Genomic DNA, 230686 nt, shown 5'->3' on the forward strand with positions numbered 1-230686 from the left:
TTTTCACCTTGATCAGCTCGTGGTGTTCCAGCGCTTGTTCAATCTCGGCAAGCACCCCTTCGGTCAAACCATTGTTGCCAAGCATGACTACAGGCTTGAGCGGATGTGCCAGACCTTTAAGGTGCTGTTTTTGTTTAGTACTCAGATTCATCGTATATTTTTGCTTACGTTGGGATTGAAAACGGTTCATTCTACCGCCATCTTCCTAATATCGCCAAATAGCTGCGTAGAAATTTACGTCACAGGCAAGCAACGATGACCAGGACGGAAATGTTAAATGACAGGTAAAAAGCGTTCTGCCAGCTCCAGCCGCTGGCTTCAGGAACACTTTAGCGATAAATATGTTCTTCAGGCGCAGAAAAAGGGGTTGCGATCCCGCGCCTGGTTTAAACTTGATGAAATACAGCAAAGTGACAAACTTTTTAAGCCGGGGATGACCGTTGTCGACCTCGGTGCAGCGCCAGGGGGATGGTCCCAGTATGCGGTAACGCAGATCGGCGGAACGGGCCGAATCATCGCATGCGATCTTTTACCAATGGATCCTATCGTTGGTGTGGACTTCCTTCAGGGCGACTTTCGTGATGAATTAGTGCTGAAAGCATTACTTGATCGTGTAGGTGACAGTAAGGTCCAGGTTGTCATGTCTGATATGGCGCCAAATATGTGCGGAACACCGGCGGTGGATATTCCCCGTGCCATGTATCTGGTGGAGCTAGCGTTAGAAATGTCTCGTGATGTTCTGGCGCCTGGTGGTAGTTTTGTTGTGAAGGTGTTTCAGGGCGAAGGTTTCGAGGAGTATCTTAAGGAAATTCGCTCCCTGTTTGCGAAGGTCAAAGTTCGTAAGCCGGACTCTTCCCGGGCCCGTTCCCGAGAAGTGTATATTGTTGCGACCGGGCGAAAATGATAACCGGTAGATTTCAGATGAAAGTTTGAATGAAACTGGATATAGAGTATCCTGACGCTGTTTTTAACACAGTTGTAATGTGAGGTTAATCCCTTGAGTGACATGGCGAAAAACCTAATACTCTGGCTGGTCATTGCCGTTGTGCTGATGTCCGTCTTCCAGAGCTTTGGGCCCAGCGAGTCGAATGGCCGTAAGGTGGATTATTCTACCTTCCTGCAAGAGGTCAATCAGGACCAGGTTCGCGAAGCGCGTATCAACGGACGTGAGATCAACGTTACCAAGAAAGATAGTAACCGTTACACGACTTTCATCCCGGTGAACGATCCTAAGCTGCTTGATAACCTTCTGACTAAAAACGTTAAGGTAATCGGCGAGCCGCCAGAAGAGCCAAGCCTGTTGGCTTCTATCTTCATTTCCTGGTTCCCGATGCTGCTGCTTATTGGGGTCTGGATCTTCTTTATGCGCCAGATGCAGGGCGGAGGTGGCAAAGGCGCCATGTCGTTCGGTAAGAGCAAGGCGCGTATGCTGACGGAAGATCAGATCAAAACCACGTTTGCCGATGTCGCAGGTTGTGACGAAGCGAAAGAAGAGGTGGGCGAACTGGTTGAATACCTGCGCGAGCCGAGCCGCTTCCAGAAACTGGGCGGTAAGATCCCGAAAGGCGTTCTGATGGTGGGGCCTCCGGGTACCGGGAAAACCCTGCTGGCGAAAGCCATTGCGGGTGAAGCGAAGGTGCCGTTCTTCACTATTTCAGGTTCTGACTTCGTTGAAATGTTCGTCGGTGTGGGGGCATCTCGCGTGCGCGACATGTTCGAGCAGGCTAAAAAGGCAGCGCCGTGCATTATCTTCATCGATGAAATCGACGCCGTAGGCCGCCAGCGTGGCGCGGGTCTGGGCGGCGGTCACGATGAACGTGAACAGACTCTGAACCAGATGTTGGTTGAGATGGATGGTTTCGAAGGTAACGAAGGTATCATTGTTATTGCCGCAACCAACCGTCCGGATGTACTTGACCCTGCGCTGCTGCGTCCAGGCCGTTTCGACCGTCAGGTTGTGGTCGGTCTGCCGGATGTTCGCGGTCGTGAACAGATTCTGAAAGTTCATATGCGTCGTGTACCTCTGTCACCAGATATTGATGCAGCAATTATTGCGCGCGGTACGCCGGGTTTCTCCGGTGCAGATCTGGCTAACCTGGTCAACGAAGCCGCGCTGTTTGCCGCTCGCGGTAACAAACGCGTCGTGTCTATGGTGGAATTCGAAAAAGCGAAAGACAAAATCATGATGGGTGCGGAACGTCGCTCCATGGTGATGACGGAAGCGCAGAAGGAGTCCACGGCATATCACGAAGCGGGCCACGCTATTATCGGTCGCCTGGTGCCGGAACATGATCCAGTACACAAAGTGACGATTATTCCGCGCGGTCGTGCCCTGGGTGTGACCTTCTTCCTGCCTGAGGGGGACGCGATCAGCGCCAGCCGTCAGAAGCTGGAAAGCCAGATTTCAACCCTTTACGGTGGACGTCTGGCGGAAGAGATCATCTACGGTGTGGAACATGTTTCGACCGGCGCGTCCAACGACATTAAAGTGGCGACAAACCTGGCGCGTAACATGGTGACCCAGTGGGGCTTCTCCGATAAACTCGGTCCGTTGCTGTATGCAGAGGAAGATGGCGAAGTGTTCCTGGGCCGTTCAGTTGCAAAAGCAAAACATATGTCCGATGAGACAGCCCGTATCATCGACCAGGAAGTGAAAGCGTTGATTGAGCGTAACTACGCGCGCGCGCGTCAGATCCTGAACGACAACATGGACATTCTGCATTCAATGAAAGATGCGCTCATGAAATATGAGACCATCGATGCTCCGCAGATTGACGACCTGATGGCTCGCCGCGAAGTGCGTCCGCCTGCGGGCTGGGAAGACCCAGGCGCTTCCAACAATTCTGACAACAATGGCACCCCGCGTGCGCCGCGTCCGGTAGATGAACCGCGTACGCCAAACCCGGGCAATACCATGTCAGAACAGTTGGGCGATAAGTAAGTCACTGCTGTTGAAGCGTTTGTCTGTACCTCAAACCCTGGAGCTTGCTCCGGGGTTTTTCTTTTCTGTTAACCCATATGAATACCAGGGAATTTGCCATGAAACTAATCGCCCAGGACTCACCTCTCAGTCTCGCGCATCCTCATGTGATGGGGATCCTGAATGTTACCCCTGATTCCTTCTCGGACGGCGGAACGCATAACACGCTCATTGAGGCGGTAAAGCATGCCAATCTGATGATCAATGCGGGTGCCACCATCATTGACGTTGGCGGTGAATCGACGCGTCCAGGGGCGGCGGAAGTTTCTGTGGAAGAGGAGCTGGCGCGCGTAGTACCGGTAGTTGAAGCCATTGCGCAGCGCTTTGAAGTGTGGATCTCGGTCGATACCTCCAGGCCCGAAGTGATTCGTGAGGTAGCAAAAGTGGGTGCTCACATCATTAATGACGTTCGCTCTCTCACCGAACCTGGCGCACGTGAAGCCGCAGCCGAAACCGGCCTGCCGGTCTGTCTGATGCATATGCAGGGGCAGCCGAAAACCATGCAGGAAGCGCCTAAGTATGATGATGTCTTCGACGACGTAAGCCGCTTCTTTATTGAGCATATCGAACGCTGCGAACGGGCGGGTATCGCAAAAGAGAAATTGTTGCTCGACCCGGGGTTCGGTTTCGGTAAAAATCTCTCCCACAATTATGCCCTGCTTTCACGGTTATCCGAATTCCATCAGTTCGGCCTGCCGCTGCTGGTTGGCATGTCGCGAAAGTCGATGATTGGGCAGTTACTGAATGTGGGGCCAGGCGAGCGCCTGAGCGGGAGCCTGGCCTGTGCGGTCATTGCAGCGATGCAAGGAGCACACATTATTCGCGTCCATGATGTCAAAGAAACAGTAGAAGCCATGCGGGTGGTTGAAGCCACACTGGCAGCGAAGGAAAACAAACGCTATGAGTAATCGTAAATATTTTGGTACCGATGGTATCCGTGGGCGTGTAGGCGATGCTCCAATTACCCCTGATTTCGTGTTGAAGCTTGGCTGGGCGGCAGGTAAAGTCCTGGCGCGTCATGGTTCGCGTAAGATAATCATTGGCAAAGACACCCGCATTTCTGGCTATATGCTGGAATCTGCGCTTGAAGCTGGTCTGGCGGCTGCGGGGCTTTCTGCATCATTCACGGGCCCCATGCCGACGCCTGCCGTTGCGTATCTTACGCGTACCTTCCGTGCGGAAGCGGGGATTGTCATTTCGGCATCGCATAACCCATTCTATGATAATGGCATCAAGTTTTTCTCTATCGACGGCACGAAACTGCCGGACGAAGTAGAGGAAGCGATTGAAGCCGAAATGGAAAAAGAGATCACCTGCGTTGACTCCGCCGAGCTGGGTAAAGCAAACCGCATTGTCGACGCCGCTGGCCGTTACATTGAATTCTGCAAAGGTACGTTTCCGAATGAACTGAGCCTGGCCGACCTTAAAATTGTGGTGGACTGCGCAAACGGCGCGACGTACCACATTGCCCCGAATGTCTTTCGCGAGCTGGGCGCGAAAGTGATCACCATCGGGTGTGAACCGGATGGCCTGAACATTAACGAGCAAGTGGGTGCGACAGACGTACGTGCCTTGCAGGCGCGCGTACTGGCAGAAAAAGCCGATCTTGGCATTGCTCTGGACGGCGATGGCGACCGCGTGATCATGGTTGACCACGAAGGCAATAAGGTCGACGGCGATCAGATCCTCTATATCATTGCTCGCGAAGGCCTGCGTCAGGGCCAGCTACGCGGGGGGGCGGTTGGTACGCTGATGAGCAATATGGGCCTCGAACTGGCATTGAAACAGCTGGGGATCCCGTTTGTGCGCGCCAAAGTGGGCGACCGCTACGTGCTGGAGAAATTGCAGGAGAAAGGATGGCGTATAGGGGCGGAAAACTCTGGTCATGTGATCCTGCTCGACAAAACCACCACCGGTGACGGCATTGTGGCGGGTCTGCAGGTGGTGGCCGCCATGGCGCGCAATCATATGAGCCTGCACGATCTCTGCAGCGGCATGAAAATGTTTCCGCAGATCCTGGTGAATGTACGTTTCACCGCTGGCAAGGGCGACCCGCTGGAAAGCGAAAACGTGAAGGCGGTAATGGCAGACGTTGAAGCTGCGCTCGGTAACCGAGGACGCGTACTGCTGCGCAAGTCTGGAACCGAACCGCTGATCCGCGTGATGGTTGAAGGTGAAGATGAAGCTCAGGTAACCGAATTTGCGCATCGCATTGCGGATGCGGTTAAAGCGGCATAACATTTTATGGTCAGTGATTATAAAGGCGGCGCTTGTCGCCTTTTTTTGTAGGTAATATCTCAAATCCTCCGCTCTCTCCTCTGCAACCATCCGTAATATATTTACCTTAAATTAATCTGTTTGGTGAATTAAATACGGAATTATTCTCTTTGCTTGATCACATTATGCATCAGGCCCGGCTACCAGGGGTGATTGCCATTTGGCTGTGGGGCCCCTTTGGACATGGAGTAATATAAAACCACTGGGATCGCAAAGTAATCAAAATGTGGCCACGTTGCTTCTTTTGCTGCCAGGTCTTGGTGTCGTCAGCTTTTATCTCTATCAGCCGGTTCAACGGTGTAATTATCCCGCATAATAGTGCCATTCACATTTAGAGATCTTCCGGCATACTGACATTGTCAACGAAGGAGATCGCTATGCGTAAATTACGATTTACTGAACATCAAATTATCGCCGTTTTGAAGTCTGTCGAAGCTGGACGTACCGTTAAGGACGTCTGCCGCGAAGCGGGAATATCCGAAGCTAGCTACTACAACTGGAAAGCCAAATATGGCGGCATATAAGCCTCTGATATCAAAAAAAATAAAAGACTTCGAAGATGAAAATCGTCGTCTGAAACAGATGATTGTCGACCTTAGTTTGGAAAATCGAGCGTTAAAGGATGTTATCGAAGAAAGCTCTGAAGCCAACGGCCGAGCGTGAGCTGGTGACGTACCTGACCGATGAATTTAAGCTCAGTATCCGACAGGCTTGTCGGGCTTTGGCTCTGAGTCGAACGGTTTACCGTTACCAACCGGATACTTCGCGTGATGAGCCGGTTGTTCTGGCCTACAGGAGGCCGCAGAGCGTTATCCACGTTATGGTTTTCCAAAATTATTTCAGGTATTACGCAGACAGGGGCATAACTGGAACCACAAGCGGGTGCATAGGATCTCTTGTCTGCTGAAACTGAATCTTCGTCGCAAGGGGATACAACGTTTGCCAGCCCGTAATCTGCGCCTTTGATGACGCCAGAAAGGATGAATCAGAGCTGGTCTTTCGACTTTATGAATGTTCCGTAGCGATGAGCAGGCGCTCGCCGCCAAAGGACCATGGCTACTGGCGGCATGGACTAAACCGAGACTGGTGCAATACATACTGTCACGGCCAGATTATGGGTTTAACGCGCTGTGGCTGGCAGCCGATGTAGATGAGCCTGAACAACTCATCCGCCATCTTCAGGGGCTACTCTATATAGAGGAAGAGGGAGACATCTCTCATCGTTTTCGATTCTATGACCCGCGCGTGTTCAACAACTGGTTACAACATCTGGCAGCCGTTCGCCTGAAGAATTTTTTTGGACCGGTGCAAATGTGGCTTAGCCCGGATCCGAATCCGCTTATGGCGGCACAGCGCGCATCCCAGTATAAATTAATTGATAGACAATTAAATTATACTGAGCTTGTTTTGCAGCAGTATCATAAAAATGAGTAATAATATTATTTGTACAAATATTTTTAAATCATTTTTACGTAAAAAGAACGCAAGTATTTTTACTATTTATGTTTAGTCGATAAATGGAAAATATTTTCTTCATATTCGTTTACATTTTACGAACACGCAGGGAATTTATTGCGTACTGACCATGGTAATTTTTTATCGGGATGTTGTTCCCGGCGGGATGCCGGGCAATCTCTTCTTAAGGTGGAAGGAACAGGATGTTCGTTTTCACCTAAATGATGGTTAATTTTCAAAGGAAATTGAAATGCCAACTCCATGTTATATCTCAATCCAGGGAAAAACCTAGGGTAACATCACTTTAGGTGCGTTCACGTCTGCATCTGTAGGCAATATTTTTGTTCAGGGCCATGAAGATGAAATGTTGGTCCCGGAATTTGAACATATTGTAACGGTTCCAACCGCTCCGCAATCGGGCCAACCTTCGGGTCAACGCGCTCATAAACCGTTTAGATTCACCGTTGCGCTGAACAAAGCAGTCCCCCTCCTTTATAATGCGCTGGCTTCCGGTGAGATGCTCCCTGAAGTGGAGATGAAATAGTACCGTACCTCAAGTGAAGGGAAGCAGGAACACTTCTTCTCTACAAAACTTGAGGACGCGACGATTGTTGAGATCGACTGTCAGATGCCGCACTGTCAGGATTCACAGAAAGCTGAGTTTACTCAGTTGGTTAAAGTTACCCTATCTTATCGTAAGATAAGTTGGCTCCATACCGCATTCGTAACCTCCGGTGCAGATGACTGGCATACGCCAGTCGAAGCCTAAGAATAAGCGCGCTTAACGCAGTGTTTAAATTTGAGGCGCTTTTAGCCCTGTTTTTAAGCAATTAACGTCTTTTTGCTGTTTTTTTCCGCAGTTGATACAATGCATCAAAAATGCCCTTGCGAAGGTCATTCGCTTTAGTTAGTATTCACACCCGCTTCAGTGGGAAGCAAGAAATCCTGCTAATTGGTCGAAGCATTGGTATGCGGCAAATCCGCAAGGAACAGGTTGATTATGTACGAAGCTCTTTTAGTTGTTTTCCTTATTGTAGCCATCGCTCTCGTAGCGCTGATCATGCTGCAGCAAGGTAAAGGCGCTGATATGGGAGCCTCCTTCGGAGCAGGCGCTTCCGGTACGCTGTTCGGTTCAAGTGGTTCTGCGAACTTCATGACCCGTACTACAGCGATCCTGGCTACGCTGTTCTTCATCATCAGTCTGGTGCTGGGCAATATCAACAGCAACAAGATCGGTAAAGGAAGTGAGTGGGAAAACCTGAGCGCGCCAGCAAAAACTGAGCAGACTCAGCCAGCAGCACCGGCTAAGCCGAGCAGCGATATCCCGCAGTAAGTATTCAGTACCGAGGTGGTGGAATTGGTAGACACGCTACCTTGAGGTGGTAGTGCCCTAACGGGCTTGTGGGTTCGAGTCCCATCCTCGGTACCAATATTCCAGAAGAAAGACGTCGGAAGACGTCTTTTTTTTCGTCTGTAGTTTCGATTGTGACGTCATTGCAAAAACATACCCTCACGTTTTCCGAGGCAGTCGACTTTAATTGATGGGATAACATTCCTCAACGCAGGGTGATTGGCCCGATTAACAGCCTGAATACCATTTTCCATTGTTGGTGGGTAAGATTAGTGTTGAGCAGGCCAGTACCGGCACCACGTTCTCTCTCCAGAGAAAACACTTTCTGCGGCGACACTACTGAGCATCCAGGTGTGTGGTAAATATCAGGTTTAAGGTGGGTTTCGTGAAGGGCGTTATTGATCACATAATACACTGTTCTATAACCATAAAACAGCTGGCATTATATGAAAAAATGGCAAATCAATAATCGTTAGTACCGCATTTCTTTAACTGAGAGATGTTCTCGGCTGCGTTGAGTTTATATTACGCAATTGAAATAAAAAACACAGAAAGCAACATGTAAGCAACGCCTCTGGCAGAAGCGCTAAATTCCGTTCGAAATAACAATGATGGACTTAACAAAAGCGGGGAAATAGCCAGAATTACAGCATACCTTCACCAGTCATGTCAGTGGTTGCGTACAACATCCGGCGATCATATTTTTATGGTGAATGGCAGCAACAATGCAGAAACTAATCTGCAGGAAATACTTACAGAAGATGAAAACCTTCGCGGGCAGATAGCTTTATTTCGCGCTCCTGAGACTGAAGAAAACGTTTCACATGGCGGGAGAAATAGCATTCTGAAACGTTTACTGATAGGGATTGGTTTGATATCCAAGTCTGGATATACAGGGTACAGATTCTACAGTACCACAACGCAAACAGGCTGCTGGTCACCTTAAATGACCAGCATTAACACTTCTGAACTTTTAATTTTTAGTGAGCGATTACTTCTTATTACTGTGTTCCAGGTTTTCAACCTGCGGCAGTCCATTTCCCGTGCTTGCGGAGAGTAAGCCATTCTCAACATAGTTGAACAGCTTCTCACGGGTATCGGTAATGTCCAGGTTACGCATGGTCAACTGGCCAATACGATCGTCTGGAGAGAACACGGACTCACCTTTCTCCATCGTCAAACGTTCTGCTTTGTAGGTCAGGTTGTCAGACACGGTATTCAGAATGGAGTAGTCATTGCCACGACGCAGTTCCAGCGTAACCTCGCCGGTGACCGCACTCGCGACCCAACGCTGCAGGGCATCACGCAGCATCAGCGCCTGCGGGTCGAACCAGCGGCCCTGGTACAGCAATTTACCCAACTGGCGACCATGAGAGTGATACTGCTCAATGGTGTCTTCGTTGTGTATACCGGTGAGCAGACGCTCGTAAGCGATGTGCAGCAGCGCCATCCCCGGCGCCTCGTAGATGCCACGGCTTTTCGCTTCGATAATACGGTTCTCAATCTGATCGCTCATGCCCAAACCGTGGCGACCGCCGATGCGGTTTGCTTCCAGCATCATTTCGACATCGTCAGAGAAGGTTTTTCCGTTCAGGACGATCGGATGGCCACGTTCAAAACGTACCGTTACTTCTTCAGCCGGAATGTTGACGTTTTCGTCCCAGAACTTCACGCCCATGATCGGGTTTACAATTTTCACGCTGGAGTTCAGGAATTCCAGATCTTTTGCCTCGTGGGTCGCACCGAGCATGTTTGAGTCGGTGGAATACGCTTTCTCGACGGACATTTTGTAGTCAAAGCCGCAGGCAATCATAAACTCGGACATCTCATGGCGGCCGCCCAGTTCGTCGATAAAGTCGGTATCCAGCCACGGTTTGTAAATCTGCAATTCGGCGTTGGTCAGCAGACCATAACGATAGAAACGTTCGATATCGTTGCCTTTATACGTACTGCCGTCACCCCAAATGTTCACGCCATCTTCTTTCATGGCGGCCACCAGCATAGTGCCCGTGACTGCACGGCCCAGCGGGGTGGTGTTAAAATAGGTCAAACCGCCGGTGGTGTTATGGAATGCACCACACTGAATAGCCGCGATACCTTCAGCAACCAGCTGCTTACGGCAATCAATCAGACGTGCATTCTCTGCGCCATACTCCCTGGCACGGCGAGGGATAGCATCATAATCGTCTTCATCCGGCTGACCCAGGTTCGCAGTATATGCATACGGAACCGCTCCCTTTTGGCGCATCCACAGCAGTGCAGCGCTGGTATCCAGGCCGCCAGAAAAAGCGATGCCAATACGTTGTCCTACCGGAAGATGCTTGAGAATCGTCGTCATAAAATAAAACCCTGCTTGTTTGACTGATTAGAGACCGCTTTCGCTTTCGATGCATGATTATGCAAAATAAGTGAGTATTCATTTAATCATCTTTTAACGATGACCGGAAGAGAATCGCGCGTTTTTTGTAAAATTTTCTGTCACTTTTTCCGGGTGAAAACTGGGTTGACAGGCAGGGTTCACTATCAATATACTGAACGCCGATTTTACGTCCCGTCTTCGGTACCAAATCCCAGCATTATTTGCAAATTCTTATCAAAACGCGTAGAATTTGCCACGTTTCAGGCGCGGGGTGGAGCAGCCTGGTAGCTCGTCGGGCTCATAACCCGAAGGTCGTCGGTTCAAATCCGGCCCCCGCAACCATTTTCCCATAAAGTTCTTTTTCAAATATACTGTGAAGACTTAGCGCCTTCGTAGCTGGATTTGAAAAAATTCTTTCGGAAAGTGCTCCAGGCCACAGTTGTGGCTATAGGGTTCAGTTATCTAAAGCCCCGATTTATCGGGGTTTTTTGTTATCTGACTACAGAATAACTGGGCTTTACGCCCTTTTTTTATGTCTTGGGGGTGGGCTTGTCCACATTAGAGCAAAAATTAACAGAGATGATTACTGCGCCGGTCGAAGCACTGGGCTACGAACTGGTCGGCATCGAATTTGTTCGCGGCCGTACATCGACGCTGCGCATCTATATTGATAGTGAAGATGGCATCAATGTTGATGATTGTGCTGATGTTAGCCACCAGGTGAGTGCGGTGCTGGATGTTGAAGATCCAATTACCGTTGCGTACAACCTGGAAGTTTCCTCACCTGGCCTCCATCGTCCGATGTTCACGGCCGAGCACTATGTGCGTTATATCGGTGAAGAAGTGGCTCTCGTTCTGCGTATGGCCGTACAAAACCGCCGCAAATGGCAGGGTGTCATCAAAGCCGTAGAAGGTGAGATGATCACGGTGACAGTCGAAGGCAAAGATGAAGTGTTCGCGCTGAGTAATATCCAGAAGGCGAACCTGGTTCCCCACTTTTAACAGTCCGGATTGAGGTGAAAAGCCCGCGATGAACAAAGAAATTTTGGCTGTTGTTGAAGCCGTCTCCAACGAGAAATCACTGCCGCGTGAGAAGATTTTTGAAGCGCTGGAAAGTGCACTGGCTACAGCAACCAAGAAAAAATACGAACAAGAGATCGATGTTCGCGTAGAAATTGATCGTAAAAGCGGTGACTTCGATACTTTCCGCCGTTGGGTTATTGTTGAAGAAGTTACCCAGCCTACTAAAGAGATCACCCTGGAAGCAGCACGTTACGAAGATGAAAGTCTTAACGTGGGCGAGTATGTTGAAGATCAGATTGAATCTGTGACCTTCGACCGCATTACCACCCAGACTGCAAAACAGGTAATCGTGCAGAAAGTACGCGAAGCCGAGCGCGCGCTGGTTGTTGATCAATTCCGCGATCAGGAAGGCGAAATCATCACTGGCGTGGTGAAGAAAGTGAACCGCGATAACATTTCTCTGGAGATCAAATCCGAGGCGTTGCCGGGTAATGCTGAAGCCGTCATCCTGCGTGAAGATATGCTGCCGCGTGAGAACTTCCGTCCAGGCGACCGTATCCGCGGTGTTCTGTACGCTGTGCGTCCAGAAGCGCGTGGTGCGCAGCTATTCGTGACCCGTTCTAAACCAGAAATGCTGGTTGAACTGTTCCGCATTGAAGTGCCGGAAATCGGCGAAGAAGTTATCGAGATCAAAGCCGCGGCCCGTGATCCGGGGTCCCGTGCGAAAATCGCGGTAAAAACCAACGACAAGCGTATCGATCCGGTCGGTGCTTGCGTGGGTATGCGTGGCGCGCGCGTTCAGGCGGTCTCGACCGAACTGGGCGGCGAACGTATCGATATCGTTCTGTGGGACGACAACCCGGCGCAGTTTGTGATCAATGCAATGGCGCCGGCCGATGTGGCATCTATCGTCGTTGACGAAGATAAACACACGATGGATATCGCCGTTGAAGCGGGCAACCTGGCGCAAGCCATCGGCCGTAACGGTCAGAACGTACGTCTGGCGTCACAGCTGAGCGGCTGGGAACTCAACGTCATGACCGTTGATGACCTGCAGGCTAAGCATCAGGCTGAAGCCCATGCGGCGATCGACACCTTCACTAAACATCTGGATATTGACGAAGATTTCGCCACTGTTCTGGTTGAAGAAGGTTTCTCTACGCTGGAAGAACTGGCCTATGTGCCAATGAAAGAGCTGCTGGAAATTGACGGTCTGGATGAACCAACCGTTGAAGCCCTGCGTGAACGCGCTAAAAACGCACTGACCACCCTGGCACTGGCTCAGGAAGAAAGCCTTGGCGATAAGAAGCCGGCTGATGACCTGCTGAATCTGGAAGGTCTTGATCGTGCGATTGCGTTCAAGCTGGCTGCCCGTGGTGTTTGTACGCTGGAAGATCTCGCTGAGCAAGGCGTTGATGACCTGGCTGATATCGAAGGTTTAACCGACGAGAAAGCTGGCGAGCTCATCATGGCCGCACGTAATATTTGCTGGTTCGGCGACGAAGCGTAATAAACTGTAGCAGGAAGGAACAGCATGACTGATGTAACTGTAAAATCGCTGGCTGCCGAGATTCAGACCTCCGTGGACCGCCTGGTACAGCAATTTGCTGATGCAGGGATCCCGAAGTCCGCTGATGACTCGGTAACGGCGAATGAAAAACAAACCTTGTTAGCGCATCTGAACCGTGAACACGGCTCTACGCCTGACAAGCTGACGCTGCAGCGCAAAACGCGTAGCACGTTGAATATCCCTGGTACCGGTGGTAAAAGCAAATCGGTACAAATTGAAGTCCGCAAGACGCGCACCTTTGTAAAACGTGATCCGCAAGAGGCAGAACGCCTTGCCGCGGAAGAGCAGGCACAGCGTGAAGCGGAAGAACAAGCTCAGCGTGAGGCAGAAGCAACTGCCAAACGTGAAGCAGAATTAAAAGCTGAACGTGAGGCCGCAGAAAAAGCGAAACGCGACGCAAGTGATAAAGTGAAGCGTGACGCTGCGGAAAAAGACAAAGTGAGCAATCAACAGACAGACGAAATGACCAAAACTGCCCAGGCTGAAAAAGCCCGCCGTGAAAATGAAGCTGCCGAGCTGAAGCGTAAAGCAGAAGAAGAAGCCCGCCGCAAGCTTGAAGAAGAAGCTCGTCGCGTTGCTGAAGAGGCGCGCCGCATGGCTGAAGAAAACGAGAAGAATGGCGTGAATACCGCTGAACCTACTGAAGACAACAGCGATTATCACGTAACGACGTCTCAGCACGCTCGTCAGGCCGAAGATGACAATGACCGTGAAGTTGAAGGTGGTCGTAGCCGTACTCGCACGACGAAAGCGGCTCGTCCTGCCAAGAAAGGCAACAAGCACGCTGAATCTAAAGCTGACCGTGAAGAAGCACGTGCTGCCGTTCGCGGTGGTAAAGGCGGTAAGCGTAAAGGTTCTGCTCTGCAGCAGGGCTTCCAGAAGCCTGCTCAGGCCGTTAACCGTGACGTTGTGATCGGTGAAACCATCACCGTTGGCGATCTGGCGAACAAGATGGCGGTTAAAGGCTCTCAGGTCATCAAAGCGATGATGAAACTGGGCGCCATGGCCACCATCAACCAGGTCATCGACCAGGAAACCGCACAGCTGGTTGCCGAAGAGATGGGTCACAAAGTTATCCTGCGTCGTGAAAACGAGCTGGAAGAAGCAGTGATGAGCGACCGTGATACTGGCGCAGCGGCTGAACCGCGTGCACCGGTTGTGACCATCATGGGTCACGTTGACCACGGTAAAACCTCTCTGCTCGACTACATTCGGTCTACTAAAGTTGCCTCGGGTGAAGCGGGGGGTATTACCCAGCACATCGGTGCATACCACGTACAAACCGAAAACGGCATGATCACCTTCTTGGATACCCCAGGCCACGCAGCGTTCACCTCCATGCGTGCTCGTGGTGCTCAGGCAACGGATATCGTTGTCCTGGTTGTTGCTGCCGACGATGGCGTGATGCCACAGACCATTGAAGCTATCCAGCACGCGAAAGCGGCGCAGGTACCTCTGGTTGTGGCCGTCAACAAAATTGATAAGCCAGAAGCCGATATGGATCGCGTTAAGAACGAACTGTCTCAGTACGGCGTTATGCCGGAAGAGTGGGGCGGCGAAGCGCAGTTCATCCCAGTATCTGCTAAAGCGGGTACCGGTATCGACGACCTGCTGAATGCTATCCTGCTGCAGGCTGAAGTTCTGGAGCTGAAAGCGATTCGCAATGGTATGGCGAGCGGTGCGGTTATCGAATCCTTCCTGGATAAAGGCCGCGGTCCGGTTGCAACCGTTCTGGTTCGCGAAGGTACGCTGCATAAAGGCGATATCGTTCTGTGTGGTTTCGAGTACGGTCGTGTTCGTGCGATGCGTAACGAACTGGGTCAGGAAGTGCTGGACGCAGGTCCATCTATTCCAGTTGAAATCCTCGGTCTGTCCGGTGTTCCGGCTGCCGGTGATGAAGTGACCGTTGTCCGTGACGAGAAGAAAGCGCGTGAAGTTGCACTGTATCGTCAGGGCAAATTCCGTGAAGTTAAACTGGCTCGTCAGCAGAAATCTAAGCTTGAGAACATGTTCGCCAACATGACCGAAGGCGAAGTTCACGAAGTGAATGTCGTGCTGAAAGCCGACGTTCAGGGTTCTGTGGAAGCGATCGCTGACTCCTTGCTGAAACTGTCTACCGACGAAGTGAAAGTGAAGATCATCGGTTCTGGCGTAGGGGGTATCACCGAAACCGACGCAACCCTGGCTGCTGCGTCCAACGCAATCCTGGTTGGCTTCAACGTTCGTGCTGACGCCTCCGCGCGTAAAGTGATTGATGCTGAAAGTCTGGATCTGCGCTACTACTCCGTTATCTATAACCTGATCGACGAAGTGAAAGCAGCGATGAGCGGCATGCTGTCTCCAGAGCTGAAACAGCAGATCATCGGTCTGGCAGAAGTCCGTGACGTGTTCAAATCACCGAAATTCGGTGCGATCGCGGGCTGTATGGTTACTGAAGGGACCATCAAGCGTCACAACCCAATCCGCGTACTGCGTGACAACGTGGTTATCTATGAAGGCGAGCTGGAATCCCTGCGCCGCTTCAAAGATGACGTTAACGAAGTCCGCAACGGCATGGAATGTGGTATCGGCGTGAAGAACTACAACGACGTTCGCGTTGGCGATATGATCGAAGTGTTCGAGATCATCGAAATCCAGCGTAGTATTGCGTAATAATGGATTGTAGGCCGGGATCGCCTCGTGCAACCCGGTAATAATTTAAAAAGGGGCGTTAGCCCCTTTTTTGTCTGGAGAATTTAGTATGGCGAAAGAATTTGGTCGCCCACAGCGCGTAGGGCAGGAAATGCAGAAAGAGATCGCGCTCATTCTGCAACGCGAAATTAAAGACCCACGTCTGGGCATGATGACGACCGTATCGGGCGTGGAAATGTCCCGCGACCTGGCATATGCCAGGGTGTTTGTCACCTTCCTGAACGACCAGGACGAAGCAGCGGTTAAAAACGGTATCAAAGCGCTGCAGGAAGCATCTGGTTTCATCCGCTCTCTGCTCGGCAAAGCAATGCGCCTGCGCATCGTTCCCGAACTGACCTTCTTCTACGACAACTCGCTGGTCGAAGGTATGCGCATGTCCAACCTGGTGACCAGCGTGGTGAAACATGACGACGAACGTCGTGTTAACCCTGCGGACGACAGCAAGGAGGACTAATGAGTCGTCCTCGTCGTCGCGGTCGCGACGTTCACGGCGTGCTGCTGCTGGATAAACCGCAGGGAGCTTCCAGTAACGACGTGTTGCAAAAAGTGAAGCGTATTTTTAACGCCAACCGAGCGGGCCATACCGGCGCGCTCGATCCGCTGGCGACCGGTATGCTGCCGGTCTGCCTGGGCGAGGCGACAAAGTTTTCCCAGTATCTGCTGGATTCCGATAAACGTTATCGCGTTATTGCGAAACTGGGCCAGCGCACGGATACCTCTGATGCTGATGGCCAGGTAGTGGAAGAGCGTCCGGTCGCCTTTAGCGCTGAGCAGCTCGATGCCGCGCTGGACAGCTTCCGTGGTGACACGCTGCAGGTGCCATCGATGTATTCGGCGCTGAAATACCAGGGTAAAAAACTCTACGAATATGCGCGTCAGGGCATCGATGTTCCACGTGAAGCTCGTCCGATAACGGTGTATGAACTGCTCTTTATTCGTCACGAGGATGATGAACTGGAGCTGGAAGTTCACTGTTCGAAAGGCACGTATATTCGTACCATCATTGATGACCTGGGCGAAAAGCTGGGCTGTGGCGCGCACGTGACCTATCTGCGTCGCCTGGCCGTCAGTAAATATCCGGTCGAGCGGATGGTGACACTTGAGCACCTTTATGCGCTCCTTGCGCAGGCTGAAGAGCAAGGGCATGCCCCGGCAGATTTGCTCGATCCGCTGCTGATGCCGATGGACAGTCCTGCCTCCGATTTCCCGATCGTTAATCTTCCTTTAACATCGTCCGTTTACTTTAAGAACGGAAACCCGGTTCGCACCACCAACGCGCCGCAGACGGGTCTGGTCCGTGTAACCGAAGGCGATGACGGCAAGTTTATCGGCATGGGTGAAATGGATGGCGAAGGACGTGTTGCACCGCGTCGACTGGTTGTCGAGTATCCGGTCGACGCTTAACGACAATAACGGCTCATCTTGCGATAAGCAGGGGAGACGAGTAGAATGTCGCGGCTTAACGCCTGGTAAAATGTTTAACATTTTACCAGGCGTACACTGGGACCGCTGAATTAGAGATCGGCGTCCTTTCATTCTTAATACTTTGGAGTTTTAAAATGTCTCTAAGCAATGAAGCTAAAGCTGATATCGTTTCTGAGTTCGGTCAGAATGCAAATGACACCGGTTCTACCGAAGTTCAGGTTGCCCTGTTGACCGCACAGATTAACCACCTGCAGGGTCACTTTGCAGAGCACAAAAAAGATCACCACAGCCGTCGTGGTCTGCTGCGTATGGTTTCTCAGCGTCGTAAATTGCTCGACTACCTGAAACGTAAAAATGCTGCACGCTACTTAGCGCTGATCGAGCGTCTGGGTCTGCGTCGCTAAGACTTGCGAGTTTCAGAAAAGGGGGCCTGATGGCCCCTTTTTTCAACCAGACGGCAGCAATTCACTGGAAACTATTGTATTGTTGCTATAAATGATCTTCATTGCAGAGGTTCGCGCGGCTAATGAGAGGCTTCACCCATGGGGGTGTTGGTTGTCATTAGTCGCGAGGATGCGAAGAAGGTCGGGGTAAATCGACAGCACGCCGGTGGTGTGCTGTCAAACATTTAAGAAAGGACAGAACTTTGCTGAATCCGATCGTTCGTAAATTCCAGTATGGTCAACACACCGTCACGCTGGAAACCGGCATGATGGCACGTCAGGCTACTGCTGCCGTTATGGTAAGCATGGATGACACCGCGGTATTCGTGACCGTGGTGGGCCAGAAAAAAGCAAAACCAGGTCAGGACTTCTTCCCACTGACCGTTAACTACCAGGAGCGTACCTACGCTGCCGGTAAAATCCCGGGTGGCTTCTTCCGTCGTGAAGGCCGCCCAAGCGAAGGCGAAACCCTGATTGCGCGTCTGATTGACCGCCCGGTTCGTCCGCTGTTCCCAGAAGGCTTCGTCAACGAAGTTCAGGTTATCGCGACCGTTGTTTCCGTTAACCCACAGGTTAACCCGGACATCGTAGCAATGATCGGTGCCTCCGCGGCCCTATCACTGTCTGGTATTCCATTCAATGGCCCAATCGGTTCTGCGCGCGTGGGCTATATCAACGACCAGTACGTACTGAACCCAACGCAGGAAGAGCTGAAAGAAAGTAAGCTGGACCTGGTGGTAGCAGGTACTGAAGCCGCCGTTCTGATGGTTGAATCCGAAGCAGAATTGCTGAGCGAAGACCAAATGCTGGGCGCGGTGGTGTTTGGTCACGAACAGCAGCAGATCGTTATCCAGAACATCAACGACCTGGTGAAAGAAGCCGGTAAACCACGTTGGGACTGGCAGCCAGAAGCGGTAAACGACGCGTTGAACGCACGCGTTGCTGCACTGGCGGGCGCACGTCTGAGCGATGCATACCGTATCACCGACAAGCAAGAGCGTTACGCTCAGGTTGACGTTATCAAATCAGAAACCATCGCGACGCTGGTTGCTGAAGATGAATCCCTGGATGCTAACGAGCTGAGCGAAATTCTGCACGCTATCGAGAAAGATACCGTTCGTAGCCGCGTACTGGCAGGCGAGCCGCGTATCGATGGTCGTGAAAAAGACATGATCCGCGGTCTGGACGTGCGTACTGGCGTTCTGCCACGTACTCACGGTTCTGCGCTGTTCACCCGTGGCGAAACGCAGGCGCTCGTTACTGCAACGCTGGGTACTGCCCGTGACGCACAGAACATTGACGAACTGATGGGTGAGCGTACTGACAGTTTCCTGTTCCACTACAACTTCCCTCCGTACTCTGTTGGTGAAACCGGTATGGTGGGTTCGCCTAAGCGTCGTGAAATCGGTCACGGTCGTCTGGCGAAACGCGGTGTGCTGGCGGTAATGCCAGAAGCCGACAAATTCCCGTACACCGTTCGTGTGGTTTCTGAAATCACCGAATCCAACGGTTCTTCTTCTATGGCTTCCGTGTGTGGTGCCTCTCTGGCGCTGATGGATGCTGGCGTGCCAATTAAAGCCGCCGTTGCGGGTATTGCAATGGGTCTGGTAAAAGAAGGCGACAACTTTGTTGTTCTTTCTGACATCCTGGGCGACGAAGACCACCTGGGCGATATGGACTTCAAAGTTGCGGGTTCCCGTGACGGTATCTCTGCGCTGCAGATGGATATCAAAATTGAAGGTATCACCAAAGAGATCATGCAGGTTGCTCTGAACCAGGCTAAAGGTGCGCGTCTGCACATCCTGGGTGTGATGGAACAGGCGATTAATGCACCGCGCGGCGACATTTCTCAGTTCGCTCCGCGTATCCACACCATCAAGATCAATCCCGACAAGATCAAAGACGTTATCGGTAAAGGCGGTTCTGTTATCCGTGCTCTGACCGAAGAAACCGGCACCACCATCGAAATCGAAGATGACGGTACTGTGAAGATCGCAGCAACCGACGGCGAGAAAGCGAAATTTGCTATCCGTCGCATCGAAGAGATCACTGCAGAAATCGAAGTAGGCCGTATCTACGCCGGTAAAGTGACCCGTATCGTTGACTTTGGTGCATTCGTTGCCATCGGTGGCGGTAAAGAAGGTCTGGTACACATCTCTCAGATAGCCGACAAGCGCGTTGAGAAAGTGACCGATTACCTGCAGATGAATCAGGAGGTCCCGGTTAAAGTCCTGGAAGTTGACCGCCAGGGCCGTATCCGTCTGAGCATTAAAGAAGCAACCGAGCAGTCTCCGTCTGCTGCGCCAGAAGCACCGGCAGCAGAACAGCAAGGCGAGTAAGGTTGCTATTTGCCCTCCGCATTGCGGAGGGCATATTATCAGGCAGGACGCCTTGTTGAGCCGCCGGGGGACAGGACGTTCATCCAATAGTTGTCTTCGGGAGTGGGAAATGAAGCCTTTTTTGCGCTGGTGTTTCGTTGCGACAGCTTTAACGCTGGCAGGATGCAGCAACTCTGCCTGGCGTAAGAGCGAAGTCCTCGCAGTGCCATTGCAACCGACTTTGCAGCAGGAAGTGATTCTGGCACGCATGGAACAAATTCTTGCCAGTAGGGCTTTAACCGATGACGAACGCGCACAGCTTTTATATGAGCGCGGAGTGTTGTATGATAGTCTCGGTCTGAGGGCACTAGCGCGAAATGATTTTTCACAAGCGCTGGCAATTCGACCTGATATGCCTGAAGTATTCAATTACTTAGGCATTTATTTAACGCAGGCAGGCAATTTTGATGCTGCCTATGAAGCGTTTGATTCTGTACTTGAGCTTGATCCAACTTATAACTACGCGCACTTGAATCGCGGTATCGCATTGTATTACGGCGGTCGTGATAAGTTAGCGCAAGATGATCTGCTGGCGTTTTATCATGACGATCCTAATGATCCTTTCCGTAGCCTGTGGCTTTACATCGTTGAGCAGAAGCTTGATGAGAAGCGGGCTAAAGAAGCACTGAAACAGCGCTTCGATAACTCGGACAAGGAACAGTGGGGATGGAACATTGTCGAGTTCTACCTGGGGAACATTCGCGAAGCAACGCTAATGGAACGCCTCAAGGCGAACGCAACGGATAACACCTCGCTCGCTGAGCATCTCAGTGAAACTAACTTCTATTTAGGTAAGTACTACCTAAGTCTGGGGGATATGGACAGCGCTACGGCACTGTTCAAATTAGCGGTCGCTAACAACGTACACAACTTCGTTGAGCACCGTTATGCATTGTTGGAATTATCGCTCTTGGGCCAGGAGCATGACGACCTGGCAGAATCGGACCAGCAATAGCTGACGACATAAACATCAGCCCGTAATCTTTTGATTGCCATCACCTTAACGGGTGAGGGCGTTGTTGTTCGTCAATACACCTACTTTGAGCCGGTTCACACTTTTCAATGAAAATTGCTAATCATTTTCACGATGAGCTAAGTAGACTGGCCGCCATTAATATCGAGGCACTTGTACTACATGGCTGAATTCGAAACCACTTTTGCAGATCTGGGCCTGAAGGCTCCTATCCTTGAAGCCCTTAACGATCTGGGTTACGAAAAACCATCTCCGATCCAGGCAGAATGTATCCCGCATCTGCTCTCTGGTCGTGACGTGCTGGGCATGGCCCAGACTGGTAGCGGTAAAACTGCAGCGTTCTCGCTGCCGCTGCTGAACAACATCGATCCGGACCTGCGTGCACCGCAGATCCTCGTCCTTGCTCCAACCCGTGAACTGGCTGTTCAGGTTGCTGAAGCGATGACGGAATTCTCTAAACATATGCGCGGCGTAAACGTGGTAGCCCTGTACGGCGGCCAGCGTTATGACGTGCAGTTACGCGCCCTGCGCCAGGGCCCACAGATTGTTGTCGGTACGCCGGGCCGTCTGCTGGACCACCTGAAGCGCGGTACGCTGGATCTCTCGAAACTGAGCGGTCTGGTACTGGACGAAGCCGATGAGATGCTGCGTATGGGCTTCATCGAAGACGTTGAAACCATCATGGCGCAGATCCCGGAAGGTCATCAGACCGCGCTGTTCTCTGCAACCATGCCAGAAGCCATTCGTCGCATTACCCGCCGCTTCATGAAAGAGCCGCAGGAAGTGCGCATTCAGTCCAGCATTACTACACGTCCGGACATCAGCCAGACATTCTGGTCTGTACACGGAATGCGTAAAAACGAAGCGCTGGTGCGTTTCCTGGAAGCAGAAGATTTTGATGCGGCGATTATCTTCGTTCGTACCAAAAATGCGACCCTGGAAGTGGCTGAAGCGCTGGAACGTAGCGGCTATAACAGCGCTGCGCTGAACGGCGACATGAACCAGTCCCTGCGTGAGCAAACGCTGGAACGTCTGAAAGACGGTCGTCTGGATATCCTGATTGCAACCGACGTGGCAGCACGTGGTCTGGACGTTGAACGTATCAGCCTGGTTGTTAACTACGACATCCCGATGGACTCTGAGTCTTACGTTCACCGTATCGGCCGTACCGGTCGTGCAGGTCGTGCAGGCCGTGCGCTGCTGTTCGTTGAGAACCGTGAGCGTCGTCTGCTGCGTAACATTGAACGCACCATGAAGCTGACCATTCCGGAAGCAGACCTGCCGAACGCAGAGCTGCTGGGCAAACGTCGTCTGGAGAAATTCGCCGCCAAAGTACAACAGCAACTGGAAAGCAGCGATTTGGATCAGTACCGTGCGCTGCTGGCGCAGATCCAGCCTACCGCCGAAGGTGAAGAGCTGGATATCGAAACCCTGGCTGCAGCACTGCTCAAAATGGCCCAGGGCGAACGTGCGCTGATCGTGCCGCCGGATGCACCAATGCGACCTAAGCGTGAGTTCCGTGATCGTGACGACCGTTTCGAACGTCGTGGCGACCGTAATGACCGTGGTCCACGCGGTGACCGTCCGGAGCGTGGTGGAGAAGACCGTCCACGTCGTGAACGTCGTGATGCTGGCGAAATGGAACTGTACCGCATTGAAGTGGGCCGTGATGATGGCGTTGAAGTGCGTCACATCGTTGGCGCGATCGCTAACGAAGGCGATATCAGCAGCCGTTACATTGGTAACATCAAGCTGTTCGGTACCCACTCGACCATCGAGCTGCCAAAAGGCATGCCGGGCGAAGTACTGCAGCACTTTACTCGCACCCGCATTCTGAACAAGCCGATGAACATGCAGTTGATGGGCGATGCACAGCCTCGCACTGACCGTGGCGGTGAACGTCGTGGCGGTGGCCGCAGCTTCGGTGGCGAGCGTCGTGAAGGCGGTCGTAGCGAAGGTCGCGGTGGTGAAGGCCGTCGTTTCTCTGGCGAACGTCGTGAAAGCCGTGGCCCACGTCGTGACGAAGGCGCAAGCCGTCGCCGTGACGCGTAAGCCTTACGCTATTAACGTAAAGTAATATATACAGCCCCGATATACATAATCGGGGTTTTTTTTATTCCCTTTGTACTATTGTACTGGTACATTGCAGCACATTAAAATACAAAGCACATTTGACTGGAGATAAGGCTGTATGGCGACACTAACCACCACCCAAACGTCACCTTCGCTGCTCGGCGGCGTCGTGATCATTGGCGGAACCATTGTGGGTGCAGGGATGTTTTCCCTGCCTGTGGTTATGTCCGGTGCGTGGTTTTTCTGGTCGCTGGCGGCGCTGGTCTTCACCTGGTTTTGTATGCTTCATTCCGGTTTAATGATCCTCGAAGCTAACCTGAACTACCGTGTAGGTTCCAGCTTTGACACCATCACGAAAGATCTGTTGGGCAAAGGCTGGAACCTGGTGAACGGGCTGTCCATTGCGTTTGTGCTTTACATTCTGACCTACGCCTACATATCGGCAAGCGGCTCGATCCTGCATCACACGTTCTCAGAGATGTCGTTGTCTGTCCCGGCGCGTCTGGCAGGGTTGTGCTTTGCGCTGGGGGTGGCGTTTATCGTCTGGCTGAGCACCAAAGCGGTGAGCCGCATGACGGCCATTGTGCTGGGTGCTAAGATCATTACCTTCTTCCTGACCTTCGGCAGCCTGTTGGGGCACGTCACGCCAGCGACGCTGTTTAACGTCGCGGAAACCAACACCGCTTATATGCCATACCTGCTGATGACGCTGCCGTTCTGTCTGGCCTCGTTTGGCTATCACGGCAACGTGCCGAGCCTGATGAAGTACTATGGTAAAGACCCACGCACCATTGTGAAGTGTCTGGTCTACGGCACGCTGTTGGCGCTGGGGTTGTATGTGATTTGGCTGCTGGGGACGATGGGCAACATCCCGCGTACGGAATTTATCAGCATCGCACAGAAGGGCGGCAACATTGACGTGCTGGTTCAGGCGTTAAGCGGTGTGCTGAACAGCCGCAGTCTGGATTTACTGCTGGTTATCTTCTCCAACTTTGCCGTGGCAAGTTCTTTCCTCGGCGTGACGCTGGGCCTGTTTGACTATCTGGCCGATCTGTTTGGTTTTGATGATTCGGCGATGGGGCGTTTCAAAACCGCGCTGCTGACCTTCCTGCCGCCGATCGTCGGCGGCCTGCTGTGGCCGAACGGTTTCCTGTATGCCATTGGCTATGCAGGGCTGGCGGCGACCATCTGGGCTGCGATTGTACCGGCCCTGCTGGCACGCAAATCCCGTAAACGTTTCGGCAGCCCGACATTCCGCGTCTGGGGCGGCAAACCGATGATTACGCTGATCCTGGTGTTTGGGGTCGGAAACGCGGTGGTTCACGTGCTGTCGAGCTTTAATCTGCTGCCGGTGTATCAGTAAAAATAATGCCCGGTGGCGCTACGCTTACCGGGCAAAAGCAAAAAACACTACCCCACCAACTCTTCTTTTACCTGCATCGCCAGCTCAAACGAGTACAAGCGCGCCTGGTTATCGAAAATCTGGCCGTTAACCATAATCTCATCCGCCTGCGTTTCCCGAAGCACTGCTTCCAGCCCGTGACGCACTTTGGCCTTATCACCCACCAGCGACATGCTCAGCGCCTGCTGCACGCCATACTGCTCGGAAGCCGACCAGAGCTGTTGCATATTTTCTACCGGCGCAGGCAACTGGCCGGTTTCACCGCGACGCAACTTCACAAACGCCTGCTGCATGGAGGTGAAGAGGAATTCTGCGTCGCGGTTGCTATCGGCGGCAATAATGTTGATACACACCATTGCATAAGGTTTCTCAAGGCGTTCGGACGGTTTGAAGGTAGTGCGGTAGAGATGCAGCGCCTGGTGCAGCATATCCGGTGCGAAATGCGAGGCAAAGGCAAACGGCAGCCCCAACTGCGCGGCGAGTTGCGCACTATAAAGACTAGAGCCTAACAGCCATACGGGGATTTTCTCGCCGTATCCCGGTACCGGGCGCACGTGCGGGTCCGGATCACGCGCATCGAACCAGTCCACGAGTTCTACTACATCACGCGGGAAGTTATCGATATCACCACTCATATGACGGCGCAGGGCGCGCATCGTCGGCTGGTCGCTGCCCGGCGCGCGGCCAAGACCTAAATCGATACGGCCGGGATAGAGGGTATTCAGCGTGCCAAACTGTTCGGCTATTACCAGCGGGGCGTGGTTGGGTAGCATCACGCCGCCAGAGCCCAGACGCAGAGTGGTGGTGTTAGCGGCCAGATAACCCATCAGTACCGACGTGGCGGCGCTGGCGATACCCACCATATTGTGGTGCTCGGCCAGCCAGTAGCGATGATAGCCACGTTTTTCGGCCAGTTGGGCGAGATCCAGAGAGTGGGAAAAGGCCTCTCGTGCTGAGGAACCTTGAGGGATCGGTGCCAGATCCAGCACCGAAAACGGGATGGTTTTATCAGTCATAACAGCTCACTTTGTCGACGGTGAATCTTTAATACTGCATTAAAGTTTACTAACTGTTGTTAACAAAGTGAGCCTTTTTTAGGCCTGCAGCGCCAGTCCGGCCAAACGTTTCCAGTAGCCATTACAGTCGCTGTTAGCCGTCAGGGGCAGCGGCGATGCGCCGTTTTCATTGGCACGAAAAGCGTCCAGCATCGCAAATACGTTGGTATCCAGCGGCGAAAGTCGCACCATATCCACCAGGCCATTCATTGATGCCAGCTCATTACCGAGGTTATACACATAGCCACTCATGGTCTGAATACCGTTCAGAACAAACACCTGCTGGTTCTCCTGAGACAGCATGCTGCGCCCGTTAGGGTAGTTGATGCAGCAGGTTTCGCATTCATCCTTCGGCCTGTCTTCCGAGCGCGCGGTAAAGCAGCGGGCAGAGTACGCGAGGGGGAGATGACCATAGCTGAGCACTTCTACTTCAAACTGATGGCGGATCCCCAGCTCGTCGCACTGGGCCAGCAGGTTTACCAGCCAGTCGCGAGAAAGCTCTACCGGCATGCACCAGCGCGTCATGCCTTGCTTAAGCAACAGGCGCAGGGCCACGGCGTTGTAGCAGTTCAGCGCATGACCCGCGACAAAGGGCAGCTTACGTTCGGCACACATGTTCACCACGCCCAGATCGCTCGCTTCCAGCAAAAATTCGCCATTTTCAACATAGCGCTTCAGCTCACCCAGTTCGGAAGAGGCCTGGACCAGCGCGAGCGTTGAGAGGACAACCTGCTTCCCGCTCCCGGCCAGGCTTTTCGCCATATCCAGCCAGTCGCCCACTTTGGTTGCCCGGCGCTTGCTACACACCGCTTCGCCGAGGTAAATCACATCGGCGCTGCTGGTCGCTGCCTGTTGGTAAAAATCTTCCAGCGTCTCTTTTGACCAGTAATAGAGCACCGGTCCTAATGAATATTTCATGGTTATCTCACTGCCATTTACGGTGATACGCGCCAAGCGTGGTTTGTGTGCCTTCGGACATCGTGCCGAGCGTCTCCATCCAGGCCGGTTGCGGGGCGTAGTTCTGCGGGTCCGCCATACAGCGGTCGATGGCCTGACGCCAGACTTTCGCCACCTGGCTGACGTACGCCGGGCTGCGCTGGCGGCCTTCGATTTTCACCGAGGCGATATTGGCGGCCAGCAGTTCCGGCAGCAGCTCCAGCGTATTAAGGCTGGTGGGCTCTTCCAGGGCGTGGTAGCGCTCGCCGTCAACCAGATAGCGGCCTTTACACAGCGTGGGATACCCGGCATTTTCGCCATCCTGATAACGGTCGATCAACACTTCATTCAGGCGAGATTCCAGCCCCTGCGGCGTTTGTTGCCAGCGAACAAAGCGGGCAGGCGAACAGGCCCCGACGGTATTCGGTGACTCGCCGGTGAGATAAGAGGAGAGATAGCAGCGCCCTTCAGCCATGATGCACAGGCTGCCAAAGGCAAACACCTCCAGCGGTACTGGCGTGACGCGTGCGAGTTGCTTAACCTGGTGAATAGAGAGCACGCGCGGCAGTACCACGCGGGCAACGTCAAAGTTTTGCTGATAAAAACGCACCGCTTCTTCGTTGGTGGCAGATGCCTGAACGGAGACGTGGCGCTCAATATGCGGATAGCGTTCTGCTGCATACTCAAGCATAGCGAGGTCGGCAAGGATCAGCGCGTCAGCGCCAAGCTGTGCCGCCATATCCACTGCGCGCTGCCAGCGGACGTAGCCGTCAGGGTGGGCGAAGGTGTTAATGGCGATGTGCAGTTTGCGCCGGTGCTGGTGAACGAAGTTAACGGCTTCCTGAAGCTTTTTCTCCGTAAAGTTAAGGCCAGCAAAATGGCGGGCATTGGTATCATCCTTCAGCCCGATATAGACCGCATCGGCCCCATTTTCGATGGCCGCCTTAAGCGCCGGAAGGTTTCCGGCAGGGCAGAGCAGCTCCATAATTTATCCTGATGTCGTCGATCGCAGGGATCGCAAAATTGTTAACGAGCTGGGATTTTAATTAACCCATACGCGACAATTTTTGATTTAAGGCAGCTAATGGCGTATTGATGTCACCAATAATGCGTTATACCCGACGCCGGTTTGTTGATTTACGCCGCTATCTTCTTTACGGGATGTGGCAAAATAGCAGGACTATAGCTATCAGGGAGTAAAGCTCGTGCTGGATAAATTGCGTTCACGTCTCGTACAATTTGGTCCATCAATGCTGAGCGTGCCGGTAAAACTGGCCCCGTTCGCGCTTAAACGCCAGGTGCTGGAGCAGGTGCTGAGCTGGCAGTTTCACCAGGCGCTGCAGGACGGTGAGCTGGCGTTTCTGGAAGGGCGCTGGTTATGCATCGACGTGCGCGATATCGGGCTGCGCTGGTTTACCTCTGTCGAGGATAACCACCTGATTGTGCGTGAGTTCGCAGAGGCGGATGTAAGCTTTAGCGCCAACGCCAGCGATCTGTTGATGATAGTGGCCCGTAAGCAGGATCCTGACACGCTCTTCTTCCAGCGCCGTCTGGCAATCGAAGGCGATACGGAACTCGGTCTGTACGTGAAAAATTTAATGGATGCCATTGAGCTGGAGCAGATGCCAAAAGCGCTGCGCGTCGTGCTGATGCAAATGGCTGATTTCGTTGAGGCGGGGCTGCAAACGCCGCCGGAACGTAAACACACTTCAGTAGGTGAGCCATGCTGATTCGAGTCGAAATAGGGATTGATGCGCCGGGAATCGATGCGTTGTTGCGCCGTGCTTTTGCGAGTGACGCTGAAGCTCAACTGGTCCACGATCTCCGCGAAGACGGCCTAATAACGCTTGGGCTGGTTGCCACCGATGACGAAGGTCAGGTGGTGGGCTATGTCGCCTTTAGCCCGGTAATCGTACAGGGTGAAGATTTACAGTGGGTAGGCATGGCGCCGCTGGCGGTCGATGAAAACTACCGCGGCCAGGGAGTGGCGCGCCAGTTGGTCTATGAAGGGCTGGACTCGCTGAATGAGTTTGGCTACGCCGCCGTGGTCACGCTGGGTGAGCCAAAATTCTATAGCCGCCTGGGCTTCGAGCAGGCGGCACAGTACGATCTGCGCTGCCGCTGGCCTGCTACGGAATCCGCTTTCCAGGTACACCGTCTGGCGGGTGATGCGCTCAACGGCGTAACGGGTCTGGTGGAGTACCACGATCATTTCAGTCGCTTTTAATCAGGCTTTCGCGTAGCGCCTCAAAAGAGTCATCACCGGTCACGAGGCGCTCTTTCTGGCGCTTCGTCAGCTGTTTAATGCGATATTCCACTCTTAACGCCAGCGATCTGTCGCCAACGGGCGCTGCAAAGGCGAGCTGTAATTCCCCTTTTCCCCGCAGCGCTTTTGCCCCTTTACCCGTTTGATGTTGTAAAAAACGCCGCGCCACATCGGTGGTGATCCCGGTGTAGAGTGCGTTGTCAGCGGTTCGAACAAGATAAAGAAACCAGCACACGGTAAAAAGATTCAGTATGTTAAGGTGAACGCACCTTAGCATGAGAGAGAGCGAAAATGGAAACACTGGCCGCCATTAACCGCTGGCTGGCGAAGCAGCATGTTGTCACCTGGTGCGTGTACGATGAAGGGGAAATGTGGTGCGCGAATGCGTTTTACTACTACGATCCCGAGCGCGTAGCCTTTTACGTCCTGAGTGAAGACAAAACGCGTCATGCACAAATGACCCACCAGCAGGCGAAAGTGGCGGGCACGGTCAATGGCCAGCCGAAAACGGTGGCGCTGATCCGCGGGGTTCAGTTTAAGGGTGAAATCCGTCGTCTGGACGCAGAAGAGAGCGACGCGCAGCGTAAACACTATACGCGCCGCTTTCCGGTTGCCATCGCCCTCAAAGCGCCAGTGTGGGAAATCCGCCTTGATGAGCTGAAATTTACCGACAACACGCTAGGCTTTGGCAAAAAGCTGCACTGGTTACGTACCGAGCAGGCGTAGCGCTTCGCGGTTAAATGCAGGCAAATCGTCCGGTGTTCGGCTGGTGATCAACTGATCTTTATCGTTAACCACCTCCTGATCGTAAAACTCGGCCCCGGCATTTTTAAGATCGATAACGATCGGCTTCACGGCGGTGAGCTTACGCCCGCGGACCACCTCCGCGCTAATAAGCAACTGCGGACCATGGCAAATGGCAAAGACCGGTTTGCCGGTTCCCACGAAGTCGCGGGTGAAGGACACGAAGCGATCATCCCCGCGCAGGGAATCCGGTGAATGGCCGCCAGGCAGCAGAAGTGCATCGAAGTCAGAGGGACTAACGTTATCGATAGACTCATCAATGGTCACGCTGGCTTCGCCCTTGTGGCCTTTTACGGTCTTGCCTGCTTCTTTCTCAATGGTAATGACCTCATGTCCTGCCTTGCGAAATGCCTCGGCAGGCGAGGTGAATTCTGAATCTTCAAACTCGTCGGTAATCAAGACTGCGATTTTCTTGCCCATGGTTCCTCCGTTGTTTTGGGTTCAGACTATTAATTTCCCGTTTGTGGTAAATACTTACCTGTATCAGACTTCTAAGTGTGGTCGACCACGCTGAGTTCGCAAACGGACAATTCTGTAAAGGGGATAAAATGAGTCAGGTATTGATTACGGGCGCAACAGGATTAATCGGCGATCATCTGCTGCGGTTGCTGATTCAGGAGCCTGCTGTGAGCGCTGTTGCCGCCCCAACACGCCGCCCTCTGGTGGACATTCAGGGCGTTTTTAACCCCCACGATCCGCAACTGACCGATGCGCTGGCCCAGGTCCAGGATCCCATTGATATCGCGTTTTGTTGCCTCGGGACGACACGCCGTGAAGCAGGCAGCAAAGAGGCCTTTGTGCATGCCGACTACACGCTGGTCGTCGACACGGCGCTGACGGCGAAAAAGCTGGGGGCAAAGCATTTTCTGGTGGTCAGCGCGCATGGCGCCAACGCCAGTTCGCCCTTCTTTTACAACAAGGTGAAGGGCAAGATGGAAGAGGCCCTGATTGCGCAGCACTGGCAACAACTGACGATTGTTCGCCCTTCAATGCTGCTCGGACATCGTGACGAACGCCGTTTTAATGAATCGATGTTCGCGCCTCTGTTCCGGATCCTTCCGGGTGACTGGAAAGCCATCGAGGCGCGGGATGTGGCGCGTGCGATGCTGAAGGAAGCGCTCTCCCCGTCGCAGGAAGGGGTGAATATCATCCCCTCAGCAAAACTGCGTGAAATCGCCAGAGGTGAAGCGTAAACTCCCCCGGCTAATTAAATACTACTCTCCGGGGAATGTTATGGCTGGTCAGTCTTCATCTCAGGCGGCAACACCTTTTCAATGGTGGAAGCCTGCTCTCTTTTTTCTCGTGGTCCTTGTCGGCCTCTGGTATGTGAAATGGCAGCCCTATTACGGCAAAGCCTTCACCGCCGCCGAAACGCACAGTATCGGAAAATCTATTATTGCTCAGGCTGATTCCAGCCCTCTCCAGGCGGCGTGGGACTATGCCATGGTCTATTTCCTTGCTGTCTGGAAAGCGGCTGTATTAGGCGTCCTTCTGGGCTCGCTGATTCAGGTTCTTATCCCGCGTAACTGGCTAATAAAAACGTTAGGCCAGCCGCGCTTTCAGGGCACGCTGCTGGGGATGATTTTCTCCCTGCCGGGCATGATGTGCTCCTGCTGCGCTGCGCCCGTGACCGCCGGCATGCGCCGTCAGCGTGTTTCGCTGGGCGGTGCGCTTGCCTTCTGGATGGGCAACCCGTTGTTAAACCCGGCGACGCTGGTGTTTATGGGCTTTGTTCTCGGCTGGCATTTTGCCGCTATCCGCCTGGCTGCGGGTGTGGTGACGGTGCTGGTGGTCGCAACGCTGGTGCAAAATCTGGTGAAGGACAACGCCGCCGGGCATGCGCCCGTTGAGCTGGACATCAGCGAGCCGCAGGGACATGTCTTAACGCGCTGGGGTAAAGCCCTGTGGCAACTGTTCTGGAGCACTATCCCGGTATACATCCTGGCGGTGTTGGTTCTTGGCGCTGCACGCGTCTGGCTGTTCCCGCATGCGGATGGCGCCATCGATAACACGCTGCTGTGGGTGGTGGCGATGGCGGTGGCAGGATGCCTGTTCGTTATCCCAACGGCGGCGGAGATCCCGATTGTCCAGACCATGATGCTGGCCGGAATGGGCACCGCTCCGGCACTGGCGCTGCTCATCACATTGCCTGCGATTAGCCTGCCGTCGCTTATCATGCTACGTAAGTCTTTCCCGGCGAAAGCGCTGTGGTTAACGGCGGGCCTGGTGGCGGTGAGTGGGGTGATGGTGGGGAGTATTGCGCTGGTTTAAAAAAAGCCCGGTGGCGCTAACGCTACCGGGCATTAAGGTTACTTGATGTAGGTAAAGGCGGTGGTGACGTGTTTCACGCCGCTTACCCGGCTGGCGATATCGGCTGCCGCTTTACCTTCACGCTCGGTGACCAGGCCCAGCAGGAACACTTCGCCGTTTTCGGTTGTCACTTTCACGTTTGAGGATTTCACCTGGTCAGAACCCAACAGTTGGGAACGCACCTTGGTAGTGATCCAGGTATCGGAAGAGGCGGTACCCAGACCAATCGGCTGGCCCTGGCGCACTTCGTTAAACACTTCCGCCGTTCCCTCGACACCCATCGCAATCTGTTTTGCTCGTGAGGCGAGTTCGGTATTTGGCGCCTGGCCTGCCAGCAGCACTTTGCCCTGATACGCCGTCACGTTGATACGCGCTTCTTTCTTAATTTGTTCGTCTTTCGACAGCGCGCTGTTAACGCGAAGTTCCAGGGTTCCATCATCAACCTGAGTACCCACAGAGCGCGGATCGGTTGCCGCTTTGGTACCCACGGCTGCGGTACCGACGACGGCCGCAGCGATACACCCCTGAAGCAGCAGTGCAGAGATAAGAACTGCAAGGGTCGATAAAGCCTTCATTAAAACTCCTTAATCATCCTGGTGAGGGAAAAGCGTGTTGTCGATCAGATCGCACAGGCAATTTACCGTCAGCATATGCATTTCCTGAATACGCGCGCTACGGTGAGACGGAATACGAATTTCCACATCCTGCGGCCCAAGCAGACCCGCCAGCTCACCCCCGTCATAGCCGGTTAAGGCAACGATAGTCATATCCCGGGTGACGGCAGCTTCAACGGCTTTGACAATGTCACGGCTGTTGCCGCGCGTGGAGATGGCCAGCAGAACATCTCCGGCATGACCCAGGGCACGCACCTGCTTGGCGTATATCTCGTCGTGAAGGCGATCGTTAGCAATCGCAGTTAAGACCACGTTATCGGTATTAAGTGCAATAGCAGGTAAACTCGGTCGTTCTGTTTCGAAACGATTGATCATGCTGGCAGCAAAATGCTGTGCGTTGGCGGCTGATGTGCCATTGCCACAACAGAGGATTTTGTTGCCGTTCAACAGAGACTGTACCAGCGTCATCGCTGCACGAGAGATCGCGTCCGGGAGGGCTTCCGCCGCTGCAATCTGAGTCTGGATGCTTTCTGTGAAGCACACTTTAATTCTTTCGAGCACGTTATCCCTTTAAATTTTATTTATGCGTCTTCGCCAAAAGCATTTTTAAGCCAGTCGATCTCATTTGCGGTGAAGGCTAACACATCGAACCGGCAATCCACAGTATCAAAGCTCCCATTATGGCGGGCAAGCCACAAGTGGGCAGTCTGTAATAATTTATGTTGTTTGGCGAGCGTCACGCTGGCGGCAGCACCGCCAAAACGGGACGACTGTCGAAAGCGTACTTCTACAAACACAATGGTCTGACCGTCTTTCATGATCAGGTCAATTTCGCCGCCACGTCCACGAACGTTAGCGGCGATAAAGCGCAGTCCTTTGCCTTCAAGCCAGCGACGCGCTTTGAGCTCCCACGCATCGCCGGTCTGTTTACGGCTTAACTGGCCGGGACGATTTGTCCCTGCTGGTATTTGAGCCATGATAACTTCCTGTTAATCACGCAGTCCTGCGTCGCGCTCAGATCCCCGGTATTGCCGTTAAGCTCAAAGCCAGGCACCTGACGCATCTGGGTAAAGTTATTCGCCAGCGCCCATGCATCCACGCCCATCGCGTACAGGCGTGCCAGCGAGTAGTCGTTATTTACTACACTCAGCGCTTGTTGCATCAGCAACGGGTTACTGCCTGCCAGCATCGGAATTTCGCTGTACTGCAGTCCGTCCATTTCCAGACGGAAGTCCGGGCCTGCAGTACCTTGTGCGCTCCGGGAACTGGCATAGAGCGTGACGCCGCTCCGGGTGCCGTTACGCATCGCAATCATGGGTTTGATAAAGGCAATCTCTTCCGGCGTGGCGACAATATAGGCCGCGTCTACTCTGTCGCCGCCGCTGATTTGCGCATCGGTTGGTGGGGCAGGAATAGTCAGGCCCGCAATGGTAACGCTTTGCTGTTGCGGCAGGCTGGCGGATACCGGGCTGCCGTTCAAAGCGATACCCGCACCGCCGTTAACGCCTGCTCGCAGCTCAGAAGTAGAACCAAATTTCTGCTGCAACACCATGCCGCCACCGAGTGACTGCCACTCCTGAGCAAACGCATTTGCTACGCGATCGCCCAGCGCACTGCGTGGGATCAGCAACAGCGGAGCCTGTTTGCCCTGCTCGCGAATGTGGCGCGCCGCATCACGGGCTTCGTCTTCCGGAGAGAGGGCGAAGTAGCAGATGTTGGCACGATTTTGAACCTGCTCCGGCTGGTTAAGCGCCAGCACGTTCAGCGTGGTGTTGCTCTTCATCAACTCTTCGACGTTATTTTTTAACAGTGGGCCGACGACGATGCTGGCGCCATCTCGCTGCACCTGCGCCAGAATCTGGTCGAGCGGCTGTGAGCTGGTGTCGTAAATTTTCAGCTCAGCGCCGGGGTTGGCGCTGGTGGCCGGAACGTTTGCCTGCGCGGCTGGCTCGGTGGTTTGTGGCGCCGGGGCATCCGTTACTGGCGCAGCCTGAATGTCAATCGACGTAGACGTCTGAGCGGCAGGCGCAGGGGTTGAGGCCGGTTGCGTTGTCGGCGCCGTCACCGGGTTCTGCATCGTGCCCTGAGCCGGGGTTTGCGCAGTGGTCAGATCGCTGGTCTCTGCCGCCGAAGGGCTAACAACATCATTCACGTTTGCCGCCTGGGCTGCCTGCTCAGGCACGGCGGCACCCGACATGGCGGTGGTACCGTTTTTCGCCGCTTCAAAACCTTGCTGGATGGTGCGGCTAAATACCGCCGCCTGGCCGTTTAACGGCAGAAGCAGGGCGATTTTGCTGGTGGAGGCAGGCTTAAAGCTCTGCACGCTCACCAACTGAGATGGCAACATTTTCGCGCCAGGGTTTTGCGGATAGCGGGTCTGCCAGTCGGTAATACCGGCTTTCAGCATGTTCGGGTCGCTGCGGTTGTTAAACCACATCAGTTGCAGATCCAGCCAGCCCCGCAGCACATTTTCGTCTGCGTTAATAACCAACGCCCGAGCCTGCTCCTGGGTCATGGAGGAGAGCGCCTGCCATGTAGCATCAATATTTTTTTGCTTGTCTGCGCCGCTTAGCAACGGTTCTTGCGCGATCAGCGCGCGCAGGAGGGTCAGGGAAGGGCGACCCTGTTCAGCGGTAATGCCGGCTTGCCAGAAGCGAGCCTGCTGGTTTTTATCAAGCGCATTGATATCAATGTCGCCGAGGATCTTTTTCGCGGATGCGTAATCTTTCAGCGCGACTTTCAGTTCGGCTGATAACAGCCCCTGCTCGCGGCGCTGGGTGTCGTTAAGATCCTGCGGCAACGGGTTGAACAGGTCAGCCGCCTGCTGGGTTTTACCTTCGTTCAGGAGTGCACGAATGGCGAGTAATTGCCAGTTGGTCTTGGTATCATTTGAGCTCTGCGCCATTTGTCGCAGATAAAAGGCAGAATCAGCCTGAGCGGATCCCTGCATATGGGCGGCGGTTTGGTCGGGTGCCTGGGTGCCACAGCCGGCAAAGATCAGGGCTGCCAGCATGAGAGGCACGCTGTGCGCGGCTTTTGTTCGAAGAAACGTTAAGGGTACCATACTGTATCCAGTGATTTTTTTTACGCAATGCTCAATATTAAATCGGCAATACGGACTAAACAATGAAACAACACGAAACGGCAGAGAATTCTCAAGGCCAGCTTTATATTGTACCTACTCCTATCGGGAATTTGTCTGATATTACCCAACGTGCGCTTACCGTATTGCAAACTGTTGATTTAATTGCCGCAGAAGATACCCGCCACACCGGTTTATTGCTCCAGCACTTTGCGATTAACGCCCGAATGTTCGCCCTGCACGATCACAATGAGCAACAAAAAGCTGACACGCTGGTCGCGAAGCTCAAAGAGGGGCTGAACATTGCCCTGGTCTCCGATGCGGGAACGCCGCTGATTAACGATCCGGGTTACCATCTGGTACGGATCTGTCGTGAAGCGGGTATCCGCGTGGTGCCTTTGCCTGGGCCGTGTGCTGCTATTGCGGCACTGAGCGCCGCTGGCCTGCCCTCAGACCGTTTTTGTTACGAAGGTTTTCTGCCTGCTAAATCCAAAGGCCGTCGCGATGTGCTAAAAGAGCTGGAAGCCGAGCCGCGTACCCTGATTTTTTACGAATCAACTCACCGTTTACTGGAAAGCCTGGACGATATGGTCACCGTCTGGGGGGTGGCCCGCTACGTTGTACTGGCGCGTGAGCTGACCAAAACCTGGGAAACCATTCACGGCGCACCGGTAGGTGAACTGCTGGCATGGGTGAAGGAAGATGAAAACCGCCGCAAGGGCGAGATGGTGCTGATTGTTGAAGGCCACAAAGCCCAGGAGGATGCGCTGCCAGCCGACGCGCTGCGTACGCTGGCGCTGCTGCAGGTCGAGCTGCCGCTGAAGAAAGCGGCCGCGCTAGCGGCGGAGATCCACGGCGTGAAGAAAAATGCGCTGTATAAACATGCGCTGGAGCAGCAGGGAGAGTAAGCCGCTGCGCTATCCGGCCTACACATTTTTAAATGTCGGAAAAGACACGTTCGCAGGTCATAGCCTGACCTGCTACGTAAGCTAAACCGTCACGATCTCGGTACCCGTTTTGCTGAGCTGGTCTTTATCGTGTTTCCCGAGCCCCTCATCCGTAATCACGCAGTCAATTTTCTCCATCGGCAGCACCTGGTTAAACCCGCGACGATTAAACTTGCTGGCATCCAGCACGGCAACCACTTTGTGCGCCGCGGCGGCCATCACGCTGCTAATGGAGTAGCCCTCGTTAAAGGTGGTGATGCCGTTAGTGGCATCTATGCCATCAGCTCCTACAAACATCACATCAGCGCTGATGCCGGCAAGCGAGCGTTCGGCGATGGTGCCGTGCATTGAGTGCGTTTTATGGCGTACCGTACCGCCGCACACCACCAGGGTAATATCTTTATTTTCAGAGAGGGCAAATGCAGCGGGCAAGCTGTTGGTAATGACGGTGATATTGGCTCTCTTTACCAGCGCTTCGGCTATCAGCATGGTGGTACTGCCGCTGTCGAGAATGACAGTCATCCCCTCTTCAATCATGGCTGCTGCAGCCTGAGCGATCCGCTTTTTCGGATCACTCGCCAGCTGATAGCGATCTTCCAGCACCACTTCCTGATTTTCGCTCTCCGCCAGATTGCTACCGGGCCGTGCCGCCCCTCCGTGAAAACGCGTGAGCAGTCCTTTCTCTTCCAGCAGACGCAGATCGGTTCGAATCGTGACTTCAGAAATCCCAAACCGATTCGAAAGGTCCAGCACCATCACGCTGCCCTGCGCGTTGACGAGGTCAACGATTTTGTTCCTTCGCTCAAATGAGTTCATAGTGAATTGCCTGATAATTAACTTTCTCTATTGTAATCGAAGGAATGCGAAAGGTGTAAGGGAATACCCGAAAGTAAATGTGAGCCAGCGCAGGTTGCTGGCCCGAAAGATTAAGCGAAGCGAAGCATGATTTTACCCTGCATCGGCGCGCCATTCAGCGCCTGCACGGCCTGAGCGAAGCTCTCGCTGTCTCCGGTATGGGCAATGAGCGGCTCCAGTTGCAGTTTTTTCTCGCTGAGCAGGCGAGCTGCTGTCGCCCACTCCTGCCCAGGCCAGGGGGCAGAATAATTCATCCAACTACCCAGAAGCGTCAGCTCTTTACGCAAAATTTTGCCAAAGGTTGCTGCCGGTAAATGCAGGTCATGATGCAGCGTGCCTACCAGCGCAACCTGGGCGCGTGGGCCGGCAATATCAATCGCCAGCGAGACGGTCTGTGGCGTGCCGGCCGTCTCCAGCACCAGTTGATCGAACCGGTTGGCGTTGAGCGCATTGTGAATCTCATCAGCGTTCAGGGTGCGGCTATTAAACACGTTGTTCGCGCCTGATTTTGTCGCCAGGGCGAGCCTGTCGTCGTTAATATCAATCGCGGTCACGCTGCTGGCCCCCAACGCCAGAGCACACTGCATTGCCAGCAGGCCGATCGTCCCCGCGCCGACAATAATGACGTTTTTGCCCTCGCAACCCGATGCCAGATGAAATGCGTGCAGCCCTACGGTAATCGGCTCGATAAATGCCCCGTCTTCAATCGTCGTTTCTGCGGGCAGACGGTACAGGTTTGCCCGTTTCACCACAATGTATTCTGCGTTGCCACCTTCACGGCGCGAGCCGACAAACTGGTACTGCTTACATAACGAGTAATAGCCTTTGTGACACTCCGGGCAAGTAAAGCAGGGCAGTAGCGGAACGCAGGCCACCGGGGCGCCTGGACTGAGATCGTTAATCTCTGCTCCGCAGGCTTCGACGTGCCCGCTAAATTCATGGCCCAGAGTAATGGGGTAGTAATGTGCGCCTTTAGCGAAAATACGCGGGATGTCCGAGCCGCATAATCCTGAGCACATAATGCGTACCAGCACCTCATCCCCGGCTTGAATGTGAGGAACCGGGCGATCTTCAACGCGCACGCTCCCCTCAGAGTGAATTACCACTGATTTCATGATTAACTCCAGAAAACGAAGGGGAGCATGGCTCCCCGGTTATTAAGATGCCGTCTGGCTATGCGGGTTAGCGGCGCTTTTCTCTGCCGCTATAAACGCACGGGCGCGTCGCCAGGTAAGCAGCACGCCAGCCAGGTAAATCACCCCGATGACGATGAATCCCACCACGTTTTGCCAGGTAAAAAGTTGGATGAGCAACCAGGTGACAGGCGAGCCACCCTGATCCATCGAGGCCACCAGTCCACCCGCTTTCAATGCACCCGCATTCTGCGCAAGCTGGGTGTGCAGGCCGATGGTCTGCGTGGCTACCCACAGCGTGATGGCCATGATAATGACGCCGGAGATAAGCGTACGGAACAGGTTGCCCTGGTGCACCGCGACAGCCATTGCCACGAAAAAGCCGATGGTGGCAAGGTCGCCGAACGGCAGCACCTGGTTACCCGGTACCAGCACCGCAATCAGGATGGTGAGCGGGATAAAGATCAGGCTGGCAGAGACGACGGAGGTATGGCCCAGCAGCAGCGCGGGATCAAGACCAATCAAAAACGCCTGGCCGCCAAACTTCGCCTGCAGACGTTTACGAGCATGTTTCGCGATCGGGGTCAGGCCGTCCATGATGGGTTTGATCACGCGCGGCATCAGGAGCATCACGGCGGCGGTTTTGACGGCCAGTTGCAACACTGATTTTATCTCGTAGCCTGCCAACATACCGATGAACAGCCCCATCACAAAACCGACGGTGACAGGTTCGCCAAAGGGGCCAAAGCGTTTTTGCACATCGTCGGCGCTAAAATGGATGCGATTCAGACCCGGAATTTTGTCGATAAGCGTATCCACTAATACCGCAATGGGGCCAAGATACGCCGACGAACCATGAGGAATGGCAATCCCCTCCAGACCGAAGAAATCTCGGGTGTCTTTGGCAAACCAGTCGCCGAGTTTGTAGACGAAGGCCGCATGAACCACCACGCCCAAGATACCCAGCCAGTAAGAATCGGTGGCCAAGTGCAGCATGGCTCCGGTAAAGGTCATATGCCAGATGTTCCAGATATCCACGTTCACCACGCGGGTCATGCGGGTGACCAGCATAACAACGTTGACGCCAATGGCCACCGGGATTGCCACCAGCGCGATTTGTGAAGCCCACGTCATGGGAGATGAACCCGGCCAGCCGACATCCACCACGTGCAGGTTAATCTGGAACTGTTCTGCCATTGCTTTGGCTGCCGGACCAATGGAGTCCAGCATCAGAGCAATAACCAGCCCGATCCCAACGAAGCCAATACCGATATGCAGGCCAGATTTGAAACAGTCGCCCAGCTTCATCCCCAGCAGCTTCGAGAAGATGATGATGACGATGGGTAGCATTACGGTGGGGCCAAGATCGAGGATATACCGCATGATTTCGGTAAACATTGCCTTACCCCTCGAGGATAGTCAGGATTTTTTGCTGCAGCGCTTCGATGCCAACGCCCGATACAAACGGCATCCCGTGGACCACGGGTATATCTCCAAAAGATCTGTCGACTTTCGCCGTGGTGCAGATCAAATCCGCACCGTCCATGTAGGTTTCAATTTCGGTCACCCGGCACTGAACCAGATCCAGTTCAATATGGTGGGCTTCGCACAACTCTTTTATCTCTTCGGCGGCCATTGTTGAGGTGGCAACGGCCCCTCCGCAGGCAACGATAACTTTGCGTTTCATAGGGTACTCCTTATTATTATCAGTATGTTATGAGGCCTGAGCACAGGAGGCAGGCTCAAGGATCGTGTTCCGGAAACGATCCGCCAGACGCTCTGCAGGCGTGGCCAGCAGCATCTCCAGCGTGTCCGGGTTTTGCAGCTCACTAAATAGACGGCGCAGCAACTTCATTTGCGCCGCAGGGTTTTCAACAATCAGCGCGATGATGAGGGACGCGGCAACCTCTCCGTCATCATCCGCCTGATGAAAATTCACCGGTTTGTCCGGGCGAATCAGGTAAATAGCAGGGCTTTTGGCATGGACGGCTTCGCAATGCGGGATCGCGACCGCATGGCGTTCAAGGGCGATGCCGGTGGGGTAGTTCATCTCCCTTGCCATAAGGGCTGAAGGATAACTGTTATGTACCACCCCTTTCGCCAGCATCTCTTCACCAATGTGCGCCAGCGCACGCTGGCTGTTTTCAAACGTAATTCCGGTACGGATATAAACGTGACTCATACACTCTCCGGGTATCAGACGTGTTCAGGGGTGCAGCCGAAACGATAGGCGCGTAAGACATCCTGTATTCTGTCGATGATGAGATTTTGGGGTGTTACAGCGATTTCATTCATCGACAGACGTTCGAACTGAACGGGCATAAACTGGCTAATAAGCCCCAGCGGCAGCGTGGTATGGCTCAGGTTTGCGAGCAATTTCTCGACACTCTGGTGGATACGCGGATGCGGCCAGTAGTAGCGAATGCGGTCAGACAGGCTGAAGTGAATATCCACCATGGCCTGACTCCAGGTGGGGCGGTAATACTTATTCCAGTAACCCGGCTCGTTCAGCATGACTTCGTCGATCACCGCCAGCACATGGCTGCGCTGTTCAGGGGCGATAAGTGCTTCCTCCATTTGCGCAAGGGCAAAGATGGCTTCACGCAGGGCAAAAGTGAGAGCTGGGCCAACCTTCAGTATCGCGAAGCTATCGCGAACCAGGGCGCGATAGGCCTGACGCGTTTGGTAATCAGTAGAATGTGCCTCGTAGACCATCGGTGTCTGGCGGATCCAGCCAGAAAGCGCCTCTGCCGCATGCGGTTGATAGTGGACGATTTGCGTATGGTCGAACTCCACGCCCGGTTGCACAACCATTGCAATCACGCGCGACATCGCCTCCTCAAGACCGATTGCGCCAAAGGCGACGCGGTGGGTTTCCAGCGTTTGTAATGCATCTTCCACGCGGGTAATGTGGACGCTATCAATGCTGCTGGCTTCACCGCCCGGGACGGGAACTTCAGTGCCAATGACGTAGGTCAGCGCGGCTCTGTGTTCTTTCGTGGCCGTCTCTTCTGCCGTTTTACACAGCCGCGCAGCGCGTTGCGCCACCACTTCTGGCGCCAGCGGGACGGGGTCGCCGACGCAGGACATCGAGGCATCAAGATGGATTTTGGTAAATCCGGCGGCAACATAGGCTTTGATCAGCTCGACGGCTTTATCCATCGCCGTCTCTGCCGGTTCGTTTTGCCAGCAGTTAGGTCCCAGGTGATCCCCACCCAGAATCAGACGTTGTTGTGGAAACCCCACTTCTTTAGCAATATTCAGCACGAAATCGCGAAAATCAGCGGGTTTCATTCCTGTATAGCCGCCAAACTGATTGACCTGATTTGAAGTGGCTTCAATCAGCACTTTGTTATCGTTATTCAGATCAAACCGCAGGGCGGCTTCGATAACCAGCGGGTGTGCTGAACAGACTGAACAAATACCGAGATGCGCTCCCGCCTTGTGGCGAGCAATAAGATCTTTCACGTTTCCTCCGGGTCAGGACTTCAGGCTTTCGTTTTAGCGTTTACCTTCACAACCGCAATCGGCAATTACCTTGCGTACAACCTGTTTCATGGCGCTTTTTGCCGGCGCCATGTAATGACGCGGGTCGTTGGCATCGGGATGTGAAGCGAGATAGGTTTTCAGTGCATTCGAAAAGGCGATTTTGAGTTCCGTGGCGACGTTGACCTTACAGATACCAAGGCTTATCGCCTTACGGATATCGGCCTTCGATAACCCGGAAGCGCCGTGCAGAACCAGGGGGATATCGACCTGGCTGCGGATTTCTGCCAGCCGTTCAAAATCAAGTTTCGGGGTAACGTTATAAAGACCATGCGCGGTACCGATGGCGATGGCCAGTGAGTCGATGCCCGTTAGCTCAACAAACTCACGCGCTTGCTGCGGATTGGTGTAGAGCGCATCTTTGCTGTCGACAATCAGGTCATCCTCCTGCCCGCCAAGGCGGCCAAGTTCAGCCTCAACGCTGACGTCGTAGCGATGGCAATAATCCGTCACTTTCTTCACCAGGGCGACGTTATCAGCGAAGGCGTGATGCGATCCGTCGATCATCGCTGAGCGGATCCCCGTATGGACTTTTACGGTAATATCGTCGAAATCCTCATGGTGATCGAGATGGATCGCCAGCGGCTGATTGCAGGTTTTTGCCAGATCGCGGGCTATGGCGACCACGTTTCCGGTGCCTGCATAGCTAAACGTGCCGGGCGTTCCTGCCACGATAAGCGGAGAACGCATTTCAGCGGCAGTTTCAACCACCACCTGCAGCGTTTCGAGATTATGGATATTGAATGCCGGAACGGCATAACCCTCGCGCTGAGCTTTAAGCAGCATCGCTTTTGATGAGATGATAAACATCTTTCCTCCGAAACCTTTCGCCTTGTTTATGCGAAAGAATGTATAGGGTTTCGGAATGTTATTTTGTGATTTACTTCTTAAAAATGAAAGAATCGAAAGTTAAGGCAAGGAATCGAAAGTGTAAAAGGTAAAAAAAAGCATGGCCGAGAAGCCATGCTCAATAAGGTTTATTGTTAACTCACGTCACTGGCGCCGGGTTAAACACCGCCAGCTGATTATGTAATCCCCATTGGTCGGAGAAGGTTTTCTTACGGCCGCTCGCCACGTCGAGAATGAAGTGGAACAGCTTCCAGCCTACATCCTCAATGCTCTCTTCGCCGGTGGCGACAGTGCCCGCGTTGATGTCCATTAAGTCATACCAGCGGTTTGCCAGTTCGGTGCGGGTCGCCATTTTTATTACCGGCACCGCCATCAGGCCGTACGGCGTGCCGCGCCCGGTAGTAAAGACCTGCACCGTAATGCCGGATGCCACCTGTTGTGTGCCACAAACGAAATCGCTGGCAGGCGTTGCCGCGTAAATTAGCCCGCGCTGAGTGGGTCGCTGGCCCGCAGAGAGCACTTCGACAATCGCGCTCTGGCCGGATTTGGCAATCGAGCCAAGGGCTTTTTCCACCACGTTCGCCAGGCCGCCTTTTTTGTTACCCGGTGAGGGATTGGCGCTGCGGTCGGTTTGACCCATATCAAGGTAATTATCGTACCAGGCCATCTCTTCAAGCAGGCGTCTACCGACCTCTTCGTTGGCAGCGCGCGGGGTAAGCAGATGAATGGCATCTCGCACCTCGGTCACCTCAGAAAACATCACCGTGGCGCCGCAGCGCACGAACAGGTCGGAGGCATAGCCTACCGCCGGGTTGGCGGTGACGCCGGAAAATGCATCGCTGCCGCCGCACTGAGTACCCACCACCAGCTCGGAGGCCGGGCAGATTTCACGCTGACGGGCGTTCAGTTTGACCAGATGACGTTCTGCCACCTGAAGAATATCCTCGACCATCGATTTAAACCCGACGTGATGTTCATCCTGCAGGCGCACAATGCTGGCATCGTCTACCGCAATGGCTTTAACATCCTCAGTGCCCTGCAGCAAGCGTTCAGGCTGCAGCTTTTCACAGCCCAGGCCAATCACCATGACTTCGCCGCCAAAATTCGGGTTCAGGGCGATGTTGTGGATAGTGCGGATTGGCACCACCGCAGCCGGCGCATTGATCGCTACGCCGCAGCCGTAAAGGTGGTTCAGGCCGACGACGCCATCCACGTTCGGATATTTTGGCAGCAGGTCGCGCTCGATGATTTTGACCGCATAATCCACTACGCCCGCCACGCAGTGTACGCTGGTGGTAATACCGAGCAGATTTTTGGTGCCGACGCTGCCGTCGGCATTGCGATAGCCTTCAAAGGTATAGCCCTTCAGCGGCGGCAACGGTTCAGGAACGCGCGTCGCCAGCGGCAGGGTATTGAGCGGCGGGGCTTTTGGCAGCTCGACCAGCGACTCTTCAATCCAGCTTCCCTGTGGGATCGCGCGTACGGCAAAACCTATTACTTCGCCATAACGTACGATTTCGCCATGCGCCGGGATATCGACCAGCGCAACTTTATGGCCCTGCGGAATATGCTCAATCAATTCCAGCCCGTCCGGGAATCGGGTTCCCGCCTTTAAGCCGTTGTCGTTGACAATTATCGCCACGTTATCCGTATCGTGAACTTTTATATAGAACGCCGTTGGTGACGCTTGTCGAATTTCGATGTCGGCCATTGCTCAGTATTCTCCAGCAAAGTGTCTGATAATTAATGCAGCTCACCAGATGTTTATTTTCTTATTATCGAAATAAAAGGGCTGCTTTCTTAAATAAAGAATGTCAGGACTCAGGAGGTAAGAATGTGATCCAGATCACTCCCTAAAGCGAGAGCTAGCGCTGCCTGGACGGTAATGGTCGATTCTGTGCATCAGCGCCCAGTACATTGTGCATATGCTCAAAATATTGTTGAATCGGGCGGTGATAATTGAGCGTTAGGACAATGTGTAGTCTTTGGGTGATGATTATACTGAATCACGTTTTGATTGCGTCTGGTTAATTACCTGATATATGCCTGCTATCGATAAATAATCAGGAAATACTTTTTCTAAAAATTATAAATATATCGATATGCCCGAGGAAATAAACATGATACTGGATACCACCGTAGAAGCGAAAAAGGGTGTGCCCACCCGATATTTAATTCTACTGATAATATTTATTGTTACGGCCATCAATTACGCTGACCGTGCAACGCTGTCGATTGCCGGGACCGAGGTGGCAAAGGAACTGCAGTTAAGTGCAGTATCAATGGGTTACATCTTCTCCGCCTTCGGCTGGGCCTACCTGCTGATGCAGATCCCCGGCGGTTGGCTGCTCGATAAGTTCGGCTCTAAAAAGGTTTATACCTACAGCCTGTTCTTCTGGTCGTTGTTCACATTCATGCAGGGCTTTGTGGATATCTTTCCGCTGGCCTGGGCGGGCGTATCGATGTTTATCATGCGCTTTATGCTCGGCTTCTCGGAAGCGCCCTCTTTTCCGGCAAATGCCCGTATCGTCGCGGCCTGGTTCCCGACTAAAGAGCGCGGTACGGCCTCAGCCCTCTTTAACGCTGCGCAATACTTTTCGCTGGCGATTTTCTCTCCGCTGCTTGGCTGGCTGACTTTCGCCTGGGGCTGGGAACATGTTTTCACCGTGATGGGCGTAATCGGCTTTGTGCTAACCGCTGTATGGGTGAAGTATATCCATAATCCGACCGATCACCCGCGGATGTCTGGCCAGGAGCTGAAGTTCATCTCCGAAGGCGGCGCCGTGGTGGATATGGACCACAAAAAGCCTGGCACTCAGGCGGCTAACGGCCCGAAACTCCACTACATCAAGCAGTTATTGACCAACCGCATGATGCTGGGCGTCTTTTTTGGGCAATACTTTATCAACACCATCACCTGGTTCTTCCTCACCTGGTTCCCGATTTATCTGGTGCAGGAAAAAGGTATGTCGATTCTGAAGGTGGGCCTGGTGGCGTCCATTCCTGCACTGTGCGGCTTCGCTGGCGGCGTGCTGGGGGGCATATTCTCGGATTACCTGATTAAACAAGGCAAGTCGATCACCCTGGCGCGTAAACTGCCGATTGTGCTCGGTATGCTGCTGGCATCGTCCATCATCCTGTGCAACTACACCAACCACACCGTGCTGGTGGTGGCTCTGATGGCGCTGGCGTTCTTCGGTAAAGGCTTTGGCGCGCTGGGCTGGCCGGTCATTTCAGACACGGCGCCAAAAGAGATTGTCGGCCTGTGCGGCGGTGTGTTTAACGTCTTTGGCAACGTGGCGTCCATCGCGACGCCGCTGGTCATTGGTTATCTGGTCAGTGAACTGCATTCGTTCAACGCGGCACTGGTATTTGTCGGCTGTTCAGCGTTGATGGCGATGTTCTGCTACCTGTTCGTGGTAGGGGACATCAAACGTATGGAATTGCAGAAATAAGCAAAGGTATAAGCGATGAGTAACGATATCTTCCCGAACAAATTCAAAGCCGCCCTTGCGGCGAATCAGATTCAGATTGGCTGTTGGTCTGCGCTGGCAAGCCCTGTCAGCACCGAGGTGCTGGGCCTGGCCGGTTTTGACTGGCTGGTGCTGGACGGCGAGCATGCGCCAAATGATATCAGCACATTTATTCCCCAGTTGATGGCGCTGAAAGGCAGCTACAGCACGCCGGTGGTGCGTGTTCCCACCAACGAACCGGTGATTATCAAGCGTCTGCTGGATATCGGTTTTTACAACTTCCTGATCCCGTTTGTGGAAACGGAAGAAGAAGCCGTACAGGCCGTAGCCTCTACTCGCTATCCGCCAGAGGGTATTCGCGGTGTGTCCGTCTCCCACCGCGCCAACATGTTTGGCACCGTGCCGGACTACTTCGCGCAGTCCAACAAGAACATCACCATTCTGGTGCAGATAGAGAGCCAGCAGGGTGTTGATAACGTCGACGCCATTGCCGCAACCGAAGGCGTAGACGGTATTTTCGTCGGCCCGAGCGATCTGGCTGCCGCCTTTGGCCACCTGGGTAATGCTGGCCACCCGGACGTGCAGCGCGCAATCCAGCATATCTTTGCTCGCGCCAAAGCGCACGGTAAACCGTGCGGCATTCTGGCGCCGATGGAAGCCGATGCCCGCCGCTACCTGGAGTGGGGCGCAACGTTCGTTGCCGTAGGCAGTGACCTTGGCGTATTCCGCGCGGCGACGCAGAGATTAGCGGACGCTTTTAAAAAATAACCATCATTGAGGAAACAGATTATGACGCTGAAAGTAGGTTTTATTGGCCTGGGGATCATGGGTAAACCAATGAGTAAGAACCTCATTAAAGCAGGTTACTCACTGGTGGTTTCAGACCGCAATCCCGAAGCGGTAGCAGAAGTCATTTCTGCCGGTGCCGAAGCGGCATCTACCGCAAAGGCGATTGCCGGGCAGTGCGATGTCGTCATCACCATGCTGCCAAACTCCCCGCACGTGAAAGAGGTGGCGCTGGGTGAGAACGGCATTATCGAGGGCGCGAAACCGGGCCTGGTGGTGATTGATATGAGTTCTATCGCGCCGCTGGCAAGCCGTGAAATCAGCGAGGCGCTGAAAGCGAAAGGCGTTAATATGCTGGACGCACCGGTCAGTGGCGGCGAGCCAAAAGCCATTGACGGCACACTGTCGGTGATGGTGGGCGGCGACAAGGCGATTTTCGACAAATACTACGACCTGATGAAAGCGATGGCGGGCTCCGTGGTGCATACCGGTGAAATCGGTGCAGGTAACGTCACTAAGCTGGCGAACCAGGTGATTGTGGCGCTGAACATCGCCGCCATGTCTGAAGCGCTGACGCTGGCAACCAAAGCGGGCGTTGACCCGGACCTGGTTTACCAGGCCATTCGTGGTGGTCTGGCGGGCAGCACCGTACTGGATGCCAAAGCGCCGATGGTGATGGATCGTAACTTCAAGCCGGGTTTCCGTATCGACCTGCACATTAAAGATCTGGCGAACGCGCTCGATACCTCCCACGGCGTGGGCGCACAGCTACCGCTGACCGCCGCAGTAATGGAAATGATGCAGGCGCTGCGTGCGGATGGCCTGGGTACCGCTGACCACAGTGCCATTGCGTGCTACTACGAAAAACTGGCGAAGGTGGAAATCTCTCGCTGATAAAAAACGGGCGCGGGAACGCGCCCGGTATTTTTGCCGAGTGCAGCAACAGGCTACAACTATGAAAATTGTAATCGCGCCAGACTCTTATAAAGAAAGCCTTTCTGCCACCGAGGTAGCTCAGGCGATAGAAAAAGGATTTCGGGAGATTTTCCCCGACGCACTTTATGTTTCTGTTCCTGTTGCTGATGGTGGAGAAGGAACGGTCGAAGCGATGATCGCCGCCACCCAGGGCACGGAACAGCACGCTGTGGTCACCGGCCCGTTGGGTGAAAAAGTGAATGCCTGCTGGGGCATGTCCGGCGATGGCAGCACGGCATTTATTGAGATGGCGGCTGCCAGCGGTCTGGCGCTTGTTCCTCCGGCCCAGCGTAACCCGCTGGTGACGACTTCACGTGGCACGGGAGAGCTGATCCTCAGCGCACTGGACAAAGGCGCGCGCAACATCATCATCGGTATTGGCGGCAGTTCAACCAACGACGGCGGCGCCGGTATGATGCAGGCGCTTGGGGCGAAGCTGACGGATGCGAACGGGACTGAGATAGGTTACGGCGGCGGTAGCCTGATGGCGCTCAACAGCATTGACGTCTCAGGGCTGGATACCCGGCTCGAGGGCTGCACCCTCCGCGTTGCCTGCGATGTGACTAATCCGCTGGTAGGAGATAAAGGGGCGTCCCGGATCTTTGGCCCTCAGAAAGGGGCGACAGAGGGGATGATCCTCCAACTCGACGCCAGCCTCAGCCACTATGCCGACATCATCAAAAAATCCCTGCACATCGACGTGAAGCACGTTCCGGGTGCGGGAGCTGCCGGTGGAATGGGGGCAGCACTCATGGCATTTCTCGGCGCTGAGCTTAAAAGCGGCATTGAGATTGTCACCCAGGCGCTTAACCTCGAAGAGCATATACATGATTGTACTTGGGTGCTGACGGGGGAAGGGCGCATCGACAGCCAGAGCATTCACGGCAAAGTCCCGGTTGGTGTGGCAAACGTTGCCAAAAAATACCACAAGCCGGTGATTGGTATTGCCGGTAGCCTGACCCAGGACGTGGGCGTGGTACACCAGTATGGTATCGACGCGGTGTTCAGCGTGCTGACCACTATTGGCTCGCTGGAGGAGGCTTTTCGCGGGGCCTATGACAACATTTATCGCGCGTCACGGAATATCGCAGCCACTTTGCAGGTGGGGATGCACACCCAAGGGTGACAGCGGCGCGCAAACCCTCTATACTTCGCGCCGAAGCTGACCAGACAGTCGCCGCTTCGTCGTCGTCCCCTTTCGGGGGGAGACGGGCGGAGGGGAGGAAAGTCCGGGCTCCACAGGGCAGGGTGCCAGGTAACGCCTGGGGGGGAAACCCACGACCAGTGCAACAGAGAGCAAACCGCCGATGGCCCACGCAAGTGGGATCAGGTAAGGGTGAAAGGGTGCGGTAAGAGCGCACCGCGCGGCTGGTAACAGTCCGTGGCACGGTAAACTCCACCCGGAGCAAGGCCAAATAGGGGTTCACATGGTACGGCCCGTACTGAACCCGGGTAGGCTGCTTGAGCCAGTGAGCGATTGCTGGCCTAGATGAATGACTGTCCAACGACAGAACCCGGCTTATCGGTCAGCTTCAACTTCTTCTAAAACAATACGTTGGTGTGTCTCAGGTGCTGATGCGCTTAAATGAGATACGCCAACGGTTGTAACTTCAACCTTGCATTTCGGTGACATCTTTTGACGAAAGAGTGTTAAACAAATTAATATTTGTTCACTTTCCAGAAGCGCCGGGCTGTAAAGGCCAGCCCTGGTGGTTGCACAACAATAGCGATAAGCATTGCAAAGCATAAACCGGGCCCCGTCGATATCACATATTCCCTTTCGTTCGTGAAAAGACCCAAATCATCATGATGACACAGCCGTAAAAATCCAAACAACAATCCTGAATCGCTTCCTCCAGTGTGCCAACCTGATGTTCAACAATATTTTTATCTTCTGCAAATAAGACTGAGTAAATCAGAACGTAGCTGAGCATCATCAGTTATTTTCATGTCACTTCGTCCTTTACCTAAAATACAGAGATCAGCCAACATGGATTGCGCTTTCTATCATACTAATCAACGCAAGCGCATTCCAGCCCTAACGCCTTCATCGCTATCGTTAATATTATCTCTTTTTAGGGAGTGTTTAACGGCGAGCGCTAAAGGCAATTTAGTCCCTTCTACATGAATGTTGAGCAGGTTAGCATCGCTCAGGTTAATTTCTTTCAGCTTGATAATTCCATCATCGTTTAATATTCCTTTAATACAGATAGTGTCGGGTTTTAACCCTATTGTGGGCCTGGTGTCTGGGTGCTATGACTAGTCAATAATGACAGATGTAAAAACATGTTGGTTAATGGAGATTCGCCGCCTTTTATCATCGTCAGTTAATGCCGCAGACTCTTCAGGCATCGTTGCGATAAGCGATGGAACCCTACCTGGCTTATGGAGATATTCGCTATGTCATACCCTGTAACAGCCTCAGCAGCGATCCAGCCGGTTTTCGGGCAGTTCCCGTCACTGAGTGACGACAAAGCTACCGAGCTGAGTAGGGCTTTTCGCCTCGGTTTTGATAACTATGGTAATTCTCACTCCGATCTGGCGCTAAGCCGGGCGGTCACCAGCCTTCGGGACACGTTCCCGAAATTATCCCTCTGGGAGCGTATCAAGGATTTTTTCGGGCTAAGCGACACTGCAGATACCCAGCGGGATGCCGCCATCCTGTATGCATACTCAGAACTGACGATGTTAAGGCCGAATAACGGTGATAACGATGCTCTTTCTGAGGCGCTGGCCCGTTTGATGCAGCAGACGTACGGCCTGGAAACCAGAGACATTCGTATGGACGCTCTCGCGACAGAGGCGGTGGTCCGACTACTGGATCGACATCCGCTGCTCGCCAGCTTCATCACGCTGAAGGATGCCGCTCTGACTACCGATCCTTCTGGTGTCATTTGTCTGCGCGGAGAGCTTTTCTTCAAGGACGGGATCGTGCCGGACTTCCTGTCAGGTGTGCGGCTGCCTTTGCTTGCACAAACAGACAGTCCTCGAGCCTCAGAGACCACATGGCTGAATTTTCTGACCTGTCAGGCAAGAAATGCCGACGGCGAAACTCTTGTAACCCTCTTCAGGAATCTGGAGCTGGACACCCAAATGCAATTGTGGCGACAGGCTATGATGCAGGGTTTCCCCGTTGCAGCGCTGTTTGCCCAGGACGGTCTTCTCAACGGCGAGCTGATCGCTCCTCAAGATACGCACGTCTGGAAGGTCAGTAGCTGGGAAACCTTGTGCAAGGTGTATTCTGCACTGACACAGCCTGAACATGCAAAACCCCCCTGCGCCATCGTGATGGACGACTGCACCTTTGAACATCAAATCTCGAAGGGCGAAGAGTTTAATGAGATAGTGAAAGATCTGCCCAGGGGAGGGCTAAGCCATACTGATATCACGGTGAATGGTGTGTTGCTGCCCTCTGCGATGCTGGAGCGTATGGAAAATAGTGTAAGGGCTGTCATAAATGATCAACACAACGCGATGGCCAACGCCGTCGCAAAAATCAGTGAGATCTGGACCGATGAGTTACAGGACGCGCTGAAGTATGACAAGGTCACTGCGACCAAAGTGGCAGCCATCATCAGTTATGCGGCTTTCCAGGGGGGGGGCGGGGAGAGGCTGTTCCGGTTTGCTTGCTAAAACCGGTAAACCGCTTGGCGTAAAGAAAGATCTGCAGAAAAATCACTCCGTAATGCATATTGACCTGCGACAGGACGGCAGCGCCTTCGTTGCACAAGCTGAGTACTGGCAGTTTAACGCGGGAACTCACTCTGGCGCTGGAGGCGTGGTGTTCTGCCTTCCTGCAGGAGAGAAGGAAACCGTCATGCAAAGGGCTGTGGCGTACACCACAGAGCCAATCAGGGTGTCGGGATATGGCATAACTTATCTGGACGGGTCAGCATTTCCGGCGAACCCGTAAATGTTATTTTGGTCGTCCCCTGGACGAGATGCGTCTGGTGAGCCGGGTCTTAAGAGATAAGACTTTTCAAAAAGACCCCAGGCTAATTCATCACAAACTTAGCAACAGCGCCCGCTTAACTATCCTGACATACGCGCCACAGCAGGGCGTGTTTTCGCAGTCAGTATGACGCAAGTCCGTCCCCCCCCTTCTGCTTAGGCATTTTATTCTTTGAGCAAGATCACCTTTAGGAAAATACAGCAAAAAACTAACTTTAAAAGGAAATAATTTCTCCTTTCTGCATAAAACCATACAAAAGTTGTGACTTTTTTCTCTCACGTTCATCGTATGATCTTTTCATACCAATAACTCGCACCTGCAGCCATCTGACTCATTATCGCTGGTGGGCAGAAACAAATAAAAATAATTCTATACCCTACAAATTAAGCGAGTGTATTTATGGATACGTCAACAAACGGCAGTGTGGTTGTGAGTGATTCTCCTGCGGCAAGGCGGGCAGGAATGAGCGAAAGTGAGTGGCGAGAGGCCATTAAATTCGATAGCACCGATACGGGTTGGGTCATCATGAGTATTGGAATGGCTATCGGTGCGGGAATTGTTTTTCTCCCGGTGCAGGTAGGGTTAATGGGGTTATGGGTATTTTTACTCTCATCAATTATTGGTTATCCGGCTATGTACCTCTTTCAACGATTGTTTATTAATACGCTGGCAGAGTCGCCCGAATGTAAAGACTACCCAAGTATCATTAGCGGCTATCTCGGAAAAAACTGGGGAGTATTATTAGGCGCTCTTTATTTCGTAATGCTTGTGATCTGGATGTTTGTCTATGCCACGGCTATTACCAATGACAGTGCTTCGTATTTACATACTTTTGGCATAACGGATGGCCTGCTCTCAGAAAATCCGTTCTATGGTTTATTCCTGATCTGTATTCTGGTGGCCATCTCCTCGCGGGGTGAAAAGCTGCTATTTAAAGTCTCCAGCCTGATGGTACTGACAAAGCTGCTGGTGGTCGCAGCGCTGGGACTGTCGATGATTGGACTTTGGCATCTAGTCAATGCTGGTACGTTGCCCCCAGTAGGACTGCTAATAAAAAATGCCATTATTACGTTGCCCTTTACCCTGACATCAATTCTTTTTATTCAGACATTAAGCCCGATGGTAATTTCCTATCGCTCACGGGAAAAGTCTGTAGATGTTGCGCGGCATAAAGCGCTACGAGCGATGAATATTGCCTTTGGCGTGCTGTTTGTCACGGTCTTCTTCTATGCGGTCTCCTTCACTCTGGCGATGGGGCATGAAGAAGCAGTAAAAGCCTATGAGCAGAATATCTCTGCCCTGGCGATTGCGGCGCAGTTTATCAGCGGTGACGGTGCGGGCTGGGTGAAAATCGTCAGCGTTATCCTGAATATTTTCGCCGTTATGACCGCATTCTTCGGTGTTTATCTTGGCTTTCGTGAGGCCACGCAGGGCATCGTAATGAACATTCTGCGTCGCAAAATGCTGGCAGAGAATATCAATGAACGCGCCGTGCAGCGCGGAATCATGCTATTTGCCATTCTGCTGGCCTGGAGCGCCATTGTGTTAAACGCTCCAGTGCTGAGCTTTACATCCGTTTGCAGCCCAATCTTTGGGGTAGTGGGTTGCCTGATCCCTGCATGGTTGGTCTATAAAGTACCGACTCTGCAGAAATATAGAGGCGCATCTCTGGTGATTATTGTCATCACTGGACTGTTGCTTTGTGTTTCTCCTTTCCTCGCGTTTTCTTGAGGGTAATTAAGGCCGTAACGATGTCTAAGCAAATTAATCCTTTATGGAATCATTTTATTCATGCTGTGCAGGAGGAGGTAAAGCCTGCGCTGGGGTGTACGGAACCTGTCTCGCTGGCACTGGCCTGCGCGATGGCTGCCGGGCAGCTTTCCGGTGAGATAACGCGAATTGAGGCGTGGGTATCGCCGAACCTGATGAAAAACGGACTTGGCGTAACGGTGCCCGGCACCGGCATGGTCGGATTGCCCATCGCGGCGGCGCTCGGCGCGCTCGGTGGAAATGCACAGGCCGGGCTGGAAGTGCTGAAAGACGCGTCGGCTGATGCGCTGGCACGCGCCAAAGCGATGCTCAAAGCGGGACTGGTGCAGGTGAAATTGCAGGAACCTTGCGATGAGATCCTCTATTCACGTGCCTGCGTTTACGCCGGAGAGTCTTCGGCCATGGTGACCATCGCGGGCGGGCATACCCGGGTGGTAGAGGTGGTTTGCCAGGGCGAAACGCGCTTTACGCTTGACGATCGTCAGAGCCAGGCTAAGGACGACCCGCTGGCGGTGCTCTCGAACACGACGCTGTCGCAGATCCTTGAGTTTGTAGAGCAGGTGCCGTTCGACGCGATCCGCTTCATCCTCGATGCGGGGCGTCTGAACGATGCGCTCTCCCGTGAAGGTTTACGTAGTAAGTGGGGGCTGCACATTGGCGCGACGCTTGATAAGCAACGCGCATGTGGATGGGTGGCGAAGGATCTGGGCTCAGACATTGTTATCCGTACCAGTGCGGCCTCTGATGCGCGGATGGGCGGTGCGACGCTGCCAGCTATGAGTAACTCTGGTTCCGGTAATCAAGGGATCACGGCCACTATGCCAATCGTTGTGGTTGCTGAGCACATTCAGGCTGCTGAAGAACGGCTTGCGCGAGCGCTGATGCTCTCGCATCTGTCGGCCATCTATATTCACTACCAGCTCCCACGCCTGTCAGCGTTATGCGCCGCCACCACCGCAGGCATGGGGGCGGCGGCAGGGATGGCGTGGCTGTTGGGCGGAACATACCCGACGATAGCAATGGCCATCGGGAGTATGATAGGCGATGTCAGCGGGATGATCTGCGATGGGGCTTCAAACAGCTGCGCGATGAAAGTCTCAACCAGCGTCGCCAGTGCTTGGAAGGCGGTGATGATGGCGCTGGATGATTCAGCCGTAACGGGTAACGAGGGGATTGTTGCGCACGATGTGGAGCAGTCTATTTCGAACCTTTGCGCGTTAGCGTGTCGCTCAATGCAGGCGACGGACAGGCAAATTATTGAGATTATGGCGAGTAAGGTGTAGTGATCGCCTCTCACCCCGACCCCGGTTGGGAGAAGGTCAGGGTGAGGGGACGGGTTCACATCACACCGGCAAATCAATCAACAGCGCGCGCAGCGGCGTATCGGCCACCAGGGTAATATTCGCTTCATCGCGAATAAACGCCCCGTCACCGCAGGTGAGCGCTTCTTTCTCTTCCGTATGCGTTAACGCATGCACCGTACCGTGTATTGATTGCAGATAGGCGCGCGGGCCATGAAGCTGGAAGCTCGCCTGTCCACCTTTATTCAGGTCGATATGGTGCAGCCATACCTGCTGGCGCAGTTGCAGGCTGCCGTTGCTGCCATCGGGCGTGGCAATCAACTGCTGCTTGTCATCTTTCAGATCGATTTTTTGCACTAGCGGGTTTTCCCGCTCAGAGCAGGCATCCAGCCACAGTTGCATGCGGGTCAGGGTCTTATCCTTGCTGAGGTTATGCTCGCTGTAGCTGATACCAGGCTGCGTGGAAATTAACACCGCTTCGCCTGCCTTTGCCTGAACATGATTGCCCTCGCTATCGCGGTATTCTGCCTCGCCTTCCAGGATCAGGTTCAGGATATCGACTTTCGGGTACGTACGCGGCTGGAAAGCGCTGGCCGGGGCGAGCACTTCCTGGTTCAACACGCGCAATGAGGCGTAACCGAGCAGTTTTGGGTCAAAGTAGTGTCCAAAGGAAAAGGTGTAGCGGGCCTGCAGCCAACCGAAATCGGCTTGTCCGCACTGTTTAGCTGTTCTTGTCGTAATCATAAACGTGACCTCTCTTTACACTAAAACAATGGTAAAGGTATGGACGCTTGATTGTTAGCCAGATATTCTGCCCGGTATGTTCAAATTTCCTGAATGAGAACGAGATGGCTAAAGAGAGAGCATTGACGCTTGAGGCGCTTCGCGTCATGGACGCAATAGACAGACGCGGCAGTTTTGCCGCGGCCGCTGATGAACTGGGGCGCGTTCCATCTGCGCTAAGCTACACCATGCAGAAGCTGGAGGAAGAGCTGGACGTGGTGCTCTTTGACCGCTCAGGTCATCGAACAAAATTCACCAACGTGGGGCGGATGCTGCTGGAGCGCGGTCGCGTCCTGCTGGAGGCGGCAGACAAGCTAACGACCGATGCGGAAGCGCTGGCGCGCGGCTGGGAAACTCATCTGACGCTGGTTACCGAGGCGCTGGTGCCTACCGAGGCGCTGTTCCCGCTGGTGGACAGGCTGGCGGGTAAAGCTAACACCCAATTGTCCATCATCACCGAAGTGCTGGCAGGGGCCTGGGAGCGGCTGGAGACGGGCAGGGCGGATATTGTGATTGCGCCGGACATGCACTTTCGTTCATCTTCAGAAATCAATTCCCGCAAGCTTTACAGCGTGTTAAACGTTTACGTGGCCGCGCCAGACCATCCAATTCACCAGGAGCCGGAACCGCTGTCTGAAGTTACCCGCGTGAAGTATCGCGGCGTCGCGGTTGCAGACACAGCACGTGAACGCCCGGTATTGACGGTGCAGTTGCTGGATAAACAGCCGCGTCTGACGGTGACCTCTCTTGAGGACAAACGTCAGGCTTTGCTGGCGGGGTTAGGGGTCGCGACCATGCCGTATCCATTCGTCGAAAAAGACATTGCCGAAGGGCGGCTGCGGGTCGTCAGCCCGGAGTACACCAGCGAAGTGGACATCATTATGGCATGGCGGCGTGACAGCATGGGCGAAGCCAAATCCTGGTGCCTGCGCGAAATTCCGAAGCTCTTTGCCCACAACAACAAATAAGCGTTCAGGCCCGGTGGTAACACCGGGCTGTGTTTATACGGCGGGCTTGGGGTCGGGACCAAAGCGGTTTTCACCCGGTGTACCGTTCTGACAGTAGAAGACCAACATAATTAACCAGCCGATAATCGGGATCAAGAGCAACAGAAGCCACCATGCTGAACGGTCAGTATCGTGCAGCCGTCGGAACTGTAAGGCCCAGGATGGCAGCAGTATGAAAATGCCATAAATTGAGGTAAGCACACCTTCCCCACCAGCCCGTTCCCAACCGAGTATTTTATCGACGATGCTCAGCACCATAAGGAGAATGAAGTTCACCAGAACAAACATCCAATATTCTTTGCGGCGGGCGCGGCCACCAAATCCAACATAGTTGCGCAGTACTTTCAAATACCAGTCCATTTTTCCTTGCCTCAATAATCAGTCAATCACTTGTTTTCTAAGCGATCGAGATAAGGATAGATGGATATTGTGAATTAAAAAAGGACATCTATTGATGCCCTATATATTTATCCGAAACGGACGTCGCGCCCGTGCGGTTCATCAAGATCCTGCCACGGGCCAATAGAGATAATGCCCGTCGGGTTAATGGTTTTATGGCTGCGGTAGTAGTGGGTGCGAATATGATCGAAATCGACCGTTTCGGCAATGCCCGGCATCTGGTAGATGTCACGCAGGAAACCATGCAGGTTTAGGTAATCGCTGATGCGATGTTTATCGCACTTAAAGTGGGTAACATAGACCGGATCAAAGCGGATAAGCGTAGTCCATAGGCGGATGTCGGCTTCCGTCAGGCGGTCGCCCGTCAGGTAGCGGTGTTGACCGAGGATCTGCTCCAGACGCTCCAGAGAGTCAAATACTTTCCCGACCGCCTCATCGTAAGCGTCCTGGCTGGTGGCAAAACCGGCTTTGTAGACGCCGTTATTAACGTTGTCGTAGATCCAACCGTTCAGCTCATCGATCTTAGCGCGCAGTTCGTCGGGGTAATAATCCCCGGCGCGGGCGCCCTGGGCATCAAACGCGGTGTTGAACATGCGGATGATCTCCGCAGACTCATTGCTGACGATGGTCTGGTTTTTTTTATCCCACAGTACCGGCACCGTAACGCGCCCGGTGTAGTGCGGGTCGGCACGCAGGTAGAGCTGGTAGAGGAAATCGTGGTGATACAGGGCATCACCCGTCGCGGCGGGGAAATCACTGTCAAACGTCCAGCCGTTTTCCAGCATCAGCGGGTTCACTACCGAAACCGGAATCAATGCCTCCAGCCCTTTAAGCTTGCGCACAATCAACGTGCGGTGCGCCCACGGACAGGCGAGTGAAACATAGAGATGGTAACGGTCTTTTTCGGCTGCGAAGCCACTTTCTCCGCTCGGGCCGGCAGCGCCGTCGGCGGTCAGCCAGTTACGGAAGGCCGAAACAGAGCGCCTGAAGCGGCCACCGGTGGATTGGGTGTCATACCAGACATCCTGCCAGATGCCGTCTACGAGTTGTCCCATTTTTTTCTCCTCCGTCAGATAGCAAAAGCGAGGAGACATCTCCTCGCTTTGTAGGTATTCAGTATAGCGTGCTTACCACTTCTTATTCAGCACGCGGTCAATGCTGTACGCGCCAGGGCCGGTGATGGCCAGCAGCAGGAAACCGCCTGCAATGGTCAGGTTTTTCATGAACATCAGGGAGTTCACGCCTTCCGCGAAGTTACTGTGGAAAATGAATGCCGTCAGCAGGGTAAAGCCAGCGGTGAACAATGCGGTAGTACGGGTCAGAAAGCCGAACAGTACCGCCAGACCACCGCCGAATTCAAGCAGAATGGTTAGCGGCAGCAGGAACCCCGGTACACCCATCGCTTCCATATACTGTTGGGTACCTGCATAGCCGGTGATTTTGCCCCAACCTGCGGTGATAAACAGAATTGGCATCAGAATACGCGCAACCAAAACCCCAACATCTTCTAATTTTTTCATTTTACTCTCCAGGAAACCACATCAGCGGCTGAACGATATTTTTGTGCAAATTCGGGTAGATACCGCGTCTTTGCTGTCAATGGAGAGAATCATAAACGTGACGAATAGCAATTGTTAGCAAGGAAAACTGTCAATGTTTATCAAAGATATTGAGTAATGGAGGAGATGCGGGACGAACGAAATGGAGGCCGGGTCATGCGACTCCGCCCCCCGGCACAACAGAGATTACCGTAGCTGCTGCTGGCGCAGCGTGGTTTTCACCAGACGCCAGGCGCTCCAGACGCCAAAGCCGCGTCGGGCCCAGCGGATCAGCATATTAGGATGTCGAATACTCCAGATAGCCATCACGCTGCTACCGACCAACGCCCAGGAGCGCAGGCTCAGGACAGTATTCCAGCCACGATCGAACCGATGAGTTGCATCAATCCAGTCACGACGGCCAGCCGACAAATCCAGCCGTTGCTGTTGAATTTGGCTCAAAAGATAGGCTTTTCGCTTCTGACGCTCGGCAGCGCTGCTCACGGTTTATCGTCCTCCAGCAACGAACGATCGTTAGCCAGCTCCTGTCGCGTATGGCGCAGGAAGGTTGACGTACGTGCCTTATGCAGCGTCCAGATGCCTCCAATTAATGCGCCAACCAACAGAACAACGGTAGTGGCGATCATCGCATTGAGGCGATACTGCGGATCGATGGCCCAGATGATTAACACCATCAGGCTCATCAGACCGAACGCGGCGAAAAGCATGGTCAGACCGAGCATGAGCAGCATCTGGAAAAGGTTGGCTTTCTCCTCTTCCAGTTCAACCACTGCAAGCCGGACGCGCGTTTCGGCAATGCCGACCAGCGTGGTTAACAAACGCTGGCCGATGCCGAGGACGTTATTAGCAGGCCCTTGTGCGTGACGAGGATCTTCCATAATCAGCGACGCGTCAGGAGGATGCCCAGCACGATACCCACTGCGGCACCAATACCTACGCCAGTCCACGGGTTATCACGAACATACTCATCGGCACGGGCAGCGGCCTCGCGAGTCTGTTTCGCCAATGCATCACCGGTTTCACCCAGACGATGACGGCTCTCTTTCAGCGCCTGTTCCGCTTTGCTGCGCAGTTTGCTGACTTCTTCCTTAGATTTATCGGTGGAGGAGCTCAGCACCTCTTCCAGGGTGTCTGCAAGGGATTTCAGTTCAGCGCGCAGATGTTCTGAGGTGGTATCTTTTGACATGATTCTCTCCTGTTGAGATTTCCGTTAACTCAATATTCGCGAGCTTCCAGCGCTTTCAGTTCGTCCTGCGCTTCTTGCAACTTCCTCTCGCGTTTAGCAATTTTATCCGCATCACCTTTCTCTTTCGCTTCCTGCAGATCTTGACGGCGCTCGGCTATCTCGTCTTGCTGTTCGGCAATTTTTTTCTGATGATCGGCTCGCAGCTTGCTGTCCGTACAATTGTCTTTCACTTCACTGAGCGCTTTCTTCAAACCGTCAATACGGTTCTGGTTGTTATGCTTTTCGGCATAACTGATTTCGCGCTGAATTTCCTGCTCTTTCTGCTGACAAAGGGTGTTAGCGAAAGAAGCAGAGCTTAAAGTTAAAAGGGTCAGAGCCAGCGTGATGCGGTATTTCATATTTGAAACCTTCCGTTGTGTTACGGCTTAGCCGTTATCCAAAATAATGCGGAGAACACCTGAAGGTTGCTCCGCATACTTAAGCATAGTAAGTAAACGGGGTAATCACCAAAGGGAGTGAAAAGATTCGGAATCCTGGTAATTATCCAAACCGATGCGACGTATCGCGGAGTAATGACAACCAGGCGGCAGGATGGCTGTTATCTTCCTGCTGCGCAATAATATAGCCATGCGGCAATGTGCGGTCGAGTACCACCTTCGCGGCTGCGCTCTGGGCGCTGGAGTCAAATTTAATAAGCAACACGTCGTCCTGCGGCGTAATGCTCTTAAAGCGAATACCGTTGGCGTCAAGATGATGCCAGACCGAAAAGCCATCAGGGACGCTGACGCCCTGATTCATTGGGCGAATAGCCAGAGTCGACTCCTCGTTACCCAGCGCGGCCCAGGTCATTAGCAGGGCGGCGATGGCCGCCAGCGCAATCATGGCACAGGAGAATCGACGCACTGTGAGGGGGAAGATAACCATTGTTAGCCCCTGGTCCCGTATTTCTTTTTCCACAGCATATAGAGTGACCCCCCCAGACCAATGACCAGCAGCACCACCGGCAGCAGCATCAGGCAGGACATCAGTTGGTCTTCATATTTCATGAACACCGGTGTTTTGCCCAGCACATAGCCCAGCGTGGTCAGGATCAGGACCCACAGCAGACCGCTCACCCAGTTAAAAAACTGAAAGCGGGCGCTGTTCAGCCCCGAAAGGCCCGCTATGGTTGGCAGCAACGTGCGTACAAAGGCGATAAAACGGCCCACTAACAGTGCGGAAAGCCCGTGCTTATGAAAAAGGTGGTGCGCCCGCTGGTGATAATGCGCGGGGAGATGGGATAGCCAGTTTTGAACGATGCGCGTATTGCCCAGCCAGCGTCCCTGGATATAACTCACCCAGCAGCCGAGACTGGCCGCAACGGTTAATAACACCACGGTTTGTGGGAACGCCATCGCCCCTTTAGCGCACAGCACGCCCACCAGAACCAGCAGGCTATCGCCGGGCAAGAAGGCCGCAGGAAGCAACCCGTTCTCAAGGAACAGGATCATAAACAAGACGAAGTAGAGCATACCAATCATGGAAGGATTGGCCAGCGTTTCGAAATCCTGCGCCCAGAGGGCCTGCAGTAGTTGGGTCAAAAGTTCCATTCAGTGTTCCTGGAAATCGGTTAACATCACGCCTGTTATCCGGGTAAAACAGCACGGCGACAGTGCTATGATTTTATTATGGTCGCTCGTTGATACATTAGCGCGTGGCTAACGCTGTTCCCGCTAATTAGCTGGTTAGCAAGCACTAACTTACAAAATAAAGAATTGAATATAATTGTAACAAAGCCCAACGTTCTGCGTCACAGATTTTGCAGGGATGAATGATTTTGGCGTAAGGCGTGGAGGGGAGCGAGGGACTTTACAAAGGCTGACATTATAACTGCTTACCTTCTCCTGCCGCCGGAAGGCGTAACGAAGCGCCTGCCGGAGAGACTTAAAAGGTTATTTTGCCAGACTGGCTGCGGTATCAAGGTGAACCACGGGATTATCGGCAAATAAATAGCGGTCAGCGTTGAATTCGAAGTCGTCACTGGTTTCATTGAACAGCATAAGTTTGGTGTTTTCCAGATGTTGCCACATGGCCAGTTTAGCGGCATGAGGATCTTTACGAATCAGCGCTTTAAGGATTTGGTCATGATCGTCACACCAGTTATCGACGGTACGGGAATCGATATGATCGTGCAATTTCTTCCAGTATGGGTTGTGAACACGCTGAGTCCACATTTTTTCAACGATGGCGGCCAGCGCCGTATTTTGGGTAGCCAGGGCCACCTGCACGTGGAACTGGAGATCCCATTCTGAATCGCGGAAACATTTTTCCTTACGCGCGCTCTCCTGAATTTCCATCAGCTTCATAATGTCCTGCTTGGTCACCTGAGTGGCTGCGAATTCCGCAATATTACTTTCGATAAGCTGGCGAGCCTGGAGCAGTTCAAACGGACCGTAGCTGGCGAATTCCAGACTTTCGTCCGGTGCCGGGGTATGTTTTGCCTGACTGGAGATAACGTGAATTCCGGAGCCTTTACGCACCTCAACATAGCCTTCCACTTCCAGCATGATGATGGCTTCGCGCACCACGGTACGGCTGACGCTTTTTTCATCTGCGATAAAGCGCTCAGCGGGAAGTTTATCACCGACAAGATAAACACCTTGCTCGATGCGATCTTTCAGTTCGGCGGCAAGTTGTTGATATAAACGACGTGGTTCGGTGATTTCCATATGCGCTCCAGGCAGGGTACGGCGGATGATTTGTTATACCACTTTTGCCTGCCAGTCTCCAGATTTTGCCAATAAAAAGCCGCTACAAAGCGGAATAGGGAAGAATGTGTCGGGTAAGTGCTGCGCTTACCCGGCACAACGGTCTTGCTGCTAACTCTGGGTTGCCGGGCCCCCAAGGGACTCGTTTTGTAGCTCATCGGCAGATTTACTTTTCAGCACCGTCCAGATAACCACCGCGCCCAGCAGGTCGAAGATAGCCAGTACGGCAAACAGCGGGCTGAAACCGATGGTATCGGCTAGCGCACCGACGACCAGCGCAAACAGGGTGCTTGCGGTCCAGGCGGCCATACCGGTCAGGCCGTTTGCGGTTGCCACTTCGTTACGGCCAAAGACGTCTGAAGAGAGGGTGATCAGCGCACCGGACAGGGACTGGTGAGCAAAACCACCAATACACAGCAGCGCGATAGCAATATAAGGGCTGGTGAACAGGCCAATCATGCCAGGGCCAATCATCAGCAGCGCACCCATGGTGACCACCATTTTACGCGAGACGATCAGGTTCACGCCAAACCAGCGCTGGAACAGCGGTGGCAGGTAACCGCCAACGATACAACCCAGGTCAGCGAACAACATTGGCATCCAGGCGAACATGGCGATCTCTTTCAGGTTAAAGCCGTAAACTTTAAACATGAACAGCGGGATCCAGGCGTTGAAGGTTCCCCAGGCCGGTTCCGCCAGAAAGCGTGGCAGCGCAATACCCCAGAACTGACGGGTGCCCAGGATCTGCCAGACGGACATTTTTTTGCCGTTGTTGGTCTGATGCTGAGACTCCTGGCCCCCAATGATGTAATCTCGTTCTTCTTCGGACAGTTTTTTCTGGTCACGGGGATGTTTATAGAAAATCAGCCACGCCATGGCCCATGCAAAGCTCAGCACGCCAGAGATAATGAACGCCATCTGCCAGCTGTGCATCACGATAGCCCATACCACCAGCGGCGGCGCAATCATCGCACCGATGGACGAGCCAACGTTAAAGTAACCGACCGCAATAGAACGCTCCTTTGCCGGGAACCACTCGGAGCTGGCTTTCAGGCCGGCAGGGATCATTGCCGCTTCAGCAGCACCCACTGCGCCACGCGCCAGCGCCAGCCCCCCCCAACTCCCTGCCAGCGCGGTTGCGCCGCAGAAAATTGCCCACGCGACGGCGAAGAAGGCATAACCGACTTTAGTACCGAGAATATCGAGAACATAACCTGCAACAGGCTGCATTATTGTATAAGCTGCGGAATAAGCAGCAATAATGTAGGAATATTGCTGTGTGGAGATATGCAACTCTTCCATTAATGTTGGCGCCGCTGCTGCCACGGTATTACGTGTCAGGTAGCCAAGCACGGTGCCTAACGTCACCAGCGCAATCATGTACCAACGTAACCCTTTAATTTTACGCATCTAAAACCTCATCGTTATGTTATTTCCGTGCCGGAACACGGCAACCTCTCAACCGTTGCCGGGAGCGGTTGTGTAACGGGAGGGGCGTAGCCGGGAGAATGTCCCGGAACGGCCCGAACCTTGCCATAAGTAATCGTGCATAAGTCGGTTTCCGTACCGTTAAATCCGATGTTTTACACCGGCAATGCATTCCGTCGGCTTAGTGTTTGCGACGGCGAAAAGATAACTTGTCATACAACTTTAAAAGGTGAGTGACATCACAAAAGCGTGATCCTTTGTAGGGACATTAGATGGCGCCTGCAAAGCCAATGCTGGCGCGGCTTGCGGAAGGGTTTACTCCATTTGGGGTAATTTTTTTGTCGACGTTTATTGATCTAACTCACGAAAAAAACCTCTTCCTCTGGAAATTGGTGTGATAACTTTGCAGCATCTGAACATAAGCTTTCTGACGCACTCGTTACGAGGAAGACGATAATGACACCGTTTATGACCGATGATTTTCTGCTTGATACCGAATTTGCTCGCCGCCTGTACCACGACTACGCAAAAGACCAGCCGATTTTCGACTACCACTGCCACTTACCGCCGCAGCAGGTGGCCGAAAATTACCGTTTTAAAAATCTGTATGACATCTGGCTGAAGGGTGATCACTATAAATGGCGTGCGATGCGCACCAACGGTGTGGCTGAGCGCCTGTGTACCGGGGATGCATCCGACCGGGAAAAATTTGACGCCTGGGCGGCGACTGTACCGCACACCATTGGCAACCCGTTGTACCACTGGACGCACCTCGAACTGCGCCGTCCGTTCGGTATTAGCGGAAAGCTGCTCTCTCCGGCTACCGCAGACGAAATCTGGGATCAATGCAACGAGCTGCTGGCGCAGGATCGCTTCTCTGCGCGCGGCATCATGAAACAAATGAACGTGAAGATGGTTGGCACCACCGACGACCCTATTGATTCACTGGAGCATCACGCGGCGGTGGCGAAAGACACGGCGTTTGATATCAAAGTGCTGCCAAGCTGGCGCCCGGATAAAGCGTTCAACATTGAGCAGGCCACCTTTAACGATTACATGGCGAAGCTGGCAGAAGTCTCGGATACCGATATTCGTCGTTTCACCGATCTGCAAAGCGCGCTGACCAAACGTCTGGATCATTTTGCGGCGCACGGCTGCAAAGTTTCTGACCACGCGCTGGACGTCGTGCTGTTCGCTGAATCTAACGAAACCGAGCTGGACAGCATTCTGGCGCGTCGTCTGTCAGGCGAGTCTCTCAGTGAGCATGAAGTGGCCCAGTTCAAAACGGCGGTACTGGTGTTCCTCGGGGCAGAATATGCGCGTCGCGGCTGGGTGCAGCAGTACCACATTGGTGCGCTGCGCAATAACAACCAGCGTCAGTTTACGCTGCTGGGCGCGGACGTGGGCTTCGACTCCATCAACGACCGTCCGCTGGCGGAAGAACTGTCCAAACTGCTGAGCAAACAGAACGAACAGAACCTGCTGCCAAAAACCATCCTGTATTGCCTGAACCCGCGTGATAACGAAGTGCTGGGCACCATGATCGGCAACTTCCAGGGCGAAGGTATGCCAGGCAAAATGCAGTTCGGTTCCGGCTGGTGGTTCAACGACCAGAAAGACGGTATGGAACGTCAGATGACGCAGTTGGCACAACTGGGTCTGTTAAGCCGCTTCGTAGGCATGCTGACCGACAGCCGCAGCTTCCTCTCCTACACCCGCCACGAATATTTCCGTCGCATTCTGTGCCAGATGATAGGCCGCTGGGTGCAGGCAGGCGAAGCACCGGCGGATATCCAGCTGCTGGGCGACATGGTGAGAAACATCTGCTTTAACAATGCGCGTGATTACTTCGCCATTGAACTGAACTAAGGCCTTTGAGGTTGATATGCACTACATCAAAATCCATTCGCTGGATAACGTTGCCGTAGCGCTGGCGGATCTGATCGAAGGGACGGAAGTCACTTTCGATAATGAGTCGGTCACGTTGCGCCAGGCCATTGGACGTGGACACAAGTTTGCCCTGATCCCGATTGCCAAAGGGGAGAACGTGGTGAAGTATGGCTTGCCCATCGGCCATGCGCTGGCGGATATTGCGCCGGGTGAATACATTCATTCTCACAATACCCGCACCAATCTGAGCGATCTGGACGAGTATAGCTATCAACCCGATTTCCAGGCCGAAGAAGGGCAGGCGCGAGATCGTGACGTTCAGATCTACCGCCGCGCCAATGGCGACGTGGGGATCCGCAATGAGCTGTGGATCCTCCCGACCGTGGGCTGCGTAAACGGGATTGCGCGCCAAATCCAGACGCGTTTCCTGAAAGAAACCAATAATGCTGAAGGCACCGACGGCGTGCATCTTTTCAGCCACACTTACGGCTGCTCTCAGCTTGGCGATGACCACATCAATACCCGTACCATGCTGCAAAACATGGTGCGCCACCCGAATGCGGGCGCGGTGCTGGTGATTGGCCTGGGCTGCGAAAACAATCAGGTTGATGCGTTCCGCGACACCCTGGGCGAGTTCGACGCCGACCGCGTGCACTTTATGGTGTGTCAGCATCAGGACGATGAAGTGGAAGCGGGCCTGGAACAACTGCATCAGCTGTATGAGGTGATGCGCCACGATAAACGCCAGCCGGGCAAACTGAGCGAATTGAAGTTTGGTCTCGAATGCGGCGGCTCGGATGGCTTGTCCGGGATCACCGCCAACCCAATGCTGGGGCGCTTCTCCGATTATATGATAGCCAACGGCGGCACTACCGTGCTCACCGAAGTACCCGAGATGTTCGGCGCAGAGCGTATTCTGATGAGCCACTGCCGCGACGAAGCGACATTTGAAAAGACCGTCACCATGGTGAACGATTTCAAACAGTACTTCATCGCGCACAATCAGCCGATTTATGAGAACCCGTCTCCGGGTAACAAAGCGGGTGGAATTACAACGCTTGAAGAGAAGTCTCTCGGCTGCACCCAGAAAGCGGGAGCCAGCCAGGTGGTCGACGTCTTGCGTTACGGCGAGCGCCTCAAAACACACGGTCTTAACCTGCTCAGCGCACCGGGCAACGATGCGGTTGCAACCAGCGCGCTGGCCGGTTCCGGTTGCCATATGGTGCTGTTCAGTACCGGTCGCGGCACACCTTACGGCGGTTTTGTGCCTACGGTGAAAATTGCCACCAACAGCGAACTGGCGGCAAAGAAAAAACACTGGATTGACTTCGATGCGGGGCAACTGATCCACGGTAAAGCGATGCCGGAGCTGCTGTCTGAGTTTGTGGACACCATTGTTGAATTTGCTAACGGCAAACAAACCTGCAACGAGAAGAACGATTTCCGCGAGCTGGCTATCTTTAAGAGCGGCGTAACGCTGTAAAACCGGATGCCCTCGCCCGGCAGGGAGAGGGACATAAACTCAAAACGGCAACGCGGGTTGCCGTTTGGCTATTTCCTCGCTAAACGCGCATCTTCAGCCTGACACACCGCTGCAGTAAACATCACGTCGGTAGAGGAGTTGATGGCGGTTTCACACGAGTCCTGCAGCACGCCGATGATAAAGCCAACGGCAACTACCTGCATGGCAATGTCGTTCGGAATACCAAACATATTGCAGGCCAGTGGGATCAGCAGCAGCGAACCACCGGCAACGCCAGATGCGCCACAGGCACAAAGTGACGCCACCACGCTTAACAGCAGTGCCGTGGGAAGATCCACCGGAATACCCAGCGTATTCACCGCCGCCAGCGTCAGCACCGTGATGGTAATTGCGGCTCCTGCCATATTGACGGTTGCGCCCAGCGGAATAGATACGGAGTAGGTGTCGCGGTCCAGATTCAGCTTTTCACACAGCGACATGTTAACCGGGATATTTGCCGCCGAGCTGCGGGTAAAGAAGGCGGTGACGCCGCTTTCGCGCAGGCACATCAGCACCAGCGGATACGGATTACGGCGGGTCTTCAGGAAGACCAACAGCGGATTAATCACCAGCGCGACTATCGCCATACAGCCAATCAGAACCAGCAGCAGCTGTGCGTAGCCCCACAGTGCGCCAAAACCGGTAGTCGCAAGCGTGGAAGAGACCAGGCCAAAAATACCAATCGGCGCAAAGCGAATCACCAGCGTGACGATAAAGGTCACGGCATTGGATACATCGTTAATAAGCTGTTTAGTGGTGTCATTACTGTGGCGCAGGGCATAGCCCAGCCCCACGGCCCACACCAGAATGCCGATGTAGTTGGCGTTAATCAGCGCGTGAATAGGGTTAGCAACAATGCTCATCAGCAGATCATGCATCACCTGCACAATACCCGCAGGCGGTGTAATGTCGGTTGCGCCTGTGGTCAGTTGCAGCGTGGAAGGGAAGATAAAGCTCACCACAACGGCGGTCAGGGCGGCAGAGAAGGTCCCCAGCAGGTACATCCACAGGATTGGGCGGATATTGGTCTTTTGCCCTTGCTGGTGGTTGGCGACAGAGGCCATTACCAGGGTCAGCACCAGTATTGGCGCCACGGCTTTCAGGGCGCCCACGAACAGTGTGCCCAGCAGGCCGGTGGCCTCTGCGGCAGGTTTTGAGAGCAGCGCCAGCACGACGCCGAGCACCAGGCCAACCAGTATTTGCTTAACAAGGCTGCCGCGCGACAAACGCGCAAACAGACTCGAGGATGATGTAGTCATGGTATTCCTTAAGTGAAATTGCGTTCCAGCCTGGATGTGCTCTAAGTCACATTTATGTCCGGATGTAAGTCAATGTTTGCCTGGTCGAGTATAGGGAAAGCGCGTGCGGAGGGAAGTGTAAAATACTGGTTTTTACGTATTGCATCATGGTTTTTAACTGCGGAGCAACAAAACTGTGTTCATCCTCTCCCTGTAGGCTGAGGGTTCCCCAGTAATGTTTAAACAGAAGCAATAACATTGTTTCAGAAAGATTGAAGGGATCTGAGCCACCCTGCACCTTTACCGGTCATGTCGTTACAGAGTAGCAAGGAACATAAAGTGAACGGAATGACCGCCTGAGTGGTATGTTTCCCTTACCCCAGCCCTCCGGGTGAGGGCTGGGGTGCGGGTAATTAGTCTGCACCGTACATTACTGCGCCTGCTGTTTCTTATCGTTCTGGCGATTAACCCAGGTATTGATCAGCAGCGTGACGATCAGAATGCCGAATACCACGCCGAGCGAAATGGCGATCGGAATATGGTAGAAGTCGACAATCAGCATCTTGATACCGATAAACACCAGGATCACCGACAGACCGTATTTCAGCATCGAGAAGCGCTCTGCGGCACCCGCCAGCAGGAAGTACATCGCACGCAGGCCGAGGATGGCGAACAGGTTAGACGTCAACACGATGAACGGATCGGTGGTCACGGCGAAGATGGCGGGAATACTGTCGACCGCAAAAATCACGTCGCTCAGCTCCACCAGAATCAGCACCAGCAAGAGCGGAGTCGCAAACAGCAAACCGTTCTTACGTACGAAGAAGTGCTCGCTCTCAATCTTGTCCGTCATGCGCAGATGCCCACGGATCCACTTCACCAGCGGTTTCTCGCCAATACCGGTTTCATCTTCTTTCGCCAGCGCCATCTTAACACCGGTGAACAGCAGGAACGCGCCGAAAACGTACAGTAGCCATTCGAACTGGGTGATAAGCCAACTGCCCGCAAAGATCATAATTGTACGCAGGATAATCGCTCCCAGCACACCATAGACCAGCACGCGGCGCTGCAGCGCCGCAGGGACGGCAAAGTAGCTGAACAGCATCAGCCAGACGAAGACGTTATCCACCGCGAGGGCTTTTTCAATCAGATAGCCGGTGAGGAAGGCAAGCGCCTGAGGGTCGGCAACCGCGCGACCTTCGGTTGATGCAAGATACCACCAGAAGGCGGCGCAGAAGAGCAGGGAGAGCGTGACCCACACCAGAGACCAGGCGGCGGCCTGTTTCATGGACATACCGTGCGCGCCGCGACGACCCTGTAATAACAGGTCCACCGCCAGCATGATAATCACGACAACCGCGAATCCGCCCCACAACATTGGAGTGCCGACAGAATGCATACTATTTTCCTTACACATAAAAAAACAAAAACGGCTAGGGTCAGAAGACGATAGCCGTTAGCTTTTTATGCATAGACCTCGCCTTCCGGCAAGGTCTCACTTACAACCGAAAACAGACACCTTTTCGATTGCCCGGCGACCGGATGCGGTATTACACGCATCGTAATGACGATCCACCGGCAAGGAAGTTACTCCCCTTTGCAGGTAACAAAATATGTCAGACCACGGGTTTCGTCAATAGTCTGCATCTTTTCATTACACAGCTTTACGCGATAACGTGCGCGCCTACGCCGTCTGCCGGGAAGATCACGCCGGTCTGGCGGCGGATCTCCGTTTGCAGCTTCGCCGTGGTGCGGCTTACCGCGAGCCCAGGGTGATTCACTTCGTTGTCTTCTACCAGACGCGCAAAAACCTCTGCCTCATAGAGCATAGTGTTAATATGCTGAGGCTGCGTCAGCTCCTGCGCTTTTCCGCCGCGCGGCACGATGCTCACTTTCTGGCATTCAGAAATCTTCTCGACCACCAGCGAAGCGGATTCACCCTGAATTTCGCTTGGCAGCACAGAGTCACTTACTTTTGAGTGCTGCAGCGTGACGCTAAAATCACCGTAGTCGAGGACCACTACACCGTGCGCATCCACGCCGCTTTCCAGCAGGCTGGCGGTGGCTGTCACGCCGTGCGGCTCGCCCCACAGCGCCACGGCAGAGGCCAGGCAGTAAAAACCGATGTCCATAATCGAGCCGTTAGAAAACGCCGGATTGAAGGTGTTCGGATTCTCGCCGTCAAGATAACGCTGATAGCGCGAAGAGTACTGGCAGTAGTTGATAAAGGCTTTACGTACTTTGCCAATTTTCGGCAGAGATTGCTGCAACAGCAGGAAGTTGGGCAGGCTGGCGGTTTTGAACGCTTCAAACAGCACGACCTGGTTTTCCCGGGCCAGCGCGATTGCGGCTTCCACTTCCTGACTATTCGATGCCAGCGGCTTCTCGCAAATCACATGTTTTTTGTGCCTGAGAAACAGCGTTGTTTGCGGGAAGTGCAGGGCGTTCGGGCTGGCAATATAGACCGCGTCAATGGCGTCGCTTTGCGCCATCTCGTCGAGCGAGGTGAACAGATGTTCAACCAGATAATCGTTCGCGAAGCTCTGCGCTTGCTCAAGGCTGCGGGAAAAGACTGCGGTAAGCTTATATTTGCCGGTTTCGTGGGCGGCGTCGACGAACTGGCGCGTGATCCAGTTCGTACCAATGACTGCGAAACGTATCATAAACGTTTACGTACTCCGTAGCTGGGAACCTTTAGCCACTGTAGCACGGGATTATTGCAAAACCAGTGCGCTACTGCGCATTCCCTTTTAACGATAGATGCGTAAGCCACAGACGGGTATCAAACTCCAGTTGATGGTACTGCGGCTCCATGTGGCAGCACAGGGAGTAGAACGCTTTATCGTGCTCTTTCTCTTTCAGGTGCGCCAGCTCATGAACCACGATCATCCGCAGAAAGGCTTCCGGTGCGTGGCGAAAAACAGTGGCTACGCGGATTTCGGCTTTCGCTTTCAGCTTACCGCCCTGCACGCGGGAGATGGCGGTATGCAGGCCAGGCGCATTTTTCAGCACGTGGATTTTGTTGTCGTACATCACCTTGTTGATCGGCGGTGCGCTTCTCAGATACCGGTTTTTCAGATCCTGCGTATACTGCCAGAGCGCTTTATCGGTGGCGAAGTCGTGGGTGCCCGGATAGCGTTTTTCCAGCACGGCGCCCAGCTTTTGTTCAGCAATTAAGCCGCGCACCTGAGACAATAGGTTCTCCGGGTAACCCTGGAGATAAGTTAGTTGGTTCATCAAAAGCCCAAATTAATGCGAAAACGGGTATACTCACGCACCCTTTTCAGGGATACGCCAAATTTTACCATTCAGGAGGGCCGATGAGCCACTTAGACAACGGTTTCCGTTCACTCAACCTAAAACGTTTTCCGCAAACGGATGACGTTAACCCGCTGATGGCGTGGGAAGCGGCGGATGACTATCTGCTGCAACAGTTGGATGACGCAAAAATCAGCGGCCCGGTTCTGATCCTGAATGACGCTTTTGGCGCGCTGGGTTGTGCGCTGGCGCAACACTCGCCTTACAGCATCGGCGATTCCTACCTAAGCGAGCTGGCGACGCGTGAAAACCTGCGTCACAACGATATCGACGAATCCAGCGTGAAGTTTCTCGACAGCACGGCGGATTACCCGCAGGCCCCGGGCGTGGTGCTGATTAAAGTGCCTAAAACCATGGCGCTGCTGGAGCAACAACTGCGCGCCCTGCGTAAAGTCGTAACGCCACAGACGCGTATTATCGCGGGCGCTAAGGCGCGTGATATTCACACGTCGACCCTGGAGCTGTTCGAGAAAGTGCTCGGCCCGACCACCACCACGCTGGCGTGGAAAAAGGCGCGGCTGATCAACTGTACCTTCAGTGCGCCAGCGCTGGCAGATGCGCCAGAAACGTTGAGCTGGACGCTGGAAGGAACAGACTGGACCATCCATAACCACGCGAACGTATTTTCCCGCACCGGGCTGGATATCGGGGCCCGTTTCTTTATTGAACATCTGCCGGACAATCTGGAAGGCGAAATTGTCGATCTGGGCTGTGGTAACGGGGTGATTGGACTGACGCTGCTGGCGAAGAACCCGCAGGCCAGCGTAGTCTTTAGCGATGAATCGCCAATGGCGGTCGCCTCCAGCCGTCTGAATGTCGAAACTAACCTGCCAGAAGCGCTGGATCGCTGTGAATTTATGATTAACAACGCGCTGTCGGGCGTGGAACCATTCCGCTTCAACGCCGTGCTGTGTAATCCGCCGTTCCACCAGAAGCACGCGCTGACAGATAACGTCGCCTGGGAGATGTTCCACCACGCGCGTCGCTGCCTGAAAATTAACGGCGAGCTGTACATTGTGGCCAACCGCCACCTGGATTACTTCCACAAGCTGAAGAAGATTTTCGGCAACTGCACCACGATTGCCACCAACAGCAAATTCGTGGTGCTGAAAGCCGTCAAGCTGGGGCGCCGTCGCTAAATCATCATTGCTAGCTGGGTGCCCTGGGCAATGGCGCGCCGCGCATCCAGCTCCATCGCCACATCGCACCCGCCTATCAAATGCACTGTTTTACCCGCCTCGCGCAGCGGTTCCGCCAGGTCGCGCTTCGGCTCTTGCCCGGCACATAAAATCACATGATCCACGCGCAGCAGCTGCGGCTCACCGCCGATCGAGACGTGTAGCCCGTCGTCGTCTACCTTCTGGTAACTCACCGCCGGGATCATCTTCACGCCGCGCGAAAGCAGGGTGGCGCGATGGATCCAGCCGGTGGTTTTACCCAGCCCTTCGCCCGGCTTGCTGGCTTTACGCTGCAGCATCACAATCTGACGCGGGCTTTTTGGCAACTGTGGCCCTTCCGGACGCAGGCCGCCGGGCTGGGCCAGACTGGTATCGATACCCCATTCCACACAGAACTCGGCAATGTTCTGGCTGGTCGCTTCACCCGGCTGGCTTAAGTACATGGCAGTATCAAAGCCGATCCCGCCGCAGCCAATGATCGCCACTTTTTCGCCAACCGGCGCTTTGTCGCGCAACACGTCGAGATAGCTTAGCACCTTCGGATGATCGATTCCCTCGATCGCGGGCGTGCGCGGCGCGATCCCGCTGGCGAGGATCACCTCATCGAAGTCTGCCAGCTCAGGCGCATTTACAAACTGGTTAAGCCGCAGAACGACATTCGTTAGCGCGATCATCCGGCGGTAATAGCGCAGGGTTTCATAGAACTCCTCTTTGCCGGGGATCTGTTTAGCGATGTTAAACTGTCCGCCGATCTCCGCGAGCGCATCGAACAGCGTCACGCTGTGTCCGCGCCCGGCGGCGTTCACCGCGAACGCCAGCCCCGCCGGGCCAGCGCCCACCACGGCGAGGCGTTTTTTCTTGATCGTCGGGATCACCGGCATTAAGGTTTCATGGCAGGCGCGGGGGTTAACCAGGCAGGAGGTAACTTTGCCGACGAAGATCTGATCCAGACAGGCCTGGTTACAGCCGATGCAGGTATTGATCTCGTCCGCGCGGCCGCTTTGCGCTTTGGAGAGCAGCTCGGCATCCGCCAGGAATGGACGCGCCATTGACACCATATCGGCATCGCCTCTGGCAATCACATCGTCCGCCACCTGCGGATCGTTAATGCGGTTGGTGGTGACCAGCGGGATCGCCACTTTGCCTTTCAGCTTGCGCGTTACCCAGCTAAACGCGGCGCGCGGGACCGGAGTGGCGATGGTGGGAATGCGTGCTTCGTGCCAGCCAATCCCGGTATTGATAATGGTCGCACCGGCGGCTTCAATCGCCTGCGCCAGCTGCACCGTTTCGTCAAACGTACTGCCTCCTTGCACCAGATCGAGCATCGACAGGCGGAATATAATGATAAAATCTGCTCCTGCACGCTCGCGTACGGCGCGCAGGACTTCTACGGCAAAGCGCATACGGCGGGCATAATCGCCACCCCATTCATCTTCGCGCTGGTTGGTGCGAGCGGCGAGGAACGCGTTAATCAAATAGCCTTCAGAGCCCATCACTTCTACGCCATCGTAGCCCGCCTCACGCGCCAGCGCGGCACAGCGGGCAAAGTCTTCAATCAGCGCCAGGATCTCATCATGGCTCAGCCCATGCGGCGTAAAGCGGTTAATCGGCGCCTGAATGGCCGACGGTGCTACCAGGTTCGGCTGATAGCTGTACCGACCGGTATGCAGGATCTGCAGGGCGATTTTACCGCCTTCATTATGAACGGCGTCGGTCACCATCCGGTGATGCGGGAGCTGCGCTGCATCGTTTAGTACCGCACCGCCCTCCATCGTCACGCCGGAAGGCGCAGGCGCGACGCCGCCGGTGACAATCAGCGCCACCCCGTGGCGTGCGCGCTCGGCGTAAAAGGCCGCCAGGCGCTCAGCCCCGTCCGGACGTTCCTCCAGGCCGGTATGCATCGAACCCATCAACACGCGGTTTTTGAGCGTGGTAAACCCCAGATCGAGGGGAGCGAATAACGACGGGTAGCGGCTCATAGTCTCTTCCAGTGTAAAATTATTGTTATGTGGTCCGATGAGTTACTAATTTAGCCAGCGGAGAGTAAAAGGGAAAAGGGGATTGCGTTGAATGTGATGGGATTCAAATATTATCACAGCATAGCGGTGATGACCGGGGAAAGAATTCGCGCGCTTCGTGCTCGCGGGAAATTACCTCAAAGCCAACTGGCAAGGCGCATGTATATTTCATCGAACAGTGTGCAAAAGTGGGCGCGAGGCAATACCCAGCCAAAAGTCGCAGCGCTTACGATGCTGGAGTTAAACGAGAAAAAAGGTTTAGCTGTTCTTGAATCTTGATAGCGTAAATGAGCCCCTGATTGAGCTCATTTACGCTGAGGATATCACGCCTCTTCCACGCTCACCCGCAGTGCTGCCAACGCGTTGCGCGTTGCTTTCAGCACCTGCTCACACTGCTCGATCGTCAGCGTCAGCGGCGGTTCTATGCGAATGGTTTTCGCATTGTTGAGCGTTCCGGCCACCAGCACCCGCTGGCGGAACATCTCGCTCGCGAAAGTGTAGCCGATGTCGTTATCAACAAATTCAATCGCCATCAGCATCCCTTTCCCGCGCGCCTCCTGCACCAGGTCCGGATATTCACGCCCCAGTTGGCGGAAGCCATCCAGCAGCATGTCGCCCTTTTGCTCCGCCTGCGCAGGCAGATTTTGCTGCAGCAGCACGTTAATGGTCGCCAGAGCCGCCGCACAGGCCAGCGGGTTGCCGCCGAAGGTGGTGGTGTGCAGGAACGGGTTGTCGAACAATACCGAGAACACCTCCTCCGTCGCCACCGTTGCGCCAATCGGCATCACGCCGCCGCCGAGCGCCTTCGCCAGGCACAGGATGTCCGGCTGAACATTCTCGTGCTCGCAGGCGAACATTTTGCCGGTACGGCCCATACCGGTCTGCACTTCATCGAAGATCAGCAGCGCGCCAAACTCATTGCACAGTTGACGTACGGCGGGCAGATAGCCCTGCGGTGGCAGGATCACGCCGCCTTCGCCCTGGATAGGTTCCAGGATCACCGCTGCCACGTCGTCGCCGGTTTTACGGCATTCGCCGAGCAGGGTGCGCATCGCGTTGATGTCGCCAAACGGCACGTGGCGAAAGCCCGGCAGCAGCGGCATAAAGGGTTTGCGGAAGGTGGATTTGGCGGTCGCCGACAGCGCACCCAGCGATTTACCGTGGAATGCGCCGCTGGTGGCGACAAAGGTGAACTTCCCGCGCGGCGACTGGTACGCTTTGGCGAGCTTAAGCGCCGCTTCGACCGATTCCGTGCCGCTGTTACTGAAGAAGCTGTATTTCAGTTTACCAGGCGTTAAGGCTGCCAGCGTTTTCGCGAGCATAGCGCGAAGCGGGTCGAGCAGCTCCTGGCTATGGAGAGGTTGTTTCGCAAGTTGATTCTGTACGGCGGAAACCACAACTGGATTACGGTGCCCCACGTTGAAAATACCAAAACCCCCGAGGCAATCGATAAATTCCTGTCCCTGGGTGTCGACAAGCGTGTTCAGACTGCCTGCTTGCCACTCTACGGCTCCGTAATCCCCGCCGGCGGTAACAGATTTGCGATACTCCAGAAAACCAGGGTTCACATGCTCCTTAAAATAATCGATAACCTCTCGGTTAAGCTGTTTCATCTCCTCATGATCGAGCGTTCGCTTCTCAATGAGATTCAGTGCGTGCGCGGTACAGGCAAGAGCCGAGGCGCTGGAAGGTAACCTGTTCAAAATATGCTCCCGGGGATCGCGTATCACATGATACTGATTCAAGTATTGCAGGGATTACGCCACTTCAGCGGACGTAACGAAAATCGGGATAAACGCCAGGTTGAAATTACATTGCGCAATATTTAATCATGCCGGGTCTAACCAAACGGGATCGTCTGTCAGGGGGAGCGGCTGGGTTTTTACGTGGAATAGCGGCAGATGCGCCGGCGTGGTGCGAGAGCTGCATCTTTAGTAAGCGTTAATCGATCGTGCTTTGTGGCTAATTTCGGGGTGAAAGTATTTTAAATCAATTAGCAAAGCGTACTAAACGTGCGGCTTAACTGAAATTTGCGATCCCGATCGAAATTAACGACTAAAGATAAATTGTTTGCCGCCGAAAAACACTAAACCACAAAATGACTATTCGAATAACCTGCAAGGAATGCCCGCTATGTCCTCTCCTTCATATGTCACCCGGAATGAATACCCGCTGGACAATGACACCACCCTAATGTCGACCACCGACCTCAATAGCTATATCACCCACGCCAACGACACCTTTGTACAGGTAAGTGGGTATTCACTCCAGGAGCTGCTGGGGAAGCCGCATAATCTGGTTCGCCATCCTGATATGCCAAAAGCCGCCTTTGCCGATATGTGGTATACGCTGCAAAAGGGCGAACCCTGGAGCGGAATAGTTAAAAATCGCCGTAAAAATGGCGACCACTACTGGGTGCGGGCGAACGCCGTGCCGATGGTGCGTAACGGGCAGGTGACGGGTTATATGTCGATTCGCGCGAAAGCGACGGCAGAGGACATTGCGGCCGTAGAACCGCTGTATAACGCCCTCAACGAGGGGCGTTGTAAAAAACGCATCCATAAGGGGCTGGTGGTAAGGAAAGGCTGGTCCGGAAAGTTACCCGCAATGGCGCTGCGCTGGCGTGTGCGTAGCGTGATGGCGATACTGTTTACAGTAATGGTCGCCGCGCTGGCGGCGACGCAGGCTGGCTGGGTATCGTTCGCCGTCGCGGCGGTGGTGATGCTTGCAGGCACGCTGTTGTTTGAGCAGCAGATTGTTCGCCCGGTCGAAAACGTCGCGCGTCAGGCGCTAAAGGTGGCTACCGGAGAGCGCAATAGCGTGCAGCATCTGAACCGCAGTGACGAGCTGGGCCTCACGCTGCGTGCGGTAGGTCAACTGGGGTTAATGTGCCGCTGGCTCATTCATGACGTCTCAAGCCAGGTGGTGAGCGTGCGCGACGGCAGCGACAGGCTGGCGCAGGGTAACGACGAGCTTAACGATCGCACGCGGCAGACCGTTAGCAATGTACAGCAAACGGTCGCGACCATGAATCAAATGGCGGCATCGGTGCAAAGTAACTCTGAGACCGCCGCCGAAGTGGACAAGTTGTCAGTCGCCGCCAGCAGCGCGGCGACAAAGGGCGGGAATGCGATGCAGACGGTGGTGAAAACCATGAATGATATCGCTGACAGCACTCAGCGGATTGGCTCAATCACCTCGCTTATCAATGATATCGCCTTCCAGACGAATATTCTGGCGCTGAACGCGGCGGTTGAGGCGGCCAGGGCCGGTGAGCAGGGTAAAGGTTTTGCGGTGGTAGCAGGCGAAGTTCGTCATCTTGCCAGCCGGAGCGCCAGTGCGGCGAACGAAATTCGTAAACTGATTGATGCCAGCGCCAGCAAGGTGCAGTCTGGTTCCGATCAGGTTCACGCGGCGGGCCGTACGATGGATGATATCGTCGAGCAGGTGAAAAATGTGACGCAGCTTATCGCCCAGATTAGCCACTCGACGTCCGGGCAGGCAACCGGGCTGGCGGAATTAACTCGCGCGGTGGCGAAGCTGGACGGCATCGCGCAGAAAAACGCCGACCTGGTAGAAGAGAGCGCACGGATTTCCGCGATGGTGAAACACCGTGCCGGACGGCTTGAGGATGCCGTCACTGTGCTCCATTAATCCAGCTGGGAGATCTCCAGCGCCGCGCGGTCGATCGCGCCGACGATCTGCTTAAGCTGCGCGTCGCTGAGCTCTCCCTGATTCACCTTCAGGTCTAACACCGCTTTGAAATTATCCAGCGCTCGTTTCATCTGCGGATTTTTGCGCAACTGGAACCCAACGGAACGAACTTTGATACGCGCCTGGATCTGCTCCAGCTGTTGCTGGTTTTCACGTAGCCACTGTTGTCCGGCGGCGGTCAGCGCAATTTTTTTGCGCCCGCTCTCTTCCCCGGTAATGGAGATATACGTCTGGTCCTGGAGAAAATCGAGGGTGGGATAAATCACCCCCGGGCTTGGGGTGTAGTGACCTTGCGTCAAATTCTCAATCTCTTTGATCAGCTCGTAACCGTGGCTGGCGTTACGGGTCAGGATATCCAGAATCACCAGCCGCAAATCGCCGTGACCAAAAAATCGTGGCCGACGACCACCGCCATCGTGCTCATGTCGCATGTTATCCCCTCACAAAAGATATATCTAAACTATATCTTAGATAGTTTTCGATGCAATCTAAAAATTCTTGCATTCCTTTTTATTAGCAATCATTATCATTTGAAATTAATTTCGATATATCGTATTAACCGAAAAGAAGGCAAAAAAATGACATCAACTCGCTACCCACAACGTGTCCGCAACGAACTGCGTTTTCGCGAGCTAAACGTGCTCCGCGTTGAGCGTGTGAGCGCTGGTTTTCAGCGCATTGTATTAGGCGGTGATGCACTGGAGGGCTTCAGCTCTCACGGTTTCGACGATCACAGCAAACTTTTTTTCCCGGCGGCGGGTACAACCTTTGTGCCGCCAGTGGTTACCGATGAAGGCATCCACTGGGGAGAGGGCGTGCGCCCACAGTCGCGTGATTACACCCCGCTGTACGACCCGGTGAACCACGAACTGGCGCTTGATTTCTTCGTCCATGATGGCGGCGTCGCCAGCAACTGGGCGCTTGAGGCGAAGGTGGGCGACAGGCTAACTATCGGCGGGCCGCGTGGTTCGCTGGTGGTGCCGGAAGATTACGCCTGGCAGCTGTACGTTTGCGATGAGTCCGGCATGCCCGCGCTGCGCCGTCGGTTAGAGGCCATCGCAACGCTGCCGGTTCGCCCGGAAATTCACGCGGTGGTGACGGTAGGGGACGCGTCTTACAAGGACTACCTGGCGCACCTGAGCGGGTTTACTCTCACCTGGGTTGTGGGTCACAGCGAGCAGGCGGTGGCTGACCATCTGGCCGCGCTGAGCGTACCGGCGCAAGATTACTTCATTTGGCTGACCGGAGAAGGGAAGGTGGTGAAAAATCTGAGCCGCCGGTTTGCTACCGACGCCATCGACCCACATCTGGTGCGTGCCAGCGCTTACTGGCACGCTAAATAATCAGGCTGCCGACTTCAGCTGCGCTTCGCTCACCTGAAGTTCGAGCGAGGCGCGGACCTCATTCAGCGCTCTCTCCTGTTGAGCGAAGTAGGCTTCCATATTGTTCAGGGATGAGATCAGCAGCCAGGACTCTTGTTTCTCAAGCTCCGCGAGTTCGTGGACTAAAGCGTCGATTTGTTCGCGCACCTGCGCCATCTTTTTGCGAATGCGCTCCAGATCGTTTAGCCGGTCGCTGGCCATCATTGGCTCAAAGCCCTGCTGCAGGCGCGCCACCAAAGAGCGGATGGCTTTCACATCTCCGCGCTGTTTGGCCTGATTAAGCTGCACCATCATGGTAGTGGCGTCTTCTTTACGTTCGTCTGCCACTAAATCCGGGTGGCAGAGTTTGCTCGCCTGACGCCAGAGGCGCTTCAGCTCGTTTTGATCCGCTTCGCAAAGCGCCTTACTTTTACGCAAACGTATCTCGGCATCGTGATGCTGTTCGCGGTACTTCTCATACTCCTGGTTGGCTTCGTCGCGCGCCTGGCGTGCAGGGTCTTCCGGCGTTAAGCCGCTTTCCAGCTCCAGCGCTTCGGCCAGCAGGTTTGCTATCAGTTGGCTTTGCTGCTGCAGATGCTTGCGCGCCTCGGCGGCGTGCAGGGAATCTGCAGGCAGGGCGCGCCAGCGCTGGGTGAGCGTGACCAGCACCTCGACCGCCTGCGCCATGTAGCGCTGGCAGCGACGGTAATTTACTTCGCGACGACGCGCCTCCGCCCGCTGGCGACGCAGGTTAAGCCCGGCAAGCGTTTTACGCAGGGCGAGGATCTGCTTCCTCAACGGCCCGAGACGGGAAAAATAGAGATCGTTAAACTCATCAAGCTGCTGTACGCGTGCATTACGCCGGTCAATCAGATCCCGCAGACGCTCTTCCAGCGCCTTAAGCTCCAGCTTGCTGGCCGCCAGCTGGGGATCGCGCCACGGGGCGACCGCTCGCTGGCTCTGCAGCCAGGCGGTAATGGCCCTGATGGCGCCGGTGTAATTCTTCTCCTCAAGCGCCACGACAATTGCCTGTAGCTCATCGTCAAACGCTTCATTTTTCAGCCGGATAAGCTGGCTGTGGATGATATCGTCATCTTCCAGTTCGATGGCATTTTTAATGATTTCTAGCCGTTTGATCGGTGTGCTCATGATGCCTTTCGCTTTGGCGCTTAAGTATTTGCGTTAAGGGTCGTGGTTGTTATAGCTACAGGAAATAATACACATGGATGATGATCGGCGCGATGGCGGATTTCTTTAACATCTTATTATTCAGGCAGGCGATCGTTCCCGGTTACAACCGCGAGTGCAAAACCATCCCACCCTTTCGATCCAACCGTTTGTATTGCCGTTGCAGTGAGCCGCGGGTGTTTCGCCAGCACTGAAAGAAATGTGCGAACCCCGGTGACGCTGTCGTCTGTACTGTCGTTTTGCAGGATCTGGCCGCCGCGAACAATATTATCGGCGATGATAAGCGTTCCAGGGCGGGAGAGGCGTAAGGCCCACTCCAGGTAGGCGGGGTTATTTTTTTTATCGGCATCGATAAAAATGAGATCGAACGGACCTTTCAGTAAAGGCAATACGTCGAGCGCCTGACCGGTACGAAGATCAACGCGATCGAGCAGGCCCGCAGCCCGCACATTGTGTAATGCGACCTTCGCGTGCCGTTCGTTGGCTTCTATAGTGGTAATTCGCCCGTCTGGCTGGAGCGAACGAGCCATCCAGATAGTGCTAAATGCGCCCAGCGTGCCTATCTCCAGAATACGTTTGGCCTGCAACAAGGTAATAAAGAAGGCGAGCGTTTTCCCTTGCATCATGGAGACATCATGCTCGGGTAATCCTGCGTCGAAGTTAGCAGCCAGTACCGTGTTAAGCGTGTTATTCACAGGGGAAAAAAGCGTAGAAAGCCAGGCATCAACTGCCGACCATTTTTCTAACTCTGCTGCGGAAGGAGGCGTATTATTCACGTGATATCTTCCTTATCATCTGTTTAATCAGATGTCAGAAGGATAGTTGTGCTCAGGTGGCTTTGCAAACCTGACCGACATTTTGCTCATGCTATACTTCGTCATTATTTTTAAATATAATATATGCAAATGGTAATTCCTTTTTAAGGTTGTGGGTAAGTGGGTATGAAATCAAAATATCAGGATATTATAAATTCATCCGCCCTTCTTTTTAATGTTGAAGGCTATGTCTTACCCAGTATTGACAAAATTTCTGAAGCTGCCGGAATATCAAAAATGACGTTTTATCGCTATTTCAGCGATAAAGAGTCGTTAATTCGCGCTATTCTTGAAGATAAACATCAGAAGTTTATTGCCGAGCTGCTGCTGATAACCGAAAAGGAAAAATCGCCGAAGGATAAGCTATTCGCTATATTCAATTTTTATCACCAGTGGTTTGCACGATCTTATTTTCATGGCTGTATATTTTCCCGTGCTGTTGTAGAATTGGGTAATAGCATGCCTGCGCTCAGTAATATCGTTTTTGATTTTAAAAGCGATCTCCTTGCGGTTGTGCGAAATATATTAAATGACTGCCTGAAGCCAGAGCCGGCTGAACGTGTTGCTTTCATCGTTATTATGCTCATTGATGGCGCCATTTCGGTGAGCCAGACGATGGATAAAGAGGTTCGCGAATACCCTGCGGCCATGACCGCCTGGTCGGCAGCTAAAGCCGTTATTTATTCTGAGGGCGGTGAGTTATAGTCAGCATTGCCGCCATCTTTCGCGCTAAATATCGACATTATGCTAAAACTCAGTTTTTCCCTTCGACTTCATGGCGATCCTCACCGCAAAATACTCATTTTCACACTTTGATACATATATGTAACATTTATGTTGCATGCATGTTGTCGCCTGAGTAAAGTCGAAACCCTGGGACAGTGAGGGGTTAATCATGATAAGCAAAAATGCGTCTTTATCGGTAATTGACAGAGAATTTGCCTTAAAGTCTGAAAATAAATTAGATACATTATTTCTTCAACTGATTGATAGTAATGATATTAACTCGATTCTTGAACTGCGGCCTCAGCTAACGCAGCAGTTAATGCGTCTGGCGTCACAAGCGAGTCTTGCTGCCTTTGAACATCACGATGACGAGGCGCTCCGCCAGGTCCATCAGACGCTTTTCTACGCTTACCACTCTCATCTTGCCGAGCCGCTCTCCTGTTCAAGCCGAAATCAGTACCATCCGGTATTGTTGCAGGTCCGTACTTTCCTGGAGTCGCAGTGGCTATATAGCGAAAAACGCCGCGCCAGAATGCACGCATTGTCGTTATCTGCCCAAAATATTATTGCCGAACTTCACCTGCTGTGGAAAAACCACGCAGTGTCATCGCATGCGTTGTTTGATTTTCTTGAGCATGAGGCCAATAGCCAGCAGCTTTACTATTTTTTCAAAAGCGACAGTGCGTTGAATTTATTGTTCTTCGATCTGGTGGCGATGACCCTGGTGGGCTCTTTCCCTGAAACGCGGGGTGAAATAAGCCAGAATTTATGGGATGAGATTGGCCAGGGTAGTAATGAATTTACGCACGTAAATTTGTATAAAGATTTACTCCATCGTCGCGGTATCGATCTGCCCGACGATCACTATACCCATCTGTATGACTGGCAGGGCCTGGCAGGCTATAACCTGTTTATGATGGGAGGGGTCACACGCTGTCATTACTATAAACTGATTGGCATGATGGCGATGACGGAATTGCTCGACCCGTCGCAATATGAAAAGCTGGTTAACGGCAGCCGTCGTCTTGGCCTGTCGGCGCGAGATGTGCATTACTACAGCGAGCATATCTCTGTCGATGTCGATCACGCTGATGGCTGGCTTAACAACGTTATTGTTCCCGTCGCGCAGCGTTATCCTCAGGCGCTGGAGGAGATCTACTTTGGCGCCCGGTTACGTTTGCAAACCTGTCAGGACTATTACGACAATTTGCTCAAAACGCTAAAGGCGTTGTAACACTCATGCGCCGGGGTCGCCCGGCGCAAGTGTATGTATTATGGCTCCGGCTCGGGTGTCAAAGGGATAGGCGATGAGGCGAGAACCGACTGTAAATACGCGATCTCTTCATCGCTGAAGACGCCCACGCCGCCCAGCAAGAAGGTGCCTGCTGGCGTCATTAGCAGCCTGTAACGCCCCTTTTTCACCTGCTGCAACGGCTGTGGATGGGGATTGATCAGAATGCCGTAAATCGGGATGGCGAACTGCATAGCCAGACCAATGGCCCAGGGTCTGTCGAAAACACCGAAGATCCGCAGCAAAACGTCGGCTTTCTGGCAGGCGCTATCGAGACCTTTTCGTAACCGATTACGCCAGCCAGCCGTGCCCGATGTCCCCCGCGTACGGACCCTTTCCTCAAGCTGAACCAGCTCGTACGGAGGCGACTGGTCGAAGCGGACAAAGGCCGCAATCAGCTTTATGACCTGCTCGCCAAGGCCCGCATTCGTCAGGGCCGTGGCCAGAGCGTTAAGTTGATCCTGGTCGGTGAGCGTCATGCACAGGCAGTAACCATCATAGAGATCCCGCAGCATGCACTCCGGGCGTGTAGCAAGCTCCATGAAAAATACGGTGAGCATCATCGGGGTATCTGGCACGCAGAGCGCAAGCTCCCCGAAGCGTTTTTCAGTGGCATGCGCGCGCAGCGCAAGCCAACTGAGCTGGAGGTTATCATCGACCGCAAACTGACCGATATGCAGCTCAACGCCGCCGTCTTCATTTCCCTCCCGATGGATAAAGCGGGCCAGCCCCTGCCAGCTTTTCAACTCCTTGCGCCATACCAACTGCGTCATAAAGGGCAAATGAAAGCCATTATTGAGCAACTGGGTGGCTATATGGCAGAAGGTAGTGAAATCAGCGACGACCACATCCAGGTCTTTTGCGAACCGATCCATTTTTTCAGGGTAGAGGATCTCATGACCAAAGCCCTTCATTAACATGGCGTTGGCGCTTTGGCTGAAAGGGGCGGCGAGCCGTAGCGCGGCAAGCCAGCTGGAACGCTCAAGCGCGTGGGTGTGCAACATCGTTTGATACTTTTCCGGCAGCGGCGAGGCCTGATACTGCTGGTAGAGCGCCGCGACGTGCGGCAGAATTTTATGCCTAACGGCGCGTTCAAGGCCGTGTTGCCACTGTTCCGCCGTCAAGGCTTGCGCCTGCTCGCCGGCATGCTGAGGATCAAACAAAAAACGGCATAACAGCCGATCGAGGGTAGCGTGCGTAGTTATCATCGCGTGTGTTCCTTCAGGGCCTGTTCGAGGCGCTGCATTCTGCTGGCCTCCAGCGGGACGCTGAGGCGCAACAGGGTGGTAGAGGTATCGGCTTTCTGCCAGAAATGGTGCTGTTTTCCACCAATCCCCAGTCTTCGCAGTGCGGGCTCTTCGCCTGAGGGGAGAAAAATATAGGGCATGGCTTCGCTGGAGGGGATCACCGGCCAGCCGGAAAATAGCCCGAGCGCGGCTTGTTTCTGCTCCTGGATTCGCGCTCGCAGCGCGAGGGTACTGTCTTTAGCCATCAGCAGAGCGTAGGTGATCCGCAGCGTTAATGACGGATTTAACAATGGCGGAATATGTTCCCGGAGTATGTTTCTGAGCGCCGGGGAGGAGAGACAAAATCCCATCCGCAGCCCGCCCAGCCCCCAGGCTTTTGACATGCCGCGCAGTACGATGAGGTTTGGCAGACGGGCCAGCAGATGAACCGCGCTACAGGAGGGTGCAAGGTAGTTGGCATTGGATTCATCAATCAGCAGCCTGATGCCCGCGCTCGCCAGCGCGTCCCCCAGTTCATAAATGCTCTCAAGGGACGTGACTGCGCCCTGCATAAGCGCGGGGCGCTCCAGGAAATAGAGATTGCTATCCAGGCTGCTGGCCTGCCGGACGCTTTCCGCCACCGTCGCGGATGAGATGCGTTCTGCGCGTCGCCCGGAGTGGGTTAACCACCAGGGAAAGTCCGGGTAAACCTCACTGGCGATGGCGACGTGCCGCCCGGCGCTCAGCGCGGGCAACGTGCTCAGCAGTTGAATGACTCCGGCTCCACAGGCCAGCGCAAAATCCTTTTTCTGAATACCAAAATAGTGGGCGATGGCGGGCGCAAGGCGCTGTTCCCCCCAGGGGTCGTCAACGGCGTAATGCCAGGTCGCAGGTAGCAGACCCTCAATTTCCTCCTGCAGGCTGCGCGTAATCAGGCCGTTCAGGGAGGGGGTAATAAAATCCCGCTCATCCTGCGTCCAGGCCAGATTTAACCGCTCGGGCGTATCATCAAGCTTAAGATGGCGGTAGGAATCAATCGCCCGGTTTAACATTGCGCCTCCCATACGGCATAAAAGACGTCGAGTTCGTCCGGCTGGCGTGAGCCGTGTTCATACCGGTAGCCTGGCGGGGCGATAAACCGTTCACCACGCGCAATCAGGAACAGATTGCCCGCGCGGGCAGGCACATCATCCAGTTCTGCGGCGGGAATGACCTCGGCAAACTCTCCCAGGCGGTCGGTCAGGGCATGCTGGAATTCGGTGAGCCTGGTACCGGGAACATAGAACCAGCGCGTCAGCCCGGCCCCCCCCATGGTGGCATCGAACCTTTCGCACAGCAGGGCAATCTGTTGGGCTACCTGCTCGTCGTGAAGAACGGGCACCAGGCCATGATCGGAATGTGCGATGGTATCGTAGCCCCGCTGCGCCAGCCTGACGGCGAGCTCATCTATACCCTGCAGAAATGCCATAACGTAAGCGTCATAGCCCTGCGTATGGATGTAATGATCGACATCGATAAATATCCAGACCAGGCTCGGGGTGGCTGCCCGCCGGAGCGCGCGCTCAATTGTGGTTTCCAGCGCGTTGAGAATGACCCAAACCGGCTGTGGCGGCGAAAGGGTAAAAAAAGCGGTTCGGTCGATAATTTCTGCGCCATCCAGTAATGCGCGCGTCCAGGCTCCTTCAATGGGGAGCAGATCGCCGATCGCGGCTTGCGGGAGATAACCGCAGCGGCGCGCGTCATGGAAAATGTTATCCGTAGGGATTGCCAGCGCTTCCCCCTGATACTGGCAGAGATTGATAAGCGAATCCGGTTGGTGGTTGTGCCTGAACACGACGCCGGGAATACCGTGTTCTTTCACGCCGAGCCCGGTCAGGCTGCTGAGCCAGCCGGTGGTGGAGGTGGTGGGAAAAACCGCCTGCCAGCGTTCAATGACCGGCGTTTGCCACAGGGGGTCAACCCGTTTACCGGGGATGCCATCCAGGGCAAACACAATCTGGTGCGTGTTGCGCGACATGCGCGCCATTATGCGCTCACGAAATTGCCGCTGGCTTACGCGCGACGCTGCTTGTGCTGTCATAGTCGCTCCGTTTCGGTTACCGGCTGCGTGCTTTCTGCCATCTGGGCCAGCAGATCGGTGGCCCAGTTATTGACGGCGCTGAGAATAGCGCTATTGGTGTCGGGACGTGCGGCTGCATTCTGGAAAAAACAGAGCCCTTCAGCCGGTGCCCCCAGAAACGTTAATCGCCTCTCAAAGTGGTTTTGGTCATCGACAGGATGAAAGTCGCGCGTGAGATCCAGGGCGCCGGGGATAAAGCGCGTCCCGTCTGCGCCACGATTTTCCCACAGGCGCGCCAGCCCGGCGGCGAGCAGGGAAGGGTAGAGAGGATTACGTTGCCGACGCGCATCGAAGGGGTGTAAACGGGCGCAGCACAGGTGGTCTACCCGTTGCTGATAGTGCCGACCCGCGAGCCGGTAACCGCGAAGCGGGCCGCAAGCGCGGACGCGGGTTCCGCCAGGGGCGATCGTTACCCGTCCACAGGCAATCAGGCAGCCCAGCTTCTCCATGGCTTCTGTACCTGCGCCATTGGACAGGCGGTTATAGTGGGAGAGCCAGTGGCGGATAAAATCCTGCTGCGAGGCGGGCGTCAGGCCGCCAAAATCGGTGGCTGCCGAGAAGACGGGGCGTAAATCGCGCCAGACACCGTCGCAGGCGGCCTTCAGGGGGTTAGAGAGATTGCCCTGTGCGGCAAAGGCCAGATCGCGCGCCAGTGCGTCGAGTTGTTCCGCTTTGCCAGGCCGTTGCCTGCGCGCGCTGGGGTAAAAAATAGCCTGCCAGTCGAATTGATGGTGATAGATATTTTGGGCGTGACGCCATTTGATCTCCTCCCGGGTGAGCGCGCGCAGGCGCTCAATGGCCTGCTCCGGCGTGACAGATTCATCCGTCAGCGTGCAAACATACGCGGCTGCCGCCTCCTGAACGGCCTGGCCCGAGTGGACGGTGCCCTGACGGGCCAGGCTCAGCGCGTGTGCCATCTGACGAAAATGGTCGCCCCAGAGTGCCATCAGCGTGTCAACATCGTACCGGACGTCCGGGCCCGTATGCGTCAAAAACGCCTGATAATGTGGCGCCAGCGCCGCGCTGACGTTCTGCGCGAACCGCTCGCCGAACAGGGTCCGGTAATAGATCCACGCCATTTCCAGTACGATTAAGGGAAAAACATCCTGCCTGAAATCGAGCTGCCGACAGACGTTACCATCGCGCAGCACGGTCGACCGACCCCGGTGACGCCGCAGGGAAGCGATGGCCTGTTCACTAAAAAAGTGCGGGCGGTGCAGATCGTCGGCGGTTTTTTGATTGCGCGCCCGGGCGGTATAAAGCTGGCCGCTTCGGCTCAGGGCGATAATTTGCACCGGCTCATGGCCGCTGGCTTGATAACGCAAAGGACCCCGCGCCGTGCGAACAAAACGACCTCCCCGTCCCTCCGTCAAATGCAGGCAGATGTCGATGGCGGTGAGGCCCATACCGCTGAGGGCGATGCGGCTACCGGCGTCCACGCTGTCCAGTTGATCCAGCGGATAAGCGTATGACGTATAGGTTAAGCCGCGTTGATAACGCGCTTCAGCCGTTTGCCAGTGGGCGCGGCAAGGGGTATGTCCGGTCACAAAGAGCGCATAGTCGGCGCGCAAACCTGCCGGTAACCCTGGGGTATGCAGCAGAAAAGCAGGGGGATCGCGCGTGACGCGCGTGACCTCTTCTGCATGCGTCGTTACCGTTATGCCGGGCAGGGCTCGCAGGGCGTCGGCGTAAGTATCGAAATAGTCGCGCAGCGCCAGGCCGTGTAAATAGCGATGCGGCATGTCATGGGGCTGTAAATCAAAACGGGCGTCGCCCGTCGCGTAAAAACGCTGACGACACCAGTGATAAAAGTTAAGGCGCAGCGACGCGGGAAGCAGGGCGTTTGCCATGCTGACGGACTCATCGGCGGCAAAGGCGATTTGATCGACCGGGCGGTTCAGATAGCAGCTTTTGCTCTGGCGATCGCTGTGCGCCATCCCTGCGCCAAAACGTCCTGTGTTATCAAAGATGTGAATCGAGAGCTGACGTACGGGCGGGCAGTTAGTCAAGAGCGCCAGCAGACGCTCCAGGGCGTACACTGCGCGCGGACCGCCGCCGACGATTGCCACCACCACGTTATCCATACGCTTACCTTCCGTTACGATTTGGCTTTTTGGTGCCAGTGCAGGCCCTGAATCGTCATTGAATTGGTGTCATTGGCGACATCCAGCAGAGACTGCGCCCACAATCTTAGGCGTTTGCTGTTATCCTGCTTTTTGAAGTTCAGCATAAAGTCCATATCCTGATACCCGGAAAAACGGTCGCCAAAAAAGGCCGGGAAGGAGGAGTAATGCACGGTAATGGCATCCATCCCGGTTTGTCTGGCAATATCCAGGAATTCGGGCTTCATGTAGCCGGCAATGCTCAGGCGTCCGTTGCTTAGCGTCTGGCGCAGGGTTTTAAGCATGCCGATAATCGCCGGATGGTTATGGCGATCGAAACCGCTTCCGCGGCTGGCGCCTACTACCAGGCTACTGAGATCGTTCATGCCGACGAGGAAGTTTTCCAGACCGAGCCGCTGGATATCTTTGGCGTGCCACAGGGCGGCCGGCGTTTCCAGCATGCATGACACTTTATTGGGGAAACTGAAGCGGCGAACATAATCCATGCCAAATTCGATCTCTGACATTTCGCAGATGTAGGGAAACATGATGTGCAGATTTTTATGCTTCCTGGCGAGGGTGGTAACCACGTCAAATTCCAGATCGAAGGTGCGTGGCAATGCCATCGCACGACGCATTCCGCGTAAGCCGATAGTCGGAAACTCTTCTAAAACGTACTCGTCATAGCCTTCCAGCATATTAATTTCATTCGCTGGCGCATCGATAAAGCGGTACCAGACATCTTTATCCGGGAAGGTTCGCAGAATGTTTTCGATATACGTTTCCATGATCTGACGCCCGTCGGCAGCCGTCAGGTATTTTCCGGCGCGGCGAAAAATATACTCACCCCGGAGCAGACCCACGGCCGAGACTTCCTCATAAATACGCGCGTCGGGGAGTTCGCCGCTCAAAGAGACTTCTATTTCCATAACTGGCTCCTGATAAAATACTATTCTGTCAACGTGTGGGCTTGAAGGTGGCGGCGATAGCCTGGGTGATCGCCTGGAAAACCTCCGTCACGGGCTTCTTACCGTCGATTCGCGTCCAGTTTTGTTCCTGGCTCTGTCTGCGCAAAATACGGTGTACTTTGTTCATCTGCTCCAGGAAAAGGGCGTCGCTACAGTCGTGCTGGTTACCGCACTCGTAGGGGGCATGGGTTTCATCGTTTTGCCTGCGCCAGGTGAGGGTGGTGTCCGGATCGACGTCGAGGAATATCGTCAGGTCGGGTTTGGGGAAAATGCTGGTCAGGTTAGTCAACCATTGCTCATCAAGGCCCAGCGCCGTCTCGGTAGCGACATGTTTTTGCCAGCCGCCGTCCAGGATCACAATCTCATTGTCCTGAACCGGCTGGTGGCAAAGCGGGATGGCAAGCAGGTTAAAAATAAACAGCGCCCGGCTGGCTCCGCGCATATCCGGCACGATCTCGTACATCAGGGTGTGGTAGTCGCAGCCAAAATAGCGCGCTTCAGGGATGGCGGCGATGTTGAGCGCATCCCTTTTTGAAAGGGATCGGACGGGCAGAGAATAGTGGGCTTCCAGCCAGGGGATGACCTGACGCAACTGGGTTGATTTACCGCTGCCGTCGCATCCCAACACATTAATTAACATAAAAACCTCAGGCTGATGTTGTCCCGGCGCGGTGCGCCGGGGCCGGGATTAGTGCTGCGTGCGCAGAATGTCCTCTGCCTGCTCGTCCAGGCTGACGCCCTGGGCATCGTTGAGCATTTTTTTGAACTGATGCCGTAACGCCAGCGGGACCAGGCGCTCTACGTAAAAACCGAGCTGTTCATCCAGGTGGTACTCCACCGGGTCCTGTTCTGCCAGCAGGGAGAGCCCGCGAGCCATCTGCTCCGGAAAGCCCGGGTAGCCCGACTGCAGGGTATAAATGACGCTGTAGTACAGGTTGCGTCCCAGTGAGAAGCAGGGATAACGCGCTTCGTAGTTGTCGAGGGAGTATTTAGGGAAACAGCCGTCGATTATCCGTTTTGGACACATCCACAGGGGCATGACCAGCGTCATATCGCCAATTTTGCGTGCGGGACTGGAGGCTGGTTTCAGGCCGGTCGTTACGCGATAGAGATTTTCACACAGCACATCTTCGAGATTCAGGCCGGTGCTGATGTAGGTGGTATTTAACTCGCGCGCATAGCGGGTCAGAGAGAGGCGAATCAGCAACGTGCCGAGAAACTCAAAATCGTCGCCGACAAAATGCCGCTCAAAGCGGTCGATAAGGCTTTCTCCGTCTGACGGGATACCCAGCAGAGATTTCACTTCCGTTTCGTCAAAGACCTTAAGGTCAAGCTGGTATTTTTCACACAACGCTTTGGCGCGCGGCACGCCTTTATCCCAGTCCGGGATCCCCATAATGATGACGGGATGAACGTGCACATAGTCGCGGATCAGGCTCAGACCGTGCAGCATAGCGTTACTGTCACCGCCGCCGCTGACGCCCACCACAAGGTGCGCCCCTTTCGGCAAATTCTCTTTAATGGTATCTGCAACCCGCTGGGCAATAATCGACTGGCACTCTTCCGGCGTCAGTTTTTTCAGATAACTTTGGGCGCTGGCGTCGCTGTTTTGTAAATCCTGATAGATGTATTCCGTTGACTGTTGCTCGTCCTCTGACGCCGGGACGATGCGAAAATTTTCAGGCGAGAATTTAAAAGGATTAACGTTGCGATTGAAGTAAAGCAACAGTTCATCAGCGTTAAACTCAGACATTCTCTTTTCCAGGCCGGAGCAGAGGTGCAGCGTTTCGTCATCTTCATTACGCTGATAAATAGAGACCGCCGACCATGGAACGTTATTGCGGTTGAGGACGTCAATTAAGCGTTCATCTTTATTACTGATAAGCTGCTGGCGTCCGTGTGCCGTGACAACAGAGATGGCAGGTCCCTCTGTATTTAAAGATAACTTTGCTGACATTGCATCACCTCGCATTACCCTGAAGAGTAAGTCGTTATAGGATTATTAGATTATTGGTTAAAGATGTGTGGTTAAAGTAAGGCCACACGGGAATGTGGCCCTGGTTTTTTTACTGTGCGCCGGTTTCGCAGCTGGCACCGCAAATAGTTTCAATTCCGTGTCGGGAAGCCGGAATAAATGCGCGGTTAGCACGCATTGATTCCAGCTCGCTGACGGACAGGTCTGCATACTGCTGGTGCGCGCCGTGTACGATCAGATTTACAGCTTCATTTTTCAGGTTGAAATTATTGCTTGGATTCTGTTTTAAAGCAGTTTTCATTCTCACATCCTCATTTGAAAGTGGAATACCCGTTAAGCTACATATGAGAAACAATCATTAAACATTTACGTAGCAAGGATAGTTATATCCCTGTCGAATACTTTGTCAAGCAGGAATGTTACTGATGGGTATCGCTGTTTTGTCTTTGGTGGTGGCGCGAGAATGGCGGTGTGTTGCCTTTTCTGATGCTGTATCGTTTTTTCAGGTATTTGTGGTGATACTAGTTGGTAACTTTTGTTTGACAATTGTTATCGGTGTGATAAGACTAAACTCCTGTTCATTCTCAAAACCGCGAATGAACGGAACGTAATGCATAAACCTGAATATCTTTTAAGGAGAGTCGTTATGAATACGAAGAAACTGAAAAAAGTACGTCGTGGTAGTGCAGCGTTGTAATCGTTAATAACGCGGATTAGTGGCACAGGGATTTGTGCCATTAATTATTACTAAATCTTATCGTTGTTGCCTTTCATTAGGGGCTGCTGATGATCTATTTACCCTCCGATGTAAAAATACAAGTCCGTGGTCATACATTTTTATTCTGTGTTTTCGAGCAGGTATTCGAAATAAGTTTCGATGATGAAATACAATATATCGCGGCACGACAGTTAGCAGATGCGTTAGTCAATAATGGGCGAGCCGAGCGTGATGAAACCCCTTTTTGTGAATATCTCCTGGAAAACAACCTTGTTTTTGAACATACCGGTGATTTTGCTCCCGTCAGTGAACTGGGGAGCACCGGAAATGCGTTTTATAACCGTTTGTTTAATATCGTCAATAATCAGTGGTTGTTGGAACGAGGTGAAACCCCGCTGGCGCTGGCGCTGCTGGAGCCTGAAAAGCACCGAGTTCTGCTGCTGGGCTGGACGCTGGAATATTTCCACGTTACCCGGCTGGCCATTACCTCGCTGATTGGGATATTGGGGCACAATTTCTCGCCGGCGCTCGCCGCGCTGGCCCGGGATTTTGTCAAAGAAGAGCTGTTCCATGAACGTATCATGGCTAAAGCTTTCCTTGATACGCCCTGGGATGAAGCCCAGGTGTTTGCCTCGCGCCCGCTTCCTTCAACGCAAGCCTATATGGATTTTCTTAAGGACATTGCCTTTCGTCGTCCTCACTCGTTTTTTGCCAGCCTGTTTTTCTATGAAGGTGATGACGAAGATATGCTGATGTTCTCCGAGCGCATTCCCGATATTCCCGGTTTTCGCCGGATACGTGACAGCCATCTGGCGCATGCGCGTATTAATGTTCAGGGCGATCATGCCGATTTTTCACGCCACTACTTCTCGCAAATCTCGTTGCTAACCGACGAACAACAAAACGAAATTCTGGATGATATGGCGTATCTCAATTTCCTGTTTTACGACATGCAGGATGAAATTTATACGTTTTATCGTGATGAACAGGCGGTGGAGGAGCGGCTATGTATCAATCAATGATGTTTCAGATGATAAGCCTTGGCATTGCAATAAACGCCGAGCCACTGGTCGATTTGCGCGGCGTGTGGAAAAGAATGACGCTGCAGGATGGCATCGAAACGCCGCTGAATTTTCAGCAGCGGGCGATTGTCACCCGCGGGCGGATCGCCATGCTCGACGGCGAGGGACGCTTTTTTGCCTTTTTGCACACGGTCTGCCAGTCACTCCCCGACTCGCCCTGGCGGCATGAGGTGAGCGAATTACTCGGACAGGCGGATTTACCGGTGTTTATGGAAGATCGCGCGTTTGTTGCGCACTTTATGAAGGATAGCACCGCGTCATGACCCTGTTGATAATCATTGCCATGCTGAAAGCAGTTGCCGAGAAAATCAGTAACTTTATTTTGCCGTTATGGGCCTTTCAGCAGACTCAGTCCAACGATTTGATGAGCTATGTACGCATGTTTGAATACCTGCCTTTTATGGTATTAGGGTTCATTATTGGCGCGCTGGTGGACAGAGTGGGCAGTCGACGTGGTTTTACGCTAGGAACGCTGGGGCAGACGGCGGTGCTGGTGGTGCTGGCCTGGCACGGCGCGCCATCACCGCACCTGCTTTTCCTGCTGGTGTTCGTCCTGATGGGAATGACCTATTTCGCAAATAACGCGCTCATTGTACAGTCCCGCGCTGCTTTGCCTGATAACCGACTGATCGCTTACAACCGCTATACCAACATGGTGACCAACATCATGGAAAGCGCAGGGCCTGCCATAATCGGCGCCCTGCTGCTGCTGTTGAGTTATACCCAGGCGCTGCATTTTTCCTGGGTGCTGCTGTCTGTCGCCCTGTTGCTAGGGGTTATGACCTTCAGACGTCCACCAGTAAGCGAGAAAAAACCGTTTATCCCCGATGTGATTTACGGCTTTCGTGCCCTCTACCGCCTGCGCAATCTTTGGGTTTTATCGTGGTGGACGGCCTTTGCCAATGCCGTGATTGTCGTCTCTGAAGTGGTGGTGATGTATTGTGCAAAATCGACATTTGCCTTCAGCGATTTTCAGGTTGGAGTACTTTTTGCGATCGGTGGGCTGGGCGCAATCAGCGGCTCATGGTTGTCGGAGTATATCGAGCAACGCGTGGGTGTGATGCGGGTGCTGGCCTACAGTATTCCCCTGATTGGGCTTGCCTATCTTTTCACCAGTCTTCATGTCACCCCTGTTACGCTAGGCGCAATGCTGTTTTGTGAATCTTTCCTTTTCTCACTCTACATCGTCTGCGTTCGAACCTACAGGCTGGTGGTGGCCCCGGCGGGCGATCTCGGCAAAATTAACGGCATCACCGGCAGCATCTTCAAAATGTTTATCCCCATTTCGCTGACGCTGTATGCCCTGTGGGGCAATCAGGTCCCGACAGGCGCGGTGTTGGGGATAATGGGGGCGCTGTTCGTCTCGGGTTCGATAGCATTAGTGGCTTCCAGCGTGCTCAGGATGCAGGAAAAATTGTCGGATAATTACTGACCACGAGGCGAAGCATGACGCAGAAATGGCTTGAGTGGGCGTTGAGTGCAAGTAATGAAACAGAGATGCTCGACGTTATTTATAAGCTTGGCGAGTTCGACCGGTATCAGGCTTCTCAGGGCATTCTGGCCGCGGCGAGGTTTGTCTCCCGGGCAGCAAAAGAGGGCGGGATGGGCGATGTCGTTATTCATCCTTTCACGGCCGATGGCTCCCGCTGCTGGTGGGATTTCCAGGCGCCGATAGCCTGGACGCCGGTAAAGGCGACGCTGTCTCTGCTTCATCCGCCCTGCGTGCTGAACCACCAGAGCGAACCCTATACGTTAGCCACCTATTCCGCAGCGGCGTGCGGACTGTATCCCTTGGTCTTTCTTGATGAGGTTAATGACCTCAGCGGGAAAATTGTCCTTATCCCTGCGGCGCAGTATCAGCCTGCTGGTCTGCTGGCGCGCCTCAAGCAGCGCGGCGCTGTGGGGTTTGTTACCGATGCGTTTGCCCGTTTTGACCCTGACAGCGGCCGTTTTTGGCGTGGGCGTCTGGAGTTGCCGCCCGGCTGCGAACTCTTTGCCTTTAGCGTGCTTCCTCAGGAGCTGCGAAACCTGGCTGACGGCGAAACAGAGGCGCACGTTGAGATCGTGATTGATGATAAGGCGACCATGCCCGTGGTGAGCGCGTCGATCCCCGGTATGCCAGAGGAACGGGAGATCTGGGTAACGGCCCACCTGTGCCATTCGCGCGCCGGCGCGAACGATAATGCATCCGGGGTGAGCGCCTCGCTTGAGGTGGCGAAACTGGCGCAGCGTTGGGTGAAAATGTCCGGGACGCTGCGTTATCCCCTTCGCTTTATCTGGGGGCCTGAATTTCTGGGCGTGGCAGCGATGCAGCATAAAAGACGTCATCTGCCCGGACCGATTGCGGTCATTAACCTGGACATGGTGGGCGAAGATCCAGAACGTTGCGGATCGCCAATGTGCGTTGAGCTTCCCCCGGCCCGGCTAGCCTCTCCGCTGGGGGAGATGGCTAAAACGCTTATGCAGACGGTTTTTGCCCTGACAGCCGGGTATCCCGGCTCCTGGCTGTGCATGCCTTTCCACGGGTTTTCCGATCACGCGCTGTTTATGAACCACAGCGATGCGCAGCGCAACTGCCCGGCGGTACAGCTTTGCCACATCAACGACCGGTTCAACCATACGGCGGCAGATTTGCCGGATAAAGTCTCTGCGACAGAGATGAAGCGCACGGTCGCCGTGACGCTGGCGCTGATTATGCAACTACAGGCGTTGGAACCAGAGCAAATTATGCCTCCCCGCCAGGCGCTTGCTCCTGAGCACGGCGGCGTGACGGGGCGCTGGGCGGGGCCGCTAAATCTCAGGGGGCTTATCCAGCAGTTGCACAACCCACTGCGACAGTCGATTGAGACGTTGATTGCACGGGACAAACGCTACCTGGCGCTTTTGCACCTTTGTGCGATTGGCGCAGACGGACGCCAGCGGGAAGCGCTGGTACGGGAATCAGCTAATACGATAGGGCTGACGCTCTCTGACGAGGCGGCGGTAGCGCTCTTCGCTCTCTTTGAGGCGTCTGCGTATTTTCAGGTCTGCACAGCAGGTCATATTCCGGGGGACGAACCATATGGATCCACAACAGCTCTTTGAATGGTGTATCGCGAAAGAGAATATCGACGTGCCGCCAGCCTGGCGTGCGGGTACGTTACAGTGCGTTATCGACCTTCGTCATGCCGTGGCGCAGATTAGCGCCTGCCGTTTTGATCAGACTGAACCTGCAAACGGCTTTTTCCCTGAGAATATCGTCCACCATTATGAGGCAATCCGTGAGTAAGGCCCTTCATCTTCTTCCCCTGGCCGAGTTGGCGCGGCTGTTGCAGCAGAAGTTACTCACTTCGGTGGCGTTGACGGAGCATTTTCTGCAACGCATTGATCGCTTCAACCCAACCCTGAACGCATTTATACAGGTAGACAGAGACCGGGCTTATCGCGACGCACGCCGCGCCGATGACATACTGGCTAAGGGAACACACGGCAGTCCATTAACAGGCATACCTTACGCGCTAAAGGATATTTTTGACGTTGAAAGCGAGCCAACGACCTGCCATTCGCATTTGATGTTGCAGCATCGTGCCGCGCGAAGCAGTACCGTGGCATCCCGTCTGGCGGCCTCCGGCGCAGTCTATTTGGGCAAACTGGCGACGCATGAGTTTGCGCTGGGGGGCCCCAGTGACGAGCTGCCTTTTCCTCCGGCACGTAACCCCTGGAATACGGCGCATTTTACCGGAGCATCTTCCTCGGGGGCGGGGGCTGCAGTCGCCGCTGGGCTGGTGCCCATCGCCCTCGGTTCAGATACCAGCGGATCCATTCGCGGTCCGGCCTGTTTATGCGGCGTGGTTGGGTTTAAGCCCACCTATGGGGTTGTCTCCCGGGCGGGGGTGTTTCCCCTTTCGTGGACGCTGGATCATTGTGGGCCGTTAACGCGCTTCAGCGATGATACCCGCCGGGTTTTACAGGCGATTGCCGGATATGATCCGGCCGATCCGACGACGGTCACCCGTAAACTGGATTTGTCTCCCCGCGCTGTAACATGGCCCAGCCACCGCATAGCCTGGCCACGGCATCTGTTAACGGATAACCCCCATACCGACCCGGCGTTGATTGCCGCAATGGATCGGGCTGTCGGTTTTCTGACTGAGGCGGGAGCACGGGTCGAAGAGGTGAGATTTAGGGACTTTTCGCTGTTTAACGCGTGTGGTCGCATTATCATGGCTGCAGAGTCTTTTGCTGTCCATCAGCACAACCTGCGCGAACGAGGGGCTGAATATGGTCGCTTCACCTTTCAGCGGATCCTCCCCGGCGCGACAATTTCGGCGGCAGAGTTGCTGGATGCGTTACGCTTACGTACAGCGCTGACGGGCTGGCTGAACGCTGAGTTATTTCCGCGTTACTCCCTGCTGCTCTTTCCCGGCACGCTGCGGGCCGCGCCGCACTTCAATGAATTCTCGCAGGACTGGCCCCCGGCCAGCCATGTGGTGCCGACGCAGACCATCCCCTTTAACGTGACGGGGAATCCTGCTCTGAGCTTGCCGTTGGGGCTGACGGAGGCAGGATTACCCTTGGGTCTGCAGCTTGTTGGCAGACTGTTTGATGACAGCCTCGTGCTGGACGCGGGCGAGGCGATGGAGAAGTGGCTCGCCATGCCCGCGCTGAGCGACGACGTTATGCTGCGCCCGCACAGGGTGGTGCCCGTCACCGGATGAGCAGGTGGTGGTATTAAGCATGGGCGACAATCTGGAAACTGCTTTTGCATTGCCTGCTATTTACTCCAACCAATACGGCTTTACTCATAAGCTTGATGTATCCCTCTGATTGTCTGGGTACAGGGTAAGCCTTTTGCAAGTGACGGGCAAATGCAGTTCGGAACCGGGAAAAACTCCAGCGGTGAGGTTAAAAATCGTTATAAAACAGAAGTTTAATGTATGGTTGATGTCGTAATTTATTGTTTTGAAGGGAATAAATATGAAGACATTATGTTTTTCGCTGTACACAGTACCGGGGCGCATCAGCATTGCAAGATACGCGCTGCGCAATACCCCTCAGGGTACCGGATGTATAAAGTGCTCGCGCCCGGGTCGTGGATTAACTCGGTGAGCAAATCCTGGTTAACGAACTGTACGAACAGGAGATCATGGGCAAACTGGATGCCCGGCAGGTATGGAACGAACTGCACACGCTGGCAAGCGGTCAGGAGCCGGTACTACTGTGTTGGGAGAAACCCGGAGTCTTTTGTCATCGCCAGCGCGTCGTCCGGTGGTTCAGGCGCGAACTCAACATTCTGGTGGAGGAATATGATCCTCGCGCGACCGGGCAGATTGAGTTGCTGTAATGGTAAAATAGAAAACCCGACAAACGGCGGGTTGTTGTTATTCTGCCGGCGGCTGCGGTAGCGGCATCCAGTGTGTTACATCGTATGACGAGTATTGTGTGTTACCACTGATTCTGAGATTTCTGAAACCTTCCATCGGCCAGTATTCAGCAACGCCAACTCCTTTATCGGTTGCCACTAAAAACAGGGCAAATTGGATTTTTGGAGTCGGTTTTTGTTCTTCCATCGCGATCCATTTCATTCTATGCATCCTCTGAGTAAGTAGTTCCGCCAGTTTCTCACAACAGAGATGAAGAAAATTTGATTTGTATGGCTATTGATTAACCACAAAATCCTATGAAACCCGTTTGAAAGTATCCCCGAGGTATCCCCAGAAAAAGAAAAGGGCCAACGCATTTAGCGCCAGCCCTTACGGTGTCTGGTGGCCCCTGCTGGACTTGAACCAGCGACCAAGCGATTATGAGTCGCCTGCTCTAACCACTGAGCTAAGGGGCCGTGACGATGGATTATAAAGTAACTCACCTCAGCAATCCAGCCATTCACAACTGCTTGCTGTTTTTATAAACAACGCATTATCAATCCTTTATACTTCAATAACGAAGTATTGATGGGAGTAAAGATGATCAACGATATTCTAGCCCCGGGCCTGCGGGTGGTGTTTTGCGGTATCAATCCGGGTAAATCCTCGGCGCACACCGGTTTTCATTTCGCTCATCCGGGTAATCGATTCTGGAAGGTGATCCACCAGGCGGGGTTTACCGACAGGTTGCTAAAACCGGAAGAGGAGCAGCATCTGCTGGATACCCGCTGCGGGATCACCATGCTTGTCGAGCGGCCAACGGTCCAGGCAACCGAAGTGAATCTGCATGAACTGCGTACCGGCGGACGGGAGCTGATTAAGAAGATTGAAGACTATCAGCCTGACGCGCTGGCAATCCTCGGTAAACAAGCCTATGAGCAGGCGTTTAGCCAGCGTGGGACGCAGTGGGGCAAGCAGAACATCATGATTGGAACCACGCAGGTGTGGGTGCTGCCAAACCCGAGCGGGTTGAACCGGGCGACGCTGGATAAGCTGGTAGAGGCGTATCGTGAACTCGATGAAGCGCTGATCGTGCGCGGGCTGTAGCTGCCTCCGGCGTCGTTATCAGAATGTAAAATGTGCGCCTGAATCGACCAGCGCATTAGCCTTCTTAAATGTCGATTTGCTAAAAAAAAAAGCTCCACGAAGGGAGCTTTTCATCTGCAGGAGCGATTAGTCGTCCAGGAAGCTACGCAGCACTTCAGAGCGGCTTGGATGGCGCAGCTTACGCAGCGCCTTCGCTTCGATCTGACGGATACGTTCGCGGGTAACATCGAACTGTTTACCCACTTCTTCCAGCGTGTGGTCGGTGTTCATATCGATACCGAAACGCATACGCAGTACTTTAGCTTCACGCGCGGTCAGGCCAGCCAGAACATCGTGCGTTGCGGCACGCAGGCTCTCGGTAGTCGCAGAGTCCAGCGGCAACTCGAGAGTGGTATCCTCGATGAAATCACCCAGATGCGAATCTTCATCATCGCCGATGGGGGTTTCCATGGAGATTGGCTCTTTGGCAATCTTCAGCACTTTACGGATCTTGTCTTCCGGCATCAGCATACGTTCAGCAAGTTCTTCCGGCGTCGGCTCGCGGCCCATCTCCTGCAGCATCTGGCGGGAGATACGGTTGAGCTTGTTGATGGTCTCAATCATATGCACCGGAATACGGATGGTACGCGCCTGGTCTGCGATAGAGCGGGTAATCGCCTGACGGATCCACCAGGTTGCATAGGTGGAGAACTTGTAACCACGACGGTATTCAAACTTATCTACCGCTTTCATCAGACCAATGTTGCCTTCCTGAATCAGATCCAGGAACTGCAGACCACGGTTGGTGTACTTCTTGGCGATAGAGATAACCAGACGTAAGTTCGCTTCAACCATCTCTTTCTTCGCACGGCGGGCTTTCGCTTCACCAATGGACATACGACGGTTGATATCTTTTACCTGCTCGATGGTCAGGCCGGTCTCTTCTTCAATCTGCTGCAGTTTCATCAAACCGCGCTGAACGTCTTCTTTCACGTCATGCAGTTTTTCGGACCATGGCTTGTTCATGGCGATAGCCGCATTGAACCAGGTTTCGCTGGTTTCATTGCCGGTGAAGAGAGTGATGAAGTTCTTCTTCGGCATTTTGCACTGCTCAACGCACAGCTTCATGATGATGCGTTCCTGGGTACGCACGCGGTCCATCATCACGCGCATGCTGTTAACCAGGTAATCGAACTGTTTTGGCACCAGACGGAACTGTTTGAAGACTTCAGACAGTTTCAGGATCTCTTCCTGAGCGGCTGCATGGCTGCGGCCTTTCGCTTTGATGGTGTCGCGTGCCAGTTCGTACTGGATACGCAGTTCGCTAAACTTCTCACGCGCCAGTTCAGGGTCGATGCTGTTGTCATCATCGCTGCTGTCGTCGTCTTCTTCTTCATCTTCGTCTTCGTCGTCATCCATCTCTTCCTGAGACAGCTCAGAACCGACGTGAGTGGCGGTTGGCGCCATATCTTCTTCAGCGTTCGGGTCGACGAAACCGGTGATTAAATCGGACAGGCGAGCTTCTTCAGCCTCAACGCGATCGTACTGCTCCAGCAGATAGGTGATCGCTTCCGGATATTCTGCAACAGAGCACTGAACCTGATTGATCCCGTCTTCGATGCGCTTCGCGATGTCGATTTCGCCTTCGCGGGTCAACAGTTCAACGGTACCCATTTCGCGCATGTACATACGGACCGGGTCAGTGGTACGCCCGATTTCCGATTCCACGCTGGACAGAACCTGTGCAGCGGCTTCTTCTGCATCTTCGTCAGTGTTGTTGGAGTTTTCAGCCAGCAACAGATCATCGGCATCCGGTGCTTCTTCCATCACCTGAATGCCCATGTCATTGATCATTTGGATGATGTCTTCGATTTGATCTGAATCGACGATATCTTCCGGCAGATGGTCATTGACCTCGGCATAGGTCAGATAGCCTTGCTCCTTACCGCGTTGGACAAGAAGTTTCAGCTGTGACTGCGGGTTTTGCTCCATAAGACGGTATCCACACTTAATTCGTTTGATTGGTGTCGACGATGGGGCTGCCAACATTTAAAGCGAGGGCATACTTATATTTTTGCCGCTGCCTCTCAGTGCGGCTGCCGGGGGCTTCCCGATCGTTATTCGGCACTTAAGCCGTTAAATTTTTGTCTTTCTTTTTATTTTTTAGCCAGTTCCTGGTTTAACATCCACAGTTCCCGGCGTTCTTCGCTGCTTAAGCCATGTGTGCGCTCGCGAGCTATCAACTCTTCCTGGCGCAACTCAAGCATCGAATCAAACATATGGTTGAGTGAGTCGGTGAAGGTTTGTTCTGCGATATCCTTATCTGCTATATCGTCCCACATCGACAGTTTTTCAAGGGTCGCGGCCTCTTTTGTGCCACGGTAATGTTCTAAAAGTTGCCCGGTGGTCAGACCTGGTTGTGACAGACACGTGTTGACCAATTCCGAAAATAAGCCAAGTCCGGGCAGCTTGTCGTGGTTCAAACCCGCCAACGACGGCACTTGCGGAGCAAGTTCGGGGTTTTGTACCAGTAACCCTATCAGTATACGCATGGTTGTGCGTTTTAGCAGCGGCGCGGGGCGAACCGCACCGTTTTCAGCCAGTTTTGGCATTAAACGTTCAAGCTGGCTGTCATCCAGAATGCCGAGCTTGTTGCCTAACTCCTGACGCAGATAGATGCGCAGCGTCTCGCCGGGCACCTGGCTGATTAACGGTAGCGCCAGCGTGCTGAGCTGCGCGCGCCCGTCAGGGGTACTCAAATCAACCTGCGGCATCAGGCTGTTAAACAAAAACGTGGAGAGCGGCTGAGCCTGCTCCATCCGCGCTTCGAACGCCGCTTTGCCCTCTTTACGTACCAGCGTATCCGGATCTTCGCCGTCAGGCAGGAACATAAAGCGTAACTGACGCCCGTCAGTCATATACGGCAGTGCGGTTTCCAGCGCCCGCCAGGCGGCATCGCGTCCTGCACGGTCACCGTCGTAACAGCAGATGACGGTATTGGTCACCCTGAACAGCAGCTGAATATGATCGGCGGTGGTGGACGTTCCTAACGACGCAACCGCGTAGTTAATGTCGTATTGCGCCAGCGCAACCACGTCCATATAACCTTCGACGACCAGAAGGCGCGGAGGTTCCGCATTATCTTTCTGCGCCTCAAAAAGACCGTAAAGCTGACGGCCCTTATGGAAAATATCGGTTTCCGGGGAGTTAAGGTACTTCGGTATGGCGTCACCCAGCACGCGGCCACCAAAACCTATTACCCGGCCACGCTTGTCGCGGATCGGGAACATAACCCGTTCGCGGAAGCGGTCGTAGCTTCGTCCCTGGTCATTGGTGACCAGCATGCCTGCATCGATGAGGGATTTACGATCTTCGCTATTGCCGCCAAAACGCTTTAACACGTTGTCCCAGCCGGGCGGGGCGTAACCAATAGCGAAACGCGCAATGACATCATCGCTCAGTCCGCGCGTGTTCAGGTACTGACGCGCAGGCTCAGCCGCAGAGTGCTTAAGAGACTGTTGATAAAACGAATTCAGGCCATCCAGCAGTTGATACAGCGTTTGTCGTTGATGACGCTCTATCAGGCTTGGCCCACTGCCAGCTTCATACGGCACTTCAAGGTTGTGCATCGCGGCCAGCTCTTCGACGGTTTCAACGAACTCGAGCTTGTCGTAGTTCATTAAAAAATCGACGGCATTACCGTGTGCGCCACAGCCGAAGCAATGGTAGAACTGTTTTTCACCATTAACGGTGAAAGAGGGGGTTTTTTCATTATGGAACGGACAGCACGCATGGTAGTTCTTGCCCTGCTTTTTCAGCTTTACCCGCGCGTCGATGAGATCGACGATGTCGGTTCTGGCAAGCAGATCATTGATGAATACGCGTGGGATTCTTCCGGCCATATGCCCCAAAAATTTAAGCGACTTATAAACGAAAACAAGCCGCGCATTCCTTTCGGAAGCACGGCCTTACGACTATTACTCTGTCTGTCAATTGAGAGCGTGCGCCCTCAACAGATTAGTACAGACGAGTACGGCGTGCGTTTTCGCGAGCCAGTTTCTTCGCATGACGTTTCACTGCAGAAGCTTTAGCGCGCTTACGTTCGGTCGTTGGTTTTTCATAAAACTCACGACGACGAACTTCAGCCAGAACACCTGCTTTCTCGCATGAACGTTTGAAGCGACGCAGTGCTACGTCGAACGGCTCGTTTTCACGTACTTTAATTACCGGCATGTAACTCTCACCTTTAATAAATTCGGTTTGCCGCTGGCATCAACGCCAGCTTATTTCAAAATGGTGCGGAATTTTACTGCAAATGCTGCTGCTTTGTAAAGCACCGATGCGATTTTGAAAGGGACTTTAATAAGGGTGAGGAGTATACACGAGCCTTCTTCCTGGGGCGAACAAAGTTTTACATCAACCCGCCCAGGCTCTACACTGCGCGGTATTGAAACGAGGTAAATCAAGTCATGCATGTACTGGGTATTGAAACATCCTGCGATGAAACCGGCATCGCCATTTACGACGATAAAAAAGGGCTTCTGGCCAACCAACTGTATAGTCAGGTGAAATTGCATGCTGACTACGGCGGCGTGGTGCCTGAACTGGCCTCTCGTGACCACGTACGTAAAACGGTTCCCCTGATTCAGGCGGCGTTGAAAGAGGCCGGGTTGAGCGCAACCGATATTGACGCAGTAGCCTATACCGCAGGCCCGGGACTGGTCGGCGCGCTGCTGGTTGGCGCGACCGTTGGCCGTTCACTGGCCTTCGCATGGGATGTTCCGGCGATTCCGGTTCACCATATGGAAGGGCATCTTCTGGCACCGATGCTGGAAGATAACCCGCCTGCATTCCCGTTTGTGGCGCTGCTGGTCTCCGGCGGTCATACGCAGCTGATTAGCGTAACGGGCATTGGCAAATATGCGCTGCTGGGCGAGTCGATCGACGACGCCGCCGGTGAAGCCTTCGACAAAACCGCCAAGCTGTTGGGGCTGGATTACCCGGGTGGCCCGATGCTGTCAAAAATGGCGTCGCAGGGTACGGAAGGGCGCTTTGTCTTCCCGCGCCCAATGACCGACCGCCCAGGGCTGGATTTCAGTTTCTCTGGCCTGAAAACCTTCGCGGCCAACACGATCCGCAACAACGACAACGACGAGCAGACCCGGGCCGATATCGCCCGTGCGTTCGAAGATGCGGTGGTGGATACGCTGATGATCAAGTGCAAACGCGCGCTGGAAAAGACCGGTTTTGAGCGTCTGGTCATGGCGGGCGGCGTAAGCGCTAACTGCACGCTGCGCGCGAAGCTCGCCGGGATGATGCAAAAGCGTCGTGGGGAGGTGTTCTATGCCCGTCCGGAATTCTGTACCGATAACGGGGCGATGATCGCTTACGCCGGGATGGTGCGCCTGAACGCCGGAGCAACGTCTGACCTGAGCGTGTCCGTGCGTCCTCGCTGGCCACTGGCGGAGTTGCCTGAGGCGTAACCCCGCACCCTAACCCTAACTCACATAGAGGGTCAGATCCGGGCTAAAGGTTTCGCCTATTACCACACGTCTCAGGCAGTACAGCTTCCCGGCTGGCAGCGTCGGTGGATCCCTTTTCGCGATAAAAGTGCTGATTAAGGCTGGCCCGTGCAAGTAGAGGGCCACGCGTTATTCCAGCTCTTTTTTCTTTCTCTTGAGCTTCTTCCAGATCTTGGTTTCCTGGCGGCGCCACAGGCGCTGGATATTATCGTGGTGACGCAGCAGGATCAGGCAGGAGAGCATCGAGACCGGGAAGGTGAACTGAGGTTTGAACCACCAGACGTAAAATGGCGCAATCAAGGCGCTGACGATGGCGCCAAGCGACGAATAGCCGCTCAGAAGAATGGTTAGCAGCCAGGTGCCAGCCATCACGCCGGTTAAATCCCAGCCGATGGGCGCGATAGCCCCAAAGGCCGTCGCCACGCCTTTGCCGCCTTTAAAACCGAAGAATACAGGCCAGATATGACCCACGCAGGCCGCGATGGCGATAAGGCCCAGCCAGAATGGCGTAACGCCGAGCGCATAAGCGCCCCAGACGGGGAGCATCCCTTTCAGAACATCAAAAATCAAAACCGCTACGGCTGCTCCCTTGCCGCCAATTCGTAGTACATTGGTCGCCCCGGGATTGCCGGACCCGCTTACGCGTGGGTCCGGCAGCCCGGCAATGCGGCAGACCAGAATGGCGCTGGAGATTGAGCCGCAAAGGTAGGCGAGGAGAATCATTCCAGGCGCGATTGCACTCATAACGCTGTTCCGTTTTGAAAATGTATCTGTAGTCTCAACATCTGTGGATAATACGCATAATTCGCCGGAAGTGGTATCCGGTTTAGCCAAAAAGCAGGCAGGTCGTGATGGATATTGTATTTATAGAGCAACTTTCGGTCATCACCACCATTGGTGTTTATGACTGGGAGCAGACCATTGAGCAGAAACTGGTGTTCGATATCGAAATGGGCTGGGATAACCGTCAGTCAGCAAAAAGTGATGATGTGAAGGACTGTCTGAGCTATGCCGACATCAGTGAAACGGTAGTGGGCCACGTAGAAGGGCAACGTTTTGCGCTGGTGGAACGCGTGGCGGAAGAGGTCGCGGAACTGCTGCTCAGCAAATTTAATTCACCGTGGGTGCGTATCAAACTCAGCAAGCCGGGCGCCGTGGCGCGTGCCGCCAACGTGGGCGTCATCATTGAGCGTGGCACAAATCTGAAAGGATAGATTTAAGGTCATCATCGCTAAACCATTTTAGGTTATATCGGTCTTAACGCTGTATCTTGCTCGGTGGTTCGTGTTGGACACCGTTTTTTATATCTTTTTAGGGGTTTATAGATGAGCGATATGCACTCGCTGCTGGTGGCGGCAATACTGGGTGTGGTCGAAGGATTGACGGAGTTTTTACCGGTTTCCAGTACCGGCCATATGATTATCGTCGGCCATCTGCTGGGCTTTGAGGGCGATACCGCAAAGACGTTCGAGGTTGTCATTCAGTTGGGTTCTATTCTGGCGGTCGTCGTGATGTTCTGGCGTCGTCTGTTTGGCCTGATTGGCATTCACTTTGGCCGTTTGCCGCAGCGTGAAGGAGAGGGCAAAGGCCGTTTGACGCTTATCCACATCCTGCTTGGGATGATCCCGGCGGTCGTGCTGGGGCTGGTTTTCCATGACACCATCAAGTCGCTGTTTAACCCCATTAACGTAATGTATGCCCTGGTGGTCGGCGGTTTCCTGCTGATTGCGGCAGAAATGCTGAAACCAAACGTCCCGCGTGCCGAAGGCCTGGACGACATGACCTATCGGCAGGCGTTTATCATCGGCTGCTTCCAGTGTCTGGCGCTGTGGCCGGGTTTCTCGCGGTCGGGGGCGACGATTTCAGGCGGGATGCTGATGGGCGTGAGCCGTTATGCGGCCTCAGAGTTCTCGTTCCTGCTGGCGGTGCCGATGATGATGGGCGCAACCGTTCTCGACGTCTACAAGAGCTATCATTTCCTCACTGCGGGGGATATTCCGATGTTCGCCGTGGGCTTTGTCACCGCCTTTATTGTGGCGCTGATTGCGATTAAAACCTTTCTGCAGTTGATTAAACGTATCTCGTTTATTCCGTTCGCAATCTATCGCTTTATCGTCGCGGCGGCGGTGTACGTGGTCTTCTTCTGATAACCGCCTGCCCTCAGACTTTTGGCTGAGGGCAACGCTGTTCCTTCCACGTCGCGACCGCATCGACCCGCCGCTTCGTCAGCTCTTCGCGGATCTCAGGTCCCTTAAAGCCCGCCTCGACCACGTCTTTAGTCGGGACCGCTTTTGCGATGTCCCATGCTTCGCGCAGCAAACGTCCCTGCGGGTAATCACAGGCTTCAAACCCGGTGCGTCCGCGCACGTCGGCCTCGCTGGTGAGGGCGATTTGCTCCACGCGCTGCGGCTTGCGCCAGGCGTCGATATTATCGAACAGCTTAACAATGGTAGCGGGCTTAAGAATGGGGAAGGTATGGATCAGATCGTGGAACTCGGCCACCAGTTTCGCCAGGTCACGGATCTCGTTCGGAACGCGCAGGCGCTGGCAAAGCCCTTCAACCAGCTTCACGCCAGCCGGACCGTGCCCGTGATGGCGCGGCCACAACGCTTTTGGCGTTAACCCTTTACCCAGGTCGTGGCACAGGGTGGAAAAACGCACGTCTACTTCAGGGCTGAGCATGGCGGCCATACTCAGCGTCATTAGCGTGTGAACGCCGGTGTCAATTTCAGGATGCCACTTCGCTGGCGCCGGAACGCCAAACAGATTATCCACTTCCGGGAACAGGACCTTCAGCGCGCCACAGTCGCGCAACGCCTGGAAAAAAACCTGTGGGTTGCGGGTGGTCAGCGCATTTTCCGTCTCTTTCCAGACGCGCTCGGGCGTCAGATGTTTCAGCTCGCCAGCGGCTGTCATCGCCGCCATCAGCGCCATAGTTTCATCGGCAACGCGAAAGCTCAGATGGGCGTAGCGGGCGGCGAAACGCGCCACGCGCAACACGCGAAGCGGATCTTCAGAAAAGGCAGGAGAGACGTGACGTAAAATGCGGTTGCGTAAATCGTCCTGGCCCCCGTATGCGTCGATAATCTGGCCGTTTTCATCTTGCGCCAGAGCGTTGATGGTGAGATCTCGGCGCAGAAGATCTTGCTCAAGCGTCACATTCGGCGCGGCGTAGCAGGTGAAGCCGGTATAGCCGGAGCCGGATTTTCGCTCGGTACGCGCCAGGGCATACTCTTCCCGGCTTTTAGGGTGGAGAAACACGGGGAAATCGCGGCCTACCTGCTGGTAGCCCGCATCAAGCATCTCTTCGGGCGTTGCACCCACCACAACCCAGTCTTTATCTTTAACCGGCAGACCTAACAAGGCATCACGTACCGCACCACCGACCAGATAACTCTTCACGCCCAACTCTCCCGTTTTCTCTATTCGAGGATAATACGTAAGTCTGGCAGAGAAGACGAATTAGTTCATCCAGCGATCTTTCCGCTTGCGGCTTGGGATCAGCATCGGCAGTACCAGACCGAGCACCAGACCCACACCCAGCACGCCGCCGCCATACATGAACCACTGCATGATGATGGTGCGCTGTTTGTCATCAAGCTGCAGATTAGCGGCGCTGACTTTCTTCTGCGCCACAATCAGCTCGTTTTTCAGCTTCTGGTTCTCTTCTTTCAGGCCGTTAATCACACCGTCGCTCTGGGCCACTTTCTGCTGCATTTCGGCGGTGCGCTGGTTCCAGGTATTATCGATGTTGGTCAGTTTGTCGGTCAGGGTTTTCACCTGGTTTTCCAGATCCGGTACGCGGGTGCGCAGGCTTGGCACATTGCTCAGCTCTTTCAAGGGGATCCAGGAGGTACGGCCGGTGCTGTCGCGAACCTGTCCGTAGTTAGTCTCGGCGTTGGTCTGTAACAGAGCCACTTCCTCGCCGGCATTAACCGTGCCCACGAGGCGATAATTGTCACCAGGGCCACTGCGTACCCAGGTATTGAGTTCATCAGAAACGTAACGCTTCTCTTCAGCGTGGACCGCGGTTGCGGCGCTAAAAGCGAGTAAAGTAAGTCCAATCAGGCGTAATTTAAGCATATCAGTCGTTATTTTCATAAAGAGAGGAACGATAGTAGTGGCAACAGTGTCTCTACGCAAAGGATTCATCATCAATCGGAATCATCTGTGTCCTGCTTCCACACCTTAAAACTTTTACGCCCGTCAAATTGCTCATTGCGTGGCAATTTGGCGCAAAATACTATGTACTGACAAACAAATGGCGAGGAAGTTCGCCTTCATCGACGCGTCTGTGACGCACGCAAAAGTACAAGGTTATGGCACAAGAAATCGAACTAAAGTTTATCGTCGAAAAAGCGAGCGTTGACGCGCTCCGTGACCATCTGCACACGCTATCCGGCGAACATTATGAACCGGTACAACTGCTCAATATCTACTACGAAACGCCAGAGAACTGGCTGCGTCGTCATGATATGGGCTTGCGCATTCGTGGCGCGAACGGGCGTTACGAGATGACGATGAAAATCGCCGGTCATGTGGTGGGGGGGTTACATCAGCGCCCGGAATATAATATCGATATCAGCAAGCCAGAACTTGAGCTGGAACGTTTCCCGGCGGAAATCTGGCCGCAGGGCACGCTGCCGGAAACCCTGTCTGCGCAGGTTAAGCCGCTGTTCAGCACCGATTTCTGGCGTGAAAAATGGCTGGTCACGGAAGGCACAAGCCGCATTGAAATCGCCCTCGATCTGGGTGAGATAAAAGCCGGTGAGTTCCAGGAGCCGATTTGCGAACTGGAGCTTGAACTGCTGGAAGGCGATGCGAACGACGTGCTGAAGCTGGCGCGCCATCTGGTAAGCCAGTCCGGCCTGCGCCAGGGCAGCCTGAGCAAAGCGGCACGCGGCTACTATCTGGCCGCCGGGAATGCGCCTCGCACGCTGAAAGAGACAACCATTCTGCGCGTTGCGCCGAAAGCCAGCGTTGAACAAGGCCTGGAGGCGGCCCTGGAGCTGGCGCTCTCGCAATGGCTGTATCACGAAGAACTCTGGGCGCGCAAAGTGAAGAACGCGAAAGCGCAGGTTCTGGCAGCCATCGGCCTGGTGCGCCACACCCTGACGCTGTTCGGCGGAATTGTACCTCGCAAAGCAAGTGCTCACTTACGTGATCTGTTGACGCAAACCGAAGCGCTGATGGTCTCTGATGTCTCGGCAGAGACGGCGCTCTACAGCCCGCAAAGCGCAACGGCAAAGCTGGCGTTGACCGAACTGTTGGTGACGCGCGGCTGGCGTAGCTTCCTGGATGCGAAGGCGCAGGCCAACATTGCGCAAAACTTCAAACGTTTCGCCGATATCCATCTTTCCCGTCATGCCGCCGAGCTTAAGACCACCTTTGCTTACCCGCTGGGTAACCAGTATGGCGATCAGCTTCCCCGTCTTGCGCGCAATATCGACAGCATGTTACTGCTCTCAGGCGCTTATGAGGGCAAAGCGCAGGCCTGGCTGGCAGAATGGCAGGGGCTGAAACATGCCATCGAAACCCGCCAGCATGTGGAGATTGAGCATTTCCGTAACGAGGCCATTTCGCAGGAGCCGTTCTGGCTGCACAGCGGAAAACGTTAACACTGGCAAGGAACCCGACAATGCCGCTTTCTTCGCAGTTACAGCAGCAATGGCAGACCGTTTGCGAACGTCTGCCTGAGTCATTACCGGCGTCATCATTAAGCGAGCAGGCGCAGAGCGTGCTCACCTTCAGTGATTTTGTGCAGGAAAGTATCACCGCTAATCCGGGCTGGCTAACGGAGCTTGAGCATTCACCGCCGCAGGCCGGGGAGTGGCGTCATTATGCGGGCTGGCTGCAAACCGCGCTGGAAGGCGTGGCGGATGAAGCGGCGCTAATGCGCGTGCTGCGCCAGTTCCGCCGCCGGATAATGGTGCGTATCGCCTGGGCGCAGTCGCTGGAATTAGTCAGCGAAGAGAGCACGTTGCTGCAACTGAGCGAGCTGGCGCAGACGCTGATTGTCGCCGCGCGGAACTGGCTCTACGACGCCTGCTGTAAAGAATGGGGCATGCCGTGCAGCGAAGCGGGGGGTCCTCAGCCGCTGTTGATTCTGGGGATGGGCAAGCTCGGCGGCTGCGAGCTGAATTTCTCTTCTGATATCGACCTGATTTTCGCCTGGCCGGAGAACGGATCAACCCGCGGCGGACGCCGTGAGCTGGATAACGCCCAGTTCTTTACCCGCCTCGGTCAGCGCCTGATAAAGGCGCTGGACCAGCCAACGCAGGATGGTTTTGTCTACCGCGTGGACATGCGTCTGCGTCCGTTCGGCGACAGCGGTCCGCTGGTGATGAGCTTTGCGGCGCTGGAGGATTATTACCAGGAGCAGGGGCGCGACTGGGAGCGCTACGCGATGGTGAAAGCGCGGATCATGGGCGACAGCGACGATGCCTACGCCAACGAGCTGCGCGCCATGCTGCGCCCGTTCGTGTTCCGTCGTTATATCGACTTCAGTGTGATCCAGTCCCTGCGTAACATGAAGGGAATGATTGCCCGTGAAGTGCGCCGCCGTGGGCTGAAAGACAACATCAAGCTCGGTGCGGGCGGCATTCGCGAAATTGAATTTATCGTGCAGGTCTTCCAGCTGATCCGCGGCGGCCGTGAACCCTCGCTGCAATCCCGTTCGTTGCTCCCGACGCTGGCTGCGATTGCGCAACTGCATCTGCTGCCGGAAGACGACGCCACAATGCTGCACGAGGCCTATCTTTTCCTGCGCCGTCTGGAAAACCTGCTGCAAAGCATCAATGACGAGCAGACTCAGACCCTGCCGGGCGATGACCTTAACCGGGCGCGTCTGGCCTGGGGGATGCGCATGGACGACTGGTCAACGTTGACCGAGCGCCTGGACGCCCATATGGCGGCCGTGCGCCGCATTTTTAACGATCTTATCGGCGACGAGGAAAGTGAATCCCAGGACGACGCGCTCTCTGAACACTGGCGCGAGCTATGGCAGGATGCGCTTCAGGAAGATGACACCACGCCGGTGCTGGCGCATCTGAGCGACGACGATCGTCATCGGGTGGTGGCGTTAATCGCTGATTTTCGGCTCGAACTGCACAAGCGCGCCATTGGTCCGCGCGGTCGTCAGGTACTGGATCACCTGATGCCGCATCTGCTGAGCGACGTCTGCTCGCGGGCGGATGCTCCAATTCCCCTTTCGCGCATGATGCCGCTGCTGAGCGGGATTATCACGCGCACTACCTATCTTGAACTGTTGAGTGAGTTCCCGGGTGCGCTCAAGCATGTGATCTCACTTTGTGCCGCCTCGCCGATGGTGGCCAACAAGCTGGCACGTTATCCGTTGCTGCTGGACGAACTGCTCGACCCCAATACGCTGTATCAGCCGACGGCGACCGATGCCTATCGCGACGAGCTGCGCCAGTATCTGCTGCGCGTGCCGGAAGAGGACGAAGAGCAACAGTTAGAGGCGCTGCGCCAGTTTAAGCAGGCGCAGATGCTGCGCGTGGCGGCGGCGGATATCGCCGGTACGCTGCCGGTAATGAAAGTGAGCGATCACTTAACCTGGCTGGCGGAAGCGATCATTGATGCGGTCGTGCACCAGGCGTGGGGGCAGATGGTGGCGCGCTACGGCCAGCCAAAACATCTCACCGACCGTGAAGGTCGCGGTTTCGCGGTGGTAGGTTATGGCAAGCTCGGCGGGTGGGAACTGGGATATAGCTCCGATCTTGATCTGATATTCCTCCATGATTGCCCGGTTGACGTGATGACCGACGGCGAACGTGAAATTGACGGGCGTCAGTTCTACCTGCGTCTGGCTCAGCGCATTATGCACCTGTTCAGCACCCGCACGTCGTCAGGCGTTTTGTATGAAGTGGATGCGCGTCTGCGCCCGTCCGGCGCGGCGGGTATGTTGGTCACCTCAACCGAGGCCTTCGCGGAATATCAGAAAAGTGAAGCCTGGACGTGGGAACATCAGGCGCTGGTGCGCGCCCGCGTGGTGTATGGCGATCCGCAGTTACAAACCCAGTTTGATACGATCCGCACGGCCGTGATGACGACCACGCGTGAGGGCTGCACCCTGCAAACTGAAGTGCGCGAAATGCGCGAGAAAATGCGCGCGCATTTGGGCAACAAACATCGCGATCGCTTTGATATCAAAGCCGATGAGGGCGGTATTACCGATATTGAGTTCATCACCCAGTATCTGGTGCTGCTGCACGCGCACGACAAGCCAAAGCTAACGCGCTGGTCGGATAACGTGCGTATTCTGGAACTGCTGGCGCAAAACGACATTATGGATGAGCAAGAAGCGCAGGCCTTGACGTGCGCCTACACGACGCTTCGCGATGAGCTGCACCATCTGGCGTTGCAGGAACAACCGGGCCATGTCGCGCAGGACTGTTTCGCCAGTGAGCGCGCGCAGGTCATCGCCAGCTGGCGGAAGTGGCTGGTGGAACCGTGCATAACAAATCAAGTGTGATATTATCGCGCGCAAATTGTGAATCTTTCTGGAGTCAGGAATGAAAGTAACACTGCCAGAGTTCGAACGTGCTGGGGTTATGGTTGTCGGTGATGTGATGCTGGATCGCTACTGGTATGGGCCGACCAGCCGTATCTCCCCGGAAGCACCGGTGCCGGTGGTTAAGGTCGACACCATTGAAGAGCGTCCTGGCGGCGCGGCAAACGTGGCGATGAACATTGCTTCTCTGGGCGCACAATCGCGTCTGGTGGGCTTGACCGGTATCGACGATGCGGCGCGTGCGCTGAGCAAGTCGCTGGCGGACGTGAACGTGAAGTGCGACTTCGTTTCTGTTCCGACACACCCGACGATTACCAAACTGCGCGTACTGTCGCGTAACCAGCAGTTGATCCGTCTCGACTTTGAAGAAGGGTTTGAAGGCGTTGATCCTGAACCGCTGCACGAGCGTATTAATCAGGCGCTGGGCCATATCGGTGCGCTGGTGCTGTCCGACTACGCCAAAGGCGCGCTGACGAGCGTGCAAACGATGATTCAACTGGCGCGTAAAGCCAACGTTCCGGTGCTGATCGACCCGAAAGGCACCGACTTCGAACGTTATCGCGGCGCGACGCTGCTGACGCCAAACCTCTCTGAGTTTGAAGCGGTGGCAGGTAAGAGCAAGACCGAGCAAGAGCTGGTTGAGCACGGCATGAAAATCATCGCTGACTTTGAACTGTCTGCTCTGCTGGTAACCCGTTCAGAGCAGGGGATGACGCTGCTACAGCCGGGTAAAGCCCCACTGCATATGCCCACACAGGCGCAGGAAGTGTACGATGTGACCGGTGCCGGTGATACGGTTATCGGCGTGCTGGCGGCAACGCTGGCGGCAGGGAATACCCTTGAGGAAGCCTGCTACTTTGCTAACGCCGCGGCGGGCGTGGTGGTCGGTAAACTGGGTACCTCAACCGTTTCGCCAATTGAGCTGGAGAACGCGGTTCGCGGTCGCGCCGATACCGGTTTTGGCGTGATGAGTGAAGAGGAACTGAAAGCCGCCGTTGCCGCAGCGCGTAAGCGCGGCGAGAAGGTAGTGATGACCAACGGCGTGTTCGACATTCTGCACGCCGGCCACGTCTCTTATCTGGCAAACGCGCGCAAGCTCGGGGATCGCCTGGTTGTAGCGGTCAACAGCGATGCCTCAACGAAACGCCTGAAAGGTGAAACGCGTCCCGTGAATCCGCTGGAGCAGCGCATGATTGTACTGGGCGCGCTGGAAGCGGTTGACTGGGTGGTGTCGTTTGAAGAAGACACGCCGCAGCGTCTTATTGCCGGCATTCTGCCGGACCTGCTGGTAAAAGGTGGCGATTATACACCCGAGCAAATCGCCGGGAGCGAAGAGGTCTGGGCCAACGGCGGCGAAGTGATGGTGCTCAACTTTGAGGATGGGTGCTCAACCACCAACATCATCAAGAAGATCCAGAAAGACAGTCAGTAAAAAACGGGCCAGCCAGGCCCGTTCGCTTTTCGCCCTCAGCCCCGTGGGGGAGGGCATCAGGCCGCAAAGCCCCTGTATTATTCTGCTTCGTCGACCGGTGGGATAGCCGGTGCCGGCTTGACTTCATCCGGCGCGTTGCGATTTTCCAGCTCGTTCAGACGTTGTTCCAGCAGCGCCAGCTTTTCGCGGGTGCGCAGCAGCACCTGCGTCTGCACGTCAAACTCTTCACGGCTGACTAAATCAAGGCGAACCAACTGCGCCTGCAGCGTCTGGCGGATTTTCTTCTCAACATCATCCCCAAACTCACGAATGCCTTTCGGCATGGATTCATGAACCTGACGTGCAATCTGCTCAATTTTCTTTGGGTCAATCATAGCGGCTTTCCTTGATAATACGGTGTTAATGAACATTGTAGCGCGTCATGCTCCAGGATAAAGCAGATTTGTTTGAAGCTTATACATTGCCCCGGATAATCAATAGCGTTATAGTGATGTCGCTTATTCTCAGGGCGGGGCGAAATTCCCCACCGGCGGTAAATCAGCTTGCGCTGAAAGCCCGCGAGCGCTTTGGGTGAATACTCAAAGGTCAGCAGATCCGGTGTAATTCCGGGGCCGACGGTTAGAGTCCGGATGGGAGAGAGTAACGATCCAGTCGGGCAGAGTCCCGCTCACGTTATCTTTTTGCCGCTTATACGGCGCTCCTAAGACTGCCCTGATTCTGGTAACCATAATGTTAATGAGGTTTTTTTACCATGAATCAGACGCTACTTTCCTCTTTTGGCACTTCAACTCAACGTGTTGAACATGCACTGGATGCTCTGCGCGAAGGCCGTGGGGTGATGGTGCTTGACGATGAAAACCGTGAAAATGAAGGCGATATGATTTTCGCCGCCGAGAACATGACCGTTGAACAAATGGCGCTCTCCATTCGTCACGGTAGCGGCATCGTCTGCCTGTGTATTAATGAAGACCGCCGTAAGCAGCTCGAACTGCCCATGATGGTCGAAAACAACACCAGCGCCTTTGGTACGGGTTTTACCGTCACCATTGAAGCGGCGCATGGCGTCACGACCGGCGTATCTGCGGCTGACCGTCTGACGACCGTCCGCGCCGCCATTGCCGATGATGCGAAACCTTCCGATCTGCACCGTCCTGGCCACGTTTTCCCACTACGCGCGCAGGCGGGTGGCGTGCTGACCCGTGGCGGCCATACCGAAGCAACCATCGACCTGGTGACCCTGGCAGGCTTCAGGCCAGCCGGTGTGCTGTGTGAACTGACCAATGATGATGGCACCATGGCCCGCGCGCCAGAGTGCATCACGTTTGCGCGCCTGCATAACATGCCGGTCGTGACGATTGAAGATTTGGTCGAATACCGCCAGGCGCACGAGCGTAAAGCCAGCTGATTGCCGCAAAACGCCGGGATATCCCGGCGTTTTCTATCCTATCCCCGCCGCTTGCAGCAGAACCAGACTTAACCCCATCACCGACATTCCGCACAAAACGCCGTAGCTTGGGTTGTTGTTTGGATCGATCTCTTTCGCCAGAGGCATTAGTTCATCCACGGATAGCGCAATCATTATTCCCGCTACCGCTGCCATAATGGCGGCCATCACCACCGGTGAAATCAGGCTCCCCAAAATTAGCCAGGCCAGTACGCCGCCCAGAATTTCGGCCAGCCCGGAAATACCGGCCCATAACACAGCGGTACGTTTTGAGCCCGTCGCTGCATACACCGGTCCGGCAACGGCCAGTCCTTCAGGAATATTGTGCAAGGCGACCGCAAGGGCGATACCGATGCCCATCTCCAGGTTACTGCTGGCGGTGACGTAGGTGGCGACGCCTTCCGGGAAATTATGCAGGCTGATGCCCAGGGTGAGCAAAATAGCGGTACGCTTGATGTTATGCGGCATGGGCGCGCCATCTTTTTGCATCAAGTCCTGCGGGTGCGCGTGAGGTAACAGGCGGTCAAGGGCAAAGTATCCCAGCAGGCCCAGCACAAACATGCCATATCCCAGCACCGGCGACATACCTTCCGTGTCCAGCGCGGCGGGCAGCATCTCCATCAGGGAGATAAGCAGCATGATCCCGGCAGCAAAGCCTAATGAAAAAGCCAGCACGCGGTTAGACGGCTTCTGGCCGATAACGCCGAGGATGGCACCGATAAAGGTGGCAGCGCCTGCAAGTAGTGTCAGAATCAAAGGGACTGACATTTATCTCTCCTTAAACTGTTCCTGATATTCAAATTTCCTGATGATGATCGTCATGCTTATCAGCGTTCATCCTGACCAGATTGCGCGTAAGGTAGCACCATCAATTGACACCGTCTGCAAGGATATCATCATGACTTCTTCCCGTATGCCAGCACTGTTTTTGGGACATGGTAGCCCTATTAACGTTCTGGAGGATAATGTCTATACCCGCGCCTGGCGTCATCTTGGCGAGACGTTACCGCGTCCGAAAGCCATTGTGGTGGTCTCTGCCCACTGGTTCACTCGGGGTACCGGCGTTACCGCCATGGAAGCGCCAAAAACCATTCATGATTTTGGCGGTTTTCCGCAGGCGCTGTATGACACGCATTATCCGGCGCCAGGCTCACCTGAACTGGCGCAGCAACTGGTGGACCTTCTTGCGCCGGTTTCGGTCACCCTGGATAAAGAAGCATGGGGTTTTGACCACGGTTCGTGGGGCGTGTTGATTAAAATGTACCCGGAAGCCGATGTGCCGCTGGTACAGTTGAGCATCGACAGCACTAAGCCTCCCGCCTGGCACATGGAGATAGGCCGCAAGCTGGCGACGTTACGCGACCAGGGCATCATGCTGGTGGCCAGCGGCAACGTGGTGCACAACCTGCGTACGGCGCGCTGGCACGGTGAAAACACGCCATACCCGTGGGCGACCGCGTTTAATGAGTACGTCAAAGAGAACCTGACCTGGCAAGGCCCGGTTGAGCAACACCCGCTGGTCAACTACAGGGATAGCGAAGGCGCTTCACTCTCTAACCCGACGCCGGAGCATTATCTACCGCTGCTGTATGTTTTAGGGGCATGGGACGGCCATGAACCAGTGACGATACCTGCTGATGGCATTGAGATGGGCAGTTTGAGTATGTTGTCGGTGCAGGTGGGGTAATTAAAGCAAAACGGCAACCGGGCTGCCGTTTTGCGTATTACTCCACAAAAATATGCGGATAGAAGCGAGACAAATCCTGAGTGATCAGCGCGCGATCTTCGCGGATGCCAATCCCGGCGGGCTGATCGTTAATCAGCCAACTGCCAATCAGCGTATAGCTGTCACCAAATTTAGGCAGTTGATAAAACGCCTGGACGATCATCCCTTCTTCACCGTATGGCCCTTCGACCGCTTCCAGCGTTTGGCCGTTTTCGATAATCGACACATTCGCCCCTTCGCGGGAGAAGATCGGCTTAACGACGTATTTCTCCATCTGCGGATGATCGTCTTCAGCAAAATACGCTGCCAGCAGATTGGGGTGATTGGGGAACATCTCCCACAGCATCGGTAACAGCGCTTTGTTGGAGATAATGCTCTTCCAGGCCGGTTCCAGCCAGCGAACGCCAGCATCTTCGAGCTTGGTGGAGAACATCTCACGCAGCATGTATTCCCACGGGTAGAGCTTGAACAGGTTACTTATCACCTGATCCTGCGTGTCAGTAAACTGGCCTTTTTCCCCCAGACCGATGTCTTCGATATAGAGGAATTCAGTCGCCACTTCTGCTTCGGCCGCACAATCCTGCAAGTACTGAACCGTACCGCGATCTTCTTCCGTATCGCGGCAGCAGGCAAGGTGCAGCAGGTTGAAGCCGTGCTGTTCGCGCAGTTCAGCGAAGCGCTCAATAAGCTTTTCCTGCATGCTGTTGAACTGATCGCTGTCTGCAGGCAGATTCCCGGCGCTGGCCTGATCTTCCAGCCAGATCCACTGGAAAAACGCGGCTTCGTACAGCGAGGTTGGCGTGTCTGCGTTGTTCTCTAAAAGCTTAGGCTCACCCACGCCGTCCCACGCCAGATCGAGGCGAGAGTAAAGCGATGGCTGACGTGTTTTCCACGACTGACGGACAAAGTTCCAGGTGTGCTTAGGGATACGGAATTTGGTCAGCAGCTCATCGCTGTCGATAACCTTGTCCACCACCTTCAGGCACATCTGGTGAAGCTCTGCGGTCACCTCTTCCAGTTTATCCACCTGGGCGAGCGTGAGTTTGTAATAAGCATCTTCACACCAGTACGGTTCGCCGTAAAGGGTGTGGAAGTTAAAGCCGTATTCGGTCGCTTTTTCGCGCCAGTCCGGGCGCTCAACAATACTGACTCGTTCCATGTTCAGCCGCCCATTGAGCGGGTTGAGGAACCGGTCGCGCTGCGCTGCATTGTGTTTTGTTTCGCGACAGATTCACCGAAACCACCGCGGGTCACGGTGCTGGTGGTCGCCGGTTTTGGCGCCATCGCCGTTTTGGGTACGGTCGCAGTACGGCCTGGCGTCGCGGCACCGTAGTTTTTGCCGCTGGCATCGGTGTATTTACCGTACGCCGGGCTATTTGGGTTTTTAGAGCTGAACAGCGGCTGCTGCTGATAGCCTGCGCCACCGCTCATCATCCGGCCCATCATGTAACCCGCCATCAGCGGCATCCAGAAGCTGCCGCTGGACTGCGCCTGGGCCTGATTTTCCGGCGCCATACCCGCCTGAGCAGGCGTCTGCTGGCACTGGCCTTCGCCAAATTCCGCTACGCAGTCTTCGCGTGAGGCGTATTTCGGCGCGGTACGTTCCGCTTCCTTGAGGGCGTTGTTATACGCCGTGGTACATTCTGCGCTTTTACCGGTTGCGGCCGAACAATCGTCCGCGTTTTGATACATCGAGACCGTTTCGTCGCTTTGCTCACAGCCCGCCAGCATAAAAACAGCGGTGATCGCCAGCGCGACAGGGGTGAGATGACGCGCGTTCCAGCTTTTGCGGAACGAAGCGTGATTGATTGTTTTTGTCCGTTTCATCGTTGTCTTCCAGGACCCAGTGGTAATAACGCTCAGGATAGAGGATGAGTGGTTGAAAATGAAGCGAAGAGGGGGATTCAGAGGGATCTTTACGTAGGCTTACGTTTGGATGTGATAGGGATTCCCTCTCCCGCAGGAGAGGGAGGAAGACAAGCTTACTGGCGGAATGGATTATTGCCGCTGCTGGCCGGTGCGCTGGTACGAGCCGTGGCTGGCTGTGCAGCGGGAGAAGGGCTATTGCCGTTGAAATTATCGACGGCGGCAGCCTGCTGCGGGTTCTCCGGAGCAACGTTCTCTGGCGAAGTCGAAACCGCTTTACCCAGGGCGTTATTCAGTGACAGCAGGTCCTGCTCGTTTAACGTCCCCAGCGCCTGCTTGATATTCAACTGGTTGATCAGGTACTGGTAACGTGCGCTGGAGAGCTGTTGCTTCGCGTTGTAAAGCGTGGTGGTCGCGTCTAACACGTCAACGATAGTACGGGTACCGACGGAGTAGCCCGCTTCCATCGCGTCCAGTGAACTTTGTGCAGAGACAACGGCCTGTTTATAAGCGTTGATGCTGCTGATAGAGGCGTTCACGTTGTTGAAGGATGAACGAACGGTCTGCACTACGTTGCGGTGCGCGCTTTCTAGTTGCTCGCTGGCACCAACAAAGTTGTACTGCGCCTGTTTCACCTGGGAGTTAACCATTCCGCCCTGGTACAGCGGCAGAGAGAAATTCAGGCCGACTTTATTCTGGCCCTGGTTGCTGTCGTCGAACTGTGAGTTGGCGCCGCTCGTTTTAGACCCGCTGTAAGTGGTGTCAGACACGCCGGTAGAGGCGCTGAGGCTCAGGGTTGGCAGGTGGCCATCCTGTGCCTGACGGATCTGCTCGCGAGCCAGATCCTGCGTCAGACGCGCCTGCAGCAAGGCCAGGTTACGGTTTTCCGCCTCTTTCAACAGGGCATTTACTGCCTGAGGTTTGTCGGTTTTGAAATTGTCGACGTTCAGGGAAGCCAGCTCAGGGTAGTAGTTACCGGTGACCTGACGCAGTGATTCCACGGCGTTGTCGAGGGTGTTACGCGCGCTGACTTCGTTGGCCAGTACGCTATCGTACTGTGAGCGGGCGTTCTGCACGTCGGTGATCGCGACCAGACCGACGTTGAAACGCTGGGTCGTTTGATCTAACTGACGGTAAATGGCCTGTTTCTGCGCTTCGGTATAGGAAAGCGCATCAATTGCGCTCAGGACATTGAAGTAAGCGGTCGCGGTGTTCAGAATAAGTGATTGCTGGTCTGTTTGATATGTCACATCCTGGATGCCTGCACTCTTTTCCTGTAGGGTCAGAGTACGCCATTTAGACATATCGAACAGGGTCTGTGTGAGCTGCAATGATGCGCTGGTGACATTCGAGTTAACACCGTTTGAGTCGCGAAAACCGTTGCTGTAGGTGTAATCTGCACCTAAACCCAACTGTGGAAGCAGTGGGCTACGCGCTTCGTTAATCTTTTCAAACGCAGCATCACGATCGGCCGCTGATTTACGTAAATCAGGGTTGCCCAGACGTGCCTGCTGGTAGACCTGTAACAGGTTCTCTGCCTGGCTCATTGCACTGAAGCCCGTCAGGCTCAGGCCGATAAGGATGGGGAGCAATTTCTTCATTTGCATTCCTTGTTGTGAAGCAGTATTAGCGCTGATCTAATTAAAAATAATTGCCGATTCTAACAGAATCATCCACACCAAAAGGTTGGCGTTACGTGCCATCTGGCGGTAATTTGCACCAATCTACCATATAGCCTTGCAAACGGCAGCCAAACAGCCTTGAAAATGACAACTTCATCACCATTGCTACCAGGATTCGATTCATGAATAAAACAGACAAGTTGCCAGTGACTTTCACCAAAAACGATGTAGAAATTATTGCACGAGAAACGCTATATAGCGGATTTTTTTCAATGGATCTTTACCGTTTCAGGCATCGCTTGTTTAACGGCGAGATGAGCGGTGAAGTCAGACGCGAAATTTTTGAGCGCGGGCATGCGGCAGTCTTGCTACCCTTTGACCCAGTGCGCGATGAAGTCGTGCTGGTGGAGCAGATCCGCATTGCCGCTTATGACGTAAGCGTTAGCCCGTGGTTACTGGAGATGGTCGCCGGGATTATCGAAGAGGGTGAGTCGGTCGAAGACGTTGCCCGCCGCGAGGCGCTGGAAGAGGCGGGTCTTGTGGTTGGCCGTACGAAGCCGGTGCTGAGTTATCTGGCAAGCCCGGGCGGCACCAGCGAGCGCTTGTCTGTAATGGTGGGTGAAGTGGACGCCACGACGGCGGAAGGGATCCACGGTCTGGCAGATGAAAACGAAGATATTCGGGTTCATGTGGTGAGTCGGGAGCAGGCTTACCAGTGGGTAGAAGAGGGGTTAATCGACAACGCAGCGTCCGTCATCGCCCTGCAATGGCTGCAACTGCATCATCAGACATTACGACATGAGTGGAAAAAATGAAGCGTTATACACCTGACTTCCCAGAAATGATGCGCCTGTGCGAAACCAATTTCGCGCAGTTGCGCCGCCTGTTGCCGCGAAACGACGCACCCGGCGAAACGGTGAGCTATCAGGTGAGCAACGCGCAGTACCGGATAACCATCACTGAATCAACACGATACACCACGCTTGTGGAGATTGAGCAAACGGCGCCCAGCATTAGCTACTGGAGCCTGCCGTCAATGACGGTACGCCTCTATCACGACGCGATGGTCGCTGAAGTGTGTTCGAGCCAGCAGATCTTTCGCTTCAAAGCACGGTATGATTACCCGAATAAAAAGTTGCATCAACGCGACGAAAAGCATCAAATTAACCAGTTTTTAGCCGACTGGCTAAGGTATTGTTTAGCACATGGAGCAATGGCGATTCCGGTTTGTTAGCGTCATAAACCTACCTAAGGACACCATTTGGAAAGCCTGTTGAACCTGACTGTTGCTGGTGGGGCGCCAGTCAGGATATTGCAAATCACCGATACTCACCTTTTTGCCGAAAAGCATGAGACTTTGCTGGGTGTGAACACCTGGGAGAGCTATCAGGCTGTACTGAATGCGATCCACGCCGAAGGTCGCCGCTGCGATCTGATTGTCGCCACGGGCGATCTGGCGCAGGATCAGTCCGGGGCGGCTTATCAGCATTTTGCTGAAGGTATCGCGAGCTTTAGCGCGCCTTGCGTCTGGTTGCCGGGCAATCACGACTTTCAGCCAGCCATGTACAGCTCGCTCCATGACGCGGGGATCTCGCCGGCGAAGTGTGTATTGGCCGGTGAACAGTGGCAGCTCCTGTTACTCGACAGCCAGGTATTTGGCGTTCCACACGGTGAGCTTAGCGAATTCCAGCTCGACTGGCTGGAGGCGAAACTGGCTGCAGAGCCGACGCGCAACACCCTGCTGTTGCTTCACCATCATCCGCTGCCCGCAGGCTGTAGCTGGCTCGATCAACATAGCCTGCGCAATTCTGCGGCGCTGGACAGAGTGCTGATCAGGTTCCCCCGGGTGAATAACCTGCTGTGCGGGCATATCCATCAGGAGCAAGATCTCGACTGGAATGGTCGCCGACTGCTGGCGACGCCGTCGACCTGCGTTCAGTTTAAGCCGCACTGTGCCAGCTTTACGCTTGATACCATCTCGCCGGGCTGGCGCTGGCTGGAACTGCATGCCGATGGCACGCTGACCACGGAAGTGTGCCGGTTGTCTGGCACACAATTCCGCCCGGATACCGCTTCAGAAGGTTATTAATGTCCACGCTCCTTTATCTGCATGGGTTTAACAGCTCGCCGCGTTCCGCCAAAGCGACACAGTTTCGCCAGTGGCTAAGCGAGCAGCATCCCCATGTTGAAATGATTATACCGCAATTGCCCCCCTATCCGGCTGATGCCGCAGAGATGCTGGAGTCGCTGGTGCTGGAACACGGCGGCGGATCCTTCGGGGTGATTGGCTCTTCGCTGGGCGGCTATTACGCCACCTGGCTTTCGCAATGCTTTATGTTGCCTGCGGTTGTTGTTAATCCGGCGGTCCGGCCATTTGAGCTGTTGAGGGACTTTCTCGGGCAGAACGAGAACCCCTACACCGGGCAACAATATGTGCTAGAGTCACGCCATATTTACGATCTCAAAGTTATGCAGGTTGACCCGCTTGAAGCGCCGGATCTTATCTGGCTGCTGCAACAAACGGGTGATGAAGTGCTGGATTACCGCCAGGCAGCGGCGTACTACGCATCCTGCCGTCAGACGCTAGAAGAGGGCGGAAACCATGCTTTCACGAACTTTGAGGATCATTTCACCCAGATTGTCGATTTCCTTGGACTGCACAGCCTCTGACAATCAATGCGAATTGCTAGTTTAAACCATGACGCAAACCTATAACGCTGATTCCATTGAGGTACTGACCGGGCTAGAGCCGGTTCGCCGCCGCCCTGGGATGTACACCGATACAACGCGCCCGAACCATCTGGGCCAGGAAGTTATTGATAACAGTGTGGACGAAGCGCTGGCGGGGCACGCCAAACGCATCGATGTCATTCTGCACGCCGACCAGTCGCTGGAAGTGATCGACGACGGACGCGGTATGCCTGTCGATATCCACCCGGAAGAGGGGGTACCGGCCGTTGAGCTGATCCTCTGTCGTTTGCACGCGGGCGGCAAGTTTTCCAACAAAAACTACCAGTTCTCCGGCGGCCTGCATGGCGTAGGGATTTCGGTGGTGAATGCGCTGTCAAAACGGGTGGAAGTCACCGTGCGTCGCGACGCGCAGGTGTATACCATCGCGTTTGAAAATGGCGAGAAAGTGCAGGATCTGCAGGTTGTCGGCACGTGCGCTAAACGCAACACCGGCACCAGCGTTCACTTTTGGCCGGACGAAAGCTTCTTCGACAGCCCACGTTTTTCCGTGACTCGCTTAACGCACGTTCTGAAAGCCAAAGCGGTGCTGTGCCCTGGGGTTGAAATCACCTTCAAAGATGAAGTCAATAACAGCGAACAGCGCTGGTGCTACCAGGATGGGCTGAATGATTACCTCGCCGAGGCGGTCAACGGCCTGCCGACGCTGCCGGAAAAGCCGTTCCTTGGCAATTTCACTGGCGATACCGAAGCGGTTGACTGGGCGCTGCTCTGGCTGCCGGAAGGCGGCGAACTGCTGACCGAAAGCTACGTCAACCTGATCCCGACCATGCTTGGCGGTACGCACGTCAACGGCCTGCGTCAGGGGCTGCTGGATGCGATGCGTGAATTCTGCGAATACCGCAATATTCTGCCGCGCGGGGTGAAGCTGTCGGCGGAAGATATCTGGGACCGCTGCGCCTACGTGCTCTCCGTCAAGATGCAGGATCCGCAGTTTGCCGGCCAGACCAAAGAACGTCTCTCTTCACGCCAGTGTGCGGCTTTCGTGTCTGGCGTAGTCAAAGATGCCTTTACCCTGTGGCTAAACCAGAACGTTCAGGCGGCAGAGATGCTGGCTGAAATGGCTATCTCCAGCGCCCAGCGTCGTCTGCGCGCGGCGAAAAAAGTGGTGCGTAAAAAGCTCACCAGCGGCCCTGCGCTGCCGGGCAAGCTGGCGGACTGTACCGCCCAGGATCTTAACCGTACCGAGCTGTTCCTGGTTGAAGGAGACTCGGCGGGTGGGTCGGCCAAGCAGGCGCGCGACCGTGAATATCAGGCGATCATGCCGCTCAAGGGTAAGATCCTCAATACCTGGGAGGTCTCGTCTGACGAAGTGCTGGCCTCGCAGGAGGTGCATGATATCTCGGTGGCGATCGGCATCGATCCGGACAGTGACGATCTGAGCCAGCTGCGTTACGGCAAGATCTGCATTCTCGCGGATGCGGACTCCGATGGTCTGCACATCGCGACCCTGCTGTGCGCGCTGTTCGTGAAGCATTTCCGCACGCTGGTGAAGAACGGCCACGTTCACGTCGCGCTGCCGCCGCTCTACCGTATCGACCTCGGTAAAGAAGTTTACTATGCGCTGACGGAAGAAGAGAAAGCGGGCGTACTGGAACAGCTTAAGCGTAAAAAGGGCAAACCAAACGTTCAGCGTTTTAAAGGCCTGGGCGAGATGAACCCGCTCCAGCTGCGTGAAACGACGCTGGATCCGAATACCCGTCGTCTGGTACAGCTGACGATCAGCGATGAAGACGAGCAGCAAACCAACGCCATGATGGATATGCTGCTTGCCAAAAAACGTTCGGAAGACCGACGTAACTGGCTGCAGGAGAAAGGCGACATGGCAGATATTGAGGCTTAATGATCTTCCCCCTCGCCTCTTCCCATCGGGGAGAGGCGTTCAGGCCGCACGGTGGTTTTTCCGGTACTGTAACGGCGTCTCCCCAATGCCTTTTTTAAACGCGCTAATAAACCACGTTACGTCAGAAAACCCTGTCCGTGCGGCAATCTCTCGCACGCTAGCATCCGAGTGAAGCAAACACTCACACGCTTTGCGCAGGCGTAACGTATTCAGGTAGTCATGAATTTTCTCGCCCGTTTCCGCGCGAAATTTTCGCGATACATAGCTGCGGGATTTGCCCAATTCTGCGGCCAGCGCGTCCAGGCGGAACTTCTTCTGAAAATGCTCGTCCAGCCAGAACATCACCTGGCTGGCGATCCCCTGGCTGCTGCCCGGCGCACCAGCGTTATCATCCGGCATCATAGAAAACAGGCTAATCAGCAGCCCGGCGATGCGCTCGCCGCTAAGGGGAGGGTGATAGCAGCTCAACAGATGATCGATATGCTGATGGCAGTGCGCTAAATCTGCGACCCACGCTTCGCCGCCGTGGCGCGAAAGACGCTGCAACCGCTGCTGAGTGTGCGGAAAGTCGCGCAAATTTTTCAGCACGGCGTGGTGATCGAGATGAATAATCGTGCGCCGGTAAATGGCCTCTGCCTGCGCGTCCACCATTACCTTGTGCAGGGTAAACGGCGGGAAGAAAAACAGCCGTCCGGGACGCATGGTGTAGTGACGATTGTCTACAATCGCCACGCCAAAGCCCTCTTCCACATAGAGAATTTCCAGACACTGATGCCAGTGGTGATAACGCACAGTATTGGCGAACAGGCGGCTGAACGACACCAGGGTATCGTTTAAGGTAATCAACTCCAGGCGATCGGATGTCGGTGCGTCACGCATAGTGCAATAAAACTCAACTTTTCCCCGTCTGAATGTCTTTATAAACCACCTTTTTAAATTTTCTAAACTGCAGGTTTATTCATCGTTCTTAGCTGTGACATGGCTAACATTTCTGCCCTGTAAGGATTCACTATGCTTTGCCGCAGTTGATTACGAGGGCAAACCGATGTGGGCGGCAAACAAAGAAAAATCAAATCCGTTGTCTTCACGCCAGGATGTGGTGGCGTATGTAAAAGCAATGCTGGGCGCGCTGGATAAGCAATTCCCGCCGGACAGCTCAGGTTTTTCGCTGGGCGACACATGCGCGCATTACGCGACAGAGATTGCCAGGATGGAAGGGCTCTCCCGCGCGTTATGGGGGCTGTTTCCGCTGATGGCATCCGGCGAGTCTGAGCCGTTCAGCGAGAAATACCTTGCGGCGATCAAGCTCGGTACCGATCCACAAAGCCCAGGCTACTGGGGGCAGACCGGGCCTTATGACCAGCGTCTGGTGGAGATGGCGGCCTTCGGTCTGGGACTTTCCCTGCTGCAGGATAAGCTCACCGCGCATTTTAGCGAACCTGAACTGAACAACCTGCACGCCTGGCTAAACCAAATTACCGACGCGCAGATGCCGGACAGTAACTGGAATTACTTTGCGATTATGGTCCAGCTTGGTTTCAGGCGCGCCGGAATGGCATATGATCAGGCGGCAATTGACCGCCGTTTTGCGCTGATGGACGCCTACTACCTTGGCGACGGTTGGTATTCCGATGGCCCGGGTCGGCCAAAAGACTATTACATCTCCATGGCGTTCCACTTCTACGGCCTGATCTATGCGACTCTGAGCGGCGATGAGGCGAGGGCAAACATTCTGCGTGAACGTTCGCGCCTGTTCGCGGAAGACTTCATCTACTGGTCAGCCGCCGATGGCGCATCGGTGCCGTTTGGCCGCAGCCTGACCTACCGTTTTGCGATGGTCGCCTTCTGGAGCGCGGTGGCCTATTCCGGGCTGGAGGTGTTCACGCCGGGGATCGTGAAGGGTATTGTTTTGCGCCATCTGCGCTGGTGGCAGCAGCAGCCGATGACCGATCGCGATGGCATTCTAACGCTCGGGTTTGCCTGTCCGAACCTCGCGATGTGCGAAGACTATAACTCTCCCGGCTCGCCGTACTGGGCGCTGAAAACCTATCTGATTTTGGCGTTGCCAGAAGCACACCCGTTCTGGCAGGCACAAGAGCAGCCCCTGCCCGCCCTGAGTGAAAAACGCACGCTTCCCCATGCGCAGCAGATCCTGATGCATGCGCAGGGGTCGCGGCACGTCACAATGCTCACCGCCGGACAGCTTGAGCTGAATAACTATGTCAATACCGAGGCTAAATATACCAAATTTGCCTATTCCAGCCGCTTCGGTTTCACCATTGAACGCGGGCGCTTTGGCCTGCAGCATGCGGCCTGTGACTCGATGCTGTTGTTGGCGGATGGCGATGCGTATTTCCGCGGTCGCCGCGCGTGCGAGGAGGTACGGGTAGATGAAAATTACCTCTACTCACGCTGGTCGCCATGGCACGACGTGCATATTGAGAGCTGGCAAATTCCGTTCGGTGAGTGGCACCTGCGCCTGCACCGTATCAACAGCGCGCGCCAGCTGCAAACGGCAGAAGGCGGGTTTGCGGTGATGAAAACAGAACATCAGATCCGCGAGAGAGGCTGCTATCTTCAGGCAGAGAACGGTTTTAGCACGATTATTGACCTCTCACCCGCTATTTTGCGTAGACCGGGCAGCATCGTCACGCCGCCAAACAGCAGCATTATGTTCCCGGAGTGTGCCTCTGTTCCGCTGCTAAAAACCGATATTACGCCAGGGGAGAGCTGGCTGTGTTGCGCAGTCCTGGCCGGCGAGAAACAGCCGGCAGGGGTTACGCCGCAACTGAATATTAGCCATAACCGGGTCGTTATCCGCGAACCTGGAGGCGAACGTCAACTGGCGTTCACTTTATAAAAAAACGGGCCCTACACGTTGGCGAGGATGCGATGAAAAGTACATCTACAACAAACAGAACTGAGTATTACAAAATAAGCAGTTTTATTTTTCTCTACTTTTTTACCTGGTCTGCCAGTATTGGGTTACTGGCGATTTGGCTCGGTCAAAAGGCGAATCTAAGCGGTTCGGTTATCGGTACCGTATTTGCCGTGAACGGCGTTTTCTCCGTTATTCTTAAACCGATCTACGGCTATATTCTCGATAAGATCGGCATGAGTAAATACCTGCTCTACTTTGTGGTCGTGATGTCGGCCCTGATGGCGCCGTTCTTTATTTATGTTTATCAGCCGCTGTTAATGTCTAACACGATGCTGGGCATTATTGTCGGTGCGCTCTATTTAAGCTTTGCCTGGTATGCGGGCGTGGCGGCGTGTGAGTCCTACTCCGACCGCTTTAGTCGCTTAAACGGCATGGAGTTTGGGCAAATCCGCATGTGGGGATCGCTTGGCTGGGCGGTGGCATCATCGTTTTCCGGCCTGCTGTTTAATCTCTCTGCGGCATATAACTTTATTATGGGCAGCGTAGCCTCAGTGGTGATGCTGATTGTACTGCTTAGCCTGAAAGTAAACACTAACTCCGCTACCGCTGGCGAAGTCCTTACCAAAGAAAAAATCGCGCCGTCAGACGTCTATGCCCTGCTGCGTAACCGTAAATTCTGGGCGTTCTGCCTGTACGTCGCGGGCGTGGCATGGATGATGTTTATCGCCGAACAGCAGTTCTCGCGCTATTTCGTCACCTTCTTTGATGATATCCACGAAGGCAACGCGGTATTTGGTTATCTGGGCACGGTGCAGTCGGGAATGGAATTTGTCATGTATATGGTGATCCCACTGTTCGTAAACTTTATTGGTGCCAAGCGTGGGCTATTAATTGTCGGCCTGGTGGTCGGTGCGCGTCTGATTATTTCCGGCATGAGCGATTCGCATCTGTTAATTTCCATTCTTAAGCCGCTGTACGGACTGGAAATTTGTTTGCTGCTAGTGTCGGTCTTTAAATATATCGCCGAGCATTTCGATAAGCGTGTCAACGCCACCATGTATCTGCTGGGCTATCAGGCCATGCTGTATATCGGCAATGTTGTGGTCTCTTCGCCTGCCGGATATATGTATGACCGCATTGGCTTTGAGCACACCTATATCATTATGGGCGCGACGGCGCTGACCTTTACGCTGATCTCTGCCTTTACGTTATCCGCCTGCCAGAGCAAATGGCGCGGATCCCGTACGCTGAACGTAGCAGAACCCACTTCACGATAATTACGCCGTCAAAGAAGGAACCGAAAATGTTAAGTCGTATCAACGCCGAACTCCTGCCAGCGATGCCTGAACCCGTGGAACCACGCGTGTTTAGCGATGAAATGCATACTGCGCGCCGCCACGTCCTTGAATTAATCAGCCGTCATCTGACGGCGTTCGGTGAGCAATTTCCGGCAGAAACCTGCAAAGAGGGTTATTACCCGCTGACCGACAACGTGGAGTGGACGACCAGCTTTTGGACCGGCCAACTGTGGCTGGCGTGGGAGATGAGCGGGGAGGCGAAATTTCGCACGATGGCCGAGAACAACGTGCGCTCATTTGGTCTGCGTATTGCCGGGCGCAATGACACCAACACCCACGATTTAGGCTTCCTCTACACGCTCTCCTGCGTGGCGGCATGGCGACTGACCGGCAACCGTGAGGCGCGCGGTTTTTCGCTGCTGGCGGCAGAAGCGCTGCTGGAGCGCTTCCACGAAAAGGCGAAAATCATTCAGGCATGGGGCGATCTGGCCGACCCGGAACAGGCCGGGCGGATGATAATCGACTGCAACATGAATTTACCGCTGCTCTACTGGGCGACGGAACAAACCGGCGATCCACGTTTTGCCGATGCCGCAAAAGCGCACGTGATGCAGGCGGCAACGTATCTTATTCGTGACGATGCCTCAACCTTCCACACCTACTATATGGACGTGGAAACCGGCGCGCCGCGCTACGGCAATACCCAGCAAGGCTATGCCAACGACTCCTGCTGGTCGCGCGGCCAGGCGTGGGGGATTTATGGCTTCCTGCTGAGCTATATCTACACCGGCGATGAAACGATGATCGCCCTGTCAAAGCGGCTGGCGAACTACTTCCTCAACCGCCTGCCGTCGGATTATGTCTGCCACTGGGACCTGGCGCTGGTGGGAACGGATGCACTACGCGACTCCTCCTCGGCGGCGATTGCGGTATGCGGGCTGCTGGAGCTGGTGAAACACCTGCCGGCGACTGACCCGGATCGCGAACGTTATCTCGAATGGGCGAAAGGGATAATGTCGTCGCTGACGAAGCACTACCTGATGGGCAAAGAGGAGAAGGGGAGCGGGCTGCTGAAGCACTCTGTTTACCATCTGGCGAGCAATAAAGGGGTGGATGAGTGTGCGAGCTGGGGAGATTATTTCTACGTTGAGGCGCTGGTGCGCTTTACGCAGAGCTGGAAGCTGTACTGGTAACCGTTAAAACAAAGCCCGGTGGCACTGGCGCTTACCGGGCTTTGGGTGAAATTGGCAGGTGGTGCCTGGCGGCAACAATCGTTGCCTTAAACCCCTTGCTCCAGAATGCGGATATGGGTTTCCAGCACGTTACCTTTCACCGCGTCACTCCACGCTTTCATGTGCGCAGTCTGCAGATGCGCTTCAAGATGCGCGACGGTTTCCCACTGCTCAACCATGATGATTGAATCTGGCGCGCTAGCCTGGAAGCTTGCGTGGGTGGCGGCATCCACCATCGGCGCGTAGCCATGACAACCTTCTTCTGCAAGTACGGCCGGGATAATTTTCGCGAATTGATCCAGCACCGTCTGGCGGTGATGTTGGCCTGGACGCGTACGAATTTCAGCAATTACGGTAAGCATGATCATTTCTCCTGATGACAGGCTTCCAGTTAAGCAAAAATCTCGCCGAGATGCTTGCGATATTCTGCGATATAGCGCGGGACATCCGGCATTTTAATTACGTCGTTGACAATAAAGGTGGGCAGCGGATCCATCCCCAGGAACTGGTTGGCTTTGTGGAACGGCAGGTACGCGCCGTCTACACCCACCCCTTCAAAGAACTGCTCTTTGTCGGTGAAGGCTTCCATTGGCGCATTCCAGGTCAGGGAGAGCATATATTTTTTACCCTGAATCAGGCCGCCAGAACCGTATTTTTTGCCAGCGTCAGAGCGGGTACGGCCGTCGCTGGCATAGAGCGAGCCGTGGCCTTCGGTGAACACGTCATCCATATATTTTTTTACGGTCCACGGAGCGCCCATCCACCAGCCTGGCATCTGCCAGATAACCACGTCAGCCCACAGGAAATTCTGCACTTGCGTTTTGACATCGTAATCGCCGTCCGCGCGCACCACCTTAACATCATGCCCGGCGTCGCGCAGGAAGCCGTCCGCGATTTCAGTCAGGGTGTCGTTAAGTTGACCTTTAGAGTGCGCAAACTCTTTCGCGCCGTTGATAATCAGAATGTTGCTCATTATAGCGTCCTCGATGATGAGAGTATGACGAGCATTCTACGCGCGAGACCGGGGCGGTTAAATAAGCAAAATGTGTAAAGTCTTTTGCGCAGGAAGCAATAATCTACCCCCAACGGATACCCACTTCGAAACCGCCCGCAGAGGCATTTCCCAGTGATACGCCCATGCCGTGCAGGGCTGCAATGCGCTTCACGATGGATAACCCCAGGCCGCTGCCCGTGGCATCCTGTCCCGGCGGGCGATAAAAACGCTCACCTACGCGCGCCAGGGCGGCGGGTGAAATTCCGGGGCCATTATCGCGCACGGTTATACTGCGGGCGTCCAGCGTGACGTCCACAACGCTGCCGGGCGGGCTGTAGCGAATGGCGTTATCCAGCACATTACGCACCATCAGGCTCAGGAGTAGCTGTTGGCCCGCGCGTTGCGCCTGCGGCGCATTGATCTTCAGACGAATATCGACACCCGCCTGCTGAGCCGGATGCCAGATATCCATCACCGCTGACTGCAGTAAATCGGCCATGACGATTGGCTCGACATCGTCCAGGTTATCCAGCGAATCCAGACGGGAAAGGGTAAGGAGTTGATCCACCAACCGGGATGCACGGTCGATACCGGTGTGCAGTTGTGCCAACGCTTTCGCCTGCGCCTGCGGATCATCCAGATAAAGTTGCGCTACATCGGTCTGGACCTTAAGAGCCGCCAGCGGGCTACGCAGCTCATGAGCGGCATCGGAGGTAAAGCGACGCTCGCGGGTCATCATCTCCTGGGTGCGTATAAACAGGTGGTTCAGAGAGTCGAGTAGCGGACGCACTTCCGGCGGGACTCCCTGGGTTGAAAGGGCGTCGGTGGCGTCCGGGGAACGCGCGCGCAAGGTTTGCGCCAGCTTTTTCAGCGGCTTTAGCTCTCTGCCCAAAAGCAGGATCAGCAACAACAGCATTACGGGCAGTGCCACCAGCCATGGCGTGAGCTGCGAGGCAACCACATCCATCGCCATCTCCTGACGGTATTCCCACTCCTGGCCGACCACTATGCGGTAGTTACCCTCTGGAGAGGTCAGCCATAAAAACCGCCACTCGTCGTTGTCGCCCAGCAACCGCCCGTTCTCAAATCCGTCACGACGATAATGCCAGGGAATGTCGCGCCCGTTTTCGCCATCGTTGAGCAGCATCTTGCCGTCGGCGGAGTAAATGGCAAAGGCCAGCGCATCGTCGTCAAAATGACCATGTTTCGCTTTTTTCGGCACCGTTTTCATCCGCGCTGGCGCGTGGATTTCGTCGAGATCCATGGTCATTAGCCGTTTGGCGAACAGCATCTGCTGGGTATCAAACAGCTTATCGAGCTTGTCGGTGGTCTGTTGCCAGGCGACGATGCTTGCGGCAAACCACGCCGCCAGGGACAGCGCTAAAAAAAGCAGCGTCAAGCGCAGCTTCAGGCTCAGGCGTTGAGACAGTTTCATGCGTCTCCCAGGGCATAACCGATGCCGTGTACGGTACGGATAAACGCGCTGCCGAGCTTGCGGCGCAGGTGATGCACATGGACTTCCACGGCGTTGCTGGAGACGTCGTCGTCCCAGTTGTAGAGCTTTTCCTCAATAAGCTTACGGGGAAGCACGCGCCCGGCGTTGCGCAGGAGGAGTTCAAGCAGCGCAAATTCTTTGGGTTTCAGCGTCAGCGTTTCGCCTTCGAGCGTCGCAATCCGGCTCGCCGGGTCGAGCGTCACCTTGCCGTGACGTAGCTCGCTGCGTGTCTGTCCATGACTGCGGCGCACCAGCGCTTCGAGCCTTGCGGCAACTTCAATTAGCGCAAAAGGTTTGCACAGATAATCATCCGCCCCCAGACGCAGTCCCTCAACGCGCTGATTCAGGGCGTCGCGCGCGGTCAGGATCAGCACTGGCTCGCTGTGGTCGCTCTCGCGCCAGGCGCGCAGGATCTCCAGCCCGTCAATGCCCGGCAGCGTCAGGTCCAGCACGATGGCATCGTAGGGCGCGGTGTACAGCGCGGCCTGCCCGGTTTTGCCGTCGCTAAACCAGTCGACGTTAAACCCCATTTTGCTTAACCCCGCTTTGATGCCATCGCCGATTAACTTGTCGTCTTCTACCAGTAAAATGCGCATGTTCCCTCCTTGATGCCGCCAGTAAACCCCTGGCTGAAGCATGCTGTACAGTAAAAATAAATAAATTTTCGCCTTAAGAAGTTGTTAAGGTCTACCCTGTTTAATGGATGTTGAAACGACATTAAAGGGAGAGATTAAGATGAAAAAATTCGCTGCTATTGCTGCCATCATGATGATGACCACCGCCCCGGTATTTGCTGCCCAGGGGGGATTCAGCGGCCCATCGGCAACCGCAACCCCGGCGCAAAGCCAAACCCAGCAGGGCGGTTTTGTCGATAACAACGCCAACCTGACGACGGCGGCAAAAGTAAAAGAGTTGAAAGACGACAGCTGGGTCAAGCTGCGCGGTAACATTACCGAGCGCCTGTCCGATGACCGTTATACCTTCCGCGATGAGACCGGTACGGTAGTGGTTGAGATTGACAACAAGCGCTGGAATGGCATTACCGTGACGCCGCAGGACAAAGTGGAACTGCAGGGTAAGGTCGATAAAGACTGGAACGAATTTGAAATCGACGTGAAACAGGTTATTAAGCTGAACAAATAACCCACAAAGGGCCGATTATCCGGCCCTTTTTCTTTGTGACTCAACTCGTCAGATAGGGTAGTATCTGCGGCAATATTGCCTGAAACCCATCGGTTTCTGAGTTGAGGAATCACACGTAATGAGCGATATGGCAGAGCGCCTCGCGCTACATGAATTCACGGAAAATGCCTACCTGAACTACTCCATGTACGTCATCATGGACAGGGCGTTGCCGTTTATCGGAGATGGCCTGAAGCCCGTTCAGCGCCGCATCGTCTATGCGATGTCCGAGCTGGGGCTGAGCGCCAGCGCCAAGTTTAAGAAATCCGCCCGTACCGTCGGTGACGTACTGGGTAAATACCATCCGCATGGCGACAGCGCCTGTTATGAAGCGATGGTGCTGATGGCGCAGCCGTTCTCATACCGTTACCCGCTGGTTGACGGACAGGGGAACTGGGGGGCGCCGGACGATCCGAAATCCTTCGCGGCGATGCGTTATACCGAATCCCGGTTGTCCAAATATGCCGAAGTGCTGCTGGGCGAGCTGGGTCAGGGGACCGTTGACTGGGTGCCAAACTTCGACGGCACGATGCAGGAGCCGAAAATGCTGCCTGCGCGTCTGCCGAACATCCTGCTGAATGGCACGACCGGTATAGCCGTCGGCATGGCGACGGACATTCCCCCGCATAACCTGCGAGAAGTGGCGAAAGCCGCCATCACCCTGATAGAACAGCCGAAAACCTCTCTTGATGCGCTGCTGGATATCGTTCAGGGGCCGGACTACCCGACGGAAGCTGAGATCATCACCTCGCGCGCGGAAATCCGCAAAATCTACCAGAACGGTCGCGGCTCCGTGCGTATGCGCGCGGTATGGACCAAAGAAGACGGTGCGGTGGTGATCACCGCGCTGCCGCATCAGGTATCCGGCGCGAAGGTGCTGGAGCAGATAGCCTCTCAGATGCGCAATAAAAAGCTGCCGATGGTCGACGACCTGCGCGACGAATCTGACCACGAGAACCCGACTCGTCTGGTTATCGTGCCGCGCTCCAACCGCGTGGATATGGAACAGGTAATGAACCACCTGTTTGCTACCACCGATCTGGAAAAAAGTTACCGCGTTAACCTGAATATGATTGGTCTGGACGGACGCCCGGCGGTGAAAAACCTGCTGGAGATCCTCACCGAATGGCTGACCTTCCGCCGCGATACGGTGCGTCGTCGTTTAAACCATCGTCTGGAAAAAGTGCTTAAGCGCCTGCATATCCTTGAAGGCTTGCTGGTGGCGTTCCTTAACATCGACGAAGTGATTGAAATCATTCGTACCGAGGACGAACCGAAGCCCGCGTTGATGTCGCGCTTTGGCATTAGCGAAACCCAGGCCGAAGCCATTCTCGAGCTGAAGCTGCGCCACCTCGCCAAACTGGAAGAGATGAAAATTCGCGGCGAGCAGGACGCGCTGGAAAAAGAGCGCGACCAGCTGCAGGCTATCCTGGCGTCCGAACGCAAGATGAACAACCTGCTGAAGAAAGAGCTGCAGGCGGATGCCGAAGCCTTTGGCGACGATCGTCGTTCTCCGCTGCACGAGCGTGAAGAAGCGAAGGCGATGAACGAGCATGACATGCAGCCTTCAGAGCCAGTGACGATTGTACTGTCGCAGAGCGGTTGGGTGCGCAGCGCCAAAGGGCACGATATCGACGCCCCGGGGCTGAGCTACAAAGCAGGCGACAGCTTCAAAGCCGCGGTGAAAGGGAAGAGCAACCAGCCGGTGGCGTTCATCGACTCCACGGGCCGCAGCTATGCCATCGACCCGATCACCCTGCCTTCCGCTCGTGGGCAGGGCGAACCGCTGACCGGCAAGCTGACGCTGCCGCCGGGCGCCACGGTTGACCATATGCTGATGGAAGCCGATGAACAGAAGCTGCTGATGGCCTCTGACGCCGGTTATGGATTCATCTGTACCTTTAACGATCTGGTATCGCGAAACCGCGCGGGTAAAGCGTTGATCAGCCTGCCGGACAACGCCCACGTGATGGCGCCGCAGGTGATTGAAAACGACAGCGATATGCTGCTGGCGATCACCACCGCCGGGCGTATGTTGATGTTCCCGGTCAGCGACCTGCCGCAACTGTCGAAGGGGAAAGGTAATAAGATCATTAACATTCCGTCAGCGGAAGCGGCGAAAGGGGAAGATGGCCTGGCGCATCTCTTCATTCTGCCGCCACAAAGTACGCTGACCCTGCACGTCGGCAAGCGTAAAATCAAACTCCGTCCGGAAGAGTTGCAGAAGGTCGTGGGTGAGCGCGGACGCCGTGGCTCGCTGATGCGCGGCCTGCAGCGTATTGACCGCGTGGAGATCGATTCTCCTGCTCGAAGCCGCGCGGGCGACAGCGAAGAGTAAGCACGTTCTCCCCCTCTTTTCTGAGGGGGATTTCAGTAAAATTTCCCGTAAAAACGTTGTTAATTCATGCGTTGCGATTAACAATACGCGCTCGTAATAAAGTCCTTACCTGGCCACAGGTGAAGTATAATTGTCAGTTGTTGGGGCTTCAGAGGTCGCTATGCTATACATTGTTCGTCTTGTTCTTACCGTTATCTACTGCATCCTGGTCTGTGTTTTCGGCTGCATCTATTGCCTGTTCAGCCCGCGTAATCCGAAGCATGTTTCGACCTTTGGTCACATGTTCGGCCGCCTTGCGCCACTTTATGGCCTGAAAGTAGAAAAACGCCTGCCTGAAGGGGCTGAGCATTTCGGTAACGCCATCTACATTGCTAACCACCAGAACAACTTCGATATGGTGACAGCCGCAAATATCGTTCTGCCGCCGACCGTGACCGTGGGTAAAAAGAGTCTGCTGTGGATCCCGTTTTTCGGCCAGCTGTACTGGCTTACCGGTAACCTGCTGATCGACCGTAATAATCGTGCGAAAGCGCACAGCACTATTGCGGAAGTGGTGAATCACTTCAAAAAACGCAAAATCTCTATCTGGATGTTTCCGGAAGGGACACGGAGCCGGGGTCGTGGCCTGCTGCCGTTTAAAACCGGTGCGTTTCATGCGGCAATTGCGGCGGGCGTTCCAATTATTCCCGTGTGTGTTTCCAATACTTCGAATAAGATTAATCTTAACCGCCTGAAGAACGGGCTGGTGATTGTCGAAATGCTGCCGCCGGTAGAGACTCGCGAATACGGTAAAGATCAGGTTCGTGCGCTGGCAACGCACTGCCGGGAACTGATGGCTCAGCATATCGCGCTGCTCGACAAAGAAGTCGCAGAGAGAGAAGCCGCCGGCAAAATTTAAGCGGGCGTTATAAGGGAAAACGAATTCCCCTGTTGTTAGTCGTTTCAGATGGAGCTTATATGTCATTCAGTCGGCGTCAGTTTATTCAGGCTTCCGGGATTGCCCTTTTTGCAGGTGCGATGCCGTTGACAGCCAACGCCGCCGGGCGGCAACCGCAACTGCCCATTCCGCCGTTGATTGAATCCCGTCGCGGACAACCCCTTTTCCTCACCCTACAGCGCAGCCACTGGTCTTTCACCCAGGGAACGCGTGCGTCGGTATGGGGCATTAATGGCCGTTACCTTGGGCCAACCATTCGTGTCTGGAATGGCGACGACGTTAAGCTTATCTACAGTAACCGCACCACTGAAAATGTCGCCATGACCACCAGCGGGTTGCAGGTTCCCGGGCCGTTGATTGGCGGCCCGGCGCGGATGATGTCGCCAAATGCCGACTGGGCGCCAGTGCTGCCGATCCGTCAGAGCGCTGCCACCTTGTGGTATCACGCGAATACGCCAAACCGTGCTGCGCAGCAGGTATATAACGGCCTCGCCGGGATGTGGTTGATTGAAGATGAAATCAGCAAATCTCTGCCGATCCCGAATCACTACGGGGTGGATGATTTCCCGGTCATTATTCAGGACAAACGTATTGATAACTTCGGCTCGCCGGAATACAGCGAGCCGGGCAGCGGTGGCTTTGTGGGCGATACGCTGTTGGTAAACGGCGCGCAAAGCCCGTACGTGGAAGTCTCTCGCGGGTGGGTGCGTCTGCGCCTGCTGAACGCCTCTAACTCGCGCCGCTACCAGTTGCAGATGAGCGATGGTCGCGCGCTGCATGTGATATCAGGCGATCAGGGCTTTTTGCCGGCGCCGGTTTCCGTGAAACAGCTGGCGCTGGCGCCGGGTGAACGTCGTGAAATCCTGGTGGATATGACCAACGGCAATGAAGTGTCTGTGACCTGCGGTGAAGCGGCGAGCATTGTTGATCGTATTCGCGGTTTCTTTGAGCCGTCGAGCGTGCTGGTCTCTACGCTGGTGCTGACACTGCGTCCAACCGGCTTGCTGCCGCTGGTGACTGACAGCCTGCCCATGCGTTTGCTCCCGCAGGCGATCATGAGCGGCCCGCCGGTGCGTAGCCGTGATATAAGTCTGGGCGACGATCCTGGCATTAACGGGACACTGTGGGATGTTAATCGCATTGATATCACCGCCCAGCAAGGCACCTGGGAACGCTGGACGGTACGCTCGGACATGCCGCAGTCGTTCCATATTGAAGGGGTGAGCTTCCTTATCCGCAACGTGAACGGCGCGATGCCGTTCCCGGAAGATCGCGGCTGGAAAGATACCGTCTGGGTGGATGGTCAGGTGGAACTGCTGGTCTACTTTGGTCAGCCTTCGTGGCCGCACTTTCCGTTCCTGTTCCATAGCCAGACGCTGGAGATGATGGACAGGGGGTCCGTGGGGCAAATTCTGGTGAACCCCTCGCCCTGACTCACCCCTTATCCCGGCCCTCACCCCTATGGGAAGCAGGCCGGGTTGAAGGGTAAACCCTGCGCATAATACCCCTTCATTTCCCACCGAGATCCAGCGTATAATCCCGCTCCTTTTGTCTATTTTTTCTTCGGAAGCATTATGAGCGCAATTTCCCTGATCCAGCCGGATCGTGACCTCTTCTCCTGGCCCCAGTACTGGGCGGCCTGCTTTGGACCGGCGTCATTTCTGCCGATGTCCCGTGAAGAGATGGACCAACTGGGCTGGGATAGCTGCGATATCATTCTGGTGACGGGCGATGCCTACGTCGATCACCCGAGCTTTGGTATGGCGATCTGTGGCCGTATGCTCGAAGCGCAGGGCTTCCGCGTGGGGATCATTTCGCAGCCAGACTGGAACAGCAAAGATGCGTTCATGGCGCTCGGCAAACCGAACCTGTTCTTCGGCGTGACCGCAGGCAACATGGATTCGATGATCAACCGCTATACCGCCGACCGCAAGCTGCGCCATGACGACGCCTACACTGCCGATAACGTGGCGGGTAAACGGCCGGATCGCGCGACCCTTGTTTACACCCAGCGATGCAAAGAAGCATGGAAAGACGTGCCGGTTATCCTGGGGGGCATCGAGGCCAGCCTCCGACGTACTGCGCATTACGATTACTGGTCAGATACCGTCCGTCGTTCTGTGCTGGTGGACTCCAAAGCCGATATGCTGATCTTCGGTAACGGTGAACGCCCGCTGGTTGAAGTCGCGCACCGTCTGGCGCAGGGCGAGCCTGTTGGCGAGATCCGCGACGTGCGTAACACTGCGATCATGGTGAAAGAGGCGTTACCTGGCTGGCGCGGTGTGGATTCCCGTATCATCGATATGCCGGGTAAAATCGACCCGATCCCGCATCCTTACGGTGACGATCTGCCGTGTGCGGATAACAAACCGGTTGCGCCGAAAAAAGCCGAAGCCAAAGCCGTTGTGGTCCAGCCGCCGCGTCCGAAGCCGTGGGAAAAGACCTATGTCCTGCTGCCCTCATTCGAGAAGGTCAAAAGCGACAAAGTGCTGTATGCGCATGCGTCCCGTATTTTGCACCATGAAACCAACCCGGGCTGTGCGCGAGCGCTTATGCAAAAGCACGGTGAGCGCTATATTTGGGTTAACCCACCGGCCATTCCGCTCTCTACCGAAGAGATGGACAGCGTCTTTGCGCTACCGTATAAGCGCGTGCCGCATCCGGCTTACGGCAACAGCCGCATTCCGGCCTACGAGATGATCCGTTTCTCGATCAATATCATGCGTGGCTGTTTCGGCGGCTGCTCCTTCTGCTCCATTACCGAGCACGAAGGCCGCATTATCCAGAGCCGGTCGGAGGATTCAATCGTCAACGAGATCGAAGCCATTCGCGACTCGGTTCCGGGCTTTACCGGCGTGATCTCCGATCTGGGTGGCCCAACCGCCAATATGTATATGCTGCGCTGTAAGTCACCGCGCGCGGAGCAGACCTGTCGGCGCCTCTCCTGCGTCTATCCGAGCATTTGCGAGCATATGGACACCAACCACGAACCGACGATCAACCTGTACCGTCGCGCCCGCGATCTGAAAGGTATCAAGAAAATCCTGATCGCCTCCGGGGTACGTTACGACATCGCGGTGGAAGATCCGCGCTACATCAAAGAGCTGGCGACGCATCATGTTGGTGGTTATCTGAAGATTGCGCCGGAGCACACCGAAGAAGGCCCGCTGTCGAAGATGATGAAGCCGGGCATGGGCAGCTACGATCGCTTCAAAGAGCTGTTCGATACCTACTCGAAGCAGGCGAGGAAAGAGCAGTATCTGATCCCGTACTTTATCTCTGCGCACCCCGGCACGCGCGACGAAGATATGGTCAACCTGGCCCTGTGGCTGAAGCAACGTCGCTTCCGTCTGGATCAGGTACAAAACTTCTATCCGTCACCGCTCGCCAACTCAACGACCATGTATTACACCGGCAAGAACCCGCTGAGTAAGATTGGCTATAAAAGCGAAGACGTGGTGGTGCCGAAAGGAGATAAGCAGCGTCGTCTGCACAAAGCCCTGCTGCGTTACCACGATCCGGCAAACTGGCCGCTTATCCGCCAGGCGCTGGAAGAGATGGGTAAAAAGCACCTGATCGGTTCGCGCCGCGACTGTCTGGTGCCTGCGCCCACGCTGGATGAGATGCGTGAAGCGCGCCGTCAGAATCGCCATGCGCGCCCGGCGCTGACCAGGCACGCGCCGATTGTGCATCAGCGTTCGAACGGTCAATCCAGTGCGAAGAAACCGGTTAAGCGCAAAGCGTAAAATAAAAACCCCGGCGAGCCGGGGTTTCTTTTAGCCGCCAAACTGATCCGGGTACGGCCCAAGCCGCTTGCCCTGATCCAGTTTTGCAATTTCGCTCAGTTCATCTTTGTCGAGGCGGAAATCCCAGACGTCGAAGTTCTCGGCGATGCGCGATGGCGTGACCGATTTTGGGATTACCACCAGGCCGCTATCCAGATGCCAGCGAATGACAATCTGAGCCGGGGTCCTGCCGTACTTATCCGCCAGATCGCGGATAACTTTCTGGTCGAACACCCCTTCACCGCCCTGGGCCAGCGGGCTCCAGGATTCGGTCTGGATCTTGTGGGTAGCATTCCACGCATGCAACTGACGCTGCTGCAACAGCGGGTGCAACTCAATCTGGTTGATCACCGGCGCGACGCCGGTCTCGTCAATTAAACGTTGCAGGTGGTGTATCTGGAAATTACACACGCCAATACTTTTCGCCAGCCCTTGCTGCTGTAGCTCAATCATCCCTTTCCAGGCATCAACATAATGATCGATAGCCGGAACTGGCCAGTGCATCAAATACAGATCGACAGAATCGAGCTGGAGCTTATCCAGACTCTCCCGCAAGGCGTCGTGGGGGCGTTTCTGATCGTCGTTCCACAGTTTGGTGGTAATGAAAAGATCGTCCCGGGGCAGGCCAGCACTTGCCAGCGCTTTACCCACGCCGTCTTCATTTTTATACGCGGCGGCGGTATCAATAGACCGATAGCCAACCTCAAGTGCTTTATGAATGGCGGAGACGACCTCGTCGTTACCGGCTTTCCATACACCTAGCCCCAACTGGGGCATCACGTTGCCGTCCTGCAGCTTGATTACGGTTTGGTTTGCCATTTTTCCTCCTTCAAGTGCTCATCGTCGAAGGGGAACCCCCGACGATGTGGTGTGCATTAAGTCTGGACGAAATGCCAAAAAACGAAAGTCAGGATAACAAAAACGCTTAGCGCGCGGCTTCGTAAATACGACGGCTCACGTCCAGGGTGATGTCGCCTTGCTCGCCGATTTGCGTCATACCGTGTTCTTCCAGTTTCGCCAGCAGGGCAGGGATAGTGCTGCCATCCAGGCCGTAGCCAGAAAGGCGCGTTGGCACACCCAGGCTTTCGAAGAAGTTACGGGTAGCAACGATGGCGGCATCAATACGCGCATCGTCAGAACCTTCGGTGATGCTCCATACGCGCTCAGCGTACTGCAGCAGTTTGGCGTGCTTGGTATCACGTTTTTCATTCCACAGCGCAGGCAGAACCACCGCCAGCGTTTGAGCATGATCCAAGCCGTGCATTGCCGTCAGTTCGTGGCCCAACATGTGGGTTGCCCAGTCCTGCGGCACGCCCGCGCCGATCAGGCCGTTAAGCGCCTGAGTCGCAGCCCACATTACATTGGCACGCACGTTATAGTTTTCCGGCTCTTTCAGCGCTTTCGGGCCCTCTTCGATAAGCGTCAGCAGAATACCTTCCGCGAAACGATCCTGAATTTTAGCATCGACCGGGTAAGTCACGTACTGTTCAACGGTATGAACAAAGGCATCGACCACGCCATTAGCCACCTGACGGGCAGGCAGGGTGTAGGTATAAACCGGATCGAGAACGGCGAATACCGGCTGAACGTGTTCGTTCATAAAGGCCTGCTTGTCGCCGGTCGCTTTACGGGAGATCACCGCGCCTTTGTTGGATTCAGAACCGGTGGCTGGCAGAGTTAATACGGAACCCATTGGGATCGCGCTGTTGATGTCGCTGCCGCCGTTTTTCAGGATCTGCCATGGATCGACGCCGTCAGCATAGTGTGCAGCCGCCGCGATGAATTTGGTGCCGTCCAGGACGGAACCGCCGCCCACTGCCAGCAGGAAGGTGATGTTCTCGTCGCGGGCGATTTTGACCGCATTCATCAGGGTTTCGTAAGACGGGTTGGGTTCAATGCCGCCGAATTCGCGTACGTTCAGACCTTCCAGCGCGCTGTAGACCTGGTCCAGCACGCCGGTTTTTTTCACGCTGCCGCCGCCGTAAGTAATCAGTACGCGGGCGTCCGCAGGGATCTGTGCACGCAGGTCGGCAATGGCGCCTTTACCAAACAGGATGCGGGTTGGGGTGTGGAGAGTAAAATTATTCATTGCTCGTTCCCTTTTGTGGGTGAAGAACCGGGGTGGCGCAGATGGCTACCTGATGCTGCACATTGTGGCGGGCTGTGGCGCTCCTCTCAATGCACATTCCTGCTGATGTCTTGCCCATTTCTACAGAGCGCTGGAGAATCCTGGAGGAAATGAGCACACTGTAAGCGTCGGAAACCGTCCCCGGAGAGAGCCATTATGAAGCGAGAAGCCATTTGTCAGCAGCTAACGTCGCAGATTAAAAGATTGATAGATAACGGAAATAATGCAGCGGAATGGCTGCCGGACATTCGCCTGCTTTATGGGACGCAGCCTGGAACCCGCACACCTGTGATGTACCAGCCGGGCATCGTTTTTCTCTTTTCGGGCCATAAAATTGGCTACATCAATGAACGCGTGTTTCGTTATGACACCAATGAATACTTGCTGCTGACGGTACCTTTACCCTTTGAGTGTGAAACTTTCGCGACAGAGGCCGTTCCGCTGGCGGGTATTCGCGTTAATGTCGATATCCTTCAGCTTCAGGAGTTGCTGATGGATATTGGAGAAGACGTGCTGTTCCAGCCATCGATGGCGGCAAGCGGGATTAATTCGGCAACGCTCTCTGAAGCGATCCTCTGCGCCATTGAGCGCCTGCTGGACGTCTTCGACAGGCCGCTGGATGCCCGTATTCTCGGTAAGCAGATTATCCGTGAAATACTCTATCACGTGCTGCTGGGGCCGGGCGGAGGGGCGCTACTGGCGCTGGTCAGCCGTCAGACGCACTTTAGCCTGATCAGCCGCGTCCTCAAGCGTATCGAAAGCCAGTACACGGAAAACCTCAGCGTTGACCAACTGGCGGCGGAAGCCAACATGAGCGTTTCGGCGTTTCACCATAATTTTAAGTCAGTGACCAGCACCTCTCCGCTGCAGTATCTCAAAACCTACCGGCTGCATAAGGCGCGCATGATGATGATCCACGATGGCATGAAGGCCAGCGCGGCGGCGATGCGGGTTGGGTATGAAAGTGCGTCGCAATTCAGTCGCGAGTTTAAGCGCTACTTCGGCGTCACGCCGGGGGAAGATGCTACGCGCATCCGAACGATGCAGGGCGCTTAAGGTTTTTACTCTTCTTCCTGGGGGAGAATCACGCGTTGCAGTATTTCTTCTTAATCACGATGGCGATGGTCCCCACCAGCCCTGCCACCAGCAGGACGACTGGCAGCACCATCAGAAAGGTCATGACCTGATCTTCATGGCGTTTGACAAAGGGGATCATATTCAGCGCGTAGCCGAGCGTGGTGACAACGCCCACCCACAGCAGCGCGCTCAGCCAGTTAAAAAACTGGAAGCGGCGATTCGACAGCCCGGAGATGCCCGCCATTGTTGGCAGCAGGGTGCGAACAAAGGCGAGGAAACGGCCAGCCAGCAGCGCCAGCAGGCCATGGCGGTCGAACATGCAGGTTGCACGCTGATGATACTTATGCGGCAACTGCGCCAGCCAGCTTTTCACGACACGGGTGTTGCCCAGCCAGCGGCCCTGCAGATAGCTCAACCAGCAGCCCAGGCTGGCAGCGGAAGTAAGGATAATCATCGTCGGCGCGAAATCCATAACGCCTTTCCCGATCAACGCGCCTGCGAGTAAAAGCAGGCTGTCACCGGGTAAAAATGAGGCAGGCAGTAGTCCATTTTCCAGAAACAGGGTTGCGAACATCACGAAATAGACGATGCCTACAACGTGAGGGTCGGCCAGCGCGGCAAAATCGTGTTGCCAAAGCGCGCCAATAATATCTTGAATAACAGCCATGGACTTTCCTGTGGAACAGCAGATAGAGCGCTATTGTACACCCTGGGAAACGCGCTGGGTTTGATCGCAAACGCAACTCATGCAGACTTTCTAACAGGCCATGTCCACAAAAGCGTCCGGGGCGTACATTTTCATCCAGCACTCTACACGATACGTGCAAACCCTGCCGCTAAATCCGCTATCAAATCGTCAACATTTTCTAAACCAATATGCAGACGGATCAGGGTTCCAGTAAAGTCCACACCGCCGCCGGGGCGCAAAGCTGCGATTTGCTCAGGCTGGTTAGGCAGGATCAAGGATTCATATCCGCCCCAGGAGTAGGCCATGCTAAAGAGGGTAAAATTGTCCAGATAGCTTGCCAGCTCGTCATTATTTAGCCGTTTTTTCAAAATGAATGAGAACAAACCGCTACTGCCCGTAAAGTCACGTTGCCAGTACGCATGGCCTTTGCTGCCCAAAAGCGCGGGGTGGTTGACGCGCTCCACCTGCGGGTGCTGCGCCAGCCACTCGGCAATTTTGAGACTGCTTTCATGATGCTGACGCAGACGAACCCCCAGCGTACGAATGCCGCGGCTGGTCATATAAGCGGTATCGGCATCTACCATCTGGCCCATCAGGTAAGCATTTTCCCGGAGCTGATCCCAGCAGCGCGCGTTGGAAACCGCGGTGCCGATCATTCCGTCGGAGTGACCAATCAGATACTTGGTGGCCGCCTGGATAGAGATATCAATGTCGAATTCCAGCGCCTTGAACAAGACGCCCGCCGCCCAGGTGTTATCAATCATGATGATAGCGTCTGGCGCCTTGCTGCGTACGGCTTTAACAATAGCGGGGACGTCATGAACTTCCATGGTGATAGAGCCCGGAGATTCCAGGAACACAATGCGCGTGTTTGGCTGAATAAGATCGGCGATGCCTTCACCTGTCAGCGGATCGAACCAGCCGGTGGTGACGCCGAGCTTGCTGAGGATTTTGCTGCAGAAGTCCTGGCTGGGTTCGTAAGCGGTGTTGGTCATCAGGATATGGTCACCCTGTTCCACAAACGCAAGAATGGTATTGGCGACAGCCGCTGCGCCGCACGGGAAAAGGGCGCAACCCGCGCCGCCTTCCAGTTCGCACATCGCTTCCTGCAGCGAGAAGTGGGTTAGCGTGCCTCGACGACCATAAAACAGCCCGCCTTTGGCGCGATGACGGGTGGCGATTTTTTTGTCCTCAACGGTATCAAATACCAGTGAGGAGGCTCGTTGAATCACGCTGTTGACCGATCCCTGGGTATATTTTTTGCTGCGTCCGGCCTGCACCAGTGTGGTATCAAGATGCTTTTTTGTCATGTTTGCCAACCCTGTTTTTTATACGTCTGGACGTCCAGACTACCACGATTGTAAAAATGTGCACTCTGATGCTTATCGAATAAGCACAAAATTTTATTAAAAATGGGCATAAGAAATTTTTACTGCGTAAGCGCAAGGAAATTGAGCGAAAATTGCGGCACTATGTAAATACTAATGAGAACGACTATCAATTCGACGTTGATTTGATATCATTACGCTCAGAATTTGTGATTTGCGTCCTGGAGATACAGAGTGGGTAATAATTTGATGCAGACGGATCTCTCCGTCTGGGGCATGTACCATCATGCTGACATCGTGGTTAAGATTGTGATGATCGGCCTGATTCTTGCGTCCGTTGTCACCTGGGCTATTTTCTTTAGCAAAAGCGTCGAACTTATTTCGCAAAAGCGCCGTCTCAAGCGCGAACAGCGGCAGCTTGCCGACGCCCGCTCTCTGGATCAGGCCGCAGAGATGACCTCATCCTTCCACGCGAAAAGCCTGACCTCCCTGTTAGTGAACGAAGCGCAGAACGAGCTGGAACTCTCCGCAGGCAGTGAAGATAACGAAGGCATTAAAGAACGTACCGGCTTCCGCCTGGAACGCCGCGTTGCTGCTGTGGGTCGTCATATGGGGCGTGGGAATGGTTACCTGGCCACTATTGGCGCTATCTCACCCTTTGTCGGCTTGTTCGGTACGGTCTGGGGCATCATGAACAGCTTTATCGGCATTGCACAGACGCAGACCACCAACCTGGCCGTTGTTGCTCCGGGTATCGCAGAAGCGCTGCTGGCCACGGCTATCGGTCTGGTTGCGGCCATCCCCGCGGTGGTTATCTATAACCTCTTCGCGCGTATGATTGGCAGCTATAAAGCGACCCTTGGTGACGTTGCGGCGCAGGTACTGCTGCTGCAAAGCCGTGACCTTGACCTGAATGCCAGCGCCGTAAAACCGGTGCACGCGGCGTCTAAACTGCGCGTAGGTTGATTGTATGGCGATGCGTCTTAACGAAAATCTGGACGATAACGGCGAAATGCATGAAATCAACGTGACGCCGTTCATCGACGTTATGTTGGTTCTGCTGATTATCTTCATGGTTGCTGCGCCGCTGGCAACGGTAGACGTGAAGGTAAATCTGCCCGCCTCTTCCAGCCAGCCGCAGCCGCGCCCGGAAAAGCCAATCTACATTTCGGTGAAAGCGGATAAATCTATGTTCCTCGGGAATGACCCGGTGACGGATGAGTCGGTTATTCCGGCGCTGGATCAGCTTACCGGCGGCAAAAAAGACACTACCGTCTTCTTCCGTGCGGACAAAACCGTCGACTATGAAACCATGATGAAGGTTATGGACACGCTGCATCAGGCGGGGTATCTGAAGATTGGCCTGGTCGGCGAAGAGAAAGCTGCCGCGAAATAACCAGAGGAGCTGGCGAAAGTCAGCTTTGTTTTGTTAGCGTTTTACTTCGGGAGCCTCGGCTTGCGCCTCTTCATTGAGCGCAACACAGGTGACGTTTGAGGTGTGATACTCACCTTCAGACAGTTTGCGGGTCAAACGCAGCGTCGCGGTCTCTTTCGCCAGCAGGTACTGGTAGTTGGCTTCCAGGCGACCGAGAATTTTTTCTTTAAGCTCTGGACGCAGCTCGATAATGGCATTAATGGCCGTGCCGTAAATCTCTTCCTTCACCTGCAAAGAATATATCTCGCGACGGTTGTGCCATTTCAGGCGCACCAGCGTAGCCGGAATCGAGACCAAATCCTGGCTAATACGCGTCATCTCAGCATTTTTACTGTTTCGCAGCGCCTCGATATTTTGCTTTAAGATAAACTCATCACTTTTTTTGTTATCTAAAGTCAAATACACATTATTATCGCTAACCTGTTTCATATTATTCATCCCCAAGTTGATAAAAAATGGGGTGGTTTTTTTCATGCGTTATTAAGTTAAGCCAAATTTCATTGCCGGCTTCATTAATTTCTTTGGTTTTATCGGCCATTATTCTGCTGAGCGTTTGGGCATCTATTTCGCCCTCGGCCTGCAGGTCATTTAGCAGGTGAACAAAGGCTTCTATTTTTACAGCGCGAAATAAACGATCTTGTATATGGCGATCGTGCTCGTCCAGCAGCATATTACGGGATTTACCTGTTCGTGAGACACCAATTAATATGTCAGACTCGAAATCGGCTAGCTTTCTTTTACCCTGAGTGAAATTAGCCTCTTTTTCTGCTTCCGTTGGTTGCTGTTCCACAGGCGTGATGTGGTACTTAGCCGGGACAAGATTGTCGGGCAACATTTTATCTTCCTTTAATTTCAACAGGGTGGGGTTGGTAAAGGCGTGAGATTCATTGACAATAACATGAGGCAATTTTAAAATCAAAAAAAATGGAGCCATCCCATGAACAGTATTTTCTTTACGGTCATTACCTTACTATTACTGACCGCTGGTGTTCTTTTATTGATGCAAGCGTTCAATAAAACCAAAGGGACAAACGAGATCAACGATCCTCCACAGCCCGAACGGATGACAAAAGAGGAAGGTGAAGACCATTTCTCTGTTTTGATGAACTCGGTGACGCCGGTGTGGTACTGGCGGGTTAACCACGAATATATCGACTTTTTACACGCGACAATAAAGCGAATGAAGATATCAGAAATTAATGACACGCCAGGATTGTTTGAAGCGCAACGCCGCTGCAGCGACCTGAATTCTGCAGTCTATAAATATTATGACAATATCAAGAAGCGCTGTCTTAATGGTGAGAAAGTGTCATATTCCGATTTAGATGTGTTAAATCTGCGCCAGTGTTTTCGTGAGTTTAGTCTTGAGGCCTATCCTGAACTGGTGGTGTTGGTCTGGCCGGAGTACGCACGTTCCGAGGTCAACCCTAATGATGTGTAAGCCTGGTGTTAGCTAATTGTTGTACACAATTAGCGCCGTTGCGATATATTGCGTGCTGATTTCGTTTGCAGACAGGACTTTTTGGAGCGCTTATTTGAAAATGCAATGTACGCCTCTGACTGGATGCTGGCCCCGGTCTATTTTGGCCTTTCCCTGGCGCTGATTGGGCTGACGATTACGAACTTCCTGGCAATCTTACATGTTCTGCCGAAGGCGATAAAAATATTAATTAGTGCTGGCATACCTATGAAGCAGCGCTTAAATTTAATAATAAGGTTTACGAGGCTTGGATCTCTGCGGGTGTAAGTCACGGATTTCGCAATGTTTCTACCCCAATATACGACGAGCCCGCCGCAGAGTTTGCATGGAAGCTAACGTTAAGCTGGTGTGAAAAGTACCTGAATTAATTACTAAAACGCCATAAAAATTCATCATAAAAGTTTTGATTTTCCCCAGCATCTGCCGATAACGAGGGAAGACTCGCCTCCGGGCGAATTCACCCTCACGGCAAGGAAAACTCTATGCAGATGCTTCGTAATTTCACGATCCGCTTCGTCATGCTGGCGATTCTGGGGATCTTTTGTTTAATGTGGGCAGGCGTGGGGCTGTACAGCACCTGGTCACTGTCCCGCGTCTCTGAGGGCAATGAGGTTGACCGCCAACTGGTCAAACAGATGACGGTGCTCAGCCAGGGCAACGATCAGTATTTCCGCTTTGTGACCCGTCTGAGCCGCGCAATGGACGCCAGGGCCGCAGGCGGTACGCCGGATCTGGCTTCTGCGCAGCAGGCGCTGGATAACATGCGTAGAAAGCTTGCCGAGATGAAAGCCCTCTCCCCTGGCCCCATGGATGAGCAGATTTCCGCTCAGGCGATCGCTGCCTGGCAGGCGCTGCTCGACCAGGGCGTTACGCCGCAGATGCAGCAGGCGAAACAGACATCACTGGATGGCTATCGCCAGCAGGCCAATAACGTTACCCCGCCGTTGAGCCGCGCGTTCGGCGCAGCGACGGAAAACTTTAACAATGCCGCGGCGAAAGCACTCGACAGTACCCGTGTAGTGGTCGATGGCCTGACCAGAATGACCCGGACGGTGATCATCGCCGCCACCATCATTGGCCTGCTGATCCTGCTTTTCACCGACCGTTATCTGGTGGCGATGCTGGTGAAACCTCTGGATCGCATCCGCCTGCAGTTCCGCCAGATTGCGCAGGGCGATCTCAGCCAGCCGATTGAGCCCTTGGGCCGCAACTGCGTAGGCCAGCTGGTTCCTCTGCTGAGCGCCATGCAGGATAGCCTGCGCGAAGCGGTCAGTACCATCCGCTCCGGCAGCGAAAATATCTGGCGCGGGGCAACGGAAATTTCCAGCGGGAATAACGATCTCTCGTCACGTACCGAAGAGCAGGCCGCCGCGCTGGAAGAGACTGCCGCCAGCATGGAACAGTTGACCGCTACGGTGAAGCTGAATGCTGAAAGTGCGCGTCAGGCCAGCCATCTGGCGGATGTAGCCTCGACAACGGCCAGCCGCAGCGCTTCGCTGGTGGACGAGGTGGTCACCACCATGAGCGGTATTTCCGACAGCTCGAAGAAAATTGCTGAAATCACGAACGTGATCAACAGTATCGCCTTTCAGACCAACATTCTGGCACTCAATGCGGCGGTAGAAGCGGCGCGTGCGGGTGAGCAGGGCCGGGGCTTTGCCGTGGTGGCGGGCGAAGTGAGGAATCTGGCGAGCCGCAGCGCCAACGCGGCAAAAGAGATCGAAGGGCTGATTGCCGATTCAGTTTCTCGCGTCGATCAGGGGGCGAAACGGGTGAATGATACCGGCACCACCATGGAAGCCATTCTGCGTGCCGTCACGCAAGTGACGACGATCATGAAGCAGATCGCGTCTGCATCGGAGGAGCAAAGCAAAGGCATTTCGCAGGTCGGCGTAGCTATCAGCCAGATGGACGGCGTCACTCAGCAGAACGCCTCGCTGGTTGAGCAGGTCTCCGCCGCGGCTTCTGCGCTGGAACGCCAGACGGAAGAGCTCCAGCGTTCGGTGCAAAAATTCCGTCTCTCGGCGCACGAACCGCTTAATGCGGTTGCCGCTGCGCCAGCCAGTGCCGTAAACACCCCGGACGACTGGGTTTCGTTCTAAATCATACCTCTGACAGGCCGCCCCGTGCGGCCTCGCGTCTGGAAAGGGGAGCGTCGGTGATCATCTGCGTCACCTGTGATATCTGGCCAATCATCACTTCGCTGGAACGCTGAAATTTACTTTTATCGATCAGCAGCAGGGACTGGTCGGCGCGACGCAACAACTGCGCCTTAAAAGCGGCGTTATGCTCGACCGGATCCCACATGATGCCCTGCTCATCAACGCCCTCGCAGGAGAAGATAAACAGGTCGATTTCCAGCGATCTCAGCAGGGTGACCAGCGTCGGGTTCACATAGCAGCGATACTTACGCTCCAGCATGCCACCCGAACAGATAAGCGTAATGCGCTCACGCTTTGCCATCTCATGACAGATGGGCAGGCTGTTGGTAAAAACGGTGAGTTTTATGTCCGGCAACTGGCGCGCCAGATGAAAACAGGTGGAGCTGGCGTCCAGCGCAAGCGTCATGCCTTCGCTAACCCAGTCCAGGGCGAGGCGGGCGATATCGGCTTTATCGGCATAATGGCTTTTTAAGCGTGTGCCAAAGGGTTCGCCGCCGTCGCGGCTGTCCGGGTGGATCAGCCGTGCGCGCCCGTGCTGGCGCAGGATCTTACCCTGCTGCTGAAGGGCATTCAGATCGCGGCGGATCGTCTCTTTGCTCACCGCAAGCGTTTCTGCCAGCGCGTCGGTGGTCAGCCAGTCGCAGCCGCTCAGCAGCGCAATGATGCGCTGCTGCCGGTTATGCTTTTGCAGAATCTGGCTCTGCTGTTTTAGCATCAGTTCTGACATGCCGCGATCCTTCGGGAAATAAGCGTGATCTTCGCCAGCTTAGGACGCCTGACGCTTATCTTCCGTATTGGTCTCGAAATCGCTCGCCGCATGACGCTCGTGAAGCTGCTCGTTTAGCTCGCCGTTGGTGCGGTTCACAATGCGCCCGCGCTGTACGGCAGGACGGTTTGCGACATCTTTCGCCCAGCGCTGCACGTGGGTGTACTTTTGCGCATCCAGGAACTCGGCGGCGTTATAAACATGACCAAGCGCCACGCTGCCAAACCACGGCCAGATCGCCATATCGGCGATGGTGTACTCTTCCCCCGCCACGTAACGACCGCGCGCAAGCTGTTTATCCAGCACGTCGAACAGGCGTTTGGCTTCCATAGTGAAGCGATCAATTGCGTACTCAATTTTTACCGGAGCATAATTATAGAAGTGACCGAACCCGCCGCCGAGGAACGGTGCAGCCCCTTGCAGCCAGAACAGCCAGTTCAGGGTTTCAGTCCGGCCATCCGGATCTTGTGGCAGGAAGTGACCAAACTTCTCCGCCAGATAGAGCAGGATACTGCCGGATTCAAAGACCCGCGTTGGCGGGGTGGTGGAGTGGTCACGAAGCGCCGGTATTTTCGAGTTCGGGTTTACGTCCACAAAACCGCTTGAGAACTGATCTCCTTCACCGATGCGAATTAACCATGCGTCGTATTCTGCCTCCGTGACGCCCAGAGCCAGCAACTCTTCCAGCATGATAGTTACTTTCTGACCGTTCGGCGTGCCGAGGGAGTAAAGCTGCAGCGGATGAGATCCGACGGGGAGATCTTTCTCATGGGTCGCACCGGAAATTGGGCGGTTAATATTGGCGAACGCGCCGCCACCGCCGTTCTTTTTCCATTCCCATACTTTTGGTGGCTGATACGTGTTATCTGACATGTTGGTCTGCCTTTTCCAGTGAGGTGTTGAGGCAGTTTAGCAGGAGATTTGTGAACCGTTGCAGGTGTATGATAAATCTACCTCTGTCAGGTTAATCGCAACGTGCAGACGACAACTCCTCAAAAAATTGCCGCCTGCCGCTTTAGGTTGGATACATGCATACAGGAAAGTTAAGCACTGACGCTCCATTCGGGACGTTATTAGGCTATGCGCCGGGTGGCGTGGCAATTTACTCTTCAAACTACGGCAGTCTGGACCCGCGTAACTACCCGGAAGACGCGGCGTTCCGCAGCTATATCAGCAACGAATACATGGGCCACAAGTGGCAGTGTGTTGAATTTGCCCGCCGTTTCTTATTTCTCAATTACGGTTATGTCTTTACCGACGTCGGTATGGCGTGGGAGATTTTCTCTCTGCGCTTTTTACGTGAGGTAGTGAACGATAACATTCTGCCGCTACAGGCCTTTGCCAACGGTTCGACACGCGCGCCGCAAACGGGCGCGTTGTTAGTCTGGCAAAAAGGGGGGGAGTTTCATGACACCGGCCATGTGGCGATTATCATCCAGCTGTTGGGCGATAAAGTGCGTATTGCGGAGCAAAACGTCATTCACTCTCCGCTGCCGTTGGGGCAACAGTGGACGCGTGAGCTGCGCCTTAGCATCGGGAACGGTTGTTACCGGATCCACGATACGTTTAATGACACAGAAATTCTCGGCTGGATGATCCAGACGGACGAGGCTGAGCACTCTGTTCCACAACCGCAAATCGACGGCGAGTTGCTGAAAATCAGCGGTGCGCGCCTGAAGAACACCCGTCAGTACGACGGCAAATGGCTTAATGAAGATGATGCACTGCAGCAGGCCTATGTGCGCGCGAATGGCCACGTTATTAATCAAGATCCTTGCCAGTACTTCACCATCACCGAAAGTGCTGAGCAGGAGTTAATTAAAGCGACCAACGAACTGCACCTGATGTATCTGCACGCCACCGACAAGGTGCTGAAGGACGATAACCTACTGGCGCTTTTCGACATCCCGAAAATTCTCTGGCCGCGCCTGCGTCTCTCATGGCAATCGCGTCGCCATCATATGATCACCGGTCGTATGGATTTCTGTATGGATGAGCGCGGCATCAAGGTGTATGAATACAACGCCGACTCGGCGTCCTGCCACACCGAGGGCGGGCTGATCCTCGAAGAGTGGGTCAAAAAAGGTTATCGCGGCGCGGGCCATAACCCGGCTGAGGGCTTACTGGAAGAACTTACCGGTGCATGGAAACACAGCCACGCGCGTCCTTTCGTTCACATCATGCAGGACAATGATGTAGAAGAAGATTATCACGCGCTGTTTATTCAGCGTTCGCTGATGCAGGCGGGTTTTGATACCCGGATCCTGCACGGGCTGGGTGGGCTAAGTTGGGACAGTGCCGGACAGCTGATAGACGACGAAGGCCGGCACGTTAACTGCGTATGGAAGACCTGGGCGTGGGAAACGGCGATTGAGCAGATCCGTGAGGTGAGCGAAACCGAATATGCTGCCGTGCCGATCCGCACCGGACATCCTGAAGGCGAAGTGCGCCTGATTGATGTTTTGCTCCGCCCGGAAGTGCTGGTTTTCGAACCGCTGTGGACGGTGATCCCGGGTAATAAGGCAATCCTGCCGGTGCTATGGCAGCTCTTCCCGAACCATCGTTATCTTCTCGATACCGATTTTGAGGTCAACGATCTGCTGAAGCAGACCGGTTACGCCGTTAAACCGATCGCCGGGCGCTGCGGCAGCAATATCGATCTGATCGGCGCCGGGGACGAACTGCTGGATCAATCCAGCGGCACGTTTAGTGACCGTAAAAATATTTATCAGCAGCTATGGTGCCTGCCGAATGTCGACGGCAAGTACATTCAGGTCTGTACCTTCACGGTGGGTGGCAACTACGGCGGGGCATGTCTGCGCGGAGATGACTCGCTGGTGGTGAAGAAGGAGAGTGATATTGAGCCGTTGATTGTGTTGAAAGATTAGGTATTTATGGTGGCCCTGACTATGTCCGGGCCACTCTTTACCGTATTATTTTTTAATAAGATGCTCCTCAAGTATGGAATTAATATTTGAAGGAAGACTTGTTTTTAACAGTGTAAAATTAGCCGCATCCCTGTCGATAAATACTCTGAAAATATAATTAATCGTCTGGTATTGGTTTAATTTATGCCCGCATTCTTCAAGGTTTTTTGCATCGTAGCTATTATTGAGGTTTTTTACCAAAAGTTTAACTTCAGTTTTATTTATGTCCTTAAATGCAACGTCAGTTTGAATGTCGATAGCAAATTCATTTTCTTTTATAAATTTATTTATCAAGTCGGTTAGATGTTTTTTTATTTTTTGAATGGTTTCTTTAGATGCTGTGTCCGTTATAGTTACGTTGCTCGCATAATATTTTTTTTCATAGACTTTAGACCATGGGCGTCGTTTAATAATGTCATCGAGTATTTTTTCATTGCTGGACGTTGTATTTGTTTTTTCGATCCATTGACCAAGTTTTTCATTAAGAAAATGATCGTCACTACAATCAAGATAAAAGTCTGACAGTAAATGTTCAGCATTCTGATTAGATGCTTTTTGATTTTTTAAATCATCAATAATGAGATTGGGCTGGGATCCTGACTGCATGTTGTTACAAATAATATTAAGCATGGATGAAATCGAGCGATTGGTTTTATGGAAATATATTTGAGAGAAAAGACTTGATCTAGCACCAATAAATTCGACAACGCAATCAATACCACTTTCTTTATAGGCGAGAAAAAGTTTAGCTTCAGATTCCACAGGTACTATAGACATAAACAGCCTATTGTAATCATAAATTCCACTTTTTACACCCGAAAAATAGCTGTCTCTTAGCAAGTAATCCATTCGGTCGGCATCTATGGGACATGATGATATGATTGACGTTAATAACGGCAATATATCAACTTCATGTCCCTGAATCTGACATGTTATTTTTTGATCAGAGTATTTCTTCTCAATTATCTTTAGTACGTTGTCTGGGTCTATATCAACAATAATATCGTTACGTATGTCTGAAAGGATAATAGAGGCGAATATCAATGAGATGTGTTCATGTTCGACTGGGTCGTTATCATTACTTATAAGGTCGAAAACTTCGCTGTATTTATTCCCAAAAAATTCTCTAAGCTCTTTTTTTGTTGGCATAAAACTTTCAAATTGATGCGACATAGGGCCATGACCAACATCATGAAGAAGTGCTGCTAGCCTCAATTCCTGAATGTTCTGGGGTGGGATTTCACTTATATTGCAAAATACATGACCATCTTGGTATTTATTATGATATCTAATGGCATTTAATCTAAGATTTTCAATTATCTCATATGATAAGTGAAGGACTCCTAATGAATGTTCAAAACGGCTATGTACAGCAGAAGGAAAAATTTTATAGAGAAATGAGTTTTGTTTGATATTTCTTAATCTTTGAAATAAAGGGTGATCGATAACTGCCATTTCTAGATTAGTGACTCTTATAATTCCATGTATAGGATCAAGTATTTTTCGGGTTAAATTTTTCTCGAAATCCATAAGTGGCTCCGTAAATAATGTATGCATGAAATGGGGAAGGGAATACTGATAATGTATAATTACCCGATTTATATACTACTAATATAGCAAACTTTATATTTAGCAAGTTTAAAAGACAATTATGTGAAGTGGGTCAAAATTTATTATCTTCAACCACTTAAATATATTATGTTTTTACATCTTGTTTCCAGGTGGCCTTCGCAGATGATGTGGTCACAAATGTGAAAGTGGGAGATGAACAGGTGTCCCAAACGGGTGAAGTAAACTGCTGTGCGCTTATGATGGCAGTCATTACACCGATATTAGCGATATCGATGAGTTATTTGCGCACTAAATCCACTGGTTCGCTTACAGTGTCAGGGTAGATGAGGTGTATGCCCTTGCGCTTCTTTCGTTTTGCCATCCGATTGATCTTTAACTTGTAGACTTTCAGTTACATCTCGTGGGAGAGCATTGTTTTGAAGTCAATGCTCTTTGATTAAAAGGAGATAGTAATAGGTTCAACGGGGCCTTTTGCGGCCCCGTTGAACCAGAAACGGCTAGAACATCTTGCGTAAACGCAGGCTAAAGGTATGCGTCTGGTAGCGCGCGCCCGCCTGAAGATCATAGCGAGCATCCAGGTTCAGCGTATTTTCGCTGTAGAGCGTACTACCAACGGTAACGCTAGCCATATCCTCTACCGGCGCGGCGCCTCGGGAGATAAAACCGGTTTCACCCACCGTATCTGCGGCGTAAGTCGCATGGCTGCTGGCCTGACGATTATCGTACTGGTGCAGCCAGGTCACCTGAGCAAACGGCGTCAGGTTACCCAGTCCCGTAGAGAACGTTTTCTCAATGCGGGTACCGATTTCGCTGACAACCGACTGCGTGTGACTGCTGCTAACGTCGAGTGCCATACCGCTACCACCCGTTTCTTTATAGCCATCCACATGTTGGTAGCCGTAAGTCAGGCCGGCATGCGGCGTAAGTATCACGTTAGCCGGCAGTCTGAGCGGGTAACCTAACTCACTCTGCAGGGTGATGGACTGACCGTTGAATTTACCGTTAGCCGAGCCGGAGAAACCGGTAAAGTCAGCCCGACGCACGGCGCTGTAGCTCTGACGGTTGAGGCCAGCGGACAGGTTCAGATACCCGGGATTGCCCGCGTATCCCGCGTAGCCAATCACACCATAGTTATCCGCAGTTGAGGTGTTGCCGCTGAGGTTATCTTTGCCACGCACGGAGGTGTTGCTATAGTTCAGCGCGGCGCCCATTCGCCAGTCATCAGCCAGGGCGCGATCGGCCCCGAGGATCAACCCGCCAAATTTAGCCGTGTAACCACTTACCTCTGCAGTGCTGTCCTGGTGGGCATAATCGCCAAACGGCTGGCCCCAGACTATCCAGTTGCTTTCGTAATCATCACCGGTTGCAACCCCACTTGCGCCAGCGCTGCTCGGGTTACGTACTGCATCAATATGAGCGCCAACTACCGCCTGCGCCGTTGACGTTGCGATTGCCGCAGCCAAACGGGTGTTGAGGTTTTGCGCAGCCGACAGACGCTCGCCAACACGGTTTGCTTCCCGCTCCCCTTTAATCGCCAGAGAGGCGTTATAAAGCTCAAGCAACTGCGGTGAAGCGATCCCTGTGTAATTTGCGAGGCCACCCAGAGCCGCTTTCGCCCCTGGCATCGTTGCAAGTACCGGTCGGGTCGGTTCCGGCGTGACCACCGGCGGTGTGACAACAGGTTCAGTCCCTAACGTTATGACCAGCGTTTTACTGACGCCGTCATCGTACACCGACCCTTTAACCGCCCCGGCATAACCAACGGCTTTATAATTTAGTTGCTCTGCGTTGAACTGAGAGTTCGCCCCTGCGGCGCTAACGACCACGTAGCGCTGCCCATCGGCAAAATTGTAGGTACTACCGGTGCGCAGCAGATTTACATGTGATCCGGCATCGATCGTCGCATTGCCGCTCACGTTCAGCCGCCCATAGCCGAAATCGCGCTGTGTGCTGCCATCCGCCGCGACCAGGTCTGAAATGCCAGAGATAAGGGTCGCTGCTGCATTCTGGTGATAATCGCCGGAGATGCTGATGTTATTGTTGACCTGCAGGGTCGCGGCATCGTTGAGCACGCGTCCACTTACTGCACTGATATTATCGTTGAGCACCAACGCACCGGAACCCAATATCACATCTGAACGAGTGATGGTGATATTACCGATACCCGTTAACCCGGTTAAAGTACCAGCAGCGGCCGTGCCACCGTTAATGATTAACGGCATTGAACTCGTGGAGTAAATATCACCAGATACCATGCCGCTATTGGTCAGCGTGATGCTGGAGCTGGCGTTAGTATCGTTGTGGATATAAAGCGCATAAGTACCGCCGGTTAAAGTGCCCTTGTTGACAATGGTGGTGGCTGGGTTGAGGTTGCTATAGCTTGAGAGGTAAATACCGGCGTAATTAGCGGAAATCGTCCCGTTGTTAATGATGTCGACGACACGCTCGTTGCTGGAACTATTCGAAGAGATCCCGTAATCATTGGCCGTGAGACTTCCGTTGTTTTCAAGGGCGTCAATATTGCCATAGTTAGTAATGCCCCAGGCACCCCCCTTAATTTCATTGTCATTAATAAGGCTATGGACAGTTCCCCGGTAAATAACTGCCCCATTAGTAAAGAATTCAGCGAGCCATTACTGATTGTCCCTGTATTATGCAGTTTATCTATAGTGCCGCTATTAAAAATTGCACCGTTTTGGTCCGGTATCAGTATGAAATTATTATTGTTTTTTTCCATGGTGAGCCGCCACATAGTTGCGATAGTGTGAAGTTGCAGATGCAATATTTTCGGATTGGTCCGATATTGTTGGGGCGAAGAATATACAGTTTGTTGCAGAAGACAATAAGCTCTGTTTAATTATTTTAGAATAAAGCAAAGCCCTGTATTTTATGGTGATTTTAATTTTACTTAAGGCTCATTGATGTTATGCAAATAAAGCCCCGGGTAGTCTTCAGTGGCGTATTGATTCATTTATCTTTTTTATTTGCAGGCTGTGTTTCGGTAGTTTATCGTGGCGAAGCAAAGCGGATTGCCCGCGCATCTGGTCTGAACAGTGAATATATTGCGGTGAATTCTTTCCCGTTAGCCACATGGAGCCGTTTTATTGCACCTGTTACATCCATTCGTGTGTATATCGAAGGTGATGGTTTCGCCTGGAGAAGCCGCCAACATCCCTCTGACGATCCTACGCCGCACCAGCCAACAGGGCTGCGTCTTACCGCTGCCGACCCGCAGGCAAACGTGCTGTACCTTGCCCGTCCCTGCCAGTTTATAGCCACGCCGTTCCCTGGCGTTTGTGAGGAGAAATAGTGGACCAGTGACCGTTTTGCACCTCCCGTAATTGACGCTATGAATGAGGGCGTAAACCTAATTACCAGACGTTATCCGGGCGTAAAACTCGATGTAGTGGGCTATTCGGGCGGGGGAAATATTGCAGCGCTGCTTGCCTCTCACCGCACGGATGTGCAGTCATTACGCACCGTTGCCGGTAACCTTGACGTTGACTGGGTCAACCGGCTGCACGATGTGACGCCAATGCCGAATGCGCTTAGCGCCATACACAGTGCCAGGCAGTTGCACAAACTACCCCAGCTTCATTTCAGCGGAGGAGCTGATGAAATAGTGCCTGCTGGTGTCGCCAGGCGTTTTAAGCAGGCCGTTGGGGGACGTTGTGTGCGGGTGAAGGTGGTAGAGGGAATGGCACACGGTTCCGACTGGGGGGCCATTTGGCCGCAATTATTACGTGAGGAAATGCCAGGATGCCAATGATGATAGCAGTCTAAATTAAATTCTCCGCGCAGTTAAATCCCTCGCGGAAAAGCAATACTGTTTCGCGTTGAATACATACTGGAATATTTGAATTGTCACTATTGCATCTCACATCAGCAAGACCGTCAAAAGAGTCTGTAGATATCGTTAATCTGTTCTTTTTCATATTGGTGTGTGTGCAACTACATGATCAATAAGTTTTTTGTATATTTATTGCATTTTTTATAGTTCCTTTGAATGTATCTGATTGCTGGTTATACGGGAACCACTAAATTTATTCAGATATTGATAACCTGATCACTATTACAGCATTAAAAAAAGTTTATTTTTGGATTGTCGTTTCATCTGGTATAGGATTTTCTTATTTCTGATTATAAGAGGAGGTTGCCTTATTTAAAGGGCGGATTGCTGTCTGTTTTAATAATGCTTATTTTAATCTGATCATTTGTCAATAAAGGAAACGAAAATGGATACGGAAGACAAAAGCATTGTCAATGCAAGTAATATGTTTATTTATGTGCATGCGTTAATTGATACTGATCGTATTAGAAAAAAATATCCGGTACTCAGTCAGGATAAAAATAATCCAACCTGGATTAATGATACAAGTTTGATCCAATTGACTGTATCAGATTGTCGTGAAGTTATTTCAGGGCAAGGGACTGCGAATCTGAAATTTAAAGCTAATGTTAACGACATAGTTTCATTTACGGGAATGTCTGTATACGCCAACTCAGATGATGCTGCAATTGTATATAAAATAGAACATGTTAGAGGTGATCGGGTATTTAATCCGTTTCGGCAAAATATCTTTATCCGAAAGGAGGCCGTTATTCCTGATGTGAATTCCGCTGACGGTTTACCCGCGAAATATAAGGAAATGACATTTAGTCAATTTAGCTCCTCTATTTCTAAATCTGGTTCGGAAGATTTCACTATTAATTTTGCTCTCTATAAGCTTGATGGCTTAGGACAACGGCAGATATTGGTTGGTTATGGCCGTCTTGATCCAACTATCGTTGTCAATTAATGAATGGAGACAATGCCTTCGGGCGGTAACCTTGCTTAATCTTTGAAACAGGCATCGCAATAGCGATAAAGGTACACTTCAACCATAGATCGTCAGCGTCACACACCTCATTTTTCCAGGTACATGTGCGTTGACTTTCCTCGCTCAGCCCAGTCACTTAATAAAGTAAGTGGCTGGGCATTCGTGTCTGTGGCAGGCCACCATGTTTATCGTTGTCTCCGGGTAAACTGAGCATGAAGGTAGCTACTGCAAAACCAAAAATTTGTTGACTCAGAGAGCGAACTCCCCCGCCTAAGCGAGGATTATAAATAAGTGCTGCCCGGAGTCGGAAACAATCAATTACTTACTAATTTGATTTCTATTGAAATTTCTTCTGCTACTTTCGGATCTTGATTAAATAAATACTCGATTCCAGATACTGAACCCATCGACATGTTTTCACGTGACGTTACGAATAAAATTGTGTAGTACAGGATCAGAAAAAAACTGCTGTGCGTCTCTTTGGTAGTCAGGCTTTTCCTGTAACTCATTATGAATAGATTCCAGTATTTCACAGGTAACTGTATCGCTCCTTTCCAGATCAAAAGTAATTACTGCATCGGTAAGTAATGAATCGCCACGGATAATCTAGACACTTCCGAGCCGTTGATAATATTGATTTTCGTATTCAGTAAGCTTGTTCATGGAGTGCGCACCAGCAAACATGAAAACGGACTCTGCGGTAATTTCTTTTATCTGCTCCGGCAGGCATTTCAGGGGCGGGGTGATGTTGGGCCACAACCGGGGCCATGACGATCCCCCTGCTGTACCGCGTGGCGCATGATTTTGGTCAGATACTGGCGCACCCGCCCGGCAACGTCCATTGCGCCAATATCAGGAAAGACGTAGCGCTTCAGGCAGGTCATGATCTTGTCGGCGTGGTCTTCTAATCATAACTTAAGGCAACTGGTGTGCCACGCGGTGGCGATAAATTTAAACGTGCGAGATTCATCTATCGCAGCTTTTTCCGCCTTGCGGGGCAGGGAAGGGCAAACACCCGATACCAGCAACTTACGCGCTGCATCGCGCTTTTCGCGGGCTTCCGCCAGCGTAACCTGTGGGTAGGGGCCAAAGGCCAGACGATTTTCCTTACCTTCAAAACGGTAGCGGAAATACCATAGCTTAGAGCCGCTGGCGGATATCGTCAGGTACAGGCCTTGTGAGTCGGTGAGCTTGTAGAATTTTGCTGTCATATGAGGGTCTCTTCATTCATCGAACTGAATGACCCGCAATCTGACCCCAAATTTTCCGGATACCTGGAGATAAATAGATACGTGTCTGGAAAGGTTTTTAGGCTAACCTGTTGAATTTAATACACGATGGGATTCTTAAAGAAGCATAAAAACAGAAAAGTGGTGCCGGACTCGGAATCATATCCACGATTAACATGCTGTTTGTTATTGGTTTTGTTGGTGTTTCTCGCAAACAGCGCCCCCACTAAAGCCCCCACAAGAAATCACTATATTTGTGTGATGGTTATCACGAAAAATCATTCTTTTGCGAGTGGGGCTTCGTTATATGTGGAGTCAGGTCCACACATAACGGTATGAGGTCCACATATAGTGGATAGAACTCCACACATAACGGTTCTAAACAATCCATACTGCATTACGCAATCAAAGCCCCGTCTCCCTTCGAATTGAACATCTTTCAAACTTACATTTGATATGTTTGAACAAAGGTTTTGAGATAATCAGAAACGATATTATTTCTAATATATAGATTATATTAGTATTTTTGCTATACTTTTGAGATACCGTCATGCACCAGTTGAGATAACTAAACATCATGGCTCAATTTAATCACTTTGAACTCTCGCTTCTGAACCCCAGCTTTGACTCCCCTTTGGTCGATGCGCTGACGGAGCTGGAGTTACTCCGGCACCTGCGGCTGGAAACCGATGTTCACCCTATCCTGTTTGCGCAGTTGAAGGCCGTTTTCCACATGCTTGAGAGTCTTGGCTCTGCAAGGATTGAGGGAAACCACACCACGCTTGCCGACTATGTTGAAAGTAAGGTTGAAGGAACGCAGAGTTCGACGGACCAGCTTAAAGAAATCAACAATATTGAAGCTGCGATGGAGTACATAGACGAATACCTGAACGATGGCGATGCGATAACGGAGTATTTTATCCGCGAGTTGCATAGTCTGGCAGTAGTCGGCTTGCAACAGGAAGGCGACAGAACGCCCGGCGCATATCGGCAACATAACGTCAGCATTGCTCAGTCTGACCATTTGCCGCCGGACCACATCCGCGTTGCTGATTATATGGCGGAACTGACTGCCTTCATTAACCGTGCCGATAAGCCAAAGTACGATCTGATGAAGATTGCACTGGTGCATCACCGCTTTGGCTGGATACATCCCTTTGGCAATGGTAATGGCAGAACGGTCAGACTGCTGACCTATGCGTTGCTTATCAAATATGGTTTTAATGTTCAGACTGGCGGGAGGGTTCTCAATCCGACAGCGGTATTCTGTAACGATCGTGAACGCTATTACGCCATGCTTTCTTTAGCCGATAAGGGAACAGAGCAGGGGCTGGAAAAATGGTGTTTATATGTGCTTTCGGGGATCTCCTCTGAGCTGAAGAAAGTTGATCAACTGACAAACCACGCTTTTCTGAGTGAAAAAATCCTGCATCCGGCTATCGATTTTTCATCGGAGAGAGGATTGATAAACCCGCTGGAATCGAAGGTTCTGAAACGTGCCGTCGAACTGGGAACGATAAAAGCGGGCGATCTCCGCGCCGTTTTGCCAGACCTGAAACCGACGCAGGTGACTTATCAGCTTGGTAAGTTGATTGAGCGGGGACTGCTCCAGCCAGTAGAAGAAGGGGCTCGTACCTATACGGCGAAATTTTCTAACTCGTATCTGATACGTGGGGTGATTAAGGTACTGCGGGAAGAAGGGTTTATTCCTGATTTGTAAGCTTAGAGGTGGTTAATTTTACGGCAGCCAATGATAATGGCATTATCGTCATATATTCTTGTTAGATGAATTAGGAATATCTGAATAGTTATTCGGCCAGATAGATGGCGATGGACAATGTTGAAGTCATTCTCTTCAAAGAAATGTCGGGAGACTATAATTTAAATTGTGTATCTGCCTGTTTTTGATATGTTCACTTCAACAACGAAACAGGTAAATTATGGGCGAAAAGAAACTCAAAGCGCTGGCGGCTGAACTGGCTAAGGGCATTAAAACTGAAGCTGATCTTAACCAGTTTTCTCGTATGCTGACGAAGCTAACCGTCGAAACAGCGTTAAATGCTGAGCTGACTGACCATCTCGGGCATGAGAAAAATGTCCCTAAATCCGGCTCGAACACCCGCAATGGCTACACATCAAAAACTCTGCTTTGCGATGACGGCGAGATCGAACTGAACACGCCGCGTGACCGTGAAAACACCTTCGAACCTCAGCTGATTAAGAAGCACCAGACGCGTATTACGCAGATGGACAGCCAGATTTTGTCCCTGTACGCCAAAGGCATGACCACGCGAGAAATCGTCGCCACCTTCAAAGAGATGTACGATGCCGATGTGTCGCCCACGCTGATATCTAAGGTCACCGACGCCGTAAAAGAGCAGGTCACCGAGTGGCAAAACCGACAACTGGATGCGCTGTATCCCATTGTTTATATGGACTGTATTGTCGTGAAAGTTCGCCAGAATGGCAGTGTGATAAACAAAGCCGTCTTCCTGGCGCTGGGTATCAACACCGAAGGCCAGAAAGAATTGCTGGGTATGTGGCTGGCCGAAAATGAAGGCGCAAAGTTCTGGCTGAGTGTGCTGACGGAACTGAAAATCGAGGCCTTCAGGACATCCTGATAGCCTGCGTGGACGGACTGAAGGGCTTCCCGGATGCGATAAACAGCGTCTACCCGCAGACCCATATCCAGCTGTGTATCATCCATATGGTACGTAACAGCCTGAAATACGTGTCCTGGAAGGACTACAAAGCCGTCACCAGCGGACTGAAGGCGGTTTATCAGGCTCCGACCGAAGAGGCAGCGCTGATAGCGTTGGATGCGTTCGCGGGTGAGTGGGACGACAAGTATCCACAAATCAGCAAAAGCTGGCGTGCGCACTGGGAAAACCTGAATACGTTCTTCGGCTACCCGCCGGATATCCGCAAGGCCATCTACACCACGAACGCGATAGAATCGCTGAACAGCGTGATCCGGGCTGCGATTAAAAAACGTAAAGTGTTCCCGACAGATGACTCGGTGCGGAAGGTTATTTATCTGGCGATCAAGGATGCGTCGAAAAAATGGAGTATGCCGATCCAGAACTGGCGTCTGGCGATGAGTCGCTTTATTATTGAGTTCGGTGACCGCCTGAGCGATTACCTTTAACGAGTGGGCAGTTACACAGAATTACTTACAGGCTCTTCATTCGCATATTCCCTGATATGTCCTGAGTCCAGGAGCGATTGAAACGTGCCCGTACTGTACAATCTGTTTTTTATATGACCACCATTCAGGGCCGCGTGCAGGTTGTTCGGCATATTCTCGCTACTGATAGGTCAACGTCATTGTCACCACAGCAGAAACCTGGCCGCCATTTACGCTGTCTGCGACCTGGATATACTGGACACTGAAATTTTCAAAAACACCGTTAATATTCCCTGGGACTAACTGAGGCTGCCCCAGTTGAACGGGCGTACCCGATGAGGTATTCACAATCTGAAATCCCACGCCGGTATCAGCCCCGTGGTCAGGAATAATGATGTTGCCACTCGTGACCGTGTTGGCATCGAAGCTGATAAAGTTTTGCGAAACAACATTCTCCGATATAATACTGAGCGGTATTACGGTTCTGCCCGCAACAGAACCCGGACCCTGTAAGTCAGTTGATAATATCGGAGGCAAGGTGACATTTACGTTATCAGTGGTCAGGTAGACAGGAATATATATTCCTGTACCTGAAATTACCACTCTCCAGACGACCTGCCCAGCTTCATTCGAAACCTCATATATTGGCTGCCTGTAAGCTCCGGAAAACGGCAGTGAGTTTCCTGCGCTCGTTGTCGTTACCACACCATATGCGTGGCCGCCCGTAATTTCACGAATGGAATCAGTTCCTATGGAGTTGGCGGATAAGAAACGTGAATTTCCGTTGCTGGTGATGACTATAATCCGGTCCCAGTTAGATGAGATAAAACCCGCCTCGCTACTAGTTAAATAAACGGCAAAGCGCCGTAGAACCGGCAGATGACTGGTAAACCATAAGACCGGGGTAAGGCGGCATCCGGCATCATCGCCTAACACAACAGAAGGATATTCTATTTTAACAACTTTAAGTATACCAGGGTTAATATCTGGGGTGAACACAACCTCCCCCATATCAATGACCTGTTCCTGCAGTGCCACCGGAAGGCATTCAGCGTTAGCCGCGCCAGTTACCATTATTAATACACTTGCAGCCACCGCCTTCAAAAATGCCAGCCTGGCACAGAGACCTGATATTACCATCTTTAGTTTCCTTATAAGCTAATCTGATTCCGGAGTATTCCCTCAGCGACAGTCAATCTGTGCCGTTCTGAAGCGCTCCCCTTTCTGAGCAGGACTAAGTATTACCTCTCCCGTACACTGCTGCTCCGGGCTTTTGCCCCACTGCACGTGCAGCTGGCTCCGTTCCGGCACGCCGCTCAGATAGATGTCACCGTTATCCCCCACAAAACTGTTGCTGACATTCTTTTCCTGGACCCAGAGTGAGGCGTTGGCACCGAACGGCACGGGCTTACCCCGGTAGCTGACCGTCGCCAGAACCCTGGCCCCCACGTTCGCCTGGTAGTCCGCCACCACCAGTGCGCCACGTGTCGGGATGACCGTCTGGACTGGCTCCTCAAGTTCCACCTCATCCGGCAGGGATTCCGTACGGAGCGCCACGTTGTTTCTTCGGTAGGCCGACACGTACGGCACCACGGTATACCCACGCCAGTCCGTGCGCACCCCGCGCTGGTTCTTCACATCGATGCCGGCCCCGTCAGGGACGCGTACCAGTACCATGGTATCCCCGAGAGGCTGAGACAACGTCACGCCCCAGGGGTGCACCACGATACCGCCGTTCAGGCCTGCATTCAGCTGCTGGCTGTCGGTGTTGTAGCTGTAACCCGCGCTGGCCCGGCCATAGGTACCGCTGTAAGAACTGCTTACCCCGCCGCTGTTTCCTTCGCCCCTGCTGGCATACCCTTCACGCGCGCTCCAGCTCAGACGGTTGTCGAGCATCGTTCCGCTCAGCCCGACGTCATTGCGTATCCGGCTGCGGTTATCCGCGCTCATGCTGTAGCTGACCCGTGAGCCGGCCAGCCATCGTTCAAGCGGGACGGAAACGCTGAAAAAAATCTGGCGGTTGTTATCGCTAATCGGGGAACGGGTGTCGCTGAGACTCAGGGTGTAACTGGCTCCCTGCAGGGTGATACCATATCTCAGCAGCAGGGTACGCTCTGTTCCGCTGTCGTTATAGTAATCCTGCTGGTACGCAGAGAGACTTAGGGAGCCATACTGCCCCAAATTCTGAGTTACCTGAGCCTGAAGTCTGCTGCGTTTGTTATGCGTCCGTCGCCATAACTCCAGTGTGTCATCATCCCCGGCAGTGCGGGGCAGCGCCTCATTTGCTTCATTAAACGAGTAGAATCCCGTGCCGGAATAGCGGTATCCGCCGAGTACCAGAGAAGTGCCGCTTTGCATAACATCCTTGGCGTACTGCAGGCGGTAAGACTCCCCCGTTCGGGTCAGCGTGGAGTCAAACTGCGTTCTGGCATGGGTGACGTCGAATGACACCGAGCCGAGGTTACCCAGCCCCTGACCGATGCCCAGTAATCCGGAGGTATAGTCAGCGGAGAAAATACTTCCGCCATACATTGTGGTGCTGTTACTCAGGCCATACTGGAGCGTACCCTGGGCAAAATCAGGCTCACGGATATTATCTCCCCAGGAACGGTAGCGCCCGGCAGTAAAGGCATAGCGCCAGTTTCCGTCACGCTGCATGCCGGGAACCGCAGAAAAGGGCTGGATGAAAGTATTTTCACTGCCGTCTTCTTCCCGGATCGTCACGTCCAGATTGCCGCTGTTGGCGGTGGGATACAGATCCCGGATTTCAAAATTTCCGGGCGCCACCGCGGTCTGGTAAATAACCTGGCCGTTCTGTCTGACTGTCACCTGCGCATTACTGCGGGCAATCCCCCTCACGACCGGGGCAAACCCCCTGAGGCTGTCCGGCAGCATCGAATCATCCGAGGCGATCTGGATCCCCTGAAACTGTACGCTGTCGAACAAATCGCCGGGGGTAGAGGACTGTCCAAGCGTGAGCCGGCCGGTCAGGGAGGGGATATCCCGCTGCAGAAAGGTATTAAGGCTGTTCCATCCGTCGCCATCACTGCGCCGGACACGCCGGCCGGACTCTTCACTGTTTTCAGTGTACTGACTGACGTTGCGGGTATAGGTTGCGTTATTTCGCAGACGCCAGGCGCCCAGATTCAGGCCGCTGTCCAGACGTAAAAACAGATGATTGCTGGTCGTGTCCTCCTGCCAGATATTATTGCTGTTAATGCCATAGTTGAGCAGAAATGCGGGCACCCCGTTATCCCATAACGCCGGGTCGATGGCGTCCCTGGCCCGAAAATCAAGGGCTGCCTGCGGAACACTGAGGTCGAGGCGGAGCTGGTTGATGTCCAGCCGTGCGCTGGCTCCGGAAATATAAAGGCCGGGGTCGCTCACCACGGCATTCTCTTTCAGCACCGCAGGAAACGCGTTTTCTTTCACCCCCAGGGTGCGCCAGTACCCGACAGTCAGGACAGGCGCGAGCCGGTCATTATCGGTAACAAACTCAACGTCCCGGGTACCCTGAAACGCATTATTAACATAGATATCAACGCGATAACGCCCGGGGGACTGGGCGCCGCGTTCAAACATACTGAGATCCTCAATGGTCGGGCTGCCCGGGCCCAGCCGAAGCGCTGCCGGGTTGAAGTGCATCTCGCCCTTTCCCTCAGATGAGATAAGCCCCGCGCCAACCAGAATGAGAAGGCTGATGTTGTTGTTTCTTATCATCCGGTGTCCCTGAGAAAAAATGACCCTTCATTATCAAAAGCCATCTGAAAAGTGGCGGGAAAACAGCATCCGCCTACTGGCGGGCTACCGGACTGCCCGCGCCGAAGTCGTTAACGGATTGCCATTCGATAACGCCACTGCCGGATGCGCTGACCCGGTGTTCCCCGAACGGGGGAACCATGCCTGGATTATCAACGCTGACGCCCCCGACTTTAAGACTGAAAAAGGAGACGTAGTAAGGCGTGGGGTTGTTGATAATAAGGGTCTGGCCCTGACGCCGGAACTGCAGTGACTTGTAGGCTTCAGCCGCCCCCTGACTGTTTAATGCCCGTGGCCGGTAGATCAGTTTAAGGCGGTGGCGGACGACGACCTGGAGATGATTCTGCTCCTGATTTTTTGGCGTGGCGGCAATCCCTTTAATACTGAGCCAGTAAAGGGATTCCCGGTCGGCAGGTAAAGACGCGCCGGTAATGGCGATCCGCAGAATGCTTTCCTTTTCACGATCCAGTCTGAACAGGGGAGGGGTGATAACAAAAGGGACTCTGGCCGTATTACCGTCATTCTCATTATCCAGCCATGACTGGACAAGATAGTCGGTTGCCTTATCCGCGTTTCGAATGGATAACGACACCTCCCTGTTCGCCTCAGGGAAAATAACCCGTGTCCCTCCGGGGATAATGCTGGCCGACGCAGTATGCATGCCGGCAATAAGTAAAAACAGGCAGGTTAAGAGATGACCACCGCGCATTACGCCTCCGTCAGGATCACATCAGCGATGGCAGCGCGTGCCGCCATCGCTATACAGGATGCAGGTATTACTCTGAATGACAAACACTACATGGAATTACTGATACTGCACGGTAAATCGTAGCACACCATTTGCCTGACCCGGGGTAATAGTCGCGGCGGTCTTTTGGTAACGGGCATTAAAGTCAAGCGTGGCGTTTTGCCCTGTCACCGTGGCCGGATTTGACGCCACGCCCAGCGGAACCCGGGAATCATTACGGGCGTCGAAGACGGCAATGGCCACGCCGGCTGCGCCACCATCGACCTGCAGAAGAGAAGAGTCGCTGGAATCACGGTTACCGTCAAACACAACGCGGGCATTGGTTAATGCTGCCGGGCAATTTTCCATACTGATACTGAATGAAGCTGAGCTGGCCGTAGAGCCTACAGCCCCAAATGAACTTTCAGCAACGGTTCCCAGAGAAATGGTCTGCGTCTGGTCGGTTGTGGTGACTTCACATCCGGCGGCAATGATTTCCCCGTTAATGGTAATGGTTCCGTCAGCGGCATTAGCGGCTGTGAACGCAAAGGAGGAAAACAGGGCGACGGTTAAAAGTGATTTTTTTAAAAACATAATCAGGTAACTCCTGTGAATGATTAGAGCGCCCACTTTTTTATTCCTGAACACAGCGGGGGGAGCTCATCTGGTTTATCCAGGAATTATCCTAAGTGAAATAACGCGAAAAATAAAAGCCGCCCGATTTCAGTGAAAATACATTTCCCGACAATCAGGTAACAAAAAGAAACATCTGCAATTACCCCAGAATCAGCCTGATGCTGCAGAATTTAGCGGCTATTTTTTATTGGGTTACCTCATTCTCCCGTGTGACGGTAAAATAAAAAGTCCTTATTGCGCCGCGTATACCCTTAGTTTCCCAGGGGGGATGAACAACAAATAAAATACAAAAGAAAGCAGCTAATTAAAGGACGGTTAACATGTATGTTAATGTAACGACCCTGCTACCAGACTTTAAGCCATCATCAATACATTTAATTACATAATCTTTAAAAAAAGAACCACATTAAAATATCGGAGAATAAATACCCACCCATATTCAATGAGTTACATTAAGCATGGCGCCATGTCAATACACGAAAGACCGGACTTCCTGATGTTTCATAACATTTAATCATCCTTCAGACACAGCGTATTTTTATCCATAACGCTGGAAACACATCCGGATTTAACGAAACCATCCGGCAGGATGTATCTTTAATCAATAGCAACATCCACTAAGCTTTATTCCAGTATGGTTTTAAGATTTCCCGGCCATTACAGAGCAGCAACAGGAGGTTAATTACTCAATAACGTCAGGGTTTAAATAAAGCAATGCTTTTAATTACATTGAATAACAGTCAGTTCTGCCTGATGGTGCTGATTTACTGGCATTGTGTACTGCATAACTATAACCTAAAATGCCGTTAATCATTCAGGCATCCTCATGTTCGTTTTAACCGACAATACAGGTCATATTGACTCATTTCTTTCATAAAGCAACTATTGAAAAACGCATATGCAGACATCGCTGAGATATAGTCTGAATGGCACTGTTGCAAAAATCCGGAGGTGATAAACTTATCGTCACCTTTTGCTGACGGAGCGGCACATGAACCCATTTAAAGGCCGGCATTTTCAGCGTGACATCATCTTGTGGGCAGTCCGCTGGTATTTAAATACGGCATCAGCTAACGTGAGCTGCAGGAGAAGCTGGCTAAGCGTCGTGTGAATGTCGATCACTCCACGATTTACCGCTGCGTTCAGCGTTATGCGCCTGAAAGGGAAAAACGACTGCGCTGGTACTGGCGTAACCCTTCCGATCTCAACCCGTGACACATTGATGAAACTTACTTGAAGGTGAATGGCCGCCGGGCATATCTTTACCGGGCAGTCGACAACAGGGGCCGCACCATAGATTTTTATCTCTCCCCACGTCGTAACAGCAGAGCCGCCTACCGGTTTCTGGGTAAAATCCTCAACAACGTGAAGAAGTGGCAGCTCCCTCGATTCATCAACACAGATAAAGCGCCCACCTGTGGCCGTGCGCTCGCGCTGCTGAAACGCGAAGGCCGATGTCAGCCTGACGTTGAACACCGACAGATTAGGTACCGGAATAACGTCATTGAATGCGATCATGGCAAGCTGAAAAGGATAATCGATGCCACGCTGGGATTTAAAACCATAAAGACGGCTTACGCCACGATCAAAGGTATTGAGGTGATGCGTGCACTACGCAAAGGGCAGGCATCACCGTTTTATTATGGTGATCCTCAGGGCGAGATGCGCCTGGTGAGCAGAGTTTTTGAAATGTAAGCTTTGTCATGACGCCAGCAGTTTCCCATTCGCCATATTTGCAACAGTGCCGCTTCTGGCACAGGCCACGGGAATAAGTGCACCCGGAACCGGCTGTTCAGAATGAAAAAGAAGCAAAATAAGTGAATACAGCCCATTCGGTCAGTGCGGATGACATGGATGGTGCTCTCCCAGGCACTATATAAATGGTCTGGAAACAATTGACATGCGATTGAAATTCCTAACCATGAACATGGCCGTTCGGCAACGGTGGAGAGAAATCAGAGATAATGCGACAGGCCTGGTAATTTAGAATGCCAGTAGAACACCCCATATACGACTATGGTATATTTTTGCCATCATTAATGAAAAGAAAATCTTTGCTGTTAAAGGGGGTTGGGGAGCAGCGTAACAGCAAACGTCGTTAAGCAGTCAATTTAAATGGTCATTAATATATTAATCAATAAATTATGCCTCTTTATTGAAAGCTCTCAGTTCCCCCTTACTGACAGGATTCCCGCACTGTAATGATGAAAGCTTCTCAACGTCTAAGTTCTGAATCGGATAACCCTTAATGCCTGGGCTGTTGGATCTTTACATAAAAAAGTTTTTTGAAAGAAATCTTAACTTTAAGATTGAATAATATTCGTTTTATCGAGAGAGTGTAATCATGAAAGTATCTGGTCATATATTATCCCAAGACATAATGTCACATATAAGCTTAAAAAATATCAATAGTAATGATTCAAATGAAGTCAAGAGAATTAAAGATGCGCTCTGTATTGAATCAAAAGAAAGAACTTTGTATCCACAAAATTTGAGTCGAGATGATTTAAAAAAAATGGCTAGATATGTAAATAACACATACGTCCATTACTCTGGGAACTGCGCTTTATTATCAGCTTGTTTACATTACAACATCCATCACCGACAGGATATGTTGAGTTCGAAGAATACGGCCTCTCCTACAGTTGGATTAGATAGCGCCAATGTTGATAAAGTCATTTTTGGTAAGGAACTTAACCAATCATATTATTTAAATTCTATCGATGAGGTGGAAGAGGAAATCTTAAACCGTTATGACATTAATAGGGAAAGTTCTTTTATCATTCGCGCAGAGAACTACATAGTTCCAATAATTGGTGAATGTGGACATAGTTTCAACGCTATTGTTATATGTGAATATAATAAAAAGCCATATATTCAATTCATTGATGCCTGGAAAACATCCAATATCCTTCCAAGTTTACAAGAGATAAAAAAACACTTCCCTTCATCAGCGGGATTTTATATTAGAGCTTATGGTGAAAAACACGATTGATAACTTTTCAATATTTATTTGATCAAAATTAAGTTAATAGTGAAGCTAAACTACCATTAACAGGTCAATTTAAATAGGCAAAAACTATCAGACCAATTTACATCGCAGATTGCCATTTTTAGCCACCTCTTTTACGATAGCTATATTAACTATACTCATTTTGGCTACCTTAAATGAAAATTGCTCGCATCTATGAAATGGTCAGTACATCAGAGCAGGATCAGACACGCCAGGCTGACATCGAAAAAACGGCCATTGCCAGTGGTTTTTATATCGCCGGTATTTATCGGGAAAAAGCATCGGGTGCCAGAGCTGACAGACCTGAGCTTCTCCGCATAATCGCCGACTTCAGCCTGGTGATGTGGTGATAGCCGAAAAAATTGACCGTATCAGTCGTCTCCCTCTTCCTGAAAAACTGATTGCTTCCATCAGAGACAAAGGTGCCCGGCTGGCTATTCCAGGCATAGTGGATTTGTCAGAAGTGTTAGCAGAAAATGATGGTGTCTCCCGCATTGTCCTTGAATCTGTTCAGGAGTTATTGCTAAAACTTGCCCTTCGGACCGCACGAGATGACTACGAAATACGGCGGGAAAGACAGCGCCAGGGTGTTCAGCTCGCCAAAGTTGCAGACAAGTACGCAGGCAGGAAGGCCGATCTCGTGACCCATGAGCGTATCATTACCCTTCGGCAGTCCGGATTAACCATTGAGCGCACAGCCACGCTGGCCGGATGTAGCATCAGCCAGGTCAAACGCGTCTGGGCAATCCATCAGTCGCAAAAAATTCGTGAGATTCCCCTGAACTAAGGATGGTTTACGATGCCGGTTAATTTTCTTTCCGAAGATCAAAAAGTAGGTTACGGTAACTATCATGGCGAACTGACAAAGGAAACACTGGCTCGCTATTTTCACCTTGATGATTTTGACCGGATGAATATTTCAGAAAAACGGGGAGAACAGTAGCACGCCTTCGGCGTGAGCGCGGCTGCGCTGCAGCCACAGTATTTTGCCCTTCCCCTGCCTCGTTTTATACTCTGCGCTATGTATATCCCGCGCCCCGCAAAACTGCTCTTCACCTTCGATGAAGGCTGGAATAGATTTCTCGAAAAATACGGTGACAGCATCAGCGAATGGACGCGACTCTCCGTCGAGCGCATGCTCGCCTGCGGCACTGGTGTCATGGGCGTTCGCCTCAACTGTTGTGCCTCACCACACTGCACCCATTCCCGGTTCTTCTGCCAGAGCTGCAAATCAAAAGCCTGCAGCTCATGCGGACTCAAAGCCACTGAGCAGTGGATTGCAACACAACAGTACATCCTGCCCGACTGCGACTGGCAGCACATCACCTTTACCATGCCCCATGTACTCTGGCCTTTTTTCAACAACAACTAGCCTCTGATTAATGACCTGTTTCGCTGCGCCACCCGTCCCATGCTCAGGCACGTGCGCAAGCTGGGCATCAAAGTCGGCATCTTCTGCGCGCTGCACACCTACGGACGCCAGCTTAATCAGCATCCGCACATCCACGTCTCAATTACCTGTGGCGGCCTCGACATCAAACACGGCGTCTGGCGCGGCCTGTTCTTCAAAAAATAGCAGGTTGAAGCCATCAGGCGTGGTGCCGTTATCCATCTGCTGCGTGCCAGCTACGATCGCGTTAATCCCGATAAGCTGCCCAACCCCGGCCATATCCGCGATGCTAAGCAGTGGAAGCGCTACCTGCAGGCGCAATATCAGCGCCACTGGAAGGTCCACTTCGCCAAAAAGACCCGCAGTGCCTGGCGCAGCGTCAAATACCTGGGCCGTTATCTGAAGCGCCCGCCGGTGGCCGCTTCCCAGCAGCGCCATTATCGTGGCGGCTCGGTTGTTCACAAGTATTACGACCACAACAAGCAGCAGCACAAACGCCAGAAACTGAGCCAGGAAGAGATGCTGTGGCGTTACGTCAGCCACATCCCGGCGCGACATTTTGAAATGGTACGTTACTACGGCTTCCTGGCCAACCGCAAGCGTGGCACGTTGCTGCCGAAAGTCTACGAAGCATTGGAGATGACGCCACGCGAAAAACCGCAGAAGCCGGGGTTCGCTGTGCTGATGAAAGCGTTCCTGGGCACCGATCCGTATCCGTGCATTCTTTGCAAAGGCCGGTTGCGATTTGCCGGCGCTATGGTGGGCGGGCACGCCACAAAAATGCTCTCTGACAGGCTGTATAGGATGGCAAAAAAACGATGGCTTCAGAGCCCGGCTCAGAATAAGTGCGCCTGAAAAACGGGTTGGGGATTAAAAATGCGTCAAAGCCGGAATTTTTACGCGTGATCGCTCGCCACTCCCCGCACTCTGGGAGTATGACACGCTACGATCTATGGTTAGGGATCTCAAAAATCGTCGATTCAATCTCCTACCATCAAGGGGTCTGAAGCCCAACCGTACGGGATCGTACGCCAAGTACGTTTTTTGCTCATATTCAGTGGGTAAAGAAAACGAGGGTTTTGTTTACTCTTTCCGCTGGTGCCAGTTCCCATGCGGCTTTTAGCATTTTTCGTGTTAACAAACCCGGTAATAAAATCAACGTTAACCCCTTCTCCAATGGGATGAGTTTATACAGCTGAAATCATAACGTTACGTTCTTAACGAAACGGTTAGTAACTGCAAAAAAGGTATCCGGGCGCCATCGATGCCGGGATATTTTCCAGCAAAAGTTTCGTGTTGCTCGCGCCAGTGATGATTTTTTGCTGGTATGGGAAATTCCCCCGCATATGGGGGGAATTTGAGAAATTAGTGGCTGGATTTGCTGAGAGTGAATTGTAACCCGGCTACTGCTGCAAGTTGTGCCAGTGTTGTGATCGTCGGGTTCCCGTTCGGGGATAATGCTCGATAGATACTCTGGCGGGCAAGGCCAGATTTTTTAGCGGCTTCGGAAATACCTCCTCGCGCCTCGATTACCTGACGTAACGCAACAAGAAAACCGCCTAAGCCCCCAGGCTCGTTAATGTCTTCTAGGGCATTTGCAAGATAAGCGTTTGCATAATCAGGATCAGCGCGTAGTTCTTTAATCATGGCGGCGTTGTGATCAACGGCTGCCGGATAATCATTTTTGCTAATCTGTGACTTCACATTTTTGGTGGCTGTCATTTTTTTGACCTCTTTTTAAAATCTTGCAGATAACTAACGGCTTTATCTAAATCGGCTGTTTGAGTTTTTTTGTTCCCACCAATTAGCAGGAGAATTATTTCGCCATCTTCGATTGAATAATAAACCCTGTAGCCAGGACCATAATCAACTCGTAATTCCCAGACACCATCCCTTTCGAATTAATGATCTCCAAAATTCCCGCCCATAGCGCGGGCAATTCTGGAATCCACTTTTAACGCTGAGGTCTGATCTTTACGTCTTAATTTTTTCATCCAGTCGGTGTATGGAACCTCACCGTTTTCTGTCTGGTATCGTTTCGCCGTGTAAGGCATCTTGCCGCCCTCGCTCCCTTACCCTGTGTACATTGTCTCTTACAAGTGACAGGGGGGTCAATACAAATCGTCTCTTATAAGTGACAATTTATATTGTACTTGTGTGCTATCACCGAACTATCGGAAATCAGTACTGTATGGGTATACCCTAATGTGACAGGCTGAAGCGCCCTCCGGGCTTGTTTAACCCCTCCCCTGGTCAGAAGCAAGTACTGAATAGACTCACGGTTTTCGCTGCTGGTCAACAAAATTAAATACGATCACCAGAAATATTTTCTGGACACTTTTTCCGATAGTGCCGAAATGTACAATATGGATAGCATTTTTTGTGCATAACAGAAGGGTCGCGACGGCTTTGTTGAATAAATCAGAGCTAGCCGACAGGATGACTCCCGCTGGCACACCTGTTATGCGCTCCGGACGCTGTGCGGCATACCCAACAACGTCATTCGGTTTAGCGCTTTGACCATCGCCATTGCTTCTCCCACCTGCGCGTCATAGTCCCGCAAGCTCAGATGGCCACCCAGTAACGTTTTGATACGGAACATCGCGGTTTCTGCCACTGAACGACGGTGATAGCTCACTTTCTTTTTGACACTATTACTGCCACTTAGATGCTGATTCGCCACAGCGTGGTTACGTTCATGGTACTTGTCTGGCCAGTATTGCGCACCGCTTCGTGGCGGGATTAGCGGCCTGATTATTTTCCTCAATAACACATCATGGCAATAGCGCGTGTCATAAGCGCCGTCTGCCGAGGCCTCCCGGATTTTCCGGTGAGTCTGGTTAATCAGCCCCGGCAGTGCCTGCGCATCTGTCGTACCGCTGAGCGATAAATCGGCACAGATAATCTCGTGCGTCACACTGTCTGCGGCCAGATGAAGCTTACGCCACACTCTGCGCCTGTCAGACCCGTGCTGCCTGACTTTCCATTCGCCTTCGCCGAAGACTTTCAGGCCTGTACTGTCGATGACGAGGTGCGAAATTTCACCACGTGTGGGGGTTTTTATGTTGATGTTGGCGCTCTTTGCGCGTTTGCTGATCAGAGAGTAGTCCGGGCAGCGCAGCGGCAGAGCCATCTGTTTAAAAATTGAGTCAACAAAGCCCTGTAAAGCCCGGAGTGGCAGGTTGAACACGCGCTTCATCATCAGAACCGTAGTGATAGCCATATCGGTGTAGTGAAGCGGTCGTCCGCGACGTTCAGGCTGTGCTTTCTCTGTCCATGTAGCAATGGCGGACTCATCAAGCCAGACCGTCAGAGAACCGCGCTGTCTGAGCGCTTTGTTGTAGGCTGACCAGTTGGTGATTTTAAATTTTTGCTTTGCCATGAGGATCCGATGCTGAAACGACTGTAGCGATCAGATCCGCCAATCTCCTGAAAGTTCGATTTATTCAACAAAGCCGACCATCGCTGCAATATTACGTGCGCCTGCAGAGCCGTTACTTTCGCGATAACTTTCACGAACAAGACTGAGTAATGTCACTCGCGTGGCATCAGGCTTTTTTGGCTGCCGCCAGTATTTATAACTGCTGCGATGAACCCCAAACACGTTGCACATAACGGTAACAGGAAACCTCGCCCTGAGTTTCTCAACTAATGAGAACTGTTCAGGGAGTCTGACATCAAGAGCGCGGTAGCCTTTTTTAATATATCCCTTTCCATTTCAACGCGTTGAAGTCTTTTCTTCAGCTCGCGTATTTCAATCTGCTCCGGTGTCATGGGGGACGCTACGGGTGATTTCCCTCCTCGTTCTTCTTTCAACTGCCGAACCCACTTATCCATCGTGGATTTGCCGACATTCATTGCCGTAGCAGCGGCGGCAACGGTGTAATGCTGATCGAGTACAAGCTGGGCAGCTTCGAGGCGAAATTCGGGGCTAAAATTACGTCTGTTACGTCCGGTCATAATGTCACCTGTTTTGACTTTGAGGCGATGATATCACCTCTATTCAGGTGGCCAAATTCACTATGCCACTACAAAAATGAGAGAAACTGTAATTGACCGTAGAAAGACCGTAGCATGGAAGACAGAGATAGGCTTGCTAGAGGGTGTGGATGCCTTTAATAACAAGGAACATCTGCGAAAATGGCGAGAAAAACAGCAAACAAATAACGTGTTGCAACGACCAGAAATCTACCGTAGCCAAGAAAGGAAAAAGCCCCGCTTTGCAGCGAGGCCTTATGAATATTGGTGCCCGGACTCGGAATCGAACCAAGGACACGGGGATTTTCAATCCCCTGCTCTACCGACTGAGCTATCCGGGCAACGGGGCGCATTAAACCCGATTCGCCCCCCGCCGTCAACGAAATTTGTTGTCCCGGTTACAGACTGCGTATTCTCTCACCAGTTTGCTGTCATCTTAAGCGAGAATATGTATCCACAGTGCGGACAGCGGCATGGCGATGAGCAGGGCGGGCAGCATGTTTACCACTGCAAACATCTTAATCCCGCAAATACGTAACCCTGTTGCCAACAACAACAATCCCCCCACGGCGGAAAAGTCCGCCATCATCGCTGGCGTAGTCAGCGGCAGAATAAGCGCGGCGCAGGCCGCTAGCGCCAGTTGAATCAGCAGCATTGGCACGCAAATCGCGGCGACCGCGACACCCAGCATAGTAGCGAAAATAGTGGCCGTGAAGAAATCGAGAAACGCCTTTGCAATCAAAATGCTGGGGTCACCGGTCATTCCTTCCTGCATCGCGCCAAAAATCCCTGTACCGCTGGCGCAAAACAGAATAATTATCGCAACGTAGTTTTGAATAAACGACTCGTGAGCGCCGTGTTTTGCTTTACCCGGGCGGGTAATCAGATTTTTGGCTTTACCGACGACACTATTGATCCCTTTTTCCAGACTGCAGAACTCGCCAATCAGCGTGCCGAGCAGGGTTGCCAGCACCATCACCGGCAGGTTGGCGCACTTGATTATCAGCAAAATGCCAATCCCCAACGATGCCAGGCCAAAAACAGAGGGCATGGACAGGCGAATACGCTCCGGCAAGCTCTGGCTCAACACTGCGCCCAGTACGCCACCCAGTAGTACTGCGCCTGCATTGATAAACGGTCCAATAACCACAGCAAACTCCTGTTTTTTAATCATTGATATTGCATGATTATGGCACGTAAGAGTTAAATCCAGTCCATTTTTGGATGATAAAATGCATATTGATTCCCTGTTGCGCCCGAAAATAAAAGGTGCCATGATTGCGCGAATTTTCTCCTCCCTCTCCCTGTATACGGAGCCGCCAATGATGATGCTGTCTGTCGCTGCGCGAACGCTCACCCGTATTGTTGTCATCACCTTCTGTCTCACCGTCCGGTGAGGGTAAATGCACATATGAAAACCATGAAAATTGCCGTCAGCCGCGAGCTGGTGTCCGTTGTATCTACGCATCGGGAAAAGGTGACGCTGGATAACACTGATTTTACCGATGTGGCGGCAGTCGTCATTACAGTCGCTGAAAGTCGCAGCGGTATTCTTGCATTGCTCAAACGCACGGGCTTTCAGCTTCCGGTGTTTATGTTCACGCATGAAACTGAAGATATGCCTGAAGGGGTCATCTCCATTATGGCGGGTAAAGCGCAGGAATTTCTGGAACTGGAGTCTGCCGCCTGTCGTTATGAAGAGAACCTGCTGCCGCCATTTTTTGACACGCTGAGCCAGTATGTGGCGATGGGGAACAGCACCTTTGCCTGCCCCGGCCATCAGCACGGCGCGTTTTTCAAAAAACATCCTGCGGGACGGCAGTTCTATGAGTTCTTCGGTGAGAATGTGTTTCGTGCCGATATGTGCAACGCTGATGTGAAGCTCGGGGATTTATTGATCCACGAAGGTTCAGCCAAGCATGCACAAAAGTTCGCTGCAAAGGTTTTCAACGCCGACAAAACGTATTTCGTGCTCAACGGTACGTCTGCCGCCAATAAGGTGGTAACCAACGCGCTGCTGACCCGTGGCGAGCTGGTGCTGTTCGATCGTAACAACCATAAGTCTAACCATCACGGTGCGCTGATCCAGGCTGGCGCCACGCCCGTTTATCTTGAGGCGGCGCGTAACCCGTTCGGTTTTATTGGCGGCATTGACGAGCACTGCTTTGATGACGCCTGGCTGCGAAACCAGGTCCGCGAAATTGCGCCGGAAAAAGCCGATGCGGCACGCCCGTTCCGTCTGGCGATCATCCAGCTTGGCACGTACGATGGTACGATCTACAACGCCCGTCAGGTGATCGACAAGATCGGCCATCTGTGTGACTATATTCTGTTTGACTCTGCATGGGTGGGTTACGAGCAATTTATTCCGATGATGGCGGGGACGTCGCCTCTGTTGCTGGAACTAAATGAGAACGATCCGGGAATTTTCGTGACCCAATCAGTGCATAAACAACTGGCCGGGTTCTCGCAAACCTCGCAGATCCATAAAAAGGATAACCATCTTCGTGGGCAGGCACGCTTCTGCCCGCATAAGCGTCTCAACAATGCCTTTATGCTGCACGCTTCAACCAGTCCGTTTTATCCGCTTTTTGCGGCGCTTGATGTCAACGCCAGGATCCACGAAGGCGAGAGCGGGCGCAGGCTGTGGGCGGAGTGCGTCGAGCTGGGCATTGAGGCGCGCAAAGCCATTATTGCCAACTGTCATATGATCAAACCCTTTATTCCCCCGGTGGTGGCGGGGCGGCCGTGGCAGGACCATGCGACTCACACCATCGCCAGCGAGCTTCGCTTTTTTAGTTTTGAGCCGGGTGCAAAATGGCACGGGTTTGAAGGGTATGCCCGCGAGCAATATTTTGTCGACCCGTGCAAACTGCTACTGACCACGCCGGGTATTGATGCCCAAACCGGGCACTATACGGAGTTCGGCATTCCGGCGACCATTCTTGCCAACTACCTGCGCGAAAACGGTATTGTGCCGGAGAAGTGCGATCTCAACTCGATCCTGTTCCTGCTCACACCTGCCGAAAGCAGCGAGAAGCTGGCGCAACTGGTGGCTATGCTTGGCCAGTTTGAGCAGCATATTGAAGACGATACGCCGCTTGCGGACGTGCTGCCGACTATTTATCAAAAATATCCGGTGCGTTATCGCGATTACACCCTTCGTCAGCTGTGCCAGGAGATGCACGACCTCTACGTCAGCTTCAATGTTAAAGACCTGCAGAAGGCGATGTTCCGCCAGCAGAGTCTGCCAGAGGTGATGATGAACCCGCAGGATGCCAACCAGGAATATATTCGCGGGAACGTTGAGCTGGTGCGTATTCGTGATGCCGCAGGGCGCATCGCTGCTGAAGGCGCGCTGCCTTACCCGCCAGGCGTGCTGTGCGTGGTGCCAGGTGAGGTCTGGGGCGGGGCGGTGCAGCGCTACTTTCTGGCGCTGGAGGAGGGCATCAACATGCTTCCGGGCTTCTCGCCGGAACTGCAGGGCGTTTACAGCGAGAAAGATGCGGACGGGATTAAGCGGCTGTACGGGTATGTTTTGAAATAACAGCCTCTCACCCTAACCCTCGACCCTATGGGAAGAAGGTGAAGGTGAGGGGATCACACCTCACTGCGCCGGTACATTCTTCGCGGATGGCCAATTTTCCCGTAAAGCATCTCCACGTCCAGAAACCCTGTCTCCACGCAGTGTTCAAGGTAGCGCCGGGTGGTGGTTTTACTCAATCCCGTCTCACCAACGACTTCGTCCACCGAAAAACAGTGCGTCGCGTTGTCATTAAACAGCGTCTGCACCCGCGCCAGCGTATTTTCCTCAATGCCTTTATTGCCGTTGTCCTGGCGGTAGTTTTTTGCCTGCAACTGGTAAAGGGAATCCACGTTTTGCTGGTCGACAATCTTCCACACGCGCTGTTGTTCGGCAAATTGCACGAAGCGTTCCAGCGACTGGCTGAGCCGCTTCCAGGAAACCGGCTTGAGGATATAATCAAACGCGCCGTTGCGGATCGCCTGGCTACAAGTATCCATGTCGCTGGCGGCGGTAATAAAAATCACCGAGCAATTAGCGCGGGTCAGCATCGGGTTACTGATAAGCGTGATGCCCTTTCCGTCCGGCAGGTAGTTATCCAACAGCATCAGCTGCGGCTGTTTGCTTTCAAGCTGAATATGCGCCTCCGCCAGCGACGAGGCGATCCCTATCAGCCTCAGGCGCGGGTGTTTACCGATCAGCTCCGCGTGCAGTTGCGCCAGTTCATTCTCGTCTTCAACAATCAGTACGTCGATAAGTTCATGATGCATAATCGGTATCTTCCAGTTTCTGTGCGGGACGCCGGGCGGTTCCCGTGGCGGGAATAAACAAAGAAAAAATTGCACCGCGTGGGATGTTATCGGCGACTTCTATCGCGCCGCCAGCCTGCGTGACGTAGCTTTCAATCAGATACAGGCCGATGCCATGATCGCCGCGCGTTTTGGTGGTGATGCCGCGTTCAAATATCCGTTCACGGATGTCTGGTTTGATGCCGATGCCCTGGTCGGCCACTTCAATAATCAGTTCTTGCTCGCTCAGTTTTATCAGCACGTCAACCGGCGCATGTGGGAGCGGGGCGCGCTGGGTGGCTTCAATGGCGTTATCCAGCAAATTGCCGATAATGGAAATCAACTCTTCTTCAGGCAGGGTCTGGAACGCTCTGTCCATCCGGCAGGCCGGGTCGAAATTCAGCTCCACGCCTTTTTCACGCGCGCGTGCCGCTTTCCCTAACAGCAGGCCGCACAGCGTCGGGGAGCGAAAACGTGACGAGATAAAGTCCAGCAGCTCCTGAGCGTGTTCCGACTGCGCCTGAATATAGCCAATCGCCTCTTCATAGCGTCCCATATGCAGCAGGCCAGAGAGCGTGGTCATGCGGTTTAGCTGCTCGTGGCGCATGATGCGCAGGTTATCGACATAGCGTTTAACCTGGCTCAACTGCGCGCTGAGCGAGTCGATCTCGTTGCGATCGCGGAAGGTGATCACCCAGCCCTGAAGGGAATCTTCCAGCATAATGCGCACCCGGCTTGCAATCACGGTGAGGTCGTTAAAGCGGCAAATCTCGTCATGTGTATCTTTCGCCAGCATGGTCCGGGCATTGAAGAACGCAACAGGAGCGATGACGTTGCTAATCAGCTGGCCGCGCAGTGCTCGCGCGGGTTGGCTCAGGCCCAACAGCTTACGCGCCGCCTGGTTGATCACTTCAATGCGCAGGTTATCATCAATGGCTATCACTCCTTCATAAATCGATTCCATCATCGCTTTTTGCTGGCGCACCAGCAGACCGATCTCTCGCGGCTCAAGAGAGAAGATCTGCTTTTTGATACTGCGGGTGAAGAACCAGGAAAAGATAAACAGGGCGATCAGCAACAGCACGCCAGCGATCAGAATATTGACCACTTTATTGACGGTGATGGTGTCCAGGTAGCTGGTCAAATACCCCACCGAGACAATCCCCACCACCTGCCCGGCATTGTTGAAAATAGGGGCTTTGCTGCGCAGAGAAATACCCAAACCGCCCTTACGGATGGTGGTGGTGCTCTTGCCGCGCAACACCTCTTCGTTGTCACCGCCCACCAGAGTTTTACCCACCCGGTCGGCAAAGACAGAATGAAACAGATGCAGCCCTTTGTTATCCCCTATCACAATAAAACTGGCATCGCTGTGGGCGGCTATTTTTTGCATGAAATCATGGATGGCGTTGATATCTTTGCGTTCAACTTGTTTACGCAGAGAGGGAATAAGCGCAATCTCTTCAGCCTGTATTTTTGCGCGCGCGCTCATCTCCTGATAAAGCTGCCTGCCGACATCGACATAATAATATCCCCCCAGCAGCGCAAACAGGACTGAGAAAAACGCAACCAAAGAAACGAACAGCTTAATTTGAAACGATACTTTCATCATTATCACGAGGGGTAATAGCAGGTGTGGTTAATATATCATCTTTTTTCAGGTGAATACCCGCCTTACGGAAAACTTGTGATCCCTTGCACAGCGCTGTCTATAAGAGATTTATCTGAAAGCGTTAACCGCCAGAGGCGAAATTCATAAATGTTATTTGCATGCTCACTTTAGAAAAGAAACCATAAAAACCACGGCAAAAAATAAGGTCTGAATCACATTAAATAAAAGAAACCATTAAAACCATAATCGCCATTAAAACTTCGTTTTTAATATGTCGCTCCTCACATAAAGTAAGCCTTTGTGACGCTACGCTGAAAGCACAAAATAACGAAGGGGCTTATTATGAGCACGACTGACGATTCATTCTCTGTTACCCACAACCCTGTAGATATTCAGCGCCCGTCGCTCAAAGAGCGGTGGTGGCATATTATGGATAGCTGGAAAATTGGGATTATACCTCTGCCACTGTTTGTTCTGGCGGGCGCGCTGATCGCCATTGATTGTCTGGGCGGAAAATTGCCGAGCGATATCGTGGTGATGGTTGCGACGCTGGCGTTTTTCGGCTTTGCCTGCGGTGAGTTTGGCAAACGTCTGCCGATCGTCGGCAAGCTCGGCGCCGCGGCGATTTGCGCCACCTTTATCCCTTCTGCGCTGGTGTATTACGGCCTGCTGCCGGATGTGGTGGTCGAGTCCACCACTACATTCTATAAATCCACCAACATTCTTTATCTCTATATTTGCTGCATCATTGTCGGCAGCATCATGAGCATGAACCGCACGGTGCTAATTCAGGGATTCCTGCGCATCTTCTTCCCGATGCTGTGCGGGGAAATCGTCGGCATGATTGTCGGGATGGGCGTCGGGATGGCGCTGGGTCTAGAACCGTTCCAAATCTTCTTCTTTATTATTCTGCCGATCATGGCGGGCGGCGTGGGCGAAGGGGCGATACCGCTCTCTATCGGCTATGCCACTATACTGCATATGGATCAGGGCGTGGCGCTCGGTCGCGTACTGCCGATGGTGATGCTCGGCGGCCTGACCGCCATCATCATCTCCGGCTGCCTCAACCAGCTTGGCAAACGCTATCCCCATCTGACCGGAGAAGGCCAACTGATGCCGAACCGCGCCAATGCCGGTGCTGGGGTCTCTCAGCCGGCGTTTTCCGCTAAAACCGACGTCACCACTATTGCTTCCGGCGCGCTGCTGGCGGTCCTGCTCTATATGTTGGGGATGCTTGGCCACAAGCTGATTGGCCTGCCTGCGCCGGTTGGCATGTTGTTTATGGCGGTGCTGGTGAAATTGTGCAACGGCGCGTCACCTCGCCTGCTGGAAGGCTCTCAGGTTGTGTATAAATTCTTCCAGACCTCCGTGACCTATCCCATCCTCTTCGCCGTCGGCGTGGCGATTACGCCATGGCACGAACTGGTTGCCGCCTTCACTATCAGCAACCTGCTGGTGATCGTCAGCACTGTTGCCGCCCTGGTGGCGACAGGATTCTTCGTCGGCAAAAAAATAGGTATGCACCCGATTGATGTCGCCATCGTCTCCTGCTGTCAGAGCGGGCAGGGCGGCACCGGTGACGTGGCGATCCTGACCGCAGGCAACCGTATGAGCCTGATGCCGTTCGCCCAGATTGCTACCCGTATCGGCGGCGCGATTAACGTCTCTGTCTCGCTGCTGGTATTGGGCAACTTCCTCGTTTAAGTCTTCAGGAAAGAACAATGAAACTCGCAAGCTTTCTATATCAGGGTAAACGCAGCTACGGCATCGTGCAGGCCGAAGGTGTGATTGATTTAGGCCGCCGTCTGGGCGACTGCTACGGCGATCTCAAAGCGCTGTTACAGGGCAACGGGCTGGCGCAGGCCACCCGTTATCTCAGCGACGTGGTCGACGTGCCGATGAGCGCCATCACCTTCTTGCCGGTGATAGAGCAGCCGGAAAAAATTCTTTGTGTGGGGATGAACTACGCCGACAAGCGCAAGGAGTTTGACCAGCACAATCCGGCCCCGACGCTGTTTGTCCGCTTCCCGGATTCCCAGACCGGCCATAACGCGCCGGTGCTAAAACCGCGCCACTCCAGCGAGTTCGACTACGAAGGCGAGCTGGCGGTGATCATCGGTAAAGGCGGGGAGAACATCAGCCGCGAAGACGCCCTGCGCCACGTGGCGGGCTACAGCTGCTACATGGACGGTTCTGCCCGAGACTGGCAGCACACCTGGTTTACCGCCGGTAAAAACTGGCGGCAGACCGGCGCGTTTGGCCCGTGGATGGCAACGGCAGATGAGATCCCGGATCCGCATCAACTGGCGATCCGCACCTGGCTAAATGGCCGCATGGTGCAGGAAGACAACACCAGCAGCATGATCCACAAGGTCGCGGAGCTGATCGAATACATCAGCACCTTCACCCGCTTAAGCCCGGGCGATGTGATCATCACAGGTTCCCCGGGCGGCGTGGGTAAAAAGCGCAACCCGCCGCTGTTTATGAAGGAGGGGGATCGCATTGAGGTGGAGATCGAGCATATCGGTCACCTGAGTAACGTGATTGTGGAAGCGCCAGCAACCACGCTGGCGGCAGCACATTAAGTAAGGCGGCAGTATGCAATCGCAACCCATTGATTTTCGCCACACGGTTGTTGCCAGACATCCGGAGCGCCTGAGCCAGATCCGTTACCTGCTGGCCGACAGCGGTCTTGGCCTGGATAACGATATCACGTTGTTTGTCGAGGCCTGGTCCGGCGCGCAACTGGTGGGTTGCGCAGGGCTTGCCGCTAACGTCATCAAATGTGTGGCGGTCAACGAGCAGTTGCGCGGTGAAAACCTCAGCGCGCGCCTGCTGGCGGAGGTGGAAAATGCGGCACTGGAGCGTGGCCATTTTCACCTTTTTCTCTGCACCCGTCCGTGCAACATGGCGCGCTTTGGTCGCAGCGGTTTTTGGCCAATCGCCCGTAGCGGGGACAACGCCGTGCTGATGGAAAATACGCCACAGGGCATTGAGCGCTACTGCCGTTCCCTGGTGCGCCAGCGCAGGGGCGGGGAAAAAATCGGCGCGATTGTGATGAATGCTAACCCGTTTACCCTCGGACACCGGTATTTGGTGGATCAGGCGGCGGGGCAGTGCGATGCCCTGCACCTGTTTGTGGTGCGTGAAGATGCCTCGTTCTTCCCGTTCTGCGCGCGCATTGATATGGTGCGCGCAGGCGTGGCGCATCTGCCGAACGTGGTGGTGCATGAAGGCTCGCAATACATCATCTCCCGCGCCACCTTTCCGGCCTATTTTCTGAAGGAGACTGGCAAGGTGCAGCAGGCGTGGAGCGAAATCGACGTGCTGATCTTCCGCGACTTTATCGCCCCGGCGCTGGGAATTACCCATCGTTTTATCGGCTCCGAGCCGTTTTGCGATATCACCCGCCAGTACAACCAGACGCTGCACGCCCTGCTTGCCTTGCATATCAAGGTGGTGGAGATGCCGCGCCTTAAGGCCACCGGCAACGCGATATCGGCCTCGGAAGTGCGCCGTTTACTCAAAACAGAGCAGTTTTCCCGGATCCGGGAGATTGTCCCGGACTCTACCTTCGCGCACCTTGAAACACATTACCGTGCGGGTGCGGAAGTCGCATAATTATCAGGATGTTAACATGAAAATTGTAAGGGAGGCGCTGGCCGGAACGCAGGAGTCCAGCGACCTGATGGTGAAAATCGCCCCCGCTCACGAGGAGCTGGAGATTGTCATCCACAGTGAAGTGATCAAACAGTTTGGCGAGCAGATCCGTCGGGTCGTCGACGACACATTGCGCGCCATGAATGTGCAGCAGGGGCTCATCATCATTGAAGACAAAGGGGCGCTGGACTGTGTGATCCGCGCCCGTCTGCAAAGCGCGCTTCTGCGTGCCGCAGAGGAACAGGGAATCCAGTGGGGGGCGCTGAAATGAGCAAACTCCGTCGCAGTATGCTGTTCCTGCCGGGCGCCAACGCCGCAATGCTCTCTACCGCGTTTATCTACCGTCCTGACTCCATCATGTTCGATCTTGAAGATGCGGTAGCCCTGCGCGAGAAAGACACCGCGCGCATGCTGGTGTTCCACGCGTTGCAACACCCGATGTATCAGGATATCGAAACCGTAGTGCGCATTAACCCATTGAGCACACCGTTTGGCCTGCTGGATCTTGAAGCCGCCGTGTACGCGGGCGTGGACGTTATTCGCTTGCCGAAAACCGACACCCCGGACGACATCTACGAGCTGGAAGGCCATCTGGAACGCATCGAACAAGCGTGCGGGCGTGAGGTCGGTTCCACCCGCGTAATGGCGGCGATTGAATCGGCCATTGGCGTAGTCAATGCCGTGGCGATTGCTCGCAGCTCTCCGCGCTTAATCGGCATCGTACTGGCGGCCTTTGACTACGTGATGGACATGCAGACCGAGCGTGGGGACGGTACCGAGCTGTTCTACGCCCGCTGCGCCGTGTTGCACGCCGCCCGCGCCGCCGGTATCGATGCGTTTGACGTAGTGTGGTCAGACGTTAACGACGAAGCCGGATTCCTGCGCGAAGTCGATTTGATCCGCAAGTTGGGCTTTAACGGCAAATCGCTGATCAACCCACGTCAGATTGACCTGCTGCACAACGCCTATGCGCCAACCCAGCAGGAAGTGGATCACGCGAAGCGGGTGATTGAAGCGGCAGAGGAGGGCGAACGCAATGGCCTGGGCGTGGTATCGCTGAACGGCAAAATGGTCGACGCCCCGATTATTAACCACGCGCAGATGGTACTGGAACGCGCAGCGGCCTCTGGCGTGCGTCGTTAAGGAGTAAATAATGAATCAGACAGAACGTCTTCATGTGAATTTTCCCCATCTGCGGAATTTGCAGTCTTTTGATAACGCTCACAGCACCACACCGTGGCTGGCGGACAGCACGGCTAAACACAACCGCAAACTGTGCGCCTCTCTGGAAGAGGCCGTGATGCGCAGCGGTTTGCAGGATGGCATGACTATCTCTTTTCACCACGCGTTCCGCGAAGGTGACCGGGTGATCAACACCGTCGTGGCGCTGCTGGCGCAGATGGGCTTTAAAAACCTGACCCTGGCCTCCAGCTCGCTGATGACCTGCAACGACGCGTTGATCGAACCTATCCGGAACGGCGTGATTACCCGCATCTATACCTCCGGCATGCGCGGTAAGCTGGCGGATGCCATCTCTCACGGACTGATGGATGAACCGGTACATATTCATTCCCACGGCGGGCGGGTTAAGCTGTTGCAGGACGGCGAACTGAATATTGACGTAGCCTTTCTTGGCGTGCCGTGCAGCGATGAGTTTGGCAACGCTAACGGCACCCACGGCAAATCAAGCTGCGGCTCGCTGGGCTATGCGATGGTGGATGCGCACTTTGCCCGTAAGGTAGTGCTGTTGACCGAAGAGCTGGTGCCCTTTCCCAATATGCCCGCCAGCCTGGCGCAGGATCGGGTGGATTACATTGTGCAGGTAGAGAGCGTCGGCGACCCGGATAAAATCAGCGTCGGCGCGGCGCGCGTCACCAGCAACCCCCGGGAGCTTATGATTGCCCGCTATGCGGCGGATGTTATAGAGCACTCCGGCTACTTCAAACCGGGCTTCTCGATGCAGACCGGCTCCGGCGCGGCGGCCACAGCCTGCACCCGGTTTATGGAAGAAAAAATGGAGCGCAGCGGCGTAAAGGCGAGTTTCGCCCTTGGCGGCATCACCGGCAGCCTGGTGGATTTACATGAAAAAGGACTCATCGAAAAGCTGCTGGATACCCAGTGCTTTGACGGCCAGGCGGCGGCCTCGCTGGCGCGTAATCCAAACCATGTGGAGATCTCCACTAACGTTTATGCCAACCCGGGGAGCAAGGCGGCGTGCTGCGACCAGCTCGACGTGGTGATCCTTAGCGCGCTGGAAATTGACGTCGATTTTAACGTCAACGTCATCACCGGCTCGGACGGGGTAATGCGCGGCGCTTCCGGCGGCCATTGCGACGTTGCGGCGGCGGCTAACCTGACGATTGTGGTGGCGCCATTACTGCGTAGCCGTATTCCAACGGTAGTGAAACGCGTCACCACGTGCCTGACGCCGGGAGAGAGCATCGATGTGCTGGTCACCGATCACGGCATTGCGGTCAACCCGGCGCGCCCGGAGATCCGCGATCGCCTGCGTACCGCTGGCCTTAATATTGTGGATATCAACGCGCTCTTTGAACGCGCGATTGCGCTGACAGGCGTACCTAAACCCATCGCATTTACCGATAAAATCGTCGGTGTGATCCGCTACCGCGACGGTAGCGTGATCGACATCGTGCGACAGGTGAAGGAGGACGTGTGATTTCAGCGACACCCGTGCGGGTGGGTGTCAGCCTGGAAACGTTGCTGGCGGCGAAAGAGCGCCGCGCGGCACGCCAGGCTGACATGCTCACCCATTATCATCAACCGGTTATTTCACTGACGCTGGTGACGCCAGGGGAGATAAAGGACAGCCTGCGCTATCGCAATACCATGGGCGTGGCATTACAGATGTGCGATCAGCTGCTATGGGAAAATCGCTGGCAGGTGCTGGACCGCCAGGTGCTGTGGCTCCCAACCGGGCCTGAAGCGCAGTGGTGCGTGGCGCATCCGGCGGCAGAAATTAAAGTGCGCTGCGCGGAACTTGAACAGAGCCATCCGCTCGGCAGGCTGTGGGATCTGGATGTGATTTGCCCTCAATACGGTCACGTCGGGCGTCAGTCTTTGGGCGCACACCGGCGTCGGTGTCTGATTTGCGACCAACCCGCCCACGCCTGTTCCCGTTCGCGAAACCACCCTGTCGAGCTTGTCGTGGCCCGCGTGGAGAAAATGATCGATGACTGGTTTGCTCGCGACTAAATCGCGCCCGGTGGATGTGCCCGGCCTTGCCGCCGAAGCGCTGTGGCAGGAGCTGGAGCTGACGCCCAAACCGGGGCTGGTGGATAAGCTCAATAGCGGATCCCATAGTGATATGGACCACGCGCTGTTTGCCCTCAGCATTAAGGCGATTACGCCGTGGTTTGCGCGCTTTGCCGAGCTGGGTGAGGCGCAGGGTCAGCAACCTGCCGCTGAGCAATTACGGATCATTCGTCCGATGGGCATAGCCTGTGAGCAGGCGATGTATGCCGCGACGGGAGGAGTGAATACCCACAAGGGCGTGATTTTCGCTCTCGGTCTGCTCTGTTTCGCTGCCGGTCGTATGAAAGAGAGTTGCGCAGAAAGCCTCTGCTGTGAGGTCAGTAATATTTGCCGCGGCCTGGTCGCGCGTGAGCTTGCCGATCGCCGCGGGCTGTCGACGGCGGGAGAGCGGCAGTTTCAGCAGTACGGTTTAACCGGCGCGCGCGGTGAGGCGGAAAGTGGTTTCGCCACGGTGCGCCAGGCGCTGGCTATGTGGAACGGAGGTTCGCTGCATGATCTGTTGCTGCGCCTGATGGCGATAAACCAGGACAGTAATCTGGTCTCGCGTGGCGGTACGGACGGGCTGCGCTATGTGCAGGGCTACGCGCAGGAATTACTGGCTAACGGCTGGGATCGCGATGCGTTGATGACCATGGATAACGCATTGATTGAGCGTAATTTAAGCCCGGGCGGCAGTGCGGATTTATTGTCGGTGGGGTGGGTGCTATCGAAATTACCCCTCTCCTGAAAGAAGAGGGGATAATGATTACTGCGCGATAGGCTGTGCACCGTGCGGTTCGCGGACATGCTTGTACTTGAACAGCACGATAAACGCAAAGAACAGCACCAGCGAGTACGCCGCGAAGATAAGCCAGACTGGCTGCCAGTCGGTGATGCCGTTGGTGGTGTACATCTCAACCACTTTCCCGCTCACCACGCCGCCCAGAATACAGCCGAAGCCGTTGGTCATCATCAGGAACATGCCCTGCGCACTGGCACGGATCTCAGGCTTCACTTCTTTTTCGACAAACACCGAACCGGAGATGTTGAAGAAGTCGAACGCACAGCCGTAAACAATCATCGACAGAACCAGCAGCACGGTGCCGAATGGGCTCGGGTCGCCGTAGGCGAACAGACCAAAGCGCAGCATCCACGCGAAGATACTGATCAGCATCACGTTCTTGATGCCGTAGCGGCTCAGAAAGAACGGGATAGTGAGGATGAACAGCGTTTCAGAGATCTGAGAAATAGACATCATCACCGACGCATGTTCAACGATAAAGCTCCCGGCAAACAGCGGGTCGTTATCGAAGCTATGCAGGAAGGTGTTGCCGAACATGTTGGTGATCTGCAGTTCCGCGCCCAGCAGCATGGAGAAGATAAAGAAGATCGCCATGCGCTTGTTTTTAAACAGCGCGAACGCATCCAGACCAAGCATTGCGCTCCAGGTCTGATTTTTCTGCTGGTTAGAGACCGGGATATGCGGCAGCGTCAGGGTGAACAGCACCAGTACCACGGAGAGTACGGCACCGATATAAAGCTGCATATGGCTCAGCTCAAAGCCTGCGAAGCTCACGCCCCACATCGCCATGATAAAGCCGATGGTGCCCCAGATACGAATGGGCGGGAAATCGGTCACGATGTCCATTCCCGCAGACTTAATGCGGTAATAGGAGATGGTATTGATCAGGCCAAGCGTTGGCATATAGGCCAGCGAGTTAAGCAGGATAACCATGAACATCGCCCCCGGCGTCGTCACTTCGGCCGCCATAAACAGCGTCCCCGCGCCCACCAGGTGGCAAAGCATGTATAGCCACTTCGCGCTTAACCATTTATCTGCCACGATACCGAGCAGCGTTGGCATGAACACAGCCGCAATACCCAGCGAGCTGTAGACGGCACCGATTGACGCACCATCGAACTTGAGCGTCACAAACATATAGGAGCCGAGCGTGGTCAGCCAGCTACCCCACAGGCAGAACTGCAGAAACGACAATATTTTAAGCTGCAGCTTAAGGTTCATGTTGCTTTCCTCACAAATGAGCGGAAGATATGTTGTTGTAGGAACATTCAGGGTTGGTATTTGATGTAATTTTATCAGTTGTTAACCCTATGTTTTGTTACCTCCTGCAAAAAAATGCAATCCACATTAATTTGCAGTTTGGATTGTGAAGCAAATAACATTTTCGTATGGGGAGGGGGCGATTTGTGCCTCCTCACCCTAACCCTCTTTCCGAAGAGGAGAGGGCAGGGTAAGCGAGGGGGGGGTTAGCGGCGTCGGTAGGTTTTCTGCGCCGTATTCACCTTATAAAGATAACGACGAGATTCCGCGGACGGGTGGCGGGTGGTGAGGGTCGTATAAACATCCCCCGGCGTCATGCTATTGATGATATTTGCCGCCTGCACTTTGTCATTAGAGAAAACGCGCAGCACGCTGCCCGCACCGCCGTTATAGGCTGTAATCACCGCGTAGCGACGTGACGTTGGGTTATCAATTCCGCCCAGATAGACATTGTTCAGCATCGCCAGGTAGGCGGTACCGGTATCAATGTTGCTCTGCGGATCAAACAGATAGCTACGGCTCGGCATCCCGGATTTACCCTGCGAGCGGAACACATCTTTACCGGCGCTGTGCTGCACGACCTGCATCAGCCCTAACGCGTCAGAACGGCTGACCGCATACGGGTTAAATGACGATTCGGTCTGCATAATGGCCAGGATCAGCGACTCATCCACACCATACTTACGCGACGCCTGGCGTACCATGCCCAGGTACTTATGCGCACGTTTGTCGAGGTGGTTCGGCACCAGGTTGATAGTGACGCTGTAGATAATTTTCAGACCGTTAGTACGGCTTTTCAGGCGCGTTTGCAGCAGGTAATCCGCAAAGTTCGTCGCGCGGCCTTCCCAGCGGATCGGCTGACCGGTTTGATCAACAACCTGGCCGTACAGGAACGGCTCTTTGGAGATGGTAACGTCGTCAGCATCTGAGTAGAGATCGATAGATCCCGGATCGTCACCCATCAGCAGGGTTTTAACGATCGCCTGGCGCAACCGTGCAGTAGGTTCAGTGCCTGCGATGGTTTCAATCGTTATCGTACCGTCATCAAAGTTGATATGGCTACGGGTTTGATAGGCATCGGTGTATTTAACATAGTCCTTAGGTCCGGCAATAAGAACTTCATTAAATCCCCATATGTTTTCGATGTTGTGGGCAAACTGCCCCATCAATATGTCAAAACCGTTGGTGTCCTTGACCCAGGCTTCGTTGTAATCATCGCCTTTTTTTGAAGAACAAGACACAAGCAACGGCGCAACAAGAGCCAGCGCTAAAAATTTTTTCATCATTCCGGGTGTGCGTGTTGTGTTTGTTTTTACGGCGGGGTTGCCCCCGCACGCTGTTATTTTTCCGGTGGCGTGTAGCCTTCGATGTGCACATCTTTGCCTTCGAACAGGAAATTCACCATCTCCTGCTCCAGCAGCTTGCGATGCTCCGGGTTCATCATGCTAAGTTTCTTCTCGTTAATCAGCATGGTTTGCTTTTTTTGCCACTGTGCCCAGGCGTCTTTAGAGATCTCATTATAGATGCGCTTACCCAGCTCACCCGGGTAGAGCTGAAAGTCCTGGCCTTCAGCGTCACGCTGCAGGAAAGTACAAAAAATCGTTCTGGCCATACTCATTCCTCTTTTTTCTGTCCGCTGCTAAACCATTGCACCGGCGCGTAATTGCTGTAACAGGCGCTCCACGGGAGCCGCCAGTCCGACCGATGGCGGTTGCGCTAAGTTATACCAGAGTGCGGTTCCTTCATCCATGCAGGAGGTGAATGAGAACACGGGAAGCCACATTGGCACAATATCCAGATGGAAATGGCTGAAGGTATGCCGAAACGCGGTCTGTTGCGCCAGGTTATCGGCAGCAATGCCGCGCTGTTTAAGCCATTTTCGTAGCGAATCTTCATCTTCAAACTGCGGGAAGCAGTATAGACCACCCCACAGACCGCTCGGCGGACGCTGGGCGAGAAACACCTCATCTCCGTGCTGCATCAATAACATATAGCCAGTGCGTTCCGGCAGCGTCTGCTTCGGTTTTTTACCCGGATAGTGCGCCCACGAATGGGTTGCGTAGGCCACGCACAGGTTGTTCACCGGGCACAGCTCGCATTTCGGTTTTGAGCGCGTGCAGACCATCGCGCCGAGATCCATCATCGCCTGGTTAAAACGCTCCACGCCCTTCGCCGGGGTGACCGCTTCGCTAATTTCCCACAGGCGTTTCTCTACGTCTTTTTTACCCGGCCAGCCGTCGACGGCATAACAGCGCGCCAGCACGCGTTTTACGTTGCCGTCAAGAATCGGGAAATGTTTGCCTAATGAAAGCGAGAGGATAGCGCCCGCAGTTGAGCGCCCGACGCCGGGTAAATCGGCCACTGCGTCGAAGGTTTCCGGGAAGATACCGTTATGGCGCGTGGCGACCTGCTGCGCGGCTTTGTGCAAATTGCGGGCGCGGGCGTAGTAGCCCAACCCTGTCCACAGGTGCAATACTTCATCCAGCGGCGCATTGGCTAAATCGGTTATCGTTGGAAAGCGCGCCATAAAACGCTCAAAGTAAGGGATCACCGTGGCAACCTGCGTTTGTTGCAACATCACCTCTGAGAGCCATACTTTGTAAGGCGTTTTTTCAATTTGCCAGGGCAGGGTTTTACGCCCGTATTTGTCGTACCAGTCCAGCACCTGGGCTGAAAATTGAGTGGCTTGCATGGTCATCGATTCGCATAATCAGGGACGCAGATTGCAGCACAGCGTCAATCTGCTGTAAACCGGATCTTTCCCATGCTTGCATAGAAGCCTTAACTTTGGATAATGCCCGTTTCCTGAACATTCTCACAAGCAGACAACACTTTTATGAAAAACGACGTCATTTCAGCGGAATTTGATGAAAACGGTCGCCCGCTGCGCCGTATTCGCAGCTTTGTCCGCCGTCAGGGCCGCCTGACGAAAGGACAGCAACACGCGCTGGATACCTACTGGCCGGTGATGGGCGTTGAGTTCACGGAACAGCCTGTCGACTTTGCTGAGCTGTTTGGCCGCGTAACGCCCGTGACGCTGGAGATTGGTTTTGGTATGGGCACGTCGCTGGTGGCCATGGCAAAAGCGCGTCCAGAGCAGAGCTTCCTCGGCATTGAAGTGCACTCCCCGGGCGTCGGCGCATGTCTTGCCACCGCCCACGAAGAGGGCGTAGAGAACCTGCGTGTGATGTGTCACGACGCGGTGGAAGTGCTGCACCAAATGATTCCTGACAATTCTTTGAACATGGTTCAGCTCTTTTTCCCTGACCCGTGGCATAAAGCACGTCATAATAAACGCCGTATCGTTCAGGCTCCGTTTGCCGAGCTGGTGAAAAGTAAGCTTAAGCTGGGCGGCGTCTTCCATATGGCAACCGACTGGGAACCTTATGCGGAACACATGCTGGAGGTGATGTCGTCTTTGGATGGGTACAAAAACCAGTCTGCGAGCAACGACTATGTACCACGTCCGGATTCACGTCCGGTGACAAAATTTGAACAGCGTGGCCATCGTCTTGGTCACGGCGTATGGGACTTAATGTTCGAGAGGGTGAAATAATGGCAAAGAATCGTAGCCGTCGTCTGCGTAAAAAGATGCATATCGAGGAATTCCAGGAAGTAGGCTTCTCCGTTGCATGGCGTTTTCCGGAAGGTACCAGCGTTGAGCAGATCGATCAGGACGTTGATACGTTCATCAACGATGTGATCGAGCCTAACAAGCTGGCGTTTGATGGTAGCGGTTATCTGGCGTGGGAAGGTTTGATCTGCACCCAGGAAGTCGGTAAATGCACCGAAGAACATCAGGCTTTGGTACGCAAATGGCTTGAAGACCACAAACTGGAAGATGTCCGCGTCAGCGAACTTTTCGACGTTTGGTGGGACTAAATAAGCAGTATGGGGCCAGCATTAGCTGGCCCATTTTGTCTGAGGGAGTGTTTAAGATGCGCAAAACGTTGCTGGCTGTTGCATTAATGGCAATCGGAACCACCGCCCACGCGGAATATAAATGTAGCGTCACCCCGCGTGACGACGTGGTGTTGAGCCCGCAAACCGTGCAGGTCAAAGGCGAGAATGGCAATCTGGTGATCACGCCGGATGGCAATGTGACGTTTAACGGCAAGCAATACACACTGACTGCCGCGCAGCGCGAGCAGGCGAAAGATTACCAGGCCGATTTGCGTACCGCACTGCCGTGGATAAATGACGGCGCCCTGACGCGCGTAGATAAGAGCCGCATGGCGCTGGATAAAATCATCACCAAAGAGGTGGGAGAGAGCAGCAATATGCGCACCCGTCTGACGAAGCTGGATAAACAGCTGAAAGCGCAGATGAACCGCATTATCGAGAAACGTACTGATGGCCTGACGTTCCACTACAAAGCGATTGATGAAGTGCGTGCCGACGGCCAGCAACTGGTGAACCAGGCGATGGGCGGCATCCTGCAGGACAGCATCAATGAGATGGGCGCGAAAGCGGTGCTCAAAGGCGGCGGAAACCCGCTACAGGGCGTGCTGGGCAGCCTGGGCGGTTTGCAGACCTCTATCCAGAATGAGTGGAAGAACCAGGAAGCGGATTTCCAGCAGTTCGGTAAAGACGTGTGCAAGCGCGTAGTGTCGCTGGAAGAGAGCCGCAAGGCGCTGGTCGGGACGCTGAAGTAACGTTTCTGCCCGCAGGCCTCTCACCCTAACCTTCACCCCAAAAGGGTGTACGGTCCGGGGTGAGGGTTGCAGCGTTTCAAGAATTTTATCTAATACAGCTTTTTCATTATTCCAGAATGCGTTGTTCCAGAATCGAATAACGTGCCAGCCCTTTTGGTTGAACCTCACCGTTCTTGCCTGTAAGCGAATAATTTCCATCCCCCACTCTGCCAGCCTTTCCCTCAGCCGGCAGAACGGGAGGCAAAATCCTGAATCAGCCTTCAGGAATCTTCAGCAAGGAATAGCTCAAGAAGGGAGTTTAAGAACAGTTTGCCGTGCTCTGTGATCTGCCAGTACTCATCGCACTCGGTCAGATACCCCTGCGCCAGCGCTTCGTCAATCTGCGGGCGAATCACGGATTCTGGTAATCCGGTATAACGCGTAAACTCCGCGCGCGGTGCGGCTTCCAGCAGGCGGAAACGGTTCATAAAGAACTCAAAGGGTTTGTCAAACGCCTCGACGTCGTGTCTACGCTCCAGATAGCGGCCCGCCATATACCCGCGTGGATGGCGGGTCTTAGTTGTGCGTAGAATACGCCCGTCCGGGAAGGTCACTTTGCCATGCGCGCCGCAGCCAATCCCCAGGTAGTCGCCAAATCGCCAGTAGTTCAGGTTGTGCTGACACTGATAGCCCGGCTTCGCATACGCGGAGGTTTCATATTGCTGGTAGCCCGCAGCTGTCAAAAGCTGGTGGCCCTGCTCAAAGATATCCCACAGCGCGTCGTCATCCGGTAGCACCGGCGGGCGAGAGCCAAACAGCGTGTTTGGCTCAATGGTTAACTGATACCAGGAGAGATGTGGCGGGTTCAGTTCAATCGCCTGGCGTAAATCGTCCAGCGCCTCGTCCAGCGACTGATCCGGCAGGCCGTGCATTAAATCAAGATTAAAGCTGCGAAGGCCAAGCTCTGTCGCCAGGTTCGCCGCACGCTTTGCCTCTTCCGGACCGTGAATGCGCCCCAGGCGTTTTAATTTCGGTTCGCTAAAGCTCTGCACGCCGATAGAGATTCGGTTCACGCCCGCCCGCTGATACTCGATAAAACGGTCGGCCTCTACAGTGCCGGGGTTGGCTTCCATCGTAATTTCAGCGTCCGCAGCCAGGTTCAGACGCGCACGCACCCCGTCCAGCAACGTCTGCATCGCCGGGCCTGAAAGCAGACTCGGCGTACCGCCACCAATGAAAATGGTCTTAACTTCACGTCCCTGTGCGTAAAGTGCATCGGCGTCCAGGTCCGCCAGCAGATGTGCTACATAATCATCATGCGGCACTTCACCTTTCAGCGCGTGCGAGTTGAAATCGCAGTACGGGCATTTCTGCACGCACCACGGGATGTGAATATAAAGACTTAGAGGCGGCAGATTAGCCATTACGTAATGCTTCCAGTAACAGTTTGAGCGCGCGTCCACGGTGGGAAATCGCGCTTTTCTCTTCGCGGGTGAGTTCCGCCGCGGTTTTGCCTTCAGTCGGGACAAAGAAAATCGGGTCATAGCCAAACCCGCCGCTGCCTGCCGCATGACGGGTAATCACACCCGGCCAACTGCCGTGACAAACGATTGGCGTTGGGTCCTCTGCGTGGCGCATATAGACCAGCACGCAGTGGAACTGTGCCTGACGTTGTTCATCAGGAACGTCTTTCAGCGCGACGAGCAGTTTTTCCAGGTTCTGCTGGTCAGTGGCATCAACGCCTGAATAACGCGCGGAGTAGATCCCCGGTGCGCCGTCAAGAAAATCCACGGCCAGGCCTGAGTCGTCGGCAATGGCGGGCAGACCAGTTACCTGCGCGGCATGGCGGGCTTTCAGGATCGCGTTTTCGATAAACGTCAGCCCGGTCTCTTCGGCAGACTCTACGCCAAGCTCCGTCTGAGCAACCACGTCCAGCCCAAAATCATTTAATAGCGAGGCCAGCTCGCGCACTTTACCCGCGTTACCGGTAGCGAGAACAACTTTTTGCATGGTTTAGTCCTGTTCTGTCAGAGCCGCGACGTCCGTCGGGATAGAGTGCGGATTAACGATTTTTACTTGTTTATGCCGCCCAGATTCACCTTTTTCAATGATGACCTGGCTTTTGGCGACGCGAAACTGTTTTGCCAGATATCTGGTCAGATGCGCATTCGCCTGGCCATCAACCGGCGGGGCGGTGATGGCGACTTTGAGTTCGTCGCCATGCAATCCAACAATAGCGTCACGGCTGGCTTTTGGCTGAACATACAGCCGTAAAACCAGCCCGTCCGCGCAGGTGCATACCGCACTCATAGCGCCATCCACAGCCCCGGCAGCAGTATATTGCCTGTCGCCTGCAGCAGTTCGGCAATCCCCATGTTAGCGACATACAGCAGCAGGACGAGGATCATCGGCGAGAAATCGATGCCGCCCATTGCTGGCAGAAGATTACGGATCGGGCGCAGCAACGGTTCAGTCAACTGAATGAGCGCAAATTCAACCGGGCTACGGCCACGGCTTACCCAGCTCATGATTGCCATAACCAGCAGCACCCAGAAGATCAGCAACCCAATGGTTTTGACCAGGATAAGCACGGCCGCAATCCAGATAATTGGCTGGAAGGTGATGACCATAAACAACGTGATCGCTTTGATGACGCTAAGAATAAATGCCACCAGCAAAGATGAACTGTCGACAGGACCCATAGCCGGAATAATACGGCGCAGCGGTCCCACGACAGGTTGCGTGATTTTCACGATAAACTGCGAGAACGGATTGTAAAAATCACAGCGGGCCCACTGCATCCAGACGCGCAACAAAAGCGCCATCGTGTACAGCTCAATGACCGTTGAGAGCAGGAAAGTCAACGTCTTCATGGCGTTCCTCAGGTTTCCTTATTATTGGGTGTAGTCGCGCGCACCGAAAATTGCCGTGCCGATGCGCACCATCGTGCTGCCTGCCGCGATAGCGGCTTCCATATCATCCGACATGCCCAGAGAAAGCGTGTCTACCGATTCATAGCGCACTTTAAGCGCCTCAAATGCTACAGCCATTTGCTGTGCCACAGCAAATTGCCTTTCATAATTTGACTCAGGCGCCGGGATTGCCATCAAACCACGCAGGGTCAGGCGGGGTAGCGCGGCCACCTCTGCCGCCAGCGCATCCAGTTCGCTCAAAGCAATACCGGACTTGCTATTCTCGTCGCTGATATTCACCTGAATCAATACATTAAGCGCTGGCAGTTCTGCCGGACGTTGTTCATTCAAACGCGTGGCAATGCGTATGCGATCGAGGGTATGGCACCAGTCAAAGTGTTCTGCCACCAGACGGCTTTTGTTCGACTGCAGCGGGCCAATAAAGTGCCACTGCAGGCCACTGTTTCCCGCCTCCTGAAAGTGGCGAATTTTATCCACGCCTTCTTGTACGTAGTTTTCACCAAATGCACGATGACCTGCAGTAATCGCTTCTGCGATGGCGCTCGCAGGCTTGGTTTTACTGACTGCAAGCAATGTAATTTCTTCTGAAGCACGGCCGCAACGTGTTGCCGCAGCTGAGATTTTGTCCCGAACCTGTGCCAGGTTATGCGCAATGTCGTTCATTTTCAGAGGAGTAGTCTATGGATGTGGAAGAAATTGTGTCCCTTAGTGTAAAGCATAACGTCTCCGATCTACACCTGTGCAGTGATTCCCCCCCGCGCTGGCGCAGGTTAGGGCGGCTCGAGCCTGCGCCATTTCCGGCGCCTGACGTAGAGGCCCTTTTGAAAAACTGGCTCAATGACGAACAGCAAGGCGCGTGGTGGGCAAACGGGCAGGTGGATTTTGCCGTGACCATAGCGGGAAATCAGCGCCTGCGCTGCAGCGCGTTTAACCATATGTTGGGCGTCTCGATAACCATTCGCCTGTTGCCAGTGACCTGTCCGCAGCTTGCTTCTCTTGGGGTGCCTCGGGCCATCCCTGACCTGCTCGCCAATGATAACGGACTAATTCTGGTAACGGGCGCAACCGGCAGCGGTAAGTCCACCACGCTTGCGGGGATGGTCGATTTTCTTAATCATCATACGGACGGGCATATTCTGACGCTCGAAGATCCGGTGGAATTTATGTACCACAGTGAACGTTGCCTGATTCAACAGCGGGAGATTGGTCGACACAGCCCCTCTTTTGCCGATGCGCTACGCTGTGCGTTACGTGAAGATCCGGATGTCATCCTGCTGGGCGAACTACGCGACAGCGAAACAATCCGTCTGGCACTTACGGCGGCAGAAACCGGGCACCTGGTGCTGGCAACACTGCATACGCGCGGCGCAGCGCAAGCCATTGAACGGCTGGTCGATACGTTTCCGGCCAAGGAGAAGGACCCGGTGCGCAACCAGCTGGCTGGTAGCTTGCGGGCAGTTCTGGCGCAAAAACTGCGTCAGGATCTGCAGGGAGGGCGTGTTGCGCTCTATGAACTGCTGGTGAATACCTCCGCGGCGGCAAATCTCATCCGAGAGGGGAAAACCTGGCAACTGCCCGGCATCATTCAAACCGGTCAGCAGGCGGGTATGCAGAACTTTGAACAGAGTCTGGCCGAGCGGCGCGCACAGGGGAGGTTATAGGCCCTGGCGCTTAGTAGCCCTGTTCGAAGTAGCTTTCGAGAATGATAACGGCAGAAGCCGAGTCCACGCTGCCTTTATTCAGCGCCCTGAAGCCGCCGTGTTCAAACAGGCCTGCGCGCGCTTCAACGGTGCTCAGACGCTCGTCATGCAGCTTCACGGACACGCCAAAGCGGCCGTGGATTTTATTGGCGAACTTGCGCGCCCTGGCGGTGAGCGGTTGTTCAGTACCATCCATATTCAGCGGGAGCCCGACTATCACGTCGTCCGGTTGCCACTCTTTAAGCAGGCGCTCAATAAGGTTCCAGTCCGGCGTACCGTCGTTGGCTTTCAGGGCCGCGAGGGGGCGTGCTGTACCGGTTATGCGCTGACCAACAGCAACGCCGATACTTTTGGTGCCAAAATCGAAGGCCAGGAGCGTTCCGCTCATTATGCGTGCCCCGCGACGCCCGGCATCGTCAAAATATCAATGCCAATCAGTTTGGCCGCATCACGCCAGCGATCGGCAATCGGGGTTTTAAACAGGATGTTGAGATCTGCAGGGGCGGTCAGCCAGGCGTTATCGAGGATCTCTTGTTCCAGTTGGCCTTTCTCCCATGAGGAGTAGCCCAGCGCAACCAGGACTTCAGACGGTTGGTTGGCAGTGCCCAGCGTTTCGAGAACGTCGCGTGAGGTGGTGACAACGGTGTTATCTGAGATAAGAATACTGGAAGAGAAAATCGGAGGCGTATGCAGAATAAAACCCCGATCTTCAGCAAGCGGGCCGCCAAGCATGACCGGTTTATCCAGGCGGATTTCCGGTTGGCGCTCGTCAGCGGTGATCTTCAGCTTATCCAGAATTCCTTCAACTTGCAGGTTTTCCAGCGGCTTGTTGATGATAATCCCCATCGCACCGTCTTCGTTGTATTCACAAATATAGACCACGGCGCGGCGGAAAATCGGGTCCTGGAGAGCAGGCATGGCAATAAGAAAGTGATGCTGTAAATTCATTGTCAGAGGTACTGTTTCCTGGTTTAAAAAAGCGACAGCGTCCAGTATGCGTAGAAACGACAACGCTGTCACTCATTGGTGGTTATTTCTGCAGGCGTTTTTCGATAGCGTCCATCAGCATACCGGTGATCGAGACCGGGAATTCCGCTTCGATTTCACGAATGCAGGTTGGGCTGGTGACGTTCACTTCGGTCAGACGATCGCCAATGATATCCAGACCGACGAAGATCAGGCCTTTGGCTTTCAGCGTCGGGCCAACGCGGCGGGCAATTTCCCAGTCGCTTTCGCTTAGCGGGCGCGGCTCACCACGACCACCGGCCGCCAGGTTGCCGCGGGTTTCTCCGCCCTGCGGAATGCGCGCCAGGCAATAAGGCACCGGTTCGCCGTCCACCACCAGAACACGTTTATCACCGTCGACGATGGCGGGGAGATAATTCTGCGCCATGCAGTAGCGCGTGCCCAGCTCTGTCAGCGTTTCGGTAATAACGCCGATGTTAGGGTCGCTCTCTTTCACGCGGAAAATAGACGCGCCGCCCATTCCGTCCAGCGGTTTCATGATGATATCGCCATGCTTTTGCCAGAACGCTTTAAGCTGTGCCTTGTTGCGGGTGACCAGGGTTTCCGGCGTCAGGTCTGAGAACCAGGCGGTATAAAGCTTTTCGTTACAGTCACGCAGGCTCTGCGGTTTGTTGACGATCAGCGTGCCTTTCTCTTCTGCACGTTCAAGGATATAGGTGCAGTAGATAAATTCGGTATCGAACGGCGGATCTTTACGCATGAGGATCACATTGAGATCGGCGAGCGGGATATCCTGATCGCCGCCAAACTCGTGCCATTTGTCGTAGTTTTGCTCGACCTTAACGATGCGGGTGCGGGCACGGGCTTCACCGTTGATAAGGTAAAGATCGTTCATCTCCATATAGTGGAGTTCATAGCCGCGACGCTGCGCTTCCAGCAGCATAGCGAAGCTGGAATCTTTCTTGATGTTAATGTTTGCGATGGGATCCATCACGATGCCGAGCTTGATCATTTTTTTCTCCATCTTTATGGGTCAACCCAGATCGCCAAACCGCACCTGTAGCGCGGTAATGGCGGTGAGCGCCGTTGTCTCTGTGCGCAGAATGCGAGGTCCCAGCAGAATATCAGTAAACTGGTAACGTGCGGTCATGGCAATTTCGTCAGGCGACAGGCCGCCTTCCGGGCCAATAAGCAGGCGTATGCGTTCAACGGGCAGCGGCAGCGTATTGATACTGGCGCTGGCGCGCGGATGAAGGTTGAGCTTAAGCCCGCTCTCCTCTTCAGCACACCACTCCTCAAGATCCATCGCCGGGCGGATCTCCGGTATTTGGTTGCGACCGCTCTGCTCGCAGGCCGCAACGGCAATTTTCTGCCACTGCTGACGCTTTTTGTTCAGACGTTCAGCATCCAGTTTAACGCCACAGCGCTCAGAAAATAGTGGCGTAATGAGGCTTACACCCAGTTCAATCGATTTCTGAATGGTGAATTCCATTTTCTCACCGCGCGACATCACCTGGCCAAGATGAATGTGCAGGGGAGATTCACGGTCGTCCTCTTCGCCATGCAGCACAGTCACGTGCACGGATTTTTTGTCGGCACGGGTGATTTGGGCGTCGAAAACCTGATTAGAGCCGTCGAAAAGCTGGATCGCCTGGCCTGTGCCCATGCGTAGCACGCGCCCAACGTGGTTAGCGGCATCGTCAGACAGGGCAATTTCGCTGCCTGCGGTAATCAGTTCAGGGTGATAGATGCGAGGGATGCGCATAGTCAGAAGTTCCGTGAATAAAACAATGAAAGCGAATTGTCGCTAGTGTAGGTTAGCTCTTTTGCGCCTGGCAAGCCCGCTGGACATACGGGTTATGATTCCCCTGCACGTTTGCGATGCGTTCGTCGCGCAGACACTCCCATTGCGTCACCGGATACAGCTTGTCCCAGGCGTTGAACAACTGCGTCTGCTGGCGTGAAAGGTTGAGTTCATAGCGATCGCGCATATAGAAGTAGGTGCGGGCAATACTGCCGCGCGCTCTCGCGGGCGGCTCGGCCACTTTCTGTTTAAAATCAACTTTCATACCACACTGACCGTACTGGCCATCGCCACCGTTCCACTGGCTGTACATAAAATTTCCGCGATCGCCATTTACTTCACCCACTACTGGCTGCAGGTTGTGCATATCGCTTTCAATCTGGCGATAAACCGGATCTTTGGCGCAATTTTTACGTCCGCCATCCTGCCAGCACTGTCGCTGGTGGCCAAACTGCCATGCCGGAACCACGTGTTCCCATTCGATCCGGCTGGCGCGGTTCTCATTTTTTCGCACTTTATAGCCGCAGGATTCGAGATCAACGATCCCTTTTTTCCCCTGCCAGTTAATCTTGCATCCGCAGTAGAAATCGCCCGGGGCATCGGCGTTAATTTTAACTCCAGCACTTTTGGCCTGAGAGAAACTGTTGATTCCGGTGGCCAGAACATGGCCGGAGAGCGTCGTCGCCAGAAAGGCGACCGCGAGAGAAAAATGACGGGACATCGTGAACTCCGTATCAAAACGAGCCCGCAACGTAACGAATGTTGTTCCTGTATGCAATCAATCAGATCAGGAAAGTTCCTGAAAGTTCAGTTGATTATTCCGCAATCAACGGTTCACCGCATTTGAGGCAACGGTAAGCCGCCTCGCCGCGCACAATCCGATTATGACGGCGGACGGTAAGCTGATGCTGTTGACACTGGCAGCGGTAGGGGAAGGTATTGGCGCGGACTGATTCCAGCTCGAACTGGTGGGTTCGGCGAGCCGGAACCCCGAGCACCGCTTCCATCATCCATTTCCACTCTTTACCGTGCGGCGCCACGCGACCAAAGTGTTTCCAGACCAGAAGATGCGCCAGTTCGTGAGGGACCACCTCCTCGATAAACGCCTGCTGGTTTTCCATCATTAACACCGGGTTGAGGCGGATTTCATAAGCGTCCAGCCAGGCGGTTCCGGCAGAGGTTCCGCGCTGCTGATAGACAAGCTTAGGCTCGGGATATTGGCGACCAAGCTTCAGGTTCGCCTGGGCGAGCTTTTCCCGCAGGCTGCGCATAACGGCTTGCTGAATGGCGATGGGGAGACGGGGAGCTTTCATAGAGACAGAGCATAAAACGTGAAGCAGGGAGGTGCAAGAGTCACCTCCCTGCCAGAGCGATCAGTCGTGTGCGCCAATCTCGCGTAATGGTCGACCTTTCATCAGGTTACGTTCAATATGTTCCAGTGATACGTGTTTGGTTTCTGGAACCAGCCAGATAGTCAGAACGATAAAGAACAGGTTCAGACCCGAGTAGACCCAGAAGGTGTTCGCATTACCCAGAGAATTAAGCATGGTCAGGAACGTGGCGCCGACAATCATGTTCGCAATCCAGTTGGTCGCTGTAGAGCAGGTGATACCAAAATCACGCCCTTTCAACGGCTGGATTTCAGAGCACAATACCCAAATCAGCGGACCGGCACTCATTGCAAATCCGACGATAAACATCAGCAGCATGGCGACCGCAAAGTACTGAGCAGAAGGTGAGTGAATACCCACATGCATCATGGTACCCAATACGCCCATGCCGACCGCCATCACCATGAAGCCCAGTGTCAGGGTGGGTTTACGGCCCCAGCGGTCAACCAGGCCGATGGCGATAAAGGTGGCCAGCACGTTGGTCAGACCCACGATAACAGTACCCCACATCTGCTCGGTGGTGTTGGTGTAGCCCGCCAGTTCAAAGATTTTTGGCGCGTAGTACATGATGACGTTCATCCCGGTGAACTGTTGCATTACCTGCAGCAGCACGCCAAGGAACACCGCACGGCGGAAGTTGCTGTTCTCTTTGAACAGCGCCCAGCCGGACTGTTTCACCTTCAGGCTTTCACGTATCTCTTCCAGCTCGTTTTTCGCTTCTGCGCTGGTATCGCGCAGGCGTAGCAGCACGCGCTCGGCGTCGTGGAAACGGCGCTTCGCGGCAAACCAGCGCGGGCTGTCCGGCAGGAAAAAGACGCCTATCAGCAGCAGAATGGCAGGGATAATAATAACGCCCAGCATCCAGCGCCATGCTCCGCTGTAGCTAAACGCGGTATCGGAAAGGTAAGCACCTAAGATACCGATGGTGATCATCAACTGATACATCGAAATCATACTGCCGCGGATTTTCTCCGGCGCAATTTCAGAAAGGTAGAGCGGGGCAGTGTACGAGGCGACGCCGACGGCCAGACCTAACAGTACGCGGGAAAGAATGAGCACTTCAACGTTGGGAGCCGCGGCAGAGAAGAGGGAACCGGCAACGAAGAGGATCGCGCCAATCATCAGGCTCTTTTTACGCCCAAGCTTAAAGGAGAGCCAGCCGCTGCCGACGGCCCCGACGGCCGCACCAAACATCATGGAACTGACCACCCATTCCTGGGTATGCGCATTTATCTGGAACTCGTCTGCGATGAAGGGGAGTGCGCCAGCAATCACGCCAATATCGAGGCCAAAAAGTAATCCTGCCAGGGCTGCGAGGAAGCAGACGAAAAAGGTCATCGCCTTATTGGACGTACGTCCCTGTTTTTTATTGTCAGGCATTATGCCCTCCAGTTGGGTTATCAGTTTTATCGATGTTAAGGGTAGGTGAGTGACCCGTAAAAATATGTGAGACAAATCACATAGGTGTAATCGGTTACACTCATGCGTAACCGTAAATATATTTAAAGCTTTGAAAATATAGAGCTAAATTAGTTGATACGCATCCCGAATGGACACTTTTCAGACTTAACTGAAATAAAATGTAACAGCAGAGAAAGGACAATCGTGCAAAGGGATTAATCTGAAAGCGATGCAATCTGGAGGTAATGTAAGCGGTTTCATCGCGCATCGTCGTGCAAAAGAAGTACGCACATAGGCAAAAAGCCAGCACGAGGCTGGCCTTTGAAGAAGCAAAACGCAGTCGATTATTTCAGACCGGCAGCTTCACGCAGCAGAGCGGCTTTGTCGGTTTTTTCCCACGGGAAATGTTCGCGACCGAAGTGACCGTACGCAGCGGTTTCTTTGTAGATTGGGTGCAGCAGATCCAGCATCTGAATCAGACCGTATGGACGCAGGTCGAAGAATTCGCGCACCAGCAGGGTCAATTGTTCAGAAGGTACTTTTTCTGTACCAAAGGTTTCAACCATGATGGAGGTGGGTTCAGCCACGCCAATGGCATAGGAAACCTGTATTTCACAACGGTCTGCCAGGCCGGCTGCAACGATGTTTTTCGCCACATAACGGGCAGCGTAGGCAGCAGAACGGTCCACTTTAGACGGATCCTTACCAGAGAACGCGCCGCCACCGTGACGCGCCATGCCGCCGTAGGTGTCAACAATGATTTTACGCCCGGTCAGACCGCAGTCGCCCATTGGGCCGCCGATTACAAAGCGTCCGGTTGGGTTGATGAAGAATTTTGTTGCAGAGCTCAGCCATTCGGTCGGCAGAACCGGCTTAATGATCTCTTCCATTACCGCTTCCTGCAGAGATTTCTGGTCGATCTCTTCGGAATGTTGGGTCGACAGAACCACCGCGTCAATACCGACGATTTTGCCGTCGTCATACTGGAAGGTCACCTGGCTTTTTGCATCCGGGCGCAGCCACGGCAGGGAACCGTTTTTACGCACATCGGCCTGACGCTGCACCAGACGGTGTGCGTAGGTAACCGGCGCTGGCATGAGCACGTCGGTTTCATTGGTTGCATAGCCGAACATCAGGCCCTGGTCACCCGCGCCTTGTTCCAGCGGATCGGCGCGGTCAACGCCCTGGTTGATGTCTGGAGATTGCTTGCCGATTGCGCTCAGTACCGCGCAAGAGTTGGCATCAAAGCCCATATCAGAATGTACATAACCGATTTCACGCACCGTGTTACGGGTGATCTCTTCGATATCAACCCATGCGCTGGTGGTGATCTCACCGCCCACCAGAACCATGCCGGTTTTGACATAGGTTTCACACGCAACGCGCGCTTTAGGATCCTGGGACAGGATCGCATCCAGCACTGCATCGGAGATTTGGTCAGCAATTTTATCAGGATGTCCTTCTGATACAGACTCGGACGTAAACAGGTGTTTTGCCATGTTTTATTTCACCTAAGAGGAATTGGGTTAGCTCAAGCTGCTGTATGGAATAGCCAAGGGAGATGATTCTACCAAGGCCTACAGTTTTATGACACTGGCAGTCTGAGTGTTAATCAGTATAGATGGATTAACATCTGGACGGCTATTTTAGGTCACTTCTTCGCCCGATTTCCAGTTTTTTTTGACTAACTTCTCATAGCGTTGAAATCAGAGCTGGAAATTTTTCCTGACGGTGCTGGCAACCCTGGTATTTTTGTTTTGCATTTTAGCCGCCTTCTCGGTATAAAACGCGTCGCGCGGGTGATGATCCCCGCAACCCGCATTTTTGTCTGCAAACCTGCCGATGTTATACCCATCTCGGCGCTTCTCAGGATCTCAGAGCCGGTCGCGCTTTGTGAATTTTGAACAAGGGCGCTCTTGTTAATACAAGAGTTTTCTCGTGGTTTCGCCGGACCTTGTCACACAGAGTCCGGATACGTGTTTTACAATGATATGAATAAGAAACCGGTCGCACGGTCTGGATTTCAGCATACCCTGCTGGGAAACCGAGCCGTTTATGGGTTGTTATCGCTGTGTAACGCTGCGATAGTAGTCAACTGTTTTACACTTAATACAATAAGTTGAGGTTCGCTATGTCTGACGACATGTCTTCTTTTTCGCCTTCGTCAGCGGGCGAACAGGGTGTACTACGTTCTATGCAGGAGGTTGCGATGAGCTCCGAGGAAGCCAGCAAGATGCTGCGCACCTACAATATTGCCTGGTGGGGCAATAATTATTACGATGTCAACGAACTGGGCCACATCAGCGTCTGCCCGGATCCGGACGTTCCTGACGCGCGCGTGGACCTTGCCAAACTGGTGAAAGCCCGCGAAGCACAGGGCCAGCGTTTGCCTGCACTGTTCTGCTTCCCGCAGATCCTGCAACATCGTCTGCGTTCCATTAACGCCGCTTTCAAACGCGCGCGCGAATCCTACGGCTATCAGGGCGACTATTTCCTGGTATACCCGATCAAGGTAAACCAGCACCGCCGCGTGATCGAATCACTGATCCATTCCGGCGAACCGCTGGGGCTGGAGGCGGGTTCCAAAGCGGAGCTGATGGCCGTGCTGGCACACGCGGGTATGACCCGGTCGGTGATCGTTTGTAATGGCTATAAAGATCGTGAATATATTCGTCTGGCGCTGATTGGCGAGAAGATGGGCCATAAGGTTTACCTGGTCATCGAGAAGATGAGCGAAATCGCTATCGTGCTGGAAGAGGCCGAGCGGTTGAACGTCATTCCACGCCTCGGCGTGCGTGCGCGTCTGGCCTCGCAGGGTTCCGGTAAATGGCAGTCTTCTGGCGGCGAAAAATCCAAGTTCGGCCTTGCAGCAAACCAGGTGCTGCAACTGGTAGAGATGCTGCGTGAGCGCGGTCGTCTCGATAGCATTCAACTGCTGCATTTCCATCTTGGCTCGCAGATGGCTAATATTCGCGACATTGCGACCGGCGTGCGGGAATCAGCGCGTTTCTACGTCGAACTGCATAAGCTTGGCGTCAATATTCAGTGCTTTGACGTCGGCGGCGGCCTGGGCGTGGACTATGAAGGGACACGCTCGAAATCCGACTGCTCTGTAAACTATGGACTCAACGAATACGCCAATAACATTATTTGGGCGATTGGCGATGCCTGTGAAGAGAACGGTCTGCCGCATCCGACAGTGATCACCGAGTCTGGCCGCGCCGTCACCGCGCACCACACCGTACTGGTGTCGAACATCATTGGCGTTGAGCGTAGTGAAAATACCGAAGCGACACCACCGGCAGACGATGCCCCGCGCGCCCTGTTGAGCATGTGGGAAACCTGGCAGGAGATGCATGAGCCGGGAACACGGCGTTCTCTGCGTGAATGGCTGCACGACAGCCAGATGGATCTGCATGATATTCACGTCGGCTATTCTTCAGGCACCTTTAGCCTGCAGGAGCGCGCGTGGGCAGAGCAGCTTTATCTGAACATGTGTCATGAAGTACAGACACAGCTCGACCCAAGCAACCGCGCGCACCGTCCTATTATCGACGAACTTCAGGAACGTATGGCGGACAAGATTTACGTCAACTTCTCGCTGTTCCAGTCGATGCCGGATGCCTGGGGTATTGACCAGTTGTTCCCGGTGATGCCGCTGGAAGGGCTGAACCACGCCCCGGAACGTCGTGCGGTGCTGCTGGATATCACCTGTGATTCCGATGGGGCTATCGATCATTACGTTGATGGCGACGGTATCGCGACCACTATGCCAATGCCGGAATACGACCCTGAGAACCCGCCAATGCTGGGCTTCTTTATGGTCGGTGCGTACCAGGAGATCCTCGGTAACATGCACAATCTGTTCGGTGACACCGAAGCGGTTGATGTGTTCGTCTTCCCTGACGGCAGCGTCGAAGTGGAGCTGTCTGATGAAGGTGACACCGTGGCCGATATGCTGGAATACGTACAGTTGGATCCGAAAACCCTGCTGACGCAGTTCCGTGACCAGGTAAAAAATACCGGTCTGGACGATGCTTTACAGCAGCAGTTCTTAGAAGAGTTTGAAGCGGGTCTCTACGGATACACGTATCTCGAAGATGAGTAATTTCGCGGGTTAACTCGCTAAAAAAGAGGGGGCTGACATCGTCAGCCCCCTCTTGTTTTACGGCGTTATTCCCCGCCCTTTTACGCGGCGGGGTGACGCGGTCTAACTTAACTGCTCGTCGTCGAAGGAGATCTGCACTTGCGCATAGAAATCAACGGGCGTTTCTTGCAGCAGGGGAAGCCATTGCTTCGACTGAGAACGGGTGCCTGTTGAACTCATATCACCGTCCCAGGTTTTATGCTCCGGGGTCGGCGGCATATCCATACCGGTTTTGCCTGTGGAAGATCCTGGAGACAGTGATGGGGTGTCTCCACTGGTGTTGCTGGATGGTGCTACGCCATTAGTTTGATCGCCGTTCCACACCTTATGTTTTGGTGTTGGTGGAGTATCGAAACTTGGTTTCGCTGTGGCAGAGCCTGGCGATAACGTTGGATAATTGGTATTCGGCACTGCCCATTTCTTCGCTGGCTGCGGTTTGCTTGCGCCGCCGTCAGCCGGGATAGTGCTGCTATCATCCGTGGTGTCGCTTTTCTTACCGTCAGTTCTGTCAGATGGCTGATCGGCGTCCGGGGTTTTCGCGTCATCCGCTGCCGGGGTATCTGTATCCGGTGTTTTTGCGTCATCTCCTTCTCCGGCATGCGTATCAGTATCCGGCTTTTTGGTCTCACCTTCTGCAGGTGTATCCGTGTCCGGCTTTTTCGCATCATCTTCTGCAGGCGTATCCGCATCCGGTTTTTTCGCATCATCCGCTGCAGGCGTCTCAGCGTCCGGGGTTTTCGCATCATCTTCTGCAGGCGTATCCGCATCCGGTTTTTTCGCATCATCCGCAGCAGGCGTGACAGCATCCGGCTTTTTCGCATCATCCGCAGCAGGCGTATCAGCGTCCGGCTTTTTCGTATTATCCTTAGCAGGCGTTACCGCATCCGGTTTTTTCGTATTATCCGTAGCAGGGGTGTCAGCATCCGGTTTTTTCGACGGCGTATCCGTATGCGGTTTTTTGTTATTACCCGGCGTCGGCGTGTCGAGATCATAGCTGCCTTTTTTGCCGAAGCCCGAAGGTGCGGCCATGGTAAAGGAGATATTATTACCCGCTTCCCTGCGATCTTCTGTCACCTCAGACATTGCATTGCTGTCAGTATTAATATTTCCGTTCGTTTTCCCCTTTTGTGAAAGATTGCCGGCATCAATGGTGGATTTTTGCGTTTCGCCATACTGAATTTCATCAACGGTATCAACATAGAGGTTGAAGGTCGGTTTACCGACATTCTTACCTGATTTACCGCCAATACCGGCGCCAGCGCCGCCGTAAATACCGTCTTTATCGATATAGTCTTTCTTCTCGGTGGCGTTGATATCGCCATCAACGGAAATGTCTCCTGTTTTATCTTTCGAAACCAGATGCGAACCATCAAGATTGAGATCGCCGCCGGTTTTCGCATTCAGCTCTTTATTGGTGGTTATGCCAGACTGTTGAGATGTTGTGGCGGAATCATAATGTTCCGAACCGCCGCCGCCGCCGCCTGCAATGGTTGGCAAAATTTCGCCCTTGGTATTAATACCAATACCCACGGAGCCGCCCCAGTTTTGTCTGCTGGCATCGGTGTGTACTTCGTCCTGAACGGAGGAAATGGAGAGATCGCCTGCGATATCTAAGTTAGCCGTATCAGCAGTAATGTTTCCGCCCGTCATCGTCATATCACCACCTGAGTTGATGTTAACGTCGTTGGCGTTAATTTCACTGTTGGTGAACGATTTACTCTTCCCGGAGCTCTGTTCGTTGCTTCCGTTGTAGTCGAAAGATACCCCTGCACTCGCTCCCTGACGGTCTACGCTGCCGCCCATGGAAAGACCAGCGTGTTGAGACGAGCCGGACGTCGAGTATTCGCTGCTCGATTGTGCAGCATTAATATTGACGTCACCTCCGGCATTAATATCAACGCTTTCGGCATTCATATCGACGCCGTTGAGCGTGGTATCTTTCTTCGAGTTGAACGATATTTTCCCACCGCTGTTAATATGGGTAATGTTCTCAGATTTAGAGGACGATGAGGTAGATGACTTGTGCATATCCATGCCGATAGAGACCGAGCCGCTAGCCAAATCGTTAAACACCAGATTACTGACATCCCCAGCGGCTTGCGCAATGGTCCCCGCGACGTTGAGCTCCTGGCCATCCTGGGCTTTGGCGATCAAATTGCCTGCTTTGTCCATCGAGTCAAGGACGGTACTGGAGGCTTCTCCTTTAATGCCAATAAATTGATCTTCATGAGTTGTTGTTTCCTTCACCTCATCTTCATATTTTGTACTGGCGATGGTGTCGGCCGAAATCGACAAATCTCCGCCAGTATTGAGATCCGCACCACCAATATCCACGGTGTTATCAGCTTCAATTGAGGCTGATTTTTCAAAATTGAGCGATGCGTTTTTATTGGTCTTGGTCTGTGTATTTGTTGTATCGGTGATGGTTTCCATACCCAGACGGAAACCGGCGGTATCATCAATAGCGGCACGACCCGGGCGACGACCATTGGAAGAGGCTTCCTGTTCTGAGCCGCCGCTGGTGTAATCGCCGGAAGAGGTGGAGCTTGATTTACCGTCAAGGCTGCTGTGCTCCGCCTCGGCACCATATCCGAAGGCATCTGCGTGGGCACCGGCAACAAACTCGCGCGAAGTAACGGTTGTTTCAGTCTCAGAGAGATCCTCTGAGGTTTTAATATCAACATTGTTGCCCGCCGAGATATCCCCTGTTTCAGCGGTATAACTCCCGCCTTCCATGACGACATCGTTGCTTGCATCGATCGTGAGCTTGCCGCCTGCTGAAACATTTGACCCGATGGCTTCCGCGGTTGTTGTTTTGGTATCAGTGGTACGATAGCTTCCCGCGCCCTTGATATCGGTATCAATTGTTCTTGACGCGTCCATCTCATGCAGGTCATTGAAGGTGACATCGCCATCCGTCGCTTTGAGCGTAATATCTTCACCGGCGGTGATATCTGACGCATTAGAGGTAATGGATTTGGCCTTCATGGAAATAGAGCCGCCCGCAGAGACGCCATCGTCGAAGGCATGGATCTTCTGCGAGCCATCTTCATCACGACCGACGCTGGCCGTCATGGTGATATCGCCATTTTCAGCCGTCATCTCAATATCACCGTCGGCCTTGATGGACGCACCTTCATTGTTGATGTTTCCGTCGGTGGAGGTCATGCTCATATTCCCGCCCGCAGAGATACCGGAATTCATCCCATTGCTGGTATTGGTGATATCCCCATCGGAGACCAGGGTCATGTCACCGCCGGAATGCAGGGAGCCGTTGGCGTTATTTATCGCGTCGGCATCAACGTTCATGTTGTTGCCTGCATTGATTGCCGCTGTACCGCTGCTGACGTCGCCGGTTTCAATTTGCTTGAGGGTTTCCGGGCAAAGATAAACAACCGGTACGAGGACGTCGACGCCATTAATGTTCTGGCTCACGAACCAGACGATATCCTGGTCCAGGTTTGCTTTTTGTTCTTCGGTCAGTGGCTCTCCGACCACCAGACCTAACTCTTCGTCGCCGGACGCGACGCCCGCGTTGTCCATTAACGACTGGACCAGATCATCACCTTCCAGACCGTCACGGACGGCAAAGAAACTACCCACGGAACTGGTGACTTCGCGACGAATCAGTTCTGAAACGAAATAGTTATCGCCGATCACCACGTACGTGGCTGATGTATCGTTGTTACCCGCACTGCCATCAGGTGTTGACGGGGTTTCTTTATCATCAATTTGATCAAACCAATAGTCTGCGCCAGAGTAGTCGTTCTGGTTGATCATGTCCGGGCGTGTTTCAAAGATAGGCACAATATGGTTGGCCGGGCCATCGTATTCCAGGCCATTTTTTTCGGCTTCTGCGGCTTTTTTGAAGTCATCAGAAAGCTCAAACATGCCCGGAATAGAGACCATATCTTTAATCGTTGGCAGTGGACTGATGCCCATGGACAGTTCATCAATGGTTTTGGTGTTGACCTTAACATCATACCCGGCGATAACGGTATCGCCGCTATAGTCGCCGACATCAACATCGGTCACGGTAGCATTAGACTTAATCACTCCGGCTTCTGCGATGCCGTTATTAATCGTACCGCCATTTTGAGTAAAATTATGCCCGGCAGTTATTTCGCCTTTCTCAAGGGGAACAAAGTAGATTTTGTTATCTTTTAAGGCGGCATTGTTGCTACCAATGGTGGAACTCCAGGTGTTACATAGCTTACTAAAACTCTGGGTCTGCCAGGTTTCCCCGAAGATCTTACTCATGGTGCTTTTCAGCTGCGTGGAGCTGTTGGCGGCATTCACCAGGCTGAGATATAAGCGTTCTTTATCGGCATCGTTGTTGCCACTTTTTGAGGCCGCCGAACCATTGCCGAACAGGAAATTAAAATATTGATATAGAGTATCGAATTTCCAGATGGTGGTATGATCTTTGGCCACGCGCCAGTTAAATTCAACCGTAATCTTGTTAGACAATGGCTGGGTCAGGAAATCAAACAGAGATTCTGATGTATAGGTCGGAGAGTTGTAGATATTCCCGGTGACAGTAATATCTTTACCCGCCTGAATGAGTCCTCCGATATTGTTGACGTCGTGAGTGTCGTAAATATCACGCTGGTTGATATTGATATTTCCACCGGCACTCATCTCGGCCAGCCTGTCCAGGGCAATGTCTGAAGCTAAAACCGGGATATAGATTGTGGTATCAACGGTTATTTTTTTCGTTACATTGTCGATGGTTTTATAGGTACCGTTTGCTTTTTGGGTTTGCGTTTGGGTGATCTCACCTCCGGTATAGGTACTTTCATTTTTAATGGTTACCGCATCGAGATTAATATCTTTCTCAGCACGCACAATACCGGCATAGTTCCAGATCTCTTTCGCAATGATTGAGATATCACCCATACTGAGAACGTTACCCAGCATCATGTTGGTGAATTTCCCCGTGCGGGCTTCCAGGTTCATATCCCCCATTGTCCACAACAAGGTGTTTTCATTGTTGGTAATGTTGGCCGCGTTAACGTTCAGATCGCCGCCGGTGACGATGGAGACGTTATTGACGAATTCGCCTTTCGCGTTGACGTTAAAGTCGCCAATGGCTTCAACGTTCGTATTGTTAGTGAAATCACCCTGAGTGGTGATGTCGACGGCCTGACCGGCACGGATGTCGCTGTTGGTGTTCTCCAGGTAAACGCTGTCAACAATATCAAGGGCCAGCGTGTACGCCGACTCGAGGATACCGTTGGTGTTATCCAGATGGTCCAGCGCCATTTTCAGACTGTTTTCCGCGCTGATACTGCCACTGTTGGTGTTGTTAAGGCTCTTGCTGGTAAGCGATATGTCAGTACCGCCGATGAGCGCTGAACCGCTATTGTTGATGACACCGTTGCTGACGTTCAGCGTCGTTTTGTTGTTGCCGACCAGCACCGCACCGTCGCCGTTATTGATCGCTTTGCTAACGTTGAGGGTCAGATCGCTGTCGGCAGAGACAATAACGGCCTGATGATCGTTATTCACGGTATCTGCATTAATGATGACATCACCGTTCGCCACAATCGTCGAAACAGCCTGGCCACCACCGGCGGATGGGCCAAAGCCTGTGTTGTTGAGCGTATCTGTGCTGATACGAACCTGGCCTTCCTGAGCCTGAATGACGCTCGCATCGGCGTTGGTGACGACGCCAATTGCTTCAAGAACGGTATTCATCCCCGACGTTATCACCGCGCCGCCAGTATTCAGCAGGGATTCGATATCCTTGATCGTCAAATTACCCAACGCCATCAGCACATGGTCGCTGCCCTGGTTAATCAGGTTCTTGATGTTACTTATGATCAGGTCGGTACCCGCCTGGATCACCCCTTCATTTTTTAGCGTGGTGCCATTGGAGAAATCCATTGCTCCTTCGCTAATCATATAGGCGCTATTATTGACGGTGGTGGCGTTTTGAATATGCAGATCGCCTGCCGAAGTGATCACGGCTTCGTCTGTGTTAGTTAATGTACCTATTTTGTTCAGGCTCACTTCGCTTGCGGATTGCAGCGCCGCGCCGCCGGTGTTTTTCAGCGTGGTGATATCAGAGAGGCTAAGCCCGGTCTCACCATACAGGTTGGCGCCATTGCTGTTTGTGAGGGTGCCCAGTTTTGCCAGCGTAAGCAGGCCTTCAGACATGATCAAGGCGTTGTCGTTTTCCAGGTTATCAATGTTGGACAGCGCCAGGCTTTCCGAGGTGTAAAGCGTTCCGCCAGCGGTATTATTCAAAGTGTTAATATCATCAATCTTGATATTGTTGGCCTGGATTGTTCCTCCGCTGTTGGTCAAGGTGTCGAGGCCCGTTAAGGTTAAGTCGCCAGTGGAAAGGATCACCGCCTCGCTGGTGTTGTCCATCGTTGAAATTCCCTGGATGTCAAAAGCGCTTGCCTGGATCCATCCGCCATTTTCGTTACGTAAGCTGGCCTTATCCCCCTGAATCTGCAGGCTGCCTTCCGCCAGGATCTCGCCGTTGTGGTCGTTTATCAGCGCTTTTTGGGCTGTGAGAGCAACATCTCCCGCACTGCTAAGCTGGCCGCCGTCGTTATTGAGCGTTGCGGCCTTCGCGGCCAGCTTTTGTTTCGCGCTGATGCTACCAGTGTTGACAAGCGCAGCATCGGCGGCGGATGCATCAACGCTGACGTTGCGGCCTTCGATTTTGCCTTTATTCTTAACGGACTTGCCTTTAGCATTGAGCGTAACGTCCTGCTTATTGCTGACGATAAGACCGCTGTTGTCGACATCGCCTTCAACTTCAAGCAGAAGGGAGGCGTCGTCACCGCTTAGGGTACCGCTATTGATTAAGTCACCTGCGGTGGTGAGCTGCATCTCTCCGGCAGAAACGCCGATAATGCCGGTGTTGTTCAGCGAACTGGCATTCATCACCAGCTTTTTATCAGCAAACAGGCGGCCATTGTTTTCGAGCGATGCGACGGTGAGCTTCTGCGTGCCGGACGCATAAAGGGTGCCGTTGTTTTTCATTGAACCGGAAGAGAGGGTGATATCGCCGGTGGCATTAATCTGACCGCTGTTTTCAAAAGCATCGCTTAGGGTAAAGATCAGCGTGCCTTTTTTAGCAATCGCGACGCCGCCTTTGTTATTCATATTTTTCGCGGTGATGCTGACATCACCGCTGTCGGCAATAATTTCGGCGTCTGATATGATGGAGGCGAAAGGTACCTCAACACCGTTGTTCATCACCACAAAATCACCGTTTTTCAGGGTGACAACCCCGCCGCTAATGACGTTACCCTTATCATCCAGCGCTTTCAGCGTGCCGCTCAGGACGTAGTCACCGGCAACGTTTATCTGAATAGCGGGAACCGCCGTTTTCAGCGTACTTTCGGAAATCAGCGCTGCGGCATTTTGCAGAAGGGATGAGGCGTCAATGCGGATGGTGCCGGAGTGGGTGGTTACATCGTGGTTGATTGTCGCACCGGCGAGCGCATTAATAATAACGTTACCCTGGGCTTCAGTGCCCCCGTTGCCTGCGGTGTCTTTATTAAGCGCAATCGCCTTCCCGGCAAGCGAAATATCGTTATCACTGTGCAGCGTCGTTAATGAGATATCGCCATCGGCGCTGATTTCAATATTATTACTGGCGATAATACTGCCTGCATGGCGCACCCCGGCACCGGATTCGGTACTGATAAGCTGAATTTTTCCGGCATACATTGAGCCAAGCGCGCTTCCGTCAATCGCGACGCTGGGGGTGTTTTTATCCCCTTTACTACGAACCGTGTGGGTACGGGTATGGGGATCGTACTCATTCTGTCCCGCAAGTATTTTGAGATCGGCTGAACCCGCAATTTCGCCCTGTAGGGTCGCGCTGCGGCTCACAATATCGAAATAACTTAAGCCATCAGTAGAAATCCCTTTGCCCGTCACGCTGATATTACCTTTTTCGACGGCCAGCTTATAGGTGCCGTCGTCTTTCATTTGCACTCTACCGGTGCTGAGGGTCAGACTATTGGCGTTGAGCGTTGACGCGCCATTGACGCTGATCCCATTTTCGTTGGCAATAATAACATCGGCTTTTTTACCGAAAACTTCCATGGTGCCATTGATATAGGAGGCCTTAGCGCCGGTCACTTCACTGATAATCGCGCTGGCTTCCGACTGCAACTGGGCGTTTTTGACCGCATATCCGCCAATTTGCGTTACACCGTCGGTTTTGCTGTTGTTAAAAATCATCCCCTGTTTATCAACATCAAACTGGGTGAATTTATTATGAGAGACCCCTTTTTTATTAGGGTCGGCAATGTTGACCATCGGTACGCCGTTCGCGGCCTGGCCCATCGTTGCGCCATTACTCTGTTTTGAATCAGGCGTGATGGCCGCTTCGGCGTTGAGGGATAAAATACCGGCGAGGGATAAATATAACGGGCACAAATGCTTGTGCAACGTTTTAGCCGTTATCTTATTTTTCACATGTTTTGATTTCATCATTCATCCTTAATTAAAAATTAACATCCATTTTGTAGTAAACAACTGTATTATCTATTTCTCGATCTGACATAGTGTCGGGCTTTTTAACGGGCCAACCAGCAGTTAAAGAGGATGAGAAATAACTCCCCGTCGCTTTAATCCCAACGGCTGCACCCATCATAAATTGCGCATCGCAGGTATTAACCCCTTCCGGGCAGTTATCCTGCGCAAAGCCAAAGTCATAACCCATAAAAGGTGTCAGTTGAGAAACACCTGCAAAATGGATATCAAAGGGTAAATTCAGGGTATTTCCGACCCATGCTCCACTGTCTACCTGTAGTGCATCGTCTTTATATCCACGTACGGTAAATTCGTCTCCCAGCGTGGCTTTGGCATCGCTTGCAAGCACATCCGGTGAGTACTGGAAACCGGTATTGAGTTCATAGCTGCCGCCTAAACGACCGAACTGAAACAGAGGCCGGGTCCAGCTGACCATGCCGTTATATTTGATGTAGTTTAAATCAAAGCCTTCGAGGTCCTGATCGTCTTTCCAGGCAGCGTCAAACCAGGGAACACCGGCCATCACGCCCAGATCGCCATACAGCCAGCCGCCCATCAGCGAGCCAACGTAGGTGATACCGGAAGAGACGCTGGTGTATTTTTTTGAACTTACGTCAATTTGCTCATGCTCAAATGCGCTGTAATTGTCGCGTTTCTCCATCTTCGCCCAGAGACTGGTTTTGCCAGTTGCATTGCGGGCCAACATGCGACTTATACGCAGCGATTTACGGTCGGAATTACCTTCTGAGGCATAGTTGCCATAGCCACCGTCAATAGTCTGGTCATAGCTTGAATGATACCAGGATAGATCGAATGTCCAGTACCCGAGAGGCACACCGTAACTTAATGACCAGGCCTTCTTTTCGTCGTCGTCATTAATCAGGTTATTCCAAGAGTAATAGGCGTTAAATATATCGTTCAGACCGGCGATATTCTTAAATGTCGTGCTGCCGTAATATTGCTGCCATCCTTCTGATTTGGAGCCGGAGTTATTAATGCCTGCGGAGATTGATACCGGAAAGGAGGGTTTCACTATCAAGTTTAAATTGGACATCGCGTCGAGTTTGGACGGCTTTATCTGCAGGTTATCTTCCCCGGAAACGCGCATCAGATTTTCCACCGCCTGATCAACATCCTGCATATTCAGTACCTTGCCTTTAGCAAACGGAAATGCGCTGAAAAGACGGGTTTTCTGGCGGAAGCTGGGTTCGCTGTTATTAACTTCAAAGCCGTTAATTTTTCCCCATAACACGCGTAAGGTGAGTACCCCTTCTTTGATACTGCCAGGTTCAATACCTACCATGGTCGTTACATAGCCACGGGAAATATAAAAATCCGTCAGTTCTCTGATAACGGTAAAAATCTCTGCTTTACCCAGCTCTTTTCCCTGATAATTTTCGATGATTTCTTGACGTTGCGGTGAGGCGTTAAAGCGTTCGTCATCAAGGATAACAATTTTGTCGATTTTGAATTTTACTCCTGCCTCGGCAGGGAGAGAAAAAATACCCTCATCATCTCTTTGGGCGCGCTGCTGCTGATACTGTTTTTCGGTCCGCTTGGCCTCTTCAATTATCGCCTGATTATTCTGACGTTCGAGTCGGTCAAGCTCTTGTTTATTTTGACGTGCGGGCAGCATGTCACTTGCATAAGCTGTACTGATGAGTGGCAGCAGAACCGCCAGATATTTAACCTGTTGACGAAGCATCAATCTCTCCTTGATTATTTATTTGATGGCCATGGTGTACTGCACTGCGCCGACAATGCTTCCTGCACTAAGATCTTTTTTACGGTCTACGCTGCCAGCGACATAGATTTGTGCCTGGTATGTTTTGGTCAGCGTTGGTGAAACGGTATAAGAATAGGCATTACCCAGCTTGATGGCTGTCGAGACATAGGTGCTTGTTTTCTCGAAGAGTTTTATGGCGAAGTTACTGGCATTATCGCTGCCACTTTCAACCCCAATAACCCCGGTCCCTGCGCCAAACGGAATAGAGTTAAAAGAGTTCAGGGTTAAGGTTACATCCGTGGCTGACGGGCAGGTCATGGTGATAGTGAACTCTTTTTTATCACCCTGGGCCGTAGAGCTGTTTTCAAAATAGGAGAGGTTATAAGAACCGAGATCCACATTGTTTGTCGACGGGTAAATAGAACACGACCGGGTGACCACTTTTATCGACGTGCCGAAGTTTATCGTCATAATACGCAGTGTATCGCTGGCATTAGTGCTGGGGATAACGCTGGAACGGGCGATTTCTCCGGCGGGAATATAACTTTCTCCGTCATTAAGACCGCCGGTCTGCACGAATTCAATCAGCACCGTACTGTTCATTACGGAACATTCACTGGTACAGGTGATGCTACTGCCTGAGTTGCCAGGCACCCATACGCCAGAGCCGTTTGACGGCCATTTGATTCTGATACCGATACCGGGTATCTCCGTGGCGTAAACGTTATCAAGGGGTGAATTGATATAGTTACGGCTGTATTCTGAGTGCCACGAAGAGAGAACCCCTTCGTTACAGGTGTATTTTATATTTGGCACGTTATAGCTTTTTGACCACAGCACGGTCCCTGCGCTTCCTTTATTTGCCGGGTTTAACGTAATGTTATCCGTTATATTAACAATGGCCTCGGCAGAGTTTAGTTTACACGCTGCTGCACGTGCTCCCGTGCTGATAAACAGGGACAGTAAAATCGCTGTTACACACCATTTCAAAACCCCTTTCATTTTTTATCTCCTGAAGATAGGCAAGAGAGGCTGAGAATTGTGCTGTCATCCGCCGCCGAGGGTTGTTCCAGTGGCGTAGAGTGGTAATGGACAGTACATTGCTGCTCTTGCTTTTTTTTCTTCCATTTCAGTACAAATGTATTTTCCCCTTCCTGCAGGGAAACCATGGCCATACCTGCCTGGCCAACAATGCCGGTGTTATTCATTGCGCTGTCGTTAATTGAGGCACCAAAAGGAATATCGCCGCCGTCCGGGGTGGTAAAATGCACCAGACTTTGCTGATTTTTCTGGGTATCCATTTTGATCAGCACGGTTGCACCTGCGGTAGGCACAATCTTGCGATGAGTATCTTCGATATCCACGCTCATGGCCGTGCCTTTTGGATCCAGATAAACATCGTTGTATTTATAAGGCACCAGATAACCGACGATGCCATAGCCGTTATCTTTTATAACTGAACGTGAATCAGGGTAAATGTGTGAACCTTCTGCACCCGTTGCGTCAATAATGCCGATGGTATCGCTGATGGAAGGGGTAAAGTTAATTCCGCCCGCGTGCGCCACCATACCGCCGCTCATGCTTACTCCGCCCATGAAGGAATCAAGGGATTGGCTGTAGTTAACCCCGGTCGTGGCACTTTCTCCGGTGTAAGACAGATTCATACCGAAGTTGGTATCAGGCTGGCTGGATTCGCTGAAGTAGCCACCAAAGCCAAACTGCGAGCGTTCACCGGCAGAACCGTTGAGGGAGGTGCGGAAATTCGCTTCGTTACTGTTGTAGCTAACATTTGCCCCCAGGCGGGCCTTTTTCTCGTAGCGATGACCCAGAGGCAACGAAACGTTGAGATAGACGGTATTTTCATGGCCGCCTTCGTCATCGTTTGTCCGGCTAAATGCAATCCCCCAACTTGTGGTACCGAACTGATTGTTATAGCCCAGCGTGAAGTTGGATTTATCGTTATGCGCCAGCTGTTCGTTCCATACGTTGCCGAGGAAACCGCTGAGATAAAAACTTCCCCAGCCGGATGGCAATATCTGATTAATGTTGGCTTCCAGGCGCTCGCGGAAACGTTCTGGCTGCAGGCTATCTTCTCCTGTCTCCATCGCCTGCTTGAGGCTCACCGCGTCCGATAGCGAATAGAACCCTCTGCTTGAGTAGCGGTAGCCCACCAGGCTGAAGTTGGTTCCGGTTTCCGGGAGGTTTCGCGAAAGACTTAGCCGCAAACTCATATCGCATAATTGTCCGCAGTCGCCGGTAGCAGGCATATCGTCGAAATGGGTAAATGAACGCGTCACGTCTACCCCAAATGCCCCCAGGCGTGTGTTGATCGCAAAACCGGTCATCAGAGCGGAGTAATCCCCGTCGAACGCGCTCTGCGCACCCACGTATCCGGTAAAATTATTCATCAACCCGTACTGGAGAGTGCCTTCAATCAGATACGGATCGCTTGATAATTCGGTGTCACGAATTTCGCCTGCAGAAAATGAGTAGCGGGAATAGCCTTCTCGCAGCAGCTGTGGAACGCTGGAGTAGGGGACAGTAAAGGAGCTTTCTTTGCCATTGGTCTCTTTAACGGTAACGTCAAGATCGCCGTTATAGCCAGTGGCATAGAGATCGCTTATCGCGAACTCGCCTGGTGGAACAACCTTTTCGAAGATGGTGTTACCTGACTGCTTGATGGTCACTGTCGCATTACTGTTCGCCATGCCGCGCACCACGGGCGCATAGTTGCGTACGGAGTCCGGGAGCATGCGGTCATCGGTTGCCAGCTGCAGGCCGCGAAGGGCGGTCGTATCAAAGAAACTTCCGCTGGTATTGATATCACCGATCATCAGCTGTGATTGCAAAGGGGCGATCGCGCGCTCGGCAAATCCCTGAATATGCTGATATTTATCGCCGGAGACGTCGTTACCGAGGTTCAGGCTGTCATAGGTTGAAAAACGCCAGGCGCCAGCTGTCAGCGAGGTTAATAAGTTGCCGTAGCCGTAATTAGAGGTTTCTCCGAGGGTGCGATAGCGCGTACTTGTCGCGCTGAGCGAATAAGAGGCCGTAAGCGCAGTGACGCCGTCATCCCACAGCTCTGGACTGATAAATCCTTCTGGCGTATTGAGCAGCATCGCCTGTGGGACGGTGACATCCAGCGCCTCTTCTTCCTGGTTATAGGTGACGGTCGAGCCAGGGATTAGCTCAGGAAGGATCAGACACGATTTTGCTTTCCAGTTTTCGGGCAATTTAGCGGTATCGACGTCGAAACGGATCACCATCTCTGGCGTAATGCAAACATCAATGCCCTGAGCATTATTCGCTGCGATAACCTTAACTGTCCAGGTGTCTATTTTTTTTGAATTACTGTTAACTTCAAGCTTGTATTCTCCGGGAAGGATTTTTTCGACGCCATCAAATTGTGACAGATCGGCACCGTTATCATAATAATGCATAAAGCCGCGAGAAAAAGAAACATGAGTTTTATTTTCTGTCGCGAACAGTTCGGTGCTGTGTGCGCCGGTGCACAACAGGGTCAATAGCATTACCTGCCGCATTCCTGCGCGGCATTTTATTTTATCTAACATTTAACCTTCCTGGTCAAAAATCCCTTTATTCAGAATGCCTGTGTTTTAGTAACGTATGCACCCAAGTCAGTAATATAGTTGTATTTGAAAATCCCTTTTCCACTCAGCGTCTCGACCTGGGTGAAATGGTAAATCATGGTGCTATACGGTGCGACCATTTGACCTTCAACCACGACCTCTTTTCCTTGTCCGTTTGTCAGCCAGGCATTGGTCATACTGACGTGCCACGGGGACGCATTGACACCAATCACATCATACCCTTTGGCGACTTTCTTAATTTCCCAGCGCAAGTTATCAGCCGCTTCCTGCGGATTTCCCTTCAGACCGGCCGGGCGATAAAAGAATTTAATCAGCGTGCGGAAAGCCATTTTTAGCTGGTTCTGATTAGCGTCTTCTACAGCGTCAGGTGGAATATCCAGCACGTTTAGCCAGAGCACCGTTTCTCTGTCTTTAGGGTATTTCGCTACAGCCTCTTTTGTCTGGAAAATGCGGAACACCTTTCCCTTTTGCGGATTGATACGCGCCGCAGGAGGATTGATAAAAAAAGGTAATGACTCTTTAACAGCGCCATCGCTTTTATCAGTGCTGGACAGCCAGACCTGCACCAGTTCAGGATCTTTGCCTACATTATTAATGCGGACAGTCTGTTCTTTCTCCGCTGCGTTAAAGACGACGCGGGTTGTCATTATCTGCACCGTCGCGCTGGAAGATGTCATCCAGAGAAGGGCGAGCAGCGGGACAAATTTTAAGGTTTTATTAAACATACGTAACCATTTTTTAATAGCAGGCGACGTAAAGACGTCGCCTGGCGATTATTGGTATTTGATTGAATAAACCACGTCACTCG

Annotated in this window: 206 protein-coding genes, 4 tRNA genes, 1 other RNA gene, 13 pseudogenes and 1 riboswitch (2 of these 225 only partly in view); of the genes and pseudogenes, 110 read left to right on the top strand and 114 right to left on the bottom strand. The window is 53.5% G+C overall.

The window, feature by feature from the left end:
• Positions 1-151, bottom strand: the 5' portion of a protein-coding gene (gene yhbY / locus NL510_RS03825) for a ribosome assembly RNA-binding protein YhbY (RefSeq protein WP_003861814.1). Its footprint begins 143 nt before the window's first position; only the first 151 of its 294 coding nucleotides appear in the window; it begins with the start codon at positions 149-151; the stop codon falls past the left edge of the window.
• 126 nt (positions 152-277) lie between these two features.
• Here yhbY and rlmE point away from each other — a divergent pair, with 126 nt between their 5' ends.
• From rlmE to NL510_RS03870, 9 genes and pseudogenes are all read left to right on the top strand, one after another.
• On the top strand, positions 278-904 hold the full coding sequence (gene rlmE, locus NL510_RS03830; RefSeq protein ID WP_253381718.1) for a 23S rRNA (uridine(2552)-2'-O)-methyltransferase RlmE: 627 nt from the start codon (positions 278-280) through the stop codon (positions 902-904).
• Between the two features lie 102 nt (positions 905-1006).
• Positions 1007-2941: an ATP-dependent zinc metalloprotease FtsH gene (ftsH, locus tag NL510_RS03835; RefSeq protein WP_253381720.1), complete on the top strand. Its 1935-nt coding sequence runs from the start codon at positions 1007-1009 to the stop codon at positions 2939-2941.
• A 98-nt stretch (positions 2942-3039) separates the two neighbouring features.
• Positions 3040-3888: a dihydropteroate synthase gene (folP, locus tag NL510_RS03840; protein WP_253381722.1), complete on the top strand. Its 849-nt coding sequence runs from the start codon at positions 3040-3042 to the stop codon at positions 3886-3888.
• Positions 3881-5218: a phosphoglucosamine mutase gene (gene glmM / locus NL510_RS03845; RefSeq protein ID WP_253381724.1), complete on the top strand. Its 1338-nt coding sequence runs from the start codon at positions 3881-3883 to the stop codon at positions 5216-5218. The genes folP and glmM overlap by 8 nt, the downstream gene beginning before the upstream one ends.
• A 416-nt stretch (positions 5219-5634) precedes the next feature.
• A pseudogene (locus NL510_RS03850) lies at positions 5635-6270 on the top strand (transposase); the annotation flags it as partial.
• Positions 6269-6691: a DUF4123 domain-containing protein gene (locus NL510_RS03855; RefSeq protein WP_253381725.1), complete on the top strand. Its 423-nt coding sequence runs from the start codon at positions 6269-6271 to the stop codon at positions 6689-6691. The pseudogene NL510_RS03850 and the gene NL510_RS03855, both read left to right, overlap by 2 nt.
• A 319-nt stretch (positions 6692-7010) precedes the next feature.
• Positions 7011-7481: pseudogene (locus NL510_RS03860) on the top strand (Hcp family type VI secretion system effector).
• Positions 7482-7712: 231 nt separating this feature from the next.
• The gene (gene secG / locus NL510_RS03865; protein WP_253381727.1) at positions 7713-8045 is read left to right on the top strand and encodes a preprotein translocase subunit SecG; all 333 of its coding nucleotides are present in this window, start codon (positions 7713-7715) and stop codon (positions 8043-8045) included.
• A gap of 9 nt (positions 8046-8054) precedes the next feature.
• Positions 8055-8141 (top strand) — tRNA-Leu (locus tag NL510_RS03870).
• Positions 8142-8268: 127 nt separating this feature from the next.
• Here the strand turns inward: NL510_RS03870 and NL510_RS22780 are convergent.
• Together NL510_RS22780 and argG are read right to left on the bottom strand one after the other, a co-directional pair.
• The gene (locus NL510_RS22780) at positions 8269-8400 is read right to left on the bottom strand and encodes a hypothetical protein (protein ID WP_301308585.1); all 132 of its coding nucleotides are present in this window, start codon (positions 8398-8400) and stop codon (positions 8269-8271) included.
• 654 nt (positions 8401-9054) lie between these two features.
• A complete protein-coding gene (gene argG / locus NL510_RS03875; RefSeq protein WP_253381729.1) occupies positions 9055-10401 on the bottom strand; it encodes an argininosuccinate synthase in 1347 nt (448 codons plus the stop codon).
• A gap of 286 nt (positions 10402-10687) precedes the next feature.
• Here argG and NL510_RS03880 point away from each other — a divergent pair.
• The 12 genes from NL510_RS03880 (at position 10688) to mtr (ending at position 24361) form a co-directional block, all read left to right on the top strand.
• Positions 10688-10764 (top strand) — tRNA-Met (locus NL510_RS03880).
• Between the two features lie 207 nt (positions 10765-10971).
• Positions 10972-11424, top strand: coding sequence for a ribosome maturation factor RimP (gene rimP / locus NL510_RS03885; protein ID WP_253381731.1), 453 nt, complete (start codon positions 10972-10974; stop codon positions 11422-11424).
• Between the two features lie 28 nt (positions 11425-11452).
• The gene (nusA, locus tag NL510_RS03890) at positions 11453-12955 is read left to right on the top strand and encodes a transcription termination factor NusA (protein ID WP_253381733.1); all 1503 of its coding nucleotides are present in this window, start codon (positions 11453-11455) and stop codon (positions 12953-12955) included.
• A 24-nt stretch (positions 12956-12979) separates the two neighbouring features.
• The gene (gene infB / locus NL510_RS03895; protein ID WP_253381735.1) at positions 12980-15667 is read left to right on the top strand and encodes a translation initiation factor IF-2; all 2688 of its coding nucleotides are present in this window, start codon (positions 12980-12982) and stop codon (positions 15665-15667) included.
• 88 nt (positions 15668-15755) lie between these two features.
• Complete coding sequence (gene rbfA / locus NL510_RS03900; protein ID WP_253381737.1) at positions 15756-16160, top strand: 30S ribosome-binding factor RbfA; 405 nt, start codon at positions 15756-15758, stop codon at positions 16158-16160.
• Positions 16160-17110 (top strand): tRNA pseudouridine(55) synthase TruB, encoded by a 951-nt coding sequence (truB, locus tag NL510_RS03905; protein ID WP_253381738.1) that lies wholly within the window; start codon positions 16160-16162, stop codon positions 17108-17110. The genes rbfA and truB overlap by 1 nt, the downstream gene beginning before the upstream one ends.
• Before the next feature lie 155 nt (positions 17111-17265).
• A complete protein-coding gene (gene rpsO, locus NL510_RS03910; RefSeq protein ID WP_253381740.1) occupies positions 17266-17535 on the top strand; it encodes a 30S ribosomal protein S15 in 270 nt (89 codons plus the stop codon).
• Positions 17536-17777: 242 nt separating this feature from the next.
• Positions 17778-19913, top strand: coding sequence for a polyribonucleotide nucleotidyltransferase (gene pnp, locus NL510_RS03915; RefSeq protein ID WP_253381742.1), 2136 nt, complete (start codon positions 17778-17780; stop codon positions 19911-19913).
• A 109-nt stretch (positions 19914-20022) separates the two neighbouring features.
• Entirely contained in the window at positions 20023-20907 is an 885-nt protein-coding gene (nlpI, locus tag NL510_RS03920; protein ID WP_253381743.1) for a lipoprotein NlpI, read from the top strand.
• A 107-nt stretch (positions 20908-21014) separates the two neighbouring features.
• The gene (gene yrbN, locus NL510_RS03925) at positions 21015-21095 is read left to right on the top strand and encodes a protein YrbN (RefSeq protein ID WP_097397692.1); all 81 of its coding nucleotides are present in this window, start codon (positions 21015-21017) and stop codon (positions 21093-21095) included.
• Complete coding sequence (locus tag NL510_RS03930; RefSeq protein ID WP_253381745.1) at positions 21088-22977, top strand: DEAD/DEAH family ATP-dependent RNA helicase; 1890 nt, start codon at positions 21088-21090, stop codon at positions 22975-22977. Before yrbN ends, NL510_RS03930 begins: the two co-directional genes overlap by 8 nt.
• Positions 22978-23116: 139 nt before the next feature.
• Positions 23117-24361 carry a tryptophan permease gene (mtr, locus tag NL510_RS03935; RefSeq protein ID WP_253381747.1) on the top strand — a complete coding sequence of 415 codons (1245 nt, stop codon included), beginning with the start codon at positions 23117-23119 and terminating at the stop codon, positions 24359-24361.
• Between the two features lie 47 nt (positions 24362-24408).
• On the opposite strand, the gene NL510_RS03940 is transcribed toward mtr, so the two are convergent.
• The 3 genes from NL510_RS03940 to ubiU form a co-directional block, all read right to left on the bottom strand.
• On the bottom strand, positions 24409-25416 hold the full coding sequence (locus NL510_RS03940; RefSeq protein ID WP_253381750.1) for a luciferase-like monooxygenase: 1008 nt from the start codon (positions 25414-25416) through the stop codon (positions 24409-24411).
• Between the two features lie 78 nt (positions 25417-25494).
• Complete coding sequence (locus NL510_RS03945; RefSeq protein WP_253381752.1) at positions 25495-26373, bottom strand: U32 family peptidase; 879 nt, start codon at positions 26371-26373, stop codon at positions 25495-25497.
• 7 nt (positions 26374-26380) lie between these two features.
• On the bottom strand, positions 26381-27376 hold the full coding sequence (gene ubiU / locus NL510_RS03950) for a ubiquinone anaerobic biosynthesis protein UbiU (RefSeq protein ID WP_253381754.1): 996 nt from the start codon (positions 27374-27376) through the stop codon (positions 26381-26383).
• A 220-nt stretch (positions 27377-27596) separates the two neighbouring features.
• Between ubiU and ubiT the strand changes: the two genes are divergently transcribed.
• Together ubiT and NL510_RS03960 are read left to right on the top strand one after the other, a co-directional pair.
• Positions 27597-28121: a ubiquinone anaerobic biosynthesis accessory factor UbiT gene (gene ubiT, locus NL510_RS03955; RefSeq protein WP_253381756.1), complete on the top strand. Its 525-nt coding sequence runs from the start codon at positions 27597-27599 to the stop codon at positions 28119-28121.
• A complete protein-coding gene (locus NL510_RS03960) occupies positions 28115-28618 on the top strand; it encodes a GNAT family N-acetyltransferase (RefSeq protein ID WP_253381758.1) in 504 nt (167 codons plus the stop codon). Before ubiT ends, NL510_RS03960 begins: the two co-directional genes overlap by 7 nt.
• Here NL510_RS03960 and NL510_RS03965 read toward each other — a convergent pair.
• Positions 28605-28934, bottom strand: coding sequence for a GIY-YIG nuclease family protein (locus NL510_RS03965; protein WP_253381760.1), 330 nt, complete (start codon positions 28932-28934; stop codon positions 28605-28607). The two genes, NL510_RS03960 and NL510_RS03965, sit on opposite strands and share 14 nt — an antisense overlap.
• 14 nt (positions 28935-28948) lie before the next feature.
• Here NL510_RS03965 and NL510_RS03970 point away from each other — a divergent pair, with 14 nt between their 5' ends.
• The gene (locus NL510_RS03970; protein WP_253381761.1) at positions 28949-29383 is read left to right on the top strand and encodes a YhbP family protein; all 435 of its coding nucleotides are present in this window, start codon (positions 28949-28951) and stop codon (positions 29381-29383) included.
• On the opposite strand, the gene NL510_RS03975 is transcribed toward NL510_RS03970, so the two are convergent.
• On the bottom strand, positions 29363-29881 hold the full coding sequence (locus NL510_RS03975; protein ID WP_253381762.1) for a type 1 glutamine amidotransferase domain-containing protein: 519 nt from the start codon (positions 29879-29881) through the stop codon (positions 29363-29365). The two genes, NL510_RS03970 and NL510_RS03975, sit on opposite strands and share 21 nt — an antisense overlap.
• Before the next feature lie 128 nt (positions 29882-30009).
• On the opposite strand from NL510_RS03975, the gene NL510_RS03980 reads away from it, so the two are divergent.
• The gene (locus NL510_RS03980; RefSeq protein WP_253381763.1) at positions 30010-30654 is read left to right on the top strand and encodes an NAD(P)H-binding protein; all 645 of its coding nucleotides are present in this window, start codon (positions 30010-30012) and stop codon (positions 30652-30654) included.
• Positions 30655-30694: 40 nt separating this feature from the next.
• Complete coding sequence (locus NL510_RS03985; protein ID WP_253381764.1) at positions 30695-31732, top strand: permease; 1038 nt, start codon at positions 30695-30697, stop codon at positions 31730-31732.
• Positions 31733-31770: 38 nt separating this feature from the next.
• Here the strand turns inward: NL510_RS03985 and dolP are convergent, their stop codons facing one another.
• Genes dolP through NL510_RS04005 form a run of 4 tightly spaced genes read right to left on the bottom strand, consistent with a single transcriptional unit; the run spans position 31771 to position 35449 of the window.
• A complete protein-coding gene (gene dolP, locus NL510_RS03990) occupies positions 31771-32346 on the bottom strand; it encodes a division/outer membrane stress-associated lipid-binding lipoprotein (protein ID WP_253381765.1) in 576 nt (191 codons plus the stop codon).
• Positions 32347-32355: 9 nt separating this feature from the next.
• Positions 32356-32946, bottom strand: a complete 591-nt coding sequence (diaA, locus tag NL510_RS03995; RefSeq protein ID WP_003861754.1) for a DnaA initiator-associating protein DiaA — start codon at positions 32944-32946, stop codon at positions 32356-32358.
• Between the two features lie 20 nt (positions 32947-32966).
• Entirely contained in the window at positions 32967-33362 is a 396-nt protein-coding gene (locus tag NL510_RS04000) for a YraN family protein (protein WP_253381766.1), read from the bottom strand.
• Positions 33320-35449, bottom strand: a complete 2130-nt coding sequence (locus NL510_RS04005; protein WP_253381767.1) for a penicillin-binding protein activator — start codon at positions 35447-35449, stop codon at positions 33320-33322. Before NL510_RS04005 ends, NL510_RS04000 begins: the two co-directional genes overlap by 43 nt.
• Positions 35450-35511: 62 nt before the next feature.
• Here NL510_RS04005 and rsmI point away from each other — a divergent pair, with 62 nt between their 5' ends.
• Positions 35512-36375, top strand: coding sequence for a 16S rRNA (cytidine(1402)-2'-O)-methyltransferase (rsmI, locus tag NL510_RS04010; RefSeq protein WP_253381768.1), 864 nt, complete (start codon positions 35512-35514; stop codon positions 36373-36375).
• 81 nt (positions 36376-36456) lie between these two features.
• Here the strand turns inward: rsmI and NL510_RS04015 are convergent, their stop codons facing one another.
• From NL510_RS04015 to garD, 8 genes are all read right to left on the bottom strand, one after another.
• Positions 36457-37230, bottom strand: coding sequence for a DeoR/GlpR family DNA-binding transcription regulator (locus tag NL510_RS04015; protein ID WP_253381769.1), 774 nt, complete (start codon positions 37228-37230; stop codon positions 36457-36459).
• Between the two features lie 110 nt (positions 37231-37340).
• On the bottom strand, positions 37341-38384 hold the full coding sequence (gene gatD / locus NL510_RS04020; RefSeq protein WP_253381770.1) for a galactitol-1-phosphate 5-dehydrogenase: 1044 nt from the start codon (positions 38382-38384) through the stop codon (positions 37341-37343).
• A gap of 42 nt (positions 38385-38426) precedes the next feature.
• Positions 38427-39800 carry a galactitol-specific PTS transporter subunit IIC gene (locus tag NL510_RS04025; RefSeq protein WP_253381771.1) on the bottom strand — a complete coding sequence of 458 codons (1374 nt, stop codon included), beginning with the start codon at positions 39798-39800 and terminating at the stop codon, positions 38427-38429.
• Between the two features lie 4 nt (positions 39801-39804).
• Complete coding sequence (gene gatB / locus NL510_RS04030) at positions 39805-40089, bottom strand: PTS galactitol transporter subunit IIB (RefSeq protein WP_253381773.1); 285 nt, start codon at positions 40087-40089, stop codon at positions 39805-39807.
• 27 nt (positions 40090-40116) lie between these two features.
• A complete protein-coding gene (gene gatA / locus NL510_RS04035; RefSeq protein WP_253381775.1) occupies positions 40117-40584 on the bottom strand; it encodes a PTS galactitol transporter subunit IIA in 468 nt (155 codons plus the stop codon).
• A gap of 14 nt (positions 40585-40598) precedes the next feature.
• A complete protein-coding gene (gene gatZ, locus NL510_RS04040) occupies positions 40599-41870 on the bottom strand; it encodes a tagatose-bisphosphate aldolase subunit GatZ (RefSeq protein ID WP_253381777.1) in 1272 nt (423 codons plus the stop codon).
• Positions 41871-41903: 33 nt separating this feature from the next.
• Positions 41904-42758 carry a tagatose bisphosphate family class II aldolase gene (locus NL510_RS04045; protein WP_253381779.1) on the bottom strand — a complete coding sequence of 285 codons (855 nt, stop codon included), beginning with the start codon at positions 42756-42758 and terminating at the stop codon, positions 41904-41906.
• Between the two features lie 178 nt (positions 42759-42936).
• On the bottom strand, positions 42937-44508 hold the full coding sequence (gene garD / locus NL510_RS04050; protein ID WP_253381781.1) for a galactarate dehydratase: 1572 nt from the start codon (positions 44506-44508) through the stop codon (positions 42937-42939).
• A gap of 409 nt (positions 44509-44917) precedes the next feature.
• On the opposite strand from garD, the gene NL510_RS04055 reads away from it, so the two are divergent.
• The 9 genes from NL510_RS04055 to NL510_RS04095 all read left to right on the top strand — a co-directional run bounded on the left by NL510_RS04055 (position 44918) and on the right by NL510_RS04095 (position 55036).
• A complete protein-coding gene (locus tag NL510_RS04055) occupies positions 44918-46252 on the top strand; it encodes an MFS transporter (RefSeq protein WP_253381783.1) in 1335 nt (444 codons plus the stop codon).
• A gap of 15 nt (positions 46253-46267) precedes the next feature.
• Positions 46268-47038, top strand: coding sequence for a 2-dehydro-3-deoxyglucarate aldolase (garL, locus tag NL510_RS04060; RefSeq protein ID WP_253381785.1), 771 nt, complete (start codon positions 46268-46270; stop codon positions 47036-47038).
• Between the two features lie 21 nt (positions 47039-47059).
• A complete protein-coding gene (garR, locus tag NL510_RS04065; RefSeq protein ID WP_253381787.1) occupies positions 47060-47950 on the top strand; it encodes a 2-hydroxy-3-oxopropionate reductase in 891 nt (296 codons plus the stop codon).
• 61 nt (positions 47951-48011) lie between these two features.
• Entirely contained in the window at positions 48012-49157 is a 1146-nt protein-coding gene (gene garK, locus NL510_RS04070; RefSeq protein ID WP_253381789.1) for a glycerate 2-kinase, read from the top strand.
• Between the two features lie 32 nt (positions 49158-49189).
• Positions 49190-49569: RNase P RNA component class A (gene rnpB, locus NL510_RS04075), an RNA gene on the top strand.
• Between the two features lie 862 nt (positions 49570-50431).
• A complete protein-coding gene (locus NL510_RS04080; RefSeq protein ID WP_253381792.1) occupies positions 50432-51664 on the top strand; it encodes a hypothetical protein in 1233 nt (410 codons plus the stop codon).
• A complete protein-coding gene (locus tag NL510_RS04085; RefSeq protein ID WP_253381794.1) occupies positions 51654-51944 on the top strand; it encodes a hypothetical protein in 291 nt (96 codons plus the stop codon). The genes NL510_RS04080 and NL510_RS04085 overlap by 11 nt, the downstream gene beginning before the upstream one ends.
• 438 nt (positions 51945-52382) lie before the next feature.
• On the top strand, positions 52383-53714 hold the full coding sequence (locus NL510_RS04090; protein WP_253381795.1) for an SLC5/6 family protein: 1332 nt from the start codon (positions 52383-52385) through the stop codon (positions 53712-53714).
• A 20-nt stretch (positions 53715-53734) separates the two neighbouring features.
• Entirely contained in the window at positions 53735-55036 is a 1302-nt protein-coding gene (locus NL510_RS04095) for an L-cysteine desulfidase family protein (protein ID WP_253381797.1), read from the top strand.
• Positions 55037-55096: 60 nt separating this feature from the next.
• Here the strand turns inward: NL510_RS04095 and NL510_RS04100 are convergent, their stop codons facing one another.
• Positions 55097-55798, bottom strand: coding sequence for a pirin family protein (locus NL510_RS04100; RefSeq protein ID WP_253381799.1), 702 nt, complete (start codon positions 55796-55798; stop codon positions 55097-55099).
• A 104-nt stretch (positions 55799-55902) separates the two neighbouring features.
• Here NL510_RS04100 and NL510_RS04105 point away from each other — a divergent pair, with 104 nt between their 5' ends.
• The gene (locus tag NL510_RS04105; RefSeq protein ID WP_253381801.1) at positions 55903-56805 is read left to right on the top strand and encodes a LysR family transcriptional regulator; all 903 of its coding nucleotides are present in this window, start codon (positions 55903-55905) and stop codon (positions 56803-56805) included.
• A gap of 33 nt (positions 56806-56838) precedes the next feature.
• Here NL510_RS04105 and NL510_RS04110 read toward each other — a convergent pair whose 3' ends face one another.
• From NL510_RS04110 to NL510_RS04160, 11 genes are all read right to left on the bottom strand, one after another.
• On the bottom strand, positions 56839-57204 hold the full coding sequence (locus tag NL510_RS04110) for a DUF805 domain-containing protein (RefSeq protein ID WP_253381803.1): 366 nt from the start codon (positions 57202-57204) through the stop codon (positions 56839-56841).
• 107 nt (positions 57205-57311) lie between these two features.
• Positions 57312-58298 carry a glutathione S-transferase family protein gene (locus NL510_RS04115; protein ID WP_253381805.1) on the bottom strand — a complete coding sequence of 329 codons (987 nt, stop codon included), beginning with the start codon at positions 58296-58298 and terminating at the stop codon, positions 57312-57314.
• A 72-nt stretch (positions 58299-58370) separates the two neighbouring features.
• Complete coding sequence (locus NL510_RS04120) at positions 58371-58763, bottom strand: DoxX family protein (protein WP_234673160.1); 393 nt, start codon at positions 58761-58763, stop codon at positions 58371-58373.
• Positions 58764-58988: 225 nt separating this feature from the next.
• Positions 58989-59285: a YqjK-like family protein gene (locus NL510_RS04125; protein WP_253381807.1), complete on the bottom strand. Its 297-nt coding sequence runs from the start codon at positions 59283-59285 to the stop codon at positions 58989-58991.
• On the bottom strand, positions 59282-59680 hold the full coding sequence (locus NL510_RS04130) for a phage holin family protein (RefSeq protein WP_253381809.1): 399 nt from the start codon (positions 59678-59680) through the stop codon (positions 59282-59284). Before NL510_RS04130 ends, NL510_RS04125 begins: the two co-directional genes overlap by 4 nt.
• Before the next feature lie 2 nt (positions 59681-59682).
• Positions 59683-59988 carry an ElaB/YgaM/YqjD family protein gene (locus NL510_RS04135; RefSeq protein ID WP_253381811.1) on the bottom strand — a complete coding sequence of 102 codons (306 nt, stop codon included), beginning with the start codon at positions 59986-59988 and terminating at the stop codon, positions 59683-59685.
• Positions 59989-60017: 29 nt separating this feature from the next.
• Positions 60018-60386, bottom strand: coding sequence for a DUF1090 domain-containing protein (locus NL510_RS04140; RefSeq protein ID WP_253381813.1), 369 nt, complete (start codon positions 60384-60386; stop codon positions 60018-60020).
• Between the two features lie 142 nt (positions 60387-60528).
• Complete coding sequence (gene mzrA / locus NL510_RS04145) at positions 60529-60912, bottom strand: EnvZ/OmpR regulon moderator MzrA (protein ID WP_253381815.1); 384 nt, start codon at positions 60910-60912, stop codon at positions 60529-60531.
• Between the two features lie 2 nt (positions 60913-60914).
• Positions 60915-61577 carry a DedA family general envelope maintenance protein YqjA gene (gene yqjA, locus NL510_RS04150; RefSeq protein ID WP_253381817.1) on the bottom strand — a complete coding sequence of 221 codons (663 nt, stop codon included), beginning with the start codon at positions 61575-61577 and terminating at the stop codon, positions 60915-60917.
• A gap of 342 nt (positions 61578-61919) precedes the next feature.
• Positions 61920-62696 carry a transcriptional regulator ExuR gene (gene exuR, locus NL510_RS04155; RefSeq protein WP_253381819.1) on the bottom strand — a complete coding sequence of 259 codons (777 nt, stop codon included), beginning with the start codon at positions 62694-62696 and terminating at the stop codon, positions 61920-61922.
• A gap of 150 nt (positions 62697-62846) precedes the next feature.
• The gene (locus tag NL510_RS04160; RefSeq protein ID WP_253381821.1) at positions 62847-64145 is read right to left on the bottom strand and encodes an MFS transporter; all 1299 of its coding nucleotides are present in this window, start codon (positions 64143-64145) and stop codon (positions 62847-62849) included.
• Positions 64146-64619: 474 nt separating this feature from the next.
• Here NL510_RS04160 and uxaC point away from each other — a divergent pair, with 474 nt between their 5' ends.
• Positions 64620-66032: a glucuronate isomerase gene (gene uxaC / locus NL510_RS04165; RefSeq protein WP_253381823.1), complete on the top strand. Its 1413-nt coding sequence runs from the start codon at positions 64620-64622 to the stop codon at positions 66030-66032.
• A 16-nt stretch (positions 66033-66048) separates the two neighbouring features.
• Positions 66049-67536, top strand: coding sequence for a UxaA family hydrolase (locus NL510_RS04170; protein ID WP_253381825.1), 1488 nt, complete (start codon positions 66049-66051; stop codon positions 67534-67536).
• Between the two features lie 68 nt (positions 67537-67604).
• Here the strand turns inward: NL510_RS04170 and sstT are convergent, their stop codons facing one another.
• The 4 genes from sstT to NL510_RS04190 all read right to left on the bottom strand — a co-directional run bounded on the left by sstT (position 67605) and on the right by NL510_RS04190 (position 72050).
• Positions 67605-68834 carry a serine/threonine transporter SstT gene (gene sstT / locus NL510_RS04175; RefSeq protein ID WP_253381827.1) on the bottom strand — a complete coding sequence of 410 codons (1230 nt, stop codon included), beginning with the start codon at positions 68832-68834 and terminating at the stop codon, positions 67605-67607.
• A gap of 409 nt (positions 68835-69243) precedes the next feature.
• A complete protein-coding gene (locus NL510_RS04180) occupies positions 69244-70212 on the bottom strand; it encodes a TerC family protein (protein ID WP_253381829.1) in 969 nt (322 codons plus the stop codon).
• A 265-nt stretch (positions 70213-70477) separates the two neighbouring features.
• Positions 70478-71476, bottom strand: coding sequence for a Gfo/Idh/MocA family protein (locus tag NL510_RS04185; protein WP_253381831.1), 999 nt, complete (start codon positions 71474-71476; stop codon positions 70478-70480).
• A 70-nt stretch (positions 71477-71546) separates the two neighbouring features.
• Positions 71547-72050 carry a M48 metallopeptidase family protein gene (locus NL510_RS04190; RefSeq protein WP_253381834.1) on the bottom strand — a complete coding sequence of 168 codons (504 nt, stop codon included), beginning with the start codon at positions 72048-72050 and terminating at the stop codon, positions 71547-71549.
• A gap of 83 nt (positions 72051-72133) precedes the next feature.
• Here NL510_RS04190 and rlmG point away from each other — a divergent pair, with 83 nt between their 5' ends.
• Positions 72134-73270 carry a 23S rRNA (guanine(1835)-N(2))-methyltransferase RlmG gene (gene rlmG, locus NL510_RS04195; protein WP_253381836.1) on the top strand — a complete coding sequence of 379 codons (1137 nt, stop codon included), beginning with the start codon at positions 72134-72136 and terminating at the stop codon, positions 73268-73270.
• Here the strand turns inward: rlmG and NL510_RS04200 are convergent.
• The gene (locus NL510_RS04200) at positions 73267-75288 is read right to left on the bottom strand and encodes an NADPH-dependent 2,4-dienoyl-CoA reductase (protein ID WP_253381837.1); all 2022 of its coding nucleotides are present in this window, start codon (positions 75286-75288) and stop codon (positions 73267-73269) included. The genes rlmG and NL510_RS04200 overlap by 4 nt on opposite strands.
• Before the next feature lie 96 nt (positions 75289-75384).
• Here NL510_RS04200 and NL510_RS04205 point away from each other — a divergent pair, with 96 nt between their 5' ends.
• On the top strand, positions 75385-75606 hold the full coding sequence (locus tag NL510_RS04205) for a helix-turn-helix domain-containing protein (RefSeq protein ID WP_253384743.1): 222 nt from the start codon (positions 75385-75387) through the stop codon (positions 75604-75606).
• A 44-nt stretch (positions 75607-75650) separates the two neighbouring features.
• Here NL510_RS04205 and ygjG read toward each other — a convergent pair whose 3' ends face one another.
• Positions 75651-77030 (bottom strand): putrescine aminotransferase, encoded by a 1380-nt coding sequence (gene ygjG / locus NL510_RS04210; protein WP_253381840.1) that lies wholly within the window; start codon positions 77028-77030, stop codon positions 75651-75653.
• Between the two features lie 430 nt (positions 77031-77460).
• Here ygjG and NL510_RS04215 point away from each other — a divergent pair, with 430 nt between their 5' ends.
• On the top strand, positions 77461-78981 hold the full coding sequence (locus NL510_RS04215) for a methyl-accepting chemotaxis protein (protein ID WP_253381842.1): 1521 nt from the start codon (positions 77461-77463) through the stop codon (positions 78979-78981).
• Here the strand turns inward: NL510_RS04215 and NL510_RS04220 are convergent.
• Positions 78978-79472 (bottom strand): PadR family transcriptional regulator, encoded by a 495-nt coding sequence (locus tag NL510_RS04220; RefSeq protein WP_253381844.1) that lies wholly within the window; start codon positions 79470-79472, stop codon positions 78978-78980. The two genes, NL510_RS04215 and NL510_RS04220, sit on opposite strands and share 4 nt — an antisense overlap.
• 147 nt (positions 79473-79619) lie before the next feature.
• Between NL510_RS04220 and NL510_RS04225 the strand changes: the two genes are divergently transcribed.
• The gene (locus NL510_RS04225) at positions 79620-80384 is read left to right on the top strand and encodes a siderophore-interacting protein (RefSeq protein WP_253381845.1); all 765 of its coding nucleotides are present in this window, start codon (positions 79620-79622) and stop codon (positions 80382-80384) included.
• Here NL510_RS04225 and NL510_RS04230 read toward each other — a convergent pair whose 3' ends face one another.
• Positions 80385-81551, bottom strand: a complete 1167-nt coding sequence (locus NL510_RS04230) for a J domain-containing protein (RefSeq protein WP_253381847.1) — start codon at positions 81549-81551, stop codon at positions 80385-80387. It lies immediately after the preceding gene.
• Positions 81552-81667: 116 nt separating this feature from the next.
• A complete protein-coding gene (locus NL510_RS04235) occupies positions 81668-82366 on the bottom strand; it encodes an O-methyltransferase (RefSeq protein WP_253381848.1) in 699 nt (232 codons plus the stop codon).
• A 165-nt stretch (positions 82367-82531) separates the two neighbouring features.
• On the opposite strand from NL510_RS04235, the gene NL510_RS04240 reads away from it, so the two are divergent.
• Positions 82532-83110, top strand: coding sequence for a TetR/AcrR family transcriptional regulator (locus NL510_RS04240; RefSeq protein ID WP_253381850.1), 579 nt, complete (start codon positions 82532-82534; stop codon positions 83108-83110).
• 190 nt (positions 83111-83300) lie between these two features.
• The gene (locus NL510_RS04245) at positions 83301-84365 is read left to right on the top strand and encodes an iron-containing redox enzyme family protein (protein ID WP_436298987.1); all 1065 of its coding nucleotides are present in this window, start codon (positions 83301-83303) and stop codon (positions 84363-84365) included.
• A 38-nt stretch (positions 84366-84403) separates the two neighbouring features.
• On the opposite strand, the gene NL510_RS04250 is transcribed toward NL510_RS04245, so the two are convergent.
• The 8 genes from NL510_RS04250 to NL510_RS04285 form a co-directional block, all read right to left on the bottom strand.
• Complete coding sequence (locus NL510_RS04250) at positions 84404-85630, bottom strand: nucleotidyltransferase family protein (protein ID WP_253381854.1); 1227 nt, start codon at positions 85628-85630, stop codon at positions 84404-84406.
• A complete protein-coding gene (locus NL510_RS04255) occupies positions 85627-86700 on the bottom strand; it encodes an aminotransferase class I/II-fold pyridoxal phosphate-dependent enzyme (protein ID WP_253381856.1) in 1074 nt (357 codons plus the stop codon). The genes NL510_RS04250 and NL510_RS04255 overlap by 4 nt, the downstream gene beginning before the upstream one ends.
• Positions 86694-87728: an alkaline phosphatase family protein gene (locus NL510_RS04260; RefSeq protein ID WP_253381859.1), complete on the bottom strand. Its 1035-nt coding sequence runs from the start codon at positions 87726-87728 to the stop codon at positions 86694-86696. The genes NL510_RS04255 and NL510_RS04260 overlap by 7 nt, the downstream gene beginning before the upstream one ends.
• Positions 87725-89851 (bottom strand): FAD/NAD(P)-binding protein, encoded by a 2127-nt coding sequence (locus tag NL510_RS04265; protein ID WP_253381861.1) that lies wholly within the window; start codon positions 89849-89851, stop codon positions 87725-87727. Before NL510_RS04265 ends, NL510_RS04260 begins: the two co-directional genes overlap by 4 nt.
• Positions 89852-89865: 14 nt before the next feature.
• Positions 89866-90798 carry a putative PEP-binding protein gene (locus NL510_RS04270; RefSeq protein WP_253381863.1) on the bottom strand — a complete coding sequence of 311 codons (933 nt, stop codon included), beginning with the start codon at positions 90796-90798 and terminating at the stop codon, positions 89866-89868.
• 28 nt (positions 90799-90826) lie between these two features.
• The gene (locus NL510_RS04275; protein ID WP_253381865.1) at positions 90827-91477 is read right to left on the bottom strand and encodes a dTMP kinase; all 651 of its coding nucleotides are present in this window, start codon (positions 91475-91477) and stop codon (positions 90827-90829) included.
• A 48-nt stretch (positions 91478-91525) separates the two neighbouring features.
• Positions 91526-92794 carry a tRNA lysidine(34) synthetase gene (locus NL510_RS04280; RefSeq protein WP_253381866.1) on the bottom strand — a complete coding sequence of 423 codons (1269 nt, stop codon included), beginning with the start codon at positions 92792-92794 and terminating at the stop codon, positions 91526-91528.
• Positions 92795-92903: 109 nt separating this feature from the next.
• Positions 92904-93113 (bottom strand): hypothetical protein, encoded by a 210-nt coding sequence (locus tag NL510_RS04285; protein ID WP_253381868.1) that lies wholly within the window; start codon positions 93111-93113, stop codon positions 92904-92906.
• Between the two features lie 485 nt (positions 93114-93598).
• Here NL510_RS04285 and NL510_RS04290 point away from each other — a divergent pair, with 485 nt between their 5' ends.
• The 8 genes and pseudogenes from NL510_RS04290 to NL510_RS04325 all read left to right on the top strand — a co-directional run bounded on the left by NL510_RS04290 (position 93599) and on the right by NL510_RS04325 (position 99935).
• Complete coding sequence (locus NL510_RS04290; RefSeq protein WP_253381870.1) at positions 93599-94552, top strand: hypothetical protein; 954 nt, start codon at positions 93599-93601, stop codon at positions 94550-94552.
• Positions 94537-94875, top strand: a complete 339-nt coding sequence (locus tag NL510_RS04295) for a hypothetical protein (RefSeq protein WP_253381872.1) — start codon at positions 94537-94539, stop codon at positions 94873-94875. Before NL510_RS04290 ends, NL510_RS04295 begins: the two co-directional genes overlap by 16 nt.
• Positions 94872-96044 carry an MFS transporter gene (locus NL510_RS04300; RefSeq protein ID WP_253381874.1) on the top strand — a complete coding sequence of 391 codons (1173 nt, stop codon included), beginning with the start codon at positions 94872-94874 and terminating at the stop codon, positions 96042-96044. The genes NL510_RS04295 and NL510_RS04300 overlap by 4 nt, the downstream gene beginning before the upstream one ends.
• A gap of 14 nt (positions 96045-96058) precedes the next feature.
• Positions 96059-97696, top strand: a complete 1638-nt coding sequence (locus NL510_RS04305) for a M28 family peptidase (RefSeq protein ID WP_253381876.1) — start codon at positions 96059-96061, stop codon at positions 97694-97696.
• Entirely contained in the window at positions 97674-97880 is a 207-nt protein-coding gene (locus NL510_RS04310; protein ID WP_253381878.1) for a hypothetical protein, read from the top strand. Before NL510_RS04305 ends, NL510_RS04310 begins: the two co-directional genes overlap by 23 nt.
• The gene (locus NL510_RS04315; protein ID WP_436298993.1) at positions 97873-99309 is read left to right on the top strand and encodes an amidase; all 1437 of its coding nucleotides are present in this window, start codon (positions 97873-97875) and stop codon (positions 99307-99309) included. Before NL510_RS04310 ends, NL510_RS04315 begins: the two co-directional genes overlap by 8 nt.
• Positions 99278-99385 (top strand): annotated as a pseudogene (locus tag NL510_RS04320) (phage baseplate assembly protein V); the annotation flags it as partial. The gene NL510_RS04315 and the pseudogene NL510_RS04320, both read left to right, overlap by 32 nt.
• 352 nt (positions 99386-99737) lie before the next feature.
• On the top strand, positions 99738-99935 hold the full coding sequence (locus NL510_RS04325) for a hypothetical protein (RefSeq protein WP_253381898.1): 198 nt from the start codon (positions 99738-99740) through the stop codon (positions 99933-99935).
• 37 nt (positions 99936-99972) lie between these two features.
• On the opposite strand, the gene NL510_RS04330 is transcribed toward NL510_RS04325, so the two are convergent.
• Both NL510_RS04330 and NL510_RS04335 read right to left on the bottom strand, forming a co-directional pair.
• The gene (locus NL510_RS04330) at positions 99973-100176 is read right to left on the bottom strand and encodes a DUF551 domain-containing protein (RefSeq protein ID WP_253381900.1); all 204 of its coding nucleotides are present in this window, start codon (positions 100174-100176) and stop codon (positions 99973-99975) included.
• A gap of 178 nt (positions 100177-100354) precedes the next feature.
• Positions 100355-100430, bottom strand: a tRNA-Ile gene (locus NL510_RS04335).
• 124 nt (positions 100431-100554) lie between these two features.
• Here NL510_RS04335 and mug point away from each other — a divergent pair.
• Complete coding sequence (gene mug, locus NL510_RS04340) at positions 100555-101061, top strand: G/U mismatch-specific DNA glycosylase (RefSeq protein WP_253381902.1); 507 nt, start codon at positions 100555-100557, stop codon at positions 101059-101061.
• Between the two features lie 126 nt (positions 101062-101187).
• Here mug and rpoD read toward each other — a convergent pair whose 3' ends face one another.
• From rpoD to rpsU, 3 genes are all read right to left on the bottom strand, one after another.
• Positions 101188-103032: an RNA polymerase sigma factor RpoD gene (rpoD, locus tag NL510_RS04345; protein ID WP_253381904.1), complete on the bottom strand. Its 1845-nt coding sequence runs from the start codon at positions 103030-103032 to the stop codon at positions 101188-101190.
• Positions 103033-103196: 164 nt separating this feature from the next.
• Entirely contained in the window at positions 103197-104942 is a 1746-nt protein-coding gene (gene dnaG / locus NL510_RS04350; RefSeq protein ID WP_253381906.1) for a DNA primase, read from the bottom strand.
• Positions 104943-105057: 115 nt separating this feature from the next.
• A complete protein-coding gene (gene rpsU / locus NL510_RS04355) occupies positions 105058-105273 on the bottom strand; it encodes a 30S ribosomal protein S21 (RefSeq protein ID WP_001144069.1) in 216 nt (71 codons plus the stop codon).
• A gap of 236 nt (positions 105274-105509) precedes the next feature.
• Between rpsU and tsaD the strand changes: the two genes are divergently transcribed.
• A complete protein-coding gene (gene tsaD, locus NL510_RS04360) occupies positions 105510-106523 on the top strand; it encodes a tRNA (adenosine(37)-N6)-threonylcarbamoyltransferase complex transferase subunit TsaD (RefSeq protein ID WP_253381908.1) in 1014 nt (337 codons plus the stop codon).
• Positions 106524-106691: 168 nt separating this feature from the next.
• Here the strand turns inward: tsaD and plsY are convergent, their stop codons facing one another.
• Complete coding sequence (plsY, locus tag NL510_RS04365) at positions 106692-107306, bottom strand: glycerol-3-phosphate 1-O-acyltransferase PlsY (RefSeq protein ID WP_253381910.1); 615 nt, start codon at positions 107304-107306, stop codon at positions 106692-106694.
• Positions 107307-107413: 107 nt separating this feature from the next.
• Here plsY and folB point away from each other — a divergent pair, with 107 nt between their 5' ends.
• Both folB and bacA read left to right on the top strand, forming a co-directional pair.
• Positions 107414-107776 (top strand): bifunctional dihydroneopterin aldolase/7,8-dihydroneopterin epimerase, encoded by a 363-nt coding sequence (gene folB / locus NL510_RS04370; RefSeq protein ID WP_253381912.1) that lies wholly within the window; start codon positions 107414-107416, stop codon positions 107774-107776.
• Between the two features lie 111 nt (positions 107777-107887).
• Positions 107888-108709: an undecaprenyl-diphosphate phosphatase gene (gene bacA, locus NL510_RS04375; RefSeq protein WP_253381914.1), complete on the top strand. Its 822-nt coding sequence runs from the start codon at positions 107888-107890 to the stop codon at positions 108707-108709.
• A 13-nt stretch (positions 108710-108722) separates the two neighbouring features.
• Here the strand turns inward: bacA and NL510_RS04380 are convergent, their stop codons facing one another.
• Both NL510_RS04380 and NL510_RS04385 read right to left on the bottom strand, forming a co-directional pair.
• Positions 108723-109964, bottom strand: a complete 1242-nt coding sequence (locus NL510_RS04380) for a multifunctional CCA addition/repair protein (RefSeq protein WP_253381916.1) — start codon at positions 109962-109964, stop codon at positions 108723-108725.
• 60 nt (positions 109965-110024) lie between these two features.
• On the bottom strand, positions 110025-110645 hold the full coding sequence (locus NL510_RS04385) for a TIGR04211 family SH3 domain-containing protein (RefSeq protein ID WP_253381918.1): 621 nt from the start codon (positions 110643-110645) through the stop codon (positions 110025-110027).
• Positions 110646-110881: 236 nt separating this feature from the next.
• Between NL510_RS04385 and NL510_RS04390 the strand changes: the two genes are divergently transcribed.
• Genes NL510_RS04390 through hldE form a run of 3 tightly spaced genes read left to right on the top strand, consistent with a single transcriptional unit; the run spans position 110882 to position 116527 of the window.
• Positions 110882-112180 (top strand): CYTH domain-containing protein, encoded by a 1299-nt coding sequence (locus NL510_RS04390; protein ID WP_253381920.1) that lies wholly within the window; start codon positions 110882-110884, stop codon positions 112178-112180.
• A gap of 20 nt (positions 112181-112200) precedes the next feature.
• Complete coding sequence (gene glnE / locus NL510_RS04395) at positions 112201-115056, top strand: bifunctional [glutamate--ammonia ligase]-adenylyl-L-tyrosine phosphorylase/[glutamate--ammonia-ligase] adenylyltransferase (protein ID WP_253381922.1); 2856 nt, start codon at positions 112201-112203, stop codon at positions 115054-115056.
• A 40-nt stretch (positions 115057-115096) separates the two neighbouring features.
• Positions 115097-116527: a bifunctional D-glycero-beta-D-manno-heptose-7-phosphate kinase/D-glycero-beta-D-manno-heptose 1-phosphate adenylyltransferase HldE gene (gene hldE, locus NL510_RS04400; protein ID WP_253381924.1), complete on the top strand. Its 1431-nt coding sequence runs from the start codon at positions 115097-115099 to the stop codon at positions 116525-116527.
• 77 nt (positions 116528-116604) lie between these two features.
• Here the strand turns inward: hldE and ubiK are convergent, their stop codons facing one another.
• Positions 116605-116901: a ubiquinone biosynthesis accessory factor UbiK gene (gene ubiK / locus NL510_RS04405; protein WP_253381926.1), complete on the bottom strand. Its 297-nt coding sequence runs from the start codon at positions 116899-116901 to the stop codon at positions 116605-116607.
• A 121-nt stretch (positions 116902-117022) separates the two neighbouring features.
• A riboswitch (FMN riboswitch) is annotated at positions 117023-117172 on the top strand.
• Positions 117173-117278: 106 nt separating this feature from the next.
• On the opposite strand from ubiK, the gene ribB reads away from it, so the two are divergent.
• A complete protein-coding gene (gene ribB, locus NL510_RS04410) occupies positions 117279-117932 on the top strand; it encodes a 3,4-dihydroxy-2-butanone-4-phosphate synthase (RefSeq protein ID WP_253381928.1) in 654 nt (217 codons plus the stop codon).
• Between the two features lie 33 nt (positions 117933-117965).
• On the opposite strand, the gene zupT is transcribed toward ribB, so the two are convergent.
• On the bottom strand, positions 117966-118739 hold the full coding sequence (zupT, locus tag NL510_RS04415; RefSeq protein ID WP_253381930.1) for a zinc transporter ZupT: 774 nt from the start codon (positions 118737-118739) through the stop codon (positions 117966-117968).
• 130 nt (positions 118740-118869) lie between these two features.
• Here zupT and ygiD point away from each other — a divergent pair, with 130 nt between their 5' ends.
• A complete protein-coding gene (gene ygiD, locus NL510_RS04420; protein ID WP_253381932.1) occupies positions 118870-119658 on the top strand; it encodes a 4,5-DOPA-extradiol-dioxygenase in 789 nt (262 codons plus the stop codon).
• A gap of 37 nt (positions 119659-119695) precedes the next feature.
• On the opposite strand, the gene NL510_RS04425 is transcribed toward ygiD, so the two are convergent.
• The 3 genes from NL510_RS04425 to tolC all read right to left on the bottom strand — a co-directional run bounded on the left by NL510_RS04425 (position 119696) and on the right by tolC (position 123164).
• On the bottom strand, positions 119696-120856 hold the full coding sequence (locus NL510_RS04425; RefSeq protein WP_253381934.1) for a glutathionylspermidine synthase family protein: 1161 nt from the start codon (positions 120854-120856) through the stop codon (positions 119696-119698).
• A 2-nt stretch (positions 120857-120858) separates the two neighbouring features.
• The gene (locus NL510_RS04430) at positions 120859-121524 is read right to left on the bottom strand and encodes a DUF1190 family protein (RefSeq protein WP_253381936.1); all 666 of its coding nucleotides are present in this window, start codon (positions 121522-121524) and stop codon (positions 120859-120861) included.
• Between the two features lie 155 nt (positions 121525-121679).
• Entirely contained in the window at positions 121680-123164 is a 1485-nt protein-coding gene (gene tolC / locus NL510_RS04435) for an outer membrane channel protein TolC (RefSeq protein ID WP_253381938.1), read from the bottom strand.
• A 203-nt stretch (positions 123165-123367) separates the two neighbouring features.
• On the opposite strand from tolC, the gene nudF reads away from it, so the two are divergent.
• Genes nudF through parE form a run of 5 tightly spaced genes read left to right on the top strand, consistent with a single transcriptional unit; the run spans position 123368 to position 127776 of the window.
• Entirely contained in the window at positions 123368-124000 is a 633-nt protein-coding gene (gene nudF, locus NL510_RS04440; protein WP_253381940.1) for an ADP-ribose diphosphatase, read from the top strand.
• Complete coding sequence (locus NL510_RS04445; protein WP_181620826.1) at positions 123997-124419, top strand: DUF1249 family protein; 423 nt, start codon at positions 123997-123999, stop codon at positions 124417-124419. The genes nudF and NL510_RS04445 overlap by 4 nt, the downstream gene beginning before the upstream one ends.
• Positions 124420-124446: 27 nt before the next feature.
• On the top strand, positions 124447-125274 hold the full coding sequence (gene cpdA, locus NL510_RS04450; RefSeq protein WP_253381942.1) for a 3',5'-cyclic-AMP phosphodiesterase: 828 nt from the start codon (positions 124447-124449) through the stop codon (positions 125272-125274).
• The gene (yqiA, locus tag NL510_RS04455; protein WP_253381944.1) at positions 125274-125855 is read left to right on the top strand and encodes an esterase YqiA; all 582 of its coding nucleotides are present in this window, start codon (positions 125274-125276) and stop codon (positions 125853-125855) included. The genes cpdA and yqiA overlap by 1 nt, the downstream gene beginning before the upstream one ends.
• A gap of 28 nt (positions 125856-125883) precedes the next feature.
• Positions 125884-127776, top strand: coding sequence for a DNA topoisomerase IV subunit B (parE, locus tag NL510_RS04460; protein WP_253381946.1), 1893 nt, complete (start codon positions 125884-125886; stop codon positions 127774-127776).
• A gap of 39 nt (positions 127777-127815) precedes the next feature.
• Here the strand turns inward: parE and NL510_RS04465 are convergent, their stop codons facing one another.
• Entirely contained in the window at positions 127816-128655 is an 840-nt protein-coding gene (locus NL510_RS04465; protein WP_253381948.1) for a helix-turn-helix transcriptional regulator, read from the bottom strand.
• Between the two features lie 166 nt (positions 128656-128821).
• Between NL510_RS04465 and NL510_RS04470 the strand changes: the two genes are divergently transcribed.
• From NL510_RS04470 to NL510_RS04480, 3 genes are read left to right on the top strand one after another with little or no spacing between them, the layout of a single operon-like run.
• Positions 128822-130636, top strand: a complete 1815-nt coding sequence (locus NL510_RS04470) for a DUF2264 domain-containing protein (protein WP_253381950.1) — start codon at positions 128822-128824, stop codon at positions 130634-130636.
• Between the two features lie 32 nt (positions 130637-130668).
• The gene (locus NL510_RS04475) at positions 130669-131934 is read left to right on the top strand and encodes an oligosaccharide MFS transporter (protein ID WP_253381952.1); all 1266 of its coding nucleotides are present in this window, start codon (positions 130669-130671) and stop codon (positions 131932-131934) included.
• A gap of 26 nt (positions 131935-131960) precedes the next feature.
• Entirely contained in the window at positions 131961-133148 is a 1188-nt protein-coding gene (locus NL510_RS04480) for a glycoside hydrolase family 88 protein (RefSeq protein ID WP_253381954.1), read from the top strand.
• An 86-nt stretch (positions 133149-133234) separates the two neighbouring features.
• Here the strand turns inward: NL510_RS04480 and NL510_RS04485 are convergent, their stop codons facing one another.
• The 4 genes from NL510_RS04485 to qseB all read right to left on the bottom strand — a co-directional run bounded on the left by NL510_RS04485 (position 133235) and on the right by qseB (position 136272).
• A complete protein-coding gene (locus tag NL510_RS04485) occupies positions 133235-133549 on the bottom strand; it encodes a putative quinol monooxygenase (protein ID WP_253381956.1) in 315 nt (104 codons plus the stop codon).
• Positions 133550-133578: 29 nt separating this feature from the next.
• Positions 133579-134160: an NAD(P)H-dependent oxidoreductase gene (locus NL510_RS04490; RefSeq protein WP_253381958.1), complete on the bottom strand. Its 582-nt coding sequence runs from the start codon at positions 134158-134160 to the stop codon at positions 133579-133581.
• Positions 134161-134263: 103 nt separating this feature from the next.
• Entirely contained in the window at positions 134264-135616 is a 1353-nt protein-coding gene (qseC, locus tag NL510_RS04495) for a quorum sensing histidine kinase QseC (RefSeq protein ID WP_253381960.1), read from the bottom strand.
• On the bottom strand, positions 135613-136272 hold the full coding sequence (gene qseB, locus NL510_RS04500) for a quorum sensing response regulator transcription factor QseB (protein WP_253381962.1): 660 nt from the start codon (positions 136270-136272) through the stop codon (positions 135613-135615). Before qseB ends, qseC begins: the two co-directional genes overlap by 4 nt.
• Positions 136273-136411: 139 nt before the next feature.
• Between qseB and NL510_RS04505 the strand changes: the two genes are divergently transcribed.
• From NL510_RS04505 to NL510_RS04525, 5 genes are all read left to right on the top strand, one after another.
• A complete protein-coding gene (locus tag NL510_RS04505) occupies positions 136412-136819 on the top strand; it encodes a YgiW/YdeI family stress tolerance OB fold protein (protein WP_253381964.1) in 408 nt (135 codons plus the stop codon).
• Between the two features lie 118 nt (positions 136820-136937).
• Positions 136938-139196, top strand: coding sequence for a DNA topoisomerase IV subunit A (gene parC / locus NL510_RS04510; RefSeq protein ID WP_253381966.1), 2259 nt, complete (start codon positions 136938-136940; stop codon positions 139194-139196).
• 160 nt (positions 139197-139356) lie between these two features.
• On the top strand, positions 139357-140094 hold the full coding sequence (gene plsC / locus NL510_RS04515; protein WP_253381968.1) for a 1-acylglycerol-3-phosphate O-acyltransferase: 738 nt from the start codon (positions 139357-139359) through the stop codon (positions 140092-140094).
• A gap of 59 nt (positions 140095-140153) precedes the next feature.
• Positions 140154-141566 (top strand): cell division protein FtsP, encoded by a 1413-nt coding sequence (ftsP, locus tag NL510_RS04520; protein WP_253381970.1) that lies wholly within the window; start codon positions 140154-140156, stop codon positions 141564-141566.
• A gap of 141 nt (positions 141567-141707) precedes the next feature.
• Complete coding sequence (locus NL510_RS04525) at positions 141708-143879, top strand: YgiQ family radical SAM protein (RefSeq protein ID WP_253381972.1); 2172 nt, start codon at positions 141708-141710, stop codon at positions 143877-143879.
• 30 nt (positions 143880-143909) lie between these two features.
• Here the strand turns inward: NL510_RS04525 and dkgA are convergent, their stop codons facing one another.
• On the bottom strand, positions 143910-144737 hold the full coding sequence (gene dkgA, locus NL510_RS04530) for a 2,5-didehydrogluconate reductase DkgA (RefSeq protein WP_253381974.1): 828 nt from the start codon (positions 144735-144737) through the stop codon (positions 143910-143912).
• A gap of 106 nt (positions 144738-144843) precedes the next feature.
• Complete coding sequence (gene yqhD, locus NL510_RS04535) at positions 144844-146007, bottom strand: alcohol dehydrogenase (protein WP_253381976.1); 1164 nt, start codon at positions 146005-146007, stop codon at positions 144844-144846.
• A 195-nt stretch (positions 146008-146202) separates the two neighbouring features.
• On the opposite strand from yqhD, the gene NL510_RS04540 reads away from it, so the two are divergent.
• Positions 146203-147102 (top strand): AraC family transcriptional regulator, encoded by a 900-nt coding sequence (locus NL510_RS04540; RefSeq protein WP_253381978.1) that lies wholly within the window; start codon positions 146203-146205, stop codon positions 147100-147102.
• A gap of 28 nt (positions 147103-147130) precedes the next feature.
• Here NL510_RS04540 and yghB read toward each other — a convergent pair whose 3' ends face one another.
• Together yghB and metC are read right to left on the bottom strand one after the other, a co-directional pair.
• A complete protein-coding gene (gene yghB, locus NL510_RS04545) occupies positions 147131-147790 on the bottom strand; it encodes a DedA family general envelope maintenance protein YghB (RefSeq protein WP_253381980.1) in 660 nt (219 codons plus the stop codon).
• A 143-nt stretch (positions 147791-147933) separates the two neighbouring features.
• The gene (metC, locus tag NL510_RS04550; RefSeq protein WP_253381982.1) at positions 147934-149121 is read right to left on the bottom strand and encodes a cystathionine beta-lyase; all 1188 of its coding nucleotides are present in this window, start codon (positions 149119-149121) and stop codon (positions 147934-147936) included.
• A gap of 252 nt (positions 149122-149373) precedes the next feature.
• Between metC and exbB the strand changes: the two genes are divergently transcribed.
• Both exbB and exbD read left to right on the top strand, forming a co-directional pair.
• Positions 149374-150105, top strand: a complete 732-nt coding sequence (gene exbB / locus NL510_RS04555) for a tol-pal system-associated acyl-CoA thioesterase (RefSeq protein ID WP_253381984.1) — start codon at positions 149374-149376, stop codon at positions 150103-150105.
• 4 nt (positions 150106-150109) lie between these two features.
• Positions 150110-150535, top strand: a complete 426-nt coding sequence (gene exbD, locus NL510_RS04560) for a TonB system transport protein ExbD (protein WP_253381986.1) — start codon at positions 150110-150112, stop codon at positions 150533-150535.
• Between the two features lie 33 nt (positions 150536-150568).
• Here exbD and NL510_RS04565 read toward each other — a convergent pair whose 3' ends face one another.
• Both NL510_RS04565 and NL510_RS04570 read right to left on the bottom strand, forming a co-directional pair.
• On the bottom strand, positions 150569-151003 hold the full coding sequence (locus tag NL510_RS04565) for a cytoplasmic protein (RefSeq protein WP_253381988.1): 435 nt from the start codon (positions 151001-151003) through the stop codon (positions 150569-150571).
• Between the two features lies 1 nt (position 151004).
• The gene (locus NL510_RS04570) at positions 151005-151409 is read right to left on the bottom strand and encodes a hypothetical protein (RefSeq protein WP_253384745.1); all 405 of its coding nucleotides are present in this window, start codon (positions 151407-151409) and stop codon (positions 151005-151007) included.
• Positions 151410-151511: 102 nt separating this feature from the next.
• Here NL510_RS04570 and NL510_RS04575 point away from each other — a divergent pair, with 102 nt between their 5' ends.
• The 4 genes and pseudogenes from NL510_RS04575 to NL510_RS04585 all read left to right on the top strand — a co-directional run bounded on the left by NL510_RS04575 (position 151512) and on the right by NL510_RS04585 (position 154156).
• Positions 151512-152015: an ESA_00282 family adhesion-associated protein gene (locus NL510_RS04575; RefSeq protein WP_253381990.1), complete on the top strand. Its 504-nt coding sequence runs from the start codon at positions 151512-151514 to the stop codon at positions 152013-152015.
• An 81-nt stretch (positions 152016-152096) separates the two neighbouring features.
• A pseudogene (locus tag NL510_RS22980) lies at positions 152097-152240 on the top strand (TIGR00645 family protein); the annotation flags it as partial.
• 32 nt (positions 152241-152272) lie between these two features.
• A pseudogene (locus NL510_RS04580) lies at positions 152273-152422 on the top strand (dienelactone hydrolase family protein); the annotation flags it as partial.
• A 114-nt stretch (positions 152423-152536) separates the two neighbouring features.
• A complete protein-coding gene (locus tag NL510_RS04585) occupies positions 152537-154156 on the top strand; it encodes a methyl-accepting chemotaxis protein (protein ID WP_253381992.1) in 1620 nt (539 codons plus the stop codon).
• A 1-nt stretch (position 154157) separates the two neighbouring features.
• Here the strand turns inward: NL510_RS04585 and fucR are convergent, their stop codons facing one another.
• Both fucR and yghU read right to left on the bottom strand, forming a co-directional pair.
• Positions 154158-154943, bottom strand: coding sequence for an L-fucose operon activator (gene fucR, locus NL510_RS04590; protein ID WP_253381994.1), 786 nt, complete (start codon positions 154941-154943; stop codon positions 154158-154160).
• A 39-nt stretch (positions 154944-154982) separates the two neighbouring features.
• Positions 154983-155855 carry a glutathione-dependent disulfide-bond oxidoreductase gene (yghU, locus tag NL510_RS04595; RefSeq protein ID WP_253381995.1) on the bottom strand — a complete coding sequence of 291 codons (873 nt, stop codon included), beginning with the start codon at positions 155853-155855 and terminating at the stop codon, positions 154983-154985.
• A 155-nt stretch (positions 155856-156010) separates the two neighbouring features.
• Between yghU and gss the strand changes: the two genes are divergently transcribed.
• Positions 156011-157870, top strand: coding sequence for a bifunctional glutathionylspermidine amidase/synthase (gene gss / locus NL510_RS04600; protein WP_253381997.1), 1860 nt, complete (start codon positions 156011-156013; stop codon positions 157868-157870).
• Positions 157871-157915: 45 nt separating this feature from the next.
• On the opposite strand, the gene NL510_RS04605 is transcribed toward gss, so the two are convergent.
• Together NL510_RS04605 and NL510_RS04610 are read right to left on the bottom strand one after the other, a co-directional pair.
• A complete protein-coding gene (locus NL510_RS04605; RefSeq protein WP_253381999.1) occupies positions 157916-159439 on the bottom strand; it encodes an HD domain-containing protein in 1524 nt (507 codons plus the stop codon).
• Between the two features lie 539 nt (positions 159440-159978).
• Positions 159979-161703: an autotransporter family protein gene (locus NL510_RS04610; protein WP_253382002.1), complete on the bottom strand. Its 1725-nt coding sequence runs from the start codon at positions 161701-161703 to the stop codon at positions 159979-159981.
• Between the two features lie 704 nt (positions 161704-162407).
• Between NL510_RS04610 and NL510_RS22835 the strand changes: the two genes are divergently transcribed.
• From NL510_RS22835 to NL510_RS04620, 3 genes are all read left to right on the top strand, one after another.
• Positions 162408-162791 carry a hypothetical protein gene (locus tag NL510_RS22835; protein ID WP_366518925.1) on the top strand — a complete coding sequence of 128 codons (384 nt, stop codon included), beginning with the start codon at positions 162408-162410 and terminating at the stop codon, positions 162789-162791.
• 39 nt (positions 162792-162830) lie between these two features.
• Positions 162831-163250: an alpha/beta fold hydrolase gene (locus NL510_RS22840; RefSeq protein WP_366518926.1), complete on the top strand. Its 420-nt coding sequence runs from the start codon at positions 162831-162833 to the stop codon at positions 163248-163250.
• 466 nt (positions 163251-163716) lie between these two features.
• Positions 163717-164280 carry an inclusion body family protein gene (locus tag NL510_RS04620; protein ID WP_253382004.1) on the top strand — a complete coding sequence of 188 codons (564 nt, stop codon included), beginning with the start codon at positions 163717-163719 and terminating at the stop codon, positions 164278-164280.
• 757 nt (positions 164281-165037) lie between these two features.
• On the opposite strand, the pseudogene NL510_RS04625 reads toward NL510_RS04620, so the two are convergent.
• Positions 165038-165512, bottom strand: a pseudogene (locus NL510_RS04625) (tyrosine-type recombinase/integrase); the annotation flags it as partial.
• A gap of 595 nt (positions 165513-166107) precedes the next feature.
• Between NL510_RS04625 and NL510_RS04630 the strand changes: the two are divergent.
• Both NL510_RS04630 and NL510_RS04635 read left to right on the top strand, forming a co-directional pair.
• Entirely contained in the window at positions 166108-167250 is a 1143-nt protein-coding gene (locus NL510_RS04630) for a Fic family protein (RefSeq protein WP_253382005.1), read from the top strand.
• 220 nt (positions 167251-167470) lie between these two features.
• A pseudogene (locus NL510_RS04635) lies at positions 167471-168678 on the top strand (IS256 family transposase).
• Between the two features lie 159 nt (positions 168679-168837).
• Here the strand turns inward: NL510_RS04635 and NL510_RS04640 are convergent.
• The 4 genes from NL510_RS04640 to NL510_RS04655 all read right to left on the bottom strand — a co-directional run bounded on the left by NL510_RS04640 (position 168838) and on the right by NL510_RS04655 (position 173737).
• Positions 168838-169797 (bottom strand): fimbrial protein, encoded by a 960-nt coding sequence (locus tag NL510_RS04640; RefSeq protein ID WP_253382007.1) that lies wholly within the window; start codon positions 169795-169797, stop codon positions 168838-168840.
• A 42-nt stretch (positions 169798-169839) separates the two neighbouring features.
• A complete protein-coding gene (locus tag NL510_RS04645; RefSeq protein ID WP_253382009.1) occupies positions 169840-172377 on the bottom strand; it encodes a fimbria/pilus outer membrane usher protein in 2538 nt (845 codons plus the stop codon).
• Positions 172378-172450: 73 nt separating this feature from the next.
• Positions 172451-173125, bottom strand: a complete 675-nt coding sequence (locus tag NL510_RS04650) for a fimbrial biogenesis chaperone (RefSeq protein WP_253378016.1) — start codon at positions 173123-173125, stop codon at positions 172451-172453.
• 96 nt (positions 173126-173221) lie between these two features.
• Positions 173222-173737 (bottom strand): fimbrial protein, encoded by a 516-nt coding sequence (locus NL510_RS04655; RefSeq protein ID WP_253382011.1) that lies wholly within the window; start codon positions 173735-173737, stop codon positions 173222-173224.
• Positions 173738-174770: 1033 nt separating this feature from the next.
• Between NL510_RS04655 and NL510_RS04660 the strand changes: the two are divergent.
• From NL510_RS04660 to NL510_RS04685, 5 genes and pseudogenes are all read left to right on the top strand, one after another.
• Positions 174771-175474: pseudogene (locus NL510_RS04660) on the top strand (IS6 family transposase).
• A gap of 649 nt (positions 175475-176123) precedes the next feature.
• Positions 176124-176774, top strand: a complete 651-nt coding sequence (locus NL510_RS04665) for a T3SS effector cysteine hydrolase SpvD family protein (protein ID WP_253382013.1) — start codon at positions 176124-176126, stop codon at positions 176772-176774.
• A gap of 173 nt (positions 176775-176947) precedes the next feature.
• A pseudogene (locus NL510_RS04670) lies at positions 176948-177579 on the top strand (recombinase family protein).
• Between the two features lie 12 nt (positions 177580-177591).
• Entirely contained in the window at positions 177592-177735 is a 144-nt protein-coding gene (locus NL510_RS04675; RefSeq protein WP_253382015.1) for a DUF4158 domain-containing protein, read from the top strand.
• Positions 177736-177813: 78 nt separating this feature from the next.
• Positions 177814-179037 (top strand): annotated as a pseudogene (locus NL510_RS04685) (IS91 family transposase).
• Positions 179038-179547: 510 nt separating this feature from the next.
• Here the strand turns inward: NL510_RS04685 and NL510_RS04690 are convergent.
• The 6 genes and pseudogenes from NL510_RS04690 to NL510_RS04715 form a co-directional block, all read right to left on the bottom strand.
• Positions 179548-179904, bottom strand: a complete 357-nt coding sequence (locus NL510_RS04690) for a helix-turn-helix domain-containing transcriptional regulator (protein ID WP_253382017.1) — start codon at positions 179902-179904, stop codon at positions 179548-179550.
• Positions 179901-180236: pseudogene (locus NL510_RS04695) on the bottom strand (type II toxin-antitoxin system RelE/ParE family toxin). The gene NL510_RS04690 and the pseudogene NL510_RS04695 overlap by 4 nt, the downstream one beginning before the upstream one ends.
• Before the next feature lie 407 nt (positions 180237-180643).
• A complete protein-coding gene (locus NL510_RS04700) occupies positions 180644-181564 on the bottom strand; it encodes an IS5 family transposase (protein WP_253382019.1) in 921 nt (306 codons plus the stop codon).
• Between the two features lie 78 nt (positions 181565-181642).
• A pseudogene (locus tag NL510_RS04705) lies at positions 181643-182142 on the bottom strand (transposase); the annotation flags it as partial.
• A gap of 283 nt (positions 182143-182425) precedes the next feature.
• A tRNA-Phe gene (locus tag NL510_RS04710) sits at positions 182426-182501 on the bottom strand.
• A gap of 95 nt (positions 182502-182596) precedes the next feature.
• Complete coding sequence (locus NL510_RS04715) at positions 182597-183310, bottom strand: DUF554 domain-containing protein (protein WP_253382021.1); 714 nt, start codon at positions 183308-183310, stop codon at positions 182597-182599.
• Between the two features lie 82 nt (positions 183311-183392).
• Between NL510_RS04715 and NL510_RS04720 the strand changes: the two genes are divergently transcribed.
• On the top strand, positions 183393-183557 hold the full coding sequence (locus NL510_RS04720) for a hypothetical protein (protein WP_253382023.1): 165 nt from the start codon (positions 183393-183395) through the stop codon (positions 183555-183557).
• A gap of 14 nt (positions 183558-183571) precedes the next feature.
• The gene (locus NL510_RS04725) at positions 183572-185707 is read left to right on the top strand and encodes an ornithine decarboxylase (protein ID WP_253382025.1); all 2136 of its coding nucleotides are present in this window, start codon (positions 183572-183574) and stop codon (positions 185705-185707) included.
• A gap of 53 nt (positions 185708-185760) precedes the next feature.
• Here NL510_RS04725 and NL510_RS04730 read toward each other — a convergent pair whose 3' ends face one another.
• Complete coding sequence (locus tag NL510_RS04730) at positions 185761-186453, bottom strand: response regulator (RefSeq protein ID WP_253382026.1); 693 nt, start codon at positions 186451-186453, stop codon at positions 185761-185763.
• Positions 186443-188080 (bottom strand): ATP-binding protein, encoded by a 1638-nt coding sequence (locus tag NL510_RS04735; RefSeq protein ID WP_253384749.1) that lies wholly within the window; start codon positions 188078-188080, stop codon positions 186443-186445. The genes NL510_RS04730 and NL510_RS04735 overlap by 11 nt, the downstream gene beginning before the upstream one ends.
• Positions 188081-188425: 345 nt before the next feature.
• Between NL510_RS04735 and NL510_RS04740 the strand changes: the two genes are divergently transcribed.
• The 8 genes from NL510_RS04740 to citG are packed head-to-tail and all read left to right on the top strand — an operon-like array spanning position 188426 to position 195743.
• Positions 188426-189787, top strand: a complete 1362-nt coding sequence (locus NL510_RS04740) for a 2-hydroxycarboxylate transporter family protein (protein ID WP_253382028.1) — start codon at positions 188426-188428, stop codon at positions 189785-189787.
• 17 nt (positions 189788-189804) lie between these two features.
• Complete coding sequence (locus NL510_RS04745; protein ID WP_253382030.1) at positions 189805-190668, top strand: fumarylacetoacetate hydrolase family protein; 864 nt, start codon at positions 189805-189807, stop codon at positions 190666-190668.
• Positions 190669-190681: 13 nt separating this feature from the next.
• Positions 190682-191704 carry a [citrate (pro-3S)-lyase] ligase gene (gene citC / locus NL510_RS04750; protein ID WP_253382032.1) on the top strand — a complete coding sequence of 341 codons (1023 nt, stop codon included), beginning with the start codon at positions 190682-190684 and terminating at the stop codon, positions 191702-191704.
• Between the two features lie 16 nt (positions 191705-191720).
• Complete coding sequence (gene citD / locus NL510_RS04755) at positions 191721-192014, top strand: citrate lyase acyl carrier protein (protein ID WP_253382034.1); 294 nt, start codon at positions 191721-191723, stop codon at positions 192012-192014.
• Positions 192011-192886, top strand: a complete 876-nt coding sequence (gene citE, locus NL510_RS04760) for a citrate (pro-3S)-lyase subunit beta (RefSeq protein ID WP_253382036.1) — start codon at positions 192011-192013, stop codon at positions 192884-192886. The genes citD and citE overlap by 4 nt, the downstream gene beginning before the upstream one ends.
• A 10-nt stretch (positions 192887-192896) precedes the next feature.
• Positions 192897-194420 carry a citrate lyase subunit alpha gene (gene citF / locus NL510_RS04765; protein ID WP_253382038.1) on the top strand — a complete coding sequence of 508 codons (1524 nt, stop codon included), beginning with the start codon at positions 192897-192899 and terminating at the stop codon, positions 194418-194420.
• Complete coding sequence (citX, locus tag NL510_RS04770; RefSeq protein ID WP_253382040.1) at positions 194417-194956, top strand: citrate lyase holo-[acyl-carrier protein] synthase; 540 nt, start codon at positions 194417-194419, stop codon at positions 194954-194956. The genes citF and citX overlap by 4 nt, the downstream gene beginning before the upstream one ends.
• A complete protein-coding gene (citG, locus tag NL510_RS04775) occupies positions 194934-195743 on the top strand; it encodes a triphosphoribosyl-dephospho-CoA synthase CitG (RefSeq protein ID WP_253382042.1) in 810 nt (269 codons plus the stop codon). Before citX ends, citG begins: the two co-directional genes overlap by 23 nt.
• 18 nt (positions 195744-195761) lie before the next feature.
• Here citG and NL510_RS04780 read toward each other — a convergent pair whose 3' ends face one another.
• The 4 genes from NL510_RS04780 to mutY form a co-directional block, all read right to left on the bottom strand.
• The gene (locus NL510_RS04780; protein ID WP_253382044.1) at positions 195762-197018 is read right to left on the bottom strand and encodes a nucleoside permease; all 1257 of its coding nucleotides are present in this window, start codon (positions 197016-197018) and stop codon (positions 195762-195764) included.
• 245 nt (positions 197019-197263) lie between these two features.
• A complete protein-coding gene (mltC, locus tag NL510_RS04785) occupies positions 197264-198340 on the bottom strand; it encodes a membrane-bound lytic murein transglycosylase MltC (protein ID WP_253384751.1) in 1077 nt (358 codons plus the stop codon).
• Between the two features lie 56 nt (positions 198341-198396).
• Positions 198397-198669, bottom strand: a complete 273-nt coding sequence (locus tag NL510_RS04790; RefSeq protein ID WP_253382046.1) for an oxidative damage protection protein — start codon at positions 198667-198669, stop codon at positions 198397-198399.
• Positions 198670-198696: 27 nt separating this feature from the next.
• On the bottom strand, positions 198697-199755 hold the full coding sequence (mutY, locus tag NL510_RS04795) for an A/G-specific adenine glycosylase (RefSeq protein ID WP_253382047.1): 1059 nt from the start codon (positions 199753-199755) through the stop codon (positions 198697-198699).
• A 138-nt stretch (positions 199756-199893) separates the two neighbouring features.
• Here mutY and trmB point away from each other — a divergent pair, with 138 nt between their 5' ends.
• The 3 genes from trmB to NL510_RS04810 are packed head-to-tail and all read left to right on the top strand — an operon-like array spanning position 199894 to position 201712.
• On the top strand, positions 199894-200613 hold the full coding sequence (gene trmB, locus NL510_RS04800; protein ID WP_253382048.1) for a tRNA (guanosine(46)-N7)-methyltransferase TrmB: 720 nt from the start codon (positions 199894-199896) through the stop codon (positions 200611-200613).
• Entirely contained in the window at positions 200613-200939 is a 327-nt protein-coding gene (locus NL510_RS04805) for a YggL family protein (protein WP_253382049.1), read from the top strand. The genes trmB and NL510_RS04805 overlap by 1 nt, the downstream gene beginning before the upstream one ends.
• 56 nt (positions 200940-200995) lie before the next feature.
• Entirely contained in the window at positions 200996-201712 is a 717-nt protein-coding gene (locus NL510_RS04810) for a YggN family protein (protein ID WP_253382050.1), read from the top strand.
• Between the two features lie 78 nt (positions 201713-201790).
• On the opposite strand, the pseudogene NL510_RS04815 reads toward NL510_RS04810, so the two are convergent.
• The 6 genes and pseudogenes from NL510_RS04815 to NL510_RS04840 all read right to left on the bottom strand — a co-directional run.
• Positions 201791-201910 (bottom strand): annotated as a pseudogene (locus tag NL510_RS04815) (DUF559 domain-containing protein); the annotation flags it as partial.
• Positions 201911-201972: 62 nt separating this feature from the next.
• Positions 201973-203115, bottom strand: a complete 1143-nt coding sequence (hemW, locus tag NL510_RS04820; protein ID WP_253382051.1) for a radical SAM family heme chaperone HemW — start codon at positions 203113-203115, stop codon at positions 201973-201975.
• Positions 203108-203701 (bottom strand): XTP/dITP diphosphatase, encoded by a 594-nt coding sequence (locus tag NL510_RS04825; RefSeq protein ID WP_253382053.1) that lies wholly within the window; start codon positions 203699-203701, stop codon positions 203108-203110. The genes hemW and NL510_RS04825 overlap by 8 nt, the downstream gene beginning before the upstream one ends.
• A gap of 3 nt (positions 203702-203704) precedes the next feature.
• Positions 203705-204001: a DUF167 family protein YggU gene (gene yggU / locus NL510_RS04830; protein WP_253382055.1), complete on the bottom strand. Its 297-nt coding sequence runs from the start codon at positions 203999-204001 to the stop codon at positions 203705-203707.
• Positions 203998-204564 (bottom strand): YggT family protein, encoded by a 567-nt coding sequence (locus NL510_RS04835; RefSeq protein ID WP_253382057.1) that lies wholly within the window; start codon positions 204562-204564, stop codon positions 203998-204000. The genes yggU and NL510_RS04835 overlap by 4 nt, the downstream gene beginning before the upstream one ends.
• A gap of 21 nt (positions 204565-204585) precedes the next feature.
• Positions 204586-205287, bottom strand: a complete 702-nt coding sequence (locus NL510_RS04840) for a YggS family pyridoxal phosphate-dependent enzyme (RefSeq protein ID WP_253382059.1) — start codon at positions 205285-205287, stop codon at positions 204586-204588.
• A gap of 17 nt (positions 205288-205304) precedes the next feature.
• On the opposite strand from NL510_RS04840, the gene NL510_RS04845 reads away from it, so the two are divergent.
• Positions 205305-206285, top strand: coding sequence for a type IV pilus twitching motility protein PilT (locus NL510_RS04845; protein ID WP_253382061.1), 981 nt, complete (start codon positions 205305-205307; stop codon positions 206283-206285).
• 10 nt (positions 206286-206295) lie between these two features.
• Here the strand turns inward: NL510_RS04845 and ruvX are convergent, their stop codons facing one another.
• From ruvX to metK, 8 genes are all read right to left on the bottom strand, one after another.
• Entirely contained in the window at positions 206296-206712 is a 417-nt protein-coding gene (gene ruvX, locus NL510_RS04850; RefSeq protein ID WP_114979901.1) for a Holliday junction resolvase RuvX, read from the bottom strand.
• The gene (locus tag NL510_RS04855; protein WP_253382063.1) at positions 206712-207272 is read right to left on the bottom strand and encodes a YqgE/AlgH family protein; all 561 of its coding nucleotides are present in this window, start codon (positions 207270-207272) and stop codon (positions 206712-206714) included. Before NL510_RS04855 ends, ruvX begins: the two co-directional genes overlap by 1 nt.
• Before the next feature lie 82 nt (positions 207273-207354).
• Complete coding sequence (gene gshB / locus NL510_RS04860) at positions 207355-208302, bottom strand: glutathione synthase (RefSeq protein WP_253382065.1); 948 nt, start codon at positions 208300-208302, stop codon at positions 207355-207357.
• 21 nt (positions 208303-208323) lie between these two features.
• Positions 208324-209055, bottom strand: coding sequence for a 16S rRNA (uracil(1498)-N(3))-methyltransferase (gene rsmE, locus NL510_RS04865; protein WP_253382067.1), 732 nt, complete (start codon positions 209053-209055; stop codon positions 208324-208326).
• 52 nt (positions 209056-209107) lie between these two features.
• Positions 209108-209815 carry a deoxyribonuclease I gene (gene endA / locus NL510_RS04870; RefSeq protein WP_253382069.1) on the bottom strand — a complete coding sequence of 236 codons (708 nt, stop codon included), beginning with the start codon at positions 209813-209815 and terminating at the stop codon, positions 209108-209110.
• A 94-nt stretch (positions 209816-209909) separates the two neighbouring features.
• Positions 209910-210407, bottom strand: a complete 498-nt coding sequence (locus tag NL510_RS04875; RefSeq protein ID WP_253382071.1) for a SprT family zinc-dependent metalloprotease — start codon at positions 210405-210407, stop codon at positions 209910-209912.
• Positions 210408-210467: 60 nt separating this feature from the next.
• Positions 210468-211865 carry a galactose/proton symporter gene (galP, locus tag NL510_RS04880; RefSeq protein ID WP_253382073.1) on the bottom strand — a complete coding sequence of 466 codons (1398 nt, stop codon included), beginning with the start codon at positions 211863-211865 and terminating at the stop codon, positions 210468-210470.
• Between the two features lie 365 nt (positions 211866-212230).
• Entirely contained in the window at positions 212231-213385 is a 1155-nt protein-coding gene (gene metK, locus NL510_RS04885) for a methionine adenosyltransferase (RefSeq protein ID WP_253382076.1), read from the bottom strand.
• Between the two features lie 329 nt (positions 213386-213714).
• Between metK and yqgG the strand changes: the two genes are divergently transcribed.
• The 3 genes from yqgG to speA all read left to right on the top strand — a co-directional run bounded on the left by yqgG (position 213715) and on the right by speA (position 215994).
• Positions 213715-213783, top strand: a complete 69-nt coding sequence (gene yqgG / locus NL510_RS22985; RefSeq protein ID WP_494546345.1) for a small protein YqgG — start codon at positions 213715-213717, stop codon at positions 213781-213783.
• A gap of 94 nt (positions 213784-213877) precedes the next feature.
• Positions 213878-214009 (top strand): acid stress response protein YqgB, encoded by a 132-nt coding sequence (yqgB, locus tag NL510_RS04890; protein ID WP_253382077.1) that lies wholly within the window; start codon positions 213878-213880, stop codon positions 214007-214009.
• An 8-nt stretch (positions 214010-214017) separates the two neighbouring features.
• Positions 214018-215994 carry a biosynthetic arginine decarboxylase gene (speA, locus tag NL510_RS04895; protein WP_253382079.1) on the top strand — a complete coding sequence of 659 codons (1977 nt, stop codon included), beginning with the start codon at positions 214018-214020 and terminating at the stop codon, positions 215992-215994.
• 102 nt (positions 215995-216096) lie between these two features.
• On the opposite strand, the gene NL510_RS04900 is transcribed toward speA, so the two are convergent.
• The 6 genes in view from NL510_RS04900 to NL510_RS04925 are tightly spaced (at most 48 nt apart) and all read right to left on the bottom strand, a layout consistent with a single transcriptional unit that may run on beyond the window.
• The gene (locus tag NL510_RS04900) at positions 216097-224502 is read right to left on the bottom strand and encodes a two-partner secretion domain-containing protein (protein ID WP_253382080.1); all 8406 of its coding nucleotides are present in this window, start codon (positions 224500-224502) and stop codon (positions 216097-216099) included.
• Positions 224503-224512: 10 nt separating this feature from the next.
• Positions 224513-226246 carry a ShlB/FhaC/HecB family hemolysin secretion/activation protein gene (locus NL510_RS04905; protein ID WP_253382082.1) on the bottom strand — a complete coding sequence of 578 codons (1734 nt, stop codon included), beginning with the start codon at positions 226244-226246 and terminating at the stop codon, positions 224513-224515.
• 18 nt (positions 226247-226264) lie between these two features.
• Entirely contained in the window at positions 226265-227269 is a 1005-nt protein-coding gene (locus tag NL510_RS04910; RefSeq protein ID WP_253382084.1) for a fimbrial protein, read from the bottom strand.
• A complete protein-coding gene (locus NL510_RS04915; protein ID WP_253382086.1) occupies positions 227266-229839 on the bottom strand; it encodes a fimbria/pilus outer membrane usher protein in 2574 nt (857 codons plus the stop codon). Before NL510_RS04915 ends, NL510_RS04910 begins: the two co-directional genes overlap by 4 nt.
• A gap of 29 nt (positions 229840-229868) precedes the next feature.
• Complete coding sequence (locus NL510_RS04920) at positions 229869-230603, bottom strand: fimbrial biogenesis chaperone (protein WP_253382088.1); 735 nt, start codon at positions 230601-230603, stop codon at positions 229869-229871.
• 48 nt (positions 230604-230651) lie between these two features.
• On the bottom strand, positions 230652-230686 hold the 3' portion of the coding sequence (locus NL510_RS04925; protein WP_253382090.1) for a fimbrial protein. Its footprint extends 532 nt past the window's final position; only the last 35 of its 567 coding nucleotides appear in the window; its start codon lies beyond the right edge, outside the window; its stop codon occupies positions 230652-230654.

The sequence above is a fragment of the unidentified bacterial endosymbiont genome, assembly GCF_918797525.1.
Taxonomy (GTDB): Bacteria; Pseudomonadota; Gammaproteobacteria; order Enterobacterales; family Enterobacteriaceae; genus Enterobacter.

Bases quoted from the DNA above. Each gene is read 5' to 3' on its own strand.
- rlmE (WP_253381718.1), top strand. From the start codon at position 278: ATGACAGGTAAAAAGCGTTCTGCCAGCTCCAGCCGCTGGCTTCAGGAA.
- ftsH (WP_253381720.1), top strand. From the start codon at position 1,007: ATGGCGAAAAACCTAATACTCTGGCTGGTCATTGCCGTTGTGCTGATG.
- folP (WP_253381722.1), top strand. From the start codon at position 3,040: ATGAAACTAATCGCCCAGGACTCACCTCTCAGTCTCGCGCATCCTCAT.
- glmM (WP_253381724.1), top strand. From the start codon at position 3,881: ATGAGTAATCGTAAATATTTTGGTACCGATGGTATCCGTGGGCGTGTA.
- NL510_RS03855 (WP_253381725.1), top strand. From the start codon at position 6,269: ATGTTCCGTAGCGATGAGCAGGCGCTCGCCGCCAAAGGACCATGGCTA.
- secG (WP_253381727.1), top strand. From the start codon at position 7,713: ATGTACGAAGCTCTTTTAGTTGTTTTCCTTATTGTAGCCATCGCTCTC.
- argG (WP_253381729.1), bottom strand. From the start codon at position 10,401: ATGACGACGATTCTCAAGCATCTTCCGGTAGGACAACGTATTGGCATC.
- nusA (WP_253381733.1), top strand. From the start codon at position 11,453: ATGAACAAAGAAATTTTGGCTGTTGTTGAAGCCGTCTCCAACGAGAAA.
- infB (WP_253381735.1), top strand. From the start codon at position 12,980: ATGACTGATGTAACTGTAAAATCGCTGGCTGCCGAGATTCAGACCTCC.
- rbfA (WP_253381737.1), top strand. From the start codon at position 15,756: ATGGCGAAAGAATTTGGTCGCCCACAGCGCGTAGGGCAGGAAATGCAG.
- truB (WP_253381738.1), top strand. From the start codon at position 16,160: ATGAGTCGTCCTCGTCGTCGCGGTCGCGACGTTCACGGCGTGCTGCTG.
- rpsO (WP_253381740.1), top strand. From the start codon at position 17,266: ATGTCTCTAAGCAATGAAGCTAAAGCTGATATCGTTTCTGAGTTCGGT.
- nlpI (WP_253381743.1), top strand. From the start codon at position 20,023: ATGAAGCCTTTTTTGCGCTGGTGTTTCGTTGCGACAGCTTTAACGCTG.
- yrbN (WP_097397692.1), top strand. From the start codon at position 21,015: ATGAAAATTGCTAATCATTTTCACGATGAGCTAAGTAGACTGGCCGCC.
- NL510_RS03930 (WP_253381745.1), top strand. From the start codon at position 21,088: ATGGCTGAATTCGAAACCACTTTTGCAGATCTGGGCCTGAAGGCTCCT.
- mtr (WP_253381747.1), top strand. From the start codon at position 23,117: ATGGCGACACTAACCACCACCCAAACGTCACCTTCGCTGCTCGGCGGC.
- NL510_RS03940 (WP_253381750.1), bottom strand. From the start codon at position 25,416: ATGACTGATAAAACCATCCCGTTTTCGGTGCTGGATCTGGCACCGATC.
- NL510_RS03945 (WP_253381752.1), bottom strand. From the start codon at position 26,373: ATGAAATATTCATTAGGACCGGTGCTCTATTACTGGTCAAAAGAGACG.
- ubiU (WP_253381754.1), bottom strand. From the start codon at position 27,376: ATGGAGCTGCTCTGCCCTGCCGGAAACCTTCCGGCGCTTAAGGCGGCC.
- NL510_RS03960 (WP_253381758.1), top strand. From the start codon at position 28,115: ATGCTGATTCGAGTCGAAATAGGGATTGATGCGCCGGGAATCGATGCG.
- NL510_RS03965 (WP_253381760.1), bottom strand. From the start codon at position 28,934: ATGCTAAGGTGCGTTCACCTTAACATACTGAATCTTTTTACCGTGTGC.
- NL510_RS03970 (WP_253381761.1), top strand. From the start codon at position 28,949: ATGGAAACACTGGCCGCCATTAACCGCTGGCTGGCGAAGCAGCATGTT.
- NL510_RS03975 (WP_253381762.1), bottom strand. From the start codon at position 29,881: ATGGGCAAGAAAATCGCAGTCTTGATTACCGACGAGTTTGAAGATTCA.
- NL510_RS03980 (WP_253381763.1), top strand. From the start codon at position 30,010: ATGAGTCAGGTATTGATTACGGGCGCAACAGGATTAATCGGCGATCAT.
- NL510_RS03985 (WP_253381764.1), top strand. From the start codon at position 30,695: ATGGCTGGTCAGTCTTCATCTCAGGCGGCAACACCTTTTCAATGGTGG.
- dolP (WP_253381765.1), bottom strand. From the start codon at position 32,346: ATGAAGGCTTTATCGACCCTTGCAGTTCTTATCTCTGCACTGCTGCTT.
- NL510_RS04000 (WP_253381766.1), bottom strand. From the start codon at position 33,362: ATGGCTCAAATACCAGCAGGGACAAATCGTCCCGGCCAGTTAAGCCGT.
- NL510_RS04005 (WP_253381767.1), bottom strand. From the start codon at position 35,449: ATGGTACCCTTAACGTTTCTTCGAACAAAAGCCGCGCACAGCGTGCCT.
- rsmI (WP_253381768.1), top strand. From the start codon at position 35,512: ATGAAACAACACGAAACGGCAGAGAATTCTCAAGGCCAGCTTTATATT.
- NL510_RS04015 (WP_253381769.1), bottom strand. From the start codon at position 37,230: ATGAACTCATTTGAGCGAAGGAACAAAATCGTTGACCTCGTCAACGCG.
- gatD (WP_253381770.1), bottom strand. From the start codon at position 38,384: ATGAAATCAGTGGTAATTCACTCTGAGGGGAGCGTGCGCGTTGAAGAT.
- NL510_RS04025 (WP_253381771.1), bottom strand. From the start codon at position 39,800: ATGTTTACCGAAATCATGCGGTATATCCTCGATCTTGGCCCCACCGTA.
- gatB (WP_253381773.1), bottom strand. From the start codon at position 40,089: ATGAAACGCAAAGTTATCGTTGCCTGCGGAGGGGCCGTTGCCACCTCA.
- gatA (WP_253381775.1), bottom strand. From the start codon at position 40,584: ATGAGTCACGTTTATATCCGTACCGGAATTACGTTTGAAAACAGCCAG.
- NL510_RS04045 (WP_253381779.1), bottom strand. From the start codon at position 42,758: ATGTTTATCATCTCATCAAAAGCGATGCTGCTTAAAGCTCAGCGCGAG.
- garD (WP_253381781.1), bottom strand. From the start codon at position 44,508: ATGGCCGACATCGAAATTCGACAAGCGTCACCAACGGCGTTCTATATA.
- NL510_RS04055 (WP_253381783.1), top strand. From the start codon at position 44,918: ATGATACTGGATACCACCGTAGAAGCGAAAAAGGGTGTGCCCACCCGA.
- garL (WP_253381785.1), top strand. From the start codon at position 46,268: ATGAGTAACGATATCTTCCCGAACAAATTCAAAGCCGCCCTTGCGGCG.
- garR (WP_253381787.1), top strand. From the start codon at position 47,060: ATGACGCTGAAAGTAGGTTTTATTGGCCTGGGGATCATGGGTAAACCA.
- garK (WP_253381789.1), top strand. From the start codon at position 48,012: ATGAAAATTGTAATCGCGCCAGACTCTTATAAAGAAAGCCTTTCTGCC.
- NL510_RS04080 (WP_253381792.1), top strand. From the start codon at position 50,432: ATGTCATACCCTGTAACAGCCTCAGCAGCGATCCAGCCGGTTTTCGGG.
- NL510_RS04090 (WP_253381795.1), top strand. From the start codon at position 52,383: ATGGATACGTCAACAAACGGCAGTGTGGTTGTGAGTGATTCTCCTGCG.
- NL510_RS04095 (WP_253381797.1), top strand. From the start codon at position 53,735: ATGTCTAAGCAAATTAATCCTTTATGGAATCATTTTATTCATGCTGTG.
- NL510_RS04100 (WP_253381799.1), bottom strand. From the start codon at position 55,798: ATGATTACGACAAGAACAGCTAAACAGTGCGGACAAGCCGATTTCGGT.
- NL510_RS04105 (WP_253381801.1), top strand. From the start codon at position 55,903: ATGGCTAAAGAGAGAGCATTGACGCTTGAGGCGCTTCGCGTCATGGAC.
- NL510_RS04110 (WP_253381803.1), bottom strand. From the start codon at position 57,204: ATGGACTGGTATTTGAAAGTACTGCGCAACTATGTTGGATTTGGTGGC.
- NL510_RS04115 (WP_253381805.1), bottom strand. From the start codon at position 58,298: ATGGGACAACTCGTAGACGGCATCTGGCAGGATGTCTGGTATGACACC.
- NL510_RS04120 (WP_234673160.1), bottom strand. From the start codon at position 58,763: ATGAAAAAATTAGAAGATGTTGGGGTTTTGGTTGCGCGTATTCTGATG.
- NL510_RS04130 (WP_253381809.1), bottom strand. From the start codon at position 59,680: ATGGAAGATCCTCGTCACGCACAAGGGCCTGCTAATAACGTCCTCGGC.
- NL510_RS04135 (WP_253381811.1), bottom strand. From the start codon at position 59,988: ATGTCAAAAGATACCACCTCAGAACATCTGCGCGCTGAACTGAAATCC.
- NL510_RS04140 (WP_253381813.1), bottom strand. From the start codon at position 60,386: ATGAAATACCGCATCACGCTGGCTCTGACCCTTTTAACTTTAAGCTCT.
- mzrA (WP_253381815.1), bottom strand. From the start codon at position 60,912: ATGGTTATCTTCCCCCTCACAGTGCGTCGATTCTCCTGTGCCATGATT.
- yqjA (WP_253381817.1), bottom strand. From the start codon at position 61,577: ATGGAACTTTTGACCCAACTACTGCAGGCCCTCTGGGCGCAGGATTTC.
- exuR (WP_253381819.1), bottom strand. From the start codon at position 62,696: ATGGAAATCACCGAACCACGTCGTTTATATCAACAACTTGCCGCCGAA.
- NL510_RS04160 (WP_253381821.1), bottom strand. From the start codon at position 64,145: ATGCGTAAAATTAAAGGGTTACGTTGGTACATGATTGCGCTGGTGACG.
- uxaC (WP_253381823.1), top strand. From the start codon at position 64,620: ATGACACCGTTTATGACCGATGATTTTCTGCTTGATACCGAATTTGCT.
- NL510_RS04170 (WP_253381825.1), top strand. From the start codon at position 66,049: ATGCACTACATCAAAATCCATTCGCTGGATAACGTTGCCGTAGCGCTG.
- sstT (WP_253381827.1), bottom strand. From the start codon at position 68,834: ATGACTACATCATCCTCGAGTCTGTTTGCGCGTTTGTCGCGCGGCAGC.
- NL510_RS04180 (WP_253381829.1), bottom strand. From the start codon at position 70,212: ATGCATTCTGTCGGCACTCCAATGTTGTGGGGCGGATTCGCGGTTGTC.
- NL510_RS04185 (WP_253381831.1), bottom strand. From the start codon at position 71,476: ATGATACGTTTCGCAGTCATTGGTACGAACTGGATCACGCGCCAGTTC.
- NL510_RS04190 (WP_253381834.1), bottom strand. From the start codon at position 72,050: ATGAACCAACTAACTTATCTCCAGGGTTACCCGGAGAACCTATTGTCT.
- rlmG (WP_253381836.1), top strand. From the start codon at position 72,134: ATGAGCCACTTAGACAACGGTTTCCGTTCACTCAACCTAAAACGTTTT.
- NL510_RS04200 (WP_253381837.1), bottom strand. From the start codon at position 75,288: ATGAGCCGCTACCCGTCGTTATTCGCTCCCCTCGATCTGGGGTTTACC.
- NL510_RS04205 (WP_253384743.1), top strand. From the start codon at position 75,385: ATGGGATTCAAATATTATCACAGCATAGCGGTGATGACCGGGGAAAGA.
- NL510_RS04215 (WP_253381842.1), top strand. From the start codon at position 77,461: ATGTCCTCTCCTTCATATGTCACCCGGAATGAATACCCGCTGGACAAT.
- NL510_RS04220 (WP_253381844.1), bottom strand. From the start codon at position 79,472: ATGCGACATGAGCACGATGGCGGTGGTCGTCGGCCACGATTTTTTGGT.
- NL510_RS04225 (WP_253381845.1), top strand. From the start codon at position 79,620: ATGACATCAACTCGCTACCCACAACGTGTCCGCAACGAACTGCGTTTT.
- NL510_RS04230 (WP_253381847.1), bottom strand. From the start codon at position 81,551: ATGAGCACACCGATCAAACGGCTAGAAATCATTAAAAATGCCATCGAA.
- NL510_RS04240 (WP_253381850.1), top strand. From the start codon at position 82,532: ATGAAATCAAAATATCAGGATATTATAAATTCATCCGCCCTTCTTTTT.
- NL510_RS04245 (WP_436298987.1), top strand. From the start codon at position 83,301: ATGATAAGCAAAAATGCGTCTTTATCGGTAATTGACAGAGAATTTGCC.
- NL510_RS04250 (WP_253381854.1), bottom strand. From the start codon at position 85,630: ATGATAACTACGCACGCTACCCTCGATCGGCTGTTATGCCGTTTTTTG.
- NL510_RS04255 (WP_253381856.1), bottom strand. From the start codon at position 86,700: ATGTTAAACCGGGCGATTGATTCCTACCGCCATCTTAAGCTTGATGAT.
- NL510_RS04260 (WP_253381859.1), bottom strand. From the start codon at position 87,728: ATGACAGCACAAGCAGCGTCGCGCGTAAGCCAGCGGCAATTTCGTGAG.
- NL510_RS04265 (WP_253381861.1), bottom strand. From the start codon at position 89,851: ATGGATAACGTGGTGGTGGCAATCGTCGGCGGCGGTCCGCGCGCAGTG.
- NL510_RS04270 (WP_253381863.1), bottom strand. From the start codon at position 90,798: ATGGAAATAGAAGTCTCTTTGAGCGGCGAACTCCCCGACGCGCGTATT.
- NL510_RS04275 (WP_253381865.1), bottom strand. From the start codon at position 91,477: ATGTTAATTAATGTGTTGGGATGCGACGGCAGCGGTAAATCAACCCAG.
- NL510_RS04280 (WP_253381866.1), bottom strand. From the start codon at position 92,794: ATGTCAGCAAAGTTATCTTTAAATACAGAGGGACCTGCCATCTCTGTT.
- NL510_RS04285 (WP_253381868.1), bottom strand. From the start codon at position 93,113: ATGAAAACTGCTTTAAAACAGAATCCAAGCAATAATTTCAACCTGAAA.
- NL510_RS04290 (WP_253381870.1), top strand. From the start codon at position 93,599: ATGATCTATTTACCCTCCGATGTAAAAATACAAGTCCGTGGTCATACA.
- NL510_RS04295 (WP_253381872.1), top strand. From the start codon at position 94,537: ATGTATCAATCAATGATGTTTCAGATGATAAGCCTTGGCATTGCAATA.
- NL510_RS04300 (WP_253381874.1), top strand. From the start codon at position 94,872: ATGACCCTGTTGATAATCATTGCCATGCTGAAAGCAGTTGCCGAGAAA.
- NL510_RS04305 (WP_253381876.1), top strand. From the start codon at position 96,059: ATGACGCAGAAATGGCTTGAGTGGGCGTTGAGTGCAAGTAATGAAACA.
- NL510_RS04310 (WP_253381878.1), top strand. From the start codon at position 97,674: ATGGATCCACAACAGCTCTTTGAATGGTGTATCGCGAAAGAGAATATC.
- NL510_RS04325 (WP_253381898.1), top strand. From the start codon at position 99,738: ATGGGCAAACTGGATGCCCGGCAGGTATGGAACGAACTGCACACGCTG.
- NL510_RS04330 (WP_253381900.1), bottom strand. From the start codon at position 100,176: ATGAAATGGATCGCGATGGAAGAACAAAAACCGACTCCAAAAATCCAA.
- mug (WP_253381902.1), top strand. From the start codon at position 100,555: ATGATCAACGATATTCTAGCCCCGGGCCTGCGGGTGGTGTTTTGCGGT.
- rpoD (WP_253381904.1), bottom strand. From the start codon at position 103,032: ATGGAGCAAAACCCGCAGTCACAGCTGAAACTTCTTGTCCAACGCGGT.
- dnaG (WP_253381906.1), bottom strand. From the start codon at position 104,942: ATGGCCGGAAGAATCCCACGCGTATTCATCAATGATCTGCTTGCCAGA.
- rpsU (WP_001144069.1), bottom strand. From the start codon at position 105,273: ATGCCGGTAATTAAAGTACGTGAAAACGAGCCGTTCGACGTAGCACTG.
- tsaD (WP_253381908.1), top strand. From the start codon at position 105,510: ATGCATGTACTGGGTATTGAAACATCCTGCGATGAAACCGGCATCGCC.
- plsY (WP_253381910.1), bottom strand. From the start codon at position 107,306: ATGAGTGCAATCGCGCCTGGAATGATTCTCCTCGCCTACCTTTGCGGC.
- folB (WP_253381912.1), top strand. From the start codon at position 107,414: ATGGATATTGTATTTATAGAGCAACTTTCGGTCATCACCACCATTGGT.
- bacA (WP_253381914.1), top strand. From the start codon at position 107,888: ATGAGCGATATGCACTCGCTGCTGGTGGCGGCAATACTGGGTGTGGTC.
- NL510_RS04385 (WP_253381918.1), bottom strand. From the start codon at position 110,645: ATGCTTAAATTACGCCTGATTGGACTTACTTTACTCGCTTTTAGCGCC.
- NL510_RS04390 (WP_253381920.1), top strand. From the start codon at position 110,882: ATGGCACAAGAAATCGAACTAAAGTTTATCGTCGAAAAAGCGAGCGTT.
- glnE (WP_253381922.1), top strand. From the start codon at position 112,201: ATGCCGCTTTCTTCGCAGTTACAGCAGCAATGGCAGACCGTTTGCGAA.
- hldE (WP_253381924.1), top strand. From the start codon at position 115,097: ATGAAAGTAACACTGCCAGAGTTCGAACGTGCTGGGGTTATGGTTGTC.
- ubiK (WP_253381926.1), bottom strand. From the start codon at position 116,901: ATGATTGACCCAAAGAAAATTGAGCAGATTGCACGTCAGGTTCATGAA.
- ribB (WP_253381928.1), top strand. From the start codon at position 117,279: ATGAATCAGACGCTACTTTCCTCTTTTGGCACTTCAACTCAACGTGTT.
- zupT (WP_253381930.1), bottom strand. From the start codon at position 118,739: ATGTCAGTCCCTTTGATTCTGACACTACTTGCAGGCGCTGCCACCTTT.
- ygiD (WP_253381932.1), top strand. From the start codon at position 118,870: ATGACTTCTTCCCGTATGCCAGCACTGTTTTTGGGACATGGTAGCCCT.
- NL510_RS04425 (WP_253381934.1), bottom strand. From the start codon at position 120,856: ATGGAACGAGTCAGTATTGTTGAGCGCCCGGACTGGCGCGAAAAAGCG.
- NL510_RS04430 (WP_253381936.1), bottom strand. From the start codon at position 121,524: ATGAAACGGACAAAAACAATCAATCACGCTTCGTTCCGCAAAAGCTGG.
- tolC (WP_253381938.1), bottom strand. From the start codon at position 123,164: ATGAAGAAATTGCTCCCCATCCTTATCGGCCTGAGCCTGACGGGCTTC.
- nudF (WP_253381940.1), top strand. From the start codon at position 123,368: ATGAATAAAACAGACAAGTTGCCAGTGACTTTCACCAAAAACGATGTA.
- NL510_RS04445 (WP_181620826.1), top strand. From the start codon at position 123,997: ATGAAGCGTTATACACCTGACTTCCCAGAAATGATGCGCCTGTGCGAA.
- yqiA (WP_253381944.1), top strand. From the start codon at position 125,274: ATGTCCACGCTCCTTTATCTGCATGGGTTTAACAGCTCGCCGCGTTCC.
- parE (WP_253381946.1), top strand. From the start codon at position 125,884: ATGACGCAAACCTATAACGCTGATTCCATTGAGGTACTGACCGGGCTA.
- NL510_RS04465 (WP_253381948.1), bottom strand. From the start codon at position 128,655: ATGCGTGACGCACCGACATCCGATCGCCTGGAGTTGATTACCTTAAAC.
- NL510_RS04470 (WP_253381950.1), top strand. From the start codon at position 128,822: ATGTGGGCGGCAAACAAAGAAAAATCAAATCCGTTGTCTTCACGCCAG.
- NL510_RS04475 (WP_253381952.1), top strand. From the start codon at position 130,669: ATGAAAAGTACATCTACAACAAACAGAACTGAGTATTACAAAATAAGC.
- NL510_RS04480 (WP_253381954.1), top strand. From the start codon at position 131,961: ATGTTAAGTCGTATCAACGCCGAACTCCTGCCAGCGATGCCTGAACCC.
- NL510_RS04485 (WP_253381956.1), bottom strand. From the start codon at position 133,549: ATGCTTACCGTAATTGCTGAAATTCGTACGCGTCCAGGCCAACATCAC.
- NL510_RS04490 (WP_253381958.1), bottom strand. From the start codon at position 134,160: ATGAGCAACATTCTGATTATCAACGGCGCGAAAGAGTTTGCGCACTCT.
- qseC (WP_253381960.1), bottom strand. From the start codon at position 135,616: ATGAAACTGTCTCAACGCCTGAGCCTGAAGCTGCGCTTGACGCTGCTT.
- qseB (WP_253381962.1), bottom strand. From the start codon at position 136,272: ATGCGCATTTTACTGGTAGAAGACGACAAGTTAATCGGCGATGGCATC.
- NL510_RS04505 (WP_253381964.1), top strand. From the start codon at position 136,412: ATGAAAAAATTCGCTGCTATTGCTGCCATCATGATGATGACCACCGCC.
- parC (WP_253381966.1), top strand. From the start codon at position 136,938: ATGAGCGATATGGCAGAGCGCCTCGCGCTACATGAATTCACGGAAAAT.
- plsC (WP_253381968.1), top strand. From the start codon at position 139,357: ATGCTATACATTGTTCGTCTTGTTCTTACCGTTATCTACTGCATCCTG.
- ftsP (WP_253381970.1), top strand. From the start codon at position 140,154: ATGTCATTCAGTCGGCGTCAGTTTATTCAGGCTTCCGGGATTGCCCTT.
- NL510_RS04525 (WP_253381972.1), top strand. From the start codon at position 141,708: ATGAGCGCAATTTCCCTGATCCAGCCGGATCGTGACCTCTTCTCCTGG.
- dkgA (WP_253381974.1), bottom strand. From the start codon at position 144,737: ATGGCAAACCAAACCGTAATCAAGCTGCAGGACGGCAACGTGATGCCC.
- yqhD (WP_253381976.1), bottom strand. From the start codon at position 146,007: ATGAATAATTTTACTCTCCACACCCCAACCCGCATCCTGTTTGGTAAA.
- NL510_RS04540 (WP_253381978.1), top strand. From the start codon at position 146,203: ATGAAGCGAGAAGCCATTTGTCAGCAGCTAACGTCGCAGATTAAAAGA.
- yghB (WP_253381980.1), bottom strand. From the start codon at position 147,790: ATGGCTGTTATTCAAGATATTATTGGCGCGCTTTGGCAACACGATTTT.
- metC (WP_253381982.1), bottom strand. From the start codon at position 149,121: ATGACAAAAAAGCATCTTGATACCACACTGGTGCAGGCCGGACGCAGC.
- exbD (WP_253381986.1), top strand. From the start codon at position 150,110: ATGGCGATGCGTCTTAACGAAAATCTGGACGATAACGGCGAAATGCAT.
- NL510_RS04565 (WP_253381988.1), bottom strand. From the start codon at position 151,003: ATGAAACAGGTTAGCGATAATAATGTGTATTTGACTTTAGATAACAAA.
- NL510_RS04570 (WP_253384745.1), bottom strand. From the start codon at position 151,409: ATGTTGCCCGACAATCTTGTCCCGGCTAAGTACCACATCACGCCTGTG.
- NL510_RS04575 (WP_253381990.1), top strand. From the start codon at position 151,512: ATGAACAGTATTTTCTTTACGGTCATTACCTTACTATTACTGACCGCT.
- NL510_RS04585 (WP_253381992.1), top strand. From the start codon at position 152,537: ATGCAGATGCTTCGTAATTTCACGATCCGCTTCGTCATGCTGGCGATT.
- fucR (WP_253381994.1), bottom strand. From the start codon at position 154,943: ATGTCAGAACTGATGCTAAAACAGCAGAGCCAGATTCTGCAAAAGCAT.
- yghU (WP_253381995.1), bottom strand. From the start codon at position 155,855: ATGTCAGATAACACGTATCAGCCACCAAAAGTATGGGAATGGAAAAAG.
- gss (WP_253381997.1), top strand. From the start codon at position 156,011: ATGCATACAGGAAAGTTAAGCACTGACGCTCCATTCGGGACGTTATTA.
- NL510_RS04605 (WP_253381999.1), bottom strand. From the start codon at position 159,439: ATGGATTTCGAGAAAAATTTAACCCGAAAAATACTTGATCCTATACAT.
- NL510_RS04610 (WP_253382002.1), bottom strand. From the start codon at position 161,703: ATGCCGTTAATCATTAACGGTGGCACGGCCGCTGCTGGTACTTTAACC.
- NL510_RS22835 (WP_366518925.1), top strand. From the start codon at position 162,408: ATGCAAATAAAGCCCCGGGTAGTCTTCAGTGGCGTATTGATTCATTTA.
- NL510_RS22840 (WP_366518926.1), top strand. From the start codon at position 162,831: ATGAATGAGGGCGTAAACCTAATTACCAGACGTTATCCGGGCGTAAAA.
- NL510_RS04620 (WP_253382004.1), top strand. From the start codon at position 163,717: ATGGATACGGAAGACAAAAGCATTGTCAATGCAAGTAATATGTTTATT.
- NL510_RS04630 (WP_253382005.1), top strand. From the start codon at position 166,108: ATGGCTCAATTTAATCACTTTGAACTCTCGCTTCTGAACCCCAGCTTT.
- NL510_RS04640 (WP_253382007.1), bottom strand. From the start codon at position 169,797: ATGGTAATATCAGGTCTCTGTGCCAGGCTGGCATTTTTGAAGGCGGTG.
- NL510_RS04645 (WP_253382009.1), bottom strand. From the start codon at position 172,377: ATGATAAGAAACAACAACATCAGCCTTCTCATTCTGGTTGGCGCGGGG.
- NL510_RS04650 (WP_253378016.1), bottom strand. From the start codon at position 173,125: ATGCGCGGTGGTCATCTCTTAACCTGCCTGTTTTTACTTATTGCCGGC.
- NL510_RS04655 (WP_253382011.1), bottom strand. From the start codon at position 173,737: ATGTTTTTAAAAAAATCACTTTTAACCGTCGCCCTGTTTTCCTCCTTT.
- NL510_RS04665 (WP_253382013.1), top strand. From the start codon at position 176,124: ATGAAAGTATCTGGTCATATATTATCCCAAGACATAATGTCACATATA.
- NL510_RS04675 (WP_253382015.1), top strand. From the start codon at position 177,592: ATGCCGGTTAATTTTCTTTCCGAAGATCAAAAAGTAGGTTACGGTAAC.
- NL510_RS04690 (WP_253382017.1), bottom strand. From the start codon at position 179,904: ATGACAGCCACCAAAAATGTGAAGTCACAGATTAGCAAAAATGATTAT.
- NL510_RS04700 (WP_253382019.1), bottom strand. From the start codon at position 181,564: ATGGCAAAGCAAAAATTTAAAATCACCAACTGGTCAGCCTACAACAAA.
- NL510_RS04720 (WP_253382023.1), top strand. From the start codon at position 183,393: ATGCATATTGATTCCCTGTTGCGCCCGAAAATAAAAGGTGCCATGATT.
- NL510_RS04725 (WP_253382025.1), top strand. From the start codon at position 183,572: ATGAAAACCATGAAAATTGCCGTCAGCCGCGAGCTGGTGTCCGTTGTA.
- NL510_RS04730 (WP_253382026.1), bottom strand. From the start codon at position 186,453: ATGCATCATGAACTTATCGACGTACTGATTGTTGAAGACGAGAATGAA.
- NL510_RS04735 (WP_253384749.1), bottom strand. From the start codon at position 188,080: ATGAAAGTATCGTTTCAAATTAAGCTGTTCGTTTCTTTGGTTGCGTTT.
- NL510_RS04740 (WP_253382028.1), top strand. From the start codon at position 188,426: ATGAGCACGACTGACGATTCATTCTCTGTTACCCACAACCCTGTAGAT.
- NL510_RS04745 (WP_253382030.1), top strand. From the start codon at position 189,805: ATGAAACTCGCAAGCTTTCTATATCAGGGTAAACGCAGCTACGGCATC.
- citC (WP_253382032.1), top strand. From the start codon at position 190,682: ATGCAATCGCAACCCATTGATTTTCGCCACACGGTTGTTGCCAGACAT.
- citD (WP_253382034.1), top strand. From the start codon at position 191,721: ATGAAAATTGTAAGGGAGGCGCTGGCCGGAACGCAGGAGTCCAGCGAC.
- citE (WP_253382036.1), top strand. From the start codon at position 192,011: ATGAGCAAACTCCGTCGCAGTATGCTGTTCCTGCCGGGCGCCAACGCC.
- citF (WP_253382038.1), top strand. From the start codon at position 192,897: ATGAATCAGACAGAACGTCTTCATGTGAATTTTCCCCATCTGCGGAAT.
- citG (WP_253382042.1), top strand. From the start codon at position 194,934: ATGACTGGTTTGCTCGCGACTAAATCGCGCCCGGTGGATGTGCCCGGC.
- NL510_RS04780 (WP_253382044.1), bottom strand. From the start codon at position 197,018: ATGAACCTTAAGCTGCAGCTTAAAATATTGTCGTTTCTGCAGTTCTGC.
- mltC (WP_253384751.1), bottom strand. From the start codon at position 198,340: ATGAAAAAATTTTTAGCGCTGGCTCTTGTTGCGCCGTTGCTTGTGTCT.
- NL510_RS04790 (WP_253382046.1), bottom strand. From the start codon at position 198,669: ATGGCCAGAACGATTTTTTGTACTTTCCTGCAGCGTGACGCTGAAGGC.
- mutY (WP_253382047.1), bottom strand. From the start codon at position 199,755: ATGACCATGCAAGCCACTCAATTTTCAGCCCAGGTGCTGGACTGGTAC.
- trmB (WP_253382048.1), top strand. From the start codon at position 199,894: ATGAAAAACGACGTCATTTCAGCGGAATTTGATGAAAACGGTCGCCCG.
- NL510_RS04805 (WP_253382049.1), top strand. From the start codon at position 200,613: ATGGCAAAGAATCGTAGCCGTCGTCTGCGTAAAAAGATGCATATCGAG.
- NL510_RS04810 (WP_253382050.1), top strand. From the start codon at position 200,996: ATGCGCAAAACGTTGCTGGCTGTTGCATTAATGGCAATCGGAACCACC.
- hemW (WP_253382051.1), bottom strand. From the start codon at position 203,115: ATGGCTAATCTGCCGCCTCTAAGTCTTTATATTCACATCCCGTGGTGC.
- NL510_RS04825 (WP_253382053.1), bottom strand. From the start codon at position 203,701: ATGCAAAAAGTTGTTCTCGCTACCGGTAACGCGGGTAAAGTGCGCGAG.
- yggU (WP_253382055.1), bottom strand. From the start codon at position 204,001: ATGAGTGCGGTATGCACCTGCGCGGACGGGCTGGTTTTACGGCTGTAT.
- NL510_RS04835 (WP_253382057.1), bottom strand. From the start codon at position 204,564: ATGAAGACGTTGACTTTCCTGCTCTCAACGGTCATTGAGCTGTACACG.
- NL510_RS04840 (WP_253382059.1), bottom strand. From the start codon at position 205,287: ATGAACGACATTGCGCATAACCTGGCACAGGTTCGGGACAAAATCTCA.
- NL510_RS04845 (WP_253382061.1), top strand. From the start codon at position 205,305: ATGGATGTGGAAGAAATTGTGTCCCTTAGTGTAAAGCATAACGTCTCC.
- ruvX (WP_114979901.1), bottom strand. From the start codon at position 206,712: ATGAGCGGAACGCTCCTGGCCTTCGATTTTGGCACCAAAAGTATCGGC.
- NL510_RS04855 (WP_253382063.1), bottom strand. From the start codon at position 207,272: ATGAATTTACAGCATCACTTTCTTATTGCCATGCCTGCTCTCCAGGAC.
- gshB (WP_253382065.1), bottom strand. From the start codon at position 208,302: ATGATCAAGCTCGGCATCGTGATGGATCCCATCGCAAACATTAACATC.
- rsmE (WP_253382067.1), bottom strand. From the start codon at position 209,055: ATGCGCATCCCTCGCATCTATCACCCTGAACTGATTACCGCAGGCAGC.
- endA (WP_253382069.1), bottom strand. From the start codon at position 209,815: ATGTCCCGTCATTTTTCTCTCGCGGTCGCCTTTCTGGCGACGACGCTC.
- NL510_RS04875 (WP_253382071.1), bottom strand. From the start codon at position 210,407: ATGAAAGCTCCCCGTCTCCCCATCGCCATTCAGCAAGCCGTTATGCGC.
- galP (WP_253382073.1), bottom strand. From the start codon at position 211,865: ATGCCTGACAATAAAAAACAGGGACGTACGTCCAATAAGGCGATGACC.
- metK (WP_253382076.1), bottom strand. From the start codon at position 213,385: ATGGCAAAACACCTGTTTACGTCCGAGTCTGTATCAGAAGGACATCCT.
- yqgB (WP_253382077.1), top strand. From the start codon at position 213,878: ATGAATAAGAAACCGGTCGCACGGTCTGGATTTCAGCATACCCTGCTG.
- speA (WP_253382079.1), top strand. From the start codon at position 214,018: ATGTCTGACGACATGTCTTCTTTTTCGCCTTCGTCAGCGGGCGAACAG.
- NL510_RS04900 (WP_253382080.1), bottom strand. From the start codon at position 224,502: ATGATGAAATCAAAACATGTGAAAAATAAGATAACGGCTAAAACGTTG.
- NL510_RS04905 (WP_253382082.1), bottom strand. From the start codon at position 226,246: ATGCTTCGTCAACAGGTTAAATATCTGGCGGTTCTGCTGCCACTCATC.
- NL510_RS04910 (WP_253382084.1), bottom strand. From the start codon at position 227,269: ATGAAAGGGGTTTTGAAATGGTGTGTAACAGCGATTTTACTGTCCCTG.
- NL510_RS04915 (WP_253382086.1), bottom strand. From the start codon at position 229,839: ATGTTAGATAAAATAAAATGCCGCGCAGGAATGCGGCAGGTAATGCTA.
- NL510_RS04920 (WP_253382088.1), bottom strand. From the start codon at position 230,603: ATGTTTAATAAAACCTTAAAATTTGTCCCGCTGCTCGCCCTTCTCTGG.